Annotated in this window: 191 protein-coding genes, 4 pseudogenes and 1 riboswitch (1 of these 196 cut by a window edge); of the genes and pseudogenes, 105 read left to right on the forward strand and 90 right to left on the reverse strand. The window is 72.2% G+C overall.

What is annotated here, in order from left to right; all coding sequences use genetic code 11:
• Window positions 1-108: 108 nt before the first annotated feature.
• The 6 genes from AB0K67_RS05890 to AB0K67_RS05915 all read left to right on the forward strand — a co-directional run bounded on the left by AB0K67_RS05890 (window position 109) and on the right by AB0K67_RS05915 (window position 5,757).
• A complete protein-coding gene (locus tag AB0K67_RS05890) occupies window positions 109-591 on the forward strand; it encodes a SigE family RNA polymerase sigma factor (protein ID WP_364053538.1) in 483 nt (160 codons plus the stop codon).
• Window positions 588-1,586 (forward strand): hypothetical protein, encoded by a 999-nt coding sequence (locus tag AB0K67_RS05895; RefSeq protein ID WP_364053541.1) that lies wholly within the window; start codon window positions 588-590, stop codon window positions 1,584-1,586. Before AB0K67_RS05890 ends, AB0K67_RS05895 begins: the two co-directional genes overlap by 4 nt.
• Before the next feature lie 54 nt (window positions 1,587-1,640).
• A complete protein-coding gene (locus AB0K67_RS05900; RefSeq protein WP_364053544.1) occupies window positions 1,641-2,396 on the forward strand; it encodes an aminotransferase class IV in 756 nt (251 codons plus the stop codon).
• Between the two features lie 29 nt (window positions 2,397-2,425).
• Window positions 2,426-3,409, forward strand: coding sequence for an LLM class flavin-dependent oxidoreductase (locus tag AB0K67_RS05905; RefSeq protein ID WP_364053547.1), 984 nt, complete (start codon window positions 2,426-2,428; stop codon window positions 3,407-3,409).
• Window positions 3,410-3,450: 41 nt separating this feature from the next.
• Window positions 3,451-4,971 carry an acyl-CoA synthetase gene (locus AB0K67_RS05910; RefSeq protein ID WP_364053550.1) on the forward strand — a complete coding sequence of 507 codons (1,521 nt, stop codon included), beginning with the start codon at window positions 3,451-3,453 and terminating at the stop codon, window positions 4,969-4,971.
• A 144-nt stretch (window positions 4,972-5,115) separates the two neighbouring features.
• Window positions 5,116-5,757, forward strand: a complete 642-nt coding sequence (locus AB0K67_RS05915; protein ID WP_364053553.1) for an SAM-dependent methyltransferase — start codon at window positions 5,116-5,118, stop codon at window positions 5,755-5,757.
• Here the strand turns inward: AB0K67_RS05915 and AB0K67_RS05920 are convergent.
• Window positions 5,700-6,191, reverse strand: coding sequence for a hypothetical protein (locus tag AB0K67_RS05920; RefSeq protein WP_364053556.1), 492 nt, complete (start codon window positions 6,189-6,191; stop codon window positions 5,700-5,702). The two genes, AB0K67_RS05915 and AB0K67_RS05920, sit on opposite strands and share 58 nt — an antisense overlap.
• An 84-nt stretch (window positions 6,192-6,275) precedes the next feature.
• On the reverse strand, window positions 6,276-7,238 hold the full coding sequence (locus AB0K67_RS05925; protein WP_364053559.1) for a LysR substrate-binding domain-containing protein: 963 nt from the start codon (window positions 7,236-7,238) through the stop codon (window positions 6,276-6,278).
• Window positions 7,239-7,301: 63 nt separating this feature from the next.
• On the opposite strand from AB0K67_RS05925, the gene AB0K67_RS05930 reads away from it, so the two are divergent.
• Window positions 7,302-8,579: an MFS transporter gene (locus tag AB0K67_RS05930; RefSeq protein WP_364053562.1), complete on the forward strand. Its 1,278-nt coding sequence runs from the start codon at window positions 7,302-7,304 to the stop codon at window positions 8,577-8,579.
• Window positions 8,580-8,654: 75 nt separating this feature from the next.
• Here AB0K67_RS05930 and AB0K67_RS05935 read toward each other — a convergent pair whose 3' ends face one another.
• The gene (locus AB0K67_RS05935; protein ID WP_364053565.1) at window positions 8,655-9,620 is read right to left on the reverse strand and encodes a MerR family transcriptional regulator; all 966 of its coding nucleotides are present in this window, start codon (window positions 9,618-9,620) and stop codon (window positions 8,655-8,657) included.
• A gap of 74 nt (window positions 9,621-9,694) precedes the next feature.
• On the opposite strand from AB0K67_RS05935, the gene AB0K67_RS05940 reads away from it, so the two are divergent.
• The gene (locus AB0K67_RS05940) at window positions 9,695-10,576 is read left to right on the forward strand and encodes a maleylpyruvate isomerase family mycothiol-dependent enzyme (protein WP_364053568.1); all 882 of its coding nucleotides are present in this window, start codon (window positions 9,695-9,697) and stop codon (window positions 10,574-10,576) included.
• A gap of 88 nt (window positions 10,577-10,664) precedes the next feature.
• On the opposite strand, the gene AB0K67_RS05945 is transcribed toward AB0K67_RS05940, so the two are convergent.
• The 5 genes and pseudogenes from AB0K67_RS05945 to AB0K67_RS05965 form a co-directional block, all read right to left on the reverse strand.
• Entirely contained in the window at window positions 10,665-11,309 is a 645-nt protein-coding gene (locus AB0K67_RS05945; protein WP_364053571.1) for a response regulator transcription factor, read from the reverse strand.
• The gene (locus AB0K67_RS05950; protein ID WP_364053574.1) at window positions 11,300-11,752 is read right to left on the reverse strand and encodes a histidine kinase; all 453 of its coding nucleotides are present in this window, start codon (window positions 11,750-11,752) and stop codon (window positions 11,300-11,302) included. The genes AB0K67_RS05945 and AB0K67_RS05950 overlap by 10 nt, the downstream gene beginning before the upstream one ends.
• A gap of 92 nt (window positions 11,753-11,844) precedes the next feature.
• A complete protein-coding gene (locus AB0K67_RS05955) occupies window positions 11,845-12,477 on the reverse strand; it encodes a hypothetical protein (protein WP_364053577.1) in 633 nt (210 codons plus the stop codon).
• Window positions 12,474-13,021, reverse strand: a pseudogene (locus AB0K67_RS05960) (ATP-binding cassette domain-containing protein). The gene AB0K67_RS05955 and the pseudogene AB0K67_RS05960 overlap by 4 nt, the downstream one beginning before the upstream one ends.
• Before the next feature lie 144 nt (window positions 13,022-13,165).
• The gene (locus tag AB0K67_RS05965) at window positions 13,166-16,039 is read right to left on the reverse strand and encodes a response regulator (protein WP_364053580.1); all 2,874 of its coding nucleotides are present in this window, start codon (window positions 16,037-16,039) and stop codon (window positions 13,166-13,168) included.
• A 155-nt stretch (window positions 16,040-16,194) separates the two neighbouring features.
• Here AB0K67_RS05965 and AB0K67_RS05970 point away from each other — a divergent pair, with 155 nt between their 5' ends.
• The 6 genes from AB0K67_RS05970 (at window position 16,195) to AB0K67_RS05995 (ending at window position 20,926) form a co-directional block, all read left to right on the forward strand.
• Window positions 16,195-16,881, forward strand: a complete 687-nt coding sequence (locus AB0K67_RS05970) for a response regulator (RefSeq protein ID WP_364053583.1) — start codon at window positions 16,195-16,197, stop codon at window positions 16,879-16,881.
• Between the two features lie 10 nt (window positions 16,882-16,891).
• On the forward strand, window positions 16,892-17,722 hold the full coding sequence (locus AB0K67_RS05975; RefSeq protein ID WP_364053586.1) for a glutamate ABC transporter substrate-binding protein: 831 nt from the start codon (window positions 16,892-16,894) through the stop codon (window positions 17,720-17,722).
• A gap of 100 nt (window positions 17,723-17,822) precedes the next feature.
• Window positions 17,823-18,566 carry an amino acid ABC transporter ATP-binding protein gene (locus AB0K67_RS05980; RefSeq protein ID WP_364053589.1) on the forward strand — a complete coding sequence of 248 codons (744 nt, stop codon included), beginning with the start codon at window positions 17,823-17,825 and terminating at the stop codon, window positions 18,564-18,566.
• A gap of 30 nt (window positions 18,567-18,596) precedes the next feature.
• Window positions 18,597-19,439 (forward strand): glutamate ABC transporter substrate-binding protein, encoded by an 843-nt coding sequence (locus AB0K67_RS05985; RefSeq protein ID WP_364053592.1) that lies wholly within the window; start codon window positions 18,597-18,599, stop codon window positions 19,437-19,439.
• 6 nt (window positions 19,440-19,445) lie between these two features.
• On the forward strand, window positions 19,446-20,114 hold the full coding sequence (locus AB0K67_RS05990; protein WP_364053595.1) for an amino acid ABC transporter permease: 669 nt from the start codon (window positions 19,446-19,448) through the stop codon (window positions 20,112-20,114).
• Window positions 20,111-20,926, forward strand: a complete 816-nt coding sequence (locus tag AB0K67_RS05995) for an amino acid ABC transporter permease (protein ID WP_364053598.1) — start codon at window positions 20,111-20,113, stop codon at window positions 20,924-20,926. Before AB0K67_RS05990 ends, AB0K67_RS05995 begins: the two co-directional genes overlap by 4 nt.
• On the opposite strand, the gene AB0K67_RS06000 is transcribed toward AB0K67_RS05995, so the two are convergent.
• Complete coding sequence (locus tag AB0K67_RS06000; protein ID WP_364053601.1) at window positions 20,862-22,154, reverse strand: hypothetical protein; 1,293 nt, start codon at window positions 22,152-22,154, stop codon at window positions 20,862-20,864. The two genes, AB0K67_RS05995 and AB0K67_RS06000, sit on opposite strands and share 65 nt — an antisense overlap.
• Window positions 22,155-22,213: 59 nt before the next feature.
• Here AB0K67_RS06000 and AB0K67_RS06005 point away from each other — a divergent pair, with 59 nt between their 5' ends.
• On the forward strand, window positions 22,214-23,539 hold the full coding sequence (locus AB0K67_RS06005; RefSeq protein ID WP_364053604.1) for an amidase: 1,326 nt from the start codon (window positions 22,214-22,216) through the stop codon (window positions 23,537-23,539).
• Between the two features lie 245 nt (window positions 23,540-23,784).
• Here AB0K67_RS06005 and AB0K67_RS06010 read toward each other — a convergent pair whose 3' ends face one another.
• Window positions 23,785-24,513 (reverse strand): SDR family NAD(P)-dependent oxidoreductase, encoded by a 729-nt coding sequence (locus AB0K67_RS06010; RefSeq protein WP_364053607.1) that lies wholly within the window; start codon window positions 24,511-24,513, stop codon window positions 23,785-23,787.
• 118 nt (window positions 24,514-24,631) lie between these two features.
• Here AB0K67_RS06010 and AB0K67_RS06015 point away from each other — a divergent pair, with 118 nt between their 5' ends.
• From AB0K67_RS06015 to AB0K67_RS06025, 3 genes are all read left to right on the forward strand, one after another.
• The gene (locus AB0K67_RS06015; RefSeq protein WP_364053610.1) at window positions 24,632-26,053 is read left to right on the forward strand and encodes a tetratricopeptide repeat protein; all 1,422 of its coding nucleotides are present in this window, start codon (window positions 24,632-24,634) and stop codon (window positions 26,051-26,053) included.
• 10 nt (window positions 26,054-26,063) lie between these two features.
• Window positions 26,064-26,888 carry a PIG-L family deacetylase gene (locus AB0K67_RS06020; RefSeq protein WP_364053614.1) on the forward strand — a complete coding sequence of 275 codons (825 nt, stop codon included), beginning with the start codon at window positions 26,064-26,066 and terminating at the stop codon, window positions 26,886-26,888.
• A gap of 786 nt (window positions 26,889-27,674) precedes the next feature.
• Window positions 27,675-29,147 carry a PQQ-dependent sugar dehydrogenase gene (locus AB0K67_RS06025; protein ID WP_364053616.1) on the forward strand — a complete coding sequence of 491 codons (1,473 nt, stop codon included), beginning with the start codon at window positions 27,675-27,677 and terminating at the stop codon, window positions 29,145-29,147.
• 598 nt (window positions 29,148-29,745) lie between these two features.
• Here AB0K67_RS06025 and AB0K67_RS06030 read toward each other — a convergent pair.
• The gene (locus tag AB0K67_RS06030; protein WP_364053619.1) at window positions 29,746-30,816 is read right to left on the reverse strand and encodes a helix-turn-helix domain-containing protein; all 1,071 of its coding nucleotides are present in this window, start codon (window positions 30,814-30,816) and stop codon (window positions 29,746-29,748) included.
• A gap of 130 nt (window positions 30,817-30,946) precedes the next feature.
• On the opposite strand from AB0K67_RS06030, the gene AB0K67_RS06035 reads away from it, so the two are divergent.
• Window positions 30,947-34,369 carry a S8 family serine peptidase gene (locus AB0K67_RS06035; RefSeq protein ID WP_364053622.1) on the forward strand — a complete coding sequence of 1,141 codons (3,423 nt, stop codon included), beginning with the start codon at window positions 30,947-30,949 and terminating at the stop codon, window positions 34,367-34,369.
• Window positions 34,370-34,527: 158 nt separating this feature from the next.
• On the opposite strand, the gene AB0K67_RS06040 is transcribed toward AB0K67_RS06035, so the two are convergent.
• The 4 genes from AB0K67_RS06040 to AB0K67_RS06055 are packed head-to-tail and all read right to left on the reverse strand — an operon-like array spanning window position 34,528 to window position 38,406.
• The gene (locus AB0K67_RS06040) at window positions 34,528-35,562 is read right to left on the reverse strand and encodes a LacI family DNA-binding transcriptional regulator (RefSeq protein WP_364053625.1); all 1,035 of its coding nucleotides are present in this window, start codon (window positions 35,560-35,562) and stop codon (window positions 34,528-34,530) included.
• Window positions 35,563-35,579: 17 nt separating this feature from the next.
• Window positions 35,580-36,392, reverse strand: coding sequence for an ATP-binding cassette domain-containing protein (locus AB0K67_RS06045; protein WP_364053628.1), 813 nt, complete (start codon window positions 36,390-36,392; stop codon window positions 35,580-35,582).
• On the reverse strand, window positions 36,389-37,375 hold the full coding sequence (locus tag AB0K67_RS06050) for an ABC transporter permease (RefSeq protein WP_364053631.1): 987 nt from the start codon (window positions 37,373-37,375) through the stop codon (window positions 36,389-36,391). The genes AB0K67_RS06045 and AB0K67_RS06050 overlap by 4 nt, the downstream gene beginning before the upstream one ends.
• 2 nt (window positions 37,376-37,377) lie before the next feature.
• The gene (locus tag AB0K67_RS06055; RefSeq protein ID WP_364053634.1) at window positions 37,378-38,406 is read right to left on the reverse strand and encodes a sugar ABC transporter substrate-binding protein; all 1,029 of its coding nucleotides are present in this window, start codon (window positions 38,404-38,406) and stop codon (window positions 37,378-37,380) included.
• A 117-nt stretch (window positions 38,407-38,523) separates the two neighbouring features.
• On the opposite strand from AB0K67_RS06055, the gene AB0K67_RS06060 reads away from it, so the two are divergent.
• The gene (locus AB0K67_RS06060) at window positions 38,524-39,567 is read left to right on the forward strand and encodes a carbohydrate kinase (RefSeq protein WP_364053637.1); all 1,044 of its coding nucleotides are present in this window, start codon (window positions 38,524-38,526) and stop codon (window positions 39,565-39,567) included.
• Window positions 39,568-39,714: 147 nt separating this feature from the next.
• On the opposite strand, the gene rhaS is transcribed toward AB0K67_RS06060, so the two are convergent.
• The 7 genes from rhaS to AB0K67_RS06095 form a co-directional block, all read right to left on the reverse strand.
• Window positions 39,715-40,779, reverse strand: coding sequence for a rhamnose ABC transporter substrate-binding protein (gene rhaS / locus AB0K67_RS06065; protein WP_364053640.1), 1,065 nt, complete (start codon window positions 40,777-40,779; stop codon window positions 39,715-39,717).
• A 32-nt stretch (window positions 40,780-40,811) separates the two neighbouring features.
• On the reverse strand, window positions 40,812-41,882 hold the full coding sequence (locus AB0K67_RS06070; protein WP_364053643.1) for an ABC transporter permease: 1,071 nt from the start codon (window positions 41,880-41,882) through the stop codon (window positions 40,812-40,814).
• Between the two features lie 40 nt (window positions 41,883-41,922).
• Window positions 41,923-42,951 carry an ABC transporter permease gene (locus AB0K67_RS06075; RefSeq protein WP_364053646.1) on the reverse strand — a complete coding sequence of 343 codons (1,029 nt, stop codon included), beginning with the start codon at window positions 42,949-42,951 and terminating at the stop codon, window positions 41,923-41,925.
• 40 nt (window positions 42,952-42,991) lie between these two features.
• Window positions 42,992-44,497 carry a sugar ABC transporter ATP-binding protein gene (locus AB0K67_RS06080; RefSeq protein WP_364053649.1) on the reverse strand — a complete coding sequence of 502 codons (1,506 nt, stop codon included), beginning with the start codon at window positions 44,495-44,497 and terminating at the stop codon, window positions 42,992-42,994.
• Window positions 44,498-44,753: 256 nt separating this feature from the next.
• A complete protein-coding gene (locus AB0K67_RS06085; protein ID WP_364053652.1) occupies window positions 44,754-48,818 on the reverse strand; it encodes a TIGR02680 family protein in 4,065 nt (1,354 codons plus the stop codon).
• Complete coding sequence (locus AB0K67_RS06090) at window positions 48,818-50,032, reverse strand: TIGR02678 family protein (protein ID WP_364053655.1); 1,215 nt, start codon at window positions 50,030-50,032, stop codon at window positions 48,818-48,820. Before AB0K67_RS06090 ends, AB0K67_RS06085 begins: the two co-directional genes overlap by 1 nt.
• Window positions 50,029-51,582 (reverse strand): TIGR02677 family protein, encoded by a 1,554-nt coding sequence (locus AB0K67_RS06095; RefSeq protein WP_364053658.1) that lies wholly within the window; start codon window positions 51,580-51,582, stop codon window positions 50,029-50,031. The genes AB0K67_RS06090 and AB0K67_RS06095 overlap by 4 nt, the downstream gene beginning before the upstream one ends.
• A 131-nt stretch (window positions 51,583-51,713) precedes the next feature.
• Here AB0K67_RS06095 and AB0K67_RS06100 point away from each other — a divergent pair, with 131 nt between their 5' ends.
• The 8 genes from AB0K67_RS06100 (at window position 51,714) to AB0K67_RS06135 (ending at window position 60,683) form a co-directional block, all read left to right on the forward strand.
• Window positions 51,714-52,133: an SRPBCC family protein gene (locus AB0K67_RS06100; protein WP_364053661.1), complete on the forward strand. Its 420-nt coding sequence runs from the start codon at window positions 51,714-51,716 to the stop codon at window positions 52,131-52,133.
• 673 nt (window positions 52,134-52,806) lie between these two features.
• A complete protein-coding gene (locus AB0K67_RS06105; protein WP_364053664.1) occupies window positions 52,807-54,045 on the forward strand; it encodes an alpha/beta hydrolase in 1,239 nt (412 codons plus the stop codon).
• Window positions 54,046-54,390: 345 nt separating this feature from the next.
• Window positions 54,391-57,156 carry a Na+/H+ antiporter subunit A gene (locus AB0K67_RS06110; RefSeq protein ID WP_364053667.1) on the forward strand — a complete coding sequence of 922 codons (2,766 nt, stop codon included), beginning with the start codon at window positions 54,391-54,393 and terminating at the stop codon, window positions 57,154-57,156.
• The gene (locus tag AB0K67_RS06115; protein WP_364053671.1) at window positions 57,153-57,965 is read left to right on the forward strand and encodes a Na(+)/H(+) antiporter subunit C; all 813 of its coding nucleotides are present in this window, start codon (window positions 57,153-57,155) and stop codon (window positions 57,963-57,965) included. Before AB0K67_RS06110 ends, AB0K67_RS06115 begins: the two co-directional genes overlap by 4 nt.
• A 17-nt stretch (window positions 57,966-57,982) precedes the next feature.
• Complete coding sequence (locus tag AB0K67_RS06120; RefSeq protein ID WP_364053674.1) at window positions 57,983-59,545, forward strand: Na+/H+ antiporter subunit D; 1,563 nt, start codon at window positions 57,983-57,985, stop codon at window positions 59,543-59,545.
• Window positions 59,546-59,567: 22 nt separating this feature from the next.
• Window positions 59,568-60,101 (forward strand): Na+/H+ antiporter subunit E, encoded by a 534-nt coding sequence (locus AB0K67_RS06125; protein WP_364053677.1) that lies wholly within the window; start codon window positions 59,568-59,570, stop codon window positions 60,099-60,101.
• On the forward strand, window positions 60,098-60,379 hold the full coding sequence (locus tag AB0K67_RS06130; protein ID WP_364053680.1) for a monovalent cation/H+ antiporter complex subunit F: 282 nt from the start codon (window positions 60,098-60,100) through the stop codon (window positions 60,377-60,379). Before AB0K67_RS06125 ends, AB0K67_RS06130 begins: the two co-directional genes overlap by 4 nt.
• Window positions 60,366-60,683: a monovalent cation/H(+) antiporter subunit G gene (locus tag AB0K67_RS06135; protein WP_364053683.1), complete on the forward strand. Its 318-nt coding sequence runs from the start codon at window positions 60,366-60,368 to the stop codon at window positions 60,681-60,683. The genes AB0K67_RS06130 and AB0K67_RS06135 overlap by 14 nt, the downstream gene beginning before the upstream one ends.
• Here the strand turns inward: AB0K67_RS06135 and AB0K67_RS06140 are convergent.
• Genes AB0K67_RS06140 through AB0K67_RS06155 form a run of 4 tightly spaced genes read right to left on the reverse strand, consistent with a single transcriptional unit; the run spans window position 60,641 to window position 64,476 of the window.
• Window positions 60,641-60,979 (reverse strand): DUF6328 family protein, encoded by a 339-nt coding sequence (locus tag AB0K67_RS06140; protein ID WP_364057449.1) that lies wholly within the window; start codon window positions 60,977-60,979, stop codon window positions 60,641-60,643. The genes AB0K67_RS06135 and AB0K67_RS06140 overlap by 43 nt on opposite strands.
• Before the next feature lie 13 nt (window positions 60,980-60,992).
• A complete protein-coding gene (locus AB0K67_RS06145) occupies window positions 60,993-63,026 on the reverse strand; it encodes a xanthine dehydrogenase family protein molybdopterin-binding subunit (protein WP_364053686.1) in 2,034 nt (677 codons plus the stop codon).
• Window positions 63,023-63,991, reverse strand: coding sequence for a xanthine dehydrogenase family protein subunit M (locus tag AB0K67_RS06150; protein WP_364053689.1), 969 nt, complete (start codon window positions 63,989-63,991; stop codon window positions 63,023-63,025). Before AB0K67_RS06150 ends, AB0K67_RS06145 begins: the two co-directional genes overlap by 4 nt.
• Complete coding sequence (locus AB0K67_RS06155; RefSeq protein ID WP_364053692.1) at window positions 63,988-64,476, reverse strand: 2Fe-2S iron-sulfur cluster-binding protein; 489 nt, start codon at window positions 64,474-64,476, stop codon at window positions 63,988-63,990. Before AB0K67_RS06155 ends, AB0K67_RS06150 begins: the two co-directional genes overlap by 4 nt.
• 114 nt (window positions 64,477-64,590) lie before the next feature.
• Here AB0K67_RS06155 and AB0K67_RS06160 point away from each other — a divergent pair, with 114 nt between their 5' ends.
• The 10 genes from AB0K67_RS06160 (at window position 64,591) to AB0K67_RS06205 (ending at window position 76,276) form a co-directional block, all read left to right on the forward strand.
• On the forward strand, window positions 64,591-65,841 hold the full coding sequence (locus AB0K67_RS06160) for an acetate/propionate family kinase (RefSeq protein ID WP_364053695.1): 1,251 nt from the start codon (window positions 64,591-64,593) through the stop codon (window positions 65,839-65,841).
• Between the two features lie 214 nt (window positions 65,842-66,055).
• Complete coding sequence (locus AB0K67_RS06165; protein WP_364053698.1) at window positions 66,056-68,197, forward strand: ATP-dependent RecD-like DNA helicase; 2,142 nt, start codon at window positions 66,056-66,058, stop codon at window positions 68,195-68,197.
• A gap of 153 nt (window positions 68,198-68,350) precedes the next feature.
• The gene (locus tag AB0K67_RS06170; protein WP_364053701.1) at window positions 68,351-69,703 is read left to right on the forward strand and encodes a potassium transporter TrkG; all 1,353 of its coding nucleotides are present in this window, start codon (window positions 68,351-68,353) and stop codon (window positions 69,701-69,703) included.
• Window positions 69,696-70,358 (forward strand): TrkA family potassium uptake protein, encoded by a 663-nt coding sequence (locus tag AB0K67_RS06175; protein ID WP_364053704.1) that lies wholly within the window; start codon window positions 69,696-69,698, stop codon window positions 70,356-70,358. The genes AB0K67_RS06170 and AB0K67_RS06175 overlap by 8 nt, the downstream gene beginning before the upstream one ends.
• Window positions 70,359-70,485: 127 nt before the next feature.
• Window positions 70,486-70,929 carry a CBS domain-containing protein gene (locus tag AB0K67_RS06180; RefSeq protein ID WP_364053707.1) on the forward strand — a complete coding sequence of 148 codons (444 nt, stop codon included), beginning with the start codon at window positions 70,486-70,488 and terminating at the stop codon, window positions 70,927-70,929.
• A gap of 73 nt (window positions 70,930-71,002) precedes the next feature.
• Window positions 71,003-71,611, forward strand: a complete 609-nt coding sequence (locus AB0K67_RS06185) for a TetR/AcrR family transcriptional regulator (protein WP_364053710.1) — start codon at window positions 71,003-71,005, stop codon at window positions 71,609-71,611.
• Between the two features lie 127 nt (window positions 71,612-71,738).
• A complete protein-coding gene (locus AB0K67_RS06190; RefSeq protein ID WP_364053713.1) occupies window positions 71,739-72,560 on the forward strand; it encodes a class I SAM-dependent methyltransferase in 822 nt (273 codons plus the stop codon).
• Between the two features lie 277 nt (window positions 72,561-72,837).
• Entirely contained in the window at window positions 72,838-73,812 is a 975-nt protein-coding gene (locus AB0K67_RS06195; protein WP_364053716.1) for an aldo/keto reductase, read from the forward strand.
• A 155-nt stretch (window positions 73,813-73,967) separates the two neighbouring features.
• Window positions 73,968-75,107 carry a DUF418 domain-containing protein gene (locus AB0K67_RS06200; protein ID WP_364053719.1) on the forward strand — a complete coding sequence of 380 codons (1,140 nt, stop codon included), beginning with the start codon at window positions 73,968-73,970 and terminating at the stop codon, window positions 75,105-75,107.
• Between the two features lie 122 nt (window positions 75,108-75,229).
• Complete coding sequence (locus AB0K67_RS06205; RefSeq protein WP_364053722.1) at window positions 75,230-76,276, forward strand: endo-1,4-beta-xylanase; 1,047 nt, start codon at window positions 75,230-75,232, stop codon at window positions 76,274-76,276.
• 66 nt (window positions 76,277-76,342) lie between these two features.
• On the opposite strand, the gene AB0K67_RS06210 is transcribed toward AB0K67_RS06205, so the two are convergent.
• The 6 genes from AB0K67_RS06210 to AB0K67_RS06235 form a co-directional block, all read right to left on the reverse strand.
• Window positions 76,343-76,897: a hypothetical protein gene (locus tag AB0K67_RS06210; protein WP_364053725.1), complete on the reverse strand. Its 555-nt coding sequence runs from the start codon at window positions 76,895-76,897 to the stop codon at window positions 76,343-76,345.
• Window positions 76,898-77,346: 449 nt separating this feature from the next.
• Window positions 77,347-77,946 carry an Rrf2 family transcriptional regulator gene (locus AB0K67_RS06215; RefSeq protein ID WP_364053728.1) on the reverse strand — a complete coding sequence of 200 codons (600 nt, stop codon included), beginning with the start codon at window positions 77,944-77,946 and terminating at the stop codon, window positions 77,347-77,349.
• A gap of 18 nt (window positions 77,947-77,964) precedes the next feature.
• Entirely contained in the window at window positions 77,965-78,909 is a 945-nt protein-coding gene (locus AB0K67_RS06220) for a sulfite exporter TauE/SafE family protein (protein ID WP_364053731.1), read from the reverse strand.
• 278 nt (window positions 78,910-79,187) lie between these two features.
• On the reverse strand, window positions 79,188-79,577 hold the full coding sequence (locus AB0K67_RS06225) for a FixH family protein (RefSeq protein ID WP_364053734.1): 390 nt from the start codon (window positions 79,575-79,577) through the stop codon (window positions 79,188-79,190).
• Window positions 79,574-81,022, reverse strand: coding sequence for a hypothetical protein (locus AB0K67_RS06230; RefSeq protein ID WP_364053737.1), 1,449 nt, complete (start codon window positions 81,020-81,022; stop codon window positions 79,574-79,576). The genes AB0K67_RS06225 and AB0K67_RS06230 overlap by 4 nt, the downstream gene beginning before the upstream one ends.
• Window positions 81,019-82,020 (reverse strand): hypothetical protein, encoded by a 1,002-nt coding sequence (locus AB0K67_RS06235; protein ID WP_364053740.1) that lies wholly within the window; start codon window positions 82,018-82,020, stop codon window positions 81,019-81,021. The genes AB0K67_RS06230 and AB0K67_RS06235 overlap by 4 nt, the downstream gene beginning before the upstream one ends.
• A 299-nt stretch (window positions 82,021-82,319) precedes the next feature.
• Between AB0K67_RS06235 and AB0K67_RS06240 the strand changes: the two genes are divergently transcribed.
• The gene (locus tag AB0K67_RS06240; RefSeq protein WP_364053743.1) at window positions 82,320-83,360 is read left to right on the forward strand and encodes a PP2C family protein-serine/threonine phosphatase; all 1,041 of its coding nucleotides are present in this window, start codon (window positions 82,320-82,322) and stop codon (window positions 83,358-83,360) included.
• A gap of 18 nt (window positions 83,361-83,378) precedes the next feature.
• On the opposite strand, the gene AB0K67_RS06245 is transcribed toward AB0K67_RS06240, so the two are convergent.
• Window positions 83,379-84,407 (reverse strand): LacI family DNA-binding transcriptional regulator, encoded by a 1,029-nt coding sequence (locus tag AB0K67_RS06245; RefSeq protein WP_364053746.1) that lies wholly within the window; start codon window positions 84,405-84,407, stop codon window positions 83,379-83,381.
• 207 nt (window positions 84,408-84,614) lie between these two features.
• Between AB0K67_RS06245 and AB0K67_RS06250 the strand changes: the two genes are divergently transcribed.
• Window positions 84,615-85,061, forward strand: a complete 447-nt coding sequence (locus AB0K67_RS06250; protein WP_364053749.1) for a pyridoxamine 5'-phosphate oxidase family protein — start codon at window positions 84,615-84,617, stop codon at window positions 85,059-85,061.
• A gap of 79 nt (window positions 85,062-85,140) precedes the next feature.
• Here AB0K67_RS06250 and AB0K67_RS06255 read toward each other — a convergent pair whose 3' ends face one another.
• Window positions 85,141-86,850, reverse strand: a complete 1,710-nt coding sequence (locus tag AB0K67_RS06255) for a GAF domain-containing protein (protein WP_364053752.1) — start codon at window positions 86,848-86,850, stop codon at window positions 85,141-85,143.
• 108 nt (window positions 86,851-86,958) lie between these two features.
• On the opposite strand from AB0K67_RS06255, the gene AB0K67_RS06260 reads away from it, so the two are divergent.
• On the forward strand, window positions 86,959-88,341 hold the full coding sequence (locus tag AB0K67_RS06260) for a glutamine synthetase family protein (protein WP_364053755.1): 1,383 nt from the start codon (window positions 86,959-86,961) through the stop codon (window positions 88,339-88,341).
• A 218-nt stretch (window positions 88,342-88,559) separates the two neighbouring features.
• Window positions 88,560-90,359 carry an alkyl sulfatase dimerization domain-containing protein gene (locus AB0K67_RS06265; RefSeq protein WP_364053758.1) on the forward strand — a complete coding sequence of 600 codons (1,800 nt, stop codon included), beginning with the start codon at window positions 88,560-88,562 and terminating at the stop codon, window positions 90,357-90,359.
• 164 nt (window positions 90,360-90,523) lie between these two features.
• Here the strand turns inward: AB0K67_RS06265 and AB0K67_RS06270 are convergent, their stop codons facing one another.
• The 7 genes from AB0K67_RS06270 to AB0K67_RS06300 form a co-directional block, all read right to left on the reverse strand.
• Complete coding sequence (locus tag AB0K67_RS06270; RefSeq protein WP_364053761.1) at window positions 90,524-90,757, reverse strand: LapA family protein; 234 nt, start codon at window positions 90,755-90,757, stop codon at window positions 90,524-90,526.
• A 492-nt stretch (window positions 90,758-91,249) separates the two neighbouring features.
• The gene (locus tag AB0K67_RS06275) at window positions 91,250-92,458 is read right to left on the reverse strand and encodes an acyl-CoA dehydrogenase family protein (RefSeq protein WP_364053764.1); all 1,209 of its coding nucleotides are present in this window, start codon (window positions 92,456-92,458) and stop codon (window positions 91,250-91,252) included.
• A gap of 85 nt (window positions 92,459-92,543) precedes the next feature.
• Window positions 92,544-93,470 (reverse strand): glucosyl-3-phosphoglycerate synthase, encoded by a 927-nt coding sequence (locus AB0K67_RS06280; protein ID WP_364053767.1) that lies wholly within the window; start codon window positions 93,468-93,470, stop codon window positions 92,544-92,546.
• A 434-nt stretch (window positions 93,471-93,904) separates the two neighbouring features.
• On the reverse strand, window positions 93,905-95,950 hold the full coding sequence (locus AB0K67_RS06285; protein WP_364053770.1) for a beta-galactosidase: 2,046 nt from the start codon (window positions 95,948-95,950) through the stop codon (window positions 93,905-93,907).
• A 46-nt stretch (window positions 95,951-95,996) separates the two neighbouring features.
• On the reverse strand, window positions 95,997-97,358 hold the full coding sequence (locus AB0K67_RS06290; RefSeq protein WP_364053773.1) for a sugar ABC transporter substrate-binding protein: 1,362 nt from the start codon (window positions 97,356-97,358) through the stop codon (window positions 95,997-95,999).
• A 70-nt stretch (window positions 97,359-97,428) separates the two neighbouring features.
• On the reverse strand, window positions 97,429-98,343 hold the full coding sequence (locus AB0K67_RS06295) for a carbohydrate ABC transporter permease (protein WP_364053776.1): 915 nt from the start codon (window positions 98,341-98,343) through the stop codon (window positions 97,429-97,431).
• Window positions 98,344-98,346: 3 nt separating this feature from the next.
• Window positions 98,347-99,303, reverse strand: a complete 957-nt coding sequence (locus AB0K67_RS06300; RefSeq protein ID WP_364053778.1) for a sugar ABC transporter permease — start codon at window positions 99,301-99,303, stop codon at window positions 98,347-98,349.
• 504 nt (window positions 99,304-99,807) lie between these two features.
• Between AB0K67_RS06300 and AB0K67_RS06305 the strand changes: the two genes are divergently transcribed.
• Both AB0K67_RS06305 and AB0K67_RS06310 read left to right on the forward strand, forming a co-directional pair.
• On the forward strand, window positions 99,808-100,797 hold the full coding sequence (locus AB0K67_RS06305; RefSeq protein ID WP_364057452.1) for a LacI family DNA-binding transcriptional regulator: 990 nt from the start codon (window positions 99,808-99,810) through the stop codon (window positions 100,795-100,797).
• A 45-nt stretch (window positions 100,798-100,842) separates the two neighbouring features.
• Window positions 100,843-101,478, forward strand: a complete 636-nt coding sequence (locus tag AB0K67_RS06310) for a TetR/AcrR family transcriptional regulator (protein WP_364053781.1) — start codon at window positions 100,843-100,845, stop codon at window positions 101,476-101,478.
• Window positions 101,479-101,515: 37 nt separating this feature from the next.
• On the opposite strand, the gene AB0K67_RS06315 is transcribed toward AB0K67_RS06310, so the two are convergent.
• The 3 genes and pseudogenes from AB0K67_RS06315 to AB0K67_RS06325 all read right to left on the reverse strand — a co-directional run.
• Window positions 101,516-101,878 (reverse strand): peptidase inhibitor family I36 protein, encoded by a 363-nt coding sequence (locus AB0K67_RS06315; RefSeq protein ID WP_364053784.1) that lies wholly within the window; start codon window positions 101,876-101,878, stop codon window positions 101,516-101,518.
• A gap of 172 nt (window positions 101,879-102,050) precedes the next feature.
• Entirely contained in the window at window positions 102,051-102,677 is a 627-nt protein-coding gene (locus AB0K67_RS06320) for an FAD-dependent monooxygenase (RefSeq protein WP_364057455.1), read from the reverse strand.
• Window positions 102,622-103,209 (reverse strand): annotated as a pseudogene (locus AB0K67_RS06325) (FAD-dependent monooxygenase); the annotation flags it as partial. The gene AB0K67_RS06320 and the pseudogene AB0K67_RS06325, both read right to left, overlap by 56 nt.
• A gap of 65 nt (window positions 103,210-103,274) precedes the next feature.
• Between AB0K67_RS06325 and AB0K67_RS06330 the strand changes: the two are divergent.
• The 4 genes from AB0K67_RS06330 (at window position 103,275) to asnB (ending at window position 108,618) form a co-directional block, all read left to right on the forward strand.
• Window positions 103,275-103,724, forward strand: a complete 450-nt coding sequence (locus tag AB0K67_RS06330; protein WP_364053787.1) for a MarR family transcriptional regulator — start codon at window positions 103,275-103,277, stop codon at window positions 103,722-103,724.
• 57 nt (window positions 103,725-103,781) lie between these two features.
• Entirely contained in the window at window positions 103,782-105,116 is a 1,335-nt protein-coding gene (locus AB0K67_RS06335) for an MFS transporter (RefSeq protein ID WP_364053790.1), read from the forward strand.
• Window positions 105,117-105,435: 319 nt separating this feature from the next.
• Window positions 105,436-106,698 (forward strand): cytochrome P450, encoded by a 1,263-nt coding sequence (locus tag AB0K67_RS06340; protein WP_364053793.1) that lies wholly within the window; start codon window positions 105,436-105,438, stop codon window positions 106,696-106,698.
• An 81-nt stretch (window positions 106,699-106,779) separates the two neighbouring features.
• Complete coding sequence (gene asnB, locus AB0K67_RS06345) at window positions 106,780-108,618, forward strand: asparagine synthase (glutamine-hydrolyzing) (protein WP_364053796.1); 1,839 nt, start codon at window positions 106,780-106,782, stop codon at window positions 108,616-108,618.
• Window positions 108,619-108,663: 45 nt separating this feature from the next.
• Here the strand turns inward: asnB and AB0K67_RS06350 are convergent.
• Window positions 108,664-108,837, reverse strand: a pseudogene (locus AB0K67_RS06350) (hypothetical protein); the annotation flags it as partial.
• Window positions 108,838-108,976: 139 nt separating this feature from the next.
• Between AB0K67_RS06350 and AB0K67_RS06355 the strand changes: the two are divergent.
• Together AB0K67_RS06355 and AB0K67_RS06360 are read left to right on the forward strand one after the other, a co-directional pair.
• A complete protein-coding gene (locus AB0K67_RS06355; protein WP_364053798.1) occupies window positions 108,977-109,519 on the forward strand; it encodes a PadR family transcriptional regulator in 543 nt (180 codons plus the stop codon).
• Window positions 109,520-109,605: 86 nt separating this feature from the next.
• Window positions 109,606-110,778, forward strand: coding sequence for an FAD-dependent monooxygenase (locus AB0K67_RS06360; protein WP_364053801.1), 1,173 nt, complete (start codon window positions 109,606-109,608; stop codon window positions 110,776-110,778).
• Window positions 110,779-110,839: 61 nt separating this feature from the next.
• On the opposite strand, the gene AB0K67_RS06365 is transcribed toward AB0K67_RS06360, so the two are convergent.
• A complete protein-coding gene (locus tag AB0K67_RS06365; RefSeq protein WP_364057458.1) occupies window positions 110,840-112,279 on the reverse strand; it encodes a helix-turn-helix domain-containing protein in 1,440 nt (479 codons plus the stop codon).
• Window positions 112,280-112,572: 293 nt separating this feature from the next.
• Here AB0K67_RS06365 and aceA point away from each other — a divergent pair, with 293 nt between their 5' ends.
• Complete coding sequence (aceA, locus tag AB0K67_RS06370; RefSeq protein ID WP_364053804.1) at window positions 112,573-113,859, forward strand: isocitrate lyase; 1,287 nt, start codon at window positions 112,573-112,575, stop codon at window positions 113,857-113,859.
• A gap of 92 nt (window positions 113,860-113,951) precedes the next feature.
• Here the strand turns inward: aceA and AB0K67_RS06375 are convergent, their stop codons facing one another.
• From AB0K67_RS06375 to AB0K67_RS06385, 3 genes are all read right to left on the reverse strand, one after another.
• Window positions 113,952-115,580: a protein kinase gene (locus tag AB0K67_RS06375; protein WP_364053807.1), complete on the reverse strand. Its 1,629-nt coding sequence runs from the start codon at window positions 115,578-115,580 to the stop codon at window positions 113,952-113,954.
• A gap of 315 nt (window positions 115,581-115,895) precedes the next feature.
• Entirely contained in the window at window positions 115,896-116,732 is an 837-nt protein-coding gene (locus AB0K67_RS06380; protein WP_364053810.1) for a siderophore-interacting protein, read from the reverse strand.
• A 94-nt stretch (window positions 116,733-116,826) separates the two neighbouring features.
• Window positions 116,827-117,804, reverse strand: a complete 978-nt coding sequence (locus tag AB0K67_RS06385; protein WP_364053813.1) for an alpha/beta hydrolase — start codon at window positions 117,802-117,804, stop codon at window positions 116,827-116,829.
• Window positions 117,805-118,149: 345 nt separating this feature from the next.
• On the opposite strand from AB0K67_RS06385, the gene AB0K67_RS06390 reads away from it, so the two are divergent.
• From AB0K67_RS06390 to AB0K67_RS06400, 3 genes and pseudogenes are all read left to right on the forward strand, one after another.
• Window positions 118,150-118,845 carry an ABC-2 family transporter protein gene (locus tag AB0K67_RS06390; protein ID WP_364053816.1) on the forward strand — a complete coding sequence of 232 codons (696 nt, stop codon included), beginning with the start codon at window positions 118,150-118,152 and terminating at the stop codon, window positions 118,843-118,845.
• Window positions 118,838-119,626, forward strand: a complete 789-nt coding sequence (locus AB0K67_RS06395) for an ABC-2 family transporter protein (RefSeq protein WP_364053819.1) — start codon at window positions 118,838-118,840, stop codon at window positions 119,624-119,626. The genes AB0K67_RS06390 and AB0K67_RS06395 overlap by 8 nt, the downstream gene beginning before the upstream one ends.
• 2 nt (window positions 119,627-119,628) lie before the next feature.
• Window positions 119,629-120,297, forward strand: a pseudogene (locus AB0K67_RS06400) (ATP-binding cassette domain-containing protein); the annotation flags it as partial.
• 71 nt (window positions 120,298-120,368) lie between these two features.
• On the opposite strand, the gene AB0K67_RS06405 reads toward AB0K67_RS06400, so the two are convergent.
• Window positions 120,369-120,842: a hypothetical protein gene (locus tag AB0K67_RS06405; protein WP_364053822.1), complete on the reverse strand. Its 474-nt coding sequence runs from the start codon at window positions 120,840-120,842 to the stop codon at window positions 120,369-120,371.
• 121 nt (window positions 120,843-120,963) lie between these two features.
• Between AB0K67_RS06405 and AB0K67_RS06410 the strand changes: the two genes are divergently transcribed.
• Both AB0K67_RS06410 and AB0K67_RS06415 read left to right on the forward strand, forming a co-directional pair.
• Complete coding sequence (locus tag AB0K67_RS06410) at window positions 120,964-121,500, forward strand: MFS transporter (protein WP_364053825.1); 537 nt, start codon at window positions 120,964-120,966, stop codon at window positions 121,498-121,500.
• Between the two features lie 48 nt (window positions 121,501-121,548).
• Window positions 121,549-122,271, forward strand: coding sequence for a YcnI family protein (locus tag AB0K67_RS06415; protein WP_364053828.1), 723 nt, complete (start codon window positions 121,549-121,551; stop codon window positions 122,269-122,271).
• A gap of 86 nt (window positions 122,272-122,357) precedes the next feature.
• Here the strand turns inward: AB0K67_RS06415 and AB0K67_RS06420 are convergent, their stop codons facing one another.
• The 3 genes from AB0K67_RS06420 to AB0K67_RS06430 all read right to left on the reverse strand — a co-directional run bounded on the left by AB0K67_RS06420 (window position 122,358) and on the right by AB0K67_RS06430 (window position 125,495).
• Complete coding sequence (locus AB0K67_RS06420) at window positions 122,358-123,299, reverse strand: ABC transporter permease subunit (protein ID WP_364053831.1); 942 nt, start codon at window positions 123,297-123,299, stop codon at window positions 122,358-122,360.
• Window positions 123,286-124,254, reverse strand: a complete 969-nt coding sequence (locus tag AB0K67_RS06425) for an ABC transporter ATP-binding protein (protein WP_364053834.1) — start codon at window positions 124,252-124,254, stop codon at window positions 123,286-123,288. The genes AB0K67_RS06420 and AB0K67_RS06425 overlap by 14 nt, the downstream gene beginning before the upstream one ends.
• Window positions 124,255-124,340: 86 nt before the next feature.
• The gene (locus AB0K67_RS06430) at window positions 124,341-125,495 is read right to left on the reverse strand and encodes a DUF2092 domain-containing protein (protein ID WP_364053837.1); all 1,155 of its coding nucleotides are present in this window, start codon (window positions 125,493-125,495) and stop codon (window positions 124,341-124,343) included.
• A 145-nt stretch (window positions 125,496-125,640) separates the two neighbouring features.
• Here AB0K67_RS06430 and AB0K67_RS06435 point away from each other — a divergent pair, with 145 nt between their 5' ends.
• Window positions 125,641-126,315 carry a response regulator transcription factor gene (locus AB0K67_RS06435; RefSeq protein WP_364053840.1) on the forward strand — a complete coding sequence of 225 codons (675 nt, stop codon included), beginning with the start codon at window positions 125,641-125,643 and terminating at the stop codon, window positions 126,313-126,315.
• Window positions 126,308-127,654 carry an ATP-binding protein gene (locus tag AB0K67_RS06440; protein ID WP_364053843.1) on the forward strand — a complete coding sequence of 449 codons (1,347 nt, stop codon included), beginning with the start codon at window positions 126,308-126,310 and terminating at the stop codon, window positions 127,652-127,654. Before AB0K67_RS06435 ends, AB0K67_RS06440 begins: the two co-directional genes overlap by 8 nt.
• 474 nt (window positions 127,655-128,128) lie before the next feature.
• Here the strand turns inward: AB0K67_RS06440 and AB0K67_RS06445 are convergent, their stop codons facing one another.
• Complete coding sequence (locus AB0K67_RS06445; protein WP_364053846.1) at window positions 128,129-128,998, reverse strand: LysR family transcriptional regulator; 870 nt, start codon at window positions 128,996-128,998, stop codon at window positions 128,129-128,131.
• 623 nt (window positions 128,999-129,621) lie between these two features.
• On the opposite strand from AB0K67_RS06445, the gene AB0K67_RS06450 reads away from it, so the two are divergent.
• Window positions 129,622-130,635 (forward strand): neutral zinc metallopeptidase, encoded by a 1,014-nt coding sequence (locus AB0K67_RS06450; protein WP_364053849.1) that lies wholly within the window; start codon window positions 129,622-129,624, stop codon window positions 130,633-130,635.
• 134 nt (window positions 130,636-130,769) lie between these two features.
• Window positions 130,770-132,743 carry an LCP family protein gene (locus AB0K67_RS06455; protein WP_364053852.1) on the forward strand — a complete coding sequence of 658 codons (1,974 nt, stop codon included), beginning with the start codon at window positions 130,770-130,772 and terminating at the stop codon, window positions 132,741-132,743.
• A 133-nt stretch (window positions 132,744-132,876) separates the two neighbouring features.
• Here the strand turns inward: AB0K67_RS06455 and AB0K67_RS06460 are convergent, their stop codons facing one another.
• From AB0K67_RS06460 to AB0K67_RS06480, 5 genes are all read right to left on the reverse strand, one after another.
• The gene (locus tag AB0K67_RS06460; protein WP_364053855.1) at window positions 132,877-134,085 is read right to left on the reverse strand and encodes a cytochrome P450; all 1,209 of its coding nucleotides are present in this window, start codon (window positions 134,083-134,085) and stop codon (window positions 132,877-132,879) included.
• A 193-nt stretch (window positions 134,086-134,278) separates the two neighbouring features.
• Window positions 134,279-134,605: a hypothetical protein gene (locus AB0K67_RS06465; RefSeq protein ID WP_364053858.1), complete on the reverse strand. Its 327-nt coding sequence runs from the start codon at window positions 134,603-134,605 to the stop codon at window positions 134,279-134,281.
• A 147-nt stretch (window positions 134,606-134,752) separates the two neighbouring features.
• Window positions 134,753-136,792, reverse strand: a complete 2,040-nt coding sequence (locus tag AB0K67_RS06470) for a spermidine synthase (protein WP_364053861.1) — start codon at window positions 136,790-136,792, stop codon at window positions 134,753-134,755.
• A gap of 265 nt (window positions 136,793-137,057) precedes the next feature.
• Window positions 137,058-137,783, reverse strand: a complete 726-nt coding sequence (locus tag AB0K67_RS06475; RefSeq protein WP_364053864.1) for an ABC transporter permease — start codon at window positions 137,781-137,783, stop codon at window positions 137,058-137,060.
• Between the two features lie 2 nt (window positions 137,784-137,785).
• Entirely contained in the window at window positions 137,786-138,541 is a 756-nt protein-coding gene (locus AB0K67_RS06480; RefSeq protein ID WP_364057461.1) for an ATP-binding cassette domain-containing protein, read from the reverse strand.
• A gap of 70 nt (window positions 138,542-138,611) precedes the next feature.
• Here AB0K67_RS06480 and AB0K67_RS06485 point away from each other — a divergent pair, with 70 nt between their 5' ends.
• Window positions 138,612-139,343, forward strand: coding sequence for a TetR/AcrR family transcriptional regulator (locus AB0K67_RS06485; protein WP_364053867.1), 732 nt, complete (start codon window positions 138,612-138,614; stop codon window positions 139,341-139,343).
• A gap of 96 nt (window positions 139,344-139,439) precedes the next feature.
• Here AB0K67_RS06485 and AB0K67_RS06490 read toward each other — a convergent pair whose 3' ends face one another.
• Window positions 139,440-139,748: a DUF4190 domain-containing protein gene (locus AB0K67_RS06490; protein WP_364053870.1), complete on the reverse strand. Its 309-nt coding sequence runs from the start codon at window positions 139,746-139,748 to the stop codon at window positions 139,440-139,442.
• A 117-nt stretch (window positions 139,749-139,865) separates the two neighbouring features.
• On the opposite strand from AB0K67_RS06490, the gene AB0K67_RS06495 reads away from it, so the two are divergent.
• Window positions 139,866-140,756 (forward strand): ion transporter, encoded by an 891-nt coding sequence (locus tag AB0K67_RS06495; RefSeq protein ID WP_364053873.1) that lies wholly within the window; start codon window positions 139,866-139,868, stop codon window positions 140,754-140,756.
• A gap of 15 nt (window positions 140,757-140,771) precedes the next feature.
• Here AB0K67_RS06495 and AB0K67_RS06500 read toward each other — a convergent pair whose 3' ends face one another.
• The gene (locus AB0K67_RS06500; protein WP_364053876.1) at window positions 140,772-141,989 is read right to left on the reverse strand and encodes a low temperature requirement protein A; all 1,218 of its coding nucleotides are present in this window, start codon (window positions 141,987-141,989) and stop codon (window positions 140,772-140,774) included.
• Between the two features lie 2 nt (window positions 141,990-141,991).
• A complete protein-coding gene (rpsD, locus tag AB0K67_RS06505) occupies window positions 141,992-142,606 on the reverse strand; it encodes a 30S ribosomal protein S4 (RefSeq protein WP_364057464.1) in 615 nt (204 codons plus the stop codon).
• Between the two features lie 77 nt (window positions 142,607-142,683).
• On the opposite strand from rpsD, the gene AB0K67_RS06510 reads away from it, so the two are divergent.
• A complete protein-coding gene (locus tag AB0K67_RS06510) occupies window positions 142,684-143,385 on the forward strand; it encodes a DUF2470 domain-containing protein (RefSeq protein WP_364053879.1) in 702 nt (233 codons plus the stop codon).
• Between the two features lie 172 nt (window positions 143,386-143,557).
• Here AB0K67_RS06510 and AB0K67_RS06515 read toward each other — a convergent pair whose 3' ends face one another.
• Entirely contained in the window at window positions 143,558-144,769 is a 1,212-nt protein-coding gene (locus AB0K67_RS06515; RefSeq protein WP_364053882.1) for an ROK family transcriptional regulator, read from the reverse strand.
• Window positions 144,770-144,989: 220 nt separating this feature from the next.
• On the opposite strand from AB0K67_RS06515, the gene zwf reads away from it, so the two are divergent.
• From zwf to AB0K67_RS06555, 8 genes are all read left to right on the forward strand, one after another.
• Window positions 144,990-146,417, forward strand: coding sequence for a glucose-6-phosphate dehydrogenase (gene zwf / locus AB0K67_RS06520; protein ID WP_364057467.1), 1,428 nt, complete (start codon window positions 144,990-144,992; stop codon window positions 146,415-146,417).
• Complete coding sequence (edd, locus tag AB0K67_RS06525) at window positions 146,414-148,357, forward strand: phosphogluconate dehydratase (RefSeq protein WP_364053885.1); 1,944 nt, start codon at window positions 146,414-146,416, stop codon at window positions 148,355-148,357. Before zwf ends, edd begins: the two co-directional genes overlap by 4 nt.
• A gap of 127 nt (window positions 148,358-148,484) precedes the next feature.
• Window positions 148,485-149,453, forward strand: a complete 969-nt coding sequence (gene glk / locus AB0K67_RS06530) for a glucokinase (RefSeq protein ID WP_364053888.1) — start codon at window positions 148,485-148,487, stop codon at window positions 149,451-149,453.
• Between the two features lie 61 nt (window positions 149,454-149,514).
• Entirely contained in the window at window positions 149,515-150,126 is a 612-nt protein-coding gene (gene eda, locus AB0K67_RS06535; protein WP_364053891.1) for a bifunctional 4-hydroxy-2-oxoglutarate aldolase/2-dehydro-3-deoxy-phosphogluconate aldolase, read from the forward strand.
• Window positions 150,127-150,142: 16 nt separating this feature from the next.
• Entirely contained in the window at window positions 150,143-153,298 is a 3,156-nt protein-coding gene (locus tag AB0K67_RS06540; RefSeq protein ID WP_364053894.1) for an NACHT domain-containing protein, read from the forward strand.
• A gap of 185 nt (window positions 153,299-153,483) precedes the next feature.
• The gene (locus AB0K67_RS06545) at window positions 153,484-154,272 is read left to right on the forward strand and encodes an IclR family transcriptional regulator (RefSeq protein ID WP_364053897.1); all 789 of its coding nucleotides are present in this window, start codon (window positions 153,484-153,486) and stop codon (window positions 154,270-154,272) included.
• A 136-nt stretch (window positions 154,273-154,408) separates the two neighbouring features.
• Window positions 154,409-155,554, forward strand: coding sequence for a cytochrome P450 (locus tag AB0K67_RS06550; RefSeq protein WP_364053899.1), 1,146 nt, complete (start codon window positions 154,409-154,411; stop codon window positions 155,552-155,554).
• A gap of 182 nt (window positions 155,555-155,736) precedes the next feature.
• Window positions 155,737-158,280 (forward strand): protein kinase, encoded by a 2,544-nt coding sequence (locus tag AB0K67_RS06555; RefSeq protein WP_364053901.1) that lies wholly within the window; start codon window positions 155,737-155,739, stop codon window positions 158,278-158,280.
• A gap of 791 nt (window positions 158,281-159,071) precedes the next feature.
• On the opposite strand, the gene AB0K67_RS06560 is transcribed toward AB0K67_RS06555, so the two are convergent.
• Window positions 159,072-159,977 carry a D-isomer specific 2-hydroxyacid dehydrogenase family protein gene (locus AB0K67_RS06560; RefSeq protein ID WP_364053904.1) on the reverse strand — a complete coding sequence of 302 codons (906 nt, stop codon included), beginning with the start codon at window positions 159,975-159,977 and terminating at the stop codon, window positions 159,072-159,074.
• 344 nt (window positions 159,978-160,321) lie between these two features.
• On the opposite strand from AB0K67_RS06560, the gene AB0K67_RS06565 reads away from it, so the two are divergent.
• Window positions 160,322-161,533: an MFS transporter gene (locus AB0K67_RS06565; RefSeq protein ID WP_364053907.1), complete on the forward strand. Its 1,212-nt coding sequence runs from the start codon at window positions 160,322-160,324 to the stop codon at window positions 161,531-161,533.
• 3 nt (window positions 161,534-161,536) lie between these two features.
• Here the strand turns inward: AB0K67_RS06565 and AB0K67_RS06570 are convergent, their stop codons facing one another.
• Genes AB0K67_RS06570 through AB0K67_RS06580 form a run of 3 tightly spaced genes read right to left on the reverse strand, consistent with a single transcriptional unit; the run spans window position 161,537 to window position 164,894 of the window.
• Window positions 161,537-162,406 carry an adenosine kinase gene (locus tag AB0K67_RS06570; RefSeq protein ID WP_364053910.1) on the reverse strand — a complete coding sequence of 290 codons (870 nt, stop codon included), beginning with the start codon at window positions 162,404-162,406 and terminating at the stop codon, window positions 161,537-161,539.
• On the reverse strand, window positions 162,403-163,428 hold the full coding sequence (locus AB0K67_RS06575) for a LacI family DNA-binding transcriptional regulator (RefSeq protein ID WP_364053913.1): 1,026 nt from the start codon (window positions 163,426-163,428) through the stop codon (window positions 162,403-162,405). Before AB0K67_RS06575 ends, AB0K67_RS06570 begins: the two co-directional genes overlap by 4 nt.
• Entirely contained in the window at window positions 163,425-164,894 is a 1,470-nt protein-coding gene (locus tag AB0K67_RS06580) for a glycoside hydrolase family 13 protein (protein ID WP_364053916.1), read from the reverse strand. Before AB0K67_RS06580 ends, AB0K67_RS06575 begins: the two co-directional genes overlap by 4 nt.
• Before the next feature lie 242 nt (window positions 164,895-165,136).
• On the opposite strand from AB0K67_RS06580, the gene AB0K67_RS06585 reads away from it, so the two are divergent.
• Complete coding sequence (locus tag AB0K67_RS06585; RefSeq protein WP_364053919.1) at window positions 165,137-166,429, forward strand: ATP-binding cassette domain-containing protein; 1,293 nt, start codon at window positions 165,137-165,139, stop codon at window positions 166,427-166,429.
• Window positions 166,430-166,548: 119 nt separating this feature from the next.
• Here AB0K67_RS06585 and AB0K67_RS06590 read toward each other — a convergent pair whose 3' ends face one another.
• From AB0K67_RS06590 to AB0K67_RS06615, 6 genes are all read right to left on the reverse strand, one after another.
• Complete coding sequence (locus tag AB0K67_RS06590; RefSeq protein WP_364053922.1) at window positions 166,549-167,739, reverse strand: hypothetical protein; 1,191 nt, start codon at window positions 167,737-167,739, stop codon at window positions 166,549-166,551.
• Between the two features lie 426 nt (window positions 167,740-168,165).
• Window positions 168,166-169,482: an acyltransferase gene (locus AB0K67_RS06595; protein WP_364053924.1), complete on the reverse strand. Its 1,317-nt coding sequence runs from the start codon at window positions 169,480-169,482 to the stop codon at window positions 168,166-168,168.
• 345 nt (window positions 169,483-169,827) lie between these two features.
• A complete protein-coding gene (locus tag AB0K67_RS06600; protein WP_364053927.1) occupies window positions 169,828-170,991 on the reverse strand; it encodes an acyl-CoA dehydrogenase family protein in 1,164 nt (387 codons plus the stop codon).
• Between the two features lie 13 nt (window positions 170,992-171,004).
• Window positions 171,005-171,517 carry a MaoC family dehydratase gene (locus AB0K67_RS06605; RefSeq protein WP_364053930.1) on the reverse strand — a complete coding sequence of 171 codons (513 nt, stop codon included), beginning with the start codon at window positions 171,515-171,517 and terminating at the stop codon, window positions 171,005-171,007.
• A gap of 220 nt (window positions 171,518-171,737) precedes the next feature.
• Window positions 171,738-172,367, reverse strand: coding sequence for an amino acid-binding protein (locus tag AB0K67_RS06610; RefSeq protein WP_364053933.1), 630 nt, complete (start codon window positions 172,365-172,367; stop codon window positions 171,738-171,740).
• Window positions 172,368-173,354: 987 nt separating this feature from the next.
• Window positions 173,355-176,468, reverse strand: a complete 3,114-nt coding sequence (locus tag AB0K67_RS06615; protein ID WP_364053936.1) for a cytochrome P450 — start codon at window positions 176,466-176,468, stop codon at window positions 173,355-173,357.
• Between the two features lie 56 nt (window positions 176,469-176,524).
• Here AB0K67_RS06615 and AB0K67_RS06620 point away from each other — a divergent pair, with 56 nt between their 5' ends.
• From AB0K67_RS06620 to AB0K67_RS06630, 3 genes are all read left to right on the forward strand, one after another.
• Window positions 176,525-177,097 carry a TetR family transcriptional regulator gene (locus tag AB0K67_RS06620; RefSeq protein WP_364053939.1) on the forward strand — a complete coding sequence of 191 codons (573 nt, stop codon included), beginning with the start codon at window positions 176,525-176,527 and terminating at the stop codon, window positions 177,095-177,097.
• A 69-nt stretch (window positions 177,098-177,166) separates the two neighbouring features.
• The gene (locus AB0K67_RS06625) at window positions 177,167-178,327 is read left to right on the forward strand and encodes a thiolase family protein (protein WP_364053942.1); all 1,161 of its coding nucleotides are present in this window, start codon (window positions 177,167-177,169) and stop codon (window positions 178,325-178,327) included.
• Window positions 178,324-179,019 carry an SDR family oxidoreductase gene (locus AB0K67_RS06630; RefSeq protein ID WP_364053945.1) on the forward strand — a complete coding sequence of 232 codons (696 nt, stop codon included), beginning with the start codon at window positions 178,324-178,326 and terminating at the stop codon, window positions 179,017-179,019. The genes AB0K67_RS06625 and AB0K67_RS06630 overlap by 4 nt, the downstream gene beginning before the upstream one ends.
• Before the next feature lie 102 nt (window positions 179,020-179,121).
• Here AB0K67_RS06630 and AB0K67_RS06635 read toward each other — a convergent pair whose 3' ends face one another.
• The 6 genes from AB0K67_RS06635 to AB0K67_RS06660 form a co-directional block, all read right to left on the reverse strand.
• Complete coding sequence (locus AB0K67_RS06635) at window positions 179,122-179,433, reverse strand: hypothetical protein (RefSeq protein ID WP_364053948.1); 312 nt, start codon at window positions 179,431-179,433, stop codon at window positions 179,122-179,124.
• A gap of 5 nt (window positions 179,434-179,438) precedes the next feature.
• A complete protein-coding gene (locus tag AB0K67_RS06640) occupies window positions 179,439-180,725 on the reverse strand; it encodes a right-handed parallel beta-helix repeat-containing protein (protein ID WP_364053951.1) in 1,287 nt (428 codons plus the stop codon).
• 63 nt (window positions 180,726-180,788) lie between these two features.
• Window positions 180,789-182,567: a glycoside hydrolase family 13 protein gene (locus AB0K67_RS06645; RefSeq protein ID WP_364053954.1), complete on the reverse strand. Its 1,779-nt coding sequence runs from the start codon at window positions 182,565-182,567 to the stop codon at window positions 180,789-180,791.
• 9 nt (window positions 182,568-182,576) lie between these two features.
• On the reverse strand, window positions 182,577-183,416 hold the full coding sequence (locus AB0K67_RS06650; RefSeq protein ID WP_364053957.1) for a sugar ABC transporter permease: 840 nt from the start codon (window positions 183,414-183,416) through the stop codon (window positions 182,577-182,579).
• Entirely contained in the window at window positions 183,413-184,975 is a 1,563-nt protein-coding gene (locus AB0K67_RS06655) for an ABC transporter permease subunit (protein WP_364053959.1), read from the reverse strand. Before AB0K67_RS06655 ends, AB0K67_RS06650 begins: the two co-directional genes overlap by 4 nt.
• A 6-nt stretch (window positions 184,976-184,981) precedes the next feature.
• Entirely contained in the window at window positions 184,982-186,256 is a 1,275-nt protein-coding gene (locus tag AB0K67_RS06660; RefSeq protein WP_364053962.1) for a maltose ABC transporter substrate-binding protein, read from the reverse strand.
• Window positions 186,257-186,543: 287 nt separating this feature from the next.
• Between AB0K67_RS06660 and AB0K67_RS06665 the strand changes: the two genes are divergently transcribed.
• A complete protein-coding gene (locus AB0K67_RS06665) occupies window positions 186,544-188,052 on the forward strand; it encodes a glycoside hydrolase family 13 protein (protein WP_364053965.1) in 1,509 nt (502 codons plus the stop codon).
• An 85-nt stretch (window positions 188,053-188,137) separates the two neighbouring features.
• Window positions 188,138-189,517, forward strand: a complete 1,380-nt coding sequence (locus AB0K67_RS06670; protein WP_364053968.1) for an ATP-binding protein — start codon at window positions 188,138-188,140, stop codon at window positions 189,515-189,517.
• Between the two features lie 101 nt (window positions 189,518-189,618).
• Here AB0K67_RS06670 and AB0K67_RS06675 read toward each other — a convergent pair whose 3' ends face one another.
• Window positions 189,619-190,956, reverse strand: coding sequence for a cation:dicarboxylase symporter family transporter (locus AB0K67_RS06675; RefSeq protein WP_364053971.1), 1,338 nt, complete (start codon window positions 190,954-190,956; stop codon window positions 189,619-189,621).
• Window positions 190,957-191,065: 109 nt separating this feature from the next.
• On the opposite strand from AB0K67_RS06675, the gene AB0K67_RS06680 reads away from it, so the two are divergent.
• From AB0K67_RS06680 to AB0K67_RS06700, 5 genes are all read left to right on the forward strand, one after another.
• Entirely contained in the window at window positions 191,066-192,565 is a 1,500-nt protein-coding gene (locus AB0K67_RS06680; RefSeq protein ID WP_364053974.1) for a sensor histidine kinase, read from the forward strand.
• Complete coding sequence (locus AB0K67_RS06685; protein ID WP_364053977.1) at window positions 192,562-193,263, forward strand: response regulator; 702 nt, start codon at window positions 192,562-192,564, stop codon at window positions 193,261-193,263. The genes AB0K67_RS06680 and AB0K67_RS06685 overlap by 4 nt, the downstream gene beginning before the upstream one ends.
• Before the next feature lie 62 nt (window positions 193,264-193,325).
• Window positions 193,326-195,422, forward strand: a complete 2,097-nt coding sequence (locus tag AB0K67_RS06690) for an N-acetylneuraminate synthase family protein (RefSeq protein WP_364053980.1) — start codon at window positions 193,326-193,328, stop codon at window positions 195,420-195,422.
• Between the two features lie 33 nt (window positions 195,423-195,455).
• Window positions 195,456-196,442: a glycosyltransferase family 2 protein gene (locus tag AB0K67_RS06695; protein ID WP_364053983.1), complete on the forward strand. Its 987-nt coding sequence runs from the start codon at window positions 195,456-195,458 to the stop codon at window positions 196,440-196,442.
• 1 nt (window position 196,443) lies between these two features.
• A complete protein-coding gene (locus tag AB0K67_RS06700; RefSeq protein ID WP_364053986.1) occupies window positions 196,444-197,721 on the forward strand; it encodes a polysialyltransferase family glycosyltransferase in 1,278 nt (425 codons plus the stop codon).
• Here AB0K67_RS06700 and AB0K67_RS06705 read toward each other — a convergent pair.
• Entirely contained in the window at window positions 197,705-198,871 is a 1,167-nt protein-coding gene (locus tag AB0K67_RS06705) for a DUF6716 putative glycosyltransferase (RefSeq protein ID WP_364053989.1), read from the reverse strand. The two genes, AB0K67_RS06700 and AB0K67_RS06705, sit on opposite strands and share 17 nt — an antisense overlap.
• Window positions 198,868-199,812, reverse strand: a complete 945-nt coding sequence (locus AB0K67_RS06710) for a hypothetical protein (RefSeq protein WP_364053992.1) — start codon at window positions 199,810-199,812, stop codon at window positions 198,868-198,870. The genes AB0K67_RS06705 and AB0K67_RS06710 overlap by 4 nt, the downstream gene beginning before the upstream one ends.
• A gap of 93 nt (window positions 199,813-199,905) precedes the next feature.
• On the opposite strand from AB0K67_RS06710, the gene AB0K67_RS06715 reads away from it, so the two are divergent.
• The 3 genes from AB0K67_RS06715 (at window position 199,906) to AB0K67_RS06725 (ending at window position 202,735) form a co-directional block, all read left to right on the forward strand.
• Complete coding sequence (locus AB0K67_RS06715; protein ID WP_364053995.1) at window positions 199,906-200,727, forward strand: aldo/keto reductase; 822 nt, start codon at window positions 199,906-199,908, stop codon at window positions 200,725-200,727.
• Between the two features lie 89 nt (window positions 200,728-200,816).
• A complete protein-coding gene (locus tag AB0K67_RS06720; protein WP_364053998.1) occupies window positions 200,817-201,770 on the forward strand; it encodes a Gfo/Idh/MocA family oxidoreductase in 954 nt (317 codons plus the stop codon).
• 117 nt (window positions 201,771-201,887) lie between these two features.
• A riboswitch (cyclic di-AMP (ydaO/yuaA leader) is annotated at window positions 201,888-202,024 on the forward strand.
• Window positions 202,025-202,036: 12 nt separating this feature from the next.
• Window positions 202,037-202,735 carry a CHAP domain-containing protein gene (locus tag AB0K67_RS06725; RefSeq protein WP_364054001.1) on the forward strand — a complete coding sequence of 233 codons (699 nt, stop codon included), beginning with the start codon at window positions 202,037-202,039 and terminating at the stop codon, window positions 202,733-202,735.
• A gap of 153 nt (window positions 202,736-202,888) precedes the next feature.
• Here the strand turns inward: AB0K67_RS06725 and AB0K67_RS06730 are convergent, their stop codons facing one another.
• Complete coding sequence (locus tag AB0K67_RS06730; RefSeq protein WP_364054003.1) at window positions 202,889-203,323, reverse strand: hypothetical protein; 435 nt, start codon at window positions 203,321-203,323, stop codon at window positions 202,889-202,891.
• Window positions 203,324-203,436: 113 nt separating this feature from the next.
• Here AB0K67_RS06730 and AB0K67_RS06735 point away from each other — a divergent pair, with 113 nt between their 5' ends.
• On the forward strand, window positions 203,437-203,976 hold the full coding sequence (locus tag AB0K67_RS06735) for a hypothetical protein (protein WP_364054005.1): 540 nt from the start codon (window positions 203,437-203,439) through the stop codon (window positions 203,974-203,976).
• Window positions 203,977-204,106: 130 nt separating this feature from the next.
• On the opposite strand, the gene AB0K67_RS06740 is transcribed toward AB0K67_RS06735, so the two are convergent.
• On the reverse strand, window positions 204,107-204,415 hold the full coding sequence (locus AB0K67_RS06740; protein ID WP_364054008.1) for a YciI family protein: 309 nt from the start codon (window positions 204,413-204,415) through the stop codon (window positions 204,107-204,109).
• Between the two features lie 775 nt (window positions 204,416-205,190).
• Here AB0K67_RS06740 and AB0K67_RS06745 point away from each other — a divergent pair.
• The 6 genes from AB0K67_RS06745 to AB0K67_RS06770 are packed head-to-tail and all read left to right on the forward strand — an operon-like array spanning window position 205,191 to window position 211,811.
• A complete protein-coding gene (locus AB0K67_RS06745) occupies window positions 205,191-206,531 on the forward strand; it encodes an extracellular solute-binding protein (protein WP_364054011.1) in 1,341 nt (446 codons plus the stop codon).
• A 58-nt stretch (window positions 206,532-206,589) separates the two neighbouring features.
• Window positions 206,590-207,546, forward strand: coding sequence for a sugar ABC transporter permease (locus tag AB0K67_RS06750; RefSeq protein WP_364054014.1), 957 nt, complete (start codon window positions 206,590-206,592; stop codon window positions 207,544-207,546).
• Complete coding sequence (locus AB0K67_RS06755) at window positions 207,543-208,373, forward strand: carbohydrate ABC transporter permease (RefSeq protein ID WP_364054017.1); 831 nt, start codon at window positions 207,543-207,545, stop codon at window positions 208,371-208,373. Before AB0K67_RS06750 ends, AB0K67_RS06755 begins: the two co-directional genes overlap by 4 nt.
• Window positions 208,370-209,782: a GH1 family beta-glucosidase gene (locus AB0K67_RS06760; RefSeq protein WP_364054020.1), complete on the forward strand. Its 1,413-nt coding sequence runs from the start codon at window positions 208,370-208,372 to the stop codon at window positions 209,780-209,782. The genes AB0K67_RS06755 and AB0K67_RS06760 overlap by 4 nt, the downstream gene beginning before the upstream one ends.
• Window positions 209,763-210,761 carry a LacI family DNA-binding transcriptional regulator gene (locus tag AB0K67_RS06765; RefSeq protein WP_364054023.1) on the forward strand — a complete coding sequence of 333 codons (999 nt, stop codon included), beginning with the start codon at window positions 209,763-209,765 and terminating at the stop codon, window positions 210,759-210,761. The genes AB0K67_RS06760 and AB0K67_RS06765 overlap by 20 nt, the downstream gene beginning before the upstream one ends.
• A 54-nt stretch (window positions 210,762-210,815) precedes the next feature.
• A complete protein-coding gene (locus tag AB0K67_RS06770; RefSeq protein WP_364054026.1) occupies window positions 210,816-211,811 on the forward strand; it encodes an aminoglycoside phosphotransferase family protein in 996 nt (331 codons plus the stop codon).
• Here AB0K67_RS06770 and AB0K67_RS06775 read toward each other — a convergent pair.
• A complete protein-coding gene (locus tag AB0K67_RS06775) occupies window positions 211,755-213,980 on the reverse strand; it encodes a M64 family metallopeptidase (protein ID WP_364054029.1) in 2,226 nt (741 codons plus the stop codon). The two genes, AB0K67_RS06770 and AB0K67_RS06775, sit on opposite strands and share 57 nt — an antisense overlap.
• A 142-nt stretch (window positions 213,981-214,122) precedes the next feature.
• On the opposite strand from AB0K67_RS06775, the gene AB0K67_RS06780 reads away from it, so the two are divergent.
• The 3 genes from AB0K67_RS06780 (at window position 214,123) to AB0K67_RS06790 (ending at window position 217,695) form a co-directional block, all read left to right on the forward strand.
• The gene (locus AB0K67_RS06780) at window positions 214,123-215,319 is read left to right on the forward strand and encodes an FAD-dependent oxidoreductase (protein ID WP_364054032.1); all 1,197 of its coding nucleotides are present in this window, start codon (window positions 214,123-214,125) and stop codon (window positions 215,317-215,319) included.
• A gap of 91 nt (window positions 215,320-215,410) precedes the next feature.
• On the forward strand, window positions 215,411-216,748 hold the full coding sequence (locus tag AB0K67_RS06785) for a class II 3-deoxy-7-phosphoheptulonate synthase (protein WP_364054035.1): 1,338 nt from the start codon (window positions 215,411-215,413) through the stop codon (window positions 216,746-216,748).
• 179 nt (window positions 216,749-216,927) lie between these two features.
• Window positions 216,928-217,695: an SAM-dependent methyltransferase gene (locus AB0K67_RS06790; RefSeq protein ID WP_364054038.1), complete on the forward strand. Its 768-nt coding sequence runs from the start codon at window positions 216,928-216,930 to the stop codon at window positions 217,693-217,695.
• Window positions 217,696-217,757: 62 nt separating this feature from the next.
• Here the strand turns inward: AB0K67_RS06790 and trxA are convergent, their stop codons facing one another.
• Window positions 217,758-218,135 carry a thioredoxin gene (gene trxA / locus AB0K67_RS06795; protein ID WP_364054041.1) on the reverse strand — a complete coding sequence of 126 codons (378 nt, stop codon included), beginning with the start codon at window positions 218,133-218,135 and terminating at the stop codon, window positions 217,758-217,760.
• Window positions 218,136-218,252: 117 nt separating this feature from the next.
• The gene (locus tag AB0K67_RS06800) at window positions 218,253-219,968 is read right to left on the reverse strand and encodes an ExeM/NucH family extracellular endonuclease (RefSeq protein ID WP_364054044.1); all 1,716 of its coding nucleotides are present in this window, start codon (window positions 219,966-219,968) and stop codon (window positions 218,253-218,255) included.
• A gap of 105 nt (window positions 219,969-220,073) precedes the next feature.
• On the opposite strand from AB0K67_RS06800, the gene AB0K67_RS06805 reads away from it, so the two are divergent.
• Complete coding sequence (locus AB0K67_RS06805) at window positions 220,074-221,321, forward strand: pentapeptide repeat-containing protein (protein WP_364054047.1); 1,248 nt, start codon at window positions 220,074-220,076, stop codon at window positions 221,319-221,321.
• A gap of 175 nt (window positions 221,322-221,496) precedes the next feature.
• Here AB0K67_RS06805 and AB0K67_RS06810 read toward each other — a convergent pair whose 3' ends face one another.
• Window positions 221,497-221,961: an SRPBCC domain-containing protein gene (locus AB0K67_RS06810; protein WP_364054050.1), complete on the reverse strand. Its 465-nt coding sequence runs from the start codon at window positions 221,959-221,961 to the stop codon at window positions 221,497-221,499.
• The gene (locus AB0K67_RS06815) at window positions 221,918-222,280 is read right to left on the reverse strand and encodes a metalloregulator ArsR/SmtB family transcription factor (protein ID WP_364054053.1); all 363 of its coding nucleotides are present in this window, start codon (window positions 222,278-222,280) and stop codon (window positions 221,918-221,920) included. Before AB0K67_RS06815 ends, AB0K67_RS06810 begins: the two co-directional genes overlap by 44 nt.
• A 172-nt stretch (window positions 222,281-222,452) precedes the next feature.
• Here AB0K67_RS06815 and AB0K67_RS06820 point away from each other — a divergent pair, with 172 nt between their 5' ends.
• Complete coding sequence (locus AB0K67_RS06820; RefSeq protein WP_364054056.1) at window positions 222,453-223,106, forward strand: permease prefix domain 1-containing protein; 654 nt, start codon at window positions 222,453-222,455, stop codon at window positions 223,104-223,106.
• Between the two features lie 22 nt (window positions 223,107-223,128).
• Here the strand turns inward: AB0K67_RS06820 and AB0K67_RS06825 are convergent, their stop codons facing one another.
• The gene (locus AB0K67_RS06825) at window positions 223,129-223,464 is read right to left on the reverse strand and encodes a helix-turn-helix transcriptional regulator (RefSeq protein WP_364054059.1); all 336 of its coding nucleotides are present in this window, start codon (window positions 223,462-223,464) and stop codon (window positions 223,129-223,131) included.
• A gap of 101 nt (window positions 223,465-223,565) precedes the next feature.
• Between AB0K67_RS06825 and AB0K67_RS06830 the strand changes: the two genes are divergently transcribed.
• From AB0K67_RS06830 to AB0K67_RS06860, 7 genes are all read left to right on the forward strand, one after another.
• The gene (locus tag AB0K67_RS06830) at window positions 223,566-224,735 is read left to right on the forward strand and encodes a cytochrome ubiquinol oxidase subunit I (protein ID WP_364054062.1); all 1,170 of its coding nucleotides are present in this window, start codon (window positions 223,566-223,568) and stop codon (window positions 224,733-224,735) included.
• Window positions 224,736-224,748: 13 nt separating this feature from the next.
• Complete coding sequence (locus AB0K67_RS06835; RefSeq protein WP_364054065.1) at window positions 224,749-225,513, forward strand: cytochrome d ubiquinol oxidase subunit II; 765 nt, start codon at window positions 224,749-224,751, stop codon at window positions 225,511-225,513.
• A 54-nt stretch (window positions 225,514-225,567) separates the two neighbouring features.
• Window positions 225,568-227,367, forward strand: coding sequence for a thiol reductant ABC exporter subunit CydD (gene cydD, locus AB0K67_RS06840; RefSeq protein WP_364054068.1), 1,800 nt, complete (start codon window positions 225,568-225,570; stop codon window positions 227,365-227,367).
• A complete protein-coding gene (gene cydC / locus AB0K67_RS06845) occupies window positions 227,364-229,085 on the forward strand; it encodes a thiol reductant ABC exporter subunit CydC (protein ID WP_364054071.1) in 1,722 nt (573 codons plus the stop codon). Before cydD ends, cydC begins: the two co-directional genes overlap by 4 nt.
• A 79-nt stretch (window positions 229,086-229,164) precedes the next feature.
• Window positions 229,165-229,794, forward strand: coding sequence for a hypothetical protein (locus AB0K67_RS06850; RefSeq protein ID WP_364054074.1), 630 nt, complete (start codon window positions 229,165-229,167; stop codon window positions 229,792-229,794).
• Entirely contained in the window at window positions 229,791-230,132 is a 342-nt protein-coding gene (locus tag AB0K67_RS06855) for a transcriptional regulator (RefSeq protein ID WP_364054076.1), read from the forward strand. Before AB0K67_RS06850 ends, AB0K67_RS06855 begins: the two co-directional genes overlap by 4 nt.
• Window positions 230,129-230,148: the 5' end (the start) of an ABC transporter ATP-binding protein gene (locus AB0K67_RS06860; RefSeq protein ID WP_364054079.1), read on the forward strand. 862 nt of this gene lie beyond the right edge of the window; the window shows 20 of its 882 coding nt (coding positions 1-20); the start codon lies at window positions 230,129-230,131; its stop codon lies off the right edge, out of view. Before AB0K67_RS06855 ends, AB0K67_RS06860 begins: the two co-directional genes overlap by 4 nt.

Consider the following 230,148-nt stretch of genomic DNA (forward strand, 5'->3'; position numbering starts at 1 on the left):
CGGCCCGCGCAGAACTCACCTGAGCCGTCCGCGTTTCCCGGGCAACCCGGGTCGGCGGACGATGCGTCTGTACCGGCGACCGGCAAGGGCGGCGGAAGGCATATCAAGGTGGCAGACAGGGCGATATTCGATGATTTCGTGGCATCACGCACGGATCGGCTGTTACGTACCGCGTACCTGCTGACCCGGGACTGGGGCGTCGCCGAGGACCTGCTGCAGGAGTCGCTGGCCAAGGCGTGGTTCGCCTGGCCGGGCATCGACGAGCCCGAGGCGTACGTGCGCAAGGTGCTGGTGACCACGTACACCTCCTGGTGGCGGCGGCGCTGGCGCAGGGAGCTGCCCAGCGACGCCCTGCCCGAACAGCCCGTCGAGGACCGGGGCGACTCAGGGCGCGAGGAGGTGTGGCGGGCGGTGGGCCGCCTGCCCGCCAGGCAGCGCGCGGTGATCGTGCTGCGCTTCTACGAGGACCTGCCGGTGAGCGAGGTGGCCAGGCTGCTGGGCTGCGGTGAGGGCACGGTCAAGAGCCAGACCGCCAAGGCCCTGGCCAAGCTGCGCGTGGACGAGTCGATCATGAAGGAGTCATACCGATGAGCGTGGAGGATCTCCGTGACGTCCTGCGCGAGCGGGCGGAGGGTCCGGCGCCGGCGAACCCCTACCGGTCCGAGCAGGTCCGCGAGCGGGTGCGGCGGGTCAGGCGGCGGCGCACGGTCGCCACGGTGACGTTGGCGGGGGCCGCGACCGCGGTGACCGTGCTCGCCTCGGTGGCGGTCACGGGCGCGCTCCAGCCGGGCGGGCGGGACGCGGCGTCCGTGCCGCGGGTCGACGACGGCGGGGCTGAGCTGCCCGCGTACTACGTCTCGCCCGACGGCACGGCGTACCGGCGGCTGGAGGAGGCCACGGTGGACGCCCGGGGCGAGAAGACGACGATCACGGTCACGAGCACCGGGCGTCCTTTGGAGGCGGCCGTCATGTGCGGCAGGGATCCGTTCGCGATCGCCCCTGAGGTGCTCGTGAACGGGCGGCCGGTGGAGTCGCCCGGAATCGCCTGCGCGGGCCCCGGCATGCAGCTGCGCCCCCTGGAGGTGCCCGCGGGCGCCGGAGAGGTGACGGTCACCTTCGACACGACCGGTCCCGCCTGCGTGCGCAGGACGGAGCACGGGCCGTGCACGCCCGAGCGGCCGCGCGGGGGCCGCTGGAAGGTGGCGGTCTACGACTGGACGCCGCCGGAGCGCCCCGTCAAGCCGCGCCCCGTCACACTGCCCGACCGCCTCGACGGCGCGAAGCGGATCAAGGGGTTCACCGGCACGTGGCCGGGCGACGGGTCCTACGAGACCACGGTCACCGCTCCCGGCCGCTACACCATCGAGCGGGACTGCTCGGGCGACCTGGGCGATCGGCTGTGGTTCAAGTACTGGATCGACGGCGTCGAGTCGCCCTCCCTCACCGGGTGCGGTGCGCGCTCGCTGGGCGCGGACGCGTTCACCGTGCGCAAGGGGCAGAAGGTGAAGGTCCGGGTGCGGGTGGGGCTGTGGGGAGCCGCCACCAACCGGCCGGTGGCATGGGCGGTCGCGCTCTACCGGAAGTGAGGCCGTACGGTGGTGCACCGTACGGTGATCGCGAAACGGAAAGGGGGCGGGCCGATGGTCCGGCGCGCCGCGATGGAGGGCGAGCCGCTCGGCGACGAGGCGCTGCTCGGCCTGGAGGCCCGCTACGGCCACTTCACCGCCATGCAGGTCGCCGGCCGCCGGGTGCGCGGCCTGGAGCTGCACTTCGACCGTCTCGAGCAGGCCGGGAAGGAGCTGTTCGGCGCCGGTCCCGGCCGCGAGGTGGTGCTGGCCACGATCCGGGCGGCGCTGGGCGACGCGCAGGACGCGAGCGTACGGGTCCACGAGGTCGAGGTGGCGGGCAGGCCGCGGGTCATCGCCACGACGGCCCCGCCGCATCCGCCGCTGCCCGGCCCGCTGCGCGTCACCCCGGTCGTCTACCAGCGCTACCTGGCGCACATCAAGCAGGCGTCGGGCTTCCAGCAGCCGCACATCCTGCGTACGGTGAACCGTGCCGGCTTCGACGAGGCGCTGCTGACCACCGAGGACGGCCTGATCAGCGAGGGCGCGATCACGAACCTGGGCGGCTTCGCCGGCGGCCGGCTGATCTGGCCGGACGCGCCGAAGCTGCACGGCATCACCATGCGGCTGCTTGAGCGGATGGAGGTGCCGCAGGAGCGCCGCCCGCTGCGGGTGCCCGACCTGGCGGACTTCGACCTGGTGTTCCTGTGCAACTCGTGGGGCGTGATGCCGGTCGGCGAGGTGGACGGCACGAAGCTGCGCCTGGACGCCGGGCTCGCCGAGCGGGTGCTGGCCTACTACGAGGGCGTCCCGGGCGACCCGGTGGATTGATCCGGGAGCCGGGGGCGTTGCACTGGGACGTGACCGGCTCGTTGTACTCGATCCTTGACCGCTCGCTCGTCCGCCGGGGCTCCACGCCCGCCGAGGCGCTGCGCGAGACCGTGCGCTTCGCCCGGCAGGCCGAGGACCTGGGCTATCACCGGTTCTGGGTGTCGGAGCACCACAGCGTGCCCGGCGTGGCGGGCTCGGCGCCGACCGTACTGGCGGCGGCCGTGGCCGCGGCGACCTCCCGCATCCGGGTGGGCACCGGCGGCGTGATGCTGCCCAACCACCGGCCGCTGGTGGTGGCCGAGCAGTTCGGCGTGCTGGAGTCGCTGTATCCCGGCCGGGTGGACATGGGGCTGGGGCGCTCCGTGGGGTTCACCGGCGGCATCCGCAGGGCGCTCGGGCATGGCAAGGACGACGCCGACCGCTTCGGCGAGCAGCTCGACGAACTGCTCGGCTTCTTCACCGGCGGCCAGACCGCCTATCCCGGCGTGCACGCGCTGCCCGCCGAGGGGCTGCGGCCGCAGGTGTTCGTGCTGGCCATGGGGGCGGGCGCGGAGATCGCGGCCGCGCACGGGCTGCCCATGGTGATCGGGGCGGGCTCGCGGATGCTGGACGCGGTGGCCCGCTACCGTGCCGGGTTCCGGCCGTCGGCGTGGGCGGCGCGGCCGTACGTGATGATCGCGGTGAACGTGGCGGTCGGCGCGACCACGGAGGAGGCGGCGCTGCTGCAGCTCCCCGAGGCGTGGGCGACCGCGCGATCGCGCACCAGCGGCTCGTTCCCGCCGCTCATCCCGGCCGAGGAGATCGCCGCGATGGAGATGACCGAGCGGGAGCGCTCCTACCTGGAGCAGTCGCTGAAGGGGCAGATCCACGGCACCGAGCGTGAGGTCGCGGTCGCGCTGGGCTCACTGGTGCAGGCGAGCGGCGCGGACGAGGTGCTGATCACCATGAACACCTACGATCTGGACCGGAGACTCGACTCCTACCGGCGGCTCGCGGCGCTGTTCACGGGTTAGGATCGCCCGAACATCGCTCTGCGACTGAAGGGTGCCCCCATATGACCCGTCAGCACACCATCGGTGACCTCCTGCGGCGCTCGGCCGCCCGCCATCCCGCCAAGACCGCGATCGTCTTCGGCGATCTGCGCCAGAGTTACGCCGACCTGGACCTCATGGTGAACAGGACGGCCAACGCGCTGGCCGCGCGCGGGGTGCGCAAGGGCGACAGGTTCGCCGTCTTCAGCCACAACAACCACGCCTTCGTCGTCGCCTACTTCGCCCTGGCGCGGCTGGGCGCGATCTCCGTGCCGGTCAACTTCATGCTGGGGGCCGAGGAGGTGGCGTACATCCTCGAACACTCCGGCGCGACCGGGATCCTGGCCGAGGAGGCGCTGCTGCCGGTCGCGCGGGAGGCCGTGAACGAGCGGGTGACCGTACGCGGGGTCATCGGGGCCGAGCAGGACGGGTGGGAACCGTTCAGCGCCTGGTCGTCCCACGACGACGACTCCGAGCCCGCCGTGGAGATCGCCGACGACGACCCGATCCAGATCATGTACACCAGCGGCACCGAGTCCCGCCCCAAGGGCGCCGTGCTGTCCAGCAGGAGCCTCATCTCCCAGTACGTCACCTGCATGGTGGACGGCGAGATGAGCCACGACGACGTCGAGGTGCACGCCCTGCCCCTCTACCACTGCGCGCAGCTCCACTGCTTCCTGACGCCCGGCATCTACCTGGGCGCCACCAACATCGTGCTGCCCGGCGCGAGCCCCGCGGTCATCCTGGCCACGATCGAGGGCGAGCGCGCGACCAAGCTGTTCTGCCCGCCCACGGTGTGGATCTCGCTGCTGCGCCACCCCGACTTCGACCGCCGCGACCTGTCCTCGCTGCGCAAGGGCTACTACGGCGCCTCGATCATGCCGGTCGAGGTGCTGAAGGAGATCGCCGCGCGGCTGCCGGACGTGCGGCTGTTCAACTTCTACGGGCAGACGGAGATGGCTCCGGTGGCGACCATCCTGCGCCCCGAGGAGCAGCTGACCCGCCTCGGCTCGGCCGGGCGGCCGGCGCTGAACGTCGAGACCAGGATCGTCGACGACGCCGACCGGCCGGTGCCGCCCGGCACGGTGGGCGAGATCGTGCACCGCAGCCCGCACGCCATGCTCGGCTACTGGAACGACCCGGACAAGACCGCCGAGGCGTTCCGCGGCGGCTGGTTCCACAGCGGCGACCTCGGGGTCATGGACGCCGACGGCTACCTGTCGGTGGTCGACAGGAAGAAGGACATGATCAAGACGGGCGGCGAGAACGTCGCCAGCCGCGAGGTCGAGGAGGCCATCTACCAGCATCCGGCGGTGGCCGAGGCGGCCGTGTTCGGGGTGCCCGACGAGAAGTGGATCGAGGCGGTGACGGCCGCGGTGGTGCTGCGGCAGGGCTCTGAGCTGACCGCCGGCGAGCTGATCGGGTTCCTGCGGGGGCGGCTCGCGCCGTTCAAGACGCCCAAGCGGGTGGTGTTCGTGGACGCGCTGCCGAAGAACGCCTCCGGCAAGGTGCTCAAGCGGGAGCTGCGCGACGCCATGGCATAGACGCCCGCGATTGCGGAAATATCGCGACCCATGTGGCTTTGACCAGGCGTTGCCCGCTCGGTTCCCGGGAATCTCCATCCGGCGACGACTTCACCTCAAGTCCCGGACCGACCGGCCGTGGAGGTCCCGACCGAGAGAGGCCGCATGCCGAGTCTGCCTGACCGCCTGCACCGCACGTTCTTCCGCGCCCTGTCCCTGCTCTCCCCCAAGGGACAGGGCCTCGTCCTGCGCGGCTACTTCGAGTGGCGGCACCGGACGCCCGACCCGTGGAGGCTGGCGACCGACGGCTACGAGCAGCAGAAGTACCGGGTGACGCTCACGCACCTGCCGCCCAGGCCGTACCGGCGCATCATCGAGGTGGGCTGCGCCGAGGGCGTGTTCACCGGGACGCTCGCCGCAGCGTACCCCGACGCGGAGATCACCGGGGTGGACGTCTCCGAACGGGCGCTGGCCCGCGCCCGGGCGCGCGTGCCGGAGGGCGGGCGGGTCCGCTTCATCCAGGCCGACATCCTCACCCACCGCCCCGAGCCCCGCTACGACCTGGTGTTCTGCTCCGAGACCCTGTACTACCTGGGCCGCCACGAACGGCTGCGCCGCGCGTCCGAGCAGCTCAGCGCGCTGCTCGCGCCGGACGGGGTGCTGGTGGCGGTGCATCCGTGGCCGGAGGCGAACCGGCTGCACGGGTATCTGGACGTCTGCGGCACGCTGACCCGGCTCAGCGAGGAGGTCTACGCGGCACCGCCCCGGCCGTTCGCCGTCACCGTCTGGTCGCGCGGACCCGGCTGATCGTCTCCGGGGAGCCGCTCCACCTCCTGATCGCCCGGACCCGGCTGATCGCCTTCAGGCCGCCTGACGGCTGTCCGGTCACGCGCGCCTGGCCGATCCCCCGCAGGCCGCCTGTCGAGCGCCTGCACCCACTTCACCGCGACCGCCGCGACCTGGATCAGCTCCCTGCGCAGCCGCTGCGGATCCTCCTCGGCGAACGCCTCCATCACCTCCTCGGCCAGGATGTGCCGCCACGTCAGCCCGCCGGCCCGCGCCGCCGTCTCCGTCTCATCGCGTGCCGCATCGGCCGCCGCCACCGTGCCATGACCGCCGGTCCCGTCGGGCAGCACCTGCATGCCCCACCGCTCGTCCTGCGCCACTCGCTCGTCCCGCACCTCCGCGAGCACCCGCGCCAGCGACCCCGGCACTCCCGCGTCCCCGTCCTGCTGTCCCATGCGCCCCAGTCTCCCGCAGCTCTGCCCCGCACACGCGCGGCCTCCGGCCGTCCTCAGCCGCACAGGCCCCGCCTCCCCCAGCACTCACTCACCCGCACCCGGTGTGGGCGTCCTGGGCGGGCGGAAGCCAGGGGTATGCAGCGGAAGGGCGGACAGGGCGTGGTCGCGGAAGGCGCGGGCGGCCGGGGTGAGGCCGTCGCCGGCGCGCCAGCTCATGCCGATGGTCCGGAACAGCGGCGGCGACAGGGGGATCTCGATGACGCCCCCGGCGGGCGGCTGGTCGGCGTGCGGCAGTACGGCGACGCCGAGCCCGGCGGCCACCAGCCCGCGTACGGTCTCCGACTCCTGCCCCTCGAACGCGATGCGCGGCTCGAACCCGGCCGCGGCGCACAGGTCGTCGGTGATCTGCCGCAGCCCGTATCCGGGTTCGAGCGTCACCAGCTCCTCCCCCGCCAGCTCGGCCGCCCGCACCCGCTTCCTGGCGGCCAGGCGGTGCGTGGGCGGCACCGACAGCACCAGCTCCTGGTCGGCGATCGGATGGCTGACGAGGTCGGGGTCGTCGAGCGGCATGGGGGCGACGAACACCAGGTCGATCTCGCCGTCGCGGAGCGCCCGCAGCATGTCCTGGCGCGAGCCCTGCGCCAGGCTGAAGCGTACGCCGGGGTTGCGCTCGCGGAACGCGCCGATGAGCGAGGGCACCAGCGTACGGCCGAGCAGGTGCAGGAACCCGAGGACGATACGGCCGGTGGCGGGGTCGATCTCCTCGCGGACCTCACGGACGGCGGCGGTCACGGCGGTCAGGGCGCGGCTTGATGCGGCGGCCAGCGTACGCCCCGCCCGGGTGAGGCGGATGCCACGGCCCGACGGGAGCGTGAGCGGGGCGCCGACCAGTTCGCCGAGCGCGGCCAGGCGGCGGCTCGCGGTGGGCTGGGGGATGCCGAGGAGCTCGGCGGCGCGGGTCACGTGGCCGGTCTCGCCGACGGCGGCCAGCAGGGCGAGCGACGGGGCGAGCCGGGCGGCCAACCTGTCGTCGGATTCATACGTCACAGCATGAATTATCGGCTATCTACGTATTGGACGTATTGTTCCCGCCGACCTAGCGTGCTCAGCGTGGCGGTTTTGCGTGGTTCCTCCCCTGATGACACCCGGCGGGTCAGCGCGGCCGTCGCCGCGGCGGGCCTGTCGTCCTTCGCCCTGCTGTACTCGCCGCAACCGGTGCTGCCCCAGCTTGCGGCCGCGTACGGGCTGGATCCCGGCAGCGCGTCCCTCGCGGTCGGCGTGGCCACCGGGTCGCTCGCCGTCGCGGTGCTGCCGCTGGCCTGGCTGGCAGGCCGCGTGGGGCGGCGGCGGGTCATCCTGTGGGCGGTGCTGGTGCCGGCGCTGCTCGGGCTGCTGCTGCCGCTCGCGCCGTCGTTCCCTGTGCTGCTGGTGCTGCGGGCGGCGCAGGGGGTGGCGATCGCCGGGTTCGCCGGAGTGGCGGCGGCCTACCTGGCCGACCAGCTCGGCACGAGCCGGCTGGCGGGCGCGGTCGGCGCGATGATCGCGGGCAACTCCGTGGGCGGCATGCTGGGACGGCTGGGCGCGGGCTTCGCCGCCGGACCGCTGGGCTGGCAGGGTTCGCAGTTCGCCGTCGCAGCAGTGGCTCTGATTTGCGCGGGGTTCGCCGCCGCCACCCTGCCCGATGGAAGCGCGACCGAGACGACCAAGACCGGGAACGGGGCGAGAGCCAGGGCCGGCACCGAGGCCGAAGCCGGAACCGCGGCTGGGCCTGAGGCTGCGGGGCGCACGTGGGCGGTGCTGGGGGTGCCCGTCGCGGTCGGAGGGCTGGCCATGGGGGCGTTCGTGGCCGTCTACAACGCGGCCGGGTTCCGGCTGGCCGCGCCGCCCATCTCGCTCAGCCCGGCCGCCGCATCGCTGGTGTTCTTGTCGTACGCGATGGGCACGATGTCCTCGGCCGCCGCCGGACGGCTGACGGCCCGCCTGGGCAGGACGGCCGCGCTGGTGGCCGCCCTGGGCGTGACGGCGGCGGGCTCGGTGCTGACCGCCCACTCCTCACTAGCCGTCATCGTCACCGGTTTCGCGGTCCTGACGGCCGGGTTCTTCGCGGCGCACGCCATCGCCAACGCCTGGGTCACCGCCGACGCTCCCCCGCGCGCCCGTGGCCGCGCCGCCGGCATCTACACCCTCTGCTACTACCTGGGCAGCGGCGCGGGCGGCACTGCGGGCGCCATCGTGTACGGGCACGCGGGCTGGCCTTGGCTGATCGCCATGACGTGCGGCTGGCTCCTGCTCGCCGCCCTCCTCGTACTCACCGCCCGCCGCGCAAGCCCGCCCCGCAGGGTCGTCGAAAAGGCCGCCCCAGCCGTCAAAACCGGCCAGGACGCCTGAGACGCGCTTGCGGCCCGCACCGCCCGAGACCAGGCCCGCTCCCCAGGAGTGCCGCGACACCTGAGAGCGGGGCCGTCAGGACCGGCCGCGGCCTTTAGGCGCGGCCTTCCCGTGTCCTGCGCCCGGCGCGGCGAGCGAGTGCGCCAGCGCGTCGCTGAGCCAGGTGATCGTGTGGCCGACCGTCACGGAGGTGCCGCTGACCTCGCCCACCAGCCGCCAGTAGCGGCGCACGCGGGGGTCGTGGTCGGCCGCGAGGACGCCGAGCAGTTCGCGCCGGAACTCCGGGGTGTCGGCGCGGCGGCGTACACCGGCGTGGGCGGCCACGAACCGGTCGAGCTCCGGCCCCGCCCCGGGTGGCTCGCCCGCCACGACCAGCGGCTGTGCCAGGGCGACGGCCTCGGCGACGCCGTGCATCAGCTCGTTCTCGTCGGTGATGGCGCGGGCGTTCTCCCGTGCCCTCGCGCGCAGGACGCGCGTCAGCGAGCGATCGCCGACGAGGGCGACGAGTTCGGCGTACGCGACGACCTGTGCAGGAGCCGGATCGGCCGGAGGCGGCGGGGCGGCCATGGCGGCGAACGAGCGGAACAGCTCGTCGGAGACCGGCAGGACCATTTGCAGCCGCCAGAAAGCGACCAGCCGCTCGCGCGCGGCCTCGGCGTCCTCGACGGCGGCCAGCAGGGCGAGCCTGGCCGCCTGCTCGGCGGCGGGCCCGGCCTCCTCGATGGCCCGCAGCCGGGCGCGTCGCCAGGCCAGCTCGCGCAGCCGTACGTCGAGGGCGGCGCGCTCGTCCGCCACCGCCCGCGCCAGCGTGGTCTCGCCCTCCAGTACCGCGCCGATCGCGCTCAGCCCGAGCCCGAGCCCGCGCAGCCGCCTGACCAGGGTGAGCCGCTCGACGGCCGCCCGGTCGAACCTGCGGTGGCCGCCCGCGCTGCGCACGGACGCGATCACGCCCTCGTCGCAGTAGAAGCGGATGGTCCGCACGGGCACGCCGGTGAGCCTGGCCAGGTCGCCGATGGCGAGCGTCTCGTCGCGAAACGGCACTTGAACCTCCACCCGGGTGGAGTTCCTACGCTACCGGCGATCTCGGCCAACGAAGCGAGGAGTGGGTGGAGACCATGACGACCCTGGAGCCGGACCGGCTGGTGGAAGGGCTGCGGGAGCAGACGGCGGCGTTCGGCCGCGCCGTCGCGGGCGGCGACCCGGAGGCGAAGGTGCCGGCCTGCCCGCAGTGGCGGCTGCGCGACCTGGTCGGACACGTGGGACAGGCCACCCGCTGGGCGGCCGGCCTGATCCGCGCGGCGAGCACACCGCCGCCCCTCTCCCACCCTGCAGACTGTCTGCCGGACAGTGGGCAGGCCCGCGCGGCCAGCGCATCGCCGCCTCTCCCCGACCCACTCGATGACCCACCGAGCAACGGGCAGGCCCGGGCGACGCGTGCGCCGCTGCCCGTCCCCGATCCGCATGACGGCCTGCCGGGCTCGCCCGCCGCGTGGGGTGCGTGGCTGCGGGACGGGGCAGAGGAGCTGATCGCGGCCGTACGGTCGGCGGCGCCGGACGCGCCCGTCTGGTCGTTCGCGGGTGCGGTGCCGCCTGCCTTCTGGCTGCGCCGGATGTTCTGCGAGACCGCCGTACATCATCACGACGCGGCGACCACCACGGGCGTGGCCTACGCGATCGCCGACGACCTGGCCGCCGACGTGATCACCGAGGCCCTGGAGCTCGTGACGGCGCCGGGGGTGGAGGCGTTCAAGCCGGAGCTGGCCGCGCTGCGCGGCCGGGGCGAGCGGCTGGCGGTGCGGGCGGACGGCATGCCCGGCTGGCTGATCACCAGGACGCCCGGCGGGCCCCGGTGGGAGCGGTCCGATACGGAGGCCGACGTGGTGGTGTCGGGTCCGGTGGCCGAGTGCATGCTGGTGCTCGCGCGGCGGGTGCCGCCTCGCCGGGTGGGCGGTGACCTGGCGCTGCTGCGGCACTGGCTCGGCCACACCGCGTTCTGAGCGCTGTTGCGGGCAGCCCTCTGAGCCCGATGGTCAGGCCGATGAGATGCCCCGTCGCCGCCACGCCGGTCCGGGCGCTGGATCGAGGTCAGGCGTCGAGGTAGCGCAGGATCGCCAGCACGCGGCGGCTGTAGCCGGGGTCGCGGGGCAGGTCGAGCTTCTCCATGATGGCGTTGACGTGCTTCTCCACGGTGCTGAGCGAGACGTGCAGGCGTTCGGCGATGGCGGCGTTGACGAAGCCCTCGGCGAGCAGGCGCAGCACCTCGCTCTCGCGGGGGCTGAGCGTGCTCAGCGGGTCCGTACGGGCGGCGCGGGCCATCAGCCGGCGCACCACCTCGGGGTCGAGTACGGTGCCGCCGGCGCGGACGCGTTCGAGCGAGTCGAGGAACTCGGCCACCTCCGAGACCCGGTCCTTCAGCAGGTAGCCGAGCCCTTCCGCGGGACCGGCCAGGAGGCGGGCGGCGTAGTGCTGCTCGACGTACTGGGACAGGACGAGCGCCCCGACCTCCGGCAGCCGCTCGCGGATCTCCAGGGCCGCCCGCAGGCCGTCGTCCTTGTGCCCCGGCGGCATGCGCACGTCGATGACCGCCACCTCGGGCCGGTGACGCTCGACGGCGCCGAGCAGCGCGGGCGCGTCGCCGACGGCGGCCACCACCTCGTGGCCCGCGTCGTCGAGCAGCCGGGTCAGGCCCTCGCGCAGCAGCACGGAGTCGTCGGCGAGTATCACGCGCACGGCGGCGCCTTCGGCAGCGTGGCGCGCAGGCCCAGCTCGTCGAGCGCGGTCGGGTAGACGCGCCAGGCGACGCTGCGCAGCTCGTCGAGGAGGCGACGCGACTCGGTGTACGCCTGGGCGACCAGCTCGGCCATGCGGTCGTGGTCGCGGGCGTGCCGGGCGCGGCCGAGCAGCATGGCCAGGGCGACGCCGCGCTGCTGCACGCCGTCGTGCAGGTCCCGCTCGATCCGGCGGCGCTCATCGTCCACTGCCTCGACGATGCCGGAACGGGTGGCGGTCAGCTCGGCGATGCGGGCCCGCATCAGCTCCTGGGGTCCTGGGCCCAGGAAGTACGTGGCCAGGCGGCGTTCGAGCGCGGCCATGGCCAGGAGCAGCAGGATGGACACCGCGAGCAGCACCGCGCCGCCGCCTGCGACCGGACCAGACGCCCCAGCACCGGACACGGCTCCCGTCTCGGCTCCGGGCGCGGGTTCCCTCCCGGAGCCGGCACCGGGCGCAGGTTCCCTCCCACAGCCGGCGCCGGACGCGGGAGGGGTCACGCGTCGCGCCGGTGCAGGACGGTCAGGCCCGCCGCCATGGCCGCCGCCGTCCAGGCGAGCAGCCAGGCCAGCCCTTCCCCCGCCGAGTACGGGATCGGCCCTCCGGTCAGGTCGTCGGCGCTGTCCATGAACGCCAGCTCGGCGAACATCGGCATGCGCAGGGACGCCTCGACCGCGAGCCCGGTGCCGGTCATGCTGAGCAGCAGCGGCAGCCCCATGAGCAGCATGAACACCACGGAGAGCGTGCCCGCCGCGCTGCGCATCGCGACACCGACGCCCACGGTCATGACGCCGACGAGCGCGAAGTAGACGCCCGTGCGGAGCAGGTCGAGCGCGACCTCGCCGGGCGGCAGCACGACGAGGTGCCCGAACGCGTCGAGCGACAGCAACGAGGTGGCCGACACCACGGCCTCGCTGGCCGGGATGCGCACTGCGCCGCCCTCGCGTACGGCGTCGGTGGCGTTCGCGCCGGCCAGCGTGGCGGCGGCGAGGACGCCGAGCACGACCGCGCAGGCCAGGCACCACCAGGTGGACCTGACCGACCACGCCTTCACCCATTCCGCGGCGACGGCCTGCGGCAGGGCCCGCGTCACGACGCGCGCCGGCGTCGAAGGTGCGATCCGGCTCATACGCCCGCTCCGTACTCGACGCTGCCGGAGGTCAGCTCCTGGTAGACCTGCTCGAGTGAGGCATGCCTGGTACGCAGCTCGTGCAGGCGGACACCGGCCTCGTACGCGAGGTCGCCGACGCGTTCGACGGTGGCGCCGGTGACCTCCAGCTCGTTCTCCCCGAGGCGCTCGACGGCGAGCCCGGCCGCGCGCAGCCGGTCGGCGAGGTCCCCGGCGTTCCCACCCGCCGCACCGGGATGCCGTTGCTGCGGGCCAGCGCCGTCAGGTGGGCGTGCCCGCTGCGGCCCGGGTGCACGGCGCGCGCGTCGAGCAGCGCCCCGACCGTGCGCAGCGGGTTTTCCATGCGGTGATACGGCAGGCCGCAGACGAGCGCGGTGCCCGCGGTGGGCCGGTCGAGGCCGAGCACCAGGCGCATGGTGGTGGATTTGCCCGCGCCGTTCGGGCCGAGGAAGCCCGTCACCTTGCCCGGCCGCAGCTCCAGCGTCAGATCGTCCACGGCGAGGCGGTCGCCGTAGCGTTTGGTCAAGCCCTGCAAACTGATCACGGCGCTCACGCTAGGAGTGGAGGACGGCGCGGACCATGGGGGCGATCCGCCGACCTCGATGGCGGAAAACCGTAAACGGCGGCGGACCCGGCCTTTCCAAGCGGTGCCGAGCCCGGCCCTCCGGTCTTCCCGAGCGGAGACGGGTCAGGGTGAGCGGACCGCGCCCATCCAGTCCGGGACCTCGTTCAGCAGCGCCTCCAGCTCCTCTAACAGCGCCTCCCCGACCACGCCGCCGGCCCTGGAGATCTCCTCGGCGCGCCGGCACAGCTCGGCCTCCCTGGTGGCGCCGACCGTGGCGCAGGCGCCCTTGAGGCGGTGCGCGAGCGCCGCCGCCTGCGGCCGGTCACCGTCGCGTACGGCCTGGCGCAGCTCCTCGAACGTGCGCGGCGCGGTCGCCAGGTAGGCCCGTGCCACGTCGGCGAGCGCCTCGGCGGAGAGCCCGGCCAGCTCGGGCGGCAGCCCGGCGGAGGCGGTCCACTCGGGGATCCTGGCCAGCACGCGCGCCCAGTCGACGGGCTTGGCGAGGTGGTCGTCCATGCCGGCCTCCAGGCAGCGGATGCGGTCGTCCGGCATGGCGGCGGCGGTCATGGCGATGATCGGGGTGTGGGACTCCTCGCGGCTCCTGATCTCCTCGGTGGCGGCGAGCCCGTCGAGCACGGGCAGCTGGCAGTCCATGAAGACCAGGTCGTAGTCGCCGGCGAGCACGGCGCGCACCGCCTGCTCGCCGTCGTCCACGGTCTCGACCTCGTGCCCGGCCTGGCTGAGGACGAGCATGGCGACCTGGCGGCTGACCTCGTCGTCCTCGGCGACGAGGATGCGCGCGCCGCCGGTCGGCCCGCCGCCGGAAGCGCCGGACCCGCCGGAGGCGCCGCCGGGGTTCTCGGCGGTGCCGAGGGCGTTCTCCACGGCGGCGAGCAGGCGGCGGCGGCTGAGCGGCCGGGTGATCGACTGGACGGCCCGCTCGCCCGCGGGCGCCGGCCAGGCGACGCCCGAGCGGCCGGGGGTGACGACCACGATGACGCTGGTGGCCTGGAGCAGCGGATCGACGAGGATGGCGTGGGCCAGCGAGCGCGGCACGTCGGAGGACTCGCCGTTGTACGGTCCGGCGCTGAGGTCGAGTGCGACGACGGCCAGCTCGTACGGCTCCCCGCTGCCCGCGGCGGCCCGCAGCATGCGCAGGGCGGACTCGACGTCCCTGGTCTCCTCCACGTCGGCGCCCGCCTGGGCGAGGAAGCGGGCGGCCAGCGCGCGGTCCTCGGGCCGCTGGTCGGCGACGAGGGCGCGCCGTCCCTCCAGGGCGGCGGCGCCGGGCTCCGACCAGTCGAGCACGTCCATCGGCAGCGTCGCCCAGAACCGGCTGCCGACGCCCTCCACGCTGTCCAGCCCGATGCGCCCGCCCATCAGCTCGACGAGCTGCCGGCTGATGGCCAGGCCGAGGCCGCTGCCGCCGGTCCTGCGGGTGATCGGGGTGTCCACCTGGCGGAAGACGCCGAACACCTTCTCGCGGTCCTGCGGGCCGACGCCGATGCCGGTGTCGGCCACGGCGAACCTGAGCACCACGCGGTCCTGTCCAGGCTCGCCTTCGTCGAGCGTGACGTGCAGGTCGACGCCGCCTTGGACGGTGAACTTGAGGGCGTTGCCGACGAGGTTCGTCAGCACCTGGCGCAGCCGGGCGGGGTCGCCCACGACCTGTCTGGGGACGTTCTCGTCGAGCCGGAGCGTGAGCCACAGGCCCTGCTCGTAGGCGTGCGGCGCGAACGGCGCCACGACCTCGTCGCACAGGCGCGGCAGGTCGAACGGCACGGCCTCCACCTGGAGGTGGCCCGCCTCGATGCGCGACAGGTCGAGGAAGTCGTCGAGCAGGCGCAGCACGTTCTGTGCGGCCTCCTGGGCGGTGGTGGCGTAGTAGCGCTGCTCGTCGTCCAGGCGGGTGTTCATGAGCAGCGAGTTCATGCCGAGCACGCCGTTGATGGGGGTGCGGATCTCGTGGCTGATCTTGGCGACGAACTCGGACTTCGCGTTGGACGCGTCGAGCGCCTCGTCGCGGGCGGCGGCCAGCTCGGCGGCGTACCTGGCGAGCGTGGCCTGGGCGCGGCGGCGGCCGCGGGTGCTGTGGATCTGCAGGCCGAGGCCGATGAGGATGAGCAGGGCGAGCAGGGCGGCGACGGTGAGCACGTTCGTGCGCACCCGTTCGGCGGAGGCCAGCGCCTCGGCGGCGAGCACCTCGGCGGTGACCGTCCAGCCGATGCTCGGGATGGGCTCGGACGCCGACAGCACGACGCCGTCGATGCCCTTGTACTCGCCGCTCCACGCCTGCCCGTTGAGCGCGTTGTCCACGCGCGGGTCCTCGCGCAGGGAGGTCAGGGCGTTGATCTTCTTGCTGGGGTCGTCGGCGACGAGCACGCCGGCCTTGTCGGTGATGAGCAGCCGGATGTCCTGCGCGTCGGCGGCCTTCTCGGCGAACTGCTGGATCGCGTCGAGGCTGTAGACGACGGCGAGCATGCCGACCATGCCCACGCCGTCGGCGGAGGGGATGGGCGCGGCCACGGCGACGGCTCTGGAGACGTCGCGCATGGTCGGCGTGTACGCCTGCGAGACGTAGGCGGCCCGCTGGTCGCGCACGGCGCGGTACCAGTCGGTGCTGGCGGTGTCCTGGGGCAGCACGACGGGCGGCTCGACGCCGATCGTCTGCCCCTCCGGCGAGATCATGACGACGCCGCTGACGCCGTCGCGCATGCGCTTCAGCTCGGCCAGCCAGCCGGCCAATGTGCCGGGCTCGGTCCTCTTGACGGCCTGGCGTACCTCGGGCCGCTGGGCGAAGGCGGTGACGAGCTGCTTGAGCGAGTCCATCTGCTGTTCGACCACGACCCGGCTGACCGAGGCCGTGGTCTTGACGCGGTCGCTCACCTCGTCTCTGACCGCGCCCTCCGACAGCGAGATGCTGGACGAAGTGAGCAGCGCCAGCGGCAGCAGGCCGAGCAACGTCCACAGGGCCGTCACCGCGAGCAACCATCGCACGGGCGTCCGTCCCTCCCCCCTCTCGTTGGGGTACAGAGTAGGAGGGTTCCGGTGTTCGCGCCGGTTCCCGATGAACAGAACGAGCAAAAGTCGATCTTTTTCGGCAAAACCCGCCTAAGCTGCATTGATCGACCAGTTAGACGAGGAGCGTGGCGATGCCTGAGCTCAGGGACATCACCGTACTCATCGTGGACGACGACCCCGTGGTGACCGCCGCACTGCACGCCCAGGTCAACCGGGTACTGGGGTTCAGGGTCGTGGGGATCGCCCATACAGGTCACGCCGCTCTGGCCGCCGCCGCCCGCTTCGCGCCGCGTCTCGTCCTGCTCGATCTTCACCTTCCGGATATGCCCGGCTTAGAGGTGGCTCATCGCCTGCGCAGGCCCGAGCAGCCCCCTGCCGACGTGATCGTCATCTCCGGCCGCAAGGAGTCGGCCACCGTGCGCGCCGCGATCCAGCGCGGCGCGCTCTACTACCTGGTCAAACCCACGCGGGCGGGCACCTTGGAGCAGACCCTGCTGCGGTACGCCGCCACCCTGGAGCAGCTCGAGTCCGGCGACAGCTTCGCCGAGCAGCAGGAGATCGACCGGATCTTCCGCTCGATGCACCTCGACTCCGCCTCCCGGCCCAAGAGCATCTCCCCCGCCACCGAGCAGGCCGTGCTCGACGCCCTGGCGGAGGTCGAGGAGGACGCCTCGGCGCACGAGCTGGCCGGCATGATCGGGGTCAGCCGCGCCACCGCCCGCCGCTACCTGGAGCACCTGGCCGATCGCGGGCTGGTCGAGGGCCGCCCGAGGTACGGACCGACAGGGCGGCCGCAGCACCGGTACCGCGTCCGATGAGGGAGGACCGGTGAAAGGGTTGCGGGCCTTACTCGCGGCGGTGCTCATCTGCCTGGCGCCGGCGGGCTGCGGCGAGCCGGACCCCTTCCCCGAGGACTCGACGATGGCGCGCATCAGGGAGCGCGGCGTGCTCACCGTCGGCATCAAGTTCGACCAGCCGATGTTCGGCTACAAGGACCCGGTGAGCGGGCGCATCACCGGCTTCGACGCGGAGATCGCCAGGCTCATCGCCAAGGACCTGACGGGCAGCGAGCGCAACATCCGCTTCGTGGAGACGGTCTCGCGCGAACGGGAGAACTTCATCACCCAGGGGCTGGTGGACCTGGTGGTGGCGACGTACTCGATCACGCCGGAGCGGGCCAAGGTGGTGTCGTTCACCGACCCGTACTACTACGCCGGGCAGGACCTGCTGGTCAGGGTGGGCGACACGACGATCAACGGCGTCGAGGACCTGAAGGGCAAGACCGTCTGCACGGCCAAGGGCTCCACGTCGGTCGATCGGCTGCGCTCGACCGTGCCCACGGCGCACCTGGAGATCGTGGACGCCTACAGCATCTGCGTGCCCGCGCTGATCTCGGGGCGGGTGGACGTGGTGAGCACCGACGACACGATCCTGCTCGGTCTGCTGGCCCAGCATCCCGACACGCTGCGGCTGGTCGGCAAGCCGTTCGGGCGCGAGCCGTACGGGATCGGCATCCGCAAGGGGGACGCGGTGTTCCGCGACTACCTCAACGGGCTGATCGCGCGCTGGTTGCGCGACGGGCAGTGGGACCGCGCGTTCGTCGCCACGATCGGGGTCACCGGCACCACGTCCGCCTCGTCGCGACCGGCCAACCCCTGAATTAAACGATCAGAAGGATCTAAACGATCATAAGTCGCTTCGCGGCGGGTCCCGCTTCTTACGGTTACGCCAACGCCGACCGAGACAAGGAGCGTGACGCATGAGCCACGCGGACCTGATCGTGCTGGACCGGGTGAACAAGCGCTTCGGTGACCATCACGTGCTCAGGGACGTCAGCCTGACCGTGCGGCAGGGCGAGGTCGTGGTGATCATCGGGCCGTCCGGGGCGGGCAAGTCCACCCTGTGCCGGGCGATCAACCGGCTGGAGACCATCGACTCCGGCACGATCACCCTGGACGGCGTGCCGCTGCCGGCCGAGGGCAAGGCGCTGGCCCGGCTGCGGGCCGAGGTCGGCATGGTGTTCCAGTCGTTCAACCTCTTCGCGCACAAGACCGTCCTGGAGAACGTCGTCCTCGGGCAGGTGCACGTGCTGAAGCGGCCGAAGGACGAGGCCGTGCGCAGGGCCCGCGAACTGCTCGACCGGGTCGGCATCGGCGGCCAGGCGGACAAGTACCCGGCGCAGCTGTCCGGCGGGCAGCAGCAGCGGGTCGCCATCGCCAGGGCGCTGGCCATGGACCCGAAGGCGATCCTGTTCGACGAGCCCACTTCGGCCCTCGACCCGGAGATGGTCAACGAGGTGCTGGAGGTCATGACGGCGCTGGCCCGCGAGGGCATGACCATGGTCGTCGTCACCCACGAGATGGGCTTCGCCCGCCGCGCCGCCGACCGGGTCGTGTTCATGGCGGACGGCCAGATCGTCGAGCAGGACACCCCCGCCGCCTTCTTCGGCGCGCCGAGCAGCGACCGCGCCCAGAACTTCCTCGCCAAGATCCTCACCCACTGACCGACCGCAGAGACCTCCTGAGGAGTCGTCATGTCCCGCATATCGCTACTCACCGTGATCGCCTCGACGCTGACCGTGGCAGCCGCCGCGTCCGGGTGCGGCGCCGACAGCCACGCCTCCACCGCGTCCATCGTGGACAAGGCCAAGAACGACAAGAAGCTGGTCATCGGCGTGAAGGCCGACCAGCCGGGGCTCGGGCTGCGCACCCCCGACGGGAAGTTCACCGGCTTCGACATCGAGGTCGCCAAGTATGTGGCCAAGCAGCTCGGCGTCGAGGAGAAGGACATCACGTTCAAGGAGACCGTGTCGGCCAACCGGGAGGCGTTCATCGAGCAGGGCCAGGTGGACATGGTGGTGGCCACGTACTCCATCACCGACGCGCGCAAGCAGAAGGTCTCCTTCGCCGGGCCGTACTTCGTGGCCGGGCAGGACCTGCTGGTCAGGGCCGACGACACCGAGCTGACCGGGCCCGAGGCGCTCAACGGCAAGAAGCTCTGCTCGGTCGCCGGCTCGACCCCGGCGCAGAAGGTCAAGGCGGAGTACGCCAAGGAGGTGCAGCTGCAGGAGGAGCGCACGTACTCGGCGTGCGTGGACCGGGTGCTCGGCGGCCAGCTCGACGCGATCACCACCGACAACGTCATCCTGGCCGGCTACGCCGCGCAGCACGCCGGCAAGCTCAAGGTCGTCGGCAAGCCGTTCAGCACCGAGAAGTACGGCATCGGGCTGAAGAAGGACGACGCCGCCGGGCGCAAGGCGATCAACGACGCGCTGGAGAAGATGTTCTCCGACGGGAGCTGGACCAAGGCGCTGCAGGACAGCGTGGGCGCCTCCGGCTTCGCGCTGCCCCAGGCCCCGCAGCTCGAGCGGTACTGAGGCGCCATGGAAGCGCTGCTGACCGAGGGCGGCACGATCATCGCCGCCTTCTGGATGACGGTGCGGCTGACGGCGGTCAGCGCGCTCGGCTCGCTGGTGCTGGGCACGCTGCTGACCGCCATGCGGGTGGCGCCGCTGGGCGCGCTGCGCGCCACCGCCACCGCGTACGTGACCGTGGCCCGCAACACCCCGCTCACGCTCGTGCTGCTCTTCACCGGCCTCGGGGTGGGCGCGAACCTGGGCCTTGAGCTGTCCGACGACATCGCCACCAACAACTTCTGGCTCGCCGTCATCGGGCTGACCGCCTACACCTCGGCGTTCGTGTGCGAGGCGCTGCGCTCGGGGCTCAACACGGTGCCGGTGGGGCAGGCGGAGGCGGCCCGCGCGCTGGGCCTGGGCTTCGCCAGGACGCTGGCACTGATCACGCTGCCGCAGGCGTTCCGCGCGGTGGTGGCACCGCTCGGCAGCATCCTCATCGCGCTCACCAAGAACACCACGATCGCGCTGGTGGTGGGCGTGGCCGAGGCGTCGGTGCGGATGCGCGAGATGATCGAGACGTACGGAGACCAGGTGATCGAGATCTTCCTCGGCTTCGCGGCCGGGTTCGTGCTGCTCTGCCTGCCGATGGGGCTCGCGTTCGGCTGGCTGTCGCGGCGGCTGGCGGTGGCCCGATGAGCGTCTGCACCACCCTGTACGAGCCTCCGGGCCCGCGCGGCGTGCGCCGCAACCGGGTGCTGACCGTGCTCGTCGTGCTGGCGCTGCTCGCCGTGGCCGCCTTCGTGTACGCCCGCTTCGACGCCAAGGGCCAGTGGGCCGCCGAGAAGTGGACGCCGCTGCTGCGCGCCGACGTCTGGGCCACGTTCATCCTGCCCGGCCTGGCGGGGACGCTCGCGGCGGCCGTGGCGGGCGTGGTGCTGGCCGGGCTGTTCGGGCTGGTCTTCGCCACCGCGCGGCTGTCGGACCACCGGTGGGTGCGGATCCCGGCGGCGGTGGTGGTGGAGTTCTTCAGGTCCGTGCCGCTGCTGCTGCTGATCTTCTTCGCGTTCTTCGGCTCGTACGTGCTCATCGGCGTGAACATCTCGGCCTTCGCCGCCGTGCTGTTCGGCCTCACCCTCTACAACGGCTCGGTGATCGCCGAGATCATCCGCGCCGGGGTGCTGAGCCTGCCGAAGGGGCAGCGGGAGGCGGCGTACGCGGTGGGCATGCGCAAGGGGCAGGTGATGCGGCTCGTGCTGCTGCCCCAGGCGGTCAAGGCCATGCTGCCCGCGTTGATCAGCCAGTTCGTGGTGCTGCTGAAGGACTCGGCGCTGGGACTGATCGTCGGCTACGACGAGCTGGTGGACCGGGGGCTGAACGGCATCGCGGCGAACTTCTCGAACGTGATCCAGGCGGCCGTGCTCATCGCGGCCATCTTCATCGCGATCAACATGGCGCTGGACCGGCTGGCCGCCCGGCTGGGCGCGAGCGCCCGCGCACGGCCCGCGTGATCGCGGGCAGCCAGGGCGCGAGACCGATCAGCGCGAGCAGCGCGAGCAGCGGCAGCCGCCACCACCAGCCGACCGTCGCGGGTGGGGTGGCGGGCGGTGGCGAGACCCAGGGGCGGGCGGTCTTGGACCAGGCGAGGAAGGCGTCGCCGATGGGGAGCAGGCCGAAGGCGTACCGCTTGGTCCAGGGCGTGCCGATCGGCAGCCCGGCCAGCTCCCCGTAGTTGGCCAGCGCCCCGGCGAGCGCGGCGTCGCCCTGGGCCTGTGCCGCACCGAGGGCGACCGCGGTGGCCGACAGGCTCACGCCCAGCGGGAGCGGCCCGGAGTCCACGTCGGCGGGGCCGTCCATGCCGTGCGGGTACTCGCGGACGGCCGGTCCGAGGCCCAGCGGGGCGGCGACGTACAGCTCGCGGAAGCGGGCGTACTGGGCGGCGGCGAAGGCCGGGTCGATGTCCACGAGGAAGCGCAGGATGAGGCTCTGCGAGCTGCCGCGCGCCACTCCTTCTGGCTCGCCGGTGTCCGCCGCGACGACGTGCGGGATCAGGCCGGTACGCGGGTCGAGCCGCTCGCGTACCCGCTCCAGCCAGCGGGCGACGGTGCCCGCGTGGCGCGGCTCGCCGGTCAGCGCGTCGTGCAGCCGCAGCGAGGCGACCGCGACCGTCGAGTCCACCGGCCACGCCTGCCCGGGGTACGCCTCCAGGAACGGCGAGCGCGCCGCGTCGAACGCGCGCGCCAGGGCGGCCGAGTCCTCGGTGAAGCGGCGCAGCTCGGCCGGGTCGCGCCGCCCGTCCTGTTGCAGGCTCAGCACGCCGCCGAGCAGCCAGTTGCCCCAGCCCCGGTAGAAGACGCCGAACGGCGGATCGAGCGACCGGTCGAACGGGGCCCTGCCGCCTGGGCCGTCCAGCCGGGCCAGCGCCCACCTCGCCTCGCGCAGCGCCGCCGCCCGCTCGTCCGGCCGGCGGTGGCCGAGCTCGACCCAGGCCAGGCCGTACAGGACGTGCAGGAAGAAGTAGCCTTCGGGGAAGAGCGCCTGCGCCTCGTCTCCGGCGCCCGCGTCCAGCTCGGCGCGCAGGAACGTGAGCTGCCGCCGCACCCCCGGCGGCTCGCCGTCGGCGGCGGTGGCGGGCGCGATCAGGCGTACGGCTCCGAGCAGCGCGCACAGGCCGACCACGACGGCGGCCGCCCGCCGCGCTGCGCGCCTGACGGACCGGAGGGACAGGGCTGCGGGCATCGGGCCGATCGTAGTGGCGGGGGTCGATCTGGATGGCAGGAAATGTGTAGAAAGATGCCATGCCCATTCCCCCCGGCCCCTTCATAGGCCGCACTCTCGCCCGGCTCGCCCAGGACCTCCGCGACGGCCGTACCACCTCGACCGACCTGACCGAGCAGGCGCTCGGCGCCGCCGCCGCGCTCGACCCTGCGCTGAACGCGTTCGTCACCGTGGACGGCACCGGCGCGCTGGAGGCGGCCAAGGCGTCCGACGACGAGCTGGCCGCGGGCCGGGACCGGGGGCCGCTGCACGGGATCCCGGTCGCGGTCAAAGACCTGATCGAGGTGGCCGGACTGCCCGCCACCATGGGCTCCCGGCACTTCACCGGCTACGTCCCCGGCCGCGACGCCGCCTGCGTGGCCCGGCTGCGGGAGGCCGGGGCGGTGATCGTGGGCAAGACGACCACCCACGAGTTCGCCTACGGCCCCACCGGCGACCGCTCGGCGAACGGCGCCTCGCGCAACCCGCACGACACCGGCCGCATGTCGGGCGGCTCCAGCGGGGGCAGCGGCGCCGCCGTGGCGGCGGGCATCGTGCCACTGGCGCTCGGCACCGACACGGGCGGGTCCGTCCGCATCCCGTCCGCTCTGTGCGGGGTCGCCGGGTTCAAGCCCGCGTACGACGCCATCTCCGCCGACGGCGTGTTCCCGCTGTCGCGCTCGCTCGACCACGTCGGCGTGCTGGCGGGCGACGCGGACAGCTGCCTGACCGCCTACCGCTGCCTGACCGGGGACGAGGTGCCCGAGCGGGCGGAGGACGCCCGGGTGGCGTGGCTGGACGCGAGCGACCTGTTCGCGGGCGACCCCGAGGTGGTCGCGGTCGCCCGCGCGGCGGCCGGCTCGGCGGGTGAGCCGCCCGAGATACGGCTGCCCGAGGGGTTCGCCGAGGAGGTGCTGCGCACGTACCGGACGATCCAGTCGTGCGAGGCGGTCGCCGTGCACGCCGAGCGGATGGAGCGGGCGCCCGAGCTGTTCGGCGAGGAGGTCCTGGAACGGCTGCGCGGCGCAGCGCAGGTGCCCGGATGGCGCTACGTGCGCGCCGTGCAGGACCGCGAGCGGCTGATCGCCGCCGCGGGCGCGCTGTTCGAGCACCACGACGTGCTCGCCCTGCCGACGGCGGCGATCACCGCCCCGCCGATCGACCGGCGTGAGGTGGCTCTCGGAAGCGAGACCGTGCCCGTAGGGGTCGCGCTGCTCTCGCTGACCTGCCCCTGGAACGTGCTGCGCTTCCCCGCGCTGACCGTCCCCGCGGGCACGGTCGCCGGACTGCCGGTCGGCCTGCAGCTCGTCTCCCGGCCCGGCGACGAGGCCCTCCTCTTCTCGGCCGCCCGCCGTCTCACCGCCTGAGGTCCGGGGAACCGGCGGCCTTCGAGGACGCCGGCGTCGAGGCCCGTGTCGCTGAAGGCCGTCGCGGAGGGCGGCGGGTCGTTCTTCGCCTCCGGCGTGGACCCGGGCTGGGCCAACGACGTGCTGGAGGCCGCCGACGAGGGCGGCAAGCCATCGGCCTTTCAGCGGCCTGGCCGGTCTCCGCGCCGCCGGGCGCGGAGACCGAACAAGCCGACCGGCCCGTCATGCGCGCGCCGGCGCGGCGCTCACCTCGGGTGGGCGCCGCCGTCCACGCTGAGCACCTGGTTCGTCAGGTAGCCGTTGCGCAGGACGGCCATGCACAGGTCGGCCACCTCCTCGGGCCGCCCGAACCGCCCCACCGGCAGCGCACCGGGCCTCGCACCCGGCGGGAGCATGGCGGTGTCCTCGATGAGCGCGGGCGCCACCGCGTTCACCGTCACCCCATCCGCCGCCACGCGCGGCGCCAGGAAGTGCACCAGGCCGTGCAGCCCCGCCTTGGACGCCGCGTAGTGCGGCCCCACGATCCCGCCCGTGAACCCGGCCACCGACGACATGAACAGCACCCGCCCGAACCCGCGCTCCACCATCCCCGGCAGCGCCGCCTGGGCGAGCAGGAACGGCGCGCGCAGGTTCACCGCCATCGTGCGCTCCCACGTCTCCAGGCCGACCTCGGCGTAGCCGAGCGGCTCGGCGTATCCGGCGTTGGCGATGAGCAGGTCCACCGGGCCCAGCTCACCGGCGGCGGTGTCGAGCAGGGCGCGGGGCGCGTCGGGGTCGGCCATGTCACCGGGCAGCGCCAGCGCGGGCACCCCGGCGGCCACCGACTCCGCGACGAGCTGCCCGGCCTCTGCGGCGCGGCCGCCGTACGCGAAGACCGTGCGCACCCCGGCGGCGATGAGGCGGCGTCCGATCGCCTGCCCGACGCCGCCGGACGCCCCGGTGAGCAGCGCCACCCGCCCGTCAAGATCCTCCATGTCCCCTCCAGCCCCGTGATCACCGTTATCCCTCACTTCGTGCCCACCCGCCGTACGCGGCACGCGGCACGACCAAGCGAGCCGTGCCCGCGGCGGATCCGCTGGTTACAGTGAGGCCGTGAGCCACGATCGGCACGGCCTGGCCATGACGGGCGCAAGCACGGCGGCGGTACGCCACTACGACCAGGCGATCGACGAGCTGCTGCACTTCAGGGCCGAAGTGGACGCCGAGGCGAACGCCGCCGTCGCCGAGTCGCCCGGCTTCCCGATGGGCAACGTCCTGGTGGCCTATCTCGGGCTGCTGACCACCGAGGTGGAGGACGCGCGGACGGCGCGGGCCAGGTTCGCGGCGTTCCAGCGCAGGACGGAGGGCGCCGAGTTGCTGCCCCGCGAGCGGGCGCACGTCGCGGCGGTGCGGGCGCTGCTCGACGGCGACTTCCTCACCTGCGGGTCGCTGCTCGCCGAGCTGACCGCCGCGTACCCGCGCGACGCGCTGGCGCTCGCGGTCGGACACCAGATCGACTTCTTCACCGGCGACGCGCGCATGCTGCGCGACCGCGTCGGCGGCGCGCTCACCGCCTGGCCGGAGGACGACCCGCACTTCGGTCACCTGCTCGGCATGTACGCGTTCGGGCTGGAGGAGACCGGGCACCACGACCGGTCGGAGGAGGCCGGGCTGCGGGCGGTCGAGCTGAACCCGCGCGACGTGTGGGCGATCCACGCGGTGGTGCACACGTACGAGGAGCAGGGCCGCTTCGGCAAGGGCCTGCGCTACCTCGACGCCCGGCTGCCCGACTGGTCCGCCGGGACGTTCTTCAACGTGCACACCTGGTGGCATTACTGCCTGTACGCGCTGGAGAGCGGCGACCTGGCGCGGGTGCTGGCGATCTACGACTCGGTGCTCGCCGACGGGCAGTCGTGCCTGGAGCTGCTGGACGCCGCCGCGCTGCTGTGGCGGCTGCACTTGGAGGGCTCCGACCAGCACGAGCGGTGGCGGGCGCTGGCCGACCGGTGGCCGGCGCGGGTGGCCGAGCCGTTCTACTCGTTCAACGACATGCACGCGGTGATGTCGTACGTGGGCGCCGGGCGGATCGGCGAGGCGGAGAAGCTGGTCGCCGAGCGGGAGGCGTACGTGGCGCGGCCCCTGCCCGGAGTCACCAACCACGGCATGACACTGCGGGTGGGCCTGCCGGTGTGCAAGGCGATCGTGGCGTTCGGGCGGGGCGACTACGACGCGGTGGTGGACCTGCTCTATCCGATCAGGCACCGGATCGCCGAGTTCGGCGGCAGCCACGCGCAGCGCGACGCCGTGCAGCGCACGCTGCTGGAGGCCGCCCTGCGGGCCGGGCGGCACCACCTGGCCAGGGTGCTGGTGAGCGAGCGGATCAGCCTGCGGCCGTGCAGCCCGTACAACTGGCTCAAACAGGCGGCGCTGGCCGACGCGCTCGGCGACGGCGCGGCGGCGGCCGTGGCCCGGGTCCGCGCCGATGACCTCGCGCGCGGCGGCGGGGCCGGCGAGAATGTCGGTGCCGTCGAGTAGCTTGCAGGGCATGGAACGGCAACTCACCCTCATGGTCGTGCACGCCCACCCCGACGACGAGTGCCTCAGCACCGGCGGCGTCCTCGCCCGCTATTCCGACGAGGGCATCCGCACGGTCCTGGTCACCTGCACCAACGGCGAGCAGGGCGACGGCGAGGGCGGCGTCAAGCCCGGCGACCCCGGCCACGACGACGCCGCGGTGGCCAGACAGCGGCTCGGCGAGCTGCGCGAGTCGGTCGCCCACCTCGGCGTCGAGCACCTCGAGCTGCTGGGCTACCGCGACTCCGGCATGCAGGGCTGGGCGGCCAATTCTCATCCCGAGGCGTTCGCCAACGTGCCGCTGGAGGCGTCGGCCGGGCGGCTCGCCGAGCTGATGGAGCGCTACCGGCCACAGGTCGTGGTGACGTACGACGAGACGGGCGGCGGCGGTTACGGCCACCCCGACCACGTGCGCGCCCACCAGATCACGATGGCCGCCGCCGAGCACACCGGCATTCCCGACAAGCTCTATCACACCGCCATCCCCCGGGCCGCGATCAAGCGCATGTTCGAGCTGATGCGCGCGCACGGCATCGACCTCGGCGGCGAAGTCCCCTCCGACGACTTCGGCACCCCTGACGAGAAGGTCACCACCATCGTCGACGTCTCCGCCTACACCGAGCGCAAGCTCAAGGCGCTGCAGGCGCACGAGAGCCAGGGGGAGAACATCTTCTTCCTGCGCATGCCGGAGGAGGCGCAGCAGCAGGCGTTCTCGCACGAGGCGTTCGAGCGCGTGCTGTGCAAGGTCGACGCGCCCGCCCGCGAGGACGACCTGTTCGCCGGCCTGCGCTCGTAGGCGTGCGGGGCGGCACCGGAGATCGCAGGTGTGCGGGCGGCACCCGAAACCTGAGGGTGGTGGGCGTCAGCGCCAAGTTCGCACGACTGCGGCCGAGGCCGCAGGTGCGGGTGCGGGTGCCGGCGTTGAGTGTGCGCGGCCAGGGCCGAAACCGGAGGTGTGCGGGCGACGCCCGTAACGCGGCGCGGCGCTCGGCACAAGCCGCCGCTGACGCCCGCTGCCCCTCACACGGCGACGGCCCCTCCCCCGCGCCCTCCGACTCCCCCGGCCCCTTCACGACCACCACCGGTGCCTGGGTGCCGGGTGAGGCAGCCGGGCCACCGGGCGAGGCGCCCGGTCCGCTCGGTGGGGCGTCCGAAGCGGCTGGCGAGGCGGTGGGGCTGCGGGGATGGGGCCGCTGGGTGAGGCACCAGGCGAGGCGGCCGGAGCGCTGCGCGAGGCCGCCCGATGCGGGGAAGTCAGCCGGGGCACTACGCGCGACGGCCCAGGGGCACTGGGCGAAACAGCCGGAGCGCTACGTGAAACGTCTGGGGCGCTGCGCGAGGCCGCCGGACGCGGAGGGAGCCGAGCGCGGAGGGAGACAGCTAGGGCACTACGCGAGACCGGCCAAGGGCGTCGGGCGAAGCAGCCGGAGCGTTGCGTGAAACGGCCGGGGTGAAAGTTTCATCGGCGAACGGCTGTCTTTGCAGCTTGTGCGGAGCCCTGAAGTCGCGGTGATGGTGATCGGCCACACCGCCGCCTACAGTGCTGACAAACGCACCCGGAGATCTGGTCAAGGAGCCTGTCATGCGCGCCCGCCTCATCCCGGTCCTCGCCTTCGCCCTCCTGACCCTCGGCCTCGGCGCGCCACCGGCCGGCGCACAGACTGCTGAGCCGGAGGCGGCGCAGGGCACCGCGCTGGGGGTCGCGAAGAGGGCCGAACGGGACACGGCGCGCGAGGCCGAGCCGGGGGCCGCTCAGAACGGGTTCGACTTCTCGCGGGCGGAGGTGTCGGTCACCGGGCTGCAGGTGCCGTGGGGGCTGGCGTTCCTGCCCGACGGCAGCGCGCTGGTGTCCGAGCGCAGCACCGGCCGCATCATGCAGGTACGCCCGGGGCAGACGCCGACGCCGGTGGCGACGATCAGCGGGGTGCGGGCCTCTGGCGAGAGCGGCCTGCTGGGCATCGCGGTCTCGCCGGCGTACGCGCAGGACGGCTGGGTGTACGCGTACTTCACCAGCACCGCCGGCGACAACCGCCTGGTCAGGCTGAAGCTTTCTGCCCCGCAGACGCAAGAGGTGCTTTTCTCCGGGGTGCCGAGCGGGACGATCCACGACGGCGGCCGCATCGCGTTCGGCCCGGACGGCATGCTGTACATCGCCACCGGCGACGCCGGCAACACCTCCAACGCGCAGAACCTGAACAGCCCGGCCGGCAAGATCCTGCGCATGACGCCCGAGGGCGGTGTCCCCGACGGCAACCCGTTCCCCGGTTCGCGGGTGTGGAGCTACGGCCACCGCAACGTCCAGGGCCTGGCGTGGGACGACGAAGGCCGGATGTACGCGAGCGAGTTCGGCCAGAACACGTGGGACGAGGTCAACCAGATCGTCGCGGGCGGCAACTACGGCTGGCCGGTGTGCGAGGGCAGGTGCGGCAACTCCTCCTACCGCGACCCGATCGTCACATGGTCCACCGCCGAGGCGTCGCCCAGCGGCCTGACCTACGCCGACGGCGCCCTCTACGTGGCGGCGCTGCGCGGGCAGCGGCTCTGGACGATCCCGCTGAACGCCGGCACGCCGGGCACGCCGGTGGCGGAGCTGCGCTCGTCGTACGGCCGGTTGCGCGCGGTCGCGGCGGGCCCGGACGGCCACCTCTGGGTGGCGACCAGCAACCGCGACGGTCGCGGCGCCCCGGTGGCGCAGGACGATCGCATCATCCGCATCCCGCCCGCGACGGACGGTGGCGGCGAGCCGTCCGGCACCTGCACGGCGACGGCCACCACGCAGACGCAGTGGAGCACCGGCTACGTGATTCAGCCGGTGACCGTCGCCAACACCGGCACCGCGCCGCAGAACGGCTGGACGGTGACGTTCACGCTGCCCGACGGCCACGCGGTGACGGGCTCGTGGAACGCGACCCTGACCGTCTCCGGCCAGACGGTCACGGCCAGGAACACCGCGCACAACGGCACGCTCGCGGCCGGCCAGAGCACCACGTTCGGCTTCCAAGCCACCCGCCCCTCCGGCGACACCAGCGTCCCCTCTGGCTACCAGTGCTCCTGAGCTGAGCCGCAGAGGGTAAGCCCGGCCAAGCGGACCCTGGCAACCGGCTCCTTCGAGCTGACCGCGCAGGCCGTCATCGTCGCGAGCGGCGGCATCGGCGGCGACCTCGACCTCGTCCGGCGGTCCTGGCCGCAGCGGCAACGAACGCCCCGGCACCGAAAGGGGGGAACGAGGTGGGACCCGTCGGACGGCCAGGCGGCCAGGCGGGCAAGCGGCCAAGCAGGCAAGCGGCCAAGCGGCCAGGCAGGCGGCAAGCGGGCAAGCGGCCAGGCAGGCAAGGGGCAAGCGGGTCGCCCGAGGGGCCGAGACCGAGCTGCGCCTGCAGGGGAGGCCGGCCCTGAACACACGCGGCGGGCGGCCCTGACCAGCCGGCGGGGCTGGGCAGGCGAACAGAACCAGGCTCGCGCGACGAACCAGACCAGGCCCGCACGGCGAACCAGACCAGGCCCGCACGGTGAACGAGACCGGGCTCGCGGGCGACGCAGGCCGACGAGCCTTCTCGTCCCGGGAGGCCAAGAGCCGGGATGGGACATTCCGGGCTGGGGGTCGGCGCTGGTCAGAGCCTCCCTGACCAGTGGGGCGGGGCGGCGGCGTGGGGTCAGATCCAGCCGCGTCTGGTGGCTTCCATGGCGATCTGGAAGCGCGTGCGGACCCCTAACCGGTGCATCAGCTTGGTGATGTGCCGCTGCACCGTGCGCTCGCTCCACCCCAGGGCGCGTGCCGCTGAGCGGTCCGTTGCGCCGGCGGCGAGCAGAGTCAGCAGGCGTTCCTCGTCGGGTGGCAGGTCCCGATCGGGTGCGGGCTCGCCGCCCCCGAGCTCGCCACCGAGCCCGCCGGCCCCGCCCGACCCCGCGGCTCCCGTGAGCCCGTCCGGCCCGCCCTGCCCGCCCGGCCCGCCGGCTCCGGGGAGGCGGACCGGGACGCTGCGGTCCCACAGCGCCTCGAAGAGGGCGATCAGCGCGTCGAGCAGCGGCGACGGGTGGATCAGGTACGACGCGGTGAGCACGTCGTCCCCGGCGCGCATCAGCGGGATGATGGCGAGCCGGTCGTCGGAGATGCCGAGCTTCATGGGCAGCCCGGCGTGGATTCGCGCCTGCTCGCCGTGCTGCATCCCGATCGTGACGTCCTCCAGCCAGCCGGACATCTCCAGCACGCTGGTGTCGTAGATGACCCGGTAGCGCACGCCCCGCCGCAGCAGGTCGAGCTCGACGGAGTTGGGTTCGCGGTGCTGGGCCGGGGCGGCGTACGGCGGGCAGTCGAAGCCGCGCATCTGCGCCCGCGTGTCCCGCTGCATCTGCACCCACCGCTGGTTGACCTCGTCACGCCCGGAGACGACCTCGACCAGCTCGCCGGGGTGGGCGAAGCGGGTGTTGGCGCGGTAGACGTCCATGAGGGCGCGGATGTGGGCGCGTACGCCGTCCAGCTCGCGTTCCCGTTCGCGCAGCAGCGCCTCCAGGCTGCTGTCGGGTGAGACGGCGACGTAGCGGGTGGGCCGGCCGGTGGAGCGGGTGGCCAGGCCGAGGTCGAGCAGCGTCTGCAGAATGCGGCGGGCGGCGGTGGCCGGCAGGTGGCAGTCGGCGACGATCTCGGCGACGGTGGCCTGGGTTCGGCGGACGAGCGCGTGGTAGACCTCCTCGTCCTGAGGGCTGAGCCCGATCGCCTCCAGCACGCGATCCTCCTGTCCGGATAACGACACATGGCGGAAACTCGCCACTAACAGATCTTGTCAGTAATTGGCGGAAGATGTCAGCGTTCTTGAGCACCATCGGCCCCAGTGGCCACAGGAATGAAGGAGCATCATGCCGTTGTCCCCTCGTCGCTCGCCTGGTCGCCGACTGCTGGCAGCCGTCTTACCTGCAGTTCTGCTGACGACCGCGACGTTCGGGACGCTCGTCCCGGCGACCGCGAGCCCGGCCGCGGCGCAGACGGCCCCCGCCCCCGACCGGGGCGGCAAGATCGACGCCAAGCTTGCCGAGCAGATGAAGAGCGCGCGCGGTCGCATCGAGGCGCTCGTCGTATTGCGTACGCTGAAGGAGCCGCCCCCGGCCGACACCCCCGTGCAGGCGCGCGCCGCGCTCAAGGAGAGCGCGGAGCCGGTGCAGGACCCGGTGGCCGAGTTCGTGCGCTCGCGCGGCGACCAGGTGGTCAACACGTTCTGGCTGAAGAACATGATCCTGGTACGTGCCACGCCCGCCACGCTGGCCGCGCTTGCCGAGCTCGAGCTGGTCGATCGGATCATCCCGAACTTCACCCTCACCGCGCCCGAGCCGGAGCGCGCGCCGCAGCCCAGGACCATGGCGGCCGAGGAGACCACCTGGGGCATCGCCAAGATCGGCGCGGACCGCGTGCAGAAGGAGCGCGGCCTGACCGGCAAGGGCGTCCGGGTGGCCGTGCTCGACACCGGCATCGACATCACCCACCCCGACCTGCAGGGCAAGCTGGTGGGCTCGGGCCCGGAGCACGCGGGCGGCTGGATCGAGTTCGACCCTGACGGCAAGCCCGTGGCCAGCGAGCCGCACGACAGCGCCTTCCACGGCACCCACGTGGCGGGCACGATCGCGGGCGGCGACACCTCCGGCACGCAGATCGGCGTCGCGCCCGGCGCCGAGCTGATGGCCGCGCTGACCATCCCGGGCGGCAACGGCACGTTCGCGCAGGTGATCGCGGGCATGCAGTGGGCGATCGCGCCGTACGCCGCCGACGGCACCCCGGCAGGCGAGCCCGCCGACGTGGTCAGCATGTCGCTCGGCGCCGAGGGCTACTTCGACGAGATGGTCGAGCCCGCGAGGAACATCTACCGGGCGGGCGCGTTCCCCGCCTTCGCCGTCGGCAACAACTGCGCGGAGGGCGCGTCCTCCAGCCCCGCCAACGTGTACGAGGCGATCTCCGTGGGCGCGACCGACGCCGACGACAACGTGGGCGACTTCTCCTGCGGCGGCGTGGTCAAGTCGACCGACTGGTTCGACGCGCCGCCGGAGTGGCCGGACTCGTACGTGGTGCCCGACGTCTCCGCGCCCGGCGTGGACGTGGTGTCGACGATGCCCGGCGGCGGGTACGCGGCGCTGAACGGCACCTCGATGGCCACCCCGCACGTGTCGGGCACGGTCGCCCTCATGCTGGAGGCCCGCCCCGACCTGACCGTGGACGCGGCCGAGGAGATCCTGGCCGGCACGGCGGTCGCCGACGACCGCTACGGCCCGCTGCCGAACTCCCGCTACGGCCGTGGCCGCATCGACGCGTACGCGGCGGTCGCCGAGGCGACGCTGACCAGCGGCGTGCGCGGCACCGTCGTCGACAAGCGCGGCCGCAAGCCGCTGGCCGGCGTGCGGGTGACCAGGCCCGACGGGCGCAGCACGGAGACGGACGAGAACGGCCGCTTCGAGCTGCGGATGCCCCCGGGCAAGCACGAGCTGACGCTGTCCAGGTTCGGCTACGAGGACGTGAAGAAGACCGTCACGGTGCGCGAGAACCGGCTCTCCGACACGCGGTTCGAGCTGGAGCGGACCAGGTGGAGCACGATCTCGGGGCGGGTGACGTACGGGCCGACCGGCACGGCCGTGCCCGGCGCCACGGTCAGCGTGCTGGGCGTGCCCGACGAGCTGGCCGCCACCACCGACGCCAAGGGCCACTACACGATCAAGGACGTGCCGGTCGGTGCGTACAAGATCGCCGCACAGGCCACCGGTGTCTCCAGGTCGCCTGAGATCGAGGTGACGGTGGACAAGCACAAGGCGTCGGCGGACTTCACGCTGCCCCGCCGCTCCCCCACCGAGCGGGTCTCGCTCGGCACGGACGGCCGGCAGGCCAACCACGACTCCTGGTGGGCCGAGCTGAGCGGCGACGGCGGCACGGTGGTGTACGCGAGCTTCGCCTCCAACCTCACCGACGAGCGCGACACCAACGGCGAGCTGGACATCTTCGCCACCGACCTGCGCACCCGTGTGACCGAGCGGATCTCGGTGGCGGCCGACGGCGGGATCGGCGACTCGTTCTCGCTGACGCCGACGGTCAGCCGCGACGGCCGGTACGTCGGGTTCAGCAGCGGCGCGACCAACCTCGTCGAGGGCGATGACAACGGCCGGACGGACTCCTTTGTCCGCGACCGGCAGACCGGGACGACCGAGATGGTCTCGGTGTCGTCCAGCGGTGAGCCCGGCGACGACAACTCGGGCTCGCCGAAGCTCAGCGCGGACGGCCGGTACGCCGTCTTCGACAGCATGGCGACCAACCTCGTGCCCGGCGACACCAACGGGCGCAACGACGTGTTCCTGCACGACCGGCAGACCGGCACCACCGAGCGGATCTCGGTGACGCAGGACGGCGAGCAGTCGGAGGGCAACGCCCGCGAGGCCACGATCAGCGCCGACGGCCGGTACATCGCCTTCCAGAGCGACGCATCCGACCTGGTGCCAGGGGACGACAACGGGGAGATCGACACCTTCCTGCTGGACCGGCGGACGGGCACGCTCACCCGCATCACCGGCCCCGACCCGGCCACCTCCACCGACGGCCCCGTGATCAGCGCGGACGGCACCAAGATCGCGTACTCGAACGGCTTCGGGCTCGGCGAGATCTACGTGCAGGACCTGGCCACCGGCAAGGCCGACATGGTGTCGGTGACGCTGGACGGGACCGGCGCGAACGCCCTGACCTTCGCCCCCTCGCTCTCCGCCGACGGAAGCAAGGTCGCCTTCTACAGCAGCGCCGACACCCTCGTCGAGGGCGACACCAACAACCTCAACGACATCTTCGTCCGGGACGTCGCGGCCGGCACCACCTCCCGGGTGTCCGCCGTGCCCGGGGGCGGTGAGGGCGACGGGCGCTCGTACCTGCCGTCGATCAGCGCGGACGGCCGGTACGTGACGTTCGAGAGCACGTCGTCCAACCTGGTCGACGGCGACACCAACAAGCGCTCGGACATCTTCGTGCACGACCTGGTGAACGGGCCCGAGGCGCTGTTCGTGGTGAGCGACCTGAAGGTGACGCCGGAGTCGTCGCCCTCGGGGCACGTGCGGGTGAGCGCGCAGGTGCGCAACATCGGCGAGCGCGAGGGGACGTACGACGCCGTGGTCCGCGTGAACGGCGCCGAGGAGCAGCGGCGCGCGGTGACGCTGAAGCCCGGCAAGGACGCGAAGGTCTCGTTCGAGCTGCGGCGCACCCAGGCGGGCACGTACACCGTCACGCTCGGCCCGCTGACCGGCCACTTCACGGTCAAGCGGTGAAGCGTCCAACGCCGCTGCCCGGCCGCTCCACGGCCGGACGATGATCACATGACGAGGGGGCCGTCCCGGAAGGGGCGGCCCCCTCTGCGTGTGCGGGCTCAGGGGTGGGGACCCCGCGCGGGCTCGGCCGGGCGGGGCTCTTCTCCACGCGTGCGGGCTCAGCCGGGCGGCGGCAGCTCGCCCGAACCTCGGGCGATCAGGCGGGTCGGTACGACCGTGCGGCGGGCCCGCGAGCGGTCACCGTCCAGCCGGGCCAGCGCCAGCTCGGCCGCCGCTCCCCCGATGCCCGCCGGGTCCTGGGCGACCACGGTCAGCGGCGGGTCGAGCGCCTCGGCGAGCGGCGGGTCGTCGAACCCGACCAGCGCCACGTCCTTGCGCCCGGCCCTGGCCAGCGCCACCACCGCGCCCAGGGCGGCGAGGTCGTTGCCGGCGAACAGCGCGGTAGGCGGCTCGCGCAGGCCGAGTAATCGCAGGGTGGCGCGGGCGGCGGCCTCCGGGCCGTGCCCGGTCGTGACGAGCGTGCGCTCGAACGGCAGGCCGGCGGCGGCGAGCGCGTCCCGGTAGCCGCGCAGCCGCTCGCGCCGCGTGTAGAGCGCGGGCAGGTCGCCGACGAAGCCGATCCTGCGGTGGCCCCGGGCGATCAGGTGGGCGACGCCGGCTCGCGAGCCCTCCCGGTTGGCGCTGACCACGCAGTCGGCGGTGAGCCGCGCGGGCGGCCGGTCGAGGAAGACGACGGGCAGCCCGGCGGCGCGCTCAGCGCGCAGGTGCCGGTGGTCGCCGCCGGCCGCGGGCACGATCAGCAGGGCGCTGACCCGGCGGTTCAGGAACGTCGCGATCAGCGCCTCCTCACGTGCCGCCGTCTCCTCGGACGAGCCGACGATGAGCGTGAGCCCGCGCGCCCGTACGGCGTGCTCGACGCCGCCCGCGACCGCGCCGAAGAACGGGTCGCCCAGCTCGGGGATGACCAGCCCGACCGTGGCGTCCCGCGCGCCGATCCTAATGTTGCGCGCCATGAGGTTGGGCCGGTAGCCGAGCCGCCTGACCGCCGCGAGCACCCGTTCCCGGGTCCGCCCGGCGACCGGGCCGTCGCCGTTGAGCACGCGGGAGACGGTCTTGGCGGTCACCCCGGCCTCGCGGCCGACGTCCGCCAGCGTGGGCATCGTGCTCGCCGCGGGCCGCCGCGCGCGCCGCATGACCGGAGCCCGGCCGGTCAGGACAGGCCGATCGCCCGCGCCGCGTCCTCGTCGGCGACGACGGACGTGCCGTCCGACACCCGCACGGCCCCGGTCATGATGGCGACCACCTCAGCCATGCCGTGCTCGCGCGGGTTCAGCACGGCGGCCCGGCGGCCGAGCCGCTGGACGTGGATGCGGTCGGCGATCTCGTACACGTGCGGCATGTTGTGGCTGATCAGCACGACGGGGGTGCCGCGGTCGCGTACCTGCCTGATGAGGTCGAGCACCTGCCCGGACTCCTTGACGCCGAGCGCGGCGGTGGGCTCGTCCATGACGACGACGCGGGTCGCCCACGCCACCGCCCTGGCCACGGCCACGCCCTGGCGCTGCCCGCCGGACAGCGTCTCGACCGGCTGGGTGAGCGAGCCGAGCCCGATCTTCAGCTCCGCCATGTGCCTGGCCGACTCCTCCCGCATGCGCTTCTTGTCCAGCATGCGGAAGACCGTGCCGAGCAGGCCGGGCTTGCGCAGCTCGCGGCCGAGGAACATGTTGGTGGCGATGTCGAGCGAGGCGGCCACGGCGAGGTCCTGGTAGACCGTCTCGATGCCGTGCCTGCGGGCGTCGAGCGGGTCGCGCAGCCGTACGGGCTCGCCGTCGATCTTGATCTCGCCGGCGTCCGGCTGCAGCGCGCCGGTCAGCGCCTTGATCAGGCTGGTCTTGCCGGCGCCGTTGTCGCCGACGACCGCGAGCACCTCGCCCGGCATCAGGTCGAAGTCGGCGCCGTCCAGCGCCGTCACGTGGCCGTACCGCTTGACCAGGCCGCGGGCCTGCAGCACCGGTGTGGTCATCGCGTCCTCCTGCGGGAGAGCTGGTCGACGGCGACCGCCAGAATGACCAGGACGCCGGTGATGAGCGTCTGGTAGATCGACGGCACGCCCATGAGCTGCAGGCCGTTGCGGAACACCCCGACGATCAGCGCGCCGATGAGCGTGCCGATGACCAGGCCGCGCCCGCCGAACAGGCTGGTGCCGCCGAGCACGACCGCGGTGATGCTGTCGAGGTTGTCGGTCTGCCCCGCCCGCGGGTCGCCGACGCCGGTGCGGGAGACCAGCAGCAGGGCGGCGACGCCGTACACGAGGCCGGCCAGTGTGTAGACGCCGACCAGCAGGGGGCGGGTCCTGATGCCGGTCAGGCGGGCCACCTCGGGGTTGTTGCCGAGCGCGTAGACGTGGCGGCCCCAGGCGGTCGAGTCCAGCAGGTACGCGAACAGCAGGAACAGCAGGATCGTCAGCAGCGAACCGTAGGTGACGTTCGTCTGCCCGATGCGGAACGTCTGCCCGAGGAAGGTCAGCGGCGCCGGCAGGTTCGTCACCGTCTGCTCGGCCGAGTAGATGTGGGTCAGCGCGAAGACGACGTTCAGCATGCCGAGCGTCACGATGAACGGCGGCAGCGCGATCCGCGTCACCAGCAGCCCGTTCACCAGCCCGAACCCGGCGCACACCGCGAGCCCTGCGGCGACGGCGAGCAGCGGCGGCCAGCCGGAGTCCACGGCCAGCTTGGTCATGACGATCCCGCCGAACGCCATGATCGCGCCGCAGGCCAGGTCGATGCCCGCGGTCAGGATGATCAGCGTCTGCCCGATGGCCAGCGTGCCGACCACCATCACCTGCTGAATGATCAGCGAGAAGTTGGGCCCGGTGAAGAACTGGGCGCTGTTGAGCCCGAAGAACAGGCAGGCCAGCACCAGCGCCGCGAGGGGCCCGGCGACGGGGGTGGCGATCAGGCGGCCCATCAGGCGGCGCCGCAGCGGCGGCGCTTCCAGCACGGCCATCGTCAGCCCCAGCAGTTGGCCAGGCCGTAGGCGGTGTCCTCGGCCTCGACGCCGGGGACGGCCTTGTCGGTGATGAGCGTGACGCCGGTGTCGGTGTAGCCGGTGGCCTTCTGCCCGGTCTTCGCGAACGCGGCCACCGCCTTGACGCCCAGCTCGGCCATCTTGAGCGGGTACTGCTGGCTGGTGGCGGCGATCTGGCCGGACTGCACGGCCTTGGTGCCGGTGCAGCCGCCGTCCACGGACACGATCAGCACGTCCTTCTCCCTGCCCTTGGCCTTCAGCGCCGTGTAGGCGCCCAGCGCGGCGGGCTCGTTGATGGTGTAGACGACGTTGATGTCGGGAGCCTTCTGCAGGCAGTTCTCCATCGCGGTCTGGCCCTTGGCCTGGTCGCCGCGGGTGTCCTGGGAGCAGACGATCGACGGGTCGCCCTCCTGGACGCCGAACCCCTTGAGGAAGCCGTCGTGCCTGAGCTGCCCGACCGTGATGCCGGGCGCCAGGTCGAGGGTGGCGATCTTGGCGGGTGTGCCGGCCATGGCGGCCTTGGCGTACCGGCCGATCAGCTCACCGGCCTTGAAGTTGTCGGTGGCGAACAGCGCGTCGGTGGCGTCCTGCGGCTCGGTCGGCGTGTCGAGCGCGATGACCAGGACGCCCGCGTCCCGCGCCTTCTTGATGGCGGGCACGATGGCCTTGGTGTCGCTCGGGGTGATGAGGATGCCTTTGACGCCGGCGGCGACCATGTTCTCGATGGCCGTGATCTGGGCGGCGTTGTCGCCGTCGAACTTGCCTGCGGCGCTCATCAGTTCCAGGCCCTCGGCCTGGGCCGCCTTCTGGGCGCCTTCCTTCATCTTGACGAAGAACGGGTTCGTCTCCGTCTTGGTGATGAGGCCGACCTTGGGAGTGGCGGTGGCGGCCTGGTCGGCGCCGCCGCAGCCGGCGATGAGGAGAGCGGTGACGAGGAGTCCGGCCGGAATTCTGACGTTCATGGCGGTTCCCATCGCGGTGCTGGCGATGTCATCGATGTCAGGTGTCATCGATGACATCCGGGCCGTGCTGCGATGATGAACTGCGTCCAGGAGGGCGTCAATGCACATGACCGCGCTCCTGACTGTGCGGACACGGCAGCGTACCCGGGAAGAGAGGCTGGTCCGATGATCGCTGTGCTCGGCGAGTGCGTCGCCGACGGCTTCACCGAGTCCCCACCGGCGGGCGACGCGAGCGTGCCGGGCGGTCCGAGCAGCGCGAACGGGCCCAGCGGCGCGAACGGGCCCAGCGGCGCGAACGGGCCCAGCGGCGCGAACGGGCCCAGCGGCGCGAACGGTGAGGGCGGCGCGGGGGCGGGGCTGGGGTTGCGGGTGCTGCCCGGCGGCGGGCCGGCGAACACGGCGGTGGCGCTCGCCCGGCTCGGCACGCGGGCCCGTTTCCTGGGGCGGCTGTCGGGTGACGTCTTCGGCGAGATGTTCCGCGCCCGGCTGGCCGCGTCGGGCGTGGACCTGTCGGCGGCGGTCGCGGCCGCAGAGCCGAGCACGCTGGCGGTGGCCGCGCTGGACGAGAGCGGGCGGGCCGCGTACACCTTCTACGCCCAGGGCACCGCCGACTGGCAGTGGACGCGCGACGAGCTGGACCTTGCGCGGCTCGGCACCGCCTCGTGCCTGCACACCGGCTCGCTCGCGCTGGTCAAGCAGCCGGGCGCGGCGGCCGTCGAGGAGTTCGCGGCGGCCGCCGCCGAGCGGGTCACGGTCTCGATCGACCCCAACGTGCGGCCCAGCCTCGCCGCGCGGGACGACTATCAGGTGGAACGATGGTGCGCGTACGCCGACGTGCTGCGGCTGAGCGACGACGACCTCGCGTTCCTGCTGCCGGGCACCACGGCGGAGGCCGCCTGCGACCGCTGGCACGCGGCCGGGGCCCGGCTGATCGTGGTCACGCTCGGCGAGATGGGGGCGCTGGTGTCGCTGGACGGCGAGCGCGCCACCGTGCCCGCCGTTCCCGTGGAGGTGGCCGACACGGTCGGGGCGGGCGATGCGTTCACCGCCGGGCTGCTGCACCACCTGGAGGGCAAGGGGCTGCTCGGCGGGCGGCTGGACGGGCTCGACCTGGACACCGCCGTGGCGGCGGCCACGTTCGCGGCCCGCGTGGCGGCGCTGACGTGCACGGTCCCCGGCGCCGACCCACCCTGGTCGCACCAGCTCTGAGCCGGGAAAGCGCGGGGGCCGAACCGTGGCGCGGGTGCGGAGCCCGCTGAGAACGCGGAGGCCGGCCCGGGCGCAGGCACGGAGCCCGATGGAGAACGCGGAGGCCGGGGCCGCGCGCCTCAGGTGCGGTCCCGGCCGTTCCGTGCGTCAGAAGTCGAAGTCGTCGATGTTGTCCTTGGTGAAGACGAACGGGTCGCCCAGCAGGACCGTGCCGTCCTTGCCGACCGTGTAGTCGCCGAGCTTGCCGGCCTTGAACGTCTCGCCCTCCTTGCCGGTGATCAGCCCGGAGGCCAGCGCGCCGCCGGCGTAGGCGGCCAGGTAGCCGAGGTCGGACGGGTTCCACAGGGCGAACGCCTTGACCGTGCCGTCCTTGACGTACGCGCGCATCTGGTTGGGCGTGCCGAGCCCGGTGAGCTGCACCTTGCCCTTGTACTCGGAGGCGGACAGGTAGCGGGCGGCAGCCGCGACGCCGACCGTGGTGGGCGAGATGATGCCCTTGAGGTCGGGGTGCTTGGCCAGCAGGCCCTGCGTCTCCTGGAACGACTTCTGGTCGTCGTCGTCGCCGTAGACCGTGTCGACCAGCTTGAGCTTGGCGTACTCGGGCTTGGCCAGCTCGGTCTTCATCATCTCGATCCAGGTGTTCTGGTTGGTGGCGTTCGCGGTCGCCGACAGGATCGCGATCTCACCGCCCTCCTCGCCGATCGCCTCGCTGATGAGCTTGATCTGCGAGGCGGCGATGCCCTCCGCGCTGGCCTGGTTGATGAACAGGTCCCGGCAGGACGGGTTGGTGTCGGAGTCGTACGTGACCACCTTGGCGCCGGCGGTGCGGGCCTCCTGGAGGGCGCCGCAGATCGCGTCCTTGTCGTTGGCGGAGACCACGATCACGTCGGTGCCCTGCTGCGACAGCGTGTTGATGTAGCTGACCTGCGCCGACGGGCTGGCCTCCGAGGGACCCGTCTGACTGTAGACGCCCTTGAACTCCTCGACCGCGATCTTGCCGCCCTTGTTGTCGGAGGCGTCGAAGTACGGGTTGTTCACCTGCTTGGGCAGGAAGGCGATCTTCAGCCCCTCCTTGATCGTCCCCGTGCCTGCGGAGGCGCCGGAGGTGGGCTGGGCTACCTCTTCCTGGCTCGCACAGCCGGAGACGGCGAGGCTGAACGCGGTGAGCACCGCCAGGGCGACGGCCCTGCCTCCTCGAGTTATCGCTGCCATGATGGGGTTCCTTTCGCGGCCCGCGATCGCGGTCAGGGGGTGACGGATCGCCGGCGGCGCAACCGCTCGCGCACCATGCCGGCGACGTTGGGTCCCACTACGGAGACGATGAGCAGGGATCCGGTGATGATGGTCAGGGTGTTGGCCGGCACGTACGCGAGCTGCAGCGCGTTGCGCAGCGTGCCGAGCAGGATGACGGCGGCGATGACGCCGAGCAGCCCGCCGCGCCCGCCGAAGATGGACACGCCGCCGAGCAGCACCGCGGCCACCACGGCCAGCTCCAGGCCCATGCCGTTGTCGGCGCGGGCGCTGGCGAAGCGCAGCGTCCAGAAGACGCCGGCCAGCGACGACATGGCGCCGGTCGCGACGAAGAGCCAGAACTTCGTGCGGGCCACGCCGATGCCGGTGAAGCGGGCGGCCTCGGCGTTGTTGCCGATGGCGTACAGGCCACGGCCGATCGGGGTGGCGTGCAGCACGAGCGCGAAGACGATCGCCAGGGCGGCGACCACGAGGATCATCCACGGGATGGTCAGCCCGGGGATGGGGGCGATCGCGCCCATGGTCCACTCGGGCGGGTAGTCGGCCACCGCCTTGTCGCCGAGCACCACGTACGCGAGCCCTCGGTAGAGCGCCAGCGTGCCGATCGTCACCGCGAGCGACGGCAGCCCGAAGCCGGTCACGAAGAGGCCGTTGACCGCGCCGAGCAGCGCGCCCAGCAGCAGGCACAGCACGATCACCACGGGCAGCGAGGTGACGCCCCACAGCCAGAGCTGGCCCATGACGGTGCAGGTCAGACCCAGGATGCTGGCCACCGACAGGTCGATCTCGCCGGTGATGATCACCAGGGTCATGGGCAGCGCGATGAGCGCGATCGGGATGACCTCCAGCGTCACGAACCGCCAGAAGCGCGGGCTCGCCACGCCCTCGATCGTGAGCGCGCCGGCCGCGACGACCAGGATCAGCGCCACGACCAGGGCGGCGTCCCAGGAGCCGACGACCGGCCGCACCCGCCGCAGCAGGCCGCCGCCCGCATCCGCTGCCGCCCCGCTTCCGCTACCGGTCCTGGTGCCGGTCCGGATGCCGCGCGCCGTGCTCTCGTTCACGCCGTCCCCCGCACTTTTCGCCGCTTCGTCACGCACCCGGTCAGCCACGGCCGCTCCTTCCTCGCAGGGACCTCGCCATGCGGACGGCCAGCGCCCGGTCCAGGCCGATCGCGGCCAGGATGAGCGCACCCACGGCGGCCCGCTGCCAGAACTGGCTCACGCCGAGCACCGGCAGCGCGCTGCTGATCGTGGTGAGCAGCACCGCGCCGAGCGCGGCGCCGTAGACCGAGCCGCTGCCGCCGAAGATGGCCACGCCGCCGACCACCACGGCGGCCACGACGTTCAGCTCGAAGCCGTTGCCGGCGTTGGCGTCGAGGGTGCCGAAGCGGGCCGCGTACAGGACGCCGGCCAGGCCCGCCAGCGCGCCCGAGACGACGAACGCGGCGAAGACCCGCTTGCCGACCGGGATCCCGGCCAGGCGGGCGGCGGGCGGGCTGGAGCCGATGGCGTACAGCTCCCTGCCGCTGCGGTACGTCCGCAGGTAGTAGCCGGCGGCCACCAGCACCATCACCGCGAACAGCGCCAGCACCGGCACGCCCAGCAGGGTCGCGCTGCCCATCCGCAGGAAGCCGGGCGGCATGTCGGCGGCGTTGATCTGCCGTCCTGTGGCCCAGGTGTAGTCGACGCCGCGGAAGACGTACAGGGTGCCGAGCGTCACCACCAGGGCGGGGACGCGGGCGGCGGCGATGAGCGCGCCGTTGACGACCCCGCAGGCCGCGCCGAGCAGCACGCCGGCGATCAGCGCCACCGGGATGGGCAGACCGGGGTTCGCCAGGAAGAGGCTGCCGGTCGCGAACGCCGACAGTCCCAGCACCGAACCGACCGACAGGTCCACGTTGCGGGTGATGACGACGATGCTCTGCCCGACGGCGAGCACCGCGAGGATGGTGGAGCCGAGCAGCAGGTCCTTGATGCCCTGCGCGGTGAGGAAGCGCGGGTTGACCAGCGTGGTCACGGCCACGAGCAGCACCAGCGCGGCGGCGATGCCCAGCTCTCTGATCACGAACACCCGGTGCACGAGCCGGGTGCCCTCGCGCGCTCCCGTGGGGGCCTGCGTCACCGCCGTCATGCGCCACCGCCCTGTCCCGTGGCCGTTTCGGTCATCGCCGTCATGCGCCACCGCCCTGTCCGGTCGCGGCCAGCATCACCGACTCCTCATCCGCCTGCGTTCGCGGGATGTCGGCCACCAGCCGGCCTTCGTGCATGACGAGCACGCGGTCGGCCATGCCGAGCACCTCGGGCAGCTCGCTGGAGATCATCAGCACCGCGACGCCCTGCCCGGCCAGCTCCGACAGCAGCCGGTGCACCTCGGCCTTGGTGCCCACGTCGATGCCGCGGGTGGGCTCGTCCACGATGAGCACGCCGGGCTCGGTGGACAGCCACTTGGCCAGCACCACCTTCTGCTGGTTGCCGCCCGACAGCGTGGAGACGGGGTCGGTGAGGCGGGCGGTCTTGACCTGGAGGCGTTCGCTCCACATGCGGGCCGCCGCCCGCTCGGCGCCGCCGAACAGCAGCCCGAGCCGGCTCAGCGACCAGCGCCTGGTGAGGGTGGCGTTGCGCTCGACCGACAGCTCCATGACCAGGCCCTGCTGGCGGCGGTCCTCGGGGACGAGGGCCAGTCCCGCGGCGATGGCGGCGGCGGTGTCGCCGGGCGGCAGTGTGCTGCCGTCCACGATCACCTCGCCGGCGTCGGGCCGGTCCACGCCGAACACGGCCCGCGCCACCTCGCTGCGCCCGGCCCCGACGAGCCCGGCGAGCGCCACGATCTCGCCGCCGCGCACGGCGAAGGAGACGTCCTCGAAGACGCCGTGCCTGGTCAGGCCGCGCACCTCCAGGCGGGACTCGCCGACGGCGGCCGCCGTCTTGGGATACAGCGAGGACACCTCGCGGCCGACCATTCTGCGGACCAGCTCCTCGACGGTGAGCTCGGCGGCCGGGTCGGTGGAGACCCAGCGGCCGTCGCGCATCACCGTGATCCGCGAGCAGAGCGTGAAGATCTCGTCGAAGCGGTGGGAGATGAACAGCACGGCCGCGCCCGACTCGCGCAGCGACCCGACGACCGAGAACAGCCGCTCGACCTCCACGCCGGACAGCGCGGCCGTGGGCTCGTCCATGATGAGGACGCGGGCGTCGAACGCGAGCGCCTTGGCGATCTCCACGAGCTGCTGGTCGGCGATGGACAGGCCGCGGGCGGGCCGGTCGGGGTCGAGCCCGACGCCGAGCCTGGCGAACAGCTCGGACGTGGCCGCGCGCATGGCGTTGGCGTCGATGCGCCGCATGCTGCGCAGCGGCTGGTGGCTCATGAAGATGTTCTCGGCGACCGACAAATCCGGAAATAGTGTTGGCTCTTGATAAATCACCGCAATTCCGGCGGCCTGGGCGTCGGCGGGGCCGGAGAACGCCAGCTCCTTCCCGTCCACGGTCAGCGTGCCCGTGTCGGCGGGATGGGCGCCGGCGAGGATCTTCACCAGCGTCGACTTGCCGGCCCCGTTCTCTCCCACCAGGCCGTGCGCCTCTCCGGCGTACAGGTCGAGCCGCACGCCCGACAGGGCCTGGACCGCACCGAAGGACTTGCTGACATCGCGTAGCGACAGGATGGGAGGAGATTCGCTCATACGCCCTCCGGCGCCGTTGTCGGCAAAACGTTTTAATGTGTCCAGAACGTAAAACGGCGGGGAGTTACGTGTCAATACTGCTCGTACGCGACTTGCGCCTGGCCATAAATTTTCTAAAACGATTTAGACACTAGTCGGTCGCACAGGAACGGATCCCCGGCGCGGGCATGGGCGCCACCACCGGTCGCACGGGAGCGGGCCCCGGCGCGGCGGCCGCAGGTGTGTGCGCCACCACCGGCTCGTGGCGAGGCCCGGGTCACTCGGCCGGCACCGTGCGGTAGCCGTTCCACACGAACCTGGCCGTCGTCACCGCGTCGTCGCCGTCGCCCGTGATGAGCTGGTGGATGGCGATGCCGTCCAGCTCGCGGTACTCGCACCACTCGTGGTCGGACGTCAGAACCAGGTCCAGCCCCAGGTTCACCAGCAGGTCGAACACCTGGCCCCGGTTGGCCCTGTCCACGCCCACGAACACCTCGTCGAGCAGGATGAAGCGCGGGCAGCCCGGGTCGGTCAGGTAGTGCGCGGCCACGGCGGCGAACAGCGGCAGGTGCAGCGCGATCGCCTTCTCCCCGCCCGACAGCGCCCCGTGCAGCTTCCGCGTCAGCTCCTGCCAGCCCTGGCCGTCGCCCCGGTCCAGCTTGACCACGAACCGGTGCCAGGCGGTGTAGTCGAGGACCTTCATGAGCTGGTCCTCCCAGCTCGCCGACGAGTCGTCGGCCCGCGCCTCCTCGATGCGTTCCCTGAAGAAGACGTACAGGGCCTCCTTGTCGGCCTCGCTGAGCCCGGCCGGGTCGCGCAGCAGCAGGTCGCGGGCGGCGCGGGTGCCGGGCGACTGCGTGGGATCGACCTGCCAGACCAGCCGCACCGCGACCTTGGAGGCGGTGCGGACCCGTTCCAGGCGCTGGTTCATGGCCTCGACCAGCGCCGTCGCCTGCCTGATGCGGTCGGCGAGATGCCGCCGCGTGTCCCCGGCCAGCGTGCGGTCGAACAGGTCGCGCTCGGCCTCGGTGATGTCGCGGCGGCGGGCGTCCCGCTCCTTGTGCAGGGCCCTGCACAGCGCCGCCGCGCCGGCGCGCACGCCGCCCACGGTGGCGGTGAGCACCTGGACGTCCTCGTCGGGGGTCAGCTGCAGGTCCGCCCGCCCGGCCAGCGCCTCCCTGGCGTGGTGGAAGGCGTCACGCAGCCGCGCCTCGGCCTCCCTGACGTGCTTGTGCTCGTACGGGACCCCGTCCAGCCCTGCGTCCAACTCTGCGGCCACCGCCTCAGCAGCCTCAAGCACCGCCCGCCCGCCGGCCTCGGGGGCGGGCGCGACCGTCACCCGCGCGTCGGCCGGCAGGTGCCCGGCCACCAGCCGGCGGAAGCGCCCGGAGACCTCGTCGCGGGCCCGCGCCGCCTCGGCGTGCCGCTCCTCGGCCGCGCCCAGCTCGCCCCTGAGCCGGCCGAGGCGGGCGTTGAGCCTGGCCAGCCCCTCGTTGACCTGTTTGATGGCGTGGCGGCACTCCTGGTAGGCGGCCTGGGCCTCCTGGAGCCGGGCGAGCGCCTCGTGCTGCTCGGCGCCGACCACGGCCTCGATCGCGGCCAGCCGCTCGGCCAGCACGACGGCGGCGGACGCGGCGCGCTCCGCGCGTTCGACGGCGTCGAGGGCGAGCCGTTCGTACTGGGCGGCGGTCTCGGCCGCCAGCCTGGCGTGCTCGGCGGCGGCGCGGGCGTCGGCGCGGCGGTCGTGCCAGACGGCGCCGGTGGTCTCGGCGGTGCGCAGCGCCTGCTCCAGGTTGTCCAGCGCGGACGGCGCCGCGGGCAGCGCGTGCCGGTCGGCCAGCTCGGTCAGGCGGCGCAGCGACCTGGCCACATCCTGCTCGCGCTCGTGCAGCCGCTCCTCGTACGCGCGCAGCCGGTCCTCCAGCAGCGCCACCTTGCGCTCGGCGCCGTCGAGCGCCTGCAGGGCCTGCGCGTACGGCCTCCTGTCGGGCCTGCGGCGCAGCTCGGCGGCCAGCGTCTCGCGCTCGGCGTCCACCACGGCGAGCAGGTGGTCGCACTCGGCGATGCGTCCGGCCAGCTCGCCCAGCCGGTCGTCAAGCTCGGCGACGCGGCGCCGCCTGGCGCGTTCCCTGGCGGTCGCGCCGATGTAGGCGGGCTCGGGCTTGACCCAGCGGCCCGCCGCAGGGCCGAGCCGCCAGGTGCCGTCCGCGCCGATGACGGCCGGGTGGTCGACGCCGATCGCGGTGGGCGCGAACGCGATGCCGCCCAGCACGGCGTCCGCGGAGACCGGCGAGTCCGGCTCGGTGAGCAGCACGTGGGCCAGGCTGTAGCCGGGTGCGGGGCGGGCCAGCGCGGCGACCGCGAACGCGTCGTGCTCGCCGGGGTCGAACCCGCCGTCCGGCCGCAGCCACAGGTTGAGCAGCCCGGACGCCTCCAGCGCCGCCTCCACGCCCGCCTGCGCCACCGGGTCGAGTCCCGACCGGAACGCGACCGCCCGCCACAGCGGTATGCCGGGGCGGGCCAGCCGCCCGGCGGCGGTGCGGGTGGGCGGGGCGGGCGGTTCGAGCGCGGTCTGGTCGCTGAGGCGTTCGCGTTCCTCGGCGAGCCCGGCCCGTTCGGCGGCCAGCCGGTCGCGCAGCCCGGTGAGCTGCTGCTCGCGGGCCGCCAGCTCGACGGCGGCCATCGTACGTGCGGTGCTCACCAGGTCGTCGGCCCGCTCGAAGTCCTCGGCGAGCCCGGCCAGCGTGGCGGGGTCGAGCTGGAGCTGCGTGCAGCCGCCCGCCCAGTCGGCCAGCGCGGCGGCGAGGTCGCGGGCCCGCTCGTCGCGCAGGCGTTCGGCCCGCTCGCGCTCCTCGTGCGCGGCGGCCAGGTCGTCGCGGGCCTCGTCGCGGTCGCGCTCGGCGGCGGTGCGGCGGCCGACGGCCTCCTCGTGGGCCAGCACCCCGGCCCTGACCTCGCGGATCTGCGCGGTCCTGCTGGTCACGGCGGCCCGCGACAGCTCGCGCGCCCGCCGTACGGCGGCCTCGGCGTCGCCCGCGCCGGCCTTCATGTCCCCGCCGGACCCTCCGGGGTGCTCGGCCTCCTCATGGACGGAGAGCAGCCCGGCGCGGGCGGCCGCCTGCCGGGCCTCGGCGCGGGCGCGGTCGGCCAGGGCGGCGGCCGTGCGGGCGGCGGCCGCGGCGCGTTCGGCACGTTCCTGCCGGGCCGAGACCTCCCTGGCCGCCTGGCCGGCCTGGTCGCGCAGCCGGGCCGCCGTCTCGTGGGCCGCCTGCGCCTCGCTGCGCAGCCGGTGCAGGTCGCCGCCCTCGCGGTAGGCCGCGCTCTCCTTCAGCCCGTCGATCCGCGCGGCCAGGGCCAGCTCCCGCGCCTCCTCCTCGCCCAGCCGCACGGTCGTGGCCGCGAGCTCGCGCTCGGCCTCCTTGAGCGCCTCGCGCCGCTCCTTGACCTCGGCGGCCAGCGACTCCACCCGCTCCCAGGCGGACGTCACCGCCGCGGCGGCGGCCCGCAGCACGCGCTGGGCGTAGCCGCGCTGCCGCTCGGCCAGCCGGTCGGCCTCCTCCACGTCGCGGTCGAGCCGCCGCAGCTCCTCGCGCTGCCGGTCGAGCCGCTCGAACCCCTCGGCGATCTCGTGGATCTCGCCTTCGCCGAGCGGCGGCAGGGCGCTGGAGAGCAGGTCGGACAGCAGCCCGGGGTCGAGGCGTTCGGACAGCTTGGGGGTGCGGAGCTGGCGCAGCGCGGTCAGCAGGGAGTCGTAGCGCTGCTCGTTCAGCTCGCGGTAGAGGGTCCTGCGCACGACGTCGCGGTAGGACTCGGCGGTCTCGTGGACCGTGCCGGACGGGCCCAGCTCGTCGATGAGCTGGGCCTTGGTCAGCGGCTGGCCGCCCTCGCCGGTGAGCCTGATGCCGTCGGGGGCGTCAACGCGGGCGTCGGTGGTGAAGTAGGTGGCGGTGACGTTCTTGGTGTGCACGGTGGCCTGCAGCCGCGCACCGCAGGTGAACCAGCGGCCGTCGGCGTGGCGGAACTCCAGCCACACGTAGCCGACGCGGGTGGTGCCGCCGCCCGCGCCGTCGCCCATGAGATTCCAGTGCATGGTCCGCTCGCCGCCGCCGAACGTGGACAGCCTGCTCGGCTTGAGGCTGGCGTCCAGCAGGTACGGCAGCAGCAGCTCCAGCACCTTCGACTTGCCGCTGCCGTTGGGCCCGCGCAGCAGCAGCCGCCCCCGGTGGAACTCGAACACCTCGTCGTAGTAGCGCCAGACGTTGAGTATCCCGGCGCGCACCGGGACCCAGCGGGCGTCCATCCCCTGCGCGGCGCGCTGCGGGGCGAGCTCGGTAACGGTCATCAATCCTCCTGTACGGCCGCGCGATCGACCCGGTAGCGGGCCGCGGCGGGCAGGGCCGCGACCCGGTCACCCGTACGGCGGGCGAGCCCGAACCGGACGAGCACCTCAAGCGCGTCGGCGGCCAGCCGCGGCCCGCCGCCGTCCGACTGGTACGCCTTGGCCCACTGCGGGAAGCGGCGCAGCAGCTCGGCGGCCTCCTCGTCGAGCCGGGCGGCGCTGACGGGGCCCGAGGTGACGAGCAGGTCGAGCATGAGCAGGGCGGCCACCTTGGCGTGGTTGCCGTCGTCGGGGAACCTGCTGTCGGTGGCGATGCCGTCGGGGTCCACCAGCAGGAACCCCTCGGCCCGCTCCTCCAGCACGAACCCGGCCTCCTCCGCGGCGCGGCGCAGGATCCTGCGGCCGGTCAGGGAGGCGGCGTAGGCCGCCTGTGCGGGGGTCAGCTCGTCGCGGTAGACGACGGGCTCGTCCAGCAGGCGGCGGATGAGCGTGTGGCGGGCGTGCAGGGCGCGCTGGGTCTCGCTGGGCTCGCCCGCGCCGTAGCGCGCCTCGGCGGTCAGCGCGACCGGCGGTCCGCCGCCCTCCCACACGCTCTCGACCGGCTCTGCGGCCGCCGCCTCCGACGGCGGCACCGGCGCGGCCAGCAGGCGGATGATCCGCATGGTGTCCACCCGGTAGAGCACCTTGGCCTCCTCGTCGTCGAGGTAGGCGTCGGTGGCGCCGTCCATCGCGGTGAGCGCGCCGTAGTGCTCGAGCAGCTTGACCGCGTCCACGAACGCGGCGCGCTCCTCCACCCGCACCGGCTCGAACGCGGGCACGCCCGGCTCCACGGCGGCGGCCTGCGCCACCCGGCCCGCCAGCATCCCGATCGTGGTGACGGGCGAGGTGAGCAGCTCGGCCGCGCACAGGCACAGCAGCGTGTAGCGGCGGCGGTCGAACGGCGCCCTGGTGGTGCGGCGGCGCCGGGCCGGGCGGGTGGATCCGGGCTCGGACCTGACCTTGACCAGGCGGGCGTAGCCCTGGCGCGGCTCCACGATCAGCCGCCAGCCGCAGAAGTAGTCGAACCACTGGATCAGCGGCCCGCGCCGCTTCCTGACCAGGTCGAAGGCGGCCGGGTCGTCGTGCGCGGAGACGAGGGGGCGGCCGAGCAGGGTCCTGATGGCGCGGGCCAGCTCTTCCTTCTCGGCGCGTACGAGCTGGTTGGCGAGGGTGCTCACGCGCCCACCACCCGCTCGCGCAGCGTTCCGGGCGCGCGCACGTCGATGAGGTAGTCGGGGGTGCGGAACCAGCCCTCGGACGTACGCAGCACCGCCACCGCACGGCCGGTGGGCGTGTCGTCGGGGGCGCGCAGCACGATCTCCACCCGGCCGTCGGAGGTGACCGCCCGCCGGAACCCGGTCGGGTCGGGCCGCTCGGCCAGCGCCCTGCCGATCAGGTCGAGCAGCCGGCCGAAGGCGTCGTGGTCGAGCTCGCCGAGCTGCGACAGCCTGATCGGGCCCGTCGTGGCCAGCGCCGCCCACGCGGCCTCCAGCTCGGCGCGCTCGCGCTCGGCCTGGGCCCGCCGGCGTGCCCGCAGCTCGGCCACGTCGCGCACCCTGCCCGTGCGGCCCATCCGCTCGGTACGTCCCCGCGCGCGCAGCAGCGCCGACACCTCGACGGGCTCGGCCTCCGCCCACGGCACTCCCGGCGGGATCAGCTCGGCGTCGGCGTGGCCGAGGTGGGCGTGCCTGGCCGAGCCGAGCCCGAACGCCGCATCCCACAGCCGGTGCGCGTCGTCCTCCGCCGGCGCGGTGGCGAACCAGCGGGCCAGCGTACGGAAGTCGGCGGCGGCACTGGAGGAGCGGCGGCGGGAATCGGTGATGCGGTCGAGCACCTGCAGCAGCGCCACGATGGCCCGCCTGGCCACGTCGTGCAGCCTGCGCACCCTCGGCACGCTGCCGTCCACGGGCGCGAACCAGGCCAGCAGCCGCTCCCACTGCTCCGCCCGCGCCGCCAGCCACGGCGTGGCGTGGTCGGCCCCCGGCACCTTCGGCAGGTCCGCCCCGTCGAGCGCGCGGGCGTGCAGCGTTTCGACCCCCTGCTCGGCGATGGCGCGCACGGCGGCGGCGATGGTGTCGCCGCGCTGCTCCAGGTCTGTCACGAAGTCCTGCAGGTAGGCCACGGTGGCGGTCTTGACCTCGTGGAACGTGGCGAGGTTCGTGCCCTCGGCGCGCAGCAGCCGCTGCAGCTCGGCGTTGAAGCGGCGGGTGTCGGCGCGCAGCGCGTCGAGATGGCCCTCCAGCTCCAGCAGGCAGGCGAAGATACGCCGGTTGCGCCCGGGTCCGGGGTCGCGCAGCAGCTCGTCCAGCTCGCCGAGGCGGTCGGCGATCGCGTCCAGCACCGCCGTCTGCAGCGCTCCTCCCGTCTCCAGCACGGACGTCGCGTGCTGGAGCCCGGCGATGGCCGCCGCGCCGCGCCTGGTGAGCGCGTACTGCAGGTTCCTGCGCTCGTACTCCTCGGCGGTGGCGAAGCCGCCCGAGTGGTCGAAGACCACGTCGAGCAGCCCCCACCCGGCCAGCTGCCGCAGCGTGCCCGCCAGGTCCTGCTCGCCCACCGGGGCGTAGCAGCCGGTGGCGCGCAGCCGCTCGCGCACCTCGTCGGCGGTCAGCGCCGTCTCCAGGCGCTCGTCGGCCTCGCCGAAGGCGAAGAGCACCGCCGTGTGCAGGTCGGCCCGCTCCGTCGTGGTGAACCGGAACATCTCCGGCGGCACCTGTGGCGCGCTCGCCATCACCCGCTCCCCTCGCCGCTCGATTACCCCACGCAACCGTAGCGGGACGCACCGTCGCGGGTGCCGCTGTTTGCCCGCACATCACGGGGGTACGGCGCTGGCATTGGAACCCAGGGGTTCGGGGGGACGGTATGGCCGAGTTCGAGGCGACTCGCGGGATGCCGGCGGAGAGCATGGTGGTGTTCGGGGTGGCATCCGATGTGGAACTCATGGATCGGTGGCTGCCGCAGGGCCTGTCGGTCCACGACGCGGGGCCCGGCACCGTGGAGGCCGACGGCTCACTGGTGCCCGGCGCAGGCCGGCACGAAGGGCTCTTCCGCACCTCGGAGGAGCAGCTCAGGGTGGAGTGGGGCGGGCGTGACCACCCCGACTACTCGGGCTGGCTCCAGGTGTCCGACGCGGCCGCCGGCACCAGCGAGGTGACCGTGCACATCAGCCTCCTGGACGAGCCGGACACGGGGACCCGCGCCGACGAGGTCCGCGGCCTGCTGGACCGCTCCCTCGACAGCCTCGCCGACGAGGTCCAGCGCCGCGTCTCCGACGCCGGCTGACCGGCTCAACGCCCCTCCCCCGCCGCCCGCGAGCCCGCCCGTGCGGCCCGCTCCGCCATCGGGAAACCGCCCGTTCGGCCCACCCCGCCGGCCGCCGGACGACCCGTCCGAAGCGCGATGAAGACCGAGGGTCGGCGGGCGACTGGCTGCGGGGCGGTGATCGCCGAGAACGGTGACCGCCATTTGCGGTGACCGCCATCGGCGGCGAACATCGCGGGCGCCGCCCCGCGCACGGCGCCGGGTCGAGGCGAGGCCGGGCGGTGGCCGAACATCGAGCCCTTTCATCACCCGGAAAGCCCCGCGGCGGCGGGATTTCCGTCCCGGGACACGCCGGAAAGTCCAATGCCCCTCAGTAGATCTTTTCCCGTATGGGAATTCAGGTGTTTTGCAGACTTGCCCTCGATGTGGAGCAACGTCTATAAAGAACGGCGAAACCGTTGCCTACCTCCCCTGAGACATGCGACAACTATTCCGTTTCCTTACGCCTGCTCTGGCGGGCCTGCTGACCCTCACCGGAGTCACCGGTCCCGCCCGGGCCGCCGCGCCGGAACGGCTTGGCGATTTCTACGGACAGCGCCTGGCCTGGTCCCGCTGCGGCGACGGCTACGAGTGCGGGAAATTGTCGGTCCCGTTGGACTACGCGCACCCTGAGGGAGAACGCATCGGGCTCAGCATGGCGCGTCTGCCTGCGACGGGGCGCAAGATCGGCTCACTCGTGCTCAACTTCGGCGGCCCCGGAGCGTCCGGCGTGGACACGCTGATGCAGAGCAAGGACGTCGTTTCTCCGGCGATCCGCGAGCATTTCGACGTGGTCAGCTTCGACCCCCGCGGCGTCGGCGGGTCGTCGCCCATCCATTGCATGAAGCCGCTCGATCTGGATTCGTACTTCACCCTCGATCCGACGCCCGACACCGAGGAAGAAGTAAAGCGTCAGGAAAAGTGGGACAAAGCCTTCGCAAATTCGTGTGCGAAGCGTTCCGGTAAAAAGCTGCTGGCGCACGTCGGCACGGTCGACGCCGCGCGCGACATGGACGTGATACGCGCCGCGCTGGGCGATGAGAAGCTGACGTATCTCGGTTTCTCGTACGGCACCTACCTCGGCTCGCTGTACGCCGACATGTACCCCGATAAGGTGCGGGCGATGGTGCTGGACGGCGCCGAGGACCCGTCGCAGGACACCGACGACTTCGTCCGCGACCAGGACCGCGGTTTCGAGCTGGCGACGGAGTCGTTCCTGCGCGACTGCTTCAAGGCCAAGGACTGCCCGTTCAAGAAGCGCTCGGTGAAGGCGGCGGTCAAGAAGCTCGACCGGCTCTACGACCGCGCCGACCGGGCTCCGCTGCGCAACGAGTACGACGCCCGCCAGGTCACCGAGGCCGTGGTCCGCAGCGCGGTCGAGTACTCGCTGTACCAGACGGCGACCTGGCCGCGGCTGCGTCAGGCGCTGGCGCAGGCGTACAAGGGCGACGGCACGAAGCTGCTGCTGCTGGCCGACGAGAGCAACGGGCGGCGGCCCAACGGTCGCTACGACAACAGCTTCGAGGCCCTCATGGCCATCAACTGCGTCGACCACCCGGAGAGCCCGTGCCCGTTCTGGCCGGTCAAGGGCAACCGCCTGCCGAAGAAGGTGCAGGCCAAGGGCGCGCCGCCGATCGTGGTGGTGGGCACGACGCGTGACCCGGCGACGCCGTACAAGGAGGCTCAGGCGCTCGCGCGGCAGCTGGAGCACGGCGTGCTGCTGACCAACGACGCCGACGGCCACACCGGCTACCGCAGGGGCTCGTCCTGCCTGGACAGCAAGATCGACGCCTACCTGCTGACGGCGAAGGCGCCCCGGCCGGCCACGTGCAAGCCGGACAGCAAGACCGACGCCGACGCCACCGCGAAGGCGGGGGCGAAGGTCAGCGCCTGAGACGGGCGCAGAGCCACCCGCAGGACCCATTGCTGAGGCCCCCTGGCACATCCGACGCCAGGGGGCCTCAGCCATGCCCGAGGGCCGCGCAGAGGGCATCAGGCGGTCAGCCCGCCTGATGCCCTCTGCCGGTCAGCCAGTCGCCCCAGCCGGTCAGCCGGTCGCCCCAGCCGGTCGCTCCCACCTTCGTTCCGGCCGGTCGTTCCAGGCGGCGTCTGAGGTGACACCACACCTCGGTGTGGGAGTGGTGACGTTCGGGTCAACCCTGGCCGCGCCTGCGCGATGGCGCCGCCGCCGTGGGAGAGATTGGGCGGACGTAGCCGGAAATTCCCTCCCGAGGAGCCCATGGAGTCGCTGCTGATCCTGCATGCGGTGGCGGCCGTCTGCGCTCCCTGGCTGGTGGCCCGCCTGGGACGGGCCTCGTTCGCCGTGCTGGCCGTGCCTCCGGCGGCCGGGCTGGTGTACACGGGGTGGCTGGCGCTGCGCGGCCTGCCGGTGCGGGAGAGCAGGTCGTGGGTGCCGGTGCTGGGCCTGGAGCTGTCGTTCCGCGCCGACCCGCTGACGGTGCTGATGATGGCGCTGGTCACCGGGGTCGGCGTGCTCGTGCTGTGCTACAGCGCCCGCTACTTCGCGGCGGGCGAGGAGGGGCTGGGCCGCTACGGCGGGGTGATGGTGGCCTTCGCCGGTTCGATGCTGGGCCTGGTCGCGACCGACGACCTGCTCCTGCTGTACGTGTTCTGGGAGCTGACGACGGTCTTCTCCTACCTGCTCATCGGCCACGACCCGGCCAGCCGGACGAGCAGGCAGGCGGCGATGAAGGCGCTGGCGGTGACGACATTCGGCGGCCTGTCGATGCTGGCCGGGTTCGTGCTGCTGGGGCAGGCGGCGGGCACGTACCAGATCTCGCAGATCGTCGCGCGCCCGCCCGACATGGCGCCGGTCGCGCTGGTGCTGGTGCTGGCAGGGGCGCTGTCGAAGTCGGCGATCTTCCCGTTCAGCACGTGGCTGCCGGCCGCGATGGCCGCGCCGACCCCGGTCTCGGCCTACCTGCACGCGGCGGCGATGGTGAAGGCCGGGGTGTACCTGCTGGCCAGGCTCGGCCCGGCGTTCGGCGAGCTGGCGCTGTGGCGGTCGGTGACGGTGCCGCTCGGCGTGGTGACGATGCTGCTGGGCGGCTGGCGGGCGCTGCGGGAGACGGATCTGAAGCGGCTGCTCGCGTACGGGACGGTCAGCCAGCTCGGCCTGCTCGCGCTGCTGTTCGGGGCGGGCACCGAGGGGACGGCGGTGGCGGGCGCCGGGATGCTGCTGGCGCACGCGCTGTTCAAAGCGGCCCTGTTCCTGGTGGTGGGCATCGTCGATCGGGTGACGGGTTCGCGGGATCTGCGCCGGCTGAGCGGGCTCGCCGGGACGATGCCGTGGACGTGCGGGTCGGCGGTGCTCGCGGGGGCGTCGATGGCGGGGCTGCCGCCGCTGGTGGGTTTCGCGGGCAAGGAGGCGGCGCTGGAGTCGCTGCTGGACACGCCGCCCGTGCTGGCGGGGGTGGTGGCGGGCTCGGCGCTGACGGCGGCGTACACGCTGCGGTTCCTGTGGGGTGCGTTCGCCGCCAAGCCGGGGCTGGACCCGACTCCGGCGCATCCGACGCCGCCGGTGATGGCCGTGCCCGTGGTGCTGCTGGCCGCCCTGGGGCTGGCGATGGGGCCGCTGGCCCCCTGGTATGAGGGCGCGATGTCCGGCTACACCGGCACGTACGCCGACCCGGGGCACGACGCGCACCTGGCGCCGTGGAGCGGCGTCTCGACGCCGCTGCTGCTGTCGGCGACGGCGCTGGCGGCCGGATTCGTGCTGTTCCTGGCGCGCCGCCCCATGGCCAGGGCGGGCGCGGCGCTGCACGTGGTGGACTCGGGGCAGGTCTTCTGGACGGCGATCCGCCGCCTCGACCGGTTCGCGATCCAGCTCACCGGCCTCATCCAGCGCGGCTCGGTGCCCGACTACCTGCTGCTGACGCTGCTCGCGACGGTCGGCGTGGGCCTGTTCTCCTTCGCGTACGGTGGCCCGCCGCACCTGGATGTGCCGGTCGTCCCCTGGCAGCGGCCCGAGCAGCCGGTGATCGCGGTACTGCTCGCGGCGGCGGCCGCGCTGGCGATGTTCGCCCGCGCCTACATCCTGGTCGCCGTCGTCATCGGCCTGACCGGGTACGGCACGGCCCTGCTGTTCCTCGTGCACGGCTCCCCCGACCTGGCGCTGACCCAGTTCCTCGCCGAGACGCTGAGCCTGGTGATCTTCGCGCTGGTGCTGCGGCGGCTGCCGGTGGAGCCGGCGGGCGGGCGGCTGCCGATGCCGTTCCGGCTGGCGGTGGGCCTGGCGGTGGGGGTGGTGGCGACGGGCGCGGGCATGCTGGCGATGGCGGCGCGCGGCACCGAGCCGGTGGGCGCGTCGATGCCCGAGGCCGCCGAGGAGGCGGGGGCGGGCAACGTGGTCAGCGCCATCATCCTCGACGTGCGCGCCTGGGACACGCTGGGCGAGAGCGCGGTGCTCATCGTGCTGACGCTGGGCGTGACCAGCCTGGTGTTCCTGCGGCGCAGGTCGTACGCCATCGAGCGGGCCACGACCGAGCACCGCCTGACGGAGGGGACGCACTGGCTGGCCTCGACGCTGCCGCGCAGCCAGCGGGCGCTGGCGTTCGAGGTGGCGGCCAGGCTGACGTTCCACACGGTGCTGGTGCTCTCGGTGTACCTGCTGTTCGTCGGGCACAGCGGGGTCGGCGGCGGGTTCGCCGGCGGCATCGTGGCCGGGCTGGCGATCATGGTGCGCTATCTGGCGGGCGGCAGGAACGAGCTGGCCGCCGCCGTGCCGGTGCACGCGGGCGTGCTGATGGGCGTGGGGCTGACGCTGTCGGCGGGCACGGCGCTGATCGGGCTGCTGTTCGGCGAGGCGGCGTTGGCCATGCTGGCCACGGACGTGAGCGTGCCGCTGGTGGGTCACCTGCACCTGTCGACGGGCCTGCTGTTCGACCTCGGGGTGTACCTCTCGGTCATCGGCATGGTGCAGGACCTGCTGCGCGCGCTGGGCGCGGAGCTGGACCGGCAGATCGACGCCGGGGAGACCCCGTGAACAGCGTCTCCCTGGTGCCGTTCGCCGCGTGCTGCGTGCTCATCACGACGGGCGTGACGCTGCTGCTCGAACGGAGCCTGGTACGGGTGATGGCCGGCGTCATCGTGCTGGGCAACGGCGTCAACCTGCTCATCGTCACCTCGGGCGGGGACGCGGGAGGCCCGCCGTTCACCGGCACGACCGGGATGGCCGATCCGCTGCCGCAGGCCATGGTGCTCACCGCGATCGTCATCACGCTGGGCGTGACCGGGTTCCTGCTGGCGATGGTGCACCGTTCCTGGCAGCTCACCGGCAGCGATGAGGTGCAGGACGACACCGAGGACCGGCGGGTGCGGCTGCGCGCGCGGCGCGGCGAGCTGGGCGACGCCGTACGCGCCAAGCGGGACGCGTACCGGCGGCTGATCGTCGAGCAGCGGGCGGAGCTTGCGAACCTGGAGGCGGAGCGGGCCGAGCGGGAGCGGCTTGAGGAGGCCGACCTGGAGCGGCGCATCGCCCGCGTGCACACCGAGCTGGAGCAGTGGATGCGGATGCTGCGCGCGCAGGGCCTGTCGGAGGAGGAGCTGCAGCGCCGCTTCGAGGACGTGGGGCTGCGCGCGGACACCGGCGGGATCAGCAACGCCGAGCGCATCGAGCAGCTGCGCGAGGAGTTCGAGCGCAGAAGGCTCAAGCAGGAGGCGAGGGAGCGCGAGCTGCGCAAGCAGCTCAAGGCCCGCCAGCGGGAGGCGCGCAAGCAGATGCGCGCGGCCATCAGGAGGGAACGCGCCAGGCAGGCCCTGGCGGAGGACCCCGAGCTGGAGGGCGACGACTGAGCCATGGGCGGTGAGCGGTGATCGGCGGGCTGGACGGTCTCGTCTGCGTGCCCGTGCTGCTGCCGCTGCTGGCCGCCGGGGTGAAGCTGGCGATCGGCGGGCGGCTGCGCCGGCTGCAGTCGCTGATCAGCGTGATCACTTTGGGCGTGTCGCTGTGCGTGTCGGTGGTGCTGATGGTCGCGGCCGACACGCACGGCCCGCTGGTGACGGAGCTGGGCGGCTGGCCGGCGCCGATCGGCATCACGCTGGTCGCCGACCGCCTGTCCACGCTGGTGCTGGTGGTGTCGTCGGCGGTGACGCTCTGCGTGATGGTGTACTCGGTCGCCAACGCCTACGACGACCAGGAGCACGACGCGCCGATGGCGATCTTCCATCCGGCGTTCCTGGTGATGGTGGCGGGGGTGGCCGACGCGTTTCTCAGCGGCGACCTGTTCAACCTGTTCGTGGCCTTCGAGCTGCTGCTGAGCGGCTCGTACGTGCTGCTGACCTTCGGCGGCACCGAGTTCAGGATCAGGGCGGGCGCGACGTACACGCTGATGGCGCTGGCCTCGTCGATGCTGTTCCTGATCGCGCTGGCCGTCACCTACGGCGCCACGGGCACGCTGTCGCTCGCGCAGCTCGCCGAGCGCTTCGCCGCGCTGCCCGAGCAGGTGCAGCTGCTGGTGGAGCTGACGCTGCTGCTGGCCTTCGCGATCAAGGCGGCGATCTTCCCGATGTCGGCGTGGCTGCCCGACTCCTACCCGACCGCGCCCGCCCCCGCCACGGCCGTGTTCGCGGGGCTGCTGACGAAGGTCGGCGTGTACTCGATCATCCGGCTGGAGGCGCTGCTGTTCCCGGTGGGGCCGGTCTCGACGCTGCTGATGTGGGTGGCGCTGGCGACGATGGTGGCCGGGGTGCTGGGCGCTGTGGCGCAGACCGACATGAAGCGGATGCTCTCCTTCACGCTGGTGAGCCACATCGGCTACATGGTGTTCGGGGTGGCGCTGTCGACGGTGGCGGGCCTGGCGGGCGCGGTGTTCTACGTGGTGCACCACATCACCGTGCAGACGAGCCTGTTCCTGGTGGCGGGCCTGGTGGAGCGGCGCACCGGCACGACGTCGGTGACCAGGCTCGGCGGGCTCATGCGGGCGACGCCGCTGATCGCGGTGCTGTTCTTCGTGCCGGCCATGAACCTGTCGGGCATCCCGCCGCTGTCGGGGTTCCTGGGCAAGCTGATGCTGGTGCAGGCCGGACTGGCAGCGGGCGGCTGGCTGCCGGTGACGTTCGTGGCGGCCGGTCTTGCGACGAGCCTGCTCACCCTGTACGCGGTGGCGAAGACCTGGGGCAAGGCGTTCTGGCGTACGCCGCGCGCCGAGGCGGTGGGCCGGGTGCTGGAGAGCGAGGAGCAGACCGGCGAGGACCCGACCGTGACCACGACCTCGCTGCCTGCGGCGCTGCCGCTGTCGGTGGCCGCGCTGGTCGTGCTGGGGCTGTCGTTCACGGTGCTGGCGGGGCCGCTGACGTCGCTGGCCGAGCGGGCGGCGGACGAGCTGCTGGCGCGGGAGCCGTACGTGTCGGCGGTGCTGGAGCGTCCCCGATGAGAGGCGTCCAGGGGAGGTGGCGATGAGACGGGAGGCGCTGCGGCCGCGGCTGCTCGGCCGGCGGGTGCCGCTGCCGCTGGCGGCCTGGCTGACGCTGGTGTGGACGGCGCTGTGGGGCGAGGTGAGCGTGGGCACCGTGCTGGGCGGGCTGGTGACCGGGCTGGTGGTGACGTGGCTGCTGCCCATGCCGCCCATCGACCGGGGCATCCGGCTGCACCCGCTCCCGCTGGTGCGGTTCCTCGCGTACTTCGCGTTCGACCTGGTGATCTCGACGGGGCGGGTGGTGTTCTACGTGCTGCGTCCCGGGGATCCGCCGGCCCAGTTCGTCCGGGTGCCGCTGCGCACGACGTCCGAGCCGATCACGGTGCTGGTCATGGTGGCGATCTCGACGGTGCCGGGCAGCCTGGTCGTGGAGCGCTATCCCGGCGAGCTGCTGCTGCACGTGCTGGGCCGCCCGGGAGACGTCGCCGAGCCCGTACGCCGGGACGTAGCCGGTCTGGAGGAGCGCATCGTCACCGCCTTCGGCACTTCGAGGGACAAGGAGGAGCTGGTGTGAACACGGTGTACCTGGTGACACTGGCCCTGCTCGGCTGCGGCGCGGCCGCGGCGCTGTACCGGGTGGGGCGCGGGCCGTCGATGCTGGACCGGGCGATGGCCCTGGACGTGTTCACGTCGCTGTCGATGTGCGGGGCCGGTGCGTACGCGGTGGCCAGGGACGACTACTCGGACCTGCCGATCCTGATGGTGCTGTCGCTGCTGGGGTTCGTCGGGTCGGTGTCGCTGGCCCGCTTCTTCTCCGGCAAGGAGGAGCGGAGGGGCGATGAGCGTTCTTGACACGATCGCGGCCGGCTGCCTGCTGCTGGGCGCGCTGCTCGCGCTGTCGGCCGGCATCGGGCTGGTGCGTTTCCGCACCACGCTGGATCGCATGCACGCCGGCACGAAACCGCAGGTGCTCGGCGTGCTGCTGGTGCTGCTGGCGCTGTGGCTGCACCGGCCGTCCCTGGCGTACGTGGGGCCGCTGCTGCTCGTGGCGCTCTCCCAGGTGATCACCGTGTCGGTCGCGGCGTACGTGGTGGCGCGGGCGGCGAACGCCCGTCAGTCCTCCCGCGACGACACCGGGCTGCCGTCGGAGGACTGAGCGTGCGGCGAGCCGCCCTCCCGCCGCTCCTCTCCGGCGCCGCCGTGCTCCAGCGCGCCGGAGCGGTCCAGCGCGGGCTGCCCGAACCAGGTCCACAGCGCGAGCAGCGCGAGCAGGCCCGCGGTGAGCCACGCCACCGTCGCGTCGAACAGGTAGTCGATGACGAACATGGTGGCCGTGGTCATCGACACCGCCAGCGCGAGCGCGCCGAGGATGCCGTACAGGTCGGAGCGGCGTACCAGCGTCTCCTTGCGGCCCTGACGGAACAGCACGCGGTGCTGCGCGGGCGGCGCGATGGACCAAGAGCCGTTAAAGCGTGTTCCGCAGCACCTTCGCGGGCGTGATCGGCAGGTCGCGCACGCGGTGGCCGGTGGCGTGGAAGACGGCGTTGCCGATGGCGGCCGCGGTGCCGACGATGCCGATCTCGCCGATGCCCTTGCTGCCCATCGGGTTGAGCGCGTCGTCCTGCTCGTCCAGCCAGTACGCCTCCACGTCGCGGACGTCGGCGCAGACCGGGATGTGGTACTGCGCGAGGTCGCGGTTCAGGAACCCGCCGAACTCCTCGTCGGTCAGCGTCTCCTCCATCAGCGCCATGCCGAGCCCCATCGTCATGCCGCCGATGAACTGCGACCTGGCCAGCTTGGCGTCCACGATGTGCCCGCAGGCGAAGACGCCGAGCAGCCGCGAGACCCGTACCTCGCCGGTCACGGCGCTCACCCGCACCTCGGCGAACTGAGCGCCGAAGGCGTGCCTGGCCAGCTCGGCCTCCTTCTTCACCTCGTCGGTGGTGTCGGCGCGGCCCTCCTTGCCGTCCTTGACCAGTTCCTCGCAGGCGCGTACGACGGCCGAGCCCCACGAGGCGGTGCCCATGGAGCCGCCCGCGACCGGGCCGTCCGGCAGGTCGCTGTCGCCCAGCTCGACGTGCACCCGTTCGGGGGCGACGTTCAGCGCGGTGGCGGCGATCCTGGTCAGCGCGGTACGCGCGCCGGTGCCGATGTCGGCGGCGCCCACCTGGACGAGGATGTCGCCGTCGTCGAGCACCTTGGCCAGCGCCTTCGACGGCGACCGCCGCGCCGGGTAGGTGGAGGCGGCCACGCCGGTGCCGATCAGCCACTCCCCTTCGCGCCTGATGCCGGGCGCCGGATCGCGGTGCTCCCAGCCGAAGCGGCGGGCGCCCTCGCGCAGGCAGCCCACGAGGTGCCGGGAGCTGAACGGCAGCCCGCTGTCCGGCTCGGTCTCCGGCTCGTTGCGGATGCGCAGCTCGACGGGGTCCAGGCCGGCGGCGTAGGCAAGCTCGTCCATGGCGGACTCCAGCGCGTACATGCCGGGGCACTCGCCGGGCGCGCGCATCCACGAGGGGGTGGCGACGTCCAGCCTGACCACCCGGTGTGCGGTGCGCAGCGCGGGCGCGGCGTACATGACCCTGGCGGGCACGGCGGTCTGCTCGGCGAACTCGACCAGCGTCGATGTCTGCACGTACGCCACGTGCTCCATGGCCGTGAGCCTGCCGCCGGCGTCCGCGCCGAGCCGCAGCCGCTGGATGGTGGGCGTGCGGTAGCCGGTGACGTCGAACATCTGCTGCCGGGTCAGCGCGATCTTCACCGGGCGGCCCACCGCCCTGGCGGCCAGTGCGGCCAGGATCGCCTGCGGCCTGGTGGTGCCCTTCGAGCCGAACCCGCCGCCGACGTGCCTGGACACCACCCTGACCTGCTCGCGCGGCAGGCCCAGGGTGCGGGCGATCATGTTCCGGCTGGTGGAGATGCCCTGCGCGGTGTCGTACACCATGAGGCGGCCATCGGCGTCCCAATAGGCCAGCGCCGCGTGCGGCTCCATCGGGTTGTTGTGCAGGACGGGCGTCTCGTAGACGACGTCCACGGTGGTCGCGGCGGCGGCCAGCCCGGCTTCGACGTCGCCCTTCTCGGTGTCGGTCGGGTAGCCGGGGTTGACCACCCCGGGCCGGTACAGGCCGGGATGGTCCATGCGCAGGGTGACGTCGTGGTCGCCGGGGTCGTAGTCCACGCGGACGGCGCCGGCGGCGGCGCGAGCGCGCTCGTAGGTGTCGGCGACGACGGCGGCGACGATCTGGCCGCGGTAGGCGACCTCGCGGCTCTGGAACAGGGCGAGCTCGGGGTCGGCGTCCTCGGGCAACGGCGGCGGGTCCTCGCACGACAGCACGGCGAGCACGCCGGGCAGCTCCAGGGCGGGCCCGGCGTCCACCCGCTTGACGCGGCCCCTGGCGATGCGTGACTGCACGGGGTAGGCGTAGGTGACGCCCTCGACCGGGTACTCCGCCGCGTACGTGGCCAGTCCCGTGACCTTGACGCGGCCCTCGATGCGGTTCACGGCGCGAGCTCCTCCAGTGTGGCGACGATGAGGTTGCGGGCCAGCGGCACCTTGTACGCGTTGCGCGGCAGCGGCCTTGCCTGCTCCAGCTCGGCCTCGGCGGCCTGGAGGAACGCCTCCCCCGTCGCCGGGCCGCCGGTCAGCGCCTGCTCGGCCCGTCCGGCCCGCCAGGGCACGTGGGCCACGCCGCCGAGCGCGATGCGGCAGCCGGCCACCCGGCCGTCGCGCACGTCGAGCGCGGCGGCGATGGACACCAGCGCGAACGCGAACGACGACCGCTCGCGCACCTTGCGGTACATCTGGGCCCCCGGGGGCGGCGGGGGCAGCTCGACGGCGGTGATGAGGTCGCCGGGCTCCAGCACGGTGTCCCGCTCGGGCCGGTCGCCGGGCAGCCGGTGCAGCCCGGGAATGGGCACGATGCGGTCGCCCGCGGGCCCGGTGACGTGCACCTCGGCCTCCAGCGCGGCCAGCGCGACCGCCATGTCGGAGGGGTGGGTGGCCACGCACGCATCCGACGCGCCGAGCACGGCCAGGCCGGAGTGGTCGCCGGCGATGGCCGGGCAGCCGGAGCCCGGCCTGCGCTTGTTGCAGGGCCTGGAGACGTCCTGGAAGTACGGGCAGCGGGTGCGCTGCAGCAGGTTGCCCGCCACGGTGGCGATGTTGCGCACCTGCCCGGACGCGCCCGACAGCAGCGCCCTGGCCAGCATGGGGTAGCGGGTGCGGATCAGCGGGTGCACGGCCAGGTCGGTGTTGCGCACGGTGGCGCCGACGCGGACGCGGTCGCCCGCCTGCTCGATCTCGTCCAGCGGCAGCCGGCTGACGTCCACCAGGCGCTCGGGCTCGGCCACGCCCAGCCGCATGAGGTCGACCAGGTTCGTGCCGCCGCCCAGGTACATGGTGCCGGGGGTGAAGTCGCGCACGGCCTCCGCCGGGGTGGCGGCGCGGGCGTACTCGAAGGGCTTCACGACGTCACCTCGCGGATGGCGCTGACGATGTTGACGTACGCGCCGCACCGGCACAGGTTGCCGCTCATCCGCTCCCTGATCTCCTCGGGCGTCAGCGCGGGGTCGGTGGCGAGGTCAGCGGTGACGGCGCTCGGGCCAGGCTCGCCCAGCATCCCTGCCGCCGAGCAGAGCTGCCCCGGGGTGCAGTAGCCGCACTGGAACGCGTCGTGCTCGATGAACGCCGCCTGCAGCGGGTGCAGCTCGCCGCCGCTCGCCAGGCCCTCGACGGTGGTGATCTCCCTGCCGTCCACCGCCACCGCGAGCGCCAGGCAGGCGTTGGCCCGCCGCCCGTCGATCAGCACCGTGCAGGCGCCGCACTGGCCGTGGTCGCAGCCCTTCTTCGCGCCGATGAGACCGAGGCGTTCGCGGAGCAGGTCGAGCAGCGACGTTCGCGGGTCTGCGTCCACCGTGCGCGGTACGCCGTTGACCTGCAGGGTGATGTTCATTTCGCACGACTACCCGAGCGCCGTGAGCGACAACCCCTGAGAGCGGTAAAGGCGGTCGTCTTACATCCCTGTACGTCCGGTTTTGCCGGGGTGGTGGCGGGTAGCCGGGCGGGCATGGGGCTGGCCTTGGACGAGCAGGCGGACCGGCAGGCGGCGATACTCACCCTGAACGCGGGCTCGTCGAGCCTGCGGCTCGACCTCGTCCAGGGCGGCTGCGTGATCGACAGCGCCCACGCCGACCTCGCCGCACCCTCGGGCGGGCCGGGCGGGCAGGACGGGTCAGGCGGGCCGGGCAGGCAAGGCGGGCCGGGCGGGCCGGGCGGCGGCGCGGACGGAGCGGCGGGGGCCGCGTCCGCGTGGGAGGCCCTGTCGGAGTTCCTGGGCGGGCACTTCGACCGCGACATCAGGGCCGTAGCGCACCGGCTGGTGCACGGCGGCGACGTGCTGCGCGCACCCGCCGTCGCCGACGACGAGACCGTGGCCGCGCTGCGCGCCCTGACCGGCCTCGCCCCGCTGCACCTGCCGCCCGCGCTGGACCTGCTGGACGCCGCCCGCGAGCAGCTTCCCGCCGTGCCGCACGTGCTCTGTCCCGACACCGCCTTCCACGCCGGCCTGCCCGACGAGGCCGCCGTGTACGCGCTGCCGCCCGAGTGGCGCGAGCGCCACGGCCTGCGCCGCTACGGCTTCCACGGCCTGTCCTACGCCTGGGCCGCCGACCGGGTGGCCGAGCTGCTCGGACGGCCGGTGGCCGAGCTTGAGCTGGTGCTCGCGCACCTGGGCGGCGGCGCGTCGGTGTGCGCGCTGTCCGGCGGGCGCAGCGTGTTCACCTCGATGGGGTTCACGCCGCTCGACGGCCTGCCGATGAGCAGGCGGTCCGGCAGCGTGGACCCCGGCATGCTGGTGTGGCTGCTGGAGCAGGGCCACCTGTCGATCGCCGAGCTGCGCGAGGGCCTGCAGCGCCGCTCGGGGCTGCTCGGCCTGTCGGGCGGCCGGTCCGGCGACACGCGCGCGCTGGTGGCGGCCGAGCGGGACGGCGACGCGGCGGCCGGGCTGGCGCTGCGGGTGTTCGCCCGCCGGGTGGCCGAGGAGGTCGCCGCCGCGGCGACCTCGCTGCCGCGCATCGACGCGCTCGTCTTCACCGGGGAGATCGGCTGGGACCAGCCGGAGGTGCGCGAGGCGGTCTGCCGCCGGCTCGGGCCGCTCGGCATCGAGGCGCCTGAGCTGCGGGAGCGGTCCGAGGACGGGCCGGTCAGCGCGTACGCGGCGGCGATCCCCGTCCTGGTCGTACAGGTGCGCGAGGAGCTGCAGCTCGCCCGCGAGTGCCTGCTGCTGCTCGACGGCCCCGAGGCGGACCCCGCCCTGTGAAGCGCCCGGCGCGGTCCGCCGTCCCGTGCGATGCCCCGCCTCCGCTTCCCCTGCCCATCCGGCCGTGCGGGCCATGCCGCGCGATGCCCCGCCTCCCCCTCCCATGCCCCGGCCGTGCGGTCCGCCGTCCCGTGCGATGCCCCATCTCCCCTCCCCTGTCCCGGCCGCGGGCCGTGCCGCGCGGTTGTCGGTGACGTTTGGTTGGATCTGCTGTGTGGAAGCCTCCGTCGAGCAGCTCGTCTACGTCCGCGATGACGAGTACACCGTCGCGCGCATGAGCGCCGACGGCGAGCCCGACTTCATCGCCACCGGCCGGGCGCTCGCCGGGGTGCAGCCGGGCGAGACGCTGCGGCTGTTCGGCGAGTGGGGCAGGCACGCCCGTTACGGGCGGCGCTTCGCGGTCAGCGGGTGCGAGCGGGTGACGCCGTCGTCGGTCCGCGCCATCCGCGCCTACCTGGGGTCGGGGCTGATCAGGGGCATCGGGCCGAAGCTCGCGTACGCGATCGTCGACCACTTCGGCGAGGCCACGCTCAAGGTCATCGACGGCGAGCCCGAGCGGCTCACCGAGGTCGTCAACATCGGGCCGCAGCGGCAGGGGCAGATCGTCCAGGCGTGGCAGGAGCAGAAGGCCATCGCCGCGCTCATGGTCACCCTGCAGGGGCTCGGGGTGAGCCCGCTGCTCGCCTCCAAGATCCACCAGGCGTTCGGCAAAGACGCAGAAGAGGTCCTGACCACCGACCCCTACCAGCTCATCGGCCGGGTCAGGGGCATCGCGTTCCGCATCGCCGACCGCATCGCGCTGCGCTCAGGGGTGCCCGAGCGCAGCCCGCAGCGGATCAAGGCGGCGCTGCTCGACCGGCTGGAGGCGGCGGGCAACCGCGACGGCCACTGCTTCGTGCCGGTGGCGGCCCTGGTCAGGGAGACGGCCCAGCTCATCGAGCAGGATCAGGAGCTCGTACGCCCGATGGTCGACGCGCTGGCGGCCGAGCGGCGGCTGGTGGTCGAGACGCATCCGCACCAGCCCGACCGGCCCGACGTCCACGTCGCCTATCTCAAACACGTCCACAGCCGCGAGGTGGCGCTGGCCGCGCGGCTCGCCGCGCTCATGCGGGCCCGCTCCACGCTGCCGCTGCGCTCGTTCCGCGAGGACCCGACGCTCCACGACGACCAGCGCGCGGCCGTCACCATGGCGCTGACCAGCACGGTCTCGATCATCACCGGCGGCCCGGGATGCGGCAAGAGCCACACGGTCAAGGCCATCGCCGCCATCGTGCGGGCATCGGGCGGCACGGTCACGCTCACCGCGCCCACCGGCAAGGCCGCCAAGCGGCTGTCGGAGCTGACCGGCATGCCCGCGATGACCGTCCACCGCATGCTCGCCCAGCAGCCCGACCCCGATCCCGAGACGCTGTTCGACGAGCGGCCGTCGCAGGCCGATCTGATCGTGGTCGACGAGGCGTCCATGCTCGACCTCCACCTCGCCACCCGGCTCACCGCCGCGGTGCGGCCCGGCAGCCACCTGCTCTTCGTCGGCGACGCCGGCCAGCTGCCCAGCATCGGCGCCGGCGACGTCCTGGCCGACCTGCTGCGGGTCGAGGCGATCCCCCGCGTCGAGCTGACCCACGTCTTCCGCCAGGCCGGCGGCAGCGGCATCATCGAGGCCGCCCACCGCATCCGCGCGGGGCGGCTGCCCGCGACGCCGGGCGGCGGCGGGTTCTGGTTCGAAGAGCTCGACGATCCCGCGCAGGTGGCGCAGCGGGTGGCGCATCTCGCGATGGTGGCGATCCCCCGCAAGCAGGGCGTCGATCCCGGCCAGGTGCAGGTGCTGTGCCCGATGCGCAAGGGCGAGACGGGCGCCACCGCGCTCGGCCGGCTCATCCAGGACCGCCTCAATCCCGCCGCCGACGACAAGCCCGAGCACTGGTCGGGCTCCACGGTGTTCCGGGTGGGCGACCGGGTCATGCCGATCCGCAACAACTACGACAAGGGCGTCTTCAACGGCGAGACCGGCACGGTGACGGCCGTGGTGCGGGAGGAGCGCGCGGTCGAGATCCGCACCGACGACGGGGAGCGGGTGACGTACGGGTTCGACGAGCTCGACGACCTCACCCACGCCTACGCCATCAGCGTGCACCGGTCGCAGGGCAGCGAATACCCGTTCGTGGTCGCGCCGATCGTGGCCGAGTCCGGCGGCATCATGCTGCGCCGCAAGCTGCTCTACACGCTGGTCACCCGGGCCAGGGCGTGGGTGGTGCTGGTGGGGCAGCGCGAGGCGCTGGAGCTGGCCGTCCACCGCGTCGGGCGGCGCCGCGACACGGGCCTGGCCAGGCGTCTCGCGCTCGCGCTCGGCGGCTGAACGGCCACCCGGGCCAAGGCGCTCGGCGGGCCTGTTACGGTAGTGCGCGGTACGCCGGAAAGTCTGGTTCGGCATGGACTGCCGGCCGGACGGTCGGGGGAGGCGTTCACGAATGCGTGATCGTAGCCGTGCTCGTCGCATCGGGGCGCGTGCATGAATCGCCTGCTCGCCTGGCTGACGTCCCGCTTCGAGCAGCCGGCCCAGGTCGTGGTCTTCGGGTTCGGCCTCGCCATCGCGATCGGCGCGGCGCTGCTGTCGCTGCCCGCCGCCACCGCGTCCGGCGAGCCCGCCGGGCTGGTCGAGGCGCTGTTCACGGCCACCTCCGCGGTCTGCGTGACGGGGCTCACGGTGGTCGACACCGCCTCCCACTGGTCGGTGTTCGGCGAACTGGTGATCGCGGGGCTGTTCCAGGTGGGCGGGCTCGGCATCATGACGATCGCCACGGTGTTCACGCTGCTGGTCTCGGGGCGGTTAGGCCTGCGGGCCAAGATCGTGGCGCAGGCCGAGAGCAAGGCGCTCAGCGCCAGCGACATCCGCCGGGTGGTCCGCAAGGTGGTGCTGTTCACGCTGCTGTGCGAGACCGTCGCCGCCGCCGTCCTGACCGGCCGTTTTCTCATCGCGTACGGCGAGCCGTTCGACCGGGCGCTCTACCTGGGCGGCTTCCACGCGGTGTCGGCGTTCAACAACGCCGGGTTCGTTCTGTGGCCCGACAACCTCATGCGGTTCGTGACCGACCCGTGGATCTGCCTGACCATCGCCATCGCCTGCATCGTCGGCGGGCTCGGCTTCCCGGTGGTGTTCGAGCTGGCCCGCACCTGGCGCCACCCGCACCGGTGGAGCGTGCTGACCAGGATCACGCTCGGCGTCACCGTCACCCTGCTGGTGCTCGGCACTCTCGTCTTCCTCATGACCGAGTGGCGCAACCCGCGCACGCTCGGCGCGCTCGACGAGCCCGACAAGCTGCTGGCCGCGTTCTTCACCGCCGTCATGCCGCGCTCGGCCGGATTCAACACCCTCGACGTCTCGGCCATGTACCCGTCGAGCTGGCTGCTGACCGACCTGCTCATGTTCATCGGCGGCGGCAGCAGCGGCACCGCGGGCGGGATCAAGGTGACCACGGTCGGCCTGCTCGCCTTCGTCGTCTGGGCGGAGCTGCGCGGCGAGAGCCGGGTGAACGTCGGCCACCGCCGTCTGCCCGACACCACCCAGCGGCAGGCCGTCACCGTCACGGCGCTGGGGGTGGCGCTGGTGGGCGCGGCCACGTACGTGCTGCTCGCCCTTTCCCCGTACAGCCTCGACCAGGTCATGCTGGAGGTGGTGTCGGCGTTCAGCACGGCCGGGCTGTCCACCGGCATCACGGCTGATGTCGGCACGGCCGGGCAGGTGTTGCTCGTCATGCTCATGTTCGTGGGCCGCATCGGCCCGCTCACACTGGGCTCCGCGCTGGCCCTCAACAAGCGCGCCCGGCATTACGAACTACCCGAGGAGCGAGTGATCGTTGGCTGAGTACAGAGGCGACCCGGTCGTCGTCATCGGCCTGGGCAGGTTCGGCACGTCGCTGGCGCTGGAGCTCACCCGGCGCGGCACCGAGGTCCTGGCCATCGACAACCGTCCCAAGATCACCCAGAGCCTGGCCGGTCGCATCACCCAGATCGCGACCGCCGACGCCACCGACATGGAGGCGCTGCGCCAGCTCGGCGTGCCCGACTTCTACCAGGCCGTGGTGGCGGTCGGCAGCGACATCGAGGCCAGCATCCTCACCACGTCGCTCCTGGTCGAGCTGGAGATCAACGACATCTGGGCCAAGGCCATCAGCACCCAGCACGGCCGTATCCTGAGCCGCATCGGCGCCCACCACGTCGTCTTCCCCGAGCACGACATGGGCGAGCGCGTCGCGCACCTGGTGAGCGGCCGCATGCTCGACTACATGCAGGTCGACGAGAACTTCGCGCTGGCCAAGACCAGCCCGCCCAAGGAGTACGTCGGCATCCCGCTCGGCCAGTCCAACCTGCGCCGCAAATACGGCGTGACGATCGTGGCGGTCAAGCCGCCGGGCGAGGAGTTCACGTACGCGACGGCCGATACGGAGCTGTCGTACGGCGACATCGTGCTCGTCTCGGGGCGGACGGAACAGGTGGAGCGCTTCGCCGAACTGCCCTGACTCCGGAGCCTGCCTGACACCGGGCCGCCCCCTGGTCTTGAGCGGCCCTGACCGCGAGCCGCCCCGGCACCGGGCCGCCTGCGGCCCGGGCGGAGGCGCGGCCTACCCTGGCAGAGGAGGTCATCGCATGCGCGCACAGGATCTCGCCGCCGAGTTCCCGACGGTCACCCTCGACACTCCGGCGCTGGAGGCGGCCAGGCTCCTCGCCGACCGCGACCTGCCGGGGCTCATCGTCGTCGGCCCGGACGGCCTGCCCTGCAGCATCCTGCCCGGCACGCAGGTGCTGCGGCTCGCGGTGCCCGCCTACTGCCAGGACGACCCGGCGCTGGCCAGGGTGGTGGACGAGGCGCACGCCGACCGGTTCCTGCGCCGGCTCGACGACAGGACCGTACGCCAGTGCCTGCCGGAGGAGCCGCGCGAGCTGCCGGTGGCCGAGCCGAAGGCGACCATGCTGGAGCTCGCGGCGCTGATGGCGCGCATGCACAGCCCGCTGGTCGCGGTGGTGGACGACGGGCGGCTGATCGGCGCGGTCACCCTGCAGTCTCTGCTCGCACACGCCCTCCGGCCCTGAGGCCGCCGCCCCTGGCCGCGGGCGCGAAACCGGCTTACCAGGGAAAACGGACGGAGGCGCGTAGGCTGGGGTCATGGTGAAGGCCGTGGCCAGAGAGCCCGTACCCGCCCGGCGCGCGGACGCCGAGCGCGACATCGCCGCGATCCTGGAGGCCGGGACGCGGTTGCTCAGCGCCGATCCCGCCGCCGGCGTGGCCGAGATCGCCCGGGAGGCGGGGGTGGGCAGCGTGACCCTGTACGCCCACTTCCCCACCCGCGAGTCGCTGGTGGACGCGGTGCTCGACCACACGGTGGGCCTCGCGGACGCCGTGATCGAGGACGACAGCATCGACAGCGACCCTCCGTCCGAGGCCATGGAGGGTTTGCTGCGCTCGTCGTGGGAGGTGCTCGACCGGCATCGCCGCATCTTCCTCGCCGCCGACCGCACGCTGCCCACCGAGCGCATCAGGGAGCATCACGAGCGCCCGCTGCGCCGGGTGGAGCGGCTGATCGCGCGGGGCCGGCGGGCGGGCGACTTCCGTACGGACCTGCCGTTGCAGTGGCTGGTGACGGCGTTCTTCGCGATCGTGCACAGCGCGGCTCAGGAGCGGGAGGCGGGCCGGCTGTCTCCTGGCGAGGTGGAGAAGGTGCTGGTGACCACCATGCTGTCACTGCTGCGCCCGCCCCCGCAGAAACGCGGCTGAAAGCCTCCTGAGCCCGCTTCCAGCGAACCCGGGCCGAGAGCCTGCCGCGTCCGCTTCGGGCGAAACCTGGGCTGGGAGCCGCTGTCTCCCTTTGCCGAGTGGGCGAATGCCCACCTACTGTGGGCGCATGCCCACAACTTCCCCTGCGCCCGGGCTGCCGCCCGGGCAGGAGACCCATCAGCTCCGCCAGGTCGCCGAGTCCTTCGGCACCGAGGCCGACCGCTACGACCGGGCGCGTCCCAGCTACCCGGATTCCCTGATCGCCCGCATCGCCGCCGCCTCCCCCGGCCCCGACGTCCTCGATGTCGGCTGCGGCACCGGCATCGCCACCCGGCAGTTCCAGACGGCCGGCTGCCGGGTGCTCGGCGTGGACGTGGACGAGCGCATGGCCGCACTCGCGCGGGAACGCGGCCTCGAGGTCGAGGTGTCCTCGTTCGAGACGTGGGACGCCCGCGGGCGCCGTTTCGACGCGGTGGTCTCCGCGCAGACCTGGCACTGGATCGACCCGGTCGCGGGCGCCGCCAAGGCGGCCGAGGTGCTGCGGCCCGGCGGCCGGCTGGCGCTGCTCTGGAACGTCATGCAGCCCTCTCCCCCGGTGGCCGACGCCTTCGCCGAGGTCTACCGGCGGGTGCTGCCGCAGATGCCGGCCGTGGGCGCGGCGGGGCCCGCCATGCAGGCGTACGACGCCATGGCGGGCAAGGCGCGCGAGGGGATCGAAGCGTGCGGCGCGTTCGACGAGCCCGAGCGGTGGCAGGCCGACTGGGAACGCACGTACACGCGGGACGAGTGGCTGGACGCCGTGCCCACCTTCGGCGGCCAGAGCCTGCTGCCCGCCGAGCAGCGCGAGGAGCTGCTGCGGCAGATGGGCGCGGCGGTGGACGCTCTGGGCGGGGAGTTCGTGATGCCGTACGCGACGGTCGTGCTCACCGCCACCCTGCGCGCCGCCTGACGCGCGCACCCCAGGTCACGCTTCCTGGGGACCGTCTCGCAGGCCGAGCGGATATCGGCGCGGGGTGGCCGCACGCCACCGGCCACTGCCCGGTGGCAGGCGGTCATGACGCTCGCCGCCACCTGGTCGGGTACGCGGGTGAGGCTGAAGATGACGGTGGAGGTGCCGAGGTAGAGCACGATCCATCGCGCCGGGGAGGGCGGCCGGCAGTGCGGGCGGAAGTGCTTAACTTGGACCCGTAAAAACGTTTCACCCCCTGTATCGCGGAAGGTCACCCTTGGACTACGAACGCCAGCCGTACAGAAGGTGCGGCCGCAGCGGCCTGCTCCTCCCCGCCGTGTCGCTGGGCCTGTGGCACAACTTCGGCGAGGGCAAGCCGATCGAGACCCAGCGCGCGATCCTGCACAAGGCGCTCGACCTCGGCATCACCCACTTCGACATCGCCGACCGCTACGGCCCGCCCATCGGCGCCGCCGAGTCCGTGTTCGGCCGGATCTTCCCCCGGTCGCTGCGCGACGAGGTCGTGGTCACCACCAAGGGCAGCAACCCCATGTGGGACGGCCCGTACGGGAAGGGCAACTCCCGCAAGCACCTGCTGGCCACGCTCGACCGCTCGCTCGCCCGGCTCGGCCTCGACTACGTGGACATCTTCTACTTGCACCGCGACGACGAGGAGACGCCGCTGGAGGAGCAGGTGGCCACGCTGGACCACATGGTCCGCACCGGCCGCACGCTCTACGTCGGCGTGTCCAACTTCTCCCCCGAGCGCACCGCGCAGGCCGCCAGGCTGCTGCGCGAGCTCGGCACCCCGCTGCTGGTGCACCAGCCGCCGTACTCGCTGCTCAACCGCGGCATCGAGGACGCGCTGCTCGGCGTGCTGGAGGAGGAGGGCGTGGGCTGCGTGGTGTACTCGCCGCTGGCCCAGGGTCTGCTCACCGACCGCTACCTGAACGGCATTCCGGCCGACTCGCGGGCGGCCGAGGGCCGCTTCCTGACCGCCGACCGGGTGACGCCTGAGGTGCTGGCGTTCGTCCGCTCGCTGTCCAAGCTGGCCGAGTCGCGCGGTCAGACGGTGGCGCAGCTCTCGCTGGCCTGGGCGCTGCGCGACCCGCGCATCACGTCGGTGCTGGTCGGCGCGTCCAGCCCCGAGCAGCTCGAGGCGAACGTGGCGGCGGTGGACCGGCTCGGCTTCACCGAGGAGGAGCTGGCGGCCATCGACCAGGCCGCCAAGGAGGCCGGCGTCTCCTCCTGACGCGCGATCTCAGGGCCCGGGCCGGGTCGCCCGCGGCGGCTCGGACCCGGGCCCCTGAGCGACGAAAGACGGAGGCCGGTACATCGATCGATGTACCGGCGTTTTCGCTCCTCGGGACGAGGGCGGGGTCCCGCGCGGCCAGCACAGTGGAGACTGTGACGCGACGCATCGACGCACTCGACGTGCTGCGCGGGGTGGCCATCCTGGGCACGCTCGGCACCAACATCTGGCTCTTCACCTCGCCGGCGGGGCCGCTGGAGGCTTTGAGCCCTTCGGGCGGCGCGGTGGAGACGTTCCTGCGGTTCCTGTCGAACGGCAAGTTCCTCGGCCTGCTCACGCTGCTGTTCGGGGTGGGGCTGGAGCTGCAGTATCGCAGCGCCGTACGCAAGGGGCTGCGCTGGCCGGGCCGGTATCTGTGGCGGGCGGCGCTGCTGTTCTGCGAGGGCGTGCTGCACTACGTGCTGGTCTTCGAGTTCGACGTGCTCATGGGGTACGCGCTGACCTCGATCGTGGTGGCGTACCTGGTGGGGCGGAGCGAGCGGGCCGTGACGGCGTGGATGATCGCGGCGGGCACCGTGCACCTGGCCATCGTCGCCCTGGTCACCGCCGCGCTGCTCGCCGGGCCCGCGCCGTCGCCGAGCGGGATGCCGCCGCGGGACTGGCTCGGCCAGGTGCGGATGCGGCTGGACAACGTCGTGGTCTTCCGCGCCGAGCTGGTCGTCATCCTGCCGCTGGGGACGGTGCTGTTCCTGCTCGGGGCGCGGCTGATGCGGGCGGGTGTCTTCGAGGAGCGCGGGGCGGCGCTGCGGGCGCGGCTCGCGGCGGTGGGGCTCGGCATCGGCGTGCCGCTGAACCTGGCCACCTCTTTCGCGGGACCGTCCTGGGCCATCGTGGACAGGTACGTGGCCGCGCCGCTGGTCTCCGTGGGCCTGCTGGCGCTGGTCACCTCCATCGTGCAGGGCATGCGCGGCGCGCCGGGCCCGATGCGGCGCAGCCTCACCGGCGTGGGGCGCACCGCGCTGTCCTGTTACGTGTTCCAGAACCTCGCCGCGAGCGTGCTCTGCTACGGCTGGGGACTGGGGCTGGCCGAGCGCTTCGCCGGCCTGCGGCCCTGGTGGGTGCCGGTGGCCTGGGCGGTGGTCTGCCTGGGCTTCATGGCGGGGACGTCGCTGTGGCTGCGCCGCTTCGACCGCGGGCCGCTGGAGCTGGTCTGGCAGTGGGCGTACCAGGCCCCATGGCGGACACGTGGCGAGCATGCGGCGGGCGCGGGCCAAGGCCGGGGTGTGAGTGGTTGACGGGGCCTTCGTGAACGCTTACCGTTCCGGCAGTCGGTGAAATTATCGACATCCTTCCGAAACTTTCGGAAACGTCCCTGGCATCCCCTGCTCCGGTATCGGAGGTCCGTACGGTGAAGCCCTTGATCCTCGCACTGGCGCTCGTGCTCGCCGCACCCGCGCCTCCTGCGCACCCACACCCCCACCCCCACCCCCACCCGGCGAAGGACCTGCGCCAGCTCGCCCAGCAGCACGGCATCAAGATCGGCACCGCGGTCGACATCGCCGCCCTGCGCGACGAGCCCGACTACCGCCAACGGCTCAACCGCGAGTTCACCCACGTCACCGCCGAGAACGCGATGAAGTGGGAGTCCGTCGAACCGGAGCGGGGCGTCTACACCTGGGACGACGCCGACGCCCTCGTCGAGAACGCCCGCCGCAACCACCAGCAGATCCGCGGCCACACCCTGCTCTGGCACAACCAGCTCCCCGCCTGGCTGACCAGCGGCGTCGAGGACGGCACGATCGACGCCACCGAGCTGCGCGAGATCCTGCGCGAGCACATCACCACCCAGGTGCGCCGCTACAAGGGCAAGATCCGCGCCTGGGACGTGGTGAACGAGGTCGTGGAGGAGGACGGCTCGCTGCGGCAGAGCATCTGGCTCCAGCACCTCGGCCCCGGCTACATCGCCGACGCCTTCCGCTGGGCCCACCGCGCCGACCCGCACGCCAAGCTGTTCATCAACGACTACAACCTCGAGTGGAACGCCCCCAAGATCGAGACCACCCTGTCCATCGTCAAGGACCTGAAGGCGCAGGGCGTCCCCATCCACGGCATCGGCTTCCAGGGCCACCTCGGCATCCAGTACGACTACCCCGCCGACTGGGCCAACGTCATGCGGCGCTTCGCCGACCTCGGTCTCGAGGTCGCCATCACCGAGCTGGACGTCCGCATGGTGCTGCCGGTCACCCCGGAGAAGCTCGCCACCCAGGCCGAGTACTACCGGCGCGCGCTCACCGACTGCCTGAGCGTCCGCGCCTGCCGCGAAATGACCGTCTGGGGCTTCACCGACCGGCACTCGTGGGTGCCCGGCTGGTTCGAGGGTGAGGGGGCGGCGACGCTGCTCGACGAGAACCTCGCCCCGAAGCCCGCGTACAAGGCGCTGCTGGCGGTGAGAGGCCGCAAGTAGCCCGGCCCGCCGGCGCCTCTCCCGGCATGGGGAAGCCGCGCGGAGATGCTTCGCGGGGCGTTCCCCTCATCCGGTCGCCGGGGCGGGGTCGAGGCGCTGGAGGAGGCCGTACACGAAACTGGCCCGGTAGGTCCGCCCGCCGGACGGGACGTCGACCGTCCAGTGGTGCGGCGCCGGGCCCTCCATCTGCACGGCGCCGGGAAAGCTCGCGCCGATGTCGGCCACCACGCACGTCCAGGGCGCCAGATCGGCCAGGGTGAGTGATGCGGCGGGGCCGGACGGGCGTACGAACCACTGGTTCCACAGCTCGTCACCGGGCCCGAGCAGCGCCTCGTAGGCGAGGCCCGGCCATGACGGGAGCGTCCAGCGCAGGACGGTGCAGGTGAGGCTGCCCGCCGGTCTCCTCCCCCGGTACGGCGCGGGCCCGAGCGCCATCCGCAGCGCCGCCGCCCCCTTGGGAGCCCTGGGCGCGTGGGCCAGCCGCGTCCAGTGCGCGTGCGCCGCGCGTACCTCGGCTCTCGACGCGCCCATCTCGCGCAGCGCCTCCTCGACCCGTTCGGGGTTGAGGTCGCGCATGCGATGCATCAGGGCGAGCTCGAACTCGCGTACACCGAACGTCACTCCCCCACCCTGCCAGCCCCGGCTCCGTCGCAGGAACTCGCACGGAGAGGCTGGGCCCGGCGCGGGGAGCCCGCCGTGGCCACCGCGCCGCCGCGGGACCCGGACCCTGGCCCGAGGCCCCCGACCGAGACCAGAGGGAAGGCGGAGACAGGGAGTCAGGGGGCAGGGCGTCCCAGGGTGTCCGGAGGACTCGACGGGCCTGACGGCCTCAGCGGCCTCGGCGGCTCAGCGGCTCGGCAGCTCAGCGGCCTCGGCGGCTCAGCGGCTCGGCAGCTCAGCGGCTCGGCAGCTCAGCGGCCTCAGCGGCTCAGCGGCCTCAGCGGCTCAGCGGCCTCGGCGGCTCTGCGGCTCGGCGGGTCTGACCGAACCGGCGAGCGCGGCCGAACCAGCAGGTCTGACCGTCTCTGCGGGTCAGGCCGAACCGGCGCGGCCGACTCGACGAACCCGGCCTACTCAGCCGGCTCGGTCGGCTTGCCGGATCCGGCCGGAGGGCGCGCGTCGACCGCATCGGCTGTGGAGGCGGCCGGGGAACCGGCTGTGGAGGCGGCTGTGGAGGCGGCCGGAGAACCGGCCGTGAAGCTGGCCACGGATGCGGCCGTAAAGGAAGTGCCGTCCCGGGCAGCCCCGTCGCCGGCAGCCCCGTCGCCGGAGATGCCGTCGCCGACGTGGTCTGCTCCCGATGCGACCACGTCGGCCAGGGTGATCTCGCTGAGCAGCGCGTTCTCGTGGCTGCGCAGCCGCTCCCAGATGGCGGCGAGCGGCGCGGCCGCGCGGGGGAACGGCCGGGTGGCCTGTTCCGCACCCTCGGTGACGCGGATGACGTCGGCGAGGGCGATCTCCCCCGGCGGCCGGGCCAGCCAGTAGCCCCCGTCCGGGCCGCGCTGGCTACGGAGCAGCCCGGCCCGGCGGAGCTGGAGCAGGATGTTGTCACAGAACCGGCGCGGGATCTCCTGGCTGGCGGCGATGCGTTCGGCGTGGACCGGACGGTCGGCCGTGGCCAGGGCGAGCATGGCGCCGAGTGCGTACTGCGTGCGGGCGGAGATTCTCATACGAGGTCTGGGGCCGCCTCAGGCGGACGCCGTCGTCTCCTCCTCCTCGGCGCCGCGCTTCTGCAGCTCGCTCTCCACCGCCTCGACGGACTCGTTGGCCTTGTCGCGGCGGTATTCACGCACCGAGTACGCGATGGCGCCCGCCCAGATGATGGCGATGGCGATGTAGGCGACGGTCTGGACGTTGCCGGGGGCGTCGATCCAGTCGCTGCGCAGCAGCGTGCGGACGTTCGTGAGGATGATGATGCCGCCGACGGCGGAGCCGAGGATGCGCGGCGGGATGTGGCGGACCAGCCAGGCCGCGATCGGCGCGGCGATCACGCCGCCGAGCAGCAGCACGGCCACCCAGGCGAAGTCGATCCGCTCGGAGCCGATGCCGACGAAGAAGCCGACGCTGGCGGCAATGGCGACGATGAACTCGCTCGTGTCGATGGAGCCGATGACCTTGCGCGGGGCCAGGCGGCCGCTGGCGAGGATGGCGGGCGTGCCCACGGGGCCCCATCCGCCGCCGCCGGTGGCGTCGACGAAGCCGGCGACGAGGCCGAGCGGGGCCAGGAAGCGCCTGCGCAGCGGCTTGCCCAGGTTGCCGCGCGGGAGGCCGAACGCGGTGAAGCGGATGAGGATGTAGACGCCGAGCGCCAGCAGGATGAGCGACATCACCGGAGCCGCGACCTCGGTGGAGAGGCTGGACAGGAACGTCGCGCCGGCGAACGCGCCGATGGCGCCGGGGATGCCGATCTTGCCGACGACCTTCCAGTCGACGTTGCCGAAACGCCAGTGGGAGACGCCCGAGGCCAGCGTGGTGCCGATTTCGGCGAGGTGGACGGTGGCGGACGCGGCCGCCGGGTTGGTGCCGATGGCCAGCAGCAGCGTCGTCGACGTGACGCCGTACGCCATGCCGAGGCTGCCATCGACGAGCTGGGCCGCGAAACCGACCAGCCCGAGCAGGATGAGCGCTCGCACGATCTCCCTCTCCCTACCATTCCTACTATAGAAGTAGGAATAATACTTTAAGCCGCGCATCGTCCTGTCAAGTCACGTCCAGGTAAAGCCCATCCGGTTGCGAGCGGCTCCCCTCGTATCGGCAGGGTCCGAGAGGCGGTCGTCTTCCGTGGGTCCGGCGGCGGCACCTGTGCGGGTGGCGCACGACCGGTGCCGCCGCGCGACCGAGAGCACGGCGGGGGAACGCACGACCGATCGTCCCGGCTCAGGGCGCGGGGCCGGGGTTCAGCGCCGTGGTGTCACTCTTCTGTGATCAGGGCCTTGACCGTGAGGTCTTCCGGGCCGGAGGGGCCGTCGAGGTGGACGGTCACCTCCCAGACTCCGGCCATCGAGAACAGCTCGCCCTCGGCGGCGAAGCGGCCGGGCTCCCGTTCGGTGGCCGTCAGCTCCGGCATGGCGTGTCCCATGTCGGCCATCACCGCCGACACGTTCACCGTGTCGGCGTCGCCCCGGTCCACCACGACCTCCACCGTGCCGGGCCCCGGGGTGGGGTCGCCGATGAGCACCGTGGCGGCATAGCGGGCGCCGTTGCTGGTCACGCGGACCGGCTCGGCCGACGCGCTCCTGCCCACCACGAAGAACGTCACCGCCACGGCCACCAGCCCGGCGGCGATCAGCACACGTCTCATCGGCCGCTCCCCGTCATGTCACCCATCGCTTCCCCCGTCTCGCCGCGTGCCGCCTCCCTCGCGGCAGTCCACGCGGCCGTACCTGCCTCATTCCGCGCCGTGTCCCCCGCCTCGGCGCCCGCCGCGCTCTCCCCAGTGTCCTGGCCGGTGGCCTCACCCGTCGGTTCCGCCGCGGTCCCGGGCGCGTCGCCTGTCACGTTCACCGTGAACGGGGCCGTGACGATGCGGTCGCGGGTGGCGTACTGGGCCCAGGCGAGGTAGCGGCCGGGCTCGGGGAAGCTGAACGTGAAGCGCAGGCGGGAGCCGGGCGTGCCCATCTCGTGGACGTGGCCGAGGAAGGAGCCGTCCTCGTTGCGCACCAGGAGGTGGCCGGTCATGCCGAGCCAGGGCCGTACGCCGGCGGGCGCGGCCAGCTCGATCGTCACCGGGCGTCCCGCCACGGGGACGGCGGGCCGCAGGACCGGTGCCGCATCGCCGGTCTCCGGTCGTTCCTCCTCGCTGTCGTCAGCGCTCCCCTTGCCGACCTGGAAGGAGGACGAGACGAGCTGGCCGCCCGAGTCCTCGCGTTCCAGCTCGGCGTAGGCCAGGTAGCGCCCCGAGCGGTCGGCGCGCATGCGCACCTCGAGGCGGCCCGGGGCGGTGCGGAGCGGGTGTACGTGGCGGAAGTACCGTCCGTCCTCGGAGGTGACGACCACGTGAGCGAGCGCCTCGTGGTGCACGACGAGGTCGTCAACGGGCCGCCCGGTCGAGCCGTCCAGGAGGTAGATGCGCAGCGTGTACTCCTCCCCCGCGCCGGGCCGCTCCGGCACGGTGGAGACCCGGGCCTGCGCGTACGGCCGCCCGGCGGCGTTCGTGGCGGTCGGCGCGGCGCCGTCCGGCGGGGCGGGCGGGAGCTGCGGCTCGAACACGACCACCATGGCCGCCACGGTCACCCCGGCGGCGGCGACGGCGGCCAGCCCCATCGCCGGCCCCGGCCGGCTCAGCGCCCCGGTGAGCAGACCGCCCACCAGCAGCAGCCCGGCCACGAACAGGCCGCCGTAGATGAGGAAGTCGCCAGGGGATCCACGATCGACGAGCACCCGGAACGGCACCACGGCGACCTCACCCCCGGCGCTCAGCTTGAGCTCGTGCGGCCCGGTGCGCTCGACCCGCAGCTCGGTGTACGCGGGGTCGGCGGCGGCGCGGGCGGTGCCGGTGACCGTACGGCCGTCCTCGACCGACCGGACCTCGAGGTCGAAGACAGGCCCGGCGACCGGCTCGTACGCGATCACCCCGATCCGCAGCGGCCCCGGCACCCGGGAGGTTCCTTTGATCACCACCGTGACCTCGGCGCCGGCGATGGTCTGCGCGAAGCGCAGGTCCGCGCCCGCCGTGACGTTGTGCGCCGCGGCGGGTACGGCCATCGCCAGCACCAGGACGGCGGCCAGCCACAGGGCTCGGATCATGCCCGCTCGGGGCGGGCGTCGGGCAGGAACAGCGCTCCGAGCGTCAGCCCGACGAGGCCGGCGACGACGGGCGCGCCGGTCCACAGCTCGGGCACGGCCGGCAGGCCGCCACCGGTCACCGAGGCGACCGCGATGTAGAGCGACCATGTGGCGAGCGCCGACAGCCCGGCGAAGGCCCAGTAGGCGCCGCGCCGCGTGGCCGACGGGCGCAGCCAGGCGATCAGCAGGTCGCCGACCAGGCCGCCCGCCACGATGGACAGCAGGACGGGCAGGTTCTCGAACTCGGTCTGCGCACCGGGCATGAGAACCGCGAAGGCGTACATGATCGTGACCGACCCGAAGGGCAGCTGCCAGCGACGGGCGAGCAGCAGCACCGGGGCGAGCAGGATGACGTTGCTCACGACCATGGCGGCGGCCAGGTCGCCCGCGCCGGAGTCACGGACGGCGGAGAACGCCTCCACGATCGTCTCGGGACGGTACTGCATCGCGTCGGCGTAGGACAGGAACAGCGACACCAGCGTGGTGGCGAACGCCAGCCCGATGATGGCGGGCAGCAGCCGCCCGAGCGTCGGGCTCTCGCCGATGTCGGGGGCGTTCCAGATGGAACGCACTGGAGTGGTGATGATGAGGAGCATCGTCGAGACCAGCCCGAGATGTGATGGGCTGAACAGAATGTCAATGTTCGTCTCGATGCCCAGAATCGTGTGCCACATCATGTCGGCGAATCCGAACGCCGCGAACGCGGGTATGGCGATCAGCCCGGCGAGATATCCCGCCGGCACCGCGGCGAGCCCTTGCCGCCCCGCGCGTACGTTGCGCCAGACCTGCCAGATGATCCAGCCGGCCACGACCGCGAACCCCGAGTAGAACACGGCGTGCCACGGCGTGAAGAAGGTCTCCAGCTCGGAGAGGTTGGTGTGCGCCCAAGCGTCGATCATCAATCCGACACCGAACCAGATGCCGAGCAGGGCCGTGACCAGGTCTGTCCTCGGGGTCACCCAGGTGCGAGGCTCCCCGGAATCCACCAGTAATCGCCGAATGCCGGCGTCGGCCATCGCCACTTCTTGACTCCTTTCCATCAGTGGAGAATCTAGCTCCCTTTCGTGAATTGGCGCGCGGCCGATGTTTTCAGCTGTGTTATTGACGCTGGGTACTGTGATGAACACGTAACGGACAGAAATTACCGTGATAAATGCCCATCTGTCGTGGTTCTCACCGGAGCGTTGGCTTGAGAACCGCCCTCGGCCTGCGCGATGCTGGTACGTCAGCAGCGATCGGTGGTCGATTCGGGGGTGGGATGAGCTCTTTGCGGGTCCTGCGCTGGCTGCCCTTCGTCGTGATGGCGGGTGTCGCGCTGCTGGACATCCTGGCCGGCCGTTCCCTCGTCTTCCTTCCGCTGCTCACGCTCGGCCCGGCTTTCGCGTCGGTGTCGGGCGGCGTGCGCCGCACCGCCTTCGTCGGCGCGGTGGCGCTGGGCATCTGCGTGCCCATGGCGCTCTACAACGAGATGCTGCTCACCTGGGAGAACTGCCTCACCGTCGTCGGCATCGCCGGCGTGACGGGCGCGAGCATGCTCGCCGCCAGGCTGCGGCTGCAGCGCGAGCGCGAGCTGGCCAGCGTCCGGCAGGTGGCGGAGGCGGCGCAGCGGGTGCTGCTGCGGCCGGTGCCGCGGCGGGCGGGCGATCTGCGGGTGGGACTGTCCTATACGTCGGCGGCCGCCGAGGCCCGCATCGGCGGCGACCTGTACGAAGTCGTCACCACCCCGCAGGGCGTACGCCTGCTGATCGGCGACGTGCAGGGCAAGGGCCTCGCGGCGGTCGAGACGGCGGCCTGGGTCCTCGGCGCGTTCCGCGAAGCGGCCTACGACGAGGCCGACCTGGTGGACATCGGCGAGCGCCTGGAGGCGAGCCTGACCCGCCATCTGACCAGCGAGCAGTTCGTCACGGCGATCATCGCGGAGATCCACGACACGGAGGTGTCGCTGGTGAGCTTCGGCCACCCGCCGCCGCTGCTGCTCCGCTCCGACGGCGGCGTGCAGGTCGCCGAGCCGCCGGATCAGGGGCTGCCGCTGGGGCTCGGCGTGTTCGACGCCGCGCGGGCCAAGCCGTACCGGGTGCCGTTCCACCGGGGCGACCGCATCCTGTTCTTCACCGACGGCGTGATCGAGGCGAGGAACGCCGAGGGCGAGTTCTACCCACTGGAGGAGCGGACGACGCTGCTGCGCCGCGAGGACCCGCAGGTGGCGCTGGACGCGCTGCGGGCCGACCTGGTCGAGCACGTGGGCGGCCCGCTGCTGGACGACGCGGCCATGCTCCTGATCCATCGCCCAGGGCACTGATCCGCCGCCGGGTGGCGGTCAGGCGCCGCCGGGCACCAGCGGGACCGTGGTGGACTCCCGCACCACCAGATGGCAGGGACGGGGGTGGCGACCGGGCGACGGCTTGCCGTTGATGGCGGCGAGCAGCATCTCCGCGGCGGTGCGGCCGAGCCCGTCGAGGTTCATGTCGACGCTGGTCAGCGGCGGCTGGCTGGCCTCGGCCATGACCTCCCAGTTGTCGAACCCGACGAGCGCCACGTCCTCCGGCACCCGCCGCCCGACGGCTCGCAGCGCATCGGCGACGCCCCGGGCGATCTGGTCGCTGCCGCAGAACACCGCGTCGAACTCGGTGCCGGAGGCGAGCAGCATCCCGACCGCCTGACGCCCCCACATCTCGCTCCAGGCGCCGTAGAGCGGCGCACCGGCGAGCGCGAGCCCCGCCTCGGCCAGCCGCTCCTCGGCGGCGGCCGCGCGGACACGGGCGGAGTGGTGGTGCTCGGGCCCGGTGATGTGGGCGATGCGGGTGCGGCCGATCGCCATCAGGTGCTCGACCGCCTTGCGCGCCCCGCCTTCCTCATCCGGTACGACCGAGCAGTCGGCCGGGTCGGTGGAGCTGATGAACGCGTAGACCACGGGCACCGGCAGGTCACGCCCGATGGGCGCGCGGGCCTCGGTGCGGCGGCCGGTGACGATGATGCCGTCGACGCGGCGGCTGAGCAGGGTCTTGACGTGGTACTGCTCGCGGATCGGGTCGCCGCGCCCGTCGCACAGGAACACCGACATCTGCCCGGCCCCCAGCGCGTCCTCCGCGCCCATGAGGACGGGGATGCTGAACCGCCCGATGGTGTCGGTGGTGATCATGCCGACGGTGTACGTACGTCCGGAGTGCAGGCTGCGGGCCCCCGCGTTGACCTCGAAGTTGAGCTGCCTGGCCGCGTCCCTGACCCGCGCGCGGGTCTCCTCGCGCAGCGAGCCCCGGCCGTTGAGGGCCTTGGAGGCCGTGCCCACCGACACCCCGGCCAGCGCCGCGACGTCGGAGATCGTGGGGTGACGCTCCAATTTCCCCATCGCTTTCCCCCTGCTTTCCCGAAACCTCGCTCCCGCCATCCTACTGGCGGTGAGATCGGGCCGGTCGGGCGAGGCAATCGATTGCTAGGACTTTCCTCACATGCACGCGGTCCCCGAGCATACGGCGCGGTGACGTGACCTCGTCCCGGCGGGTAAAGGGACTTTGGTCCCTACCTGTACGGCCGGTGCGCCGGGCACGCTGGCCAGGTGACGTACCAGGAAGACGGGCTGAACGGCGCCCGGGATCTGCGCGAGCTGCCCGCTGTGGAGGCGATGCGGCTGCTGGCGAGGGCGCCGCTCGGCCGCATCGTCTTCACCCGGCACGCCCTGCCGGCGGTCAGGCCGGTGAACCACGCGGTGGTGGACGGCGCGATCGTGATCAGGACCACTCCCGGCATGATCATCGGCGGGCACATGGAGCAGGCGGTGGTGGCGTACGAGGCCGACGAGCTGGACGGGCAGGAGCGGCTCGGCTGGAGCGTCATCGTGACCGGGGTGGCCGCGCCGGTGACCGACCCCGAGGAGGCGGCCCGGCTGAGGGGCCTGGTGCGCCCGTGGGTGACGGGCGAGATGGACCAGGTGATCCGCATCCGGCCGGAGATCGTCACGGGGTTCGTGCTGGTGCCCGCGCAGGTGGCGTACGAACCGTCCTGATCGGCAGGGGGCGCGTCACGGCCCCTTCCCGCATCGACCCGGCCGCTCGATGGAGCCGCCGTCATGGCCTCTTCCCGCATCATCCGGGCTGCTCGATGGGGACGCGCCATATCAGCCGGGTGCCGCCCTCGCCGGGCGTCTCCAGCTCGGCCGTCCCGCCCAGGCATGCGGCGCGCTCCTCGATGTTGCGCAGGCCGCTGCGGCGTCCGCCGCCGCCCACGCCGACCCCGTCGTCGGTGACCGTCAGCGTGAGCACGCCGCCCCCGACCTCGACGGACACCTCGGCGCGCGTGGCGCGTGAGTGGCGTACGACGTTGGACAGAGACTCGCGCAGCACGGCGAGCAGGTGCTCGGCGACCGGCTCCGGCACCAGCGTGTCGAGCTGCCCCTCCATGCGCAGACCGGGCATGAACCCCAGGTGCGCTCCCGCGCCCTCCACCAGGCCGACGATCTGCGAGCGCAGTCCGGGCACGGCCTCCTCGTGCGGCCCCTGGAGGGCGAAGATGGACGAGCGGATCTGCCGGATCGTCTCGTCCAGCTCGTCGATGGCGTGCTGGAGCCGCTTCGACGCCTCGGGATGGTCCACCAGCCGCGCGGTGCTCATCAGCGTCATCGCGGTCGCGAACAACCGCTGGATGACCACGTCGTGCAGGTCCCTGGCGATGCGGTCGCGGTCCTCCAGCAGGCTCAGCCGTTCGGCGTCGCGCCGGACCTCGGCCAGCTCCAGCGCGATCGCGGCCTGGCCCGCGTACGACTCCAGCATGCGCCGGTCGGCGTCGCTGAACGGCAGCCTGCCGCTGCGCTTGGCCAGCGCGAGCACGCCGCGCACGCTCGGGGCGGCGCCGAGGGGGATCATCAGCCCGGGTCCGTGGCCGAGCTTGCGGGCCGCGGCGGACGTGTCGGGCGCGTCCCGCAGGTCGCGTTCGGCTCGCGGCTCGCCGCGCGTGAACACCTCGCCGAGCGCCGTGCCGGACATCCCGTACGTGGTGCCGAGCAGCTCTTCCGCCCGCTCGCCCTCGGCCACCTCCACCGTCAGCGTCCGGCCCTCCGGGTCGGGCAGCAGCACCACGACGACGTCGGCGTCGCACATGTCGCGGGCGCGGGCGGCCATGGTGCTCAGCACCAGCCGGGTGTCGGCGCCGGACAGCAGGCTGGTGGTCACCTCCGCGGACGCCTGCAGCCAGGTCTCGCGGCGGCGCGACTCCTCGTACAGGCGGGCGTTCTCGATGGCGACGCCGGCGGCGCTGGCCAGCGCGACCACCACGGCCTCGTCGTCCTCGTCGAACTCGCCGCCGCCGCGCTTCTCGGTGAGGTAGAGGTTGCCGAACACCTCGTCGCGTACGCGGAGCGGCACGCCGAGGAAGCTGCCCATGGGCGGGTGGCCGGGCGGGAAGCCGTACGACTCGGGATGGTCGGAGATGCGGGCCAGCCGCAGCGGCCTGGCGTCCTTGATGAGCAGGCCGAGGATGCCGAGGCCGTGCGGCCAGTGCTCGATGCGGGCGATCTCCTCCTCGGTCAGCCCGACCGGGATGAACTGGACGAGCGTCTGATCTTCCCCCAGCACGCCCAGAGCGCCGTAGCCGGCGTCGACCAGCTTCGTGGCGGTCTCCACGATGCGGCGCAGCACGGTCTCGAGGTCGAGGTCGCTGCCCACGGACACGACGGCCTCGAGCAGCGCGTGCACCCTGTCGCGGGTGGCCAGCACCGCGTTGAGCCTGGTCTGCAGCTCCGCCAGCAGCTCGTCGAGGCGCATCTGGGGGAGCAGCGGGCGATGCTCGCTCTCCGACATACGGCCAGTGTCGCACCGGGGGTCGCCGGGGTCGAAACCTGCCCGCGCTCATCGCAGGGCCGCTGTAGAGTGATCACACGACTACGCAAAGTGACGAAGGGGTGGCCCATGCTCGATCAAGCCATCGCCGGTGCGGCGCAGCACGGAGCGGACGCCCTCGACCCGCTCGGCGTCGCCGGGATCACGATCGTGTGGGCCGACAACAACGGCATCCCCCGTTCCCGTACGGTGCCGGCCGCCGCGTTCGACGCCGTGGCCGAGCGCGGGGTCGGGATCACGCCGCTGTTCGCGGTGTTCGACTCCCACGACACCATCTGCTTCGGCCACGCCCCCTTGGGCGGGCCTTCTGGCGACATCCGGCTGGTGCCGGTCGTCGATCGGATGGTCCGGCTGGCCGGGCAGCCGGGGTTCGCCTGGGTGCCGGGCCGCCAGGTGGCGGCCGACGGGTCGCCGTGGCCGTACTGCCCGCGCGGGGTGCTGGAGCGTCAAGTCGAACGGGCGGCGGCGCTGGGGCTGGAGTTCCGGGCCGGCTATGAGATGGAGTTCCACCTGAGCCGGGCCGGCGACGATGACGGCGACGGCGAGGTCCGCCCCATCTACGACGGTCCCTCCTACGGTCCGGCCAAGATGCTGTCCGTCGACGGCTTCGCCGAGCAGCTGCTGCGCGACCTGCACCACAACGGCGTGCCCGTGGTCCAGTTTCACGGCGAGTACGGCCCCGGGCAGTTCGAGTTCTCGCTCGCCCCCGCCGACCCGGTCACGGCGGCCGACCGGCAGCTGCTGGCCCGCCAGACCGTGCACGCGGCGGCCAGGGCGCACGGGCTGCGGGCGAGCTTCGCTCCCCTGGTCACGCTCGGCCAGGTGGGCAACGGCTGGCACCTGCACACCTCGGTGTCGCGGGCCGGACGCAACCTGCTGTCGGGCGGCGACGGGCCCGCGGGGATGACCGCCGAGGGGGCGGCGTACCTCGCGGGGCTGCTGCGCGATCTGCCCGCCGTGGTGGCGGTGACCGCGCCCAGCCTGTCGTCGCTGCAGCGGCTGCGGCCCGGCTACTGGTGCGGCGCGTACGCGTGCTGGGGCGTCGAGAACCGCGAGGCGGCCCTGCGTCTGGTCCCCGCCACGCCGCTGCTCGGCCCCGGCCACGCCAACGTCGAGCTGAAGCCGTCCGACGCGGCCGCCAACCCCTACCTGGCGCTGGCCGTGGTGATCGCCGCCGGGCTCGGCGGCATCGAAGAGGGTCTCGTGCCGCCCGCCCCCGTACAGGACAACCCCGGCGACTGGAGCGAGGCGCGGCGCGCCGAGCACGGCGTGCACCGCCTGCCCTCGACGGTGGAGCAGCAGCTCGGGGCGCTGCTGGGCAACGCCCGCATCCGCGGGGCGCTGGGCGAGGACCTGACCGACGCGTTCCGCGTGGTACGCCAGTCGGACGCGGCCAGAGCGGAGGGCCAGGACGCCGCCGAGATCGTCCGCTCGTACCGCTGGCTCTACTGACCCTGCACGCTGGGTGGATCCTCTACGACAGGGCGGCGGCGAGCCGCCGGCGGCCTGGCCGGGGGCTTGGGCCGTCCTGTGCCGGCGGAGCCGTGGCGTGGCCGATGCAGAGAGCATGCCGTGACGCTGTGGTGACGCTGTCAAAGAGACGGTCACGGGCGGGTGAGGGTAGCGGCTCGCGGTGCGGAGCGGGCGCACCGGCGGGAACGTCTGGGTGCATGGCAGATCTTCCCGTTGACGACCGGGCGGACTTCGAGGCCGCTGACCGCGGATTCGTGGCGGCGCTGGACCCGGCGACCGTGACGGCCGACGGGCGCGCGGTGTGGGACACCGAGTCCTACTCCTTCCTGCAGCAGGAGTGCCCGGACACGGCGCATCCCAGCCTGTGGCGGCAGGGGCAGCTGTGCGTCAAGCAGGGCCTGTACGCGGTGACCGACGGCATCTACCAGATCCGCGGCCTGGACCTGTCGAACATGACCCTGATCGAGGGCGAGCGCGGCGTCATCGTGGTCGACCCGCTGCTGTCCGTCGAGTGCGCCGCGGCCGGGCTGAAGCTCTATCGCGACCACCGGGGCGACCGCCCGGTCACCGCGGTGATCTACACGCACTCCCATGCCGACCACTTCGGCGGGGTACGCGGCGTCACCGGCGGCGGTGTGCCGATCCTGGCGCCGGCCGGGTTCATGCACCACGCGGTGTCGGAGAACGTCTACGCCGGCACCGCGATGAACCGGCGCGCCACCTACATGTACGGCCCTGCTCTGCCCCGCTCGCCGGAGGGCCAGATCGGCTGCGGGCTCGGCATGACCACGTCGACCGGCACCATCTCCCTCATCCCGCCGACCAAGGACATCACCCGTACCGGCCAGGAGGAGACGCTCGACGGCGTGCGGATCGTCTTCCAGATCACCCCGGGCACCGAGGCCCCGGCGGAGATGAACTTCCTCATCCCCGACCGCCGGGCGCTGTGCATGGCCGAGAACGCCACGCACACGCAGCACAACATCCTCACGCTGCGCGGCGCTCAGGTCCGCGACGCCCGTGTCTGGGCGCGCTATCTCACCGAGGCGATCGCCCTGTTCGCCGACCACGCCGACGTCGTCTTCGCCTCCCACCACTGGCCCACCTGGGGCCGGGAGAACATCGTGCGGTTCGTCAGCCGGCAGCGTGACATGTACGCGTACCTGCACGATCAGACGCTGCGCATGCTGAACAAGGGCATGACGGGCGTCGAGATCGCCGAGGCGATGCGGCTGCCTCCGGCCCTGGAACAGGCGTGGCACACGCACGGCTACTACGGCTCGGTCAGCCACAACGTCAAGGCCATCTACCAGCGCTATCTGGGCTGGTTCGACGGCAACCCGGCCCATCTGTGGGAGCATCCCCCGGTCGAGCAGGCACGCCGGTACGTCGAGTGCATGGGCGGGCGCGAGGGCGTCCTCGCCTTCGCCCGCCGCTACCTCGACGACGGCGACCTGCGTTTCGCCGCCGCGCTGCTCAACCACGCGGTCTTCGCCGACGAGCACGACGACCAGGCGCGATCGATGCTCGCCGAGGTCTACACCCGGCTCGGCCACGGCTCCGAGAACGGCACCTGGCGCAACTTCTACCTGGTCGGCGCGCTGGAGCTGACCGGCGGCGTCGTCCCCGCCGATATCGACACCTCCTCGCCGGAGCTGATGGCGGCTCTGACGGTCGAGCAGATCTTCGACTCCCTGGCCATCCGCGTCGACGGCCCCCGAGCGTGGGAGGAGAGCCTGGCCATCGACTGGCACCTGACGGATCTGAACCAGTACCACCGCACCACGCTGTCCAACGGCGCGCTCATCCACCAGGCCGATCCGCCGCCACGGCAGCCGGCGGACCTGACGCTCGCGCTCACCAAGCAGCAGCTTCTCGGCCTGCTCACGGGCCGGCCCGCCGACGGCATCGAGCACGAGGGCGACATGAACGTCCTGGCCCGCCTGATCGCCGTCCTGGAAGACCCCGATCCCGCGTTCGCGATCGTGACGCCGTGACCTCTCAGGCGAACGGGCCGGCCATGCCCTTGGCGAGGAACGGCAGGCCGGACGCCAGGATCATAGGAGGGTGCACCCACCTGGCCGGCGTGGATCGTGCTGCCTTGCGCGGGCGGCGTTGCGCCGCGGACTGGACGCGCTCCCGCAGCCGGCTGCGCACGCCGTCACCGGCCCTTTCGGCTCCTGCTGCCTGCCAGCGCGCCGATCAGGATCCCGACGACGGTGCATGCCACCAGCGCGACCCACAGCGGGGCGGTCACCGCGATCGTGAACAGGCGGATCACCGCGTCCTGCCGGTTCTGCAGGATGAACGCGACCGCCAGCACCAGCAGCACGAGCGCCAGCCACACGCGCGGCGGCACCGCCCCGAGACGGCCTCCCGGACCCTGCTCTGCCACGAAACCCTCCAGATGTTGTGAGCGCCGATGTTTCGATCAGGCCGTCCCCAGCGCGACCGGAAGGGCGGCTCGGCCCGCCTTCCCCGCCGTCTGGGCTGTCGCCTCAGGAACCGCCGTGCCGGCCGGGACGCTCCCATCGCTGACGGCGTCGAAGCGGCCGGCGGGCCGGCTGACCGGGGTCCACCGAGCATGCGCGACGTCCACGGCATTCGTCGCCGTACACGCCGAACACTGCGCCGCATATGGCGTGCGGCTGGGCAATCTTGCCGAAAACCAGAACGGCGCCCCTGGGCGGCGGGCGCGTTCTCGAACGACTTCCGGCGCGCCCTCGCTCTTCGCCGGGCGGTTGCCGGTCGCTTCGCCTGAGTTACCGGCCTGCCGGCGCCCAGGGCGGAGGACGGTGATCGGCGAACGCACGAGGCCGTAGTGAGCCTGTCGGTGAGCGCGAGGGATGGCGGGTTGCGGACAAGACCTCCCCGAAGTGCAGTGGTCTCATCGGATGGGGAGGCCGGTGACCGCGCGGCCGATGATCAGGCGCTGGATCTCCGAGGTGCCTTCGAAGATGGTGTAGATCTTGGCGTCGCGGTGGAAGCGTTCCACCGGGTGGTCCCTGGTGTAGCCGGCGCCGCCGAGGATCTGGATGGCCTGTTCGGTGACCCACACGGCGGTCTCGCCCGCCACCAGCTTCGACATCGAGCCTTCCGCCTGTTCGAAGCGGCGGCCGTTGCGGGCCATCCAGGCGGCGCGCCAGGTGAGCAGGCGGGCCATGTCGACGCGGGTGGCCATCTCGGCGAGGAGGAAGGCGATCGCCTGGTTCTCGCCGATCTTGCGGCCGAACTGGGTGCGTTCGCGGGCGTAGTCCCTGGCGTACTCGAAGGCGGCGCGGGCGATGCCGACCGCCATGGCGGCGACCGAGGGGCGGGTGGTCTCGAAGGTGCGCATCGCGGCCTGCTCGCCTGCGCGCTCGCCGTTGCGTACGCGGGCCAGCCGCGCCTTCAGCTTCTCCTCGCCGCCGAGCAGGCACGAGGCGGGCACCCGGACGTCCTCCAGGACGACCTCGGCGGTGTGGGAGGCGCGGATGCCGTGCTTGCGGAACTTCTGCCCCATGGACAGCCCCGGCGTGCCGGGCGGGATGATGAACGACGCCTGGCCTCGGGTGCCGAGCGAGGGATCGACGGAGGCGACGACGATGTGAACGTTCGCGATGCCGCCGTTGGTGGCCCAGGTCTTGACGCCGTTGAGCACCCAGTCGCCGCCGTCGCGGACGGCGCGGGTGCGGATGGCGCCGACGTCGGAGCCGGCGTCGGGCTCGGAGGCGCAGAAGGCGCCGAGTTTGACGTCGTTCTCGGTGCCGAACATCTGTGGCAGCCACTCCCCCATCTGTTCGGGGGTGCCGTTGGCGGCGAGTGCGGCGGCGGCCAGGCCGGTGCCGGTGATCGACAGGCCGATGCCGGCGTCGCCCCAGAAGATCTCCTCGAACGCCACGGGCAGCGCCAGCCCGCTCTCCTCGAACCACTGGGTGGCGAAGAAGTCGAGGGAGTACAGGCCGATCTTGGCGGCCTCCTGGATGACCGGCCATGGGGTTTCTTCGCGCTCGTCCCATTCGGCGCCGGCGGGGCGGATCACGTCGCGGGCGAAGGCGTGGACCCAGTCGCGCACCTCTTTGACGTCGTCGCTGAGCTCCGGGCAGAAACCCGTCATGTCGCCGCACCCCTCGGACCGCGTCGCCGTTTCACGGTGGCAACACCTTACCGGCGAGTAGGCCCTGCGGTCCCGCGAGTGCGGTTCAGGGGTTGACGGTGATCATCGGTGGACGTTCGCCGATGCCGATGTCGCGGATGAGCACTTCGTGCCCCTCCAGCCCCCTCCTGAACTGGCAGAGCCGCGTCGCCGGCGGGGCGACCGAGCTGATGCGGCCCTGGCGTTCCAGGCGGGACCAGGCGGCGAGCATGATCTGGGCGGACATCATGCCCAGCGCCTCGGTGCACTGCGGCGCGTGCTCGCGCGAGCCCAGGTCCACCTGTGCGAGCCCGTCGAGCCCGCCCAGCTCCAGCAGGTCGATGAGCAGGCCGAGCTCCACGGCGTACCCGGTGAGGAACGGGATGCGTTCGAGCGCGGAGCGGCGGCCGGCGTACTCGCCGGCGAGCGGCTGGATGAACCCGGCCAGCTCGGGCCAGTACAGGTTGATGAGCGGGCGTGCGACGAGCTCGGTGACGCGCCCGCCGCCGTTGGGGGTGCCGTGGAGCGGGCGGTCGTAGCATCCCTTGGCGTACATGACGGTCGGGTCGGAGAGCAGCGGCCCGAGGACGCCGAGTATCAGCGAGGCGCGGAAGTTGCGGATGTCGGCGTCGGCGAAGACGAGCACGTCACCCGACGTGACGGCCAGCGACTTCCACAGCGCCTCTCCCTTGCCGTCCATGGGCTTGAGTCCCGGAAGGATCTCATCCTGAGCGTGCACCCTCGCTCCTGCCCGGGCGGCCACCCGGGCGGTGTCGTCGGTCGAACGCGAGTCGATGACCACGAGCTCGTCCACGAGCGGAGCCAGCTCCCGCCGGATCACGCCGACGATCTCTCCCACGGTCTCGCGCTCGTCGCGGGCCGGGAGCACCACGCTGACGGTGGTATCACCCTTGGCGGCCACCAGGTCCTGAACCGGCCAGTCCCCGGCGGACGAAGTGCGGCGTCGCAACCATCCGTGCACTTCAGGAAGCATGCGACCCCTCCCTCCGTATCCCGATATGTCAGCGTATGTGAGATGCCCATTAAGCCCGAGAAGCGATCGTCTTCGCGGGTCAAGGGGCTTTGAGAAAGTTCGGGCGGCAAGTAACGCCGTCGCAAAGGCGCAACCGGAGCGCGGGCAAGGTTCGCGCGCTCAAGGAATAAGCGCTTCGTGGTGAGGTGGCCGGTTCCTGTGTACAGGCGGGGTGCGGTTCCGGTTTTCAAGCGGGTGACTCGGGGCCGTCCCCCGCCCGGACGGCCCGGCGCGGCGGGCGCGTCATCGGCCCGGTCTCGTCCGTCCCCCGCCTGGACGGCCCGGCGGCCCCTGGGGCGCGTCATCGGCCCGGCCCTCGTCCGTTCCGCGCCCGGACGGCCCGCCGGTGCCGGCTGATCCGTCCGGGTTCGGCAATGAGACGGCCAGGAAAGGCCCTATGAGGCCGCCGGGCGGCGCAGCACGCGCACCTGGCCGGGCTTGAGCGCGGCGTCGGGCGCCAGCGACGGCCCGGTCAGCGGCTCCCCGTCGAGCGCCGACACGTCCACCTGCCGGTCCCCGCGGTTGACGAGGAACCAGTAGTCGTACCTCCCGTCGGTGCGTACGGCCAGCTCGACCTGCCCGCGCAGCTCGTCGGGCAGCTCGGAGCCGACGCCCGCCGGCTCCAGCAGCAGCGGCAGCAGCACGGCCAGCCCGTCGGGGCCGAGGCGGGTGGAGACGTACGAGGCCGTCCCCGCACCCGAGCGGCGGCGGGTGATCGCCGGACGCCCGGCCTGCTCGCCCGTCTTGTACGCCGCAAGCACCTCGGTCTCCGGCCCCGCGAGGTCGATGCGGTCGGTCCACAGGGTACCGGTGACGCCGAGGTCGAGATCGACGCCGTCGCCGTCGAGGAGCGGCCCGAACTCCTGGATGCGGATGCCGAGCAGGTCGCGCAGCGCGCCCGGATAGCCGCCGAGCCAGACGCGGTCGTCCTGGTCCACGATGCCGGAGAAGTAGGTGGCGACGAGGTGGCCGCCGCCCGCCACGTACGCCTCCAGGCGGCGGGCCAGCGCGGCGGGCACGACGTGCAGGATGGGCGCGACCACCAGGTCGTAGCCGGACAGCTCGGCGGCCACCGGCACCACGTCGGCGCGCACGCCCGCCGCGAGGAACGCCGAGTACCAGTCGAGCGCCTCCTGCCGGTAGCGCAGCAGGGAGGTGGGGTGGGAGTCCAGCTCGGCGGCCCACCACGACTCCCAGTCGAACAGGATCGCGGCGCGCGCGGGCCGCCGCCTGCTGCCCGCGACGGGCGCGAGCGCGGCCAGCGTGGCGCCGAGGTCGGTCACGGCCCTGAACACGTCGCTGTCCTCGCCCGCGTGCGGCACCATCGCCGAGTGGTACTTCTCGGCGCCGCCCGCCGACTGCCGCCACTGGAAGAAGCAGACGGCGTCGGCGCCGTAGCCGACGTGGGTGAGCGAGTCGCGGGCCATGCCGCCGGGCCGCTTGGCGAGGTTGACCGGCTGCCAGTTGACGGCGCTGGTGGAGTGCTCCATGAGGAACCAGGGCTCGCCGCCGGCCAGCATGCCGGTGAGGTTGGCCGAGAACGACAGCTCGTCCTGGGCCTGCGGGCCGGTCAGCACGTAGTGGTCGTTGGCCACGAAGTCGACCTCGGAAGCCCAGTCGGCGTAGTTCATCCCCTTGGTCTCGCCCATCACCATGAAGTTGGTGGTGACCGGGACGTCCGGGGTGATCCGGCGCAGCACCTCGCGCTCGGCGCGCAGGTGCTCCTTGAGCGCGTCGGAGGAGAAGCGCTTGAAGTCGAGCTGCTGCGTCGGGTTGGGGAAGGACGCGGCCAGGCGCGGCGGCAGGATCTCCGCCCAGTCGCCGTAACGCTGGGACCAGAACGCGGTGGCCCAGGCCCGGTTCAGCTCGTCGAGTGTGCCGTAGCGGGCGCGCAGCCAGTCGCGGAAGGCGGTGGCGGCGTCGTCGGAGTAGTCGTAGACGTTGTGGCAGCCCAGCTCGTTCGACACGTGCCAGGCGGCCAGCGCCGGGTGGCCGGCGTACCGGGTGGCGAGGGCCTCGACCAGGCGCAGCGCGTACCGGCGGAAGACCGGAGAGGTGGGGCGCCAATGCTGGCGCGCGCCCGGCCAGAGCGTGCGGCCCTGCTGGTCCACCGGCAGGATCTCCGGATGCTTGGCCGTCAGCCACGGCGGCGGCGAGGCCGTCGCCGTGGCGAGGTCGGCGGCGATGCCGTTGGCGTGCAACAGGTCCATCACCTCGTCGAGCCAGGCGAAGTCCCACCTGTCCTCGGCGGGCTGGAGATGCGCCCACGAGAAGATGGCCAGAGACACGATGTTGACCCCGGCCGCCCGCATCGCGCGCATGTCGGCGTCCCACACCTCCCGGGGCCACTGCTCCGGGTTGTAGTCCGCGCCGAACGCCAGCCTGGCCCGTTCCGGCTCTGACGGCCAGCGCACCCACCGGCGGCCGTGATCGACCTGCAACGTCTGCTCCTGTCTCGTGCTGTTCCTGGCGGAGAATGTCGATCGGTTACTGGACGGTGAAGCCCTGCTCCTGGCCGTACTTGATGGAGGCGTCCTGCCACGCCTTCAGGCCGTCCTGGAGCGTGGTGCCGGAGGTGTACGCCTTGCCGACGGTGTCGTTGAAGATGCTGTTGGCGTACACCTGGAACGGCAGGTACGACCAGCCGGGCGCGACCTGCTCGGCCGACTCGGCGAGCACCTGGTTGACCTTCTGGCCGCCGAAGTAGGGGAACTCCTTGTCCCTGAACTTCGGGTCCTGCAGGTGCGCGGTGGTGGCGGGGAAGGCGCCGCCGTCGATCCTGGTCTGCACGCCTTCGTCCACGGTGGCGTACTTGATGAAGGCGTAGGCGAGGGTCTTGTTCGCGGACGCCTCGGGCACCGCCAGAGAGCTGCCGCCGTTCTCGGCGGTGACCTTGCCGCCGGCCTCCCACTGCGGCATGGGCGCGACCCGCCACTTGCCGGAGGCGGCCTTGACGCCCGACTCGAAGTTGGCCGGCATCCAGGCGCCGGTCACCAGCGTGGCGATGGTGCCGTCGGCCAGGCCCTTGTACCACTCGTCCGTCCAGCCGACGACGGGCGAGAGCAGCTTGCCGTCGATGAGCTTCTGCCAGGTCGCGGTGAACTTCTGGGTGCCGGCGTCGGAGAAGTCGATGCCGACGCTGGTGCCGTCCACCTTGTACGGCCTGCCGCCCGCCTGCCAGATCATGCTGGTGGTGAAGCCCGCGTCGCCGCTGTCGCTGCCGATGTACGCCTTGGGGTCGGCCTTGTGCAGCTTCTCGGCGGCGGCCACGTACTCGTCCCAGGTCTTCGGCACCTCGATGTCGTGCTTGTCGAAGACCTCCTTGTTGTAGAACATCGCCATCGGGCCGGAGTCCATGGGCAGCCCGTAGACGGCGGGGCCGCCGGCGTGCACGGAGTTCCACGGGCCCGGGGTGAAGGTGCCTTCGAGTGAGCCGGCGCCGTACGCGCTGAGGTCGGTCACCGACTTCGACAGCGCGAACTGCGGCAGCGCGTAGTACTCGATCTGTGCCACGTCGGGCACGCCGGATCCGGCCTTGATCGCGTTCTGCAGCGCGGTGTACTGGTCGTTGCCGGTGCCGGCGTTGACCAGGTTGACCTTGACCTTGGGGTACTTCTCCTGGAAGTCGGCGACGACCTGCTTGAGCGTCGGCTCCCACGCCCAGACGGTGAGGTCGCCGCCCGCGTTCAGCGCGTTCTGCAGGTCGGCGTCGGAGACGCTCTGGGAGGCGGCGGCCGTGGCGGTCGCGCCTGAGCCGTCGCCGCCGCCGGATGAGCCGCAGGCGGTGGCGGCGAGTGACACGGTCAGTGCCGCGCCCAGCAGGAGGGCGTGACGACGGTTGATCGTCATGGGCGTTGCCTTTCTGAAATGTCTGCTCTGGTGTACGCGTTCGTGTCGCCGGCGCTCCGGCGGCGCCGGGTCAGCCCTTGACGCTCCCCGTGGCGAGGCCCGACTGCCAGTACCGCTGCAGCAGCAGGAACGCCGCGATCAGCGGGACGATGGTGAGCAGTGATCCGGTGATCACCAGGTTGAAGACGGCCTCGCCGCCCGCCGTGCCCGCCTGCTGGTTCCAGGCGTGCAGGCCAAGGGTGAGCGGGTACCAGTCGGGGTCCTTGAGCATGATCAGCGGCAGGAAGAAGTTGTTCCAGGTCGCGACCACGTTGAAGAGCAGGACCGTGACGATGCCGGGGCCGAGCAGCGGCAGGCTGATCCGGAAGAACGTGCGGAACTCGCCCGCGCCGTCCACCCGCGCGGACTCCAGGATCTCCTTCGGCACCGCGTCGGCGGCGTACGTCCAGATGAGGTAGAGGCCGAACGGCGAGATCAGCGACGGGATGATGATCGCCAACGGGGTGTTGGTGAGCCCCATGTCGGAGAAGAGCAGGAAGGTCGGTACGGCCAGCGCCGTGCCGGGCACCGCCACCGCGCCGATCACCACCGCGAAGACGGCCTTCTTGCCGGGGAAGTCGAACTTGGCCAGGCCGTAGCCGGCCAGTGTCGCGAGCAGGGTCGCGCCGCCCGCGCCGGCGACCACGTACAGGAGCGTGTTGAGCAGCCAGCGCGTGTAGACGCCGCCGTTGTAGCTGAAGGTCTGGGCGATGTTGTCGAACAGCGCGAAGTCGCCGGAGAACCACAGGCCGAACGACGACAGCAGGCTCTCCTGCGTCTTGGTGGCGTTGATCAGCAGCCAGGCCAGCGGGAGCAGCGTGTAGACCAGCATGAGCGTGGTCAGCGCGGTGAGCGTGCGGCTGCGGCGGCGGTGGCGCGGGCGCTGGTGGCGGATCACCAGCGGGCCGCGTCCTGCGCGGGCTCCGGGATGTGCGGTTGCGGCCATGGCTCAGACCGCCTTTCGCATGCCGCGGAGCTGGACGATGTACGCGATGATCATCGTGATGACGCCCATGATGATGGCGACGGCGGCGGAGTAGTCGAACTGCTGGCCGGCGAAGGACAGCGAGTAGGCGTACAGGTTGGGCGTGAAATAGGTGGTGATCGAGTTCGGCGCCAGCGTCTTGAGGATGCTGGGCTCGTTGAAGAGCTGGAAGCTGCCGATGATCGAGAAGATCGTGGCGATCACCAGGGCGCCGCGCAGGGCGGGCAGCTTGATCGACCAGATGACGCGGAACTGGCCGGCGCCGTCGATCTCGGCGGCCTCGTACAGCGAGGGGCTCACCACGCGCAGCGCCGAGTACAGGATCAGCATGTTGTAGCCGACGAACTCCCAGGTCACGATGTTGCCGATGGAGGCGAGGATGAGGTCGGGCGAGAGCGGGTCGGGCAGCGACCAGCCGAGCGCCTCGTTGAGGTTGCCGATGAGGCCGAACCTGGTGCCGTACATGAAGCCCCACATCAGCGTCGCCACGACGGCGGGCACCGCGTACGGCAGGAACACCGAGATGCGGAAGAACGCCGCGCCGTAGAGCCGGCCGCTGTCGATCGCGAGGGCCACCAGCAGCGCGAGGAACAGCATGATCGGCACCTGCACGACCAGGAACAGCGCCACCCTGCCGAACCCCGACCAGAACTGCGGGTCCTGCAACGCCTTGATGTAGTTGTCCAGGCCGACGAACGCGGTGCCGCCGACGAGCTGGGTGCGGTAGAGGCTGAGGTAGATCGAATAGCCGATCGGCGCCAGGAAGACGAGCGCGAACACCGCCATGAACGGCGCCACGAACCGCCAGCCGGTCCAGGACCGCCCGCCGGTCCCGCGCCTTCTGGTGCCCCGGCCGCGCTGGGCCGCCGCGGGCGGGCGCCCTCGCGCCTGCCCGCCGGGCGCGTAGCCTTCCGTGACCACCGGTCACTCCTCTCGCTGCCATGTTCACGTAAACATCGACCGCGGACGCATGTCACGCAGAGCGATGGTGGGGGATGCCGCAGTGATGTTTACGTTAACGTCTGCTGCGGTATGGTGGCACCCGCCTGACCTGGGGTCAAGGGGCGCCCCTCATTGACATCGGCCGGGACCTCCACAAAGGATTTCCTGGCTGAACGGCTCGGACGCCGGCCGGGGCGGGCGCGTACCGGACGGACACGAGCAGAGAGTCAGCGACCTAGACCGGCAGGCAGGAGCGGCACGGGCATGGATCTGGACGACCCCGAACGGCAGGCGCCGACCGGCGGTGCGCGGCCGGGCGGGGGTGCGCAATCAGAGGGGGACGCGCACCCGGCTGAGAAGGCGCGCCCCGCGGAGGGCGCACGCCCGGCTGATCACGCACGGCAGGCCGGTGGCGAGCGGCCCGCCGGCGGCGCGCGACGCGGATCGGGGGTTCCCGGCGGGCGGCGCAGGCAGCGCGTGTCGATGGCCGACGTGGCCAGGCTGGCCGGCGTGTCGTCACAGACCGTCTCGCGGGTCGCCAACGGCCATCCCGGCGTCATCGGCTCCACCCGCGAGCAGGTGCTGGCCGCGATGCGCGAGCTGGGCTACCGGCCCAACAGCGCCGCCCGCGCCCTGCGGTACGGGCAGTTCAACACGATCGGCGTGATCCTGTTCAACCTGTCCACGATCGGCAACAGCCGCACCGTCGAGGCCATCGCCACCCACGCCGCCGCCGAGGGCTACGCGATCACGCTCATCCCCATCGACGTGCCGACCCAGGACAACGTGCTGGGCGCGTTCACCAGGATGGGCGAGCTGGCCGTGGACGCGGTCATCGTGATCCTGGAGGTGCACCTGCTCGACGCCGGCACGGTGACGCTGCCGCCCGGGGTGCACGCGGTGGTCGTCGACTCCGACGCGGGCGATCGCTACAGCGTGGTGGACACCGACCAGGCCGAGGGCGCCCGGTCGGCCGTACGCCACCTGCTCGGCCTCGGACACCGTACGGTCTGGCACGTCACCGGACCGGAGTCGTCCTTCGCCGCGCAGCGCCGCGCCCAGGCGTGGCGGCTCGCGCTGGAGGAGGCGGGCCGGCCGGTGCCGCCGCCGCTGCACGGCGACTGGTCGGCGGGGTCCGGGTACACCGCCGGTCTCCGGCTGGCGGAGGAGCCCGGCTGCACGGCGGTGTTCGTCGCCAACGACCAGATGGCGCTGGGCGTGCTGCGGGCGCTTCACGAGCGGGGACGCTCGGTGCCCGGCGAGGTCAGCGTGGTCGGGTTCGACGACATCCCCGACTCGGCCTGCTTCGTGCCGCCGCTGACGACCGTGCACCAGGACTTCGCCGAGGTCGGGCGGCGGTGCGTGCAGCTCGTGCTGCGGCAGATCCGCGAGGGGGGCACCGCGCCGTCGGGCACGGACCTCGTGCCGACGCGGCTGGTCGTCCGCGCCAGCACGGCCCCGCCGCCCGCCTGACCGCTACACTCCGATGCGATCGCATCGATCAGGGGGTGAGCGTACGTGGCGGAGCGGCGTACCAGGGGACCGGGGGCACACCACGAGGAGCGGCGCGCCGAGATCGCCGACGCCGTGCTCGCCATCGTCGCCGAGCGGGGCCTCGGGGCCGTCTCGCTGACCGAGGTGGCCGCGCAGGCGGGCATCTCCCCCGGCCGGGTGCAGCACTACTTCCCCGCCAAGCGGCAGCTGCTTGAGGCGGCGTTCGAGCGGGGCAACGCGCTGTCGGCCGCCCGCATCAGGGAGAAGGCCGGATCCGATCTGGAGGCCGCCGATCCGCGCCTGGTGCTCACAACCGTGCTGACCGAGCTGGTGCCGTACGACGCGGTCACCGAGGCGCACATGCGGGTGCGGCAGTCGTTTCACGCCTTCGCCTTCGCCGAGGAGTCCATCGCCGCGCGGATGCGGGTGCTGTACGCCGGCTTCCACCGCCGGATGGCCGACCTGATCCGCAGGGACCAGCAGGCCGGCCGTATCGACCCCGGGCTCGACCCGCACGGGACGGCGCTCTCCCTGGTGGCGCTGGCCGAGGGGCTGGCCGCGTACGTGCTGACCGGCGTCACCCCGGGCCCGGTCGCCCGCGACCGCGTCCTCGCCGCCATCGCCGAGCTGTATTCGCCGGAGCGCGGCGGGGCCGGGTGAGGGGGATCCCCGGCCGCCGGCCGCGCCAGCCGGTGGATCAGCAGTAGCGTGCGGGCGCGATGCGGTCCATCACGCCGCCGAACCTGCCCTTGTAGTTGGAGCTGTAGTCGCCCCGCGAGGCCAGGCGCTTGGCGCGCCAGTTCCACTCGGAGTCGGCCGTGTCGACGAAGCACGCGCCGCTCGTGGCGACGAACGAGCCGACGTTGTCGGCGTGCGTGCTGCCGATGAACCTGTTGCCGTTCGCCTCCCACCAGGTGTAGACGGCGCCGGTGTAGTTGGCGCCGGTCCACAGGCACACGTGGGCGTGGCAGGCCGGCACGGCCGCCTGGGCCGTCGCGGCGGGCACCGCCAGGAGAGCGGCGGCGAGGGCGGGCGCGGCGATCACGCTGAGGATCTTCATGATGCTCCTTCCGTGTCTGCTGGAACACCACGGGACGTTATACGCGACGTCATCGAATGAACACGATGAGTAAGGTGGATCTCACTGCCCGGCCCCTATTTCGGAAGGACCATCACTCCTCTGACCTCGTGGGGCGAGCTGACGCCCGCGACGGAAAGGGAGAACATGCAGGTCAACGGGGTTCGAGCGAGACGGCGTGATGACGGGTCAGCCCACCTGGACGGAGAGGCGGTTGCTGAAGCGGGCCGGCATCGTCGTCTGCGCCGTCTCCGGGACCAGCCGGGCGAGGATCGGCGGTGTGCGCCAGTTCGCCGGGTTGCGCCTGGCGAGCCGGGAGACCAGGGAGATGTGCGGGTAGCGGGCCCGCTCGTACGCGCGCAGCCGCGCCGCCCGGGTCGCCCGCGCCGGCCAAGGCCCGCCCGAGCACCCAGGCGTCCTCCAGGGTCTGGTTGGCGCCCTGGCCGAGGGTGGGCGGCATGGTGTGCGCGGCGTCGCCGGCCAGCGTCACCCGCCCCGCGCCCCACACCTCGGGCACCTTGCTCCAGTGGTGGCCGAAGAACTCCAGGTCCTCCTCGCGGGCGGCGGCGAGCACGTCGGAGACCGGCGAGCGCCAGCGCCCGAACCTGCGCCGCAGCTCGGCCGGCGGCGCGGCGGGCCGGGGATCGCGGGGTGACCAGCGGACGTCGAACCACCACTGCAGCAGCCCGCCGCCCGCGGGCATGAGGCCGCAGGCGCCCTCCCGCCCGCTGATCATGAGGTGCCTGGTGGTACCGGTGATCTCGATGTCGATGCGGCTCATGCCCTGCCAGGTGCCGAACGTGGCGGGCCGTACGGTGCCCTCGCCCCACAGCGTTCCGGCGTACGACGGAGTGGTGCCCGTCCGCGCCCACGAGCACGTCGCCGGTGGCCGTGGAGCCGTCGGCGAAGACGGCGGTGACACCGTCATCGTTGTGGCGTACGTCGCGGCAGGCCATGCCGTAGCGGACGACGTCGCAGGGCAGCCCGGCGGCCAGCCGGTCGAGCAGGTGGCGCGCGGGACGGCCCTGGTCGGGAAGCCGTAGCGGGCGGCGGCGTGCGTGAGGTCCATGGTGGTGCGCAGCCTGCCGCGCGGGGTCAGTGCCGTCGATCCTGTCGATGCGGGCGCCGACGCCGGCGAGCGAGACGCCGAGGTCGTCGAGTATCGCGTTGCCGTTGCTCCAGGCCAGCAGCGCCTTGCCGCCGGTGCGGCGCTCGGGCGCCTGCTCGTACACGCGGACGCGGTGACCCGCGGCCAGTAACACGCGGGCGATGGCCAGCCCGCCGATCCCCGCGCCGATGACGATGACATCCATCCGATTTTCTCCGCTTCGATGTATCTTCGCTTCGAAGTTACATTGGCGGCAAGTAGGGTGGCCCGGTGGGTTCCGCGCAACCAGAAGCCGTCTTCCGCGAATTCGTGATCGCGATCCTGGTGCACAACGACGCGCTCGCCGACCGTCTCGGCCTGCAACCCGCCGACGTGGCCGCCCTCATGCTGCTCGAGACGCGCGGCCCGCTCGCCGTGGGCACGATCGCCGAGGAGCTGGGGCTGCCGTCCGCCTCGACCACCCGCCTGATCGACCGTCTGGAGAAGGGCGGGTACGCCCGGCGCGTCCGCGGCGAGCGCGACCGCCGCATGGTGACCGTGGAGCTCGTGCCCGAGGGCCTGGCGGTGTACGAGGCCGCCTGCGAATCCACCAGGAAACACCTCGAAGCGCTCGCACAGCAGCACGGGATCGAGCGGATGCCGATGATGCTGGAGGTCTTCGCCATGGTCGGCTCCGCCTACCGGACCGCGCTCCGCGACCTGCGCGCCGAGGCGGGCTGACCTTCCGCCGAACCGCCGAGTGGCCCGACATTTCCGTCATGGGGTGCGGAGTTAAAGTTGCCCTCCGGGAGGCGCTCCCGGACCTCCCCCGCCAGGCAGCAGCGCGCACCACAGGGAGGACATGACGAACGCGCCTCGGGAACGGCCTTCATCCCGCTGGGCGGCTGGCTGTCGGACCGGTACGGGGCCAAGCGGGTGTTCGCGACCGCCATCGTGGTGTTCGGCCTGGCCTCGGTCGCCTGCGCGGCCTGCACCTCCTTATGGCAGTTCGTCGTGGCCCGCGTCGTCCAGGGCGCGGGCGGCGCGCTGATGATGCCGGTCGGGCGCATCATCGTGCTGAAGAACGCCGGCAAGCGGGACCTCATGCGCGCGACCGCGCTGATCACTTGGCCGGGGCTGGTCGCGCCGGTCATCGCCCCGGTGCTCGGCGGCGCGCTCACCACCTGGTACGGCTGGCAGTGGATCTTCCTGCTGAACGCGCCGCTCGCCCTCGCCGGGACCGCCCTCGTCCTGGCGTTCGTGCCGAGCGTGCGCGACAGCGAGCCCAAGCCGCTCGATCGCGCCGGCACCGTCCTCATCGTCACGTCGCTCAGCTTGACCATCTACGGACTGTCCGAGCTGGCGCACCCGTCCGCGGTGGGTCTCGACCTCGCCCTGCTGGCGGTCGGGCTGCCGGCGGGCGCGGCCGCCGTGTGGTGGTTCCTGCGGGCCGAGCATCCGCTGGTCGGTCTCGGGCCACTGCGGGTGCCCACGTTCGCGGCGGCCAGCCTGCACGCGGGCACCCTCATCCGCCTGGCGATCAGCGGGACGCCGTTCCTGCTGCCGCTCATGCTGCAGGAGGCGTGGGGGCAGACGCCGCTGGAGGCGGGGCAGCTCGTGCTGGTGTACTTCCTCGGCAACCTCGTCGTGAAGGTGATCACGACGCCGCTGATGCGGTGGCTCGGCTTCCGCACGGTGCTGGTGGGCAACGGGATCGCGGTGGCGCTGTCGATCGCGGCGTTCGGGCTGCTGGACGCGCGTACCGCCTTCGCCGTGGCGGCCGTGGTGGCGTTCGTGGCCGGGGCCACCCGGTCGATCGAGTTCACCGGCACCAACACGCTGTCGTTCGCCGACGTCGGCTCCGCCGATCGCGCCTCGGCCTCGACGCTGTTCAGCATGATGCAGCAGCTCTCCGTGGCGCTGGGAGTGGCGGTGGCGGCGATCGCGCTGCAGTTCGCGCACGGCGGGTCCGGTACGCCGCTCACGCAGGGCGACTTCACAGCCGCCTTCTGGGTGACCGGCGCGATCGCGCTGACGGGCGCGCTGCTGATGCTGCGCCTGCACCCCGACGCCGGCAACGAGGTCACCGGCCACCGCCCGCGCCGGCGCCGCAGAGCCCCCGCCGACGCCTGACCTCGATCCGCCGAGCCTCCGGCGCCGTCCGCCGCCGCCGCGAGATCGTCCGGACGCGCCACCCGAGCGAGCGCCCGGTCCCGTCGCCCTCTTCTCCCTCCCTGAAGGGACCTCGGCTCGCGAGATCGTCAAGTGAGCGCGGCCGACGCCTGATGGCGACGCTCCTGCGCCGGCCACCTCGGAGCGGACGCATGATGGCGATCGACGGCCGCGCGGGGCCACCGGAGTCTCGGGAATCACGCTGCGCGTATGTCATATGACGGTAAGTTACTCTCTCGTGACGGTCTGCCGCAGTACCCCCCGACCCTGGGAAACCCTGGTGGGCAGCGGCGCGCTGCCTGCCGCGCTGCTGGCCGGCGACGGCGTCGTGGAGAGCATGCTCCGCCGTACGGGAGGCATGTTCGGCCTGTGGGCCCCCGGCCTGGGCAGGGCCGTGGTGGTGTCCGATCCCGCGCTGGTCAGAGCGGTCATGCGGGCGCCCGACGGCGTGATGGCGGCGAGCCCGGCCGGCCGGATGCGCGAGCCGGTGATAGGGCCGCGCGGGCTGGCGCGGCTGGAGGGCGACGAGCATCGCGAGATCCGCTCGATCATGGTGCCGGTGGTCCGCGACCGGGTGCACGAGCGGCTGCGCGCGGCCACGGAGCGGCTGGCGCTGCGGGCCGCCGCCAAGTGCCCGCGCGGCAGGCCGTTCCCGCTGCGCCCGCTGCTGCACAGGGCGCTGCTCGAGGCCGTGCTGGAGCTGATCGTGGGCCTCTCCCCCGAGCGGCAGCGGGCCTGGCGGGTGCCGCTGCGCGAGCTGCTGCGCCGGGCCGACTCGTACGAGGTCACGGTGCGCTACGCGCTGCGGCACGCGGGCGCGCTGGACTGGTGGCCCGGCTACCACCGGGCGAAGGAGGCGTGCGACCGGCTGATCCACGCCGAGATCGAGCGGCGGCGCAAGACCGGCGGCGAGGGCGGCGATCTGCTCGGCGCGCTGCTGCGGGCCCGCGACGACGACGATGCGCCGCTGCCCGACGCGGTGGTGCGCGACCAGGTGATGAGCATGATCGCGGGGGCGCGTACGACCACGGCGAACGGTCTTGCCTGGGTGTTCGAGCGGGTGGTGCGCCACCCCGAGGTGCTGCGCCGGGTGACCGGCGAGAGCGAGCGGGGCGAGGGCGACGCGTACGCGAGCGCGGTGACGTACGAGGCGCTGCGGGTGCGCCCGCCGGTCACGTTCTTCGGCCGTACGGTCAGACGGCCGTTCGAGCTGGGCGGCAGGGTGCTGGTCCCGGGCACCACGGTCATCGTGCACCTGCGGACGCTGCACCACGACCCCGCGCTCTATCCCGACCCGGCCGCGTTCCGCCCCGAGCGCTGGCTCGACGGCAGGCCGGCCGGCTACGGGTGGATGCCGTTCGGCGGCGGCGCGCACACCTGCCTGGGCGACCGCCTCGCGATGGTGCAGATGCGGACGTTCCTGCAGGTCTTCACCCGCGAGCTGGCGCTGTCGCCGGCCTGGCCGGGTGACGAGCGGGTCAGGTGGAAGGCGTTCTGCAACGTGCCGGCGGCGGGCTGCCGCGTGATCGCCCGCCCGCGATGACCACCTTTGCCGCGCCTTTTCCCAACGGTCTACCCGTTACCGGGCACGATTCCGAGCCTGGGGTGAGACGGGGGACCGAACATGTGTGGCATCGCCGGCTGGGTGGACTTCGAGCGCGACCTGCGGCGGGAGCGGCAGACCGCGCAGGAGATGACCGGCACCATGGCCTGCCGGGGGCCCGACGACGAGGGGCTGTGGCTGGCCCCGCACGCCGCGATCGGGCACCGCAGGCTGGCCATCATCGACCTGGCGGGCGGGCGGCAGCCGATGGTGGCCGAGGAGGAGGGCCGCGAGCTCGCCGTGCTGACCTACAGCGGCGAGATCTACAACTTCGAGGAGCTGCGCGCCGAGCTGTCGAGCCGCGGCCACGTCTTCCGCACCCGCAGCGACACCGAGGTCCTGCTGCGCTCCTACCTCGAATGGGGCGAGGACCTGGCCGAGCACCTCAACGGCATGTACGCGTTCGCGATCTGGGACCCCCGCGCCGAGCGGCTGCTGCTGGTGCGCGACCGCATGGGCATCAAGCCGCTCTACTACTACCCCACCGAGCACGGGGTGCTGTTCGGCTCCGAGCCCAAGGCCGTGCTGGCCAACCCGCTGGCGAGCCGCGTGCTGGATCTGGAGGGGCTGCGCGAGCTGCTGGCGTTCGTCAAGACGCCGGAGCACGGCGTGCTGTCCGGCCTGTACGAGGTCCGCCCCGGTCAGATCGTCCTGGTGGACAGGGACGGCCTGGTCAAGCGCCGCTATTGGCGACTCGAATCCCGCGAGCACCCTGACGACGTGGCCACGACCGTGAAGACCGTGCGCGAGCTGCTGGACGACATCGTGGCCAGGCAGCTCATCAGCGACGTGCCGCTGTGCGCGCTGCTGTCGGGCGGCCTCGACTCCAGCATGATCACTTCGCTGGCGGCCAGGCTGCTGCGCGAGCAGGGTCTCGGCACCGTGCGCTCGTTCTCGGTGGACTTCGCCGGGTACACCGAGAACTTCAAGCCCGACCTCACCCGTTCCACGCCCGACACGCCGTACGTGCACGAGCTGGCCCGCTTCGCCGGGGCCGACCACAGCGACATCGTGCTCGACTCGGCCGCGCTGATGGACCGTGAGGTGCGCGCGGCCGTGCTGCGGGCGCGCGACCTGCCGATGGGCATCGGCGACATGGACACCTCGCTCTACCTGCTGTTCAAGGCGATCAGGGAGCACTCGACGGTGGCGCTGTCCGGCGAGTCGGCCGATGAGGTGTTCGGCGGCTACCGGTGGTTTCACGACCCGGAGACGGTGTCGGCCGAGATGTTCCCGTGGCTGGCCAGTCCGGCCTTGTCCGCGCACGCGGGCGCGGAGCGCCTGTTCCACGACGATCTGCAGCGGCAGCTCGACCTGTCCGGCTACCGGGAAGAGCGCTACCGCGAGGCGCTGGCCGAGGTGCCGCACCTGCCGGGCGAGAGCGGGCACGAGCGGCGCATGCGGGAGATCGGCTATCTGCATCTGACCCGGTTCGTGCAGGTCCTGCTGGACAGGAAGGACCGGATGAGCATGGCGAACGGCCTGGAGGTGCGGGTGCCGTTCTGCGACCACCGCCTGGTCGAGTACGTGTTCAACGCGCCGTGGTCGCTGAAGACCTTCGACGGGCGGGAGAAGAGCCTGCTCAGGGCGGCGTCTGCGGACCTGCTGCCGGAGAGCATCCTGCAGCGGGTCAAGAGCCCGTATCCGGCCACGCAGGATCCCGCGTACGACGAGGGGCTGCGCGAGCGGGCCCGCGAGCTGCTCGACATCGCCGACTCCCCCGCGGCGCGGCTGGTCGACTGGGACAAGGCCCGCGCGACCGTCGAGGAGCCCGCCTCGCCGGAGACGCGGGCGGCGCTGGAGCGGTTCGTCCAGCTCCACCACTGGCTGAGCCGTTACCGCGTCGACCTGGCGCTCTGACCGAGCTGCCCGGAGGGGCCGCTCAAAGGGCCGCCCAGGTGCCGATCAGAGATGCCGCCCGGAGAGCCGGCCGGCGATCTCGCCGGCCGTCAGCACCAGCGCGAACCCCTTGCGCAGCACGGCCAGCTCAGGCTCCTGACGTGACTCGTCGTCGGTGGCGGTGACGTCGGAGCCGAAGACCACCCGGTAGCCCCGCTCGTACGCCTGCCTGGCGGTGGTGCCGCAGCAGCAGCGCCGACCGTTCCGCGTGGACGTCGAAACCCGCCCGCCCCCGCTCGTACGCCTCGCGCGCCCGCTGCGTCACCCACTCCTCGGTGTAGATCACGGCTTATATCTCGATTCGATATACCTCGTTTCGATGTGGCACGATAGCAGCGTGCTGGAGCTGGCGATACTGGGATTCCTGGCCGAAGGGCCGCTGCACGGCTACGAGCTGCGCCGCAAGGTCGCCGCGCTGTCCGGCCACGCCCGCCCGGTCAGCGACGGGAGCCTCTATCCGGCGATCAACCGCCTGGTCAAGGCCGGCCTCCTCGACCGCCGCGACGAGCCGGGCGCGGCGGCGGCCCGGCGCCAGACGCTCACGCTCACCGCGGCCGGCCGCGACGAGCTGCTGCGCCGCCTGCGCGAGCCGGCCGAGCACGACATCACCGACGGCAGCCGCTTCTTCACGATCCTGGCCTTCCTGTCCCTCCTGCCCGACCCGGGCGAGCGCGCGGCCGTGCTCCGCCGCCGCCTCGCCTTCCTGGAGCAGCCGGCGAGCTTCTTCCACGACGGCGACCGCCCGCTGCGCGCCGCCGACATGAGCGATCCCTACCAGCGCGGCATGCTCGTCATCGCGCGGGCGACCAGCCGCGCCGAGCGCGCCTGGCTGCACGAGATGCTCGACGGCGACCCGGCGTGAGCGCGGACCCTCCCACCGGCCACCGCGTCACGTTCTGTTACCCTCTGTAACGTCCTGCTGTCATTGCGTCACATCGGGGGTTTGGGGTGAAGGTCGCGTGCGTCGGCGGCGGTCCCGCCGGTCTCTACTTCGCGTCGCTGCTGAAGCGCACCGATCCGGCGTGCGAGGTCACGGTCTACGAGCGCTATCCCGAGGGCTCGACGTACGGATGGGGCGTGACGTACTGGGACGAGCTGTACGCCAACCTGCGCGCCATCGACCCGGAGTCCGCGCACGCCATCCGCGACGCCTCGGTGCGCTGGAAGACCTGGGTGGCCCGCGTCGGCGACCAGCCGCCCGCCCGGATCAGCCACTGGGACGGCGGCTTCGGCATCGGCCGCAGCGTGCTGCTCGCCATCCTCGCCGACCGGGCACGCTCGCTCGGCGTGGACATCGAGTACGGCCGTGAGATCTCCGGCGAGGAGGAGCTGGCCGACTGCGACCTCATCGTGGCCTGCGACGGCGTCAACAGCGGGCTGCGCGAGCGGCACGCCGGACACTTCGGCACCGCCGTCACGGCCGGCCGCAACGCCTACCTGTGGCTGGGCACGACCAAGGCGTTCGGCCCGTTCACGTTCTCCTTCGCCGACACCCCGTACGGCTGGATCTGGTGCTACGGCTACGGATACGACCCCGGCCACAGCACCTGCGTCATCGAGTGCTCACCGGAGACGTGGGAGGGGCTGGGCCTGCACGAGGCCACCGACGCCGACGGCCTCGCCATGCTGGAGAAGCTGTTCGCCGACATCCTCGACGGCCATCCGCTGATCGGCCGCGACGACGCCGGCGAGAGCGCCCGCTGGCTGAACTTCCGCACGGTGACCAACGAGCGCTGGTACCACGGCAACGTCGTGCTGATGGGCGACGCCGCGCACACCACCCACTACTCGATCGGCGCGGGCACGGCGCTCGCGCTCGGCGACGCGGCCTACCTGGTGCACGCGCTCACCACCGAGCGGGACCTGCCGTCGGCGCTGGCGAGCTACGAGCGGGGCCGGCAGCGTACGATCCGGCGCGCCCAGAAGGCGGCGCGCTACAGCGCCCGCTGGTACGAGAACCTGCCGCGCTACGTCCACCTGCCGCCCGACCAGCTGCTCGCGCTGCTCGGGCAGCGGCACTCGCCGGTGCTGCCGCACGTGCCGCCGCGCCTGTACTACCGCTTCGACCGGGCGGTGGAGCAGGCGTCGTCGTGGTGGTCGCGGATCACCGGGCGCGGCTGAGCACGGCTTCAGGCATCGGCCGAGTGACCTTCAAGGGCGGAGGCCGCCGTTCCAGGCCTGCTCAGGCGTCGGCCGCGTGCCGTTCCAGGAACGTGTAGACGTCGGCCTCGTCCACGCCGGGGAACGATCCGGGCGGCAGCGCGGCCAGCACGTGGCTGTTGGCGCGCGCCGACGGCCAGGCGTAGCCCTCCCAGCGTTCGGCCAGCTCGGCGGGCGGGCGGCGGCAGCAGTCGCCGTTGGGGCAGTTGGAGCGGGTGCGGTTGGTCGTCTCGCGCCCGCGGAACCAGCGCGACTCCTTGTACGGCACCCCCAGCGTGATCGCGAAGTCCCGCTCGCGCGACGGGTCGACGTGGGCCACGCAGAAGTAGGTGCCGGTGGGCGAGTCGGAGTACTGGTAGTAGACGGAGAACCGGTCGGGTGAGGCGAACACCTGACGCCCCGACCACTGCAGGCACATCCGCTGGCCCTCGATGGCGCCCTGCTCGTCGGCGGGGAAGACGATGCCGTCGTTCTCGTACGCCTTGTAGATGATGCCGCCCGCGTCGTTGCGCACGAAGTGGCAGACCAGGCCGAGGTGGTGGGTGGCGAGGTTGGTGAAGCGGTGTGCGGCCATCTCGTACGAGACGGCGAAGACGTCGCGCAGGTCCTCCACCGACAGCGCGCGGTCGGCCTTGGCCTCCTGGAGGTAGAGCGCGGCGGCCTTCTCCGGCACGAGGATGGCGGCGGCGAAGTAGTTGGCCTCGGTGCGCTGGCGCAGGAAGTCGGCGAAGTCGCGGGGCTTGTCGTGGCCGAGCGCGAGGTGGCCGAGCGTCTGGAGCAGGATCGTGCGCGGGGTGTGCATGCCGAGCTGCTCGTGCTTGACGTAGATGCGGCGGTGGCGCAGGTCGGTGATGGAGCGCACCGAGCGCGGCAGGTCCTGCGCGGTGTGCACGGTGTAGCCGAAGTGCGTGACCAGGCTCTGGATCATGCTCTGCGAGAGCGCGCCGGTACGGTAGCCGACCGCCTCCAGGGCCTCGGCCGCCGCCTTCTCGATCTCCGGGAAGTAGTTGCCCACCTCGCGCTGGCGGCGGCGCAGCTCGGCGTTGGCGGCCCTGGCCTCCTCCGGCGTGGCGGTGCCCCTGGCCTGGCGGGCGCGCAGCTCGCCGTACAGGCCGAGGATGTGTTCGAGCACGTCGTTGGGGACACGGGCGGAGACCTTGAGCCTGGGCAGGCCGAGACCGGCGTAGATGGGGTCGCGCTGCGCCTCCTCCAGCGCGATCTCCAGCTGGGCGCGGCGGCTGGGCGGCTGCCGGCGCAGCAGCTCTTCGATGGGTACGCCCAGGGCGTTCGCCAGTGACTTGAGCAGGGAGAGTTTCGGCTCGCGCTTGCCGTTCTCCAGCAGGGAGAGCTGGCTCGGGGCCCGGCCGACGCGCGCGCCGAGGTCGGACAGCGTGAGGCCGCGCTGTTTGCGCAGGTGGCGCAGCCGCTGTCCGAACGCGATCAGATCGAGCTCTTGCGTCAAAGACAGCGGTTCTTCGCTCAGCACGGACGCCATGCCGGAATCTTAGACAGAAATTCCGGGCATTTTCTAGAAGCAGCGCCCCACAGAGCGACGCTGGGCCGCGACCGCCCACCGCCCGCGGGATTGGTCTAGGCCAAAGGTAAAACTCGCGATTTCTTCACACTTGAATACCAGCAAGTAATGCATGCACACGAAAAATCAGCGAATCTTCTCAGCTCGATGCCCTATTTGACCATGGTTGCCAGGGCAGAGACTTCGGCGTGAGCCCCAGGGGACGACCGAAGGAGTGAACGGTGAACGATCGCCTCAAGGGAGCTGCCGAGCAGCTGCGGGACGAATGGGAGAACCACCCTCGCTGGGAGGGCGTCGAGCGCACCTACAGCGCCGAGGACGTGATCAGGTTGCGTGGGAGCGTCCAGGAGGAGCACACGCTGGCCCGGCTCGGCGCCGAGCGGCTGTGGAGCCTCCTGCAGACCGAGGACTACGTCAACAGCCTCGGCGCGCTGACCGGCAACCAGGCCGTGCAGCAGGTGCGGGCCGGCCTGAAGGCCATCTACCTGTCCGGCTGGCAGGTCGCCGCCGACGCGAACCTGAGCGGGCACACCTATCCCGACCAGAGCCTCTACCCGGCGAACTCCGTGCCGGCGGTCGTGCGCCGCATCAACAACGCGCTGCTGCGGGCCGACCAGATCACCTGGGCCGAGGGCGCGGACGACGCGCCGCACTGGCTGGCGCCCATCGTGGCCGACGCCGAGGCCGGCTTCGGCGGCGTGCTCAACGCGTTCGAGCTGATGAAGGCGATGATCGCGGCCGGCGCCGCGGGCGTGCACTGGGAGGACCAGCTCGCCTCCGAGAAGAAGTGCGGCCACCTCGGCGGCAAGGTGCTCATCCCGACCGGCCAGCACATCAAGACGCTCAACGCCGCCCGGCTCGCCGCCGACGTCGCGGGCGTGCCCACCCTGGTCATCGCGCGGACCGACGCACAGGCCGCGACCCTGCTGACCAGCGACGTGGACCCGCGCGACCAGCCGTTCGTCACCGGCGAGCGCACCGCCGAGGGCTTCTACCGGGTCAGGAACGGGCTGGAGGCGTGCGTGGCGCGCGGCCTGGCGTACGCGCCGTACGCCGACCTGCTCTGGATGGAGACCGGCACGCCCGACCTCGACGTGGCCCGCGCGTTCGCCGAGGCGATCAAGGCCGAGTACCCGGACAAGATGCTCGCCTACAACTGCTCGCCGTCGTTCAACTGGAAGGCGCACCTCGACGACTCCACCATCGCCAAGTTCCAGCGCGAGCTGGGGCACATGGGATACAAGTTCCAGTTCATCACGCTGGCCGGGTTCCACTCGCTGAACTACGGCATGTTCGACCTGGCACACGCGTACGCGACCGACGGCATGAGCGCGTACGTCGAGCTGCAGGAGGCCGAGTTCGCGGCCGAGGCGCGCGGCTATACCGCCACCCGGCACCAGCGCGAGGTCGGCACCGGCTACTTCGACCTGGTCAGCACCGCCGTGGCGCCCGACTCCTCGACGACGGCGCTCAAGGGCTCGACGGAAGAGGAGCAGTTCGCACACTGACCTCGGTCAAGGCTCGCCGGACGCCTCCAGGGCATGGGAGTGTTCCCCGGCGAACGGGCCGCGCCGGTTTCCCCCAGCACCGGCGCGGCCCTTCAGCGTCCCGACGGTGTGGGGTCGCCCGTGGCCGGGCTCTGCGAGGGCGCCGGTGAGGGCTCTCCCGGCTCCCCTGGGCCCTCCTGCGGGATGCCGCTGATCGAGGCCGACGGGATGGGGCAGGCGCGGCGCTGCACCGGACGCCTGATCGGGCGGTTCCCCGGCCGCGTCCGATGGCCGCCGGGCCACGCGCAGGTCTCCGGCTCGTCGTCGCCGCGCCCCCGGCCGCGATCGCCGTCCCTGCCGTCCGGGCCGAAGGTGCGCGGCGGGGTACGGGGAGTCGTGAACGTGCTGCGGGACGGCGGTGCGAGTGTCCTGACCGGCTCCTTCGTCATGGTCTCCGTGACGACCACCGTGGACGTGCCCGGCGGCGGAGCCGTCGTCGCCGGGCGCACCACCGGCAGGCCACGCCCGGCCGAGGCGGTGGGCCGGATGGTCGAGTGCGCGCTGCCGGACGTCTCCACGACGGCGGGCGGGTCGGCGGGCGGCAGCGCGCCGCCCTCGCCGCCCGTCCCGTCACCGCCGCCGGCCGCGGCGATCACGGTGAGCGCCGCGATGGAGACGGTGGCCAGCGCGGCGAAGCCCGCGTGCCCGAGATGCGCGGTCTGCCGGGCCCGCCGTCCGCGCTCGGCCGCACGGGAACGGTCCACATCGGCGGTGGCCGCTTCCGGGGTACGTGCGAGCCCGGCCGTGTGGCCGGGACCGGCCGCTGCCGGGTGCGGCACCGGGGTCCAGATCCTGGCCAGCACCTCGGACACCGCCTGCCGCGGGTTCCACGAATCGCCGACGCCGCCCGCCGCGAGCAGCGCACGCAGCAGGGCGGCGGCCAGGGGCCGCTCGGCAGGGTCCTTGGCCAGGGCGGCCGCGACGGTGGGCCGGAGCGGCGCGGGCACGCCGTCCAGGCGCGGCGGCTCGAACAGGATGCGCCGGGTGAGCACGTCGTCGTCGCCGCTGCCGAAAGGGTGGTGCCCGGTGGCGGCGTAGGCCACCAGACAGCCCCAGGCGAAGACGTCGGACGCGGGCAGCGCGGGCCCGCCGGTCAGCCGCTCGGGCGCCACCCATCCCGGACTGCCCATGACCTGTCCCGCCTGAGTGTGCGCGGCGGAGACGTCCACGTCGCGGGCGATGCCGAAGTCGATGACGCGCGGCCCGTCGGGCGACAGCAGCACGTTCGCGGGTTTGAGGTCGCGGTGCACCAGCCCGGCCTCGTGCACGGCCACCAGCGCGGCGGCGGCGCCGAGCGCGACGCCGTAGGCCAGGTCGGGCGTGAGCGCGCCGCCGGCCGTGACGACCTGGGAGAGCGCGGGGCCGGGGATGTACTCGGTGACGAGGTACGGGCGGTCCCTGTCGGCGCCGTCCTCGATGACGGCGGCCGTACAGAAGGGCACCAATCTGCGGGAGTATGCGACTTCTTCCGCGAACCGGGCGCGTAACGTGGCATCGTTGAGATGCACCGGATGCGGGGTCTTGAGTGCGACCAGGCCGCCCTGCGGGTGCTCGGCGAGGTAGACGACGCCCATCCCGCCGGCGCCGAGCCGGCCGAGCAGCAGATAACGGCCGATGATGACCGGGTCCCCCACCGTAAGCGGCCGCACGCCGGGAGGCATGCCGCTCGCACCACGCGTCATCCGGACCGCCTTCCCTGATCAGTGTCCTGCCAGAGCACACTGTGGCGGCATCCGCGGATGCTTTCCGCATGCCTTACACAAGGGGTATTGAAGGTAAGGCGGTCGTACCTTCTAGGTGAGTGAATGAAGTGACATAGCGGTCCGAAGTGGCGCTATGCCCTCAGGGTGGCCACGCCCCTTCCGGCCCTGCCCTGCTCCGGCCCTGCTCCGGCCCTGCTCCGGCCCTGCTCCGGCCCTGCTCCGGCGCTGCCCTTCCGGCGCTGCCCTTCCGGCGCTGCCCTTCTGGCGCTGCCCTTTTCCGGCGCCGAACGCTGGTCAGGACGCGATCGCCGCGGCCTCCTCGGCCTCCACCTGGCGGTTCCAGTCGCGCTTGACCGCGCGCCACGCCTCGTCGTCCACGCCCGCCCGCCAGTAGCCGGAGATGGACAGCCGATCGAGGCCGATCCCCCGCTCCAGCCGCAGGAAGCGGCGCAGCTCCTTCACGAACCCGGCCTCGCCGTGCACGAACGCGTGCACGTCACCCTCGGGGAAGCCGAGCGCGCGCACGGCGGCGACGAGCTTCTCGCCCACCGGCCGGTCGCCCCGGTAGAGCCAGGTGATGCGGGCGTCTGCGGAGGTCTCCAGCTTCAGCTCGTCCTCAGGGGAGTCGACCTCCACGAACACGTGCGCAAGAGCGTCTTCTGGCAGCGCTTCGAGCGAGGCGGCGATGGCCGGCAGCGCGCTCTCGTCACCCACCAACAGGTGCCAATCCGCCCGGGGGTCGGGCGCGTAGCCGCCGCCGGGGCCCAGCATGATCACCTCGTCGCCGGGCGCGGCCTGCGCCGCCCAGGGGCCCGCCAGGCCCTCGTCACCGTGCACGACGAAGTCGAGCGTCAGCTCAAGGGCGTCGGGGTCCCACGCGCGCACGGTGTAGGTGCGCAGCCTGGGCCAGAGCTGCCGCGGCATCGTCTCGCGGCAGATCTTCATGCTGAACGGCCGGGGATAGTCGACCCCTTCGTACGGGAACACGAGCTTGACGTAGTGGTCCGTATACCCGTTCGTCGAGAAGCCGGAAAGCCCGTCACCACCGACGACGAGCCGCACCATGTGGCGCGAGATGCGCTCGGTGCGCTGGACGACCCCCCGATGGTGGTCAACGTGGTTCTCCGGCATGAGCAGTCCCCCTGAGCAAGTTAGGTATACCTAACCTTACACTGCCCTCATTTCTCAGCGTATGCCTTTGCCCACAAATGGGACAGGCAAAAATTCAGGCCGCCGCCGTGTCACCCGCGGCGGACCCCGCTCCTGCCACCTCCCCCAGGAAGCGCGACATGTGCCGGAACGCCTGGCGCGCCTCCGGCAGCACGTCGGCCAGGATCGGGAAGACGTGCGGCATCCGAGGCCATTCCTCGTACCGCACCGGCACGCCCGCCTCCCGCGCCCGCGCGGCCACCCTGTGCGCCTCGTCGCGCAGCACCTCCGTCGAGCCGGTCACGATCATCAGCGGCGGCAGCCCGGTGAAGTCGCCGTGCACCGGCGAGACCAGCGGGTCCCACGGGTCGAGGCCCGAGGTCCACCAGCGGGCCAGCCAGCGTACCCGCCCGGCCGGCAGCATCGGGTCCTGCCAGCGGTTCTCGCGGCGCGGGATGTCGGTGAGGTCGGCCCACGGCGACAGGCAGATCGCCGCTGCGGGCAGCGGCCGGCCCGCGTCGCGCAGCGCCAGCAGGGTCGCGAGCGTCAGGTGGCCACCGGCGGAGTCGCCCGCCAGCACGACGTCCTCGGCCGCGTACCCCTGGCGCAGCACGCAGTCGTAGGCGTCGAGCGCGTCGGCGAGCGAGTCGGCCAGCTTGTGCACGGGCCCCTGGCGGTAGTCGAGCGCGAGGACCGGACGCCTGGCCGCCGCCGACAGCCGCCAGGTGATGGACCGGTGCGTACGCGGCGAGCATGAGAAGTAGCCGCCCCCGTGGAAGTAGAGCACCGCCTTGCGCTCGTCGAGCTCCCGCCCGGCGCGCACCCATTCGCCGCCGCACGCCGAGAACGCGGCGGCCTCCACCACGACGTGCTCGGGACACGGCACCCGCACCACCCGTCCGAGCTCGCCCAGCCGCGCGGCGCCCGCCAGGGCGAGCGGATGGCGCATGAGCAGGCTGGAGACCGGTTTGACAGTGCTCCACATCAGGCCGGTGAGCGCGCGGGCCTGCCAGCTCAGGGGGTAGTCGGGAACCACGTCCGTGTCGATCCGCATTGTGTGACCCTCCAAGGATGTCCTTCCCTGGAGATCGCGTTCCTACCGGCGAGTAAGTAACTCATCTCTTACCCGGACATTTCGGCACGGTGACGACCGCTGCCGATACCCCCGGCGATCCACCCGCGGTACGGAAAAAAGGCGTTGCCAAGAGCCGCCGCATCAGCGCATAATTCCGTGCTTCCCGATCGCGGACCCATGTGCGGGCCAGGCACGGAACGTCACCGCGCCATCACTCCCCGGAGGTGCCAAACCATACCGCTCTATGCCCGGCTCGTCCGGTACGGCTTTCGCAAACACGCCACCTACCTCGGGGCCGCACTCGCCGGCGCGTTCACCAACAGCGTGTTCGGCGTCCTGCGCGCCTACGTCCTCATCGCGCTCTGGCAGGCCCGCCCTGGGCTGGCCGGCTACGACGTGACCGACGCCGTGACCTTCTGCTTCCTCACCCAGGCGTTCATCGCGCCGATGCAGCTCTTCGGCGGCGGCCTGACCATCCCCGAGCGCATCCGCAGCGGCGACATCGCGCTCGACCTGGTACGCCCGGCGTCCCTGCAGCTGTGGACGCTGTCGGAGGACATCGGCAGGGCCGCCTACCTGTTCCTCGTGCGCGGGATCCCGCCGATGCTGATCGGCGCGGTGCTGTTCGGCATCAAGGTGCCCGCCGGCGCGGGTCAGTGGGCCGCGGTGGTGGCCGGTCTCGCCATCGCCGTCGTGCTCAGCTTCGCCTGGCGCTACCTGCTCGCCCTGTCGGTCTGCTGGCTGCTCGACGACCGGGGCGTCCAGGTGCTGTCGTTGGTCCTGATGACGTTCTTCTCGGGGATGATGGTGCCGCTGCACCTCTTCCCCGGCGCTTTCGGCGACATCGTCGCCGTGCTGCCCTGGGCGGCCATGGTTCAGGTGCCCGCCGACCTCTACCTCGGCAAGGCCGACGTCGTGGAGGCGCTGGCCTTCCAGGTGTTCTGGGCGGTCGTCCTGCTCGGGCTCGGCGCGCTCGGCACCCGCGCGATCCGCCACAAGGTGGTGATCCAGGGTGGTTAGGACGTACCTGCTGCTCGTCTGGACGTGGACCCGCTCCGCCGCCGCCTACCCCGCCTCGTTCGTGATGATGACCCTCTTCGGGTTCATCACGGCGGCGATCGACGTGGGCGTCATCCTGGTGGTCTTCGCCAACACCACCAGCCTGGCCGGTTTCTCCCGCGAGGAGGTGCTGTTCCTGTACGGCGCCGCGAGCGTGTCGTTCACCGTGTGCGACACGTTCGTCAGCAACCTCGACCGGGTCAGCCAGCACATCAAGGCGGGCACGCTCGACACGATCCTCATCAGGCCGGTCAGCCCGTGGCTGCAGCTGGCCACCGACCGGTTCAACCCCACCAGGATCGGCCGCATCGTGCAGGCGGGCCTCGTGCTCGGCTACGCGATCGCCGCCCTCGGCATCGACCCGCGGCGGGCCTGGATGATCCCCGTCATGGTGATCACCGGCATCGTCATCTTCGCGGCGCTGTGGACGCTGGCCGGCGCCGCGCAGTTCCTGCTGACCGACGCGCCGGAGGTGGTCAACTCCTTCACCTACGGCAGCCAGCAGCTCAACCAGTATCCGCTCAGCATCTATGCCCGCGACCTGGTGGCGGGCGTGACGTACGTGCTGCCGCTCGCCTTCATCAACTGGCAGCCCGGCCTGTACGTCCTGGGCCGTGCCGACCCCTTCGGCACACCGGAGTTCATGCGGTTCCTGGGGCCGGCCGTCGCGCTGGTCCTCGCCCTGGTGGCCGGGTTCGCCTGGCGGCAGGGCGTACGGCACTACCGATCCACGGGGAGTTGATGATGATCGAGCTCGACAGGGCCGGGCGCTCGTTCAAGGTGCGCGGCAAAGTCGTCCATGCCGTACGAGACCTGACCTTCACCGTGCAACCTGGGGAGTTCGTCGGCTACCTCGGGCCCAACGGCGCGGGCAAGTCCACCACGATCAAGATGCTGTGCGGCATCCTCACCCCCACGACGGGCACCGTACGGGTGGCCGGGCTGGAGCCGTCGCGGCGGCGCACCACGCTGGCGCGGCGCATCGGCGTGGTGTTCGGCCAGCGCACGACGCTCTGGTGGGACCTGCCGCTGAGCGACAGCTTCGAGCTGATCCGCCACCTGTACAAGGTGGAGCGGGCCACGTTCCGGGCCCGGCTCGACGAGCTGACCGAGACGCTCGACCTGGGCTCCTTCCTGCGCACGCCGGTGCGGCAGCTCAGCCTCGGCCAGCGCATGCGCGGCGACCTGGCGGCGGCGCTGCTGCACGCGCCCGACGTGCTGGTGCTCGACGAGCCGACGATCGGGCTCGACGTGGTCAGCAAGGCCGGAATCCGTGACTTCCTGCTCCGGCTCAACGCCGAACGGGGCACGACCGTGCTGCTGACCACGCACGATCTGGGCGACATCGAGCGCTTGTGCCGGCGGGTGATGCTGATCGACCACGGGCGGCTGGCCTTCGACGGGACGCTCGACGACCTGATGGCCACCGCGCCCGGCCAGTCGTCTCTGGAGGAGGTGGTCACCCGCCTGTACACGGGGGCGAATCAGTAGTAGCCGCCCTGCCGGCTGGTCTCGTACTCCTCGTCGTACTCGTCCTGCTGCCGCGACCAGCGTGACGGCATCAGCACGGGGATGAACAGGGCCACGCCGAGCAGCGCGTACACACCGCTGGTGAGCAGCGTCCTCGCGCCTTCGCCGGCTTCGAGGACGATCTGGTTCATCGACTGGCCCGACGGGATGAAGGACAGCGCCCTGTTGACGTCGAGGGCGTACACGACGGTCCAGGCCAGCAGCACCATCGAGGGCACGAACGTCGCGAGCGGCGAGATGCGGCCGGCGGTCACGAGCCCGACGACGAGACCCACCGCGGCCATCGAGCCCAGCGAGATCCACAGGGTCTTCTCGTCGACCGTGGTCGCCGCCGCGACATCGAGCGCGTGCCGGACCGCCCATCCGCCGCCCCCGAGCACGGCCGCCGTCACGACTACACCGACGAGCAATCCAGCTAAGTGCCGCAACGTTCTCACCTCTATGTCAACGTGGTCGGCACTGACACTAGCGACAAATGCCATATACGGCCCAGGCATTGGGCAGCTTGGGTCTCCACCGGCCTCGGCCCGTGAGACCATGAGCACACCCATGCGTGCGCAACTCCCGATGAGGCTCGCGCGGACGGCCGCCTTCGCCGCCGTCTGCGTGGCGCTGGCCGCTTTCGCCCACGTGCTCGGCGGCGGTGCCGCCCCGGCTCCGTGGACGGCCGCGCTCGGCCTCGCCGGGGTGTCGGTGCTGGGGCTGGCCCTGTGCGGCAGGGAACGCTCGGCGGGCACGATCAACCTGGCGCTGGTCGGGGTGCAGATCGGGCTGCACGAGCTGTTCGCGGGCGAGGGCGCCGGCTACGTGTCGGTGCACGGCCACGCGCAGGGCGGGCTCGGGGTCAACGCGGGCATGCTGGTGACCCACCTGACGGCGACGATCATCACCGGGCTGTGGCTGGCGCGCGGCGAGGCCGCGCTCTGGTCGGTGCTGCGCCGGCTCGGCCGCCGCCTCGTGCTGCTCGTCCTGCCCGCCGTACCCGTGCGGCCCCGGTGCGCTCCACCCGTGGTGACCAGGGTGCTCCCGCTGCGGCCGGTCTTCCGGCACAGCGTGGCCAGGCGCGGTCCGCCGCTTCCCGCCTGACCTTCTGACGCCCCTGTCCAACCCCCCGATCACACGTGGAGTTCTCGCATGTCCTTCGTACGCCGTGCGGCGACCGTGCTCGCCGCCACCGCCGCGCTCACCACCGCCCTGGCCCTGCCCGCCATGGCCCACGTCTCCATCCAGCCCGGCTCGGCCGAGCAGGGCGGCTTCACCAAGGTCGCCTTCCGGGTGCCCAACGAGCGCGACAACGCCTCGACCACCAAGATCGAGGTGTCCTTCCCCACCGATCACCCGCTGGCGTTCGTCTCGGTCAAGCCGGTGCCCGGCTGGAAGGTCGAGGTCACCGAGGGCGAGCTGCCCAAGCCGGTCACGACCGAGTACGGCGAGCTGAAGGAGGCCGTCACCAAGGTCGTCTGGTCGGGCGGCAAGGTCGAGCCCGGCCAGTTCCAGGAGTTCGAGGTGTCCATGGGGCAGCTGCCCAAGGACGTCGACTCGCTGATGTTCCCGACGAAGCAGACGTACTCGAACGGCGAGGTCGTCGACTGGTCGGAGGCGCCGAAGGCGGACGGCTCGGAGCCCGAGCACCCGGCGCCGCTGCTCAAGCTGGTCCCCGCCGCCGCTGACGAGAACGGCGCGGCCACGACCGCCGCGACCGCTCCGGCGAGCTCCGCGCCGTCTGTCGCGCCGGTGGCGGCGGCCGAAACGGCGTCGGACACCACGGCGCGGCTGCTCGGCGGGGCCGGGCTGCTGGTCGGTGCCGCCGGCGTCGTGGTCGGCGTGCTCGGCCTGCGCCGCCGCCCCTCGGCCTGACCCCTTCGTCCGTGCGGCGCTCGGGTCACGCCCCGAGCGCCGCACGGGCGCCCAGGACGCTCACGACGCCCTGACGCTCCCGACGTTCAGGACGTGATGTCCTTGCCTGAGAAGCGCGCCCAGGCGATCGAGCCGAACAGCAGGATGTACGCCCCGAACGCCAGCAGCCCGTCGCGCAGCGCGGCCACGTCGATCGGGCTGCGCAGCACCGCGTCGAAGTCCGTGAACCTGGTCGGCAGCAGGTACGGGGTGACCGCGTTCAGGTCGGGGATGGCCCGCAGCACCTGGGAGACGATGACCAGCACGATGGTGCCGGCGATCGCCCCGATGGACACCTCGGTGAACGTCGACAGCGCAAGCGCGATCGCGGCGAGCGCGGCCATCCCGGCGCCGACGTACCCGACGCAGACGACGATCCGCAGCAGGCCCTCGGTCATGGTGACGGTGGTGCCCGACAGCAGCGTCACCGGCCCGGCCGGGAACAGCAGCAGCCCCGTCAGCAGTGCCGACAGCGCCACCACCGCGGTCACGGCGTAGGAGTAGACGACCGCGTTGAGGAACTTGACCGCGAGCAGCCGGGTGCGGCCCGCGGGGGCGGCCAGCAGGTAGCGCAGGGTGCCCGCGCCGGCCTCGCCGGCGATCGAGTCGCCCGCCACCACGCTCACCGCCACCGGCATCATCAGCAGCACCAGGAACGAGAACGACAGGAACGTCAGCATCAGGCTGTTGCCCGCGACGTCCTGGACGATGCCGTCCATGCCCTCGCCCGAGCCGCCGACCGCCCGCAGGGTGATGCCGACGATGACCGGCACGAGGGCGAGCACGCCCAGGATCACCAGGTTGCGCGGGCGGCGGAAGGTCAGCCCGAGCTCGGAGGCCAGCAGCCGCCAGAACGCCGCCACCGGCCGCCCCACCCCGGCGACGGCCCCGGCCGTCCGGCCGCCATCGGCGGTCCCGGCGGCGGAGCCGGGGGAGCGCCGGTCGAGCGTGAACGTGCCGGCCGATCCCCCGTTCTCAGCCGTCGACATCGAAGCCCTCCCCTGTCAGTCCCACGAACACGTCTTCAAGGCTCGGCCGTACCACGGCCAGCCCGCGTACGGCGACGCCCTCCCCCACCAGGGCGGCGTTGACCCGCTCCGGCGCGTGGCCGCCCAGCTCGGCGGTGACGTGCGCGTCCCCGGTCCGCACGTCGTCCATGCCCAGGCGTTCCAGCACCCGGACGGCGGCGGCCGCGTCCGGCGTCTCGACCCGGATGCGGACGGCCAGCCCGGCGCTGAGCGAGGCGATCGTGCCCTGCGCCACGAGCTTTCCCGCACGCATGATCGCCGCGTGCGTGCACATCTGCTCGACCTCGGCCAGCAGGTGGGAGGAGACGAACACCGTGGTGCCGTCGGCGGCGATCTCCTTGACCAGCGCGCGCACCTCGCGGGTGCCCTGCGGGTCGAGCCCGTTGGTGGGCTCGTCCAGGACGAGCAGCTCCCGCGGCCTGAGCAGGGCGGCGGCGATGGCCAGCCGCTGGCGCATGCCGAGCGAGTAGGTGCGGTAGCGCTTGCCCGCAGCGGCCGCCAGCCCGACCCGGTCGAGCGCGTCGGCGATCCGCCGCCGGGCGGTGGCGCGCGAAGCGGTCGGGTCGGCCGCGTCGAAGCGCATGAGGTTGTCGGCGCCCGACAGGTACGGGTAGAACGCCGGCCCTTCGACCACCGCCCCCACCTTCGGCAGCGCCTGGACGGGCGGCAGCCCGAGCACGGACTGCTCGCCCGAGGTGGGCGTCACGAGGCCGAGCAGCATGCGGATGGTGGTGGTCTTGCCCGAGCCGTTGGGCCCGAGGAAGCCGAACACCGAGCCGCGCGGCACCGTCAGGTCGAGCGCGTCGACCGCCACCTGGCCGCTCCTGAAGCGCTTGGTCAGCCCCCGCGTGACGATCGCCGCGCCCACCGTCTCCACGAGCGTGTCCGGCGCGTCCGCACGCGTCGCCGTGTCCATCGTCTCCCCCGCATCCGTACTGAATCCTCCTCCGCCGGAGGGCGGGGCCGCCCCGGAGGGCGCCCCCGCTTCGTGCGTGACCGACGTCACTTGACGCCCGCCGCCCGGATGATCTCCTCCGGGGTGACCGCGCCGACCAGCAGCCGGCCGTCGTCGGTGAGCAGGGCGGTGACGAGCTTGGTCTTGATCAGCCTGCCTGAGCCCCACGGGCCGCTGACCGGGGTGGCGCTGTTCAAGACGCTGTCGAGCACCGCCTGCGGGTCGCCGCCGCCGTCGAACCTGCCGTGGCCGCGGTGGCCGGAGCCGTCCTCGCGCGCCTGCTCGGCCTTGGCCGACAGCTCGCCGGGGTCGAACGGCAGCACCGCCACCCTCGCCCAGCCCTCGCCGACGATCTTCGCGGTGTCCGCGACGTCCTTGGCGTGCTCGGCGTGCTCGGCGTGGGCCGCCCGGTCGAGCCCGATCTCCTTCTCCTCCACCTTGGCGCCCGCGGGCGGGGTGAAGGTGAAGTTCTCGGCGGCCGGCGGCGTGAACGTGACCTGCGTGAAGCCCACCTGGTAGGCGGGCTCGGCCGAGCCCTTGGCGTAGATCTGGACCTGGAGCGGGACGTACGTCTCGCCGTCGAGCGCGATGCGCACCTCCTGCACCAGCGAGCTCTCCGCCTTGGGCGAGAGCACGAGCTGGTACACGGGCCGCCCGGCCACCTCGGCGGTGTTGATCACCCGGACGGCGGTGTGCTCGCCCGCCTCGGCCAGCACGCGCTCGGCCACCTGCTGCGGAGTGAAGTCCGTAGGCTGTGGCACGGGCGTCTCCGGCCGCTCCGGCCCGCCCTGCTTGATGGTCAGCTTGGTGGCGGTGTTGGTGGCGCTGTCCCAGTACCACGCCTGGCCGCCGTTCAGGATCAGGTTGGTCTCGTTGAGCTGGGTCGGCATGGCCACGCGCAGCTTGTCATCGGCGCCGTACCAGACCTTCACCTCGTGCGAGCCGGACAGCAGGCTCAGCGGCGAGGAGCCGGTGGCGGCGGCCGGTAGCGCGGGCAGGCCGAGCGAGGCCGTCTGCTGCACGGTGCCGGACATCGGCGGGATGCCGCCTTCCTTGCTGGTCGCCGCCACGGCGTCGGCGAGCAGCTGCTCGGCCGAGCGCTCCGGCAGCACGGGCTCGCCGCTCACGGCGGCGATGACGGGGCCGGCGCCGATCGCGGCTCCGATCACGGCGGCCGCCGCGACCGGGACCCCCCACCTCACGAGCGTGCCTCTTCGCATCTCACTCCTTCACGGTATGTCGATGCTCAGAGCCTGCGTCAGCGATCCTGTGGCGATCCTGAGACAGTCTGAGACGGCTCTCAGTCTTCTCAGCGCAGTCTCAGCGCCGGAACGGGAGAATCAGCACATGAGAGTACTTGTCGTCGAGGACGAGCGCCGGATGGCCGCCGCACTCCAGCGGGGGCTCCAGGCCGAGGGTTTCGCCGTCGACCTCGCCCACGACGGCGAGGAGGGCCTGCACGCCGCCCGGCACGGCGACTACGACGTGGTCGTGCTCGACATCATGCTGCCCAAGCTCTCGGGCTACAACGTGTGCAAGCAGTTGCGCGCGGAGGAGAACTGGGTGCCGATCCTCATGCTGTCGGCCAAGGACGGCGAGTACGACATGGCCGACGGGCTCGACCTGGGGGCCGACGACTACCTCACCAAGCCGTTCTCGTACGTGGTGCTGGTGGCCAGGCTGCGGGCGCTGATGCGGCGGGACGCCGGGCGGCGGCCGTCGGTGCTGCTGGCCGGCGACCTGTCGCTGGATCCGGCCAGGCGCCGGGTGGAGCGGGGCGGGACCGCGATCGAGCTGACGCCCAGGGAGTTCGCGCTGCTCGAGTACCTGATGCGGCGGCGGGACGAGGTGGTGTCGAAGTCGGAGATCCTGGAACACGTGTGGGACACCTTCGACACCGATCCCAACGTGGTCGAGGTCTACGTCGGCTATCTCCGCCGCAAGATCGACGCCCCGTTCGGCAGGAACGCGCTGCAGACCGTGCGCGGCGCGGGCTACCGGCTGGCGGGCGACGGTGGCTGACTCGCCGCTGGTCTGGTGGCGGCGGCAGGGGCTGCGCTTCCGGCTCACCGTCGCGGCCGCCGCCGTGCTCGCGCTGGCGCTGGCGCTGTCGGCGTCGGTGCTGCTCAGCGTGCTCGACCGAGCGCTGATCTCCACGGTCGACGACACCACCAGGCAGCACGCGCAGGCCGTCAGGGTGGCGGCCGACGCGGGCACGCTGACCAGCCCCATCACCACTCACGACGGCACGATCGTGCAGGTCATCGACGCCGGCGGGCGGATCACGCACGTGACGTACGGCGCGGACAGGCTGGTGCCGCTGCTCGACGCGGAGGGCAGGGCCAAGGTGCTGGCCAAGGGCGAGCCCGTGCTGCTGGACGGGCGGCCGTACGCGATCCCCGGGTTCCTGCGCGTCGTCGTGCTGCGCGCCGACCGCGGGCAGACCGTGGTGGCGGCCCGGCCGGTCAACGAGATCCAGACCAGCCTGGCCACCGCCGGCAAGGTGCTCTTCGTCGGCACGCCCGCGCTGATCGTGCTGCTGGCGGTGGCGAGCTGGCTGATGATCGGCCGTACGCTGCGGCCGATCACCGCGTTGCGCAGGGGCGCCGCGGAGATCACGCACACCGCCCGCTCGCGCCGCCTGCCGGTGCCGGAGTCGCGTGACGAGGTGCACTCGCTGGCCACCACGCTCAACGACATGCTGGCCCGGCTGGAAGAGGCCGAGCAGCGCCAGCGCGCGCTGGTCGCCGACGCCGCCCACGAGCTGCGCAGCCCGCTGGCCAGCATCCGGCTGCAGCTGGAGGTGGCGCTCGGCCACCCCGACGGTCAGCACTGGCAGGAGACCGCCGAGGGCGTGCTCGAAGACACCCTGCGGCTGTCCAGGCTGGCCGAGGACCTGCTGGCGCTGGCCAGGCTGGACGAGCGCGGGGGTGTGCCGGCCCGCCGCGAGCCCGTCGATCTCGACGAGGTCGTACGGCGGGCCGTGGACCGCTATCCCGAGGTCCGGCTGACCGCCTGTGAGCCGGTGGTGGTCACGGGCGATGCGCTGGACCTGAGCCGGGTGCTGACGAACCTGCTGGACAACGCCGTACGCCACACCACCTCCACGGTCGAGGTGGCGCTGACCGGTGACGGCGTGCTGACCGTCACCGACGACGGTCCCGGCATTCCCGAGCAGGATCGCGAGCGGGTCTTCAACCGCTTCACCCGGCTCGACACCGGCCGCAGCCGCGACGAAGGCGGCGCCGGGCTGGGGCTGGCGATCGTCCGGGAGACCGTGCGCGCACACGGCGGGACCGTCCGGCTGGAGGACGCCGAACCGGGGCTGCGGGCGGTCGTCACGCTGCCGCCTGCCCGCTAGCCATACCCGTTGGTGTCCATGGAGGGGCTGGGCCCTGGTCTCGCGGGGCTCTGCGTGTTACGCACGGGTCATGCGCGTGGTACGGGACCGGCCATCGGGGCTCGATCGGAGCGCCGCCTCCATGGCGGCGCCCGCTCCCGCGCCTGCGCTCACTCCCCCTGCGACGCCGCGTGAGGCAGGCCCTGAGCCCGTGTCCGGACTCGTGCGTGGACTCGTGCCCCGGCTTGCGCAGGGACTCTCGCCTGGGCCTGTGCTCGAGGCCGTCGCCGGATCCGCGCATGCCGCCGGAGCATGCGCGCATGACGTCCTCGCGGGGATCAGCAGGGGGTTCCGGGAGTTCCGGGGTTCACCGGGGGGTGTTGTCGGTCCGCTGACGAAGCTGCGGCTGCCACGGCGCCGGCGCCTCAGGGGCAGGCGGCGTCACCGGGATGGCGTGGCTCGCCATGCGGAAATGGATCGTTCCAGAAGGGTATGTCAGGCTGCGGTTCCTTTCTCGGCGGTGGCCAGGAAGTCCTGGGCGATGAGCGGCAGGCGGCGGCGTGCGTGCACGACCGCGACGACGCGACGCACCGCGGGTTCGAGCGAGCGCACCACCAGGCCCGCGCGCGCGGCCTGCTCGGCCATGCCCCGGTACCACAGCAGCGAGGCCTGCCCGGCGCGCACGGCGTTGAGCCAGCCGTTGCGCTCGTCGGTTTCGAGCACGACCTTCGGGGTGACCGAGAACTTGCCGAACATCGCGTCCAGCTCCCTGCGGCGCAGGCTCCCCCGGGCGGGCAGGGCCAGCCGCATGCCGTGCAGCCTGCCCATGGGCACCGGGTTGGGCAGTTCCAGCCCCGGCGGGGAGATCAGGACGATCTCCTGGCGTTCGAGTGGATGGGTGATGAGATCGGTGGGCACCGGCAGGTCGGTGAGACCCAGGTCGGCGCGCTGATCCCGGATGGCGCTGACGACGCCGTCGCGGCCGTCGCAGCGCACGATGTGGACGCGCACGCCCGGATGCTCGGCCGCGTAGGCGGGCAGCAGCCGCCCTGCCAGGCCGGGCTCCAGGCTGGGAGTGGCGGCGATGCGGAGTTCCGCCTCGGTGACCGTCGTCTGGTTGGCCAGGCCCTCGATCTCGTGAACGGCGTCGAGTGCCTCCCTCGCCAGCTTGACCACCCGGCGTCCCTGCGCGGTGACGACCACCCCGCGTCCGGAGCGAGCGAAAAGTGTCATGCCGAGCTCGCGCTCGAGATCGCGGATCGCGCGGGAAAGCGCAGGCTGCGCGATATAGAGCGATCTGGCCGCATCGGTCATGGTGCGGTGCTCCGCAGTCGCGACCACATAGCGGAGCTGCTGGAGATTCATGCCAAAGAAGCTAGGACAATGCCCGCCGTCGAGACCGGGATATAGCGGAGATCACCTCGACTGATTACGAACTGTAACCGAGTGCTGCTACATCCGTGACGGGTGATACGTCAGTATGCTTTTGCCCCAAATTTGGCAAGGGTCCGGCAAGCCATGTCCCAAACCATGGCAAATGCAGACATCCAGCTAAACGGGGAGACAGGTTGACAGGGAACGGGCACTATCCACCCCCGCCACAAGGGCCAGGGCAGCCTCAACGGCCACCCTCGTTGCCCTGGCCGCCGCCGGGCTACCGGGGGCCGCAGCAGCAGGGCGGCCCGTACCCACAGCCACAGCAGCCGCCACAGCCGCATCCGCAGCAGGGGCCGCCTCCGCCACCGCCGTACGGGCAGCCCCATCCACCTTATGGGCAGCCACCGCAGGGACAGCCTCCCTACGGGCGGCCGCCGCAGGGACAGCCGCCGTACGGGCCGCCGCAGGGGCAGCCGCCGTACGGGCCGCCGCAACCGCCGCACGGGCAGCAGCCGCCCCGGCCGCCGCACGGCCAAGGGTACGGGCAGCCGCCGCCTCCGCCCCCTCCTCTCCTGCCGCCGGTGCCGACGCAGCGCTGGCAGGGACCGCCCGTGAAGCGCGGGCTCGGCGTCGGGGGAACGCTGGGCCTGGTGCTCGGGTCGCTGGCGACGCTGTTCGTGCTCCTCATCGTGGGCGCGGCGCTGCTGGACGGCGCGTCGAGCAAGGACACGACGACGCCGGTCGCGATCCCCTCGTACGACCCGGATGACGACGAGCCGTCCGAGGTGCCCTCGTACGACACCTCCGACAGGCCGGACGAGGAGGAGACCCGCAGCGAGAAGCCGACGCCGAGCAGGGAGCCGACGCGGCGGCCGGAGCCGGAGGTCACGCTCGACACGAGCCTGAAGACCAACACGATGTACAAGGCCGGCATGCTGCCCCGGCTGCGGTGCCCGGCGGGCAACGCCAGCATCTACAGCCACAGCCAGCTCAAGGCGCTGATCCTGAAGACCGGCCAGTGCATGAACCGGGCCTGGAAGCCGATCCTGGAGAAGCAGGGCATCAAGTTCAGCCCGCCGCGGTACGCCATCGCCTCAGGGCGCGGGCGCGGCGCGTGCGGCGACTACCCGCAGCCCGGCAGCATGGTGCCGTACTACTGCCCGCGCAACAACACGATCTACGCCTCCACCTCGGCCATGGCCAGAGGCAACGGCAACGCGCGCGGCTACGGGCAGATCCTGAGCTGGCACGGCGGCATCATCAGCATGATGGCGCACGAGTACGGCCACCACGTGCAGAACATCACCGGCCTGATGGACTCCTTCTGGCGGCAGACCCTCGCGTCGAGCAGCCAGAGCGGCAAGCTCGCACTCAGCCGAAGGTTGGAGCTCCAGGCAACCTGCTTCGGTGGCATGTGGATGCGGTCGGTGGCGGCGTCGTACCCGGTCAGCACCGCCAACCGCAACAAGCTGTTCTGGTTCTACGGCCAGGTCGGCGACTACCCGGGCTGGCCCCGCGACCACGGCAAACCCGTCAACAACCACCGGTGGTTCCGGCAGGGCTGGGAGCGGAACCAGGCATACCAGTGCAACACGTGGATGGCGCCCGCCTCGACCGTCTCCTGATGCTCCCCTGATGTTCATCTCAGGTTGGGCACATGTCTCGGTTGTCCAGATATGGGGACTAGAATCCTGGCAATCTTGTGCCCAACGGGGGGCAAACGTCAGTTTTGCCTGGTAGGCGTGATAAGGAGCCGGGTGTGAGCAATCGCGATGGGGAAGACACCGTGCCAGAAGGCAGGAAACGGCGCCCCCAGCGACGATCGCGCACGGGTGGCAGCACCGAGCCGGGGGCGGCCGGTCAGGACATTCCGGTAGCGGGGCCGTCGGCGTCCCGCTCGTCCGGCTCGGAGCCGGCCTCGTCCCGCTCGGACCGGTCCCGCGGGCAGGGGCCTGAGTCTTCCGCGTCGCGCTCTCGCACGCCGGGGCCTGAGGCTCCGCGCGCCCGTTCGGACCGCTCCCGTGCGGCCGGGCCCGAGGGCGCCGCGCCCCGGCAGCCCGGCTCCGGAAAGGACTCCGCCAGGGACGGCGGCGGGCGGGCCGCCTCGGGGGCGGCCAGGCCCGGCGGCTCGTCCTCCGGCAAGTCGTCCGCCCGCTCCGGCGCCAGGAACCGCTCGGAGAGCCCGTCGCGGACGCGGCCCGGCTCGTCCTCCCGCCCCGACGGCTCGAAGAAGGCGCGTCCCGCGCGCAAGCCCGGCTCCGGCTCCGCCGCGCCGCGCTTCGCCAAGCCGCTGTCCCCGGCCGCCTTCCTCGGCTGGACCGCCCTGTCCGCCATCGTGCCCGGCGCCGCTCACCTGCGGGCCGGGCACCGCCGTACCGGACTGGTGCTGATCAGCGCGTACGCGGTGCTGCTGCTCGGTCTGCTCGCCTACGGGCTGAGTGTGGCCAGCGACCTGTCGAACGCGGCGTTCCTGGCCGACGACACCGCGATGACCACGGTGATCGTGCTCGCGGTGGTGTTCGCGCTGGCGTGGTTCGCGCTGCTGGTGACCTCGTACATCGCACTCGGCCCCAGCAGGCTGCCCCAGCAGGGCCAGGTGGTGACCGGCATCGTGGTGGGCGTGCTGTGCGTGGCGGTGATGTCGCCGTTCGCGCTGACCGCCAACTACGTGATCGCCGCCCGCGACTCGATCGGCGCGATCTTCCCCTCGCACCCCGACGACCCGCAGGCCACTGTCGCCGCCAAGGACCCCGAGAACCCGTGGGGCGACAAGGAGCGGGTGAACTTCCTGCTCATCGGCGGTGACGCGGCGGGCAACCGCACCGGCGTCCGCACCGACAGCATGAACGTGGCCAGCGTCGATCTGAAGACCGGCGCCACCGTGCTGTTCAGCCTGCCGCGCAACCTGCAGCACGTCCGCTTCCCGCCCAGCTCGCCGCTGCGCAAGCAGTTCCCGAACGGCTTCATGGCCGAGCTGCCCAACGGCGGCCTGCTCAACGAGGTCTGGCAGTGGGCCAACGACCACCCGCAGGTCATGGGCGGCCGCAACCAGGGCCCGCGCGCCCTCATGGACGCCATCGGCTACACGCTCGGCCTGAAGATCGACTACTACATGCTGATGAACATGTACGGCTTCGCCGACCTGGTGGACGCCATCGGCGGGCTGAAGATCAGGGTCGAGAAGGACATCAAGTGGGGTGGCCTGTACGGCACGGCCGGTGTCATCAAGGCGGGCTACCGGAAGCTGAACGGCGAGGAGGCCCTGTGGTACGGCCGCTCGCGCGTCGGCAGCGACGACTTCTCCCGCATGGCCCGCCAGCGCTGCGTCATCGGCGCGTTCGCCCAGCAGGCGACGCCGGCCGTGATCCTCGCCAGGTTCGAGAAGATCGCCAGGGCGGCCAAGCGGCTCGCGCAGACCAACATCCCCCGCCACCTGGTGCAGCCGCTGGTCGAGCTGGCGCTCAAGGTGAAGCAGGCCAAGATCACGAGCCTGCAGTTCGTGCCGCCGGAGTTCTACTCGGGCCGCCCCGACTGGGCCAAGATCCGCCGCGCCACCAAGAAGGCCATCGCCGACTCGGTCCGTCCGGCCCGCAGGGCGCAGACCGCGAACGTCTCCGCCTCCCCCAGCGTCACCGGCGCGAGCCCGACGCGGACGCGCGCGATGGCGCCCACGCAGACGCCGACCAAGAACGCCGCGAAGGCCCAGTCCCTCGACGAGCTCTGCGGCCTCTGATCCCCCGCCGCGCCACCGGTCACCGGGTGAAGGTGACGGGCAGCCGGCGGGGACCCGTCAGCGGGAGGAAGCTGCGGGAGCCGCCGTTGGGAGAGGCCGGCGGGTGAAGTGATGGGAAGCCGGCGAAGGCCCGTCAGCGGGAGAAAGTGACGGGCAGCGCGCGGGGGCCGCGTACGGTGATGCTGCCGCGCCAGCGGAGCGCCTCCGGCGGGACGGCGAGCGCGAGCCCCGGCAGGCCGGCGACCTCGGTCAGCGCGGCGCGGGCGACGAGCCTGGCCAGCGGCGCTCCCAGGCAGTGGTGCGGGCCGTGGCCGAAGCTCAGGTGGGCGTTGTCCTCGCGGGTCAGCACCGGCACGTCGGGCGCGTCGAAGCGGCCGGGGTCGCGGTTGGCGGCGGCGAGGGCGACCAGGATGGGCTGACCGGCCTCCAGGCGCATTCCGCCGAGTTCCACGGGCTCCCGCGCGAACCGCCAGGTGGCCAGCTCGACGGGGCCGTCATAGCGCAGCAGCTCCTCCACGGCCTGCTCCACCAGCTCGGGGCGGGCGCGCAGCTCGGCCATCCGGTCGGGGTGGCGCAGCAGCGTGTACGTGCCGAGCGCGATGAGCCCGACGGTGGTCTCGTATCCGGCGACGAGCAGCAGGAAGAGCATCGACAGCAGCTCGTCGCCGGTCATCCCGTCGCCGTCCTGCGCGGCTTCGGTGACGGCGCTGATCACGTCGTCACCGGGCTCGCGCTGCTTGGCGGCCACCAGCTCGCGTGCGTACGCGGCCAGCTTTCGCATCGCGGCCGGCCTGGCGTCCCGCTCCCCCGGCTCCGACGAGACCACGGCCGCCGTCCACCGCCGGAAGTCCGTACGGTCTTGCGCGGGCACGCCCAGCACGTCGCAGATGACGCCGGCCTGGAGCGGCGAGGCGAAGTCCGCCACCAGGTCGTCTCCGGGCTTCAGCGCGGCGGCGAGGTCCCGGGCGCGGGCCTCGATCCCGTCGCGCATGCCGGCCAGCCGGCGCGCGGTGAAGTAGCGGGAGACCAGGCGGCGCAGCCGGGTGTGCTCGGGCGGGTCGGTGGTCAGCAGGTGGGTGCCCAGTCCGGATCGGTCCTCAAGCGGGCGGCCGCGCCCCGCCTCCTGCCAGTCGGGTGGCGCGAGGCGGGGGTCCTTGCTCAGCCGGGGGTCGGCCAGCGCGGCGCGGGCGTCGTCGTAGCGGGTGACGAGCCGGCCGTACAGGCCGCTGCGCAGGCGTACGAGCCGGGGCGCGCCCTCCTCGCGCAGCCGCGCGTAAAGCGGGTACGGGTCGGGCAGCGACTCCCACAGCATCGCCTCACCGACCGGCAGACTCGCCGGCATCGAGCTTTCCGAAGACGAGCTCCCCGAAGGCGGGCTCGTGGACGGCGACGGGTGCTCGGACGGCGAACCCTCCGAAGACGGGCTCGCGGACGGCGACGGGCGCTCGGACGGTGGTGTGTGCGCGGTCATGCGGCTCCCCGGACGTCGGCTACGGTCCCATCCTGCCCCCATGGGCCCGCAGCGCCGGGAGAGCTCACGTGCCGAGCCGGTCCAGGATCCACTCCGCGAGCGTCGCGGTCACCTGGCCGTGCTCGCTGTTGTGCGCGTCGCATGGGAAGTCGTCGAGCTCGCTCTGCTCGGGCGACAGCGCCGTGATGTCGGTGTACAGGTCCACCGGCCGGCCCACGGGGTCGAACCGCAGGGCGACGGGACTCACCGACGGGACGAGGCACGCCGAGCGGAACCGCGCGTCGATGGTGGCGCCGGCCAGGCCGTCGAGTGCGTCCCAGGCGAAGACCTGCTCGTCGGGCGGCACGTTCCTGCCGGTCCCGTCGGCGGCGCCGTTGGCATCGAGTGGCACGTTCCGCCGGTGCCGGTGGCCACGCCGATCTTGCGCGGCCGGTTCGGGAACCAGCCGGAGCGCCGCAGGCCGCGCAGGAACTCATCCGCCGGCCGCCGGCAAAATCAGAGACCGTTTCATATTTTCCTATACGGTCTCCGGCGATTGTCAGGCGGTGACGGAGTTACGGCGCGGCAGCAGCACGAGCGCCCCGAGATAGAGCACGGCGGCGACGATGAGCAGGCCCTTGTAGCCGACGACGAGCGCGACGTATTCGAGGCAGCCGCCGACCATCGCGCCGAGGAGGTTCGCGCCGAACGACGTGGTGGCGTCGGCGGTGTCGGCGAAGCGCTTGGCGAAGATCACGTTCGCGGCGAAGATCGGCAGGAACGCCACCGTGACCGCCGCCACGGCGCGCAGCGGCACCGGCAGCGCGAGCAGCCACTCGTTGGGCACCAGCCAGGCGAGCAGCAGGCCGGCGAAGAGCACGGCGTACATGACGGGCAGCGGCGGGGTGCGGAAGCGGCGGGTCACCTCGACCGCGCAGAGCACCGCCACGAGCACACCGGCGAAGACGATCGCGTTGACCACCCAGGTGGTGCCGAACAGCAGCGCGAACCCGGTCACGCTCTTGGTCTCCAGCAGCATGAAGCCGACGCCGAGCAGGAACAGGTCGGCGTACGGGCGCATCCGCCGGTACGGCCCGGCCACGGCGCGCACCGCCAGCAGGCTCACCACGAGGATCAGGCCGAGCGTGATGACGTAGATCGGCGGGATCGTGGCGTCCTTGAGGTAGAGGAAGGGCCGGTCGTCTCCGGCGGGTTCGGGCGTGCCGGGTGCGGCCCCCGGCCACTCGGTGGCGCAGCGCTGGTCGGCGGCCGTCAGCCCGGCGGTGATCACGGCCTGCTGCCCCGCGGTGCTGACGACGTCGACGCACGGCGCGTGGCCGAAGGCGCGCTGCATGGTGGCGGCCAGGCGGTCGACGAGCCAGCTCTCGCGGTAGTAGTTGTACATCGAGAACGTGCCGCCGGGCTTGAGGTGGGCGCGGGCGGCCCGCATGGCCTCCTCGGTGAACAGGTAGCTCTCCAGGCGCAGCGAGCTCGCGCCGGAGACGAGGGTGAGCGAGTCGGGCAGCGCGAAGAGGATCAGGTCGTAGGTGTCGCCGCTGCGCTCAAGGAACGCGCGGCCGTCGGTGATGTGGGTGGTGACCCGCGGGTCGTCGTAGGGGCGGTCGGGGTGGGTGGAGCCGCCCAGCTCGCGCAGCTTGGGGTCGATCTCGACGGCGTCGACGCGGGTGGCGCCCTTCGACAGCGCGATCGCCACGTCGGTGCCGCTGCCCGCGCCGACGATGAGCACGTCCTTGGGCTGCTTGGTGGTGCGCTCGTACGGCAGGCCGTACTGCGCCTCCCACTGCAGGCGGACCTCCGCGGGCACGGCCTGCTGGTGCGGGATGCCGTTGACCGCGATGTCGGTGACGGGGACGCCGGCCAGCACGAGCGGCTTGGTGGTGACCTTGTAGTACGGCGACCAGAGGGCCCCGGCGGTGACCGTCTCGGCCAGCAGCAGCCCGATGACGGCAACGGCGGGCACGACGACGAGGCCCGCGTACAGCGCGGGCGGGCGGGGCACGAGCAGCACGGCGTAGCAGCCGGCCGCGATCAGCCCCCAGAAGACGGGCGGCGCGCTGAGGAACGACAGCAGCGTGAACGCCGCGATGCCGGTGAGGCTGCCGATGAGGTCGAAGCGGTACGCCTCAAGGCGCGGCAGCTCGGGAAAGCACCGGCCGACCAGCTCGGCGGGGCCCATGAGCACGATAGCGGCGGCGCAGAAGACGACCGGCAGGATCGCCCAGGCGGGCGGGCCGCTGGTGGACAGGCTCGTCCAGTACAGGACGCCCTCGGTGTCGCGGTCGACGGTGACGGGGAACGCCAGCACGACGATGACCAGCAGGGCGAGCACGACCGGCGAGTAGTAGGGCTGCCGGTTCGACCGTCCGACGCGCAGGAAGCCGAGCCCGATGCCGAGGAAAGAGCCGAGCAGTACGAAATTGGTGAAATAGCTCAGATGGACGATGTTGGAGCCGGTCCACCGGATCAGCGCGAGTTCCAGGAAGAGCATGAAGGCGCTGGCGAGGACGAGCCTCGGCCGGACCGCCAGCCAGTGGGTTTTCTCACCGTCGTCGACGGGCTTTTGCGCCTGCAGCGTCATAAGCCCTCACCGTAGTGAACGTGCTGGGAACACGGAAGCCTGACGCCGCCGGGGCGAGATGACGCTATTTGCACTCTTTGAGAGGTTCGCGCAGCTCAAAAGCCGCAGAATGGCCGGGGCGTTCAGCGGCGGAGCGGGAATGCGGGGAGCTTCGTTTCATACCGCCCGAACGCCCCTGGAGCGGGTTTCACGGTGCGGGCATGCGGAACCGGGCACGCGACCCGGCCCCGCGCTCACGCCCGGCGCCTATGGGGGCCCCGCGTGCTCACGCCTGCTCGCGGTTGAACACGCGGGTGCCGATCGCGAGGCTGAACACCGCGAAGACGACGGTGACCGCCGCGCCGATCGCCACCGTGCCGGTCAGGTAGTGGCCGTGGAACAGGTCGCGCAGCGCCTCCAGGACGTACCTGAACGGGCTGATGTGCGACAGCGCGTCCAGCCAGCCGGGCGCCATCGACATGGGCAGGAACGAGCCGGACAGCAGGATCAGCGGCACCACCGCCGTGGTCATCACCGGCGGGAACAGGTGGTCGTCGATGGTCAGCGCGATCGCGTACGACAGCGCCGCGAGGCTCGCGCCCAGCACCACGATCAGCACGAACCCGCCCGCGATCCCGGCGAGCGGCGCCCGCAGTCCGAACGCGTAGGCCACGGCGAGCAGCAGCACGGTCTGGATGACCAGCGTGACCACGTTGTTGAGCACCCGTCCGAGCAGCAGCGCGAGCCGGCTCGCCGGGGTGACCCGCAGCCGCTCCAGCACGCCCGAGCGCTTGTCGAAGACGATGCCGAACCCGGCCATGCCCGCGCTCATCAGCCCGAGCTGGATGATCAGGCCGGGCACCAGCGTCTCCCACGTACCGATGGTGACGAAGATCGGGCCGAACAGCACGAGAAACAGCAGCGGCTGGATCGCCCCGACCACGATGCCGACGCGCTGCCCCAGCGTGACGCCGAGGCCGTGCCGGAAGAGCAACCAGGTGTCGCGCAGCATCGTCACACCCCCTGCCCGCTCATCGCGCTCTCCTCGCGCAGCGACCTGCCGGTGATGTCGAGGAAGACGTCGTCCAGCGTGCGCCCGCCGCGCTTCAGCTCGGCGGGGGTGCCCTCGGCGACGATGCGGCCACCGTCCATGATCATGATGCGGTCGCAGAGCGCGTCGGCCTCGTCGAGGTAGTGGGTGGTCAGGAACACGGTCATGCCGCGCTCGTCGCGCAGGGAGCGGATGTGCTGCCACAGGCCGGCGCGGCTCTGCGGGTCGAGCCCGGTGGTGGGCTCGTCGAGAAAGAGCAGCACGGGCTCGTGCAACAGCGCGAACGCGATGTCGAAGCGGCGGCGCTGCCCGCCGGAAAGCGTCACGGCCGCGCGGTCGGCGAGGCCGGTCAGGTCGAGCCGCGCCAGCACGTCCGTGATGCGGCCGGCGACCTCGGCGCGGCCGAGCCCGTAGAGCATGCCCTGAAGCTCCAGCTCGCCCCTCAGAGGGCTGACGGGCGGCAGGCCGCTGCCTTGAGCGACGTAGCCGATGCGGCGGCGCACCTGGGCGGGCTCGCGTACCAGGTCGTGCCCGGCCACGGTCGCGGTGCCGCCGGTGGGGCGCAGCAGCGTGGTCAGCATGCGCATGGTCGTGGTCTTGCCCGCGCCGTTGGGGCCGAGGAAGCCGACGATCTCCCCCGGCTCCACCGTCATGTCGACGCCGGCGACGGCCTGCACGCCGCCTTTGAAGGTCTTGCTCAGACCCGATGTTTCAATGATCATTTCATCGCCTCCAAAATTTAAGCAATCACAATTTTGGTGCGACTGCAAACTTGGTACGATGGCAGGCATGACCGAGGGACTGCGGGAGCGGAAGAAGCGCGCGACGAGGCAGCGCATCTCCGACGTCGCGACGGGGCTCTTCATGGCGCGGGGGTTCGACAACGTGACGGTGGCCGAGGTGGCGCGGGCCGCCGACGTCTCGGTCAACACGGTCTTCAACTACTTCGGCACGAAGGAGGACCTGTTCGCCGACCGGCAGGACGAGGTGGTGGAGCAGGCGCCGAGGGTGCTGCGGGAGCGGCGGCCGGGCGAGAGCATCGTGCGCGCGTTCCGGCGCGACTACCTCGAGGCGATCGAGACCCGCCACTGGCGCTACGGGCTCAACGAGGGCAGCCACGTCTTCTCGAAGATCGTCAATGACAGCCCGGCGCTGACGGCCCGCATGCGCGAGATCGCGGTCGCGCAGGAGGAGACGCTGGCGCGGGCGCTGGCCGAGGAGCTCGACGCGCACCCTGACGACCTGACGCCGCGCCTCGTGGCGGCGCACCTGCTCGGCACCACGCGCATACTGAGCGAGCGCGCGATGACCATGATGGTCGCGGGCGAGGTGTGGGAGCGCATCGCTCCCATGCTGCGCGAGCAGGCCGAACGCGCCTTCGACCTGCTGGAGTCCGGGCTGGGGGCGCTCGGCCGCGAGCCCGGCGGCGGCGAGCCCAGCGGCGGCGAGCCCGGCGGTGGGGAGCGCGGCGGCGGCGGGCCCGGCGGCGGGGAGTCTGGCGCGCAGGAGCCGCCCGCCTAGCGGACGGCCCAAGAGGGCGGCGTGACGCGAAAAGGCGAAGAGCCCGGCTCAGGCGGGAGCCGTCCCGCGTGAGCCGGGCTCAGACGTCCGGCGCGATCAGTACGTGTTGATGCTCGCGATGACGCTCATCGTGATGATGAAGGCGACGAAGAGAGCGGCGAGGATGAGGAAGACCGTGCCGATGATGCCGCAGATGCGGCCGGCCTGGATCTGGCTGCGGTTCTCGTAGTAGTAACCGCTGGCGTCGATCTCCTTGAGTGCCTTGTTGCCCATCACCCACGCGAACGGGCCGATGAAGCTGCACACCACGATGCTGAGAATGCCCAGCACGAGGATCGTGGTGCCGTTGGGATGGCTCTGCGGAGGCGGTCCGTAGTAGCCAGGGCCGTAGTCGGGATAGGACATGCGTTTGTGGTCCCCTCACGTGGTCAAGGTCAGGTGGGTTTATACCACAGTCACCCTCTTGATCATGTTTGCGCCATCATGGTGAGGCACATGTCCACCCCTGAGGAGCCTGCCCCCGTGCGTGAACGCATGCGCGCCCTTCTCGCGCACCCGTACTTCCAGCGTTTCATCATCGGCGTCATCCTGATCAACGCGGCCACTCTCGGCCTGGAGACCTTCCCCGCCGTCGTCGAGCGCTACGGGACCCTGCTGACCGTGGTCGACCACATGGCGCTCTACATCTTCGCCGCCGAGCTGCTGGGCAAGCTGTACGTCGAGCGCACCGCCTTCGCGCGCGATCCCTGGAACATCTTCGACACGATCATCGTCGGCATCGCCTTCGCCAGCACCAACGGCGGCCTGTCGGTGCTGCGCTCGCTGCGCATCCTGCGGGTGCTGCGGCTGCTGTCCGTCGTGCCCAGCCTGCGCCGCGTCGTCTCGGCGCTGCTGCGGGCGATGCCGGGGATGAGCTCGATCGTGGTGCTGCTCTCGCTCGTGCTGTACGTGGCCGCCGTGATGGCCACCAAACTGTACGGTGCGACCGCGCCCGACCGTTTCGGCACCCTGCCGACCTCGCTGTTCACGCTCTACCAGACGATGACGGGCGACGACTGGGGCAACATCGCCCGCGAGGTGATGGCCACGCACCCTTCGGCGTGGATCTTCTTCGCCTCGTTCATCCTGGTCTGCACGTTCGTGGTGCTGAACCTGTTCCTCGCCGTCGTGGTGAGCGCCATGGACGAGGAGAACGCCGAGGAGCGGGTGGCGCAGAAGCAGGACGCCGCCTCGCAGACCGAGCGGATCCTCGCGGAGCTGGCCGAGCTGCGCAAGGAGGTCGCCGAGCTGCGGGCGCTCCAGACCGCCGCGCCGGTGGCGGCCGCCGCCGGCGCGGCGCAGAACGGGTCGTCCAAGGCGCGGCGCAACGGCCACAACGGCAACGGCTCGCGCGCCAAGAAGAGCCGCAGGTGAGCCCCGTACGGTGAGTCAGACCCCGGCGGGGCGGTGCCGGTAGGCGACCAGCCACAGCGCCGGGATCAGCAGCAGCGCCACCACCAGCCATCCCGGCAGCAGCGCCGACACCCCCGCCACGACCAGCGAGGCGAGCACGGAGGGCACCGCCCAGCCCCAGATCCACCGCCGCTCGGCGCGCATGGCCAGCCCCACCGCCGTGGAGGCGGCGAAGTAGACCGCGAGGCCACCGCCCAGCACCCAGCCGACGCCGCCGTGCAGGTGCTCGGCGGGCGCGGCGGCCACCGCGCCGAGCCCGGCCGCGGTCGCGGTGATGCCCGCCGTCATGACGAAGTGCGCGGGCAGCGCCACGTACGGCTTCAGCCCGCTCTCGGTGGCGCCGGGGACGGCGCTGAGGCCGTACTGGAGGGTGAGCCACCACAGGGAGCAGATCAGCCCGAACCCGGCCAGCGCCGCGAGGCCGAGCTCAGGACCCCAGGTGTGCCCCGACGAGGCCAGCACGACCTGCATGACGGCCTCGCCGAGCACGATGATCACGAAAAGCCCGAGCCGCTCCCCCAGGTGGGCGAGCTCCAGCACGGCGGGCGCGACCCGCGGCACCGGGCGCGGGCGCACCTCGGCCGTGCCGCCGCGGCGGGCGGCGGTCGCGGCCCGGCGCAGCATGCGCGCCTCCGCCCTGTCGGCCCGCTCGCGCACTTCGGCCAGCAGCCGGTCGGGGCGGCGGCCGCTCAGGATGGAGAAGGCGAGGTCGAGGAGGACGCCGAGGCCCCACAGCACGTACCGCCAGGTGCCCTCGGCCCAGAAGGAGACGATCCACGGCGTGAGCCCCGCGCCGAGCTGCGCGGCCGGCCAGGCCGTCAGGACGGTGCCGGCGCGCTGCAGGCTGCGCGAGGCGCTGATCCTGGCGATGATGTACGCCCCGATGAACCACACGTCGTGCGTGCCGCCGGTGGGCATCTCGTGGGCCACGTCCGGCGCGGCGGCGGCCATCACCGCGATGCCGGCCATGCCGACCAGCATGTTGCGCACGCCGGCGCTCTCACCGCGGACGTTGGAGTAGAGGGTCAGCGACGTCCACGCGTTCCACACCGCGTAGTAGAGCAGCACGAAGAGCGCCACGTCCGGCCAGGTGGGATGGGCCAGGCGATGGGCGAGCTGCACCACCGCCACGACGACGACCAGATCGAAGAACAGCTCCAGCCAGCTCGCGTGACGCTCTCCCGCTTGGCTCATGGCTAACGAGAATAGAACTCCACCACGAGCTGCTCGTCGACGGGGACGGCGATCTGCTCGCGCTCCGGCCGGTGGGTGAGCGTGAAGCGCAGCTCGGGCAGATCGACCGACAGGTACGGCGCGGTGCGCTCGTCGGCGTGCACGCCTTCGGCGGCCGCCACGAAGGGCTGCATCCTGCGGGAGCGCTCGCGTACGGAGACGGTCTGGCCGGGCTTGACCAGGTAGCTGGGGATGTCCACCTTGCGGCCGTCCACGGCGATGTGGCCGTGGCTGATGTACTGCCGGGCCGCGTAGATCGACGGGGCCAGCCCGGCGCGCAGCACGAGCGAGGCCAGGCGGCTCTCCAGCAGCGTGACCAGCTCGGCGCCCGAGGCGCCCGGCTTGCGGACGGCGAGGTCCCAGTAGCGGCGGAGCTGGCGTTCCGAGACGTCGTAGTACCAGCGCAGCTTCTGCTTCTCCATCAGCCGCAGCCCGTAGTCGCCGGTGTTGCGGCGGTTGGTCTTGCGGCCGTGCTCGCCCGGCGGGTAGGGGCGCTGCTCGAAGTAGCGGACGGCTTTCCTGGTCAGCGGGACGCCCGCGCGACGTGACAGTCGCACCTTCGGGCCGGTGTAGCGCACGTTCACCTCGTGTGGTTAGGTAGTCCTTACTTAGGTAAGGCTAACCTATATGAGTTGCTGCCCTCAAGGAGGCGTCCATGCTCCCGATCCCCGAGCGGGTCCGCACCCTCGCCGCCACCGCGAACGTCGCCAAGCTGACCGTGGACGGCGCCCCCTCGCCCGCGCGGGGCGCGGTGGACGAGCGCGGGCGCCCGGTGCTGCTCGTGCTGCCCGGTGAGACCCTGCACCGGGTGCGGTCGGACGCCGTGGTCGCGGTGAACCTGACCTCGATGCGGCGGCTCGGCTCGGCGACCCATCCGCGCGGGTCGATCGAGGTGCAGGGCTGGGCGGAGCCGGTGCCGCAGGAGCAGGCCCGCGCGGCCGCGGTGACCGTCGCGGCGCGCTGCCCGGATGAGAATCTCTTCGACGCGCTCGAACGCTTCGGCGCGCCCGGCGCGCCGCGCCTGTTCCGGCTGGACATCGGCCAGGTCGTGTACCTGACCGGGCAGGAGTCGGGGATGCTCGACGCCGACGAGTACCTGGGCGCCGCGCCCGACCCGCTCGCCGACGTCGCCGAGCGCGTGCTCGCCCACGTCAACGCCGCGCACCGGGCCCAGCTCGCCGCCGGGGTGGCCAGGCGGCTCGGCGAGCCCGCCGACGAGGTGTGGCTGTGGGAGCTGGACCGCTACGGCGCGACCGTACGGGTGGGCGAGACGCTCGTCCGTTTCCCCTGGCCGCGGCCCGCGCGCTCCACGCTGTGCCTGGAGACGGCGCTGCGCGGCCTGCTGTGCACCTGCTGATCTCCCTGACGCCCTCTGACGCCTTCGCGTGGCGGAGAACTGCGAGCGCCTGCGCTGACGTCCCGGCTCAGGCCCGCCCCGACGACTCCCTTCCGGCGTGCCGGCGGTCACGCACGACCGCTGGTTCGCCGACGTCGTACGGGAGAGCGCCCAGCCTCGCTGGGACCTGTGATCAGCCCGCGGCGGAGGTGGCGCGGTCGCGGCGCAGGGAGGCGAGGGTCATCGTCTCGTCGATGGCCTCGGGCGAGAGCACGTGGTCGAGCACCATCACCGCGCACCCGCTGATGCCGGCACCGGCGCCGAGCCTGCTGGGCTCGATGCGCAGGCGGCGGGTGGCCAGGGCGGTGGAGCGGCGGTAGACGACCTCGCGGATGCTCGACACCAGAGGCCCGAACGCCTCCGCGACGTCGCCGCCGAGCACCACGACCGACGGGTTGAGTATGTTGACCGCGCCCGCGAGCACCTCGCCGATGCGGCGGCCCGCCTCGCGCACGGTGGCCATGGTCTCGGCGTCGCCGGCCCGTACGAGCGCCGTCACGTCGGCGATCGTCTTGACGTCCTTGCCCATGGCGCGCAGGTCGCGCAGCAGGGCGGTGCCACTGGCGACGGAGTCGACGCAGTCGTAGTTGCCGCAGCGGCACAGCACGCCGCCGCCGTCGATGACCGGGATGTGGCCGATCTCGCCGGCCGCGCCGAGCGCGCCGCGCAGGATGCCGCCTCCGGCGATCACGCCCGCGCCGATCCGGGTGGAGATCTTGACGAACATCAGATCGTCGAGGTCGGGGTAGACGCCGCGGTGCTCGCCGATGGCCAGCACGTTCACGTCGTTGTCCACGAGCACGGGAACGGGGAAGCGCTCGCGGATGATCGGCGGGATGACCACGCCGGTCCACGACGCCATGACGCGGGCGCTCTCGGTGCGGCCCTGCGCGAACTCGACGGTGGCGGGCACGCCCATGCCGACGCCGCGGATCATCGAATGCGGCCGGTCACCGAGCAGCTCTTCCCAGGTGTCCATGAGCAGCGGCAGCACGATGTCGGGCCCCTGCTCGACGTCCATGGCGAACTCGCGGCCGACCAGCTCGCGGGCTGCCAGGTCGCACACGGCGACGCGGGTGCGGCTGGCGCCGAGCGCCGCCACCAGCACGACGCCGCCCTCGGCGTTGAACTCCAGCCGGACCGGCGGGCGCCCACCGGTGGACGGGCCGTCCGTCCGCTCGACGACGAGGCCGCGTTCCAGCAGCTCGGCGACGCGCAGCTGCACCGCGGGCCGCGACAGGCCGGTCACCCGGCCGAGGTCGGCCCGGGTCACGGCCTCTCCACTGCGGATGAGGCGGAGCACCTCGCCGCTCGTGGCGAGGCCGGAGGCGGTACGTCGAGGCATCGCTTAAGTGAACCACATGGGGTTCTGTCATGAAAAGTCGAGACTTTTTTATCTCAAATACCAAAACTCCGCTTGTGTACGACCAGAACTCTCGTTAGTGTCCGTTCTGTCCTTGCTTGGTACATCGTTCGGAGCCCCTACCGTGTCCCCGTCCGTCCCCCCCGTCCTAGACGCACCCACCCCTGCGGACCCCGCCGTCGCCTACACCGCCGACCTCGTCGTGTTCGGCGGCACCGGCGACCTGTCCATGCGCAAACTGATCCCCGCGCTGTATCACAGCGACCGCGACGGCCGGCTGGCCCCGGAGACCCGGATCATCGCCATGTCCAGGGGCGGGCTGACCGACGCCGACTTCCGCGGCAAGGTGGACGCCGAGGTACGCGGCCAGGTGCCGGCGGACGACCCGGACGGCTGGCAGCGCTTCCTCGGCCGCCTGCACCACGTGTCGGTGGACGTGGGAGGCCAGAACCGCTCCGGCTGGAGCGCGCTGAGCCGCCTGCTCGCCGGGTACGAGCAGCGCGACCGCGTCTTCTACCTGGCCAGCCCGCCCGCGACGTTCGGCCCGTTCTGCCGCGAGGTGCACCGGGCGGGCCTGGTGACGCCGCGCTCGCGGGTGGTGCTGGAGAAGCCGCTCGGCCACGACCTGGCCAGCGCCCAGCGCATCAACGACGAGGTCGGCGAGATCTTCGACGAGCGCCAGATCTTCCGCATCGACCACTACCTGGGCAAGGAGACGGTGCAGAACCTGCTGGTCCTGCGCTTCGCCAACGCCTTCCTCGAGCCGATCTGGAACTCCCTGTGGATCGACCACGTCCAGATCACCGCCGCCGAGACCGTCGGCACGCCGGGCCGGCGCGGCTACTACGACCAGGCGGGCGCGCTGCGCGACATGGTGCAGAACCACCTGCTGCAGCTCCTCACGCTGACCGCGATGGAGCCGCCGGCCCGCAACGACCGCGAGGCCATCCGCGACGAGAAGGTCAAGGTGCTGCAGGCGCTGCGGCCCATCACGGGCGGCGAAGTGGAACGCTTCACCGTGCGCGGCCAGTACACCGGCGCCGGTGACATGCCCGGCTACCTGGACGAGCCCGCCTCGACGCCGCCGACCGAGGCCTCGCGCCGGGTGGAGACGTTCGCCGCGATCCGGGCCGAGATCAAGAACTGGCGCTGGGCCGGGGTGCCGTTCTACCTGCGCACCGGCAAGCGCATGCCGTACCGGCGCTCGGAGATCGTGGTGCAGTTCAAGGACGTGCCGCACTCCATCTTCCCCGGCGGCTCGCCCAACCGGCTGGTGCTGCGGCTGCAGCCGGAAGAGGGCATCGAGCTGCACATCATGGCCAAGGAGCCGGGCGCGGGCGAGGTCACGCTCAAGCCGGTGCCGCTGTCGCTGAGCTTCGGCAAGACGTTCACGACGCGGGTGCCCGAGGCGTACGAGCGGCTGCTGACCGACGTGCTCGCCGGAAACCCCACCCTGTTCATGCGGCGCGACGAGGTCGAGGCGGCCTGGCGCTGGATCGATCCGATCCTGGAGGCGTGGAAGGCCGACCCCGTGCTGCCCGAGCCCTACCCCGCAGGAACCACCGGCCCCGCCGGAGCCCACGAGCTGCTCGGCCGCAGCGGTCGCGCCTGGCACGAGGAGGAACTGTGAACCCCGTCATTCAGGAGATCACCGATCGCATCACCGAGCGGAGCGCCGCCAGCCGGGCCGCGTACCTGGAGCGGATCCGCCGCGACGGGGAGGCCGCGCGGGCGAAGGGCCCGGCGCGCGCCCACCTCGGCTGCGCGAACCTCGCCCACGGCTTCGCCGGCGCCCCCGCCGAGGACAAGCCGGCGCTGCGCGGCACCGCCAAGCCCGGCGTGGCCATCGTGACCAGCTACAACGACATGCTGTCCGCGCACCAGCCGTACGAGACGTACCCGCCGGAGCTGAAGCGGGCCGTGCGCAAGGCGGGCGGCGTGGCGCAGGTCGCCGGCGGCGTGCCCGCCATGTGCGACGGCATCACGCAGGGCCGCGCGGGCATGGAGCTGTCGCTCTACAGCCGTGACGTGATCGCCTTGTCGACCGCGATCGCGCTGTCGCACGACATGTTCGACGCCGCGCTGCTGCTGGGCGTGTGCGACAAGATCGTGCCTGGGCTGTTCATCGGCGCGCTGCACTTCGGGCACCTGCCCGCGATCTTCGTGCCGGCCGGGCCGATGACCTCGGGCCTGCCCAACAAGGTCAAGGCGCGCACCCGCCAGCTCTTCGCCGAGGGCAAGGTCGGCAGGGACGAGCTGCTCGACGCCGAGGCGAAGTCGTACCACTCCCCCGGCACCTGCACCTTCTACGGCACCGCGAACTCCAACCAGGCGCTGATGGAGGTCATGGGCCTGCACCTGCCGGGTTCGACGTTCGTCAACCCGCACACCGAGCTGCGGCACGCGCTCACCGAGGCGGCCGGGCGGCGCGCGGTGGAGATCACCGCGCACGGCCCGGCGTACACGCCGATCGGCGAGCTGGTGACGGAGAAGACGATCGTGAACGCCTGCGTGGCGCTGCTCGCCACCGGCGGCTCGACCAACCACACGCTGCACCTGGTGGCCATGGCCGCCGCCGCGGGCATCGTGCTGACCTGGGACGACATGGCCTGCCTGTCGCGGGTCGTGCCGTCGCTGACCAAGGTCTACCCCAACGGCCAGGCGGACGTGAACCACTTCCGCGAGGCCGGCGGCATGCAGGTGCTCATCGGCGACCTGCTGGACGCGGGGCTGCTGCACGGCGACGTGATGACCGTGGCCGGCCCCGGCCTGGACCGCTACCGGGAGGCGCCGGAGCTGGTGGACGGCGAGCTGGTGTGGGCGCCGGTCACCGGCGGCAGCAAGGACCTCGACGTGCTGCGCCCGGTCTCCGACCCGTTCGCGCCCGACGGCGGCATCCACATGGTGGAGGGCAACCTGGGCCGCGCGGTCAGCAAGGTGTCGGCGGTCAAGCCCGAGCACCTGGTGATCGAGGCGCCGGCCAAGGTGTTCGACGACCAGCTCGAGCTGCTGAAGGCGTTCGAGGCGGGCGAGCTGGACGGCCAGGACTTCGTGGCGGTCATCCGCTACCAGGGCCCCAGCGCGAACGGCATGCCGGAGCTGCACAAGCTCACCCCGCCGCTGGCCGTGCTGCTCGACAGGGGGCAGCGGGTGGCGATCGTCACCGACGGCCGCATGTCGGGCGCGTCCGGCAAGGTGCCGGCCGCCATCCACCTGTCGCCCGAGGCCGCCGACGGCGGGCCGATCGCGCTGGTACGCGACGGCGACGTGATCAGGCTGGACTCCGCGCAGGGCACGCTGGAGCTGCTGGTGCCGGCCGAGGAGCTGGCCAGGCGCACGCCCGAGGGCCGGCCGCTGAGCGACGCCCAGTGGGTCGGCACCGGCCGCGAGCTGTTCGCCGCGTTCCGCCGCATGGCCGGCCACGCCGAGCAGGGCGCGGGCATCTTCGGCGTGAGCGGCGCCGAGTCGCCCGACCACGGCCCCGGCCTCGGCTTCCCCGCCCAGGCCGGCTCCTCGCACCTGGAGACGGGCGCGCCGGTCGGCGCGCGGCCCGCCGGACTGGTCCGGTGAACGTTCGCCCTCCCGTACGACGCGGTGCTCACGACCCCCTCTGGGCGGTCGTGAGCCGCCGTGGCATCCTTCGGTGGAGCAATCGGCTGCGCGATCTTGACGCCGCCCCAGAACGCCGGAGGTATGCGTGAGTGCCTTTGACCTTCCGTGGCTCGTCGCCGACATCGGAGGGACCAACGCCAGGTTCGGCCTGGTCACCTCGCTCGGAGCGCGCCCTTCGCACGTGGCGGTGCTGCCCGGCCGCGACTACCCGACGCTGCCCGACGCCATGGCCGCCTACCTCGCCGAGCACGCGGGCGGTGTCAGGCCGGGCGCGGCCTGCCTGGCGCTGGCGGGGCCGATCGAGGGCGACCGCTACCGGCTGACGAACTCCTCGTGGGCGGGCAGCGTCCACGAGCTCGACGTGCCGTACGTACGGCTGCTCAACGACTTCGAGGCGCTGGCCGTGTCGCTGCCCCACCTGGAGGGCGACGAGCTCGTCTCGCTGGGCGGCCCGCCGCCCGGCGACGAGGGCGTCAAGGCGGTGCTCGGCCCCGGCACGGGGCTCGGCGTGGGCGGCCTGGTGCCGTCCGGGCAGGGCTGGGTGCCGGTGCCCGGCGAGGGCGGGCACGTCACGGTGCCGGTCGTGGAGCCGCGCGAGTTCGAGGTGGTCCGCGCGCTGCGCTCGCAGGGCGTGGAGCACGTGGTGGCCGAGCACCTGCTGTCCGGGCCCGGCCTGGTGCGGCTGCACCGGGCGCTCGCCCTGGTGAACGGCGTCACCGCGCCGGAGCTGACCGCCGCCGACATCGTGGCCAGGGTGGACGACTCGCTGTGCGCCGAGACCGTCGAGATGTTCTGCGCGCTGCTCGGCGGCTTCGCCGGCAACGTGGCGCTGACGCTCGGCGCGCGGGGCGGGGTCTATCTCGCCGGCGGCGTGCTGCCCCGTATCGTGGAGCGCGTGCGCGGCAGCGCCTTCCGCACGCGGTTCGAGTCCAACCCCGACATGGCCGCCTACCTGTCAGGGATCGGGACGTCGCTCATCGTGGCGGCCCAGCCGGGCATGACCGGCGCGGCCGCCTGGCTGAGCCATCGGGCCCGCAGGGAGCTGGTGGGCTGACCACCCGCCCCCGGATGAGACGGCCTCTTCCATGAGTGCCGATGAGGAGAGAGAAAACCGCATGAGCTTGCTCGATCTCGCCCCCGTGATCCCCGTCGTGGTGATCGAGGACGCGTCCACCGCCGTCCCGCTCGCGCGGGCGCTGGTCGCCGGGGGGCTGCCGGTCATCGAGGTGACCCTGCGCACGCCCGCCGCGCGCGAGGCCATCGCCGCGATCGCCGCCGAGGTGCCGGAGGCCACGGTGGGCGCGGGCACGGTCAGGACGGCCGAGGACGTCATCGCGTCGGTCGCGGCCGGCGCGAAGTTCCTGGTCTCGCCCGGCACCACGCCGTCGCTGGTGGAGGCACTGGACTCGAGCGGGGTGCCGTACCTGCCGGGCGCGGCCACCGTCTCGGAGGTGATGGCGCTGGCCGAGCGCGGCATCAAGGAGATGAAGTTCTTCCCCGCCGAGGCGGCGGGCGGCGTGCCGTACCTGAAGGCGATCGGCGGCCCGGTGCCGGACGTGCGCTTCTGCCCCACCGGCGGCATCCGCCTGGCCACCGCCCCCGACTATCTGGCGCTGCCCAATGTCGGCTGCGTCGGCGGCACCTGGCTCACCCCGGCCGACGCGCTGGCGGCCGGCGACTGGGCCCGCGTGGAGAAGCTGGCCGCGGAGGCCGCCGCGCTCCGCTGACCCCGATAATGGCGGGGTGGCATGGGAGACAGCCGCGCTGAAGGCGGGCACGGCGGTCGGCGAGCGGGCCGTACGCGCCTGGCTGGCCGCCAGGTCGTCGGCCGAGAGCGGCCGGCTGCCGCTCGTCGAGCTGATGCGCGCCCGCTTCCCCGACCAGCTCGTCCGCCGCAAGGCGCAGCGGCAGATCGAGGACATCGCCGACGCCGTGACCGCGCGGATCACCAAGCTGTGCGGTCACGAGTACCCCGGGCTCGGCGACGACGACCGGCTCGTCGTGCTCGCCGAGGTCACCGACGCGCTGGGGCGGGCCGACCTGTCCGACCGCGCCATCTTCGCCGCCGACGCCGACCCCGTACGGCTGGCGCGCGAGCTGCGCAGGGCCCTGCCCGCCTCCAAGGACCTGAGCGAGCCGCAGGCGCGGCTGTACGAGGTCGTGCTCGACGAGTGCTGCGACTGCCTGGTCCGGGTGGTGCGGCACCTGCCCGAGTTCCAGCCGCGCGCCGCCGCCGAGACGCTGTCGCGGCTCACCGGCCTGGGCGAGCAGCTCGCCGCGATGCTCGAACGGTTACCCGCGCGCACCCTGTTCGCTCCCGAAGGGTCCGACCTCGACGCCGAATTCCGCCGCCGCTACCTGGAGCACATCTCCCGCACGCTGGACAACCTGGAGCTGCTGGGCGTCCGGGTCGAGCGGTTCCGTCCGCGGATGTCGTTGAGCGTGGCCTACATCAGCCTGTCGGTGACGGCCTCGCGCGCCGCGAGCGGCCTGCACGCCGCCTGGCATGACGTACCCGACGAGCTCGCCGCGATGCGCGTGGAGAGCGCGCTCGGCCAGGGCCGCCGCATCCTGCTGCGGGGCGAGGCCGGCGGCGGCAAGAGCACGCTGCTGCGCCGGCTCGCGGTCACCGCCGCCAAGGGCGGCTTCGAAGGCGAGCTGGCCGGCTGGAACGGCTGCGTGCCGTTCCTGGTGAAGCTGCGCAGCTACGCCGACCGCGAGCTGCCGAGACCGGAACAGTTCCTCGACCTGACCGCGGGGCCGCTGGCCGGGCTGATGCCGGCGGGCTGGGTGCACCGGCAGCTCGCATCCGGCCGGGCGCTGCTGCTGATCGACGGCGTCGACGAGCTCACCGGCGGCCAGCGCAGGGCCATCAAGCCGTGGCTGAGCGGGCTGCTCGCCGAGTTCCCCTCGATCCGCGTGCTCGTCACCAGCCGCCCCTCTGCCGCGTCGGCGGCGTGGCTGGAGGAGGACGGCTTCGCGCCCGCGTTCCTCGAACGCATGACGCCCGCCGACACGCGGGCGCTCATCGAACACTGGCACGAGGCCATCAGAAGCAGCGCCGACCTGCCCTGCCCGCCCGAGCAACTGCCCGTGGTGCGCGAGCGGCTGCTGTCCCACCTGGAGAGCGCCCCGCACCTGCGCGCCCTGGCCGCCACCCCGCTGCTCGCCTCCATGCTCTGCGCGCTCAACCTCGACCGCACCTCCCAGCTCCCGCCCGACCGCATGGGCCTGTACGCGGCGGCGCTGGAGATGCTGCTCGAACGCAGGGACGCCGAGCGGGTCATCCCCAGCTACGGCGAGCTGCACCTGAACCGGGCGCAGAAGCTCCAGGTGCTGCAGGAGCTGGCCTGGCAGCTGTCCGTCACCAACCGGGTCGAGCTGTCCAAGCAGGCGGCGCGGGGGTACGTCGACCGGGTGGTCGCCACGATGCCCCGCGTGCGTGCCGACGGCGGGCAGGTGCTCGACTACCTGCTCGCCCGGAGCGGCGTCATCCGCGAACCTGTGGAAGGGCGGATCGACTTCGTGCACCGGACCGTGCAGGAGTACCTGACGGCGCGGGCCGCCGCCGAGGTCGGTGATGTGGAGCCGCTGGTCTCCAACGCCCATCGTGATCAGTGGCGTGAGGTCGTGGTGATGGCCGCCGGCCACGCGAACGGCCCCCTGCGCGAGGCCCTGCTGGAGGGGCTGCTGCACCGCATCGCCACCGAACCCCGCCGCGCCCGCCGCCTCAAGATCGTCGTCTGCGCCTGCCTGGAAACCTTGCCCTCGGTCCCGGAGCGCCTCCGCGAGGCCGTGGACAAATGCCTGGACGACCTCATCCCGCCGAGGGACATCAGTGCGGCCCGCTCTTTGTCCCTGGCCGGCCAGGTGGTTGTGGACCGCCTCCCGAAGGACCTGAGCGGCCTCTCTCCCGCCGTCGCCCGCGCCTGCACCGCAACCGCGCAAATGATCAATGGACCCGCCGCACTGGACCTGCTGGCCGGGTATGCCCGTGATGAGCGGGTCCAGGAGGAGCTGGTGGACGGCTGGCGATACTTCGAACCGCATGCCTACGCCCGGCGGGTGATCTCCGCTGTGAAGAGCCCGCGCCGGCTCCTCGTGACCACGGCTGGGCAGATGGAAGCCGTGCGCGGGCTGCCACCGCAGGAGTACATCCACATCGTCATGCCGGCGGTGCGAGATCTGGAGCCGCTGCTCGCCCACCGCACGACGCTGACCCGGCTCAACGTGAACAGCGTCATCGACGCGGCGGGGGTCTCCGTCCTGCGCCGGCTCAGTGCGCTGACGGACCTTTCCGTGGGCAGCGCGGAGTGCCTGGAATTTCTGGCGGACCTGCCGCGCCTCTCCTCGCTCAGTCTGGGTCATGTGCCGTCCGGCTCCGGCGTCGCTCTCCTCAACCACCTCATCGGGCTCGAACACCTGGAAATAGCAGACGCCTCTTCCCTGACCACGTGGGAGTGCCTGCCCCCGCTGGACCGGATGCGGTCGCTGGCGATCTACGGCACGCCGCTCATGGCCTCGGTCCGCGATCTCGTCGAGCGCGCCCCCGCCCTAGAGTTCCTGGCGATAGGGCGCCAGGATCGCCTCACCGGTCTTGACGCGCTCGGCCACACCGGCGTCACCCAGCTCGCCTTCTTCCGCGTCCCCTGTCTGAATGACCTCTCGCCCCTCGCTGCCTGCCGGACGCTGCGCGACCTCCAGCTCGTGGAAACGCCGGTGGGAGACCTCTCGCCCCTGGCAGAGCTGCCCGAGCTGCGGGCGCTGTCGCTAGCGGCGTGCCCTCCTGGCCTCGACCTCGCCCCGCTGGCGGGAAACACCCGGCTGAAGGTGTACCTGCTCGGAGGCCAGAAGGCGAAGAACGGAGAGCTCCTCGGGAAGCGGCTGCGGCGTCTCTGATCAGCTCCAGATCGAGACGCGCACGGCAGGGCGGAGGTCACCGTGTCCGCGTACAGAGAGATCATCCCTCTTCACTGAGCGTGGTATCACCGGGCGGCGGCCGGGTAGGTGAGCGGTTGTAACAGCAAGCCCAACCGCAGCCCCGGGAAGCCCCTTCTGCTCCTCGGAGAGCGAAAGGGACATCGATGCCGACGGAAACGATCAGCCAAGCGCACACGGTGCCGGACGAGCGCCCCGCGTCCCAGCCGGGCAGCCTGGAGCGGGGCATCGACATCCTGCTCGCGCTCAGCGCCGCCTCAGGGCCCGTCACGCTGTCGCAGTTGTGCCGCAGCACGGGCCTGCCCAAGTCGACCGCCCACCGCATACTCGGCGTGCTGTGCTCGCGCGCGCTCGCCAGGCGGGTGGGCAGCGCGTACCTGCCGGGCGAGCTGCTGGAGTCGATGGCCGGGGTGACCTGCCCGCGCATCCCCGGCACTCGCAGGCTCGTGCTGCCCTACCTGCTCCACCTGTACGAGGCCACCAGGCAGACGGTGAACCTGGCCGTGCCCGCCGGTCTCGAGGTGCGCTACGTCGAGCGCATCTACGGCCACGACCGGGTCCGCTCGCGCTCCGACGGCGACGACCGTGCGCCGCTGCACTGCACGGCGGCCGGCAAGGCGCTGCTCGCCTTCGACCCGAAGCTGCGCGACGGGCTGCCGGCGCGCAGCCCGTTCGAGCGGATGACGCGCCGCACGATCACCGGCCTGGCGGCGCTCGAACGTGAGCTTGCCCAGGTGCGCAGGTATGGCGTCGCGTACGCGCGGGAGGAGTACACCGAGGGCGTGTCCTGCGTGGCGGCTCCGGTGTTCGGCCCGGGCGGGCGGGTCTGCATGGCGGTGGCGGTGGCGGCGCCTGCCCACCTGCCGCTGGCGCGGCTGGACATCTCCGTACGCGGGGCCGCCCAGGCACTCTCCGGGGCCCTGCTCAGCAGGTGATCGTTCCGGTGGCCGGAACACCGACCGATCTTGAAGCCGGAAGTGTTCCATTGACCGAGACCCCGCATTGCGGCGGCGTCGCAGGGACGATCACATCGATCCATGACCTACCCACCCGTTCTCCGCAAGGCCACGCGTGCCTAGGGGGCTGCCCAGGACCACCCTGCTGGAGAGCCTGCGCCTGACCGCCCTGCTCCTCCCGCCGGGCATGCCGCACGTCACGCACGGCCGCGACCTGCTGCGCTCGCGCGCGCTGCTGGCCGACCTCGAAGCCCGCTACGGCGGCCGTCCCGTGCTCGTCCGCAAGCCGCGCCGGGCAGCCCTGCTCGTGCTGTCCAAGCGCGACGCCCTGCGCGTCCTGGACGGGGACGACGACGCCTTCGCGCCCGCGCTCGACGAGCGTCCCTTCGGCCTGCCCACCGACGTGCTGCGGCCGCGCTTCACCGAGATCGCCCAGGAGGAGGCCGGCGAGCTGGCCAGCGGCGTGGTCGACCACTCGCGGCTGAACGCCTGCTGGCAGCGCGTGGCCAGGCGCTGCGTCTACGGCGACGGGGCCGCCCGCGACGAGGAGCTCACCCGCCTGCTCGAAGGCATCACGCGGGCCGGCCGGTGGCGGGCGGGCCGCCGCCAGGAGATCCTGTCAGGACGTTACGACGCCCGCATCATCGACCACCTGCGCAGGGCCGAGCCCGGCAGCCTGGCCGGACTGATCGCCGAGACGCCCGAGCCCGAGGCGCGCGGTCTCATGCAGGCGGCGTACTGGCTCATGGGGTTCGGCTGCGCCGCCGCCGGGCTGACGCAGACGCTGGCGCTGCTCGCCGCGCACCCCGGCCACCGCAAGACCGCCCGCAACGACCCCGACCACCTGCGCGCCTGCCTGCGCGAGGGCCTGCGCCTGTGGCCGTCGGTGCCGGCGCTGTCGCGGGTCACCACCACCGACACCGAGTGGTACGGCTCCACCGTGCCCGCGGGCACCCCCGTCCTCGTGCCGGTCGCGGCGCACCAGCGCAGCCCGCGCCTGCCGTACGCCGACACCTTCGCCCCCGAGATCTGGCTCGACGGCACCGCCGCCACCGAGTGGTGGGCGCGGCCCGGCTGCGACGGCGTGCACCTGACGCTCGCCGTCGGCACCGCCTTCCTCGGCGCCATCCTGCGCACCGCACGCCCCAAACCTGTCGGCAGGCTGCTCTCGCCCCACCGGCCGCTGCCGCACGCCATCGATCTCGCCCGCCTGCGCGTCTCCATGCGGCCCCTGCGCCGCGACCCCGCCCGAGGCTGCTGAACGGCCTACCCGTTGGGGCCATGCACGGCCTAGTGGCCAACGGACATCGCCTGTCTCCGTTAGAGTCTGGGGTACAAACGGGATGCCGGGCGCGGGGACAGTTCGGGTTGTCACACGATACGAACCGGCGGGAGGAACGGTTCGGGTTGCGACGGGATGACGACGGCGAGAGGACGGCGACGTTGGGGCGCTCCGCAGGCACTCCTCTTGAGCCGGAAGACCCGCCGGCGATCGGCCCCTACGAGCTGATCCGCCGTCTCGGCTCCGGTGGCATGGGCGTGGTCTACCTCGCCAAGGCCCCCGACGGCTCCAAGGTCGCGGTCAAGGCGATCAGGCGCGACTTCACCGCCGACCCGGTCTACCGGGCGCGGTTCCACGAAGAGGTGTCCAACGCGCGCAAGGTCGCCTCGTTCTGCACCGCGCGCGTGCTCGACCACGGCGAGGACCGCGGGCGGCTCTACCTCGTCACCGAGTACATCGACGGCATCTCGCTCGAAGACCACCTCATCGAGCACGGCGCGCTGTCGCCGTCCGTGCTGCACGCCGCCGCCGTCGGCGTGGCCGCCGCGCTCACCGCCATCCACGCCGCCGGGCTCGTCCACCGCGACCTCAAGCCCGCCAACGTGATGCTGACGCTGGCCGGGCCGCGCGTGATCGACTTCGGGCTGGCCCGATCCACCCACGTCCACTCCCGCCACACCAACGCCGGCATGGTCATGGGCACGCCCGGGTGGATCGCTCCCGAGCAGGTCTTCGAGGGCCAGACCAGCCCGGCCGGCGACGTGTTCGCGTGGGGGTCGCTCATCGCGTACGCGGGGCTCGGCGGGCATCCGTTCGGCGAGGGCGACGCGTACGTGATGGCGGCCAGGGCCCGGCAGGCGCCGCCCGACCTGCGGGGGCTGCCCGAGCCGCTGGACCGGCTCGTCGCGGCGGCCATCCACCCCGACCCCGCGCGCCGGCCCGCCGCCCGGCAGCTGCTGCTCGAACTGGTGGGCGCGGCCGACGAGCCCGCCGCGCAGCTCGCCGCCACCAAGCATCTGACCAACGCGTGGAACCCGTCGGAGTTCGGGCCGCTCATGCCGCCCCCGCCCGACGTCGCCCACGCCGGGGCCCACCCCGCTGCCCACCTTCCGCCGCAGCCGCCGCCGGCCGAGCGCACCGGCCCGACGCCCGGCACCTCCCGGGCACCGCAGCCGCCTGGCGATCGCGGCCCCGTTCCCGGTCCGGCACCGCACCCCGGCGCGGCCCCTCACGTCGCACCGCAGGGCGCCCCAGGCCCCTCCCATGGCCCACAGCCCGGCCCGGCCCACGCACCTGCGCCCCAGCCCGGCCCCGGCACGCCCCAGCCCGGCCTTGGCACGCCCCAGCCGGGCCCTCAGGGAGGCCCTGGCGGGCCGCAGGGCGGCCCCGCCGCACCCCAAGGTGGGACAGGTGCGCCCCAGGCCGGCCCCGGCGGGCCCCAACCGGGCCCTGGAGCACCCCAAGGCGGCCCGGCCACGCCCCCACCCGGACCGAACACGCCGCAAGGCGCCCCGGGAGCACCCCAGCCTGCCCCGGTAGCACCTCAAGGTGGCCCCGCCACGCCCCCACCCGGACCGAACACGCCTCAAGGCGGCCTCGGAGCACCTCAGGGTGGGCCGGGCTCGCCGCAAGGCGGACCTGGCGCCCAGCAGGGTGGGCCTGGCGCGCCTCAGGGTGGCCAGGCCGGGCCGCAGGCCGGGCCGGGGGCTCCGCAGCCCGGCCCGAACGTGCCGCAGGCCGCGTCGGCGCACGCGCCGCAGCAGGTCGTACCGGGAGGCGCCCCGCAAGGTGGCGCTCCGCAAGGTGCACCGCAAGGAGGCGCCCCGCAAGGCGCACCGCAAGGGGGTGCGCCGCAGCCGCCGCCCGCCGAACGCACCGGACCACGGCCCGGTGGGGCGCACCCACAGCCGCCGTCACCGGCCGAGCGCACGGGACCGCGCCCCGGTTCGTCGCACCAACCGCCACCCGCCGAGCGGACCGGACCCCGGCCGGGCTCGTCACGCCCGCCCCAGCAGCCGCCGCCCGCCGAACGCACCGGGCCGCGGCCGGGTGGCGCACACCCGCAGCCGCCATCGCCAGCCGAGCGCACGGGACCGCTGCCGAGGGTGTCGCACCCGCCGCAGCAGCCGCCGCTGGAGTGGACCGGGCCGATGCCGCAGGTGCCCGTGCCGCCACGCCAGGGCAGGCCCATGCCCCAGCGGCCGGGCCGGGGGCCGCGCCAGCTCTACGGCAACCCCAAGCGCGGCGTGGCCACCGGCTGCCTGGCCGCGGTGGCGATCGTCGCCGTGCTGATGGTGGTGGTGATATCCGGGCTGTCCTGGTTCTTCCGCTCGCCCGCCGTCGGCGAGGACGGGCCGGTGCAGGACGGCAAGCTCCGCTTCGCGGTGACCGGCGTGAACTGCGCCGACACGGGGAAGGCGGCGGCCAAGCGTACGTGCGAGGTCGGCATCCAGGTCAGGAACGTCGGCCAGGAGGCCCGCGTGCTCTACCCCGGCCAGCAGAAGCTGATCGACGAGGACAAGGCCCTGCACGGCGGCACCAAGCTGCTCGACGAGGACGGCAAGGAGATCACCCCGGTCCGTATCGAGGCGGGCCGGACGTTCAAAGGGGCGCTGGTGTTCGAGCTGCCGAACGACCTCGACCCGCTGGGCCTGGAGGTCCACGACTCCGGCCTGAGCCGAGGCGCCCGCCTCAACCTCGACTGATCCGAGGGGGTTGCAGCCCCAGCCCGAGCCAGGCACCCGCCGCCGCACGGGCGAGCGAGCACTGACCCCGGCAAGGCGCACCCCGCTGCCCACAGCGGGACAGCACCCCGCCGAACCCCCGCTGCCAAGGCAGCCCGCCGGGTGCGGACCACCGCAGCAGTTGGGGGTGGAACCGGACCCAACGAGACGCGCACATCCGCCGCACTCAGCACACCGGCGAGGCGACCGACCGGAGCCGGAACGCCGCGCCCCCCACGCTCAAGGTGGGCGCCCGACGAGACGGGCGGATCCGCCGCACCCACCGCACCGGCGAGACGCGTGGACCCGGCACACCCGGCACGCTGGAGGCGGTGACCCATCCGCGGTGTGCGACCGGCACCTGCCGCGCCCGGTCGGTCTCCGGCTCGGCCGGCATCAGCCGCGCCGCCACCAGCAGATCCAGCTCGCCACGGCCGCGGCGGCGTGGCAAGTCGGCCGCCATCCTCAGCGACGGCAGCCGGGAGGCGGAGCCCTCGACCGCCGGATACGGAGGCCCGCCTTTCCCCGCGGCAGGCGCCTGAGCCGAACCGGCGGTAGGGAGGTCAGGCGGCGGTGGAAGGGACGCTCGGGCGGTCGAGAGGGCGATCAGGCGACCGGGAGGGGCGGGAAGGTGGGAGGGGCGGTCAGGCCGGTCGGAGGGGCGGTCAGATGGCCTGGAGGGGCGATCTGACCGCCGGGAAGGACGCTCAGACCACCGGGAAGAGCGGTCAAACAACCGGGAAGAGCGGTCAGACCGCCGGGAAGGGCAAGGGTCAGAAGCCTTGGGAGGGGGAGGCGATGCCTTCCAAGGGTTCGCCGGCGATGAGGTGGCGGACGTTGGCCGTGACCCGGTCGGCCAGGCCGCGCCAGTAGGCCGGGCGCGGGTTGGCGCTGTGCGGGGTGATGAGCACGTTCTCCAGGGTCCACAGCGGGTGGCCGTCGGGCAGCGGCTCGGGGTCGGTGACGTCGAGCGCCGCCCCGCCGATGGCGCCCGAGCGCAGCGCCTCCACCAGCTCGTCGGTGACGACGAGGCTGCCTCTGGCGACGTTCACCAGCCAGGCGTCCTCGCGCATGAGCCCGAACTCGTGCGTGCCGAACATCCCCCTGGTCTCGGGAGTGGCGGGCGCGGCGACGACGACGTAATCGGCCTCGGGCAGCGCCTCGCGGAAGCGGGCGCGCGGCAGGATGGTGTCGGCGCCCGGCACCTCGCCGCGGTCGCTGACCGCCACGACGCGGCAGCCGAACGGCTCCAGCAGCCGGGTCAGCGACCTGCCGATGCCGCCCGCGCCGACGATGGCGACCGTCGATCCGGCCAGCACGCGGGAGTCGTTGCGGCCCCAGGTGGTGGCTCTGGCGTGGCGGTGCAGGGAGCGGGCGGCGGCCAGCATGAGGGCGAGCGCGTGCTCGGCGACGGCCGGGCCGTAGGCGCCGGTGGCGGCGGTGAAGACGGGGTGGTCGGCGAGGATGCCGGCGTCGGCCCACCGTTCGATGCCGGCGTGCGGGAGCTGCACCCAGCGGATGCCCTCGTGCAGCATGCCGCGCAGCTCCTCCGGGTCGTCGTTGCCGTAGTAGACGATCGCCTCGGCCTGCTCCAGCGGGACGACCCGCCCGCCGGCGCGGCTGACGGCGTCGATGAGCACGGGAACGGGTTCGGGGCCGACGTGGACGGCGACGGTCATCGGGGCTGCCTCCCGGTGGTACGCGTGGATCGGGCACGAGCTTATCCGGCCCGCAAAGGCCGCCGTCTGCCGAGGTCTCCGCCGGACGGGCACACTCCGCCCGCGACGGCCAGGACAGCGCCCTCCTCGGCTTCTGGCGCGTGCACAGGGGCCGGGCTTCGCTCGGCGGTCAAGCTGACGGCGCGTCACCCGTTCCGGCGTTCGGCATTTCCGAAATATCGGTTTACGCACGCCGTACCGGCAGATCATCCCGATTTATCGGGACTCAAGTCGTAAAGTGGGGCGCTTGACCATAAGCCACCCATGAGCAACGCTGTAGCGACAACCGTTGCCGGGGGCATCGCGTGAGGCGTCCATTCATCATCTTCCTGGCCGCCAACGCCTTATCCGTCACCGGCAACATGCTCTCCCTGCTCGCCGTCCCCTGGTTCGTGCTGGAGACGACCGACAGCGCGGTGCTGACGGGGCTGGCCTCGTTCGCCACCACCTTCCCCATCGTGATCTCCGCCGCGTTCGGCGGCACGCTGGTGGACCGGCTCGGGTACCGCGCGACGAGCGTGCTGTCCGACCTGGCGAGCGGGGTGGTGGCGCTGGCCGTGCCGCTGCTGTTCGTGACCTCAGAGCTCGGCTATCCGCTGCTCCTGCTGCTGCTCTTCCTGCGCTGGCTGGTGACCACGCCCGGCGAGACCGCGCGCAAGGCCATGCTGCCCGACCTGTCGGTGGCGGCGGACGTGCGCATCGAGCGGGCGGCGGCGGCTTACGACGGGGTCTACCGGGCGGCCGCGATGGTGGGCGCGCCGCTGGCGGGGGTGCTGATCCTGTGGTTCGGCCCGCACCTGCTGCTGTTCGTGGACGGGGTGTCGTTCCTGCTGTCGGCGCTGCTGATCGGGTCGGGGGTGCCGCGCGTGTGGCGGGGCGAGCGGCACTCGACCGGCTACCTCGGCGACCTGCGGGCCGGGCTGGCGTTCCTGTGGCGGGACCGGCTGCAGCTCAGCGCCACCGTCATGGTCGTGGTGGTCAACCTGCTGGACACGGGCGTCACGCAGGTGCTGCTCGCGCTCTACTCGCGCCAGGTGGTGGGCGACCCGCGCGCCTTCGGCCTGCTCACGGGCGTGCTGGGGGCGGGCGCGGTGGCCGGGACCATCGTGTACGGCGCCACCGGCGAGCGCCTGCCGATGCGGCTGACGTACGGGCTGGCCTTCCTGCTCGCCGGGGTGCCGCGCGTGCTGGTGCTGGCCCTGGGCGCGCCGTTCCCGGTGGCGCTGGCGGTGACGGCGGTGTCGGGGTTCGCGGCGGGCGCGATCAACCCGATCCTGGGCATCCTGCAGTACGACAGGATCCCCGCCCCGCTGCGGGCCCGGGTGATCGGCACGATGACGGCGGCCATGTACGCGGGCATGCCCATCGGCGGCCTGCTCGCGGGGTCGCTCAGCTCCCTGACCGGCCTGGACGTGACGCTGCTGATGTTCACCTGCGTGTACGTGCTGATCTCGGTGCCGCCGTTCGTCTTCCGCACCTGGCGGGAGCTGGACCGCTCCCGCCCGTTCAGAGGCTGAGGGTCAGGCGCGGGCGAGCAGCAGCTCCTCGCTGATCGGGGACTCGTGGGTGCCGGGCACGGTGCAGGCGTGCGCACCGGCGATCGCGCCGAGGCGTACACACTCCTCCAAGGGCCTGCCGCGCAGGGTGCCGTACAGGAAGCCGGAGACGAACGCGTCGCCCGCGCCGTTGGTGTCGGCCACCGGACCGGGCAGCGGCGCGGCCGGGAAGGCGCGCACGGCGGAGCCGCGGGTGAGCACCAGGCAGCCGAGTGCGCCGCGCGTGCAGACGACGGTGCGGGCCCGGCCGCGCTCGACGATGGCGCGCATGGTGGCGGCCGGGTCGGTCAGCGCGGCGGCGGACAGGAACACCAGGTCGGAGCGGTAGGCGAAGTCCTCGTGGTAGTCGTTGACGCCGTCCCAGTCGTGCAGGTCGGTGGAGACGGGCACGCCGTCGAGGTCGTCGAAGACGTCGCGGCAGGCGTCGATGATCGACACGTGGGCATGCCTGACCGGCAGGCCGGCGTACAGCTCGCGCGGCAGGCGCTCGCCGGGCGTGGTCCTGGCGTCGTGCAGGGAGGTGCGGCGGCCGTCGGGGCCGACGAGCAGGACGCTGCGGCGGGTGCCCGCGGCGGCGCGGCCGAAGCGGCAGTCGAGGCCGCGCAGCGCGTCGCGGATGAGCGCGCCCTGCGGGTCGTCGCCGATGAGGTCGGCGAAGGCGACGCTGAGCCCGAGCGCGTGGCAGCCGAGCGCGACGCCGGAGCCGGTGTTGCCGATGCGGTCGGCGACGGGCGGCACGTGGCAGGTGTCGCGGTACGGCAGCGGCAGCTCGGGGACGTAGACGGTGGTGTCGACGCCGGAGCCGCCGAGCACCAGCAGGTCGTGGCCGCTCACCGGTTGACCAGCGGGCCCGAGCCGGTGGAGCCGCGCACGACGAGCTCCGGCTGGAAGATCAGCTCGATGTGTTTGGCGGGCGCGCCGTTGACCTCTTCGAGCAGCGTCTGCACGGCGGCCGAGGCCATCGCGCCGATCGGCTTGCGCACGGTGGTCAGCGGCGGATCGGTGAACGCGATGAGCGGCGAGTCGTCGAACCCGACCACCGACACCTCGCCCGGCACCGACAGCCCTTTCTCCCTGCACGCCCTGATCGCGCCGAGCGCCATGAGGTCGCTCGCGCACACGATGCCGGTGCAGCCCCTGCTGAGCAGCTGCGCGGCGGCGGCCTGGCCGCCCTCGACGGAGAACAGCGAGTGGGAGATCAGCTCATCGACGTCGGTCGCGCCGAGCAGCTGCGCCATGGCCTGCCGGTAGCCCTCGATCTTCCTGATGACGGGGACGAACCTGCGCGGCCCGAGCGCGAGGCCGATGCGCTCGTGGCCGAGGTCGACGAGGTGCTGCACGGCGAGCCTGGCGGCCATGCGGTCGTCGGGCGAGATGAAGGGCGCGTCGATGTGCTCGTTGTAGCCGTCGACCAGCACGATCGGCAGCCCGCGGTCGGTCAGCCGGGTGTAGCGGTCCATGCGGGCGGTGGTGTCGGCGTGGAGCCCGGAGACGAACACGATGCCGCTCACGCCGCGATCGACGAGCAGCTCGGTGAACTCGTCCTCGGGCGCGCCGCCGGGGAGCTGGGTGCACAGCACGGGCGTGTAGCCGTGCTGGGTCAACGCCTTCTCGATGGCCTGGGCGAACGCGGGGAAGATCGGGTTGTCCAGCTCGGGCGTCACCAGGCCGACCAGGCCGTTGCTGCGCTGCCGCAGGCGGGGCGGGCGCTCGTACCCCATGAGGTCGAGCGCGGCCATGACGGCCTGCCGGGTCGCCGCAGAGACGCCCGGCTTGCCGTTGAGCACTCTGCTGACGGTGGCCTCGCTCACCCCTGCCTGGGCGGCGATGTCGGCGAGGCGAGCGTGACCGTTCATGGCAGACACTTTACTTTCCACCAGGCCGCCGAATCGGCTGCTCCAGGGACGTCGGAGGCGATGAGCAGCGCGCCGTCCACGCCGAAGTCGACGGGCTCGCCCGTGAGGTTGACGGCGCAGACGAACGAGCCCCGGGAGAACATCAGCGTGCCCTCCGGAGAGTCGTGCCAGACCAGGTCGCCGTCGAGGTCGCGGCGCAGCCGCAGCGCCGTGCGGTACAGCTCCAGCGTGGAGCCCGGCACGCCCTCCTGGGCCTGCACGCTCAGCTCGGCCCACTCCCGGGGGATGGGCAGCCACGGGTCGCGCCAGCCGCCGTCGCGCGTCCACGGCAGCGGCACGCGGCAGCCGTCGCGGCCGCTGTCGGGGTCGCGCAGCCGCTGCGGGTCCTGGCACAGCTCGGCCGGCAGGTCGAGCACCTCGGGCAGGCCCAGCTCCTCGCCGTTGTAGAGGTAGGCGGAGCCGGGCAGCGCGAGCGTGAGCAGCGCGGCGGCGCGTGCCCTGGCCAGGCTGCCGTAGCGGGTGACGTGCCGCTTGACGTCGTGGTTGGACAGCACCCAGGTCGTGGGCGCGCCGACCGACCCGGCCGTGGCCAGCGAGTCGTCGATCACCTCGCGCAGCGCGGCGGCGTCCCAGGGGGCGAACAGGTAGTGGAAGTTGAACGCCTGGTGCAGCTCGTCGGGGCGGACGTACATGGCCAGCCGCTCGGGCGTGGGCGCCCACGCCTCGGCCACGCCGATGCGCTCGCCCGGGTAGGAGTCGAGCACCCGGCGCCAGGAGCGGTGGATCTCGTGCACCTCGTCGTTGTCGAAGAACGGCACCGGCTCCCTGCCGACCATCGTGGCCTGGTCGCCGCGCCCGATGTCGGGCAGGCCGCGCGGCTTGACCATGCCGTGCGCCACGTCCACCCGGAAGCCGTCCACGCCCAGGTCGAGCCAGAAGCGCAGGATCGACTCGAACTCGCCGCGCACCTCCTCGCTGTCCCAGTTGAGGTCGGGCTGCTCGGGGGCGAACAGGTGGAGGTACCACTGCCCGTCCTCGACCTGGCTCCAGGCGGAGCCGCCGAAGATGGACTCCCAGTCGTTCGGCCGGTCGCGGAAGATGTAGCGGTCGCGCCGCTCGCCGCGCAGCGCCTGCTGGAACCAGGGGTGCCGGTCGGAGGTGTGGTTGGGGACGATGTCGACGATGACGCGCAGCCCGTGGCCGTGCGCCTCGTCGATGAGCGCCTTGGCGTCGGCGAGCGTACCGAAGAGCGGGTCGACGTCGCGGTAGTCGGCCACGTCGTAGCCGAAGTCGGCCATCGGGGAGGGGTAGAAGGGCGTGAGCCAGATGGCGTCGACCCCGAGGCCGGCGAGATAGGGCAGGCGATCGCGGATGCCGATCAGGTCGCCCACGCCGTCGCCGTTGCCGTCGGCGAAGCTGCGCACGTAGACCTGATAAATCGCCGCATTTCGCCACCAGTCGGTCATCGGTCTCCCCCGAGGTCTCCCCAGCACGCCTCGACTATGAAATCCCTTTCCGCAAGTTTGCGCAACTGCTTCCACGCCCATCAGATTCGGAAATCTAGGCGTTCGGGCCCCCAAAACTCCCGTCCGAAACCCCGACCGAATGAGATTCTTTATGTCAAGGGTGGACATCGAGTGTTAAGGCGCGATGTACTACCTCTTCAATCAGCCCCGTCACAGGTGACACGCGCGCAAGGTGTGGGCCCATGAGCTCGGTCGTTCTCGACAAAGTGTCCAAGGTGTATCCGGGTGGCTATCTCGCAGTCGACCGGCTGAGCCTTCAAGCGCAGGACGGTGAGTTCCTCGTCCTGCTCGGCCCGTCAGGCTGCGGCAAGTCCACTCTGCTCCGCATGATCGCGGGGTTGGAGGACATCACCGAGGGCGACCTATGGCTGGACGGCGAGCTGGCCAACCACTTAGCCCCGCGCGACCGCGACGTGGCGATGGTGTTCCAGAACGGCGCCCTCTACCCCCACAGGACGGTCCGCGGGAACATCGCCTTCCCCTTGGAGATCGCCAAGGCCGACCCCGCGATGGTCCGCGAGCGCGTCACCGAGCTGTCCAAGGCGCTGCACATCGACGAGATGCTCGACCGCCGCCCCGGCACGCTGTCGGGCGGCCAGCGGCAGCGGGTCGCGATGGGGCGGGCCATCGTCCGCCAGCCCAAGCTCTTCCTCATGGACGAGCCGCTGTCGAACCTCGACGCGGGCATGCGCACCGAGCTGCGCATGGAGATCTCGGCGCTGGTCAGGTCGCTCGGCGTCACCACCATCTACGTCACCCACGACCAGGTGGAGGCCCTGACCCTGGCCGACAGGATCGCCATCTTGAACCGCGGGGTCCTCCAGGACGTGGGCACACCGGCCCAGATTTACAACGATCCAGCCACCGCGTTCGTCGCCGCGTTCCTCAACTCGCAGCAGCTGAACCTGCTCGCGGCCACCGTCAGGACGCCGCAGAACCAGTACGTGATGCTGGACTTCGGCACGCACCGGCTCACGATGCCGTGGAGCGATCCGAGGGCGTACGCGGTCTCGCAGCACACCGGCGGGCAGGTGCTCGTCGGGTTGCGGCCCGACGGGCTGGCGCCGGTGCCCGAGTCGTACGAGGGGCCGTCGTTCTTCGGGCGCGTCCGTGCGCTTGAGTACCACGGGCACGAGTGGCTGGCGTACCTGGAGTGCGGAATGCCGGGCGTGCCGGTGCCCGAGCCGCCGGACCCGCGTCAGCGCCGCCGCTCCAACGGCGGCTCCGCGGGCGGCGGCAGGCTGACCGGGCTGGTGCGGCGGCTGCTCTCCCGCGAGGAAGAGGAGTGGCAGGAGCAGGAGCGGGTGGGACAGCACCCGAACGGCAGCGGCGTCCACCGGCGCTCCGACCTGATCGTGCGCCTCGGCGGGCGGCCCATCTGGCGGCAGGGCGACCCGGCCAAGGTCGCCGTGGACCTCTCCCGCATCATGATCTTCACGTTGGACGGCGCCCGCATCGACCCGCCCCGCCGCTGACCGAAGCCTGCACCGCCCCGCCGCTGACCGAAGTCCGGACTGCCCGGCTCGTGGGCCGCGCCCGGGGCCGATCCGGCCCGCCGCCGGAGCGCGCCGCGCCCCGCAGCCGGCGTACGGCGTCACGCGAGGCTCCACCGGGAGCCCTCGGGGGTGTCCTCGACGGCGACGCCGCCCCTGACCAGGGCCGCGCGCAGGGCGTCGGCCACGTCGTACCGGCCGCTCGCGCGCAGCTCGGCCCGCAGTTCCAGCAGCGGCTCCACCAGGGCGGTCAGCTGCTCGGAGCGCCGGCCCGACTCGGCGGCCAGCTCGCCGAGCCGGGCGATCAGCAGCCGCATCAGCTCCCTGGCCTGCTCGACGCCGCCTGCGTCCTCCTCGGTGTCGGCGGCCCACTTGACCATCTCCGCCTCCAGGTCGAGCACCGCCTCCGCGGCCCGCATCGGGTCGCGCCCGGCCACCGCGGCGGCGAACGTCTCCTCGCACGAGCGGATCGACTCCTCCAGCGTCACCTCGGCGGGCGCGGCCTGGTCCTGAGGCGGCGCCAGGACGGGTGAGCCGCCCGCCGTACCGCCCTCGGCCAGGCGGCGCAGCCCGGCCAGGTCCGTACGCGTCCCGGACGGCAGCACCGTCGCCGACCCGGCCCTGCGCACGGTCAGCCCGCCGCGCCCCGCCACCCGCACCTCCTCGCTCGCCAAATCGATGATCAGCGCGGTGTGCTCGTCGATGCCCAGCACGGCGGTGCCCGGCGGCAGCTCGCGCTCCATCCGCGACAGCCGCCGCTCCCCTAGGTAGCAGTAGCGGGTGTCGTGGGTGCCGCCTTCGGCGTTGTCGAAGTGCGGGATCACCACCGCCTGCAGGCCCAGCGGCTCCAGCAGGTCGAGGCCCTCGCGCCAGTGCGGGTCCGCGCCCACCTTGTAGATCTCATAGACCGGTACGGTGGCCAGGCCCGCCGTACAGGCCGCCGCCGAGGCGAGCACCGTCACGCCCTCACGGGCGCGCACCCGGGCGCGCAGGTCGCCCGCCACGCCGGAGGCGGCCCAGCGGTCCAGCGCGTACGTGGGGCTGCCAGGCCCCGAGAACACCCAGTCCGCTCCGGCGATGGACGGCGCCACCTCCACCTCGAGCCCGACGCTGCGGGCGAAGTAGCGGCGGGCGCGAGCGGAGATGTCGGAGCAGTTCTCCTGGAAGGCGTACGGGGTGTCGAGCAGCACGGCCCGCGCCCCCGCGCGCAACGTCCGCGCCGCGGCGCGGTGGACCTCGACCATGGTCGGGCTCGTCTCCCCCGACCCCATCAACACCAGCAAACCGGGCATCACCGTCGGCCACCTCCTCACACGCCATCGATCACAACCCGGCCGCCCGGGCGTTTCAAGACCGACACGGGACATGCCAGTTCAACGCACCTGCACATGATTGGCAGTAAGTTGGTGGCGATGACGGCAGGACACGTGGTCTCAGTTGAGACGCTCATGCTCAGGGTGGACGCCGGCGGCCGCTGGTCGTACCGGACGGCCTCGACGATCCCCCGGCCCGGGGAGAGCCCGGACGAGGCGGCCAGGCGGCTGGGCGGGATCTCCGCCGCCGACCCCGGGACCGTCGTCCATTCCACGAGCTGGCGCTACGAGCCGGACGGCACCGTCGTCCTCACGTACGCCATCTGCCCCGACCCCGAGCCCTGGCTGCCCGCGACCGAGGCGCCGGTGCTGGAGATCGCCCGCGGCAGCACTCCCGCCGCGCCGTCACCCGACCGATTCGCCCTGGTCAACGTCGTCGCTCACGCGGTGCGGCACCTGGCGTTCCTCATGGCGGAGGACCCGGTCGTCGCCGGTGCTCTCGCCCGGCACCCGCACCTCGCCGCCGCCCTGCGGCCCGCCGCGGCACCGGCGTGAGATCCGCCGTCCCAGGTCCTGCATCGGCTTCTCCACGAACCGGTACGTCACCGCGCTCACCGCGATGATCACGACCAGCGCCGCCGCCGTCATCACCAGCTGGTACGCAAGCGGCTCGCCGCGCAGGTCGCCGCTGACCCGCACGAAGTACCGCAGCAGCGGGTGGTGCACCAGATAGAGCGAGTAGCTGATCAGCCCGAACCACACCAGGATCCTGGGCAGCCGCCGCCCCCGCAGCGCCATACCGCCCGCGAACGTGGCCGCCGCCAGCAGGATCGTGGTCAGCCAGACGTCCGCCTGCACCCACCACCAGCCGCTCTCGATCGCCCACACGGGCGCGATCACCACCAGCGCCCCGGTCACCGCCACCGGCCACAGCGGGCCCGTGCCCCGCTCCCACCGGTAGATCGCCGTGCCGGCGAACATCACCGCGAGCACCGCCGTCCCCAGCCATGGCACCCGGCTGCTCAGCAGCAGGCAGGCCACCGCCATCACGCCGAGCGCGCACGCCGAGAACGTGCGCAGGCGGCCCACCAGCACGCCGGTCAGGCCCAGCACGAACACCGCGCACGACACGTACGCCGGCCATCCGCCGCCGAACACCGCGCCGGACGCGACCAGACCCACCAGCACCGCCGCGACCGCGAACACGATCGCCCAGGTCCCGCTGCGCTCATGTCCCCTGGTCAGATACAGCGCCGTGACCACCAGATAGAAGACCATCTCGTACGAGAGCGTCCACATGGTGTCGGCGACCCCGCCGATGCCCACCACGTCGAGCAGCATCGTCGCGTGCGCCGCCACCGCGCTGCCGTCGCGCACCACCGCCTCCCGCACCGGCACCCACCACGACAGCGCCAGCACGACGGCGATGACCGCGAGGTAGAGGGGATAGAGGCGGAAGAAGCGGCTGATCCAGAACGCCCGCACGTCGCCGTGCCGTTCCAGGGACGCCGGGATGATGTAGCCGCTGACCAGGAAGAAGACGAGAATCCCGTAGACGCCGAGACTGAACCAGTAGGGCCGCAGGCTGGGCACGAACCACGGCAGCATGTGCTCGGCCACGACCGCCAGCGCGCCGATCCCCCGCAGGGCGTCCAGCCAGGCGAGGCGGCCGGCGGAGGTGACGGCGGACGGGGACACAGGGGGTGAAGTGGCTGCGGACACCCGCCCCAACCTACCCTTTACCGGCTGAACGATGCGCGGAGGACGGGCGAACAACCCCTCAAGAACGCCCCCACCTGACGGTTGTGCCGCCGCACCTCCACCTGACGGCTGTGCCGCCGCGCCTCCATGCCGCGGGGCCTGATGGCGTGAACGAACCCGGCGAGAACCGCCCCTGTCCCCCGCCGGCGCCCCGCATGCCCGTGCCCGTGGCCGTGTCCGTTCCCATGCCCGTGACCAGGCGCCGGGGCGGGATGTGGCCGGTCGGACGTGGTCTTCCTCGCTCCCCCGCGGCGTGCTCCCGGCCAGCATGAGCAGCGGCGTCGAGCGGCCCGGGGAGCGGCGGGGTCACCAGCCGACCTTGCCCTTGCCCGAGATGAGCGCGCGGGCGATGACCATGCGCTGTACGTCGTTGGTGCCCTCGCCGATCGCCATCAGCGGCGCGTCCCGGTAGAGCCGCTCGACCACGTACTCCTGCGAGTACCCGTACCCGCCGTGGATGCGCATCGACTCCAGCGACGCCTTCAGCGCCACCTCCGACGCGAAGTACTTGGCCATGCCGGCCTCCATGTCCACCCGGCGGCCGCCGTCGGCCTGGGAGGCGGCCCAGTATGTGAGCAGCCGCGCGGCCTGGATCTCCGTGGCCATGTCGGCGAGCTTGAGCTGGATGGCCTGGAAGTCGGAGATGGGCTGGCCGAAGGCGGTGCGCTGGCGGGAGTAGGCGAGCGCGGCGTCGTACGCGGCCTGGGCGACGCCGACGGCGCGGGCGGCGATGTTGATACGGCCGATCTCCAGCCCGCCCAGCACCTGCTGCATGCCGCGTCCCTCGACGCCGCCGAGCAGGCACGAGACGGGCACACGCACCTCGTCGAGTACGACCTCGCAGGTCTCGGTGCCCTTGTAGCCGAGCTTGGGCAGGTCGCGGCTGACGCTGAAGCCCTTCAGGTCGGGGTCGACGAGCAGCACCGACATGCCCTTGTGCGCGGGCTCCTCGATCGAGGTCTTGACCAGGACGGGCAGCGGGTCGGCGTGGCGGGCGTTGGTGATCCAGGTCTTGGTGCCGGTGACGACGTAGTGGTCGCCGTCGCGTACCGCGCGGGTCTGGATGCCCTGCAGGTCGGTGCCGGCGCCGGGCTCGGTCAGCGCGATGGCGGTGCGCCGTGCGCCGGTGGCGAGGTCGGGCAGGTGGCGGCGCTTCTGCTCGTCGGTGCCGTGGCGGGCGATCATCCAGCAGGCCAGCGAGTGGGAGCCGATGGTGCCGGCCACGCCCATCCACCCGCGCGCGATCTCCTCGAAGACGAGTGCGAACGTGACCATGTCGGCCCCGAGACCGCCGTACTCCTCGGGCACCGACAGTCCGAACAGCCCCATCTGCTTCATCTTGTCGATGATCTCGGCCGGGTAGCGCCCGGAGTGCTCCCACTCGATCGCGACCGGCATGATCTCCTTGTCCACGAACGCGCGCAGGGTCTCGCGGAACGCCTTCTGCTCGTCGGTCAGCTCGAAGTCCATGCGGGTCGCCTCCTCAGAGCGGGCCGGTCTTGGCCTGGGGGAAGTAGCCCTTGTCGTGCGGGGCGTCGCGCTTGTACACCATGACCGTGCGGGTCCACGACATGACCTCGTCGCCGTCCTGGTTGAGCCCGCGCGTGTAGGCGGTGACGATCCCCGCGTACGGGCGCGACTTCGACTCCCGCTTGGCGGTCACCTTCGACTCGGCGTAGAGGGTGTCGCCGACGAACACCGGGTGGGTGAGCTTGATGTCGGTCCAGCCCAGGTTCATGATCGCGGTCTGGCTGATGTCGATGACGGACAGGCCGAGCACGATCGCCACGGTCAGCCCCGAGTTCACGATGATCTTCCCGGTGGGGGCCTTGGCGGCGAAGTGGGCGTTGAAGTGGTTCTGGTTCGTGTTCATCGTCAGGAGCGTGAACCAGGTGTTGTCCGCCTCGCTGATCGTGCGGCCCATGGGGTGCTGGTAGACGTCCCCGACGGTGAAGTCCTCGTAGTAGCGGCCGATGGCGGGCTGGTGGACGGTCAAGGGCGGCTCCTCGGCAGCTGTGCACACCGTCGGAACGCCCACGTTAGTGACCAGATCAATGTTCGGTCAATGATCCGCGCCGGGCCGCGCGCATCCCGAGCCATGGTCCGCATCGGGCCGCGCGACGTCCCGAGCCATGGTCCGTATCAGGCCGCGCGCGCCCCGAGTCATGGTCCGCGTTTGGCCGCGGGCGTCTCGCGCTGGGCCGCGGGGCCGCCGGTCAGGCGCGGGCGGCCGGCTTTTGCGGGTCGGCGCGAGCGGCCAGCTTCGACACCACGTCCACGATGCGCGACACGCGCTCGACCTCGGCGCGGTGGAAGTGGGGGCCGTCGGACCGCGCCACCACCAGGTGCATCCCGGCGGCGGCGACCGGCAGCAGGAGCAGGCGCAGCTTCTCGGCGTCCATGGTGACCGGCCGCGGCGGCGGCTCCGGCAGCTCGAACGAGGCGGGCGCGGCCAGCGAGGCGTGCCGTACGACGCCGTCGGCCACCGCCAGCGACCACTCGGCCCCGCACAGCCCGGGCAGCGCGTCCACGAGCGTGGCGAAACCCCTGGCGGGCTCGCTGGCGACGTGCATGAGCAGGTCGTAGTCAGGGGCCGAGCCGGGCACCTCCTTGGTCGGCCACACCCCCTCGACCCGTACGCCGGGCAGGGCGGAGAGCCGCTCGCGCGCCTCGGAGGCGGTCACCGGCGCCGGCCAGGAGACGGTGAAGTCGTCCACCGCCCGCCCGGCCTCGCGTTCGAGCACGGTGACCTGCAGGATGTCGGCACCCAGGGTGCCCAGCGCCTTGGCCACCTGGCCGAGACCGCCGGGCCTGTCGGGCAGCGACACCCTCAGACGCAGCAGCATGTCCGCCCCCTTTCCGCAGAGGCTCTCACATTGCCGTGGAAAGGTTTCGAGCATGTTCCACGGATATGTCGTACATGCTGCGGTTATTTCCAACATTGCTGTGTTAAGTCCGGATTGTCGATAAAGGGAGCGTCCGCCAAGACGCATCACCCGACAAAGCACAGCTCACCGCGACACAAGCCCGCCACACGCAGCACGCCACGCACGAGCCCGCCACCCGCACCACACAGGCTCGCCACCCGCACCACACAGGTTCGCCATGCGCCGCACGCAGGCTGACCACGCGCAGCCCTCCGCTCGCCACACGGCAACCCACCGCCACAGACCACCAGGCACAGCCCGCCGACGCATTCCCGTCGCTCGCCGGCACCTAATCCCGCCGCCACAGCCCGCCAGGCGCAGCGTGCCGGTCGCCGCACCTAAGCCAGCCAAGCAGGCCTGCCGCGCGTACCTCGCACTGGCAGCCCGCCGCGCCCAAGCGCACCGCGCTTTGCACGGCGAGCTTTGTGCGGCGCGCCCTGGACAGTGGGCTTATGCACGGCGAGCCTGTACTTGGCGGGGGTTGCACACGGCGATCGCGCACGTCGCGGGGGTCGCACACGGCGATCCCGTACGGTGCAGGGGGTGCGCACGGCGATCCCGCGCGTCGCGGACGTAGCACACGGCGATCCCGCGTACGGCGCCCCTGTACAGGGCGGGGGTCGTGTGCGGCGCCCTGGGCGGGGGCGGGGGTTGTGTACGGCGCACCTGGGTGGGGCAGAGGGTGCGTGCGGCGGGCCTGGACGGCCGGCTTGCACGGGTGACGCCGCACAAGGCGACGCTTACACGGACTGCGCTGCACAAGGCGGCGCTGCACACGGGGGCGCTGCACACGGGGGCGCTGGCACGGCGGACCTGGCACGGCGGCGCCGCGCACAGACGCTCCGCGCAAAGACGCGCCGCGCACAGAGGCGCCGCGCACAGAGGCGCCGCCGGAGCGGGTCGGCGTCAGGCGAAGACATCCTGCTGATAGCGACCCTGGGCCTCCAGCTCCGCCAGCCAGGCAGTGCCGTCCTCGCCGGTCTTGTCCCGGTGGATGTCGAGCAGGGCCTGCCGGACCGCCGGGGCCATGCGCAGGCCGTCGCCGCAGACGTACACGTGGGCTCCCTGCTCCAGCAGCTCCCACACCTCGTCGGCGTGCGCCGCCACGGCGTCCTGGACGAACCGGTACGGATGCCCGGCGACCGCCGAGTACGCCCGGTGCACGTTCACCTCGTCGGCCCGCTCCCAGGCGGCCAGCTCGTCACCGTACAGCAGGTCGTGCTCGGGGTGCCGGCAGCCGGTGAAGACCTCGGCGCGCCCGCGGGCCCCGGTGAGCGCCCGCTCCTCCAGGAAGCCGCGCAGCGGCGCGAACCCGGTGCCGGGGCCGACGAGGATGACCGGCGTGGCGGGGTCGGCGGGCAGGCGGAAGGGCGGCGCGGGCACACGTACGTAGCCGTAGAAGACGTCGCCCTCCTTCAGCCCGGCCAGGTACGCCGAGCACATGCCCTGGTAGGTGCCGTTGCCGGACCAGGCGGGGCCCTCGACGAGGCCGACGGTGAGCCGGACGAGATCAGGGTCGGCGAGCGGTGAGGAGGAGACGGAGTAGTAGCGCGGCTTGATGGGCCCGGCCATCTCCAGGAACACCGGCAGCGGCAGCTCGATGGCGGGGAAGCGGTCGAGCAGCGCGAGCGGCGAGATGCGCTTGGCGAGGATCTCGTCGGCGTAGGAGGAGGTGAGCTCGGCGAGCTGCCGCTTGGTCCACGGGCACTCGGTGTGCGCGGCGAGCGCCTCCAGGTCGGACCTGGTGGCGACCTCCTGCAGCTCGGCGAACTCGGTCAGCAGCAGCCCGGCGGTGACCGGCGTGCCGACGGGCAGGTGGGTGGCGCCGTCGGCGTGCAGCCGGACGACCTGCTCGCGCGGCACCCGCAGGCAGCGCAGCGCCCACTCGACCAGCTCGGGGTCGTTCTTGGCGAAGACCGCGATGTGGTCGCCCGCCGTGTAGGTGACGCCTTCGGGCAACCTGGCCACGATGGAGCGCACACCGGGGCGCGGCGCCTCGACGGAGAAGTCCCACAGTTCTTCGGGGTCGCCGGTCAGCTCCTCGTTGGCGACCACCGTGAACGGCACGGCGCGTTCCGACACCACCGACGGCCTGACCTCGGTCTCGGGGAGCACCTCCATCCGGTAGCGAGGCCCTGCGCCGCCCGCGTCGGCGGCGTACTCCTCGGCGAGGGCCGCCCACAGGCGGGCGGTCCAGGCGGTGACGTCGCCGTCGAAGTCGCCGTCGGTGTCGGCCTCGCCCCGCTCGACGATCGGCACGGCCCCGGCGGCGGTGAGCTTGTCGTACGCGCGCCGCGGGAAGTCCTGGTACGTCGGCCACTGCGTGTTGCCGCAGCCCAGCACGGCCAGGCGCACCCCCGACAGGTCGGGCAGGCTCTCCAGGGCGTCGAAGCGCTGGGCGTTGTCGGGCGCCTTGCCGTTGTAGGAGGAGGCGACCACGATCAGCAGGCCTTCGCTCGGCGGGGTGAGTTCGTCGAGCGTGGTGAGGGTGACCGCGAAGCCGGCCCGCCCGGCCCGCTCGGCCAGCCGCTCGGCGATGTCGGCGCTGGTGCCGAGGTTGGAGCCGTAGGCGACGGTGAGCGGCACCCCGGTCACCGTGACGTCCTGCCGCTCGCTCTCCTGCGCGGTCGGCTCGGCGGGCACGGCGCGCTCATGCGGCCGTCGTTCGCGGACCCGCAGCGTGAAGCCGTCGGGCTTGAAGGTGAGCGTCTGCTTGAGCTTCATCCGGTACGCGGAGGGGTCGGACAGCGCGAAGCGGCGCAGGATCATCGCGAGCGCGAGCCGGGCCTCGGTGAGCGCGAACTGGCGGCCGATGCAGGCGCGCTCGCCGTTGCCGAACGGCTTGTACGCGGCGGGGTGGTGGTGCTTTCTGTTCTCCGGCAGCCAGCGGTCGATGTCGAACTCGTCGGGCCGCTCCCACGCCTTGGGGTGGCGGTGCAGCAGCGGCAGCAGCACGCCGACGCCCTGGCCCTCGGGGATGAGGTAGTCGCCGATCATGGTCTCGCGGATGGCGCTGACGTTGAAGAGCGGGATGGGCGACCAGAACCGCAGCGTCTCCTCCAGGACGCGGGGGATGACGTCCAGCTTCATGATCGTCTCGTACGTGGGCGGCTCGTCGCCGGGCAGCAGCCGGTCCACCTCGTCGTAGGCGCGGGCCAGGGTGTGCGGCTCGCGCAGCAGGTTGTACAGGGCGAACGAGAGCAGCCCGCTGGTGGTCTCGTGGCCGGCGATGAGGAAGGTGAGCACCTGGTTGCGGATGTTCTCGTCCGACAGCCGGGCGCCGGTCTGCGGGTCGGCGGCCTCCATCATGAGCCCGAGCAGGTCCTTGGCGGACTCGCCGCCGCCCTCCGCCCTGCGCTGCTTGATCACGTCGTCCACCAGCGACTGCATGGTGGCGATGTCGCGCCGGTAGGAGCGCTCGTGCGACTTCTTGAGCCTGGTCACGATCGGGAGCTGCTGGTTGCGCAGCATCGCCTCGGTCAGCGCGCCGCCCATCGCGGTCAGGAACGGGTGCAGCTCGGGCGAGTCGAAGGAGCGGAAGCGGTAGCCGAAGCCGGTGAGCGAGATCGTGTCGAGGGTGAGCCTGGTCGTGTCGTCGGTGACCCGCAGGTCCTGCCCCTGGCGGGCGGCCCACGAGGCGACGAGCTGCTCGGCGATCTCCAGCATCTGCGGGTAGTACGCCTTCATCGAGCGCTGGCTGAAGGCGGGCATGAGGATGCGGTGGGCGTGGCCCCAGACCGGCTCGTCGGAGTCGGCGGTGAACAGCCCGTCGCCGCCGAAGTCGCGCACGATCGTCAGCGGCGGCCTGATGCGCTTGACGAAGCGGCTCTCGTCGCACACCTCGGCCACGAGGTCGGGGTCGTAGACCATCACGATCCGGCGGCCGGCGACCTCGAACTGGACGATGCCCTCGTCGTACTGCGAGGCCACCTTCATGAAGTGCTCGACCGGGGCGTGCGAGGGGATCTGCAAGGTGTTGCCGACGATCGGCAGGCCCTTAGGGGCGGGAATCCGCGCCATGGGTTTGCTCCCTTCCATTAGCCATACACCGTATGGCTGACGCTACCATACGGCGTATGGCTGTGAGCGCGCGCAGAGGCACACCCCTGACCATCGAAGAGATCTGCACCACGGCACTGCGCCTGGTGGAAGAGGGCGGCGTGGAGGCGCTGTCCATGCGCAAGCTGGCGGCCGAGCTACGAGTCAACCCGATGTCGCTCTACCACCACGTGGAGAACAAAGAGGCGCTGATCAAGATCCTCTGCACCACCGCCGACCAGCGCATCAAGCTGCCCGCCGACGACGGCTCACCCTGGCAGGACCAGCTCAGGCGGCTCGCGATCGCCTATCACGAGCACACCCGCACCCACTCGAATCTGTGGGCCTACCTCCACCAGCACCCCGAGATCATCTCCGACCGCAAGCACGCGCTCTGGCAGGCGCTCTACCGCATCCTGCGCCTTGCCGGAGTGCCGGAGTCCGAGCTGCGGCGCACCAGCGACGTGCTGCACGCGTTCGTCACGGGCTTCGTCATGGCCGAGACGCAGGGCCACCTGCCCGACGACCCCGAGGAGATCGAGCGCGACTTCGACACCGCGATCCGGCTGATCATCCACGGCCTGGCGAATTTCTCCTCGCCGACCTCGTAGGAGTTGCGTTGGATTTTCCAACTCACTTATGGTGGGTTGGAAAATCCAACCTACGAGGAAGGGTCCGCGATGCGTGACGCCGTCATCGTGCAGGCCGTACGCACCCCCATCGGCAAGGGAAAACCCGGCGGCGCCCTGTCCGGCGTGCACCCGGTCGATCTGCTCGCCCACGCGCTGAAAGCGCTCGTCGAGCGCAGCGGCATCGACCCGTCCGAGGTGGACGACGTCATCGGCGGCTGCGTCGACCAGGTGGCCGAGCAGGCCATGAACACCACCCGCTACGCCTGGCTGGCGGCCGGCTTCCCCGACTCCGTGCCGGCCGTCACCGTGGACCGGCAGTGCGGCTCGTCGCAGCAGGCCGTGCACTTCGCCGCCCAGGGCGTCATGTCGGGCGCGTACGACCTGGTCATCGCGTGCGGCGTGGAGTCGATGAGCCGCGTGCCCATGTGGTCGAACGTGCCGCCGGGCACCGACCCGTTCGGGCCCGGCCTGGCCGCCCGCTACCCCGACGGCCTGGTGCCGCAGGGCATCAGCGCCGAGCTGATCGCCGCCAAGTGGTCGCTCAGCCACGAGCGGCTCGACGCGTTCTCCGCGCAGTCGCACGCCAAGGCCGCCGCGGCCGACTTCAGCGCCGAGATGGCGCCGCTCGCCGGGCTCGACAGGGACGAGTCGGTACGTCCGACCACTACGCCCGAGATCCTCGCCGGGCTCAAGCCGGCCTTCGCCGACCCCGGCTACGCCGAGCGGTTCCCCCAGATCGACTGGTCGGTCACCGCCGGCAACTCCAGCCCCATCAACGACGGCGCCGCGGCGGTGCTGATCACCACGTCGGAGACCGCGGCCCGCCTCGGCCTGCGGCCCCTGGCCAGGCTGCACAGCTTCGCCGTCACCGGCTCCGACCCGCTGCTCATGCTCACCGGCGTGATCCCGGCCACCGAGAAGGTGCTGCGCAAAGCCGGGCTGAGCCTCGCCGACATCGACCTCTTCGAGGTCAACGAGGCGTTCGCCAGCGTCGTGCTGGCCTGGCAGCAGGAGACCGGAGCCGACCCGGGCAAGGTGAACGTCAAGGGCGGCGCCATCGCCCTCGGTCACCCTCTGGGCGCCAGCGGCGCCCGCATCACCACCACCCTCGTCCACGCCCTGCACGAGCGTGGCGCCCGTTACGGCCTGCAGACCATGTGCGAGGCCGGCGGCCTGGCCAACGCCCTCATCCTGGAGCGAATCTCGTGAAGATCACCGACAGCGTCGCGCTCGTCACCGGCGCCAACCGCGGCCTCGGGGCCGCCTTCGCCCGCGCCCTCCTCGAGCGCGGCGCGGCGAAGGTCTACGCCGCCGCCAGAGACCCCGAGACGATCACCGACCCGGCACTCACCCCGATCGCGCTCGACGTGACCGACCCGGCCGCCGTGGCCGCAGCCGCCGAGCAGTGCGGTGACGTCACCCTGCTGATCAACAACGCGGGGATCTCGCGCGGCCCCGCGGCCGACCTGGACGGTGCCAGGGCCGAAATGGAGGTGAACTACTTCGGCACGCTGGCCATGAGCCGCGCCTTCGCGCCCGTCCTGGGCCGCAACGGCGGCGGCGCGCTGGTGAACATCCTGTCGGTGCTGTCGTGGATCACCTTCCCCCGCGTCACCACGTACGCGGCGTCGAAGGCGGCGGCCTGGTCGCTGACCAACGCGCTGCGGCTCGAACTGCTCGAACAGGGCACGCAGGTGGTGGGCGTGCACGCCGGCTACATCGACACCGACATGGTCGCCGGCCTCACCGAGCCGAAGATCTCCCCCGAGACGGCGGTCGCGGCGGCGCTGGACGGGCTGGAGTCGGGGGCGTACGAGGTGCTGGCCGACGACGTCAGCAAGCAGGCCAGGTCCGGTCTGTCCGCCGGCCTCGACGTGCTCTATCCGGCCCTCGCCGAGTAAGCCGGGCAGGAAAGCGGGGGTCGCCGCTCTGAGTGGCCCGCGGCGTCGGAGGCGGGGGGCCGTTTCAGGCCGGCGGGCGGCGCCGCGGGCACCGGTTGCAGGTCAGCCGGCGGCGTCCCAGACCGCTTCGAACGCCTCAGGGGTGATCTCGGCCAGCTCCCAGATCTCCAGCGGCTGGTCGGCGAGGAACCCCTGGTCGTCCTGGAGGCGGCGCCACCAGTAGCGGCGGGCGGCCCGGTCGGCGCCCACCTCCACCTGGCGTACGGCCCAGTGCTCGCCGTCGCCTTCGACGCTCTCGAAGAGCCAGGCCCGCCCGCCGGCGTCCCCCAGGTGCCAGTAGCGCCTGGGGGCGTCGGACTCGGCGAGCCTGCGCACCAGCTCCCGGCGCGCCGCGAGGTGCTCGGAATCCAGCATCGCGTTCAGTGCTGGTAGGCACCCGCGTCGGGCGCGGACGTGAGGAGCTTGCCGGCGGCGTCCTTGCGGATCGCCTTGCCGCCGTACCATTTGGAGCTCAGCTTCACGCCACGGCCGATCGCCGGGGAGCCGGGACGCAGCCGCAGGTCCGTGCGGGAGACGAACTGCGGATCGGCCATCACCGTCTTCGGCCCCGGCTTGAACCTGGCCGTACGCCCCTTGTAGACGCCGCCGGCTTCGTCGGCGCCCTTGCCGTCGGCGAAGCCGGCCTCGCCGCCGACGTGGATCACGTTGTTGCGCAGCTTCAGGATCGACGGCGAGCACCCGTCGTGGCAGGACCAGCCGATGGTGTCACGAGCCGGCAGGTAGACGGAGTTGTGCACCGCGATCGTGCCCTTGACCGGGCCGACGATGTGACGCGGGCCTCGGGTGATGAGGAACGAGCCGCGGCTGCGCTTGGAGGTGACCACGTTGAAGGCGAACACGTTGCCGGTCGCGGTCTTGCCCTTCTTCGCGCCGAGCTCGGTGAACGTGTCGTTGTCGCGGGCGATGTTGTGGGTGACGACGTTGCGGTCGCCGTTGAAGATCTCGACGGCGGCGCCGTCGGTGCCGTAGTCCTTGCTCTTGGCGTAGCTGCCGGTGATGGTGTTGCCGGTCACGAGGTTGTCGTCGCCGTTGAGCAGCACGCCGAACGCGCCCGAGTCGTTGTCGCCGCCCGAGTCGTTGACGCTCATCCGGTTGTTGTCGGTCAGCACGCTGTCGCGGATGGTGTTGTGCGAGCCGGACGGCGCGACCATCACACCGGCGATGTTCCGGTCGGCCTTCACCCCGGACAGCTCGATGCGGCGGCCGTCGAGCCGGAAGCCGGCCCAGCGGCAGCCGGAGGCGCGCAGCCCGCTGATGCGCCAGTAGTCGCCCTTGACGATCACGCAGTCGTCCTCGGTGCCGCCGATCTTGGCGAGCGGGCCCTTTCCGTAGGCGCGCACGACGATGGGCTTGGCGGCGGTGCCGTCGGCCTCAAGGGTGAGCGGGCCGGTGAAGGTGCTGCCGCGCTTGACGGCGATCGTGTCGCCCGGCTTGAGCTCGGCGGCGTTGACGTTCGCCAGCGTCTTCCACGCGGTGCGCTCGCTCGTGCCGTCGGCGGAGTCGTCACCGGCACGGGAGTCGACGTAATAGGTGGTGCCCGCCTTCGCGCTCGCGGTCGATGGCGCGGACCGCGTGGACTCCGTCGCGGCGGCGGCAGGAACGGCGGGCAGGAGCGAAGCAATGACGGCTACAGACACCAACCTCATACGTGGCACACCACTATCGAGATGAGAAGGTACGGAGAATCAACGGGTGCCACCGTAGCGTGATCAACGTCTCAGGCGCCACATACTCACCAAAGGTCCGTCGCCTGGTATGACGTCTGCGTCGGCCGCCTGGTACAGGCCGGTGGCGTGCTCGCCGAGCGGGATCGGCGCGCCGGGCGCCCGACGCGCGCACACCACGATCGTCTCCTCGTACGTCTCCCGCGCGAACACCAGGCAGTCGGCGTCGGCGTGCAGCCAGCGCAGGCCGCCGTGCCGCAGGGCGGGCTCGGCCCTGCGCAGGCCGAAGAGCTCGCGGTAGCCGGCCAGCGTCGCGAGGTCCTGGTCGGCCGGGCGGTTCCAGGGCATGGGGGTGCGCGAGTGCTCGCCGTTGACGCCGGTCAGGCCGAACTCGCTGCCCGCGAAGATCATCGGCGTGCCGGGCAGCGTGGCCTGCAGGCCGGCCGCGACGAGGTGGCGCTCGCGCGAGCCGGTCACGGTGCGCACGCGGGGCGAGTCGTGGGAGTCGAGCAGCTGCCAGGAGTGCACGTACGAGCGCCACGACATGTGGGCGGCGAACTGCCGGAACGTGGCCACCGTGGCGGGGCCGTCGCGCTCGGGGATGCCGCCCGGCGTGCCGAGGAAGTGCTCCAGGTCCACCTGGGGGCCGCGCAGGAAGGCCCAGACGGGGCGGGTGAAGCCGCCGTAGTTCATGGTGCCGTGCCAGCCGCCGCGGTCGAGGTCGGCCGATGCGTCGTGGTTGTGCTCGGCGATGAGCGCGGCGTCGGGGCCGACCTCGGCGCGCAGCATGGCGGCGACCTCGTGCGCGTAGTCGTCGGCGGCCAGGCGGCCGGTCATGTTGGCGACGTCCACCCGCCAGCCGTCGAGCGGGCCGAGCCAGCGCTTCAGCACCGCGGTCATGCGCTCGCGCACCAGCTCGCTGCCCCAGTTGAACTTGGGCAGCGACTTGAAGCCCCACCAGGACTCGTAGTCGCCGGTCGCGGAGTCGAAGTAGAACATCTCCCGCTCGGGGGCGTGCACGTCGGAGACGGCGGTGGTGAACCACTCGTGGGCGTCGCCGCAGTGGTTGGTGGTGATGTCGCCGATGAGCCGCATGCCGCGCGCGTGCAGCGCGTCCGACAGCCGGTGCAGCGCGGCGTCGCCGCCGAGCAGCGGGTCGACGTGCTCGAAGGTCGAGGCGTCGTAGCGGTGGTTGGAGCGGGCGGGGAAGAACGGCGTGAGGTAGACGGTGTCGGCGCCGAGTGCGCTCACGTGGTCGAGCCTGCGGGTGATGCCGTCGAGGTCGCCGCCGTAGAACTGGGTGGAGGTGCCGGGGCCGCTGGGGATGACGGGGTCGCGGTCCCAGTCGCGGGGCAGCGCCCACGCCGGCGTCTCGGGCATGGGGCCCGAGCGGTCGAACCGGTCGGGGAAGATCTGGTAGACGATCGCGTCGGCCAGCCACGACGGCGGCGGCTCGTGGCAGATGAGCCGGAAGTCGGTGGCGTCGGTGACGTCGTGCGCGGCCAGGCCCGCCGCGGTCAGCCACCGCTGCCCGGCGCGGGTGCGCAGCAGGAAGCGGTAGCGGGTGACGGGGTTGACCGCGGTGATCTCGGCCCGCCACCACACGTCGGTCCTGCCGTAGCCGCCCGCGCCCTGGCGTGTCTCGTCGACGCGGGCTTCGGCGTAGCGGGGCTCGCCGTCGTGCACGGCGCGCACGTGCACGCCGGTCACCCCGGCGGCCAGCGGGGCGCGCAGCCAGAGCGTGACCCGCGCGCCCAGCTCGGGCCGCTGGTCGGAGACGTACAGGGCGGAGCCGTCGTGATGAGGTTCCCCGAGGTAACGCACTGTGCCCTTTCACCCCTTGACGGCTCCGGCGGTCAGGCCGGAGACGATGTACTTCTGCAGCCACAGGAACACGCCGACCGTGGGCACGGCGGTGATCAGGGTGGCCGCGGCGAACATGCCGAAGTTCGTGTTGCGGTGATCCCCCGCGATCATGCCGTACATGCCGACCGCGAGCGTCTTGCTGTCGGGGTCGCGCAGGAACACGTTCGCCATCAGGAACTCGCTCATCGTGCTGATGAACGCCAGCAGCGCGGTGACCGCGAGGATCGGCGTGACCAGCGGCAGGATGATGCGCCAGAAGATCTGGGCGTGGGTGGCGCCGTCCACGGTGGCGGCCTCGTCCAGCTCCTTGGGCACGGTGTCGAGGAAGCCCTTCATCAGCCAGGTGTTCACGCCGAGCGCGCCGCCGAGGTAGAGCAGCAGCAGGCCCCACACGGTGTCGAAGCCGAGCGCGGGGTACAGCTCGGTCACCCTGGTGAAGATCATGAAGATCGTCACGATGGCCAGGAACTGCGGGAACATCTGGATGAGCAGCAGCGCGAGCAGCCCGACCCGGCGGCCGGTGAAGCGCATGCGGCTGAAGGCGTACGCGGCCATCAGCGACAGCACCATGCTGGCGAACGACGACACCAGCGCGATGAACACCGAGTTGAAGAACCAGCGGCCGAAGGGATAGGTCTCGGAGGTCAGCAGGTCGCCGAAGTTCTCCAGGCTGGCCCCGGTGGGGAGCAGCTCGGTCGAGGCCAGCGTGCCCAGCGGGTTGAGCGCCGCGGAGATCACGAAGAGGATCGGGAAGACCGCGAACGCGCACACGGCCAGCACGAAGACGTGCCGCAGGGCGAGCTTCACGCGTAGACCTCCTCCTGCTTGCGGGTACGCCGGAAGGCCACCGCCGAGATGATCGCCACGATGGCGAAGATGAACACCGAGATCGCCGCCGCGAAGCCGAACTGCGCGCCGGCCGGCCCGAACGCGAGCCTGAAGGTGTAGGTGATGAGCAGGTCGGTGCCGCCGACCATCGGGTTCTCCGCGGGGAACGGCCCGCCGTCGGTGGTCAGGGCGATGGCGTTGTAGTTGTTGAAGTTGAAGGCGAACGACGAGATCAGCAGCGGCGTGAGCGCGACGAGCAGCAGCGGCAGCGTGACCCGGCGGAACGCCTTCCACGGGGTGGCGCCGTCGATGGCCGCGGCCTCGGTCAGCTCGCGCGGGATGGCCTGCAGCGCACCCGTGGTGACGAGGAACATGTACGGGAAGCCGAGCCACAGGTTGACCAGCACGACGCCGAGCCTGGCGGTGGCGGTCTGGCCGAGCCAGTCGATCTCGGCCCCGAGTAGCTGGTTGATCAGGCCGAAGTCGCGGTTGAACATGTCGCGCCAGACCAGCAGCATCGCGAAGGCCGGCATCGCGTACGGCAGGATCAGCACGATCCGGTAGACGCGGGTGCCGCGCATGCGCGGATGGTGCAGGGCGAGGGCGACGGACATGCCGAGCGCGAACGTGCCGAGCACGGAGGCGAGCGCGAAGACCAGGTTCCAGCCCAGCACGCCGGCGAAGTAGCGGGAGATGGTGGGCTCGGTGAGCACCCGCAGGAAGTTGTCGAAGCCGACGTTGACCTGCCAGCCCTGGGCCAGGTGCTCGCCCTCGGCGTTGACGAAGTAGCCCTGCGACTCGTCGGCCTGCCAGGGGCCGCCTTCGCCCTGGATGCAGTCGCAGGCGGCGTCGTACACCAGGGTCGCCTTGCCCTCGACGGCGCGGCTGAGCCCGTTCGCCTTGATGAGGCCGTCGCGGGTGGGGACGGCCAGCGCGCTGATCTCCTGCCCCCGGGCGGCGGCCTCGGGTGCCTTGAGCACGGTGAGGCCGGGTGCGGCGAGCACCTTGCCGGTGAGGCCGACCTGCGCGCCGGGCAGCGGCTCCACGCCGTCCTTCGTGCCTAACGAGACCTGCTCGGTCTTCGGGTCCACGAGCAGGAACACCAGTTCCTCGCCGCGCAGGGCGGCGGTGAGCGTGTACTCGGGCGAGCCCGGCGCCTGCCGGACCGAGCCGCTCTGGATGGCCGCGATGGCGGCGGCCTTGTCGCCCCGGTGCCCGTCGCCGAAGTTCGTGAACGCCGTGGTCACCGTGTAGAGCACGGGGAACACCTGGAAGGCGATGAGGAAGACGGTGCCGGGGATGAGGTATTTGGCCGGTATGAAGCGCCGGGTCAGATAGAGGTAGGAGATGCCCGCGGTGGCGGCGCACAGCAGCGTCAGCGGCACCCACGATTCGGCGGCCACCAGCGGCGGCACGGCGTAGAGCAGGATCGCGGCGGCCACGCCGAGGACCGCGATCCTGCTCACCACGAACGCGGTGGTCCGCTCCGGGCGTGGCCGCGGTGCCGCGCGCCCGGGTTCGCGCACGTCCGTCGTCATGAGCGGCTAGTTCTTGAGCGCGCCGTCGATGGCCTTCTGCGCGGCCGCGGCGGCCTTGGCCGGGTCGCCGCCCTTGACCACGGACGTCTCGGCGATGCCGAACGGCTCCCAGATGGCGGCCATCGCGGGGATGGCGGGCATCGGCAGGCCGTCCTTGCCGGCCTCCATGAACTTGGCGGCGTCGGGGTCGCTCGCCTGGACCTCCTCAAGGGCGGCGGACAGTGCCGGGGGCCGCGGGTCGGCGTCGTAGAGCGCCTTGGCGACGTCCTTGTTGGTCACGTAGTTGGCGACGAACTCCTGGGCGAGAGCCTTGTTCTTGCCCTTGGAGGCGACGAAGAACGCCTGCACGCCGACGAACGGGGTGGCCGGCTGCCCGTCCTTGAACGGCGGGACGGCGGTGATGTCGTAGGAGACGCCGGCCTTCTTGATCTCGCCGATCGCCCACGGGCCCGAGATGAGGAAGGCGCACTTGCCGCCGGCGAAGGTCGGGATGTAGTTCTCGTTGGTCAGCGACGTGCGCAGCGCGCCCTCGCCCTTCTCGCCCAGCTCGGCGAGCTTCTCGAACGCCTTGACCGAGCCCTCGGAGCCGAGCAGCACCTGCTTGGGGTCGGGGTCGCCGCTGGAGGTGGTGCCGAACAGCGCGCCGCCGCCGGAGGCGAAGATCGGGTAGACGTGGAAGGCGTCGCCCTTCTGGCCGACCGGCAGGCAGAGCACCTCCTTGACCTTGCCGTCCTTCTTGAGCTCCTTGCCCTTGGCGATCATGTCCTCGATGGTCGCGGGGGCGTCGGGTGCGAGCTGGGTGTTGCGGATCAGGGCGATGTTCTCCACCGCGTACGGGGCTCCGTAGATCTGCCCGTTGAAGGTCATCGCCTGGATCGCCTTCGGGGAGAAGGCCGCCTTCTGCTCCTCGGTGAGGGTGACCGGGTCGATGGCGCCGTTCTGCACCAGGTTCCCGATCCAGTCGTGCGCGCCGATCATGATGTCGGGGCCGCTGCCCTGCTGTGAGGCGGTCAGGAAGGTCGTCTGGTTGTCCTTGCTGATCTCCTTGACCTCGACGGTCACACCGTTCTCGGTGCCGAACTGGTCGGCGAACGGCTTGAGCGCCTTGACCCTGTTGGGGTCGGCCCAGATCACGAGGGTGCCGCCCGCGGTCGCGGGGGCCGATGACGCGGCGGATGACGCCGTGCCTTCCGCCGGGGTCTGTGACGACGATCCGCCGCACGCGGTCGCCGCGAACGCCAGAGTCGCGAGAGCTGCCACACCCAGAGCCCGGATGCGCATGGGGGGACCTCCTGAGGTCACGGAGGAACGGCGGCTCGCGCCGCCGCCGAGGTTGGCTCGACGTTTCCGGGACGTTAGCGGCTCTTTGCAAAAAGTGGAAGAACTTGCGCAAGAGCGTTACCCGATCATCACCCTCACGAATGGTCCTGACCTGGTGGACACCCGATCATGACGGCGGGACAGAGATCTGCAACTTTCGGAAACTTGCACTTGACCTTCGTGCGGTGAATCGGACATCCTTCACCAGAACCACACCGGACATCCGGACCCTCCCGGGAAGGACGCACATGCTCGGCAACGACGACTGGTGGCGGGACGCCGTCGTGTACCAGGTCTACCCCCGCAGCTTCGCCGACGCCAACGGCGATGGCATGGGGGATCTCGAGGGCGTGCGCCAGCGCCTCGATTACCTGTCCGAGCTGGGCGTGGACGCCATCTGGCTGAGCCCGTTCTACACCTCGCCGATGGCCGACGGCGGCTACGACGTGGCCGACTACCGGAACGTGGACCCGATGTTCGGCACGCTCGCCGACTTCGACGCGCTGGTCGCCGACGCGCACGCCAAGGGCATCAGGGTCATCGTGGACCTGGTGCCGAACCACTCCTCCGACCGGCACCCCTGGTTCCAGCAGGCGCTGCGCGGCGAGCGGCGCGACCGCTACATCTTCCGCGACCGGCCGAACGACTGGGAGTCCATCTTCGGCGGCTCCGCCTGGACCCAGGTCGAGGACGGGCAGTGGTACCTCCACCTGTTCGCCCCCGAGCAGCCCGACCTCAACTGGGAGAACCCCGAGGTGCGGGCCGAGTTCCGCGACATCCTGCGCTTCTGGCTGGACCGGGGCGTGGACGGCTTCCGCATCGACGTGGCGCACGGCATGATCAAGGCCGAGGGCCTGCCCGACGTGGGGCAGAAGGACGGCCCGCAGGCCGAGATGCTCGGCGACGAGCAGGTGCCGTACTTCGACCAGGACGGCGTGCACGACATCTACCGCGAGTGGCGGCCGATCCTCGACTCCTACCCCGGCGGGCGCATGGCGGTGGCCGAGGCGTGGGTGTCCTCGCCCGAGCGGCTGGCCCGGTACGTCGGGCCCGACGAGCTGCACCAGGCGTTCAACTTCGAGTTCATGATGGCCGACTTCCACGCCAAGTCGTTCCGTTCGGTCATCGAGAAGTCGCTGAAGGAGGCCGAGCTGGTCGGCGCGCCCACCACGTGGGTGCTGTCCAACCACGACAAGCCGCGCCACGTCACCCGCCACGGCTCCCTGGCCCGCGCCCGCGCGGCCACCCTGCTCATGCTGGCGCTGCCCGGCTCCGCCTACCTCTACAACGGCGAGGAGCTGGGCCTGCCCGAGGTGCTCGACATCCCCGACGAGCTGCGCCAGGACCCGGCGTTCCTGCGGCGCGGCGAGAGCCGCGACGGCTGCCGGGTGCCACTGCCGTGGACGTCGTCGGAGGGGCTCGGCTGGCGCGACCCGTGGCTGCCGATCCCGCCGGAGTGGGCGGCGCTGTCGGCCGAGGCGCAGGAGGACGACCCGGATTCGACGCTGAACCTCTACCGCGCCGCGCTGCGGCTGCGCAAGCGGCACCCGGCGCTCGGCGGCGGCACGCTGACGTGGCTCGACTCCCCCTCTGAGGACGTGCTGGTGATCGAGCGCGATCCCGGCCTGGTCGTGGTGCTCAACACCGGAGACGAGCCGGTACGCCTCGACCTGGGCGGCGAGGTGCTGCTGTCCAGCGGCCCGCTGGCGGACGACGGCGCGGTCCCCCCGGACACCACCGTGTGGCTGCAGCGCTGACCGAACCGCTGCACTTGCCGAATCTTTTCCCTTACCCGGCACATAGCGGACAAATCGCTGCATTTACCCTCGGTAGCCTCAGGGGATGGCACCCTGGTGGGCCAGATCCCTGCGGGGACGCTTCACTCTCATCGCGACGGCCATAGCCGCCCTCGTGCTCATCCCCGTTGCCATCGCCGGGATCGCCGTCACCAAGACGCTGGTCGCCGAGGGAGTCTTCAACGACACGCAGGACACCGCCGAGCGGATCGCGTTCGAGCTGCGCGGCGGCGTCCTGCCTCTGGGCGCCGCCATCCCGGTGCCCAACCCGACCGTCGACCTCGTCCAGGTGGTGAGCGCCGAAGGGCTGCTGCTGGGCGCCAGCGACGGCGCGAGGACCCTGCCGCCGCTCAGCGACATCCGGCCCACGCCCGCCGACCGCGTCATCAACACCACGAACTGCCTGCCCACCGAATGCATCCACGTCTCGGCGGTGCGGGTGTCGGTCTCCCCCGACTCCCCCATCGTCTACGCCGGCCGCAGCTCGCCCGACGTGCTGCAGACACGCACCCTGGAGATCGTCGTGGCGATAGAGGTCACCATGCTCATCGCCCTGGCCGCCTGGTCCACGTGGCTGGTCACCGGCCGGGCGCTGCGGCCCGTCGCCACCATGCGCGCCGAGCTCGACCGCGTGCACGCCGGCGACCTGAGCCGCCGCGTCACCCAGCCGCCCGGCGAGGACGAGGTGGCCCAGCTCGCCCGCTCCATCAACGGCACGCTGGCCCGGCTCGAACGCTCCGCCGAGCAGCAGCGCCAGTTCGCCTCCGACGCCTCGCACGAGCTGCGCACCCCCATCGCCGGGCTGCGCGCCCAGCTGGAGAGCGCCCAGCTCTACCCGGAGGACACCGACCTGGAGGCCCTGGTGGAGAGCGCGCTGCGCGACACCGACCGGCTGGAGGCCATCATCTCCGACCTGCTGCTGCTCGCCAGGATCGGCTCGCGGGTGGACATCGTCAGGGAGCGCCTCGACCTGTCCTGCCTGGTACGCCAGGAGCTGGCCACCCGCGGCGACAAGATCCCCGTCGAAGTGGACCTGGCGGACGGCGCGTACGTCGAGGGCGTCCGGCTGCAGCTCTCCAGGTTGCTGACGAACCTGCTGGACAACGCCCAGCGGCACGCCGAGACCATGGTCCTCGTCACCGTGCGCGAGGAGCGCGGCAGAGTGCCGCGCCGGGACAACGGCGCCGAGAGCCACGCCATGGTGGTACTGGCCGTGGAGAACGACGGCGTCGAGATCGCCCCGCACGACCGCGAGCGCGTCTTCGAGCGGTTCACCCGCCTCGACGCGGCCCGCAGCCGCGACGCGGGCGGCACCGGGCTGGGCCTCGCCATCGCGCGCGACGTGGCGATCGCCCACGGCGGCACCATCCGCGTCGAGGACCGTCCGGGAGGCGCCCGCTTCGTGCTGCGCCTCCCGATAGTATGACCGCCCGCACGGCGAAAGCGCCGCGCCTCCCGGCCGGGCGAGCGGCGGGAGGCGCAGGCGCCGTGTCAGGCGGACGAGCGGCGGAAGACGCGGGCGCGATGTCAGGCGGGCGACAGCTCCTTGGCGGGTTCGCGGGGATCCTCGTCACCGCTGTCATCGCCGTCGTCGAGCAGGGTGGCCTCGTCGAACGGCGCCTGCCCGGCGAGCACGCGTCCCGCGCGCTCCCTGTCGAACTCGCCGGTCCAGGTGCCGATGAGCACGGCGGCCACGGCGTTGCCCGCGAAGTTCGTCAGCGCCCTGGCCTCGGACATGAACCGGTCGATGCCGACGATGAGGCCCACGCCGTCCACCAGCTCGGGCCGGTGCGCCTGCAGGCCGCCGGCCAGCGTGGCCAGGCCGGCGCCGGTGACGCCCGCCGCGCCCTTGGAGGCGATCATCATGAACAGCAGCAGCGTGACCTGCTCGCCGAAGCCCAGCGGCGACCCGGTGGCCGTGGCGATGAACAGCGTGGCCATGGTGAGGTAGATGGCGGTGCCGTCGAGGTTGAAGGAGTAGCCGGTCGGCACGGTGATGCCGGCCACCGTCCTGCTCACCCCGAGGTGCTCCATCTTGGCGATGAGCCGCGGCAGGGCCGTCTCCGACGACGAGGTGGACAGGATCAGCAGGAACTCCCTGCCCAGGTAGCGCAGCAGCGACCACAGGTTGATCCTGGCGACCAGCCACAGGATCGCGCCGAGCACGACGCCGACGAACAGCACGCAGGTGACGTAGAAGGCGATCATGATGATGGCCAGGCTCTTGAGCGCCTCGATGCCGGTGTCGCCGACGACGGCCGCGATCGCGCCGAACGCGCCCACCGGCGCCGCCCACATGATCATGGCGAGGATGCGGAAGACCAGCCGCTGGAAGTGCTCGATGCCGCGCAGGATCGGCTCGCCCTTGCGGCCCATGGCCTGCAGCGCGAACCCGGTCAGCAGCGCGACGAGCAGCGCCTGCAGCACCGAGCCCTCGGTGAGCGCCGAGACCAGCGTCTTCGGGATGATGCCGAGCAGGAAGTCCACCATGCTCGCCTCGGCGCCCTTGGCCGCCTCCGCCTCGGCCCGCTCCCTGGCCGCGTCGGTGAGCTGCAGGCCGGAGCCGGGGTCGATGACGTTGCCGACCACCAGGCCGATGATCAGCGCCACCGTGGACATGGCGATGAAGTAGCCGAGCGCGAGCCCGCCGACCTTGCCGACCTTGGCCGCCTGGCGTACCGAGCCGATGCCGAGCACGATCGTGCAGAAGATGACCGGCCCGATCACCATCTGGATCAGCGAGACGAAGCCCGTGCCGATGGGTTTCAGCTGGACGGCGAGGTCGGGCGCGACGAAGCCGACGACGATGCCGAGCAGGACCGCCACGACGACGGCCAGATAGAGATAACGGGTGCGATCGCGCATAGGGGGGTGCTCCGGCGGTTTGGGAGCGGGTTTCTCTCCGTGCGACTATGCGCCTCACGAGTGATGCAGGTCACCATTGCGTAAGTTTCGTTCACGGGGAGGGTGGAGCATGCGGCGCTGGAGCCTGGCCGGCCAGATGCTGGTGCTGCAGCTGCTCGTGGTGACCGTCACGGCGGCGGGCGGCGCGACGCTCGCGCTGGTGCAGGCGCACCGGCTGCTCACCGAGGAGGCGGGCGGCACGGCGCGGGCGGTGGCGGTCAGCGTGGCGGCCTCGCCCGACGTGCTGGCCGCGCTCGACGAGCCCGACCCGACGGCGCGGCTGCAGCCGTACGCCGAGCGCGTCCGCGCCGCGACGGGCGTCGACTTCATCACGATCATGCGTACCGACGGCACCCGCTACACCCACCCGAACCCGGCGGAGATCGGCCGGCGCTTCCTCGGCCACATCGAGCCCGCGCTGCGCGGCCAGACGTTCACCGAGACCTACACCGGCACGCTGGGCCCGTCGAAGCGGGCGGTGACGCCGGTCGTGGCGGACGGCCGGGTACGGGCGCTGGTCAGCGCCGGCATCACCATCGACCGCATCGACGCCAGGCTGCGCGAGCAGCTCGCCTGGGGCGGCCTCATCGTGGCGCTCGCGCTCGGGCTCGGCGCGGCGGGCACCTGGCTGGTGACCGCCCGGCTGCGCCGCCAGACGCACGGCCTGGGCCCGGTGGAGCTGGGCCGCATCCACGAGCACCACGACGCCGTCCTGCACGCGGTCAGGGAGGGGCTGCTGCTGGTCGGCAGGGACGGCATGCTGACCCTGTGCAACGACGCGGCCAGGCAGCTGCTCGGCCTGCCCGCCGACGCCGAAGGCAAGCATGTGGCCGAGCTGGGCCTGGCGGAGATGGTGGCCGACACCGAAGAGCGCATCCACCTCGCCGGTGACCGGGTGCTCGCGGTCAACAGCGCGGCCAGCAGGCTCGGCACGGTCGTCACCGTACGCGACCACACCGAGCTGCAGGCGCTGTCCGGCCAGCTCGACGCCGAGCGCGGCTTCGCCGAGTCGCTGCGCTCGGCCGCGCACGAGGCCGCCAACCGGCTGCACACTGTGATCACGCTGGTGGAGCTGGGCCGCACCGAGCAGGCGATCGCGCTGGGCACGGCGGAGCTGCGGGCGGCGCAGGAGCTGACCGACCGGGTGGTGGGCTCGGTGCGCGAGCCCGTGCTGGCGGCGCTGCTGCTGGGCAAGAGCGCAGAGGCGGCCGAGCGCGGCTCCGAGCTGGTGATCAGCGAGGACAGCGAGCTGGACGACCTGGGTCTCGACCCGCGCGACCTAATCACGATCGTCGGCAACCTCATCGACAACGCCATCGACGCGGCGAACCGGGTCGACGTGCACATCAGCGGCGACGAGCGCGGCGTGCTCATCAGGGTGGCCGACGACGGGCCGGGGCTGACCGACAGGGCCGCGTTCGAGAAGGGCTGGACGACCAAGGGCGACGGCCACGGCCTCGGCCTGGCGCTGGTGGGCCAGGCGGTGCGGCGGCTCGGCGGCACGATCGAGGTGGACGGCTCGGTCTTCACCGTACGTCTGCCCGCACCGCGCAAGGAGCCGGTGTCGTGACCGCGCAACCGGGCGGCGGGCCCATCACCGTGCTGGTGGTCGAGGACGAGGAGATCACCGCCGAGGCCAACCGCATCTACGTGGAGCGGGTGCCCGGCTTCGAGGTGGCCGGGGTGGTCAGGTCGGGCGGCGAGGCGCTGCGCTTCCTGCGCCGCAGGCCGGTGGACCTCATCCTGCTCGACCTCTACCTGCCCGACATGCACGGCCTTGAGGTGTGCCGGGCGGTGCGCGCGGCCGGGCTGCTGTGCGACGTCATCGCGGTGACCTCGGCGCGCGACCTCGCCATGGTGCGCTCCGCGGTGTCGCTGGGCATCGTGCAGTACCTGCTCAAGCCGTTCACGTTCGCGGCGCTGGCCGAGCGGCTGACCCGCTACGCCCGCTTCAAGGAGGAGGCCGGGCTCGCGGTCGGCCAGGGCGACGTGGACCGGGTGCTCGGCACCCTGCGGGGCACCGCGGCCGAGCTGCCGAAGGGCATGGCGCAGGACACCCTCGACGCGGTGGCCGCGCAGCTGCGCGAGCGGCCCGCGGGGATGAGCGCGCAGGCGGTGGCGGACGCGATCGGCATCTCCAGGGTGACCGCGCGGCGCTACCTCGAATACCTGGTGGACCTGGGCGTGGCGGCCCGCATCCCGCAGTACGGCGGGGTGGGCAGGCCAGAGTTGCTCTACCGGATCCCCACGCAGAGTTCAGGACGGTGACGCTGGCCGTTCAACACCGGCCTCTAGCTTCTGGGTGCAATCCGATGCACTGAGGAGACACCTTGCGAGTCCTGGCCGTAGTTCCCGCCCGCGGAGGTTCGGCGGGCGTACCCCTGAAGAACCTCGCCCTGGTCGGGGGCGTGCCGCTGGTCACCAGGGCCGTGCGGGCCTGCCTGCGCTCCGAGCTGATCGACCGGGTGGTGGTGAGCACCGATCACGACGGGATCGCCGAGACCGCCAGGCAGGCGGGCGCGGTCGTGGTGGAGCGGCCCGCCGAGCTGAGCGGCGACACCGCCTCCAGCGAGTCCGCGGTGCTGCACGCGCTCGACACGCTGGGCGGCGACCCCGAGGTGGTGGTGCTCGTGCAGTGCACGAGCGCGTTCATCGACCCGGCCGACCTGTCGGCGGCGGTGCGCAAGGTGCTCGACGGCGAGGCCGACTCGGTCGTGTCCGGGCTGCCCACGCACGAGTTCCTGTGGACGGCGACGGGCGCGGGGGTCAACCACGACCCGGCGTTCCGCCCGCGCCGGCAGGACCGCGAGCCGCAGTTCCGCGAGAACGGCGCCTTCTACGTGATGCGCACCTCCGGCCTGCGCGCGCACGGTCACCGCTTCTTCGGCAGGATCGCGGTGCAGCCGGTGCCGTCGCGGCACGCCATCGAGATCGACGAGCCCGAGGACCTGGAGCTGGTCAGGGCGCTCGCGCCGTTCATCGACGAGCCCGAGCCGATCGACGTGGACTGCGTCATCACCGACTTCGACGGCGTGCACACCGACGACCGCGCCTACGTCGACTCCGATGGCCGCGAGATGGTGCTGGTCAGCCGCTCCGACGGGATGGGCGTCTCGCTGCTGACGCGGTCGGGTGTGAAGGTGCTGGTCATGTCCACCGAACAGAACCCGGTGGTGACCGCCCGCGCCCGCAAGCTGGGCGTGCCGGTGCTGCAGGGCCTGGCCGACAAGCGCACGGTGCTGCGCGACTGGCTGAGGATCGAGAACCTCGACCCCGCGCGGGTGGCGTACGTCGGCAACGACGTCAACGACCTGGGCCCGATGGCGGAGGTCGGCTGGCCGGTCGCGACGCCCGACGCGCACCCGAGGGTGCGTGCCGCCGCCCGCGTGGTGCTGACCAGGCCGGGCGGGTCGGGCGCGGTGCGCGAGTTGTGCGACCGGGTGCTGGCGGCCCGCCCGGAGCAGCCCGTCGCCGCCCGGCCCGCCGCCGCCACGCAGCCGGTCGTCGCGCCGGCCGTCTCGCCGGTCGTCGCTGGAGCGAGCGTGCGTCCGCGCCCCGAGCCGGTCGCGATCGGTGACGTGCTGGTGGGCGACGGGCAGCCGGTGTACGTGATCGGCGAGATCGGCATCAACCACAACGGCGACCTCGACATCGCCAGGCGGCTCATCGACGTGGCCGCCGACGCGGGCTGCCAGGCGGTCAAGTTTCAGAAACGCACCCCGTCGATCTGCGTGCCCGAGGAGCAGAAGGGGCAGATCCGGCAGACGCCGTGGGGCGAGATGACGTACCTGGAGTACAAGGAGCGCACCGAGTTCGGCCGCGACGAGTACACGCAGATCGCCGAGTACTGCGACGAGCGGGGCCTGCACTGGTTCGCCTCGCCGTGGGACGTGCCGTCGGTGGAGTTCCTCGAGGAGATGAACGTCCTGGTGCACAAGGTGGCATCGGCCGGCGTCGCCGACCACGAGCTGCTGCGTGCGCTGGCGGCGACCGGCAAGCCGATCATCCTGTCGACCGGCATGTCCACGCTGGAGGAGATCGACGCGGCCGTGGAGATCCTCGGCACCGAGAAGCTGATCATGATGCACGCGACCTCCACGTACCCGCTGCCGCCTGAGGAGGCGAACCTGCGCACGATCACCACGCTCAAGGAGCGTTACGGCGTGCCGGTCGGCTACTCGGGCCACGAGCGCGGCCTGCAGATCTCGCTGGCCGCGGTCACGCTGGGCGCGGTCTGCGTGGAGCGGCACATCACGCTCGACCGGACGATGTGGGGCTCCGACCACGCGGCCTCGCTGGAGCCGGCCGGGCTCGAGCACCTGGTACGCGACATCCGCATCATCGAGCAGGCCCTGGGCGACGGCGTCAAGCGCGTCTTCCCCGGCGAGGAGGCGCCCAAGGCCCGCCTGCGCCGGGTGACCGTCTGAGCCCGCTCCCCCACCCCCTGGAGACCAGCCGCTTTGACCACGCTTTCGGTCGTCGTGCCGGTGCGGGACGGCGAGCGCCACATCGCCGACGCGCTGGCCTCCCTGTGCCGCAACGCGGCCCCCGGCTTCGAGTTCATCGTCGTGGACGACGGGTCCGCCGACGCCACGGCGGACATCATCGGCGGTTTCGCCGGTGACCTGCCGGGGCTGACCGTGCTGCGCCATCCCACGCCGGTGGGTCTTGCGGACGCGCGCAACGCGGGCCTGGCGGCGGCGTCCGGCCGGTACGTCACGTTCATGGACGGCGACGACTGGCTCGCCCCCGGCCACCTGGCACGGCTCGTCGCGGCGATCGACGGGCTCGGCTGCGACTTCGTGCGCACCGACCATGTGCAGGCGGAGGGCCGCAAGCGGGTCGTGCACCGCGCCCCGCTGGCGCGACGGGGCGTGGTGCTCGACCCCCGCGAGGCGATCCTGCCCGCCGGGGTGCGCACGATGGTGGACTACCCGTACGCCTGGGCGGGCGTCTACCGGCGCTCGCTCGGCGATCTGCTGCACTTCCCCGGCTCGCTGCACACCGCCGAGGACCGGCCGTGGATCTGGCGGCTGCACCGCGAGGCCGCCTCGTTCGCGGTGGTGTCGCTGGCCGGCGTGTTCTACCGGCGCATGGTGCCGGGCTCGCTCACCCAGGCGGGCGACGAGCGCCAGCTGCACTTCTTCGACGCCTTCGAGCTGGTGCTGAAGGACCTGGAGCCGGAGTTCCTGCCCAAGGCGGTGCGCAACTTCTGCGCGCTGCTCGCCCACCACCTGACCATCGGCGACCGGTTCACGCCGGAGCTGCGCGCCCGTTTCGCGGAGCGCGGCAGGGACATGCTGGCCACGCTGCCGCGGGAGATGGTGGCCGAGTCGCTGGCGGGCATGACCGCCGAGCGCGAGGCCGCCCTGCGTGACCTGCTGCCCGGCCTGCCCGCGTCATCGGGAGCGCGCGCCGGGGTCCGCCGCGACCGTGAGGAGAGGTGACGTGCAGGTCTTCTACGCCTCGACGCTGTTCGGGGCGATGTCGCTGGCGGCGGCCATCGACGACGGCCGCTTCGGAGACGACGGCCGCAGGCTGCTGATCGTCTCGACGAACGCGGCGGTGCCCGAGGTGGCGACGCCGCTGGACGAGACGCCCGGCTTCGCCGCGCTGCGCTCCCGCTTCCACGAGGTGCGCTCGTGGAACGAGCTGATCGCCCCGCTGCACCCGTCGGACTGGCGGGCCCGCGTCATCGAGGTGCCGATGCTGGAGCGCCTCATCGGCGCCCACTGGGGGCTGGACGGCGTGACGGAGCTGGTGCTGGAGTCGATCGCGGTGCCGCCCGCGCGGACGATCGCCGGGCTGGTGCGCGACTGCCCGATCACCGTCTACTCCGACGGGCTGATGAGCTACGGCCCCACCCGCGACCCGCTGCCCGCCGAGATCTTCCGCCGCATCACCCGGCTGCTCCATCTGGACCTGGTGCCGGGGCTGGCGCCGCTGCTGCTCAGCGAGTACGGCGTCGCCCCCGAGGCCTTGCCCGCCGAGCGTTTCCTCGCGGTCGTGGACGAGGTGGCGGTCTTCACGCGTGCCCAGGCGCCGGTCCCCCGGCCGGGGCAGGCGGTCATCCTGGGCCAGTACCTGTCGGCGCTGGAGATCGTCACGCCGGAGGAGGAGGCCGGGCTGCACGAGACGATGCTCAAGGCGCTGGCCGCCCGCGGCCACGCCCACGTCGTCTTCAAGCCGCACCCGGCCGCCGGACGCCGCCACGCCCGGCTCCTGCGGGCCGCCGCGAAGGCCGCGGGCGTGCGGCTGGAGGTGGCCGGGGAGAGCGTGCCCGCCGAGGTGTGCTTCTCCGCGCTGCGGCCCGAGCTGGTCGTGGGCTGCTTCTCCACGGCCCTGGTCACCGCGTGGCGCTACTTCGGGCTCCGGGTCGCCTCGTACGGGACGGACCTGGTGCTGGAGCGGCTGACCCCGTACGAGAACAGCAACAGGATCCCCGCCACCATCGTGGACGCGCTGCTGCCGCGCCTGTCGGCGGACGGCGGCGTCGAGCCGCCGCCGGAGACGGACCTGCCGGCCCTGGTGCGCGCGGTGGGCTACTGCATGCAGTCCGACGCCTATCCCGGCCTGCGGCCGGACGAGGGCACCGTGTTCGACCCGCGCTACTTCAAGCGCCGCCGGCTGGAGGCGCTGGGCCTGGCCGAGCCTCCGCCGCCGAAGCAGCAGACCCGGCCGGGCGCGCTCACCAGGATCCGCAGGAAGTTCAGGTCAGCGCTTTGAGATAGCGGCGCACGCGGCGCTTGGCCCGGTAGCCGACCCGCAGCATCTTGGGCGGCACCTCCACCCTGAGCCTGGCCCTGCGCCGCGCCGCCGCGTGCTCAGGCCCGTCGAGCAGCGACACGGCGGGCGTGCGCGGCCCCGACTCCACCAGTTCCGACAGCCGCCGCGCCCAGTCGTCGCGATCTGCGGGGTGGAAGTAATTGGCCGCGCACCAATCGGGCGATGCCGTGCGGAAGCGGCCCTGCGCCAGGTCGTCGAGCGTGCCCAGCAGGCCGCTGCCCTCGAACACCAGGTTGATCATCTCGGCGCTCACCCCGAAGTCGCCGAGCACCAGCGACGGCACACCCATCGCGATGGCCTCCAGCGCCGCCGTCGAGCTGACCGTGACGAACCCGGCCGCCTGCTCCAGGTGCTCGCGCATCGACCCGGCTGCGAACGCCAGCCGCCCCGGCTCCCCCATCTCCCGCCACAGCCGCTGGTACGGCAGCCGCTCGTTGTGCGTCTGCCGCTCGCCCTCCAGGGCGCGCAGCTTGACCACGACCTCCAGGTCCGGCCGGACGGCGGCCAGCGCGGCCAGCGACCGCAGGATCTGCTCGCGCTGGTCGCGCCGGCGCGGCACCTTGGCCTGGGTGGCGAACACCACCCGGTCGCCGCCGCCGGCGCCCCGCTGGGGCCGCAGGAACGGCAGCCTGGCCAGTCCCACCGCGCCGCCGCCGCCGAGCCTCGCGGCGATCTCGGAGAACTCGGCGACCTCGCGTTCGCTGTGCACCACGAACAGGTCGCAGCCGCTGCGGAACGTCCACGCCTTCTCGGTGGCCGGCACCGAGATGCCGGGCAGCCCGGAGACGAACACCGGGCGCGGCTTCAGCCCGTCGAGCACGTCGGCGACCAGCACGTCCACCACCGGGCCCGTGCAGGCCACGAGGATCGCGTCCGGCCGGGTGCGCTCGGCCAGCCGCCGCACCGACCGCGCCGACAGCACCGGCGGCGCGGGTAGATCGCCCACTGCGGCGGCGATCTGCTCGGGCGAGGGAGCGATCGGCGTGCGCACCACGACCACCTCCGTCGCGCACTCCGATGGCAGATCGCCGAGCAGGCAGGCCGCCCACTTCAGATACGAGTCGGAGTCGGCGACGGCCAGCACTCTCACCCGGGAACTCCTGTCAAATGCGAGCGCAGGGCGGGCGCCGCCCTGCTGGTCCACCAGTCATCGGGAACGTCCACCGGCTCGACGGCGACGCCGCGCGGGCTGAGCAGCACGCGCAGCGACGTGATCGCGGTCGAGGGGAGGCTGAGCACGCGCTGGCCGGCACCGAGGCCGCGCAGCGTCAGCTCGGCGGGCACGCCGGCGTCGTGGACGGTGATCCCGGGGCGCTCCCGGATCAGCGCGACGTCCACGGGGTCCTCGCGGCGGTGCGGGTAGTAGGCCAGGGGCTCGCGCGCGGCCAGGTCGGTCAGCCAGCGCAGGTAGTGGTCGCGGCGGACGAGGCCGTTGCGCACGAGCGCGGTGCCGAGCACCACCGTACGCTCGGCCGGGCACTCGGCGCTCGGCGGCTGGGCGCGCAGCCAGGCGAACTCGTGGTGTACGAGGTGCACGCCGGCGCGGCGTACGGCCTCGGCAAGCGCGTCGTCCACGGGCAGCGCGGTGAAGATCGACACGTCGCTGAGGCGCAGCCGGACGGCCGCGGCCAGGCCGAGTGCCCTGCGCAGCGGCCCCGGCGCTGCGCGGGCGCGCAGCAGCGGCCGGAACGGGCCTCCGGCGAGCAGTTCGAGCAGCCGCAGCGTGGCCAGCCCGTCGTCGACCACCACGACGCGGCCCGGTCTGGACAGCAGCCAGCGCAGCTGCACCTTGCCGGAGAAGGCGTCGCCCACGGCCTGCACGTGGCGCGGCATGCGCTCACGCGGCTCGGCCAGCTCCAGGCCCTCGGGCAGCGCCATGGAGCGCAGCTCGCGCCTGGTCGCCTTGAGCGGGCGCAGGCCGGCGCGCGGCACGATGGCGGTGGCCGGGCCGAGCAGCCCGGCATGGTGGGCCTCGACGGCGCACAGCATCTGGAGCGGGGACTCCACCCAGGCCGACGCCTGTTCGACCACTCCTGCCCTCCCGGGTGATGGGCCGTTCACGACCGCTTCAAGCTAGCCCCACCGCCTTAAGCCGCCAGAAACGCGACGTGAACAATGGAGGGTATGAACTCGCTCATGCTCAACACGGACGGCGTGCAGATCCCGCAGCTCGGGTACGGCGTCTGGCAGGTACCGGCCGAAGAGGCCGAGCAGGCGGTCCTGACCGCGCTCAAGGCCGGCTACCGGCACATCGACACCGCCGCCGCCTACGGCAACGAGGAGGGCGTGGGACGCGCGGTGCGCGCCAGCGGGCTGCCCCGCGAGAAGGTGTTCGTGACCACGAAGCTGGCCAACGGCCAGCACCACCGCGCCGAGGCCGCCTTCGAGGAGTCGCTGGCCCGGCTCGGCCTCGACTACGTCGACCTTTACCTCATTCACTGGCCGATGCCCCAGCACGACAAGTACGTGCAGGCGTGGAAGGCCATGGAGAGGATCTACCGGGACGGCCGGGCCAAGGCCATCGGCGTGTCCAACTTCACGGTCGAGACGCTCACCCGGCTCATGAACGAGGCCGACATCGTCCCCTCGATCAACCAGATCGAGCTTCACCCGTACTTCCAGCAGCGCCAGATGCGGGAGTTCCACGAGGCCAACGGCATACTCACCGAGGCGTGGAGCCCGCTCGGCCAGGGCAGGGGGCTGCTCGACGACCCGGCGCTGCGGGTGCTGGCCGACAAGCACTGTAAGACGCCCGCGCAGATCGTGCTGCGCTGGCACCTCCAGATCGGCAACGTGGTGATCCCGAAGTCGATCACGCCGGCCAGGATCGCCGAGAACATCGACGTCTTCGACTTCTTCCTCGACGACGAGGACCTCGCGGCCATCAGTGCGATGAGCAGGGGGCAGCGACTCGGGCCCGACCCCGGCACATTCCACGGGGTGTGAATGTGACGGATGTGACTACCGGACATTTCTGATATTTCCGGCACCACCCGCCATTTAAGCGTTTTTACCTTCCGTATACGATCGCCGGCGTGCGAGATTTCACTTGGGGAATAGCCGCCACCGGCGGCATCGCCCGTACCGTGGGCAAGGTGATCGTGGCGGAACCCGGCATGCGGGTGGCCGCCGTCGGATCGAGAAGCCTGGACAGGGCGCAGGCCCTGGCGGCGGAGCTGGGCGCCGAGTCGGCGTACGGCTCCTACGAACAGCTGTGCGCGGACCCGGCGGTGGACGCCGTCTACGTCGCCACCCCGCACGCCCAGCACCTGCAGGTGGCCGAGGCCGCCATCGCGGCGGGCAAGGCGGTGCTGTGCGAGAAACCGCTGGCCGCGACCGTGGACGACGCCGAGAAGATGGTGCGCCTGGCCCGCGAGGCGGGGGTCTTCCTGATGGAAGCGATGTGGATGCGCTTCAACCCGCTCATCCAGCTGATCAAGGACGACCCGCGCTTCGGCGAGATCCGGTCGGTGCAGGCCAGCTTCGGCTTCGCCCACCCGTACGACCCCGCGCACCGGCTGTGGGCGCCGGAGCTGGGCGGCGGAGCCCTGCTCGATCTGGGGATCTACCCGTTCGGGCTGGCCCAGCTCCTGCTCGGCATGCCCACCGGCCTGCACGTCACCGGTAAGCTCGCCCCGAACGGCGTTGACGCGGAGGCGGCCGGCGTCTTGCTCTACCCCGGCGGCAAGCACGCTCTCGTGGCGACCTCATTGCTCGGGAATTACCCGAACCAGGCCAGCGTTGTGGGTACTCAGATGCGCGCGGACATCCAGGCGCCGTTCTGGGCACCGCAGCGGATCGTGCTCTCCGGGCCGTCGATGGAGCCGGAGGAGCACGTACTCAATCCGGCGGACAACGGTTACGCCGGAGAGCTCCGCGAAGTCCGCGCCGCCACGGCCGAAGGCAGGACCGAATCCTCGATCATGCCTCTTGACGAATCCCTTGCCATGATGGGGCTTCTGGCCGAGGCTCGCAGTCAGCTCGGCTGACTTTACTTTTATGGATTTGTAATCCTCTTGCCTCGTGTATTACCTTATGGGGCATCTTAAGGCATACGTCCGGTTTGTCCGGCTATGTCAGACCATCGCACGAAAGATCACAGGTTTGTCCTGTGACCGCTGAATCCGCCACGTGCGGAACCGGGGACCCACGTCCTTTGGGGTGAATCGGCACTTCGGTGCCGTAGGGCAGCTTCCACGCCCGAACCCGTCAGCTAACCCGGTAAGCGGCATGGAAGCAAGGAGTAATCCCCTCGATGGCCAAGCACCGTCTTACCGCTGTCTCGAAGAACACCATTGCCCGCGCCGTGCTCGGCGCCGGCGTCCTGGCCTCGGCCCTCGGCGTCCCCACCGCGGCCCACGCCGACACCTCGATCGCCGTCGCCGCGGCCACCGCCGCGAAGCACCCGGACACCGCCCGCTCCGCCCACAAGGCGGGCGAGCGGGACGAGACGAAGATCAACGTCACCGCCGACCAGGTGCTCGCGGTCGCCAGGTCACAGATCGGCACCTCCGAGAACGCCAAGGGCGGCGGCACCCCGTACCAGCAGTGGTACGCCAACTCCCAGCGCGCGGCCGAGACCGTCGCCCGCGACGGCGGCAGCCGTACCGCTTACCTGAACGCCGCCTGGTGCTCGATGTTCGTCTCCTGGGTCGGCGAGAAGACCGGCGCCCGCCCGCAGGTCGGCTGGGACGCCTGGACCGTCGCCCACGCCAAGTGGTTCGCCGCCAACAAGCGCTTCGGCCACGAGGCCAAGCCCGGCGCCGTGGTGTTCTTCTCCTGGAAGGGCGGCAAGGCGCTGAAGGACATCCAGCACGTCGGCTTCGTCGTCAAGGACAACCGCGACGGCACCATCACCACCATCGAGGGCAACACCGGCAACGGCAAGGTCGAGGAGCGGGTCCGGCCCAAGTCGCAGGTCGTCGGCTACGGCTACCCCGAGTACGCCTCCTGACGCACTCCCACCGGCGGGTGCTCCCACCTTCTTCGTGACGGCAGAACGCGTGCCCCATCACCGGGGTGCGCGTTTCGTCATGCAGGGCTCTCGAACGCCCGGCGCTGGACGGCGTCAAGCTCGGCGTAGAGCCCCGGGACCGCGACGAGGTCGTCATGCGTGCCGCACTGCACGATCCGGCCGCCGTCGAGTACGACGATGAGGTCCGCCATCCGCACCGTCGGGAAGCGGTGGGTGATCAGCAGCGTGACGGCTCCTGGATGGCACTTCGCCGCCTCGGCGTACCGGGCGAAGACCGCGCTCTCGGACGGGGCGTCCAGCGCGGCGGTCGGCGACCGCGGACGTGGCCGTCTCCGACAAGCTCAGCTCCAGGCGGGCGGTCTCGGCGGTCTGCTCAGTGGCGGCGTCGATGCGTGCGGCGGCGCGGCCGCGTACCAGCAGCGAGGGCAGCACGGCCGCTCCGAGCAGCAGCGGAAGCAGCGGATGCACGGCGGCGAGCAGCGCCACGCCCAGCCCGATCCGCACGGCGTGCTCGGCCACCAGGGCGAGCGCCCACACCGCGAAGTACAGGTCCCTGCTCTCCCGCAATCAATCCAATGTGATCACATCGGTGTGCTACACCCGGGACGGCGACCCGGCACGGTTGGGCCGGTCAATCCGGTGTGATCACATTGGACATCACCTGGGCTTACGATGCTTCGGTGATCCATGGTGAGCGGCCGTCGCACGACGAGCTGGTGTCGATGCTGGGAGTGCCCATCACGGTCGAGGACGCCCGCGCCCGCTGGGGCGGGCTCATCGAGGAGGCGAAGAGCGGCCGGACCGTCATGATCATCCGCGAGCGCTGGGAGTGGGCCGCGCTCGTGCCGCTGTCCAAGGTGGGCGGGGTGCTGACCGGCCTGCCGCTCGTGGGGCTGTCCACCGCGCGGTCCAAGCTGGGCGACCTCGTCCGCCAGGTCGCCGACCCGTACAGCGAGCCGGTGGTGCTCGGACGGCACCGCAAGCCCGTCGCCGGCCTGGTCGGCGCGCACGTCCTGCTCGGCAAGGAGGGCCCCGAACGCCCGTCCGCCGCCGACGCGCTGCTGGTCGGCGGCCACACGATCACGCTCACCCACAACCCGGCCGAAGGGCTGGTGCTGGCCGTCGCCCGCGACCGCGACGGCAGGGAGGTCTCCGCCGGTGCGGGTCACAACGCCCGCGAGGCGCTGCGGGACCTCTCCGAGCCTCCGCCGTGGCCGTGACGGGGCCGTCCACCGGGAAAGGCCGCCCGGTACGGCCGGCTCATCGGCCGCGGGCCGGCCGCGCCGCGGCAGGCGGAGGCCGCCCGGCCGCCGGACGGCGCTTCACCTGAGACCTCGGCGGACCACCGTCTCAGCCGACGGCCCGCGCTCCGAGCATCTCGGCGAGCACCGGGTGCGCCCGCCCCACGTCGATCGTGGTGATCGTGTACGCGGCCACCCCGGCCACCACGAACGGGTCCTCCGCCGCGATCCGTTCGGCCTCCTCGCGATCGACCCCGCACACCACGATCGCCCCGCCCACGGACGTGGGCACCGTCTGCCCGGAGGCCAGGAACACGCCCGCGCGATGGTGCCGCTCCAGGAATGCGACGTGGGCGGCGACGTACGGCCCGGCCGCCTCCTCCGAGCCCGTGTAACGCAGCAACAGCAGATGCAACATCTCACTCCCCTGCTCATCAGTGCCGCCCCATGATGGCACCCACCCCGCACGGACTCCGGTGAGCTGTCCCTTCCCAGCGCCTTTACGTTGTAGATTTCTGAGAACGGAACGCCGTACAGCCGCGACACGGTGCGCTGCTCGGCGGCGAGATCCGCCCACCCGCTCGACGCGGCCCCCCTTCGCCGGCACACGCCGGCCTTCGCGCTCATCCGCCCGCCGAGCCCCAGCTCAGCAGCTTCGGCAGGGACGGATGGAAGGCGCACAGGCGGAGCCTCGCCGAAAACGCGGCTCACCCCCGCGGCGGGCGACACCCAGCCTCGCCGCAACTCGGTCGCCCACGCGGCGGCACAGAGGCAGAGCGCAGGGCCGGTGGGAGCGATGAACACTCCCACGCCGCCCGAGCGCGCCTCGAGCGGCCATCCGGCGCGGCGCACCTCGCCGAGCACACCCCGGCCCGGCCGCTCCCCGCGCCGGCCCGGCCGCCCCCTGGCCACGGGGCGATCCGACCGGCGCTCGAGCGGGGGAGACATGCCCCGATGCGACACAAAAGATGCCTCTTGTGATGGGAGCGCTCCCAATCAGCTCTTTGCGCAGTATATCCCCATAAATCCGGTTTCATTCTTCCAAACCGCCCCATTGGTAACGGTTACGTTTCGCAGCATTGACGGGCCACCCACGCAAGTGCACCCTTTGTGGGAGCGCTCCCAAAAGTTCCACCGCGGCAGAGCGCATGTCGCGGTGCCCTCACATCAATCACCCCCAGAAGGGCTCCACCATGATGATCAGGAAGCGTCGCGGCACCCTGGCCGCGGCCTCGGCGCTGACCGCGGCGGCGCTCGCCGTCGCGTCGTGCGGTTCCGGCGGCACCGCAGAGCAGAGCGGCGCCTCGGCATCCTCCTCAGCCTCGGGGCCGATCACCATCCGCCTGCAGACGTTCGGCGGCGGCAGCAACTTCGGCTACAAGAACGCCGTCGACAAGTGGAACGCCGAGCACAAGGACATCCAGATCCAGTACGAGAACCTGACCGACCAGTTCGAGCAGCAGTACTGGCCGCAGATGATCCAGTGGCTCCAGGCCGGCAGCGGCGCGGGTGACGTGGTCGGCATCGACGAGGGCGGCATGGGCCTGGCCAAGGCGCGCAGCGAGTGGTGGGCGGACCTGAAGGAGTACGGCCTGGAGTCGCGCAAGGCCGACTACCCCGCCTGGAAGTGGGAGAACGGCGTCACCGCCGACGGCAAGCTGTTCGCGCTGGGCACCGACGTCGGCGGCATGAGCCTGTGCTACCGCAAGGACCTGTTCGAGAAGGCCGGCCTGCCGAGCGACCGCGACGAGGTCAGCGCGCTCTGGCCGACCTGGGACGACTACCTCAAGGTGGGCGAGAAGTTCCAGTCGAAGGTCAAGGACACCAAGTGGGCCGACGGCACCAACACGCTGTACCAGGTGGTGCTGTACCAGGAGGCGGAGAAGAACGGCGGCGTCTCCTACTTCGACAAGGACAACAACCTGATCGTCGACAAGAACCCGGCGGTCAAGACGGCCTTCGACTTCGCGACGAAGCTGAGCCAGCAGGGCCTGACCGCCAAGCTGCGCAACTTCACCGAGGAGTGGGCGACGGGCACCCAGAAGGGCGCGTTCGCCACGCTCGGCTGCCCGTCCTGGATGCTCGGCGTGGTCAGCGACAACGCCGGTGAGGACGCCAAGGGCAAGTGGGACGTGGCCGCGGTGCCGGGCGGCGGCGGCAACTGGGGCGGCTCCTGGCTGGCCGTGCCCAAGCAGTCGAAGCACCCGAAGGAGGCGGCGATGGTCGCCGACTACCTGACGCAGGCGGAGACGCAGGCCAGCGTCTTCAAGGACTTCGGCAACATGCCGAGCAACACGAAGGCGCAGCAGGACCCGGCGGTGCAGGGCGCGAAGAACGAGTTCTTCAACGACGCCCCCGTCGGTGAGATCTTCGCCAAGTCCGCCTCCAGCCTCCAGCCGGTCTTCCTCGGCGTGAAGCACGCCCAGGTCAAGAACGCCATCGAGTCGGTCATCCAGGGCGTGGACGACGGCTCGGTCCCGTACGACAAGGCCTGGCAGCAGCTGGTCGACGACGCGGTGAAGGCCGCGGGCTGATCTCCCGCCCGGCCCGCCTCAGGGGCGGGCCGGGCCTGTTGCCGCCGAAAGGTCTGTTATGAGCCTCGACCCCCTTCCGCGGGCGACGCGGAGCAATCACCGCCGCGCCCGCCCGCCCGGCAGCCGCTGGCGTTCCCGTCTGGACGTCAAGGCGATGCCGTACGTCCTGGTGTCCCCGTACTTCCTGCTGTTCGCCGCCTTCGGGTTCTTCCCGCTGGCGTTCACGCTCTACTACTCGCTGTACGACTACGACCTGACCGGCACCGTCGAGTGGGCCGGGCTGGGCAACTACGCGGCGCTGCTGAGCGACGACGACTTCTGGCGGGCCACGATCAACACCGTGGCCATGTTCATCATCGCCACCGTCCCCCAGATGCTGCTCGCGCTGTTCCTGGCCAACGCGCTGAACAAGCGCATGCGGTTCCGCCTCGCGCTGCGGATGAGCGTGCTGCTGCCGCTGGTCACGTCGGTGGTCGCGGTCGCGGTGGTGTTCACGCAGCTGTTCGCCCGCGACTGGGGCCTGGTCAACTGGATCCTCGGCATGTTCGGGGTGGACCCGCTGAACTGGCGTGCCGAGCGCGTTCCGTCGTGGATCGCGATCGCGACCATGGTCGACTGGCGCTGGACCGGCTACAACGCGATCATCTTCCTGGCCGGCATGCAGACGATCCCGCGCGATCTGTACGAGGCCGCCTCGATCGACGGGGCCTCGCAGCGCCGGCAGTTCTGGCAGATCACGCTGCCGATGCTGCGCCCCACGATGATCTTCGTGGTGCTGAACTCCACGATCGGCGGCCTGACGCTGTTCTCCGAGCCGATGACGTTCTACAACGGCAATCCGGACGGCGGGTCGCAGGGCCAGTTCCAGACGGTGGCCATGTTCGTCTACAAGGAGGCGTTCCGTGAGTTCGACTACGGCTACGCCTCGGCGGCGGCCTGGCTGCTGTTCCTGCTGATCCTCATCGGAGCGGCGATCAACTTCGCGTTCGTGCGCAGGATCGGGGGCACGCGATGACCATCTGGAAACCGACCGTCCTGACGCGGGTGCTGCTCGGCCTCGCCATCTTCCTGTCGGCGTTCCCGCTGTACTGGATGCTGGTCATCGCCTCGCGGACGAACTCCGACGCGGTGGCCTCGCCGCCGAAGTTCCTGCCGGGCGGCAATCTGGGGCAGAACATCCTCGCGGTGCTCCAGCACCCCGAGGCGAAGTTCGTGGCCGGGCTGACGAACTCGTTCATCGTGGCGAGCGTCGTCACCGTCTCGGTGATCATCATCTCGACGCTGGCCGGCTTCGCGTTCGCCAACCTGAACTTCCGCGGCAGGAACGCGCTGCTGCTGCTGGTGCTGCTGACGATGGCGGTGCCGCTGCAGCAGATGGGCGTGGTGCCGCTCTACCGGCTCATGGTGAGCCTGGAGTGGACGGGCACGCTCAAGGCGGTCATCCTGCCGTACCTGCTCAACGGGTTCGGCGTCTTCCTGATGACGCAGTACACGCGCCAATCGGTGCCGATGGAGCTGGTCGAGGCCGCCCGGGTGGACGGCGCCGCCACGCTGCGCATCTGGTGGAACGTCGTGCTGCCCGCGGTGCGGCCCGGCATGGCCGTGCTCGGGATCAACACGTTCATGCTCATGTGGAACGACTACATGTGGCCGCTGATCGTGCTCAACCAGGACAACCCGACCGTGCAGATCGCGATCAACGGCCTCAACGCGAGGTACTCCACGGAGTACTCGTTGATCTTCGCGGGCACCGCGTTGTCCATCATTCCGCTCATCGCAGTATTCGTCGCATTCGGCCGCCAGATCGTCGGCGGCCTCATGGAAGGTGCGGTCAAAGCGTGACGACACAAGAGGAACAGACGCGTTCCGGGCTGCGCTTCCCTGCGGGCTTCGCGTGGGGGGCCGCGACCTCGGCGTACCAGATCGAAGGGGCGGTCGCGGAGGACGGGCGCGGCACGTCCATCTGGGACACCTTCACCAAGAAGCCGGGAAAGGTGCTCAACGGGCACAACGCGGACGTGGCCATCGACCACTACCACCGCTACCGGGAAGACGTCGCCATCATGGCGCAGCTGGGCCTGTCGGCCTACCGGTTCTCGGTCTCCTGGCCTCGCATCCAGCCCACCGGCTCGGGCCGGATCAACCAGAAGGGCCTCGACTTCTACCGGCGGCTCTGCGATGAGCTGCGCAAGCACTCCATCGACCCCTGGCTGACCCTGTACCACTGGGACCTGCCCCAGGCGCTGGAGGACGAGGGCGGCTGGCCCAACCGCGACACCGCCTACCGCTTCGCCGAGTACGCGGCGGCGGTCCACGATGCGCTCAAGGACTACGTCCACACGTGGAGCACGGTCAACGAACCATGGTGCGCCGCGTTCCTCGGCTACGCCTCGGGCGAGCACGCCCCCGGCCGCCGCGAGCCGGAGAACGCGATCAGGGGCGCGCACCACCTCAACCTGGCCCACGGGCTGGCCGTGCAGGCGATGAACGCCCGCCGGGTCGGCGGCTGCGTCAACCTGTACGCGGTGACGCCGGAGACCGACAGCGAGCGCGACCTGGACGCGGCCCGCCGCATCGACGGGCTGCAGAACCGGTTCTTCCTGGACGCCATGCTGCTCGGCCGCTACCCGGAGGACGTGCTGGCCGACCTGCCGATCGAGCCGGACGCCTACATCCAGCCGGGCGACATGAAGATCATCAACGCGCCCATCGACGTGCTGCTGGTCAACTACTACAGCCGCTTCACGGTCTCGGGCGCTCCCGGCGGCAGGCAGTCGGCGGCCGCGGCGCCCACCGACTCGGGCTCGCCGTGGGTCGGCAGCGAGCACGTCTCGTTCGTCAGCGGGGGCCGCCCGGTGACGGCGATGGGCTGGGAGATCGACGAGAGCGGCCTGGTGGAGATCCTCACCAGGGTGGCGCGCGAGTACCCGCCGATCCCGATGGTGGTCTCCGAGAACGGCGCCGCCTTCGACGACGTGCTGGAGGACGGCCGGGTCCACGACACGGAGCGCCGGGCGTACGTGGAGGCGCATCTGGGCGCCTGCAAGGAGGCCATCGACAAGGGCGTGCCTCTTGAGGGCTATTTCGCCTGGTCGTTGATGGACAACTTCGAGTGGGCCTGGGGTTACGGCAAGCGCTTCGGCCTCGTTCGGGTGGACTTCGAGACGCAGGAGCGGGTGCTGAAGGACAGCGCACTCTGGTACTCGGAGATCATCCGGCAGAATAGGCGTTATGAACCGACCGACTCTTGAGGCAGTCGCTGCTCGGGCCGGGGTGGGCCGGGGCACGGTGTCGAGAGTCATCAACGGCTCGCCGAACGTCAGCGCGAAGGCCCGCGAGGCCGTCGAGCTGGCGATCCGCGAGCTGGGCTACGTGCCCAACCGTGCGGCGCGCGCCCTGGTGACGCGCCGCACGGACACGGTGGCGCTGGTGGTGTCCGAGTCCCAGTTCCGCGTCTTCGACGAGCCGTACTTCGCGGGCACGATCCGCGGCATCGGCTCGGCGCTGGCCGAGACCGGGTTGCAGCTCATCCTCGCGATGGCGCGCACCCCGGAGGAGCACGCGCGGCTCGAGCACTACCTGACGGGCCAGCACGTCGACGGCGTGCTGCTGCTGTCCCTGCACGGGGCCGACCCGTTGCCGGGCAGGCTGGAGGCGATGGGAGTGCCGACCGTGCTGGGCGGCCGCCCCGTCGGCCTCGACCCCTACAGCTATGTGGACATGGACAACAGGGCAGGGGCCAGGCAGGCGGTCAAACACCTGCTGAGCCTCGGCCGCACCGCGATCGCCACGATCGCCGGCTCCCAGGACATGGGTGTGGGCGTCGACCGGCTCTCGGGCTACCGAGACGCGCTGCTGCCGACGGGCCTTCCCGAGCTCGTGGCCTACGGTGACTTCTCCGAGCACAGCGGCGCGGCCGCGATGACCGAGCTGCTGCGCGCCCACCCCGATCTCGATGCGGTCTTCGCCGCCTCCGACCCGATGGCGCTGGGCGCGATGCGCGTGCTCAAGGCCGAAGGGCGCCGGATCCCCGACGACGTGGCGGTGATCGGCTTCGACGACTCCAAGGCGGCGCTGCACGCCGACCCGCCGCTGACCACGGTGCACCAGCCGACCGAGGCGATGGGACGGCAGATGGCGCAGCTTCTGGTGGCCCGCATCAACGGCGAAGAGCTGCGCCAGCCCGTGGTGATCCTCGACACTCACCTCGTACGCAGGGAGTCCGCCTGACGGACCGGCGCGCACGCGGGTGAGCAGCGGCACGAGAGGCAGGGTGAGGCCGCCATGGACAGCAGGACCAAACGCCGCTTAGCGGCGGCCGAGCTCGACGCCCTGGCCCGCCGTGCCGTCGGGGCGGGCGTCGCCTCGGCCACCGAGCTGACCGACGGCTACGCCAACGCCGTGTGGCGGCTCGCGCTGGACGACGGCCGCGAGGCGGTGCTCAAGCTGAGCCCGCCTCCCGATCTCGACCAGCTCAGCTACGAGCGCAACCTGCTGCGCATGGAGGCCGTCGCCATCGAGCTGGCGGCGCGGGCGGGCGTGCCGGTGGCGGGCCTGCTGCGCGCCGGGTTCGACGACCCGGTGCTGGGCGGCGACTACCTGTTCCTGGCCGCGCTCGACGGGGTGTCCTGGAACGACGTCAAGCCGGACGGCGAGGCCGCGCTGCGCAGGGAGCTGGGCCGGCATCTGGCGCGCTTCAACAGCGTGACCGGCGAGGTGTTCGGCTACCCGCACGCCGGCATCACCGGCCCCACCTGGCGGGCGGCGTTCCTCGCGATGGTGGCGGCGCTGCTGGGCGACACCGAGCGCTACCCGACGCCGCTGCCGCTCCCGCCCGCCGAGATCATGGCGATCGTCGAGGCGGCGGCGCCCGTGCTCGACGAGGTGACCACGCCCCGGCTGGTGCACTTCGACGTGTGGGCGGGCAACGTCTTCCTCGACCTGACCGGGCCGCCGAAGATCCAGGCCATCATCGATCACGAGCGCGCCTTCTGGGGCGACCCGCTGGCCGAGTTCGTCACGCCGACGATCTTCGGCGAGCTGGCCGGCGACGACCCGCTGCTCGCCGGCTACCGCGAGGTGACACCGCTGGAGCTCACCCCGGCGGCGCGCGTCCGCATCGACCTCTACCGCGCCTACCTCTATCTGATCCTGCTCATCGAGAACGGACCCCGGCAGTACCCGCCGGACGAGTACGCCAGGGTCCGCACGATCGCGACCGCGTCACTGACGGACGTGCTGGACCGCCTCGTACGCGCGGCCGCGCGCCCCGTCGGGTAGGTCGCCGCAGCCGCTGCCGCCCTTGACCGCGTTCGGCACGCCCAGGTCGGCCGGGGTGCCGCCGGAGCAGGACAGCGCCCCCGTGATCGTGCTGCCGGACAGCACGGCCGTGCCCGTCAGGCCGGTGAGCCGCGCCGCGCCGCGCAGGTCGGCGCCCACGACGGTCAGGTTCTCCGCGCCGTGCACCGCGAGCGCGCCGTTCACCCGGGTGCCGAGCAGGTGCACCTCGGCGGGCCGGTCCGCGCTGAACGCCCCGGTGATCCGGCCGCCCGACGCCACCAGCGACGCGCCGCGCCGTACCGTGACCGCGCCGGTGACCTCCGCGCCGTCGAGGCAGGTGACGCCGCCGGTGACGGTGAGCGGGCCCCGGTGCGCGCCGGTGATCGTGCGGGTGCAGGCGGGCGGCGGGGCGATCGTGGTGACGGTGAAGCTCCTCGGCTCGCCGTAGTTGCCCGCCGCGTCCATCGAGCGGTACTCGATCGTGTGCCGGCCGCGCGGCAGCTTGCCGTACACCAGGGAGTCGATCTCCGTGCCCTCCTCGGAGAACCTCCACGGCAGCTCGGACGAGGTGGGCCAGCCGAAGTAGTTGAACCAGCCGTCGCCGTCCACCCGCGACTCCGAGACCACGTAGCCGTCGTGGTCGTCCTCGCCGGTCAGCTTCATCGTGAACGGGCCGTTGTAGACGTAGGCGTCGGCGGACCTGGCCAGTGGCTCCGACAGCTCGTACGCGGTGCGCGGCGCGGTCGCGTCCACCGTCCAGGTGCGGGTCTCGCCCGCCAGGGTCGCGGTGAGCGTGTGCGTGCCCTCGGGCAGGTCCAGCTCGCCGAGGTCCAGGTCGGTGCCCTGGTACCGGCGGCCGTTCAGCGTCCAGGTGACCTCGGGGAGCGACGTGGCCGGGTGGGTGGTCTCGACGTACACGACATCGTCGCGGCCCACCGGGCGGTCCGTCGGCGTGGAGGAGACGAACGCCGGCCGGGTGGCGTCCGGCGGGGTGGTGATCGCGGTGTCCACCGTCCAGGTGCGGGTGGCGCTGACGGCCTTCCTGATCTCCGGATCCCTGATGAACTCGGTGGGGTCGGTGACCGTCGCGGTGACCGTGTGCCGGCCCGGCGACAGCTCCAGCGTGCGCAGGTCGAGCGCGTCGCGGCCGCCCTCGATCTCCTCGCCGTCCACCGTCCAGGTGGTGACCAGGGAGTGGCCGACGGGCCGCATCGGCTCCACCCACAGCACCCGGTCCGCGCCCACCGGGGCCTCGGCCGGCGTCGCGTCCTGGATGACCGCGGTCTTGGCGGTGATGCGCTGCACCATGACCTCGCGGCCGACCTGGTCGTAGGCGTAGCCGAGGGTCTTCATCATGGAGTGGGCGCTCGGCCGCCACACGCCCGTCGTGTAGTACAGGCCGCCCTCGTAGCGGCCGATCTTCCCGCCGGACTCGCTCTCCTCGCCCAGCCAGCGCCACCACTTCGTGCGCTGCTCGCGCATCTGCTGCTCGGTCAGCAGCGTGTGGTGGGCCGACGCCGGCTCAGGTCCGGTGTAGGCGCCGCCGGGGACGCCGCGCTGGTAGTAGTCGTACTCGTCCTGCAGGCCGCCCAGCGAGTGGCCCAGCTCGTGCGGGCTGATCAGGGCCGACATGCTGTTGCTGCCCGAGGCGGTGGCGTACGCGCCGCCGGCGCCGCCGTACGTGCCGCTGTTGGCCAGCGCGAGGATCTGCCGGTTGCCCGCGTCGGTGCCGGTGACCATGTCGGCGTAGCGGGTGGCGGCCGCGTTGTCCATGGTGATCAGGCGCTGCACGCTCGAGGGGTTGCAGCCGCCCCAGAAGCCCATGCCGAGCGGCGTGTCCCGGCGCGGCGCGTCCAGGCCGGGATCGCAGCTGATGCCGGACTCTCCGGAGACGATGTCGATCCGGTACACGTTGATGTAGTTCCGGTACGACTTGAACGGCTCGATGGACCACATCACGTTGAGATGCCGGTCCACGTCGGCGCGGTACTCGTCCTGCTCGGCCTCGGTGTAGCCGTCGCCCATCACGATCAGGTTGAACCGTTTGGCCGGTGCTCCGGTGACCTGCACGGGCACGACGGTGGCCGAGCCCGGCTCGGCGGCGTGCGCGGGCGCTGCCGGAGCGGTGAACACGGTGGCGGCCAGTGTCACGGCCGCGAATATACGCATGATCGCACTATCGGGTGATCAGACCCGATAGTCCATCTCGTTCCGATCACGCCTTGGGGCTCATCGCTTGGCGCACGAGCCCTCCCGGATGGCCCTCGGCGAGCGAGAACCCGAGAGGTAGAATCTCATTAGGTGATGAATTATGGGAACTGTCATAGCGGGAGGCGGCCCGGCCGGTGCGATGCTGGCCCTTCTCCTGGCCAGGTCAGGCGTCGAGGTGACGCTGCTGGAGAAGCACAACGACTTCCTGCGGGACTTCAGAGGCGACACCATCCACCCCTCGACCCTGCAGGTGCTCGACGAGCTGGGCCTGGCGGAGGAGTTCCACAAGCTCCCCCATTACAAGGCGTACAACCTCAGCCTCGTCTCGGACTCCGGCGCCATCAGGCTGGCCGACATGAGCCACCTGCCCGGCAAGTTCCACTACATAGCGTTCGTCCCGCAATGGGACTTCCTCACGCTCATCACGCGGGCGGCGGCCCGGTACCCCACGTTCAAACTGCTCATGAACGCCGAGGCCACGGACCTGATCCGCGAGAACGGCGCGGTCCGCGGGCTGCGCTACCGCGACCCGTCAGGCGAGCACGAGATCAGGGCCGACCTGACCGTGGCCGCCGACGGCCGTACCTCGGTGCTGCGCGCGAAGGCCGGCCTGGTGCCGCAGGACCTCGGCGCGCCCATGGACGTGGTGTGGTTCCGGCTGCCCCGGGAGCCGGGCGACCGGCAGGACCCGTTCCTGCGGATCGCGAAGAACCGCCTCATGGTCGCCATCAACCGGGGCGACTACTGGCAGCTCGCGTACGTGATCATCAAGGGCGGCTACGACCGCCTGACACGCCAGGGCATCGACGCGCTGCGCGGGCCGGCCGCCGAGCTGCTGCCCTGGCTGGCCGGCCGGACCGAGCTGATCAGGAGCTTCGACGACGTCAGCGTGCTGACCGTCCGCCTCGACCGGCTGCGCCGCTGGCACCTGCCGGGGCTGCTGTGCATCGGCGACGCCGCGCACGCGATGTCGCCCGTCTTCGGCGTGGGCATCAACCTGGCCGTGCAGGACGCGGTCGCCACCGCCAACCTGCTGGCCGGACCGCTCAGGTACGGCAGGCCGCTCCCCGAGCGGGCGCTGCACCTGGTGCAGCGGCGCCGCATGCCGCCCACCCTGATCACGCAGGCGGTGCAGCGGTTCGTGCAGGACAGGTTCATCAGCCCCGCGCTCACCGACGGCTTCGACCCCGACAGGCTGCCCCGCGACCTGACGCGGATCCCGGTGCTCAACGCGCTGGCGGCGCGGATGATCGGCCTCGGCGTACGGCCCGAGCACCTCTTGGCAAAGGAGCCTTGACCTCCTCTGGGTTCGCACCCGTATAACCGCATTCTCACAACGTGGACAAGGGGGTCGGTGGGGTCGAGCCAGTGGAATACCCTCGTATCTCGTGAGCAGCAATCTAGTGGATCTCGATTCCTGGCGAGCCCTCCCCGCGGCACAGCAGCCTGACTGGCCCGACCGCGGCGAGCTCGACAAGGTTGTCGCCGAGCTCGGCGGCCTGCCCCCGCTGGTCTTCGCCGGCGAGTGCGACCAGCTCAAGGAGCAGATGGCGGCCGTAGCGCGCGGTGAGGCGTTCGTCCTGCAAGGCGGCGACTGCGCTGAGACGTTCGCGGGCGCGACCGCCGACAACGTGCGGCAGAAGCTGAAGACGTTGCTGCAGATGGCGATCGTGCTGACCTATGCCGGCCGGGTGCCGGTCGTCAAGATCGGCCGGGTCGCGGGGCAGTTCGCCAAGCCGCGCTCGAAGCCCACCGAGGTCCGCAACGGCGTGGAGCTGCCGGCGTACCGGGGCGACATGGTCAACGGGTTCGACTTCACGCCGGAGGCCCGCACGCCCGATCCGTGGCGGCTGCTCAAGGCGTACCACTCCTCCGCCGTGACGCTCAACCTGGCCCGCGCCTTCACCAAGGGCGGCTACGCCGACCTGCGCCAGGTGCACGCGTGGAACCAGGACTTCGTCGCCGAGTCACCCGCGGGCCGCCGCTACGAGCAGCTGGCCAGGGAGATCGACCAGGCGCTCGCCTTCATGCGGGCCTGCGGGGCCGACCCCGAGGAGTTCCACACGGTCGAGTTCTACTCCTCGCACGAGGCGCTGATCCTCGACTACGACCGTGCGCTCACGCGCATCGACTCGCGCACGGGGCTGCCGTACGACGTGTCGGCCCACATGGTCTGGATCGGCGAGCGCACCCGCCAGCTCGACGGGGCGCACGTCGACTTCTTCTCCAAGATCCGCAACCCGATCGGCGTCAAGCTCGGGCCCACCACCACGCCCGACGAGGCGCTCGCGCTGGTGGAGAAGCTCAACCCGGCCAACGAGGCGGGGCGGCTGACGTTCATCACCAGGATGGGCGCATCCAAGATCCGCGAGCACCTGCCCGCGCTGGTCAAAGAGGTCACCGCGTCCGGCGCGCGGGTCGCGTGGGTGTGCGACCCGATGCACGGCAACACGTTCGAGGCGCCGAGCGGCCACAAGACGCGGCGCGTCGACGACGTGCTCGACGAGGTGGCCGGCTTCTTCGAGGTGCACCGCTCGCTCGGCACCCACCCCGGCGGCATCCACATCGAGTTCACCGGTGACGACGTGACCGAGTGCGTGGGCGGCGGCCACGAGATCAACGAGGCCGATCTCGCCACCCGCTACGAGACGGCCTGCGACCCGCGGCTCAACCGCAGCCAGTCGCTCGACCTCGCCTTCCAGGTGGCCGAGCTCTACCGCGGCTGACGCGTCGCTTACTCAGCGTGGCCGGACGGCGGGCCGGAGTGATACTCCGGCCCGCCGTTCGCGCTTTTCGATAAAGAGTGATCCAGGTCTCATCGGCGGGCATTCCGGAACCTGAGAGAAAGGTGAGGTATGAGAGCTATGATCGCCCGCAAAAGCTCTCATATTTCAGGAGAAATGACGTGGCTGGTGCTCCGGAGGGGGTCGACCCGAACGTCCCCAACGTCGCGCGTATGTACGACTACTTCCTCGACGGCAAGGACAACTTCGCGGCCGATCGGGCAGCGGCCGAAGAGATCTTGAAGAAATTCCCGCACACCAAGGAAGGCGCCAGGGCGAACCGCGACTTCCTGCGCCGCGCCGTGCGCTATCTGGTGGACGCCGGCATCGAGCAGATCGTGGACCTGGGCGCCGGCCTGCCCACGCAGGGCAACACGCACGAGATCGCCCCGCAGGCGCGCGTCGTCTACGTGGACTACGACTCGGTGGTGTGCGTGCACGGCAGGGCGCTGCTGGCCAGGAAGGAGAACGTCGACTTCCTCCAGGCCGACGTGCGCGAGCCGGACGTGCTGCTCGGCAAGCTGCGCGGGCTGATCGACTTCGACAAGCCGGTGGCGTTCCTGATGCTGGCGCTGCTGCACTTCATCGAGGACGAGCACGCCTACGACCTGGTGGCCAAGCTGCGCGCGGCCAGCGTGCCCGGCAGCTACCTGGTGATCAGCCACGCCGTCGACCCGACGCCGGACATCACGCCGCAGGCGCTGGAGATCTACAAGAAGTCGACGGCCCAGCTCAACCTGCGCACGCGCGAGGACATCGAGCGCTTCTTCGAGGGCTACGAGCTGGCCGAGCCCGGGCTGACGTTCCCGGCCCGCTGGCGTCCCGACGAGGAGAAGCCGCTCGGCGACAACATCACGTTCGGCTACGTCGGCGTCGCACGCAAGCTCTGACGCCGGCCGCACGCGCGTGAGGCCCCGCCGTCGTCCGGCGGGGCCTCACGCGTGTCGGAAGCTCAGTTCTGCTGCTGGGCGTTCTTCAGCTCCTCGGCGAGCTCGGCCCTGATCGCGTCCATGTCGAGGGCCCTGACCTGACGGATGAGGTCTTCAAGCGCGGGCGCCGGAATGGCGCCGGCCTGCGCGAAGACGACGATGCCGTCGCGGATGGCCATCAGCGTCGGGATCGAGGTGATGTCGAACCCCTGAGCCAGCCCCTGCTCAGCGTCGGTGTCAATCTTGCCGAAGGTGATGTCCTCGTGCTTGTCCGACGCCTGCTCGAAGATCGGACCGAACTTCTTGCACGGCGGGCACCACTCGGCCCAGAAGTCGAGCAGCACGATCCCCTTGTCGGCGATCTCGTTGAAGTTCTTCTCGGTTACTTCGATGGTCGCCACAAGTGGCTCCTTGCTCGTTGTCGCTAGCAGTGCATCCGTCTCAACCACGTACCCACACCCAGCATTCCATGCTCCGGCGCCGGGCGCGGCCCCTCTTGGCGACCGCGCCCGCGCGGATCAGCGGCCGCCGGGCAGGTTCAGGCCGATGACCAGGGGATCGTGGTCGGAAGATCGGTAGGCGTCGGGCCGGTAGAGATCCGGCGGATTGAACTCGGTGTTGTAGTCGCGGATGCGCGGCTCGTCGGCGTTGATGTGCCAGATCGTGGCGCCGCTGACCCGCTTGAGCAGCTGCCGGCCGACGAGGGCGTGGTCCAGCTCGCCCGCCAGCCCGTCGAACAGGTAGCTGTAGCGCTGCCCGGCGGGCACGAACCGCTTGGTGACACTGGCCAGGCCGCCCGCTTCGAGCGTGCGGATCGGGTCCTCCTCGCCGTAGGCGTTGAGGTCGCCGAGCACGATCGGGTGGGGCAGGTCCTGCTCCTCGATGATGCCGAGCAGGGCCTTGGCCTGGGCGACGCGGGTGGCGTTCCAGCAGCTCTGGCCGTCGCCCTGGTCGGCGTCGGGCCCGCCGGACGGGCAGCTTCCCTTCGACTTGAGGTGGTTGACCAGCATGGTGAACGGCTGGCCGCCGCCCTTCCTGCGGAAGGTCTGGATCAGCGGCGGACGGCTGAACACCGGGTCCTGCGACGACGTCGCCGCGCCGACCGGGGTCAGTTTGCCCGGCTTGTAGATGATGCCGACCTGGATGGCGTCGGTGCCGGGGTACGGGTGCGCGAGCGCGGCGTACGTACCGGCGCCGACCTCGGCGTTGACCGCGTCCACGAGCGCCTGGAGCGCGGTCTGGCCGTTGTTCTCGACCTCCATGAGGGCGACCGCGTCGGCGTCGAGCCCCTTGAGCGCGGACACCAGCTTGGCGAGCTGGCGCCGCTGCTCCTCCGCGTTGTCCGCGCCGCGCGAGCCGAGCGTGGTGAACCAGTTGAGGGTGTTGAAGGAGGCCACCTTGACGTTGCCGCCCACCCGGGCCGGCCTGGCCGGGCGCGGGCCGGCGCTCGCGTACGCGATGGGCTCGGTGGGCTGGAGCCGGTAGGAGCCGAAGCCGTAGCCGAGCACGCCGGTGACGCCGCGCGCCACGTCGCCCGCGCGTACGACGGGCGGCAGCGTCGCGGGGTTCTCCCGGGTGGAGGCGTCGTCCACGAGCAGCGCGCGGCGCTCGTTCCCGGCGGCGTCCACGCCGTGCCGGTCGGTCGGCTGGAAGAGCCGGCCCTGCGCGGAGAGCGTGACCTCGCCGTAGCGGCCCAGGTTGTAGTGGTCGCTGACGGTCAGCGGCTGCGGGAAGGTCAGCAGCATGTTCTCGACCTGCTCCAGGCTCGCGCCCGCCGCCACCGGCAGCCGGTACGGCAGCGGCGCCACCCGGCCCGTGCCGCAGACGTCCACGGCGGTGACGGGCGACAGCTCGGTCCAGCCGTTGTACTCGGTGACCGTGCCGGTGATCAGGACGCGGTCGCCGACCTTGACGTCCCTGACCGACTCGCGGGCGTACGCGAACAGCCCCTCGGACGTGGCCGGATCGGCGTCGGGCCGCGGATCCTGCAGGAAGAAGCCGCTGAGCTGGTCGGTCCGCTGGAAGTCGGCGGTGACGACGCCTTCGACGCGCACGGTCTGTCCGGCCAGAGGGCTGGCGTCCCCGGCGCCCTGAACCTGCGCGATGCGGTGGGAGGCGGGGGTGGCGCAGGCGGCGCTCGCCCCTGGAGCGGGGTCGGCGGCGGCCGGGGCGGCGGGCAGCGCCGCGCAGGCCGCGACGACGGCGGCCAGGGACGCTCGCGATAAAGCTTGCATGTCCGGCACTTTACGGCTAATTCTGGCTGCCTATTTCCACATAAAGATGGCTAGAACATTAAATTGTCGAACCTTGACATCGGCGGTTGCGGGTATCACTTGTGCATGGACTGGGTCACCTGCGCGCATTCCGCTGGTTGCACAGGAATCGCTAGCCGTCCCACCGGCCTGTGCCTTGCCCACCTCGGCCCCGAGGATTCGCGCGCGGCGCTCGCCGGGCTCTCCCCCGGCCGCCTGCTCGACCTGCGCGGCACCACCGTCACCAGTACCCTGCTCGGCATGGTGCTCGACGCCACCGGCGGCCGCCCGGGACGCGCCCGCCTCGACCGGGCCAGGTTCACCGGCGACGTGCGGCTGTCCGGGGTGACCTTCTGCGGCGACGTGTCCCTTGACGGCGCCAGGTTCGACCGGTTGGCCTCGTTCTTCGGGGCCCGTTTCGAGGGCAACGTGTCGCTCGCGGGCGTCAGGTTCGGCCGCGAACTGTCCTTCCATGGCGTGACCGTACGCGGGCACGTCTCGCTCGACCAGGCCGTGATGTCGCGCGACGCGCTGTTCAGCGAGGCCGACTTCGGGCACGGGCTGTCGTGCGAGCGGGCCAGGTTCGACGGGTACGCCACCTTCGACGGCGCCGGCCTGGGCGACGGCGGGGTCTTCAGGGGCGCGCGCTTCGGCCGTACGCTGTCGTTCCGCAAGGTCAGGGGGCACGCCTGGTTCGAGGCCGCCCACTTCGCCTCCGACGCCTACCTGTCGGCCACCGGCCGGCTGTCGGCGGCCAGGGCGCGCGCCGACGGGCTGCTCGACGTGGCGGTGGCGCGCTGCGGCGTCGACCTGCGAGGCGTCGAGGTGACCGGCCCGGCCAACGTGCGCCTCACCGACTCCCAGGCCGATCTGGAGGGCGCGGTGCTGCACGGCCCGGCCACCGTGACCGGGCGCGGCAGGTCCACGCTCACCTCGCTGCGCCATGTCGACGCCGGCGACCTCGTCCTGCACGGGCTCGACCTGACGACGTGCCGCTTCGCGGGGCTGGTGCACCCGTCGGGGGTGCGGGTCGAGGACTGCACGTTCGCGTTCACGCCGCGCGGGGTGCGGCTCAGCCTGCGCTGGCCGATGCTGCGCCGGCTCTCCCGGCGGCGGGCACCGGCCGGCGAGCGCACGCTGCACGGGAGCGAACACAGCGGAGAACACGGAAGCGGAAGCCGCGGCGACGGCCCCGACGACACCGGCGCCGCGCCCGACGGGCCGGCCGCCCTCTACGCGGGCCTGCGGCCCGGCGACCAGGCCACCGACGCCGGCTTCGCCTTCGCCACGACGGAGATGCGCCGCCGAGCCGGTCACGGCCGGTGGGGGCGCTGACCCGGGCGGCCGTTCTGTGAGACACGGATTCCGGTACGACGCGGCTTCGCGCACCGGCGAGCACGCGTCCCCGGCGCGCCGGGTCGTTCCGCGGCAAGGGCGGCCTGGACAGGCCGCACCGGACGCGTCCCCGGCTCACTGGGGCGTTCCCCGCCGACCGCCGCCCAGGCAGGGGTCAGAACTCGGCGGCGATCTCTTCGATGGCGGCGAAGTGCCCGCGCCAGCCGCCGCCCATGATGCGCCGCGACATCTGCTGCAGCTCGTCGTCCGGATCGAAGCCCTCGTGGTCGAGGAAGAGCCGGGTGCCCTTGCCCTCGGGCTCCAGCCGCCACGTCACGGTCCAGTCCGCCCGGCCGTCGCTCCAGGCGAGCCTGAGCAGCTTCTCCGGCTCGATGGCCAGCACCTCGCAGCGCACGATCCCGTCGAAGCCGACCTGCGGCCTGGGCGTGGTGGTGAACGTGAAGCGGTGGCCGACCTCGGGCTTGAAGTCGTTCGGCATCAGCCAGCGGGCCATCAGCTCCGGCTCGGTGAGCGCCCGCCACACCTTGGCCGGCGGGTGGGCGAGGAACTGATCGAGCCTGATGGCCCGGCGGTCGTCATCGGTCTTGGGGGTTCCCGCCGGGGGCAGGGTCGGTGGCATCGTCGTCCTCCATGTCGTCGAGCAGGGTGGAGAGCGCGGCGAGACGTTCCCGCCAGAAGCGCTCGTACGGGCTGAGCCAGTCGCGGATCTCCATGAGCGGCCCCGCCTCCAGCCGGTAGTGGCGCTCGCGGCCCCTGCGGCTCTCGGAGACCAGCCCCGCGTCCTTGAGCACCTTGAGGTGCTCCGACACGCTGGGCCTGCTCATGTCGAAGTGCTCGGCCAGCCGCCCGGCGGGCTGGGCGCCCTCGTCGAGCAGCAGGCGCAGCAGCTCGCGCCGCACCGGGCTGGCCAGGGCGCTGAAGACGTGGTCGGTGCTCACGTCCGGCCGCCCTTCACATGGCCGCGGGCGCGAGCAGCGACGGTCGCGAGTAAGGAGATGGGCATGTCGGACACTATACGTAGGTTTTTTCCTACATGTCACCCCCGGCCTCCGGCGCAATATCAGGGAATTCCCCGATGAAGCCCAGGGTCGTGCTCTCTAGACTTGAGCCATGCTCATCGACGACTACGTGTCCGAGCTTGATCGGGCCCTGTGCGGCCCTCCGGGACCCAAGCGCGACCTGGTCGTCGAGGCACGTGACAGCCTGCTCGACACCGCCGAGGCACTCGAGGCCGAAGGGCTCGATCGGGAGGAGGCCGAGCGGCAGGCGGTGAAGGAGTTCGGCGACATCGCCGAGATCACCCCCGGCTACCAGATGGAGCTGACCGCCGCGTCGGGCCGGCGGCTGGGCACGCTGCTGTTCGTGAGCGTGCCGATCACGGTCGCGATGTGGTCGGTGCTGTGGCGGATCTACCCCGGCGACGCCGCCGCCTGGGCCGCCGCGCCCGCCTGGTCCGGCGTCGTCTCCGAGCTGATCGACGTGCTCCAGCTCGCCACCGGCGTGTACGGCGGCCTGGTGGTCTTCGCGCTGAGCAGGGGCGCCCGCTGGATCAAGCGGCCCCGTCTCGCCATCAGGTCGATGGCCTTCATGGTCTTCGGCACGCTGGCGATCACCGCCGGGCTGTCGCTGGTGCTGTCGCTCGCCCTGGACACCTCGGCCTCGCTCGCCCCGCTGCCGGCCCTGCTGGCGAACCTGGTCACCTCGGCGATGTGGGGCCTGCAGATCTACGGCGCCACGCAGTGCGTGCGCGTGACGCGTTCCTGAGCCCGGCTCACCCCAGCCCGGCTCACCCCAGCGCTGCGGACTCGGCGCGCAGCACGCTGCCGATCACGGTGGAGAACTCCCGCCAGGCCGATCGCTCTCCCTGAAGCTGCTTCCTCCCCGATTCGGTGAGCCGATAGGTGCGGCGCTTGCGCCCGCCCACGGTCGCCCACTCGCTCGACAGGTAACCGATGCGCTCGAGCCTGCGCAGCGCCGGATAGACGGTGCCGGTGGGCACGCTGAGCACTCCCCCGCTGCGCTCCTGCAGGGCCTCGATGATGGCATAGCCGTGCAGCGGCTCGTCCTCCAGCACGGAGAGCAGCAGAGCGTCCATGTGCCCGCGCAACGCGTCCGGATTCATGACTTCGATCCTAGTGACCGGTCTCCCATGTAGCCAGTCTACATGTAGACTTTCTACGTGTAGGCTACCTACGTATCGAGGGACACGACTTCGGAGCGGTGATGGACGTCCTGGATCTGGCACGCACACAGTTCGCGTTGACCGGCAGCCTGCACTTCCTGTTCGTGGTGCTCACGCTGGGCCTGGCGCCACTCGTGGCGATCATGCACACCCGGTGGGCACGGACCGGGCAGCCGCTGCACGAGCGCATGACGCGCTTCTGGGGGCAGATCTACGTGATCAACTACGCGCTCGGCATCGTGACCGGGCTCGTCATGGAGTTCCAGTTCGGGCTGGCGTGGAGCGGGCTGACCGACTACGCGGGCGACGTGTTCGGCGCGCCGCTCGCCATGGAGACGCTGCTCGCCTTCTTCCTGGAGTCCACCTTCCTCGGCCTGTGGATCTTCGGCTGGGGCCGGCTGCCCAAGTGGGCGCACGTGGCCTGCATCTGGGCGGTGACGCTCACCGCGTACGCGAGCGCGTTCTTCATCATGGTCGCCAACTCGTTCCTGCAGAACCCGGCGGGCGCCGTCGCCGACGGCGAGCGGCTGCGGCTGGCGGACTTCGGCGCGCTGCTCACCAACAAGGCGCTGACCTTCTCGTTCCCGCACGTCATCGGGGCCGGGCTGTTCACCGGCGGGATGGTGCTGGTGGGCGCGAGCGCGTACCGGCTGTGGCGGCGCGCGGAGGAGACGGAGTTCTTCGGCCGGTCGCTGCGCACCGGCGTGCTCGCCGCCGCCCTCGGCATCATGGTGACCGTCGCCTTCGGCTACGCCCAGTTCGGCGGCGTCGCCGAGGGCAAGTTCGGCAGCGGCAACGTGCCGGCGTCCGTGGCGCTCGGTTTCATGATCGAGATCGGCCAGCTCCTGGCGCTGGTCGTGCTGTTCGTGATGCTGCCGCTGATCCGGGTGCTGCCGCGGGCCCGCTGGGCGCACCCGGTGCTCATGCTGATGACACCGCTGCCGTTCATCCTGGCGATCCTCGGCTGGATGGCCAGGGAGATCGGCAGGCAGCCGTGGATGATCTGGGAGCGGCTCACCGTCGCCGACGCCATGACGCCCGGCCTGACCGCCGGCATGGTGACGACCTCGCTGATCGGATTCACCGCCGTGCTCGGGCTGCTGGCGGTCGTCGACTACGTGCTCATCGCCCGCGCGATCAGGCGGGGCCCGCAGGCGCCCGACCTCGGCGCCACCGCCGAGAGCACGCCCTCCCCCGCCCTGACCTACTGAAGAGGTGCTGACGATGGAGCTGCTGTGGTTCGCCGTCTTCACGGTGCTGCTGACCGGTTACTTCGCCCTTGAGGGCTTCGACCTCGGTGTGGGGCTGCTGCTGCCGCTGCTCGGCAGGACGCGCGCCGACCGGGACCGCATGGTGGCCGCGATCGCCCCGTACGTGCTGGCCAACGAGGTGTGGCTGGTCGCCGTGGGCGGGACGCTCGCCGGGGTCTACCCGCTGCTGGACGGCCGGGTGCTGTCCGCCCTGTATCCGCTGGTCGTGGCCATGCTGCTGAGCTGGGTGCTGCGCGATGCCGGGCTGTGGTTCCGCCGCAGGGCCGGCGGCACGGTCTGGCGGGGCTTCTGGGACGCCGCCATCGCGTTCGGCTCGCTCGGCCTGTCCGCCGGCTGGGGCATGGCCCTGTACGCCGCCGCCACCGGCTTCCAGGCCCCCGCGGTGCACCCGCTCGGGCTGCTGCTCGGCGTCGTGGTGACGCTGCTGTTCGCCTTCCACGGCTGGACGTTCCTGGCCTGGCGCACGCCCGGCGTGTTCGGGGCCGCGCGGTCCGGGCGGGCGCTGCTGGTGTCGGGGGCGGCGGCCGCGCTGCCCGCGCTCGGAGTGCTGGTGGCCGCGATGCCGTACCTGCTGGAGCACACCGCTCCCCCGGCCACGCTGAATGTGCTCAGTCTCATGGTCCTGCCTGTCGCGCCCATCCTGGTAGGGGCGCAAGTATGGGTATGGCGCACTTTCCGGCCAGGCAAGGACGCCGTCCTGCTCCCGTCGTTCTTCTGAGGACCACCGAGGGCTACTACTAGGGGCTCTGTGCACAAGGGTTTGCTTTCGCTCATGCGGGCCGAGCGCGCGGTCCGCACGCATCTCGCCGTCACCATGGCCGCCGCCGTGCTCGCAGGGCTGCTCGTGCTGGTGCAGGCCGAGCTGCTCGCGGGCGTGCTGTCCGGGCGGTTCACCGCGGCCGCGCTCGGCGTACTGGCGGCCGTGGTCGGGGTGCGGGCGCTGCTGGCCTGGACACAGGGCGTCTTCGCCGGGCGCACCGCCACCGGCGTCAAGTCCGCGCTGCGCCGGCGGCTGCTCGGACGGCTGCGCGAGCTGGGCCCCGCCCGGCTGACCGCCCACCGCTCCGGCGAGCTGGTCACGCTCGCCGGACGCGGTCTCGACGGGCTCGACAACTACCTGACCGGCTACCTGCCGTCCATCGCCGTGGCCGGTGTCGTGCCGCTGGCCGTGCTCGTCCGGCTGTTCGCCGCCGACCTGGCCAGCGCCGTGATCGTGCTGGTGACGCTGCCGCTGATCCCGATCTTCGGCGCGCTCGTCGGCATGACCACCAAGGCCGTCACCGAACGTCAGTTCAAGGCGCTGTCGCGGCTCGGCGGCCACTTCCTCGACGTCGTGCGCGGGCTGCCCACGCTGCGCGCCTTCGGCCGGGCCCGCTACCAGGCCGGCGTCATCCGGCAGGTCGCCGACGCGCACCGCAGCGCCACCATGCGGACGCTGCGGGTGGCGTTCCTGTCGTCGCTCGTGCTGGAGCTGTGCGCCTCGCTGTCGCTGGCACTGGTCGCGGTGCCGATCGGGCTGCGGCTGCTCGGCGGCTCGCTGGACCTGACGACGGCGCTGCTGGTGCTGCTGCTCGCGCCTGAGGCGTACCTGCCGCTGCGGGCCATGGGGACGCGTTTCCACGCCTCCATGGAGGGCGTGGCGGCGGCCGACGCGGCCTTCGCCGTCCTGGACGCCGAGACCGGCGAGCGCACGGGCGGGACCCGCGAGGTCGCGGGCGGCGGCGCGCCGGAGATCCGGCTGGAGAACGTCACCGTGCGCTACCCCGGCCGCGACACGCCCGCCCTTGAGGACGTCTCGCTGACCATCGCGCCGGGCGAGCGGGTGGCGCTGGTGGGCGAGAGCGGCGGCGGCAAGAGCACGCTGCTCCACCTCATACTCGGTTTCGTCCAGCCGTCCTCGGGCCGGGTCCTGATCGACGGTGCCGACCTGCGCGAGCTCGACCTCGCGGGGTGGCGGGCGAGGCTCGCCTTCGTGGCGCAGCGGCCGCATCTGTTCGCCGCGTCGGTGGCCGACAACATCCGGCTCGGGGCCCCCTCCGCCTCGCTCGACGACGTGCGCAGGGCGGCCGAGGCGGCGCACGCCGACTTCGTCGCCGATCTGCCGCAGGGGTTCGACACGGTGCTGGGCGAGCGCGGCGCGAACCTGTCGGCGGGGCAGCGCCAGCGGGTCGCCCTGGCCCGCGCCTTCTGCCGCCCCGACGCCTCGGTGCTGCTCCTCGACGAGCCCACGGCCCGGCTCGACGGCCGCAGCGAGGCCGCGGTGGTGGCGGCCACCGCCAAGCTGGCCCAGGGCCGTACGGCGGTCATCGTCGCGCACCGGCCCGCCATGATCGAGCTCGCCGACCGCGTGATCCGCGTCCACGACGGCCGCATCCTCTCCGACACCGCCAGGACCGGCACCCGGGCGGATGGCGCGGCGGCCGAGGACGTACGCGTGGCGCTTCAGGACGGCGAGCGGGCCCAGCAGGCACACGCGGAGCCAGAGGACGGCGAGCGGGCCCAGCAGGCACACGCGGAGGCTCGGGACGGCGCGCCTGCCGGGCAAGCACGTGGGGAAGGGAGCGGACGATGAAGCGGCGGTTGGGCCTGCGCCTGTGGTGGGCGGTGCTGGCCGGGTCGGCGGCCGACCTGGCCGGTCTCGGGCTCATCGCGGCGGCCGCCTGGCTGATCACCCGGGCCGCCGAGCAGCCGCCGCTGGCCGCGCTGAGCGTGGCGATCGTGGCGACCAGGGCGTTCGCCACGAGCAAGGGCGTCTTCCGCTACGCCGAGCGCCTCACCGGCCACGACGTCGCCCTGCGCGCCCAGGCGGGCACCAGGGAGGACCTGTACGAGGCGCTCATCCCGCCGCAGCGCCCCCGCCACGGCGGTGCCGATCTGTTGAGCCGCATGGTGGACGACACCGAGGCCGTCCAGGACCTGCTGGTCCGCTGCCTGCTGCCGGCCGTGGCCGCGGCGATCGCCGGCCTCGCGGCCGTGGTCATCGGGCTGACGATCCTGCCGGTGGCGGCGCTGGTGCTGCTGGCGGGCCTGGCGCTGGCCGGGGTGCTGCTGCCCGCGGGCACGGCCGCCGCGGCGCGCCGCTGGTCGGCGCGGATCGCCCCGGCGCGGGCGGCGCTGGCGGGCCGGGTGGCCGACCTGGTGCACGGCTCGGCCGACCTGGCCGCGTACGGCGCGGACGGGGCGGCCCTGGACCGGGCGCTGGCGGCCGATGACGCGCTGGCCGCACTCGAACGCCGCCAGGCCCGCGTGCACGCCGCCGCCCTGGCCGGCGGCACCCTGCTGCAGGGCCTGACCGTGGCGGCCGTGGTGCTGCTCGCCCAGTCGGCGGGCGTGGACTCGGTCGGCACGGCGGTGCTCGCTCTGACCGGGCTGGTGGCGTTCGAGCCGGTGCTGCCGCTGGCGGCGGCGGGCGAGCGGATGGCGGGCATCACGGCGGCGCTGCGGCGGCTGCGCGAGGTGCGCTCGTCGGAGCCGGCCGTCACCGAGCCCGCCGCGCCCAAGCCCCGCCCCGAGCCGCCGCTCACCATCGAGATCGAGGACCTCGTGGTCCGCCACCCGGCGCTCGACGGGGAGGCACGCGACGGCGACCACCCGGCCCCCTACGGCGGTCGCCCGGCGCTCGACGGGGTGTCGCTGCGGGTCGAGCCCGGCCGGCGGGTGGCGATCGTCGGGCCGAGCGGCGCGGGCAAGAGCACGCTGCTGGCCGCCCTCATGCGCCTGGTCGAGCCCGACTCCGGCCGCATCACGGTGAACGGCGTGGACGTGCGCGACCTGCCGGGCGACGACGTACGCGCCCTCATGACCGGCCTCACCCAGGACCCGTACATCTTCCGCGCGAGCCTGCGCGACAACCTGCGCCTGGCGGGCCCCGACGCGGACGACGAGCGGCTGCTGCGGGCGGTGCGCGACGCCCGCCTGGACGGCTGGGTCGAGCGGACCGGCTGGGACACCGAGCTGGGCGAGGACGGCAGGACGGTGTCGGGCGGCCAGCTCCAGCGGCTGGCGCTGGCCAGGGCGCTGCTGTACGACCCGCCTGTGCTGCTGCTCGACGAGCCGGCCGAGGCGCTCGACGAGGAGACCGCCGACCGGCTCATGGAGGATCTGCTCGACGTCACCCGCGACCGCACGACGCTGCTGGTGACCCACCGGCTCAAGGGCCTGGAGTCGGTCGACGAGGTGATCGTGCTGGAGGACGGCCGGGTGACGCAGCGCGGCACGCACGACGAGCTGGTACGCGTGCCCGGCTACTACCGCGACCTGTGGGAGTCGGAGGTCCTCACCCGGCGGTGACCGCCCCGTGCCCGCGAGTTGAGTTGGCGACGCCATCAGGTTTAAAGTGCAAACTACTTTATTGATTCGAGGAGTTTGCATGGTCGATGACGATGAGCGCGCGCCCAGCCCCGAGGAGATGCTGCGGGTCATCGAGGAGCAGAGCCACGCCACCGTGCGGCTGCTGCAGGGCGACCCGCGCCTGCTCTACGTCCCGTGGGGGGTGTCCTGGCTGCTCGGCTTCGCCGCCCTGTTCCTGCACTACGGCCTCGACGGGCGCTCCTACCTGCCGATCTCGCAGATGCAGGCGGTGAGCGTGCTGATGGGGGCCATGATCGTGGCGGGGGCGGTGTCCGCGTACGGGATCGTCAAGATGAACAAGTCGGTGCGCGGCGACACCTCGGCCAGGGGCGCGATGTACGGCTACGCGTGGCTGGCGGGCATGGTGCTGGCCTCGCTCATCGCGATCAGGCTGGGCCCGATGCTGCCCGCCGCCGAGCGCGGCCTGCTGTGGGCGGGCGGCCCGCTGCTGGTCGTCGCGTTGCTCTACATGCTGGGCGGCGCCATCTGGCTCAACTGGCCGATGTTCTTCATCGGCGGCTGGACGGCCGGTGTGAACGCGCTGGGCGTGCTGCTCGGCCCCGGCCCGCACGCGCTGCTGACGGCGGTTCTGCTGGGCGGCGGGTTCATCGCGGCCGGGCTGTGGCTGTGGCGGAGGCAGCGCGGGTGAGCGGGGACGCGGAGAACAAGCCAGGGGGCGCGCCGCCCGAGCTGGACCCGGTGATCCACGCCCAGGCGAGGCTGCGCGTGGTGGCCGCGCTCAACGTGCTGGCCGACGGCGACGAGATGGCGTTCAACTCGCTCAAGGAACTGCTCGGCATGACGGCGGGCAACCTGTCGGTGCACCTCACCAAGCTGGAGGACGCCGGCTACGTCCGCATCACCAAGACACACAGGGGCCGCACGCCCGTCACGTACGTGGCGCTGACCAAGCGCGGGCGGCTGGCCTTCGAGGAGTACACCGCGGCGATCCGCGCCCTGCTGGACAACGCTGGAGGAGTCCGATGACGGTTCTGGCCCGCGC

Source organism: Nonomuraea sp. NPDC052634 (genome assembly GCF_040678535.1).
In the GTDB taxonomy this organism is placed as follows: Bacteria; Actinomycetota; Actinomycetes; order Streptosporangiales; family Streptosporangiaceae; genus Nonomuraea; species Nonomuraea fastidiosa.

Excerpts from the sequence above, each read along its gene's own strand:
- AB0K67_RS05895 (WP_364053541.1), top strand. The coding sequence starts at position 588 with ATGAGCGTGGAGGATCTCCGTGACGTCCTGCGCGAGCGGGCGGAGGGT.
- AB0K67_RS05900 (WP_364053544.1), top strand. The coding sequence starts at position 1,641 with ATGGTCCGGCGCGCCGCGATGGAGGGCGAGCCGCTCGGCGACGAGGCG.
- AB0K67_RS05910 (WP_364053550.1), top strand. The coding sequence starts at position 3,451 with ATGACCCGTCAGCACACCATCGGTGACCTCCTGCGGCGCTCGGCCGCC.
- AB0K67_RS05915 (WP_364053553.1), top strand. The coding sequence starts at position 5,116 with ATGCCGAGTCTGCCTGACCGCCTGCACCGCACGTTCTTCCGCGCCCTG.
- AB0K67_RS05920 (WP_364053556.1), bottom strand. The coding sequence starts at position 6,191 with ATGGGACAGCAGGACGGGGACGCGGGAGTGCCGGGGTCGCTGGCGCGG.
- AB0K67_RS05940 (WP_364053568.1), top strand. The coding sequence starts at position 9,695 with ATGACGACCCTGGAGCCGGACCGGCTGGTGGAAGGGCTGCGGGAGCAG.
- AB0K67_RS05955 (WP_364053577.1), bottom strand. The coding sequence starts at position 12,477 with ATGAGCCGGATCGCACCTTCGACGCCGGCGCGCGTCGTGACGCGGGCC.
- AB0K67_RS05970 (WP_364053583.1), top strand. The coding sequence starts at position 16,195 with ATGCCTGAGCTCAGGGACATCACCGTACTCATCGTGGACGACGACCCC.
- AB0K67_RS05980 (WP_364053589.1), top strand. The coding sequence starts at position 17,823 with ATGAGCCACGCGGACCTGATCGTGCTGGACCGGGTGAACAAGCGCTTC.
- AB0K67_RS05985 (WP_364053592.1), top strand. The coding sequence starts at position 18,597 with ATGTCCCGCATATCGCTACTCACCGTGATCGCCTCGACGCTGACCGTG.
- AB0K67_RS05990 (WP_364053595.1), top strand. The coding sequence starts at position 19,446 with ATGGAAGCGCTGCTGACCGAGGGCGGCACGATCATCGCCGCCTTCTGG.
- AB0K67_RS05995 (WP_364053598.1), top strand. The coding sequence starts at position 20,111 with ATGAGCGTCTGCACCACCCTGTACGAGCCTCCGGGCCCGCGCGGCGTG.
- AB0K67_RS06000 (WP_364053601.1), bottom strand. The coding sequence starts at position 22,154 with ATGCCCGCAGCCCTGTCCCTCCGGTCCGTCAGGCGCGCAGCGCGGCGG.
- AB0K67_RS06005 (WP_364053604.1), top strand. The coding sequence starts at position 22,214 with ATGCCCATTCCCCCCGGCCCCTTCATAGGCCGCACTCTCGCCCGGCTC.
- AB0K67_RS06010 (WP_364053607.1), bottom strand. The coding sequence starts at position 24,513 with ATGGAGGATCTTGACGGGCGGGTGGCGCTGCTCACCGGGGCGTCCGGC.
- AB0K67_RS06020 (WP_364053614.1), top strand. The coding sequence starts at position 26,064 with ATGGAACGGCAACTCACCCTCATGGTCGTGCACGCCCACCCCGACGAC.
- AB0K67_RS06025 (WP_364053616.1), top strand. The coding sequence starts at position 27,675 with ATGCGCGCCCGCCTCATCCCGGTCCTCGCCTTCGCCCTCCTGACCCTC.
- AB0K67_RS06035 (WP_364053622.1), top strand. The coding sequence starts at position 30,947 with ATGCCGTTGTCCCCTCGTCGCTCGCCTGGTCGCCGACTGCTGGCAGCC.
- AB0K67_RS06040 (WP_364053625.1), bottom strand. The coding sequence starts at position 35,562 with ATGCGGCGCGCGCGGCGGCCCGCGGCGAGCACGATGCCCACGCTGGCG.
- AB0K67_RS06045 (WP_364053628.1), bottom strand. The coding sequence starts at position 36,392 with ATGACCACACCGGTGCTGCAGGCCCGCGGCCTGGTCAAGCGGTACGGC.
- AB0K67_RS06050 (WP_364053631.1), bottom strand. The coding sequence starts at position 37,375 with ATGGCCGTGCTGGAAGCGCCGCCGCTGCGGCGCCGCCTGATGGGCCGC.
- AB0K67_RS06055 (WP_364053634.1), bottom strand. The coding sequence starts at position 38,406 with ATGACACCTGACATCGATGACATCGCCAGCACCGCGATGGGAACCGCC.
- AB0K67_RS06060 (WP_364053637.1), top strand. The coding sequence starts at position 38,524 with ATGATCGCTGTGCTCGGCGAGTGCGTCGCCGACGGCTTCACCGAGTCC.
- rhaS (WP_364053640.1), bottom strand. The coding sequence starts at position 40,779 with ATGGCAGCGATAACTCGAGGAGGCAGGGCCGTCGCCCTGGCGGTGCTC.
- AB0K67_RS06075 (WP_364053646.1), bottom strand. The coding sequence starts at position 42,951 with ATGACGGCGGTGACGCAGGCCCCCACGGGAGCGCGCGAGGGCACCCGG.
- AB0K67_RS06080 (WP_364053649.1), bottom strand. The coding sequence starts at position 44,497 with ATGAGCGAATCTCCTCCCATCCTGTCGCTACGCGATGTCAGCAAGTCC.
- AB0K67_RS06085 (WP_364053652.1), bottom strand. The coding sequence starts at position 48,818 with ATGACCGTTACCGAGCTCGCCCCGCAGCGCGCCGCGCAGGGGATGGAC.
- AB0K67_RS06095 (WP_364053658.1), bottom strand. The coding sequence starts at position 51,582 with ATGGCGAGCGCGCCACAGGTGCCGCCGGAGATGTTCCGGTTCACCACG.
- AB0K67_RS06100 (WP_364053661.1), top strand. The coding sequence starts at position 51,714 with ATGGCCGAGTTCGAGGCGACTCGCGGGATGCCGGCGGAGAGCATGGTG.
- AB0K67_RS06105 (WP_364053664.1), top strand. The coding sequence starts at position 52,807 with ATGGCGCGTCTGCCTGCGACGGGGCGCAAGATCGGCTCACTCGTGCTC.
- AB0K67_RS06110 (WP_364053667.1), top strand. The coding sequence starts at position 54,391 with ATGGAGTCGCTGCTGATCCTGCATGCGGTGGCGGCCGTCTGCGCTCCC.
- AB0K67_RS06125 (WP_364053677.1), top strand. The coding sequence starts at position 59,568 with ATGAGACGGGAGGCGCTGCGGCCGCGGCTGCTCGGCCGGCGGGTGCCG.
- AB0K67_RS06135 (WP_364053683.1), top strand. The coding sequence starts at position 60,366 with ATGAGCGTTCTTGACACGATCGCGGCCGGCTGCCTGCTGCTGGGCGCG.
- AB0K67_RS06155 (WP_364053692.1), bottom strand. The coding sequence starts at position 64,476 with ATGAACATCACCCTGCAGGTCAACGGCGTACCGCGCACGGTGGACGCA.
- AB0K67_RS06160 (WP_364053695.1), top strand. The coding sequence starts at position 64,591 with ATGGGGCTGGCCTTGGACGAGCAGGCGGACCGGCAGGCGGCGATACTC.
- AB0K67_RS06170 (WP_364053701.1), top strand. The coding sequence starts at position 68,351 with ATGAATCGCCTGCTCGCCTGGCTGACGTCCCGCTTCGAGCAGCCGGCC.
- AB0K67_RS06180 (WP_364053707.1), top strand. The coding sequence starts at position 70,486 with ATGCGCGCACAGGATCTCGCCGCCGAGTTCCCGACGGTCACCCTCGAC.
- AB0K67_RS06185 (WP_364053710.1), top strand. The coding sequence starts at position 71,003 with ATGGTGAAGGCCGTGGCCAGAGAGCCCGTACCCGCCCGGCGCGCGGAC.
- AB0K67_RS06190 (WP_364053713.1), top strand. The coding sequence starts at position 71,739 with ATGCCCACAACTTCCCCTGCGCCCGGGCTGCCGCCCGGGCAGGAGACC.
- AB0K67_RS06215 (WP_364053728.1), bottom strand. The coding sequence starts at position 77,946 with ATGAGAATCTCCGCCCGCACGCAGTACGCACTCGGCGCCATGCTCGCC.
- AB0K67_RS06225 (WP_364053734.1), bottom strand. The coding sequence starts at position 79,577 with ATGAGACGTGTGCTGATCGCCGCCGGGCTGGTGGCCGTGGCGGTGACG.
- AB0K67_RS06230 (WP_364053737.1), bottom strand. The coding sequence starts at position 81,022 with ATGATCCGAGCCCTGTGGCTGGCCGCCGTCCTGGTGCTGGCGATGGCC.
- AB0K67_RS06240 (WP_364053743.1), top strand. The coding sequence starts at position 82,320 with ATGAGCTCTTTGCGGGTCCTGCGCTGGCTGCCCTTCGTCGTGATGGCG.
- AB0K67_RS06245 (WP_364053746.1), bottom strand. The coding sequence starts at position 84,407 with ATGGGGAAATTGGAGCGTCACCCCACGATCTCCGACGTCGCGGCGCTG.
- AB0K67_RS06255 (WP_364053752.1), bottom strand. The coding sequence starts at position 86,850 with ATGTCGGAGAGCGAGCATCGCCCGCTGCTCCCCCAGATGCGCCTCGAC.
- AB0K67_RS06260 (WP_364053755.1), top strand. The coding sequence starts at position 86,959 with ATGCTCGATCAAGCCATCGCCGGTGCGGCGCAGCACGGAGCGGACGCC.
- AB0K67_RS06265 (WP_364053758.1), top strand. The coding sequence starts at position 88,560 with ATGGCAGATCTTCCCGTTGACGACCGGGCGGACTTCGAGGCCGCTGAC.
- AB0K67_RS06275 (WP_364053764.1), bottom strand. The coding sequence starts at position 92,458 with ATGACGGGTTTCTGCCCGGAGCTCAGCGACGACGTCAAAGAGGTGCGC.
- AB0K67_RS06280 (WP_364053767.1), bottom strand. The coding sequence starts at position 93,470 with ATGCTTCCTGAAGTGCACGGATGGTTGCGACGCCGCACTTCGTCCGCC.
- AB0K67_RS06290 (WP_364053773.1), bottom strand. The coding sequence starts at position 97,358 with ATGACGATCAACCGTCGTCACGCCCTCCTGCTGGGCGCGGCACTGACC.
- AB0K67_RS06295 (WP_364053776.1), bottom strand. The coding sequence starts at position 98,343 with ATGGCCGCAACCGCACATCCCGGAGCCCGCGCAGGACGCGGCCCGCTG.
- AB0K67_RS06305 (WP_364057452.1), top strand. The coding sequence starts at position 99,808 with ATGGCCGACGTGGCCAGGCTGGCCGGCGTGTCGTCACAGACCGTCTCG.
- AB0K67_RS06315 (WP_364053784.1), bottom strand. The coding sequence starts at position 101,878 with ATGAAGATCCTCAGCGTGATCGCCGCGCCCGCCCTCGCCGCCGCTCTC.
- AB0K67_RS06320 (WP_364057455.1), bottom strand. The coding sequence starts at position 102,677 with ATGAGCCGCATCGACATCGAGATCACCGGTACCACCAGGCACCTCATG.
- asnB (WP_364053796.1), top strand. The coding sequence starts at position 106,780 with ATGTGTGGCATCGCCGGCTGGGTGGACTTCGAGCGCGACCTGCGGCGG.
- AB0K67_RS06355 (WP_364053798.1), top strand. The coding sequence starts at position 108,977 with ATGTGGCACGATAGCAGCGTGCTGGAGCTGGCGATACTGGGATTCCTG.
- AB0K67_RS06375 (WP_364053807.1), bottom strand. The coding sequence starts at position 115,580 with ATGACGCGTGGTGCGAGCGGCATGCCTCCCGGCGTGCGGCCGCTTACG.
- AB0K67_RS06380 (WP_364053810.1), bottom strand. The coding sequence starts at position 116,732 with ATGCCGGAGAACCACGTTGACCACCATCGGGGGGTCGTCCAGCGCACC.
- AB0K67_RS06385 (WP_364053813.1), bottom strand. The coding sequence starts at position 117,804 with ATGCGGATCGACACGGACGTGGTTCCCGACTACCCCCTGAGCTGGCAG.
- AB0K67_RS06410 (WP_364053825.1), top strand. The coding sequence starts at position 120,964 with ATGCGTGCGCAACTCCCGATGAGGCTCGCGCGGACGGCCGCCTTCGCC.
- AB0K67_RS06415 (WP_364053828.1), top strand. The coding sequence starts at position 121,549 with ATGTCCTTCGTACGCCGTGCGGCGACCGTGCTCGCCGCCACCGCCGCG.
- AB0K67_RS06420 (WP_364053831.1), bottom strand. The coding sequence starts at position 123,299 with ATGTCGACGGCTGAGAACGGGGGATCGGCCGGCACGTTCACGCTCGAC.
- AB0K67_RS06425 (WP_364053834.1), bottom strand. The coding sequence starts at position 124,254 with ATGGACACGGCGACGCGTGCGGACGCGCCGGACACGCTCGTGGAGACG.
- AB0K67_RS06435 (WP_364053840.1), top strand. The coding sequence starts at position 125,641 with ATGAGAGTACTTGTCGTCGAGGACGAGCGCCGGATGGCCGCCGCACTC.
- AB0K67_RS06445 (WP_364053846.1), bottom strand. The coding sequence starts at position 128,998 with ATGAATCTCCAGCAGCTCCGCTATGTGGTCGCGACTGCGGAGCACCGC.
- AB0K67_RS06460 (WP_364053855.1), bottom strand. The coding sequence starts at position 134,085 with ATGCCGGCGAGTCTGCCGGTCGGTGAGGCGATGCTGTGGGAGTCGCTG.
- AB0K67_RS06470 (WP_364053861.1), bottom strand. The coding sequence starts at position 136,792 with ATGACGCTGCAGGCGCAAAAGCCCGTCGACGACGGTGAGAAAACCCAC.
- AB0K67_RS06475 (WP_364053864.1), bottom strand. The coding sequence starts at position 137,783 with ATGCTGCGCGACACCTGGTTGCTCTTCCGGCACGGCCTCGGCGTCACG.
- AB0K67_RS06485 (WP_364053867.1), top strand. The coding sequence starts at position 138,612 with ATGACCGAGGGACTGCGGGAGCGGAAGAAGCGCGCGACGAGGCAGCGC.
- AB0K67_RS06490 (WP_364053870.1), bottom strand. The coding sequence starts at position 139,748 with ATGTCCTATCCCGACTACGGCCCTGGCTACTACGGACCGCCTCCGCAG.
- AB0K67_RS06500 (WP_364053876.1), bottom strand. The coding sequence starts at position 141,989 with ATGAGCCAAGCGGGAGAGCGTCACGCGAGCTGGCTGGAGCTGTTCTTC.
- AB0K67_RS06510 (WP_364053879.1), top strand. The coding sequence starts at position 142,684 with ATGCTCCCGATCCCCGAGCGGGTCCGCACCCTCGCCGCCACCGCGAAC.
- AB0K67_RS06515 (WP_364053882.1), bottom strand. The coding sequence starts at position 144,769 with ATGCCTCGACGTACCGCCTCCGGCCTCGCCACGAGCGGCGAGGTGCTC.
- eda (WP_364053891.1), top strand. The coding sequence starts at position 149,515 with ATGAGCTTGCTCGATCTCGCCCCCGTGATCCCCGTCGTGGTGATCGAG.
- AB0K67_RS06545 (WP_364053897.1), top strand. The coding sequence starts at position 153,484 with ATGCCGACGGAAACGATCAGCCAAGCGCACACGGTGCCGGACGAGCGC.
- AB0K67_RS06560 (WP_364053904.1), bottom strand. The coding sequence starts at position 159,977 with ATGACCGTCGCCGTCCACGTCGGCCCCGAACCCGTTCCCGTGCTCATC.
- AB0K67_RS06575 (WP_364053913.1), bottom strand. The coding sequence starts at position 163,428 with ATGAACGGTCACGCTCGCCTCGCCGACATCGCCGCCCAGGCAGGGGTG.
- AB0K67_RS06580 (WP_364053916.1), bottom strand. The coding sequence starts at position 164,894 with ATGACCGACTGGTGGCGAAATGCGGCGATTTATCAGGTCTACGTGCGC.
- AB0K67_RS06585 (WP_364053919.1), top strand. The coding sequence starts at position 165,137 with ATGAGCTCGGTCGTTCTCGACAAAGTGTCCAAGGTGTATCCGGGTGGC.
- AB0K67_RS06590 (WP_364053922.1), bottom strand. The coding sequence starts at position 167,739 with ATGCCCGGTTTGCTGGTGTTGATGGGGTCGGGGGAGACGAGCCCGACC.
- AB0K67_RS06600 (WP_364053927.1), bottom strand. The coding sequence starts at position 170,991 with ATGGACTTCGAGCTGACCGACGAGCAGAAGGCGTTCCGCGAGACCCTG.
- AB0K67_RS06610 (WP_364053933.1), bottom strand. The coding sequence starts at position 172,367 with ATGCTGCTGCGTCTGAGGGTGTCGCTGCCCGACAGGCCCGGCGGTCTC.
- AB0K67_RS06615 (WP_364053936.1), bottom strand. The coding sequence starts at position 176,468 with ATGGCGCGGATTCCCGCCCCTAAGGGCCTGCCGATCGTCGGCAACACC.
- AB0K67_RS06620 (WP_364053939.1), top strand. The coding sequence starts at position 176,525 with ATGGCTGTGAGCGCGCGCAGAGGCACACCCCTGACCATCGAAGAGATC.
- AB0K67_RS06625 (WP_364053942.1), top strand. The coding sequence starts at position 177,167 with ATGCGTGACGCCGTCATCGTGCAGGCCGTACGCACCCCCATCGGCAAG.
- AB0K67_RS06635 (WP_364053948.1), bottom strand. The coding sequence starts at position 179,433 with ATGCTGGATTCCGAGCACCTCGCGGCGCGCCGGGAGCTGGTGCGCAGG.
- AB0K67_RS06640 (WP_364053951.1), bottom strand. The coding sequence starts at position 180,725 with ATGAGGTTGGTGTCTGTAGCCGTCATTGCTTCGCTCCTGCCCGCCGTT.
- AB0K67_RS06655 (WP_364053959.1), bottom strand. The coding sequence starts at position 184,975 with ATGACGACGGACGTGCGCGAACCCGGGCGCGCGGCACCGCGGCCACGC.
- AB0K67_RS06660 (WP_364053962.1), bottom strand. The coding sequence starts at position 186,256 with ATGCGCATCCGGGCTCTGGGTGTGGCAGCTCTCGCGACTCTGGCGTTC.
- AB0K67_RS06665 (WP_364053965.1), top strand. The coding sequence starts at position 186,544 with ATGCTCGGCAACGACGACTGGTGGCGGGACGCCGTCGTGTACCAGGTC.
- AB0K67_RS06670 (WP_364053968.1), top strand. The coding sequence starts at position 188,138 with ATGGCACCCTGGTGGGCCAGATCCCTGCGGGGACGCTTCACTCTCATC.
- AB0K67_RS06675 (WP_364053971.1), bottom strand. The coding sequence starts at position 190,956 with ATGCGCGATCGCACCCGTTATCTCTATCTGGCCGTCGTCGTGGCGGTC.
- AB0K67_RS06680 (WP_364053974.1), top strand. The coding sequence starts at position 191,066 with ATGCGGCGCTGGAGCCTGGCCGGCCAGATGCTGGTGCTGCAGCTGCTC.
- AB0K67_RS06715 (WP_364053995.1), top strand. The coding sequence starts at position 199,906 with ATGAACTCGCTCATGCTCAACACGGACGGCGTGCAGATCCCGCAGCTC.
- AB0K67_RS06725 (WP_364054001.1), top strand. The coding sequence starts at position 202,037 with ATGGCCAAGCACCGTCTTACCGCTGTCTCGAAGAACACCATTGCCCGC.
- AB0K67_RS06740 (WP_364054008.1), bottom strand. The coding sequence starts at position 204,415 with ATGTTGCATCTGCTGTTGCTGCGTTACACGGGCTCGGAGGAGGCGGCC.
- AB0K67_RS06745 (WP_364054011.1), top strand. The coding sequence starts at position 205,191 with ATGATGATCAGGAAGCGTCGCGGCACCCTGGCCGCGGCCTCGGCGCTG.
- AB0K67_RS06750 (WP_364054014.1), top strand. The coding sequence starts at position 206,590 with ATGAGCCTCGACCCCCTTCCGCGGGCGACGCGGAGCAATCACCGCCGC.
- AB0K67_RS06755 (WP_364054017.1), top strand. The coding sequence starts at position 207,543 with ATGACCATCTGGAAACCGACCGTCCTGACGCGGGTGCTGCTCGGCCTC.
- AB0K67_RS06765 (WP_364054023.1), top strand. The coding sequence starts at position 209,763 with ATGAACCGACCGACTCTTGAGGCAGTCGCTGCTCGGGCCGGGGTGGGC.
- AB0K67_RS06770 (WP_364054026.1), top strand. The coding sequence starts at position 210,816 with ATGGACAGCAGGACCAAACGCCGCTTAGCGGCGGCCGAGCTCGACGCC.
- AB0K67_RS06775 (WP_364054029.1), bottom strand. The coding sequence starts at position 213,980 with ATGCGTATATTCGCGGCCGTGACACTGGCCGCCACCGTGTTCACCGCT.
- AB0K67_RS06780 (WP_364054032.1), top strand. The coding sequence starts at position 214,123 with ATGGGAACTGTCATAGCGGGAGGCGGCCCGGCCGGTGCGATGCTGGCC.
- AB0K67_RS06800 (WP_364054044.1), bottom strand. The coding sequence starts at position 219,968 with ATGCAAGCTTTATCGCGAGCGTCCCTGGCCGCCGTCGTCGCGGCCTGC.
- AB0K67_RS06805 (WP_364054047.1), top strand. The coding sequence starts at position 220,074 with ATGGACTGGGTCACCTGCGCGCATTCCGCTGGTTGCACAGGAATCGCT.
- AB0K67_RS06810 (WP_364054050.1), bottom strand. The coding sequence starts at position 221,961 with ATGCCACCGACCCTGCCCCCGGCGGGAACCCCCAAGACCGATGACGAC.
- AB0K67_RS06820 (WP_364054056.1), top strand. The coding sequence starts at position 222,453 with ATGCTCATCGACGACTACGTGTCCGAGCTTGATCGGGCCCTGTGCGGC.
- AB0K67_RS06825 (WP_364054059.1), bottom strand. The coding sequence starts at position 223,464 with ATGAATCCGGACGCGTTGCGCGGGCACATGGACGCTCTGCTGCTCTCC.
- AB0K67_RS06830 (WP_364054062.1), top strand. The coding sequence starts at position 223,566 with ATGGACGTCCTGGATCTGGCACGCACACAGTTCGCGTTGACCGGCAGC.
- AB0K67_RS06835 (WP_364054065.1), top strand. The coding sequence starts at position 224,749 with ATGGAGCTGCTGTGGTTCGCCGTCTTCACGGTGCTGCTGACCGGTTAC.
- cydD (WP_364054068.1), top strand. The coding sequence starts at position 225,568 with ATGCGGGCCGAGCGCGCGGTCCGCACGCATCTCGCCGTCACCATGGCC.
- cydC (WP_364054071.1), top strand. The coding sequence starts at position 227,364 with ATGAAGCGGCGGTTGGGCCTGCGCCTGTGGTGGGCGGTGCTGGCCGGG.
- AB0K67_RS06850 (WP_364054074.1), top strand. The coding sequence starts at position 229,165 with ATGGTCGATGACGATGAGCGCGCGCCCAGCCCCGAGGAGATGCTGCGG.